Origin of the sequence: Streptomyces nodosus, assembly GCF_008704995.1 — a bacterium.
Lineage (GTDB): Bacteria > Actinomycetota > Actinomycetes > Streptomycetales > Streptomycetaceae > Streptomyces > Streptomyces nodosus.
In genome coordinates this window covers 3745510-3976195 of sequence record NZ_CP023747.1, presented here as the reverse complement: position 1 = coordinate 3976195, position 230686 = coordinate 3745510, and the positions used below count along the sequence as shown (strand labels likewise).

The following is a 230686-nucleotide window of genomic DNA, read 5'->3' as shown; positions in this document are numbered from 1 at the left end:
GGCATGGGCGTGCTCGCCAGTGTCGTCGTGGCCAGGGCGCTGCCGCCCGAGGGCCGCGGAACCTACTACATGGCCGTCTCCGTGGCCACCGCCGCCCTGACGCTGGGGCATCTGTCCGTCGAACAGGCGCAGACGGCCCTGTGGTCGGAGAAGAGACGGCGCTCCCGTCTCGACGCCAACAGCGTGCCGTTGGGGCTGTGCCTCGGCGGCGCCGCGGCCCTGGTGGCGATCGTGCTCTGCCTGCTGTTCCAGGGGCGCGGGAACATCCCGGACATCTGGCTGCTGGCCACGGCCTGCGCGGGGGTGCCGCTGGGCATGGGCGTGCTGTACGGGACCAATATCACCGTGCTGCGCGACCGCCCTCAGATCGCCGGGTGGGCGATGCTGGGGAGCGCGGTCGCCCAGTGCCTGTGCCTGGTGCTGCTGGGGCTGACCGGGCATCTCACCGTGGCGTCGGTGGTGATCGCCTGGGTCCTCTCCTTCGCCGCCTCGCTGGCCGTGCTGATCGCCGCGGGCGGCGTGACCGTGGCCCGCCCCGATCTGCGGCTGGCCAGGACGACCTGTGTCAAGGGACTACGGCTGCACACCGGTTCGGCGGCGTCGTATCTGCTGCTGCGCTCGGACGTCTTCCTGCTCAACGCCCTGGCCGGCCCGCGCGAGGTCGGGATCTACACCCTCGGGGTGACCCTCGCGGAGCTGAGCCGGCTCGCGGTCGATGTCTTCGCACAGGTCACCCTGCCGCTCCAGTTCGACGACGAGGCCCATGACCCCGCGCTGGTCACGGTGCGGATCGTCCGGTTCATGCTCTTGCTGGGCGCCGCCTCCGCGGTGGTGACGGTGACCGTGGTGTCGGCCCTCATCACCCCGGTCTACGGTCACGCGTACGCGGAGGCCGGCACGCTGGTCGCCTGGCTGGTCCCCGGGATCCTGCTGCTGTCGGCCGGCCGGCCGGTGTCCACCTATCTGCTGCGCCGGCGGTCGCCGCGGGTGCTCGTGCTGCCCTCGCTGATCGCCCTGGTGGCGAACGTGGCACTGAACGCCGCGCTGATCCCGCTGTGGGGGGCGATCGGCTGTGCGGTCGCCTCCACCGTGGCGTACACGGCGCTGGTCTCCTTCCAGGTGGTGTTCTTCACCCGGACGAGCGGGATCGGCTGGAGGCAACTGCTGCCGACGAGCGCCGAGGCGTCCCGGGTCACCACGGAGGTGAAGCACCGCTGGGGACAGCTGCACATCGGCCGGGTCTCCTGACCCGGCCGATGTGCGGAGAGGCCCGGAGTCCGGGCCGGGTCTCAGCCGCCGGTCGCGGCAGCCCGGTCGAACACGAACTCGTTGCAACCGATCCCGCCCTTGCAGGTCTTCAGATGGCGCAGCGCGAAGCCCCGCTCGCGGCAGAAGGAGAAGACCTCCTCGGGCGTGGCCACCTCGAAGGGGTAACCGCCCACCCAGTCGACCAGGTCGTGCTTGCGGGACATGCCCCGGGGACGGGGGACGCGCGCGCCCGCGGTGCCCCGGACCCGCTGAGCCAGCGTCAGCGCGGCCCGCGCCGGGTAGTTCCTGCCCAGGTAGAGCATGCTGCCGGTCAGCAGCAGACGGCGCCCCATGGACCCGGAGCGGTTGTAGCGCCGCTTCACCGAGGTCCAGATCCGGCTCTCCGCCCCCTGGTCGTTGTAGATCGACACGTAGAGGGTCCCGCCGGGGGCGACCAGCCCGCAGGCGGCCTCCATCGCGGGCCAGAGGGCTCCGGTGTGATGGAGCACGCCCCAGGAGTAGACGATGTCGGCCCGGTCGAGCTGTCGTACGAAGGCCCCGTCGAGGATCGAGGCACAGCCGATGGTCCAGTCGCTGTCCGGGGCGAACTCCTGGCGCACCTTCTCGGCCGCCCGCACCGATTCGGGGTCGTAGTCGAACGACCGCACCCGGGCCCCCATGCGCAGCGCCGCCAGGGAGAACAGTCCGCTTCCGCAGCCGATGTCCAGGAAGCTGCGTCCCGTCAGGTCGGTGGTGCCGAGCGCCGACTCCAGCGATCTCCTGGCGAGGGCGATGCGTTCTTCGTCGATCAGTTGCCCGAATCGAAGCCAGTTGCGGCCGAAGGCGAAACGCCGGCCCTGGTTGATCTCGGTCTCGCAGTCGATCATTCAGCTGTCCTTACGTGGGGGGAGGGAAGGGGGGTGGAGAGGGTGGAGGGATCTCTCTTCCGGTGCCCGGCATGGGCCAGCAGACAGCCCAGAGAGATCCAGAAGGGTGTGGAGACGAGCAGGTCGGTGAGGGTGTTGGCGAAGAGCAGCCCGACGGCGTACGACACCCCCAGGGCCTGGAGCACGGCGTGATCGGCCGCGTACCGGCGGGCGAGGCCGAGCCACATCAGGGCCACCAGCAGGGCGAGCGTCACGATTCCGGCCTCGGCCGCCACCCTCAGATAGTCGTTGTGGGTGTTGATGTAGATGCCCAGGGCGGGGGAGGTCCGGGCGTACTCGGGGAACCTCGCATAGCCGATGCCCCGCAGCGGATGGTCGAACGCCACCTGAAGGGCCACCTCGGCGGCCCGCTTGCGCACCTCGGTGTTGGCGACGAGCTCGGTCGACGTCCTGCTGCCGGTCAGATTGTCCTCGACCGTGTCCAGGGAGCTCGGGAGCAGCAGCGTGGCGGCGGCGATGGCCAGCACGATGAGCACCTTGTACCGCGGCCGGCGGCCGACGAGCAGAACGCAGGCCAGCCCCGCCGCGGCCATCACGAAGGCTCCCCGGGACCGGGTCTCCAGCAGCGCGTAGGCACAGGCGGCGGCCGGCAGCAGCCAGGCCCAGGAGCGGTGGAACCGCGCCGCCCCCACGCCGGCGACCAGGGAGAGCGCCAGTACGGACCCCACATAGTTGGGGTTCAGACCGAGGCCCGTGAGACGGTCGGAGGCGTACTCCCCCCGGATCACCAGATACACGGCGACACCCGCCCCCGAGCAGGCCACCACCTGAGCGATGTGCCGGGGATCGGGAGGTGTCAGGGCGGAGGCCGCGAGCAGTCCGAGCCCCGCCAGCAGCAGGGCGCACAGCTTCCATGGATGCGCGACGGAGAAGGTCTGCTGCGGCAGCAGACAGCTCACCGCGACACCACAGCCGAGGAGCAGGATCAGCAGCAGATCCAGCCGGGGGCGCAGCCCGATCAGCGCGATCCTGACGAGGATTAGCCCCACGGCGCCCGTGCCCATCACCGGCAGCGTCGTGCCGCCGGGATCGGCGACGGCGGCGACCGGGACCAGGCCGAGCAGCATCAGCAGGGCCACGTCGGGACGCGGCCAGACCACCACGGCGAAACAGATCACCACCGTCGCGACGACGGCCTCGACACCGTGGAACAGGGCCAGGTGCACGGCGACCGGCCCTGCGGCCAGCAGCCCCAGCCGGCCGAACACGGCGGCGGGGAGCGATCTCATGCTCGGTCTGCCGGTGAACATCACTCGTCCTCCGTGGAGCCGTCGGCGAGGGGCCTCGGCGGGCACCCCGTCAGGTCCGGGCACATGGATGGGTGGGGCGGAGCGGGTGCGCGGCGGTGCGCGCGGGTCAGCCGATGTGCCGCAGCGGCGGGCCGGAGAGCACCGGCGGGCCGGACAGCGGCTGGTCGACGAACCTGCGGTGCCAGAGCTCGAACTGCATCAGCGCCCACAGCTGCCGGGTGCGGTTCTCCCCCGCCTGGTGTTCGTCCAGCAGCCGCCGGACCGCCTCCGGCCGGAAGAACCCCCGGGACCTCGCCGTCCGGTCGGTCAGCACGTCCCAGGCCACATCCCTCAGATCGGTGCGCAGCCAGTGCGCCAGCGGTACCCCGAAGCCCTGCTTGGGGCGGTGCAGCAGCTCGGGCGGCAGCCAGTCCTGCATCGCCTTCTTCAGCAGGTACTTGGTGGTGCCGCGGCGCACCTTCAGCTCCGCGGGCAGTCGTGCCGCCCACTCCATCAGCCGGTGGTCGAGGAACGGCGACCGTGCCTCAAGCGAGTTGGCCATGGTGGTGATGTCCACCTTCACCAGCAGGTCACCGGGGAGGTAGCTGTTGACGTCCACGTCCATCAGCCGGTTCGCCGGGCCCACCGCGCGCGAGTCCCGGAAGATCTCGTCCAGCAGCGCGTAGCTGTCGACCCCGGCCGTCCGCTCGCGCAGTTCCTCGGTGTAGAGGGCCCGCTTCTGCTCCGGCGCGAAGTAGGACATCATCCGGGCGTAGCGACGCGGCGCGTTCTCGCCCAGCAGGGTGAGGACGAGGCCGGCTCTGCGGCGGTGCGCGCCGGCCGATCCGGACGTCATCAGGGCCCCGCCCAGCCGTCGGAGGGCCGCGCGGGCGGCCGGGTGGACCCGGAAGCGCTCCATACGGCCCATCTGGACATAGCGGGTGTAGCCGCCGAAGGCCTCGTCGCCGCCGTCGCCGTTCAGGGCGACCGTGACCTGCCTGCGGCTCAGCTGAGCCACATAGAACGAGGGGATCGCGGAGGAGTCGGCGAACGGCTCGTCGAAGCACCAGGCGAGGGTGGGCAGGACGTCCAGCGCGGAGGCCCCCACGACGAACTCGTGGTGGTCGGTGCCGTACTGCCGTGCCACGGCCCGGGCGTGCGACCGCTCGTCGAACCGGGCGTCGTCGAAGCCGACGGAGAAGGTCTTCACGGGTTCCGGGGAGAGCCGCGCCATGGCCGCGACCACGGCGGACGAGTCGATGCCCCCGGACAGGAAGGCGCCCAGCGGCCGTTCGGCGACCATACGGATCCGGGTGGCCTCCAGCAGGAGTTCCCGGGTCCGTTCGGCGGCCTCCCGTTCATCGGTGACGGCCAGGGGTGAGAAGTCGAGCGTCCACCAGCGCCGGATCTGGGTCCGGCCGTCCTGCCAGGTGAGCAGGGAACCGGGCGGCAGTTTGCGCACGCCCTGGAGGATCGACCAGGGCGCGGGCACGTACTGGTAGGTCAGATAGTGGTGGAGGGCCACCGGGTCCACCTCGCGCCCGTCGGGGGCGATCGCGCTCAGCGCCTTGAGTTCGGAGGCGAAGGAGAGCGAGCCATGGGTGTCCCGGTAGTACAGGGGCTTCTTGCCGACCCGGTCGCGGGCGAGCAGCAGCCGCCCGGCGGTCGCGTCCCACAGGGCGAAAGCGAACATGCCCCGGAGATGGCGGACCAGGTCCGCACCGTGTTCCTCGTAGAGGTGGACGAGGCATTCGCTGTCGCCGCCGGTGCGGAACGTATGTCCCCGGCTCAGCAGATCCCTGCGCAGTTCCGGGTAGTTGTAGATCTCCCCGTTGAACACCGCGACCACGCTGCGGTCCTCGTTGAAGACCGGCTGGTCTCCCCCGACGACGTCGATGACGGCCAACCGCCGCATGCCGAGGGCGACATGGTCGCCCGTGTGGAAGCCCTCACCGTCCGGGCCTCGATGGGCCAGGGCGTCGCACATCTCCCGGACCGCCGCCGGATCGGGTGACTCCGTCGACACCATGCCCGCAATGCCGCACATCGGCTCTCCCTGTGGTGCGCGAGAAGTTGCGCGAGAAGTGGGGGACCGCGGAACGCGATCCCGGGACAGAACACAATCCCGACCGCACCATACCGGTGCAATCGGTATATACCGGTCAACCCGCAGGGCGGTGGTGCCATCGGGTGACGGCACCGAGGAACAGGGAAACGCCTTGTCAGGGGGGTGCCGGCCGACCGGACCGGCACCCTGGCGCGGCGCTCCCGGGGGTCTACGTCCCCTTGCCCCGGCACCCGGGAAGGGGGTGCACCGTGGCGCGCAGCGGACGGGTCAGCCGTTGGCGCAGCACGGTGGGCGCCCGGTCGGACGGCGGCTCCACCAGATGCAGCGTCACCGTCCGGCTCGCTCCCGCGGGCACCTCGACGTCGAACGTGTAGACAGGGTGGCCCCGCTCGGCGCCCGGGGAGGTGACCGTGCTCTTCCCGTCGACGGTCGCCTCGGACAGCTCCGCACCTGCGGTGGCGAAGTAGGAGACCAGCAGCCGGTTGTCGCCGTGACGGGTGGTGCGGGTGGCCTCGTCCAGCCGGTCGGTTACATAGGAGGGGAGCCCCTTGGCCGGGGCACGGTTGGTGAGGACCGCCTTGACGGTGACCTCCCGGCCGGCCTCGGAGCAGCCCTCGGAGGACCATTCGAGGGTGCGGTCCAGGTAGTAGTCGAGTTTGGTGCCGCCCGCGTTGTTGACCACCAGCCCGGCATAGGGCTCGTGCCCCTGCGGCAGGGAGCCGCCCAGCGGGCGCGCCGCCAGTTCCCGCTGCTCCGTGGCATGGGCGCTCCAGGCGGTCATCTCCCCGCCGTGCAGCACCTGGTACAGGCCGAGCAGCAGGGCGGGCCGCCGCCGGGGGTCCTCGGCGGCGGACAGCAGCCGGCCGGCCGCGGCCCGTGCCACGTCCAGCAGGAACGCCTTGCGTCTGACCGGATCCCGGTACATCGCGTAGTTGGTGCGCTCGGTGAGGTCCACCACATTGTGTGCGGTGACGAGCGTGCCGTCGGTGGTGCGGGCCGGTCCGGCCGCCGCCAGCAGTCCGGACAGCGCCGCCGGGTCGAGCGACAGCACCCCGTCGACGCGCTGCCCGCTCTTGGCGAGCCAGGCGGCGGACCAGATGCGCGCGGCGTACGGGAAGTGGGGGCTCATATTGGAGTTGGGCCAGGTGTGCACCGCGTCGCCGCGCGCGTACATGGCCGTGAACTCGGCACCGAGGTCGACCTTGGGGCGGGCGTCCGCCATGTCGGTGTCCCGTCCGAACTCGGTCAGCGCCAACTCGCCCTTCTTCGCCGTCAGCACGGCGTAGGCGCCGGGCATCCCGCCGGTGCCACGCGCCTCGGCGGGATTCTGGAACACCAGGAGATAGCGACGGGTGCCGTCCTCCCCCAGTATCCCGGGCAGCAGCCGGGCGCCGACCGCGGCGTTCTCCATGACGGGTGCCATCCGGTCCAGCCCGCCGAGGAGTTGGTCCCGCACCCGGTCCACCGGGGGCAGCCAGGTCCCCCGCGGCAGCCCGGCCGCCAGCGCCCGGACCGCGGTCACCTCGTGCGCGGCGCGCTCCAGGTCCGGTGCGGCGTCGCGGAGTCCGGAGAGATCGAGGTGGCTGCCCCGGGCGTCGGCGGTGAGCCGGCCGACGGTGCGGACCACGGGCGGCAGGGCCCGCCCCGCGAGCCGGTCGAGCGCGCCGGCCGTCCCGCGTACGGTCTCGAAGGGGCCGCCGATCCACGGCAGCCGTGCCGCGGTGTACCAGGCGGGCCCGCTGGTGAGCCAGTGCGCGCGCCGGGCGTGGTTCGCCGCGGAACGGGTCGCGTCCCGGGCCTGCCGGTCGCGGCTCCCGGCGTCCTTCGCCGCCGGGGCCGATCCGCCGAGCGAGGTCATCGAGGTGCGCAGAGCCGTCAAGTCGCTCCGGGCCGCGACGAGTTCGCCGCGGGCGTACAGGCCCGTCACGGCGATCCAGCCCAGCCCGAGCAGCAGCAGGCCCCCGATCACCCACAGCAGGGGCTTGAGAAGACGGCGGTTGCGCCGCACCAGGCCGGCGACGGCGCCCAGGGCGGATCGGCCCGGGAGGGTGCGCGGGGTCCACGGCATACCGGATCCTCACCTTCGTCCTGCGTCGGGCCGCCCGTATCGCGTCGCGTCGATCGTCCGTGTCTCCAGGAGAATCCATCAATGGGGACCAGTGCGGTCAAAACAGGCTCGCTCGGGCAGGCCACAGACAGCGGAGCGGTGACACTCGTTCGGCAGTGCAGGGCCGTCGACACGACCGCCGGGCCGGGCCGGCGGGACTCCGGACGGGAGTGTCGGACACGCGAGGATTGTGCGACCGGATCGTTACGTCTCACCCGTCACAGAGGGGAGGCCGTGATCGAATCGGGTCGGCGTGCCCGTTAGGCTGGGAGCAGCCGCGGCACCCCACCATCACTCGCCCTGGCGGATTCTCGTCCGGCGGCGGTCGAATCGTCGTACGGCATTCGTCCCACGGCAGGAGGATGAACCAACAGGTGCTGATCGCGGGCCGCTACCAGTTGAACACCGCCATCGGGCGTGGCGCGATGGGGGAGGTCTGGCGGGCGTACGACCAGATGCTCGGCCGACCCGTCGCGGTCAAGGTTCTGCTCACCCATAACACCGACCCCACCGCGGACTCCCGCTTCCGTCTGGAGGCGCAGACCGCGGGTCGGCTGCACCACCCCCATGTGGTGGGCGTCCTGGACTTCGGGGAGCACGAGGGACAACTGTTCCTGGTGATGGAGCTGGTGGACGGCGACAGCCTCTCCCAGGTCCTCTCCGACGACGGACCACTGTCCGCCGACCGGGTCGCGGACATCGCGGCACAGGCCGCCTCCGGGCTCGCCGTGGCGCACGAGCAGAGCATCGTCCACCGGGACATCAAGCCGGGGAACCTGCTTCTCGACTCGAGCGGCGTCGTGAAGATCGGCGACTTCGGCATCGCGCGGTTCATGGACGACCCGTCGGCCGCGCTCACGGCGACCGGGCAGATCGTCGGCACCAGTCTGTACATCGCCCCCGAGCGCGCCCTGGGCAAGCCGGCCGGACCGCCCAGCGACGTCTACTCGTTCGGCTGTGTTCTCTATCAACTGCTCACCGGGCAGCCGCCGTTCCGGGGCAATTCTCCGATCGTGATCCTTCACCAGCATCTCGACTCCGCTCCGGTGCCGCCGCGTGAGCTGGGTGTCTCGCTGCCGCCCGCCTTCGAGAACTACCTGCTCAGCCTGCTGGCCAAGAAGCCCGAGGACCGGCCCACCGCACGGCAGGCCGCCGACTGGTTCGCCACCGGCGCCTGGCGGGGCCGCCCCGAACCGCTCCCGGCCGCGATCCCCGATCAGCATCACGCTCCGCCGGCCTCCGCGCTCATGGCGCCGCCGCGCCCCGAATCGGGACAGTCGACGACCTACAAGCTGCCGACCGCCGCCGGGGGGACGGGCCATCGGGCGGCCCACCGTCAGCGCCAGCAGGCCGCACCGCGCGGTGAGCGCCCCGTGTCGGGAAGCCGCCGTGAGCGTCCGCAGGCCGCGCCGCACCGTGAGCGGGGATCGACCGGGAGCCGCCGGGCGGAGACACGGCCCTCGGTGACGGCCCTGATCCTCCGCCAGCCGCGCACGGTGAAGCTGATCGCCGCGGCGGCGCTGTTCCTGACGGCGATGTTCGTCGGCATGACGCTGTTCTCCGAGGGCAGTTCGGCGGATCCCCCCGGGGAGACCCAGTCGAGCCCGGCCGCCGGACCGACGCCCTGAGGGCTCGCGTCCCGACAGCCCACGGCCTGAGGGCTCACGGCCCGAAGGTCCACGGCCCGACGGTCGGCCGCCCGCGTCGGCCGTAGCCGCATCCGCCGCATCCGCCACGTCCGTCCGACCCCGCGGCCTCGGACGGACGCCCGGGGACGACGGGCGCGTCCGCGGGTCTCAGCGGGTCGTGGCGAGCGGGAGGTCGTCCTTGTACGCGTTCACCGGCCGGTCGATCCGGTCGACGGTACGGGCGTCGAGCGCTGCCGGGGCGGATCTGGTGCCCAGGGTTCCGCCGGGGTGCCAGGTCCCGGTGACGGCGACCCAGGTGTCGGCGGGCAGCGCGGGAGCGCCGTGGATCCGTACCTTCACCGTCCGGGCGTCCGCCGCGCAGCACGACAGGACGATCCGGGTCAGATACCAGCCGTCCCGTTCGTCGGGCGTGACGAACCCGGTCAGCCGCACGCTGCGTCCCTCGACGCTCCCCCGGCGGTCCTGCTGCACCCGGCCGGTGAACTCCGTGAGCGTCATGGGCACGGGCGAGGTCGCGGGCAGCGGGTCGAAGTGCCGCTGCTCCGTGACGGCCTCGGGCGCCTCGCGGGAGGCGGTGTACGCGCCGAGGGCCGGCGGGGCGTAGAAGAGCAGGCTCAGCACGGGGAAGAACAGCAGCCAGGCGGCGCGGGGCAGGGTGGAGTGGTCATGGCCGTCGTGTCCCAGGTGCTCGGGAGACCCGGAAGGCTCATGGCCTTCCTGCCGCCCGCGCCGGTACGCGACCGCGTCCATGGCTCCCAGCAGAAGCAGCAGCACCCCCGAGGCGATCAGCAGCGGGCGCAGCCCCTCCTTGACATAGCGGAGGTACAGATCGCCGAGGAGCGAAATGCGCAGCAGGCCGAGGCCACCGAGGAGCAGCAGGATCGTCTGGGCGGGCCGTCTCACAGCAGCGCCCCTCCGATCAGCGCCCCGCACACCACCGCGACCACGGCCGTGGCGGCGGAGAACCGGAGGGCGAAGGCCCGGCCGAACGTGCCCGCCTGAAGGGCGATCAGCTTCAGGTCGACCATCGGCCCGACCACCATGAACACCAGCCGGGACAGGGGCGAGAAACCGGACAGCGAGGCCGCGACGAACGCGTCCGCCTCGGAGCACACCGCCAGCAGGACGGCCAGCCCGGCCATGAACAGCACCGACAGCCAGGGCGAGCCGGAGAACACATCGAGCACGGAACGCGGGACCATCACATTGAAGGTGGCGGCGGCCATGGCCCCGAGGACCAGGAAGCCGCCCGCGTGCAGGAAGTCGTGCTGGAAGCCGATCCTGAACTCCGTCCAGCGGCTGTGCCCCGGCTGGTGCCCGGTGTGCCGTGCGGTCGGCCGCAGCCAGGACTCCCGGCCCAGCCAGAGCCACAGCCAGCCCATCACCGCGGCGGTGGCCAGCGAGGCGAGCAGCCTGGCCAGGACCATGGCCGGGTTCCCGGGGAAGGCGATGGCCGTGGCGGTCAGCACCACCGGGTTGACGGCGGGGGCCGACAGCAGGAAGGCGAAGGCCGCGGCCGGGTGGACACCCCGGCGGATCAGGCTGTTCGCGACCGGCACCGAGGCGCATTCGCAGCCGGGCAGCACCACTCCGGCGACCCCGGCGACCGGTACCGCGAGCGCGGGGCGCCGGGGCAGGGCCCGGGTGAACACCCGCTCCGGTACAAAGGCGTTGATCGCTCCGGACAGGGCCGTACCGAGCAGCAGAAAGGGCAGCGCCTGCACGGTGACGGCGAGACAGACGGTGCGCCAGGCCCGCATCGCCGGTTCGTCCAGCCACCGGCTGAGAAGGAGGAGGGCCGGACCGGTGAGGGCGGCCGCCGCGAGCAGGAGCGGCAGGGGCAGGGACCGTCTCCCTGCGGGGGCGCCGTCGGTCGCCTCGGTGACCGGGACGGTCTCCTCGGTCTCCGCGGTCTCCTCGGCGCGAGTATCTGTCTTCTGCATGCCGGCTCCGAATGTCGGATGTTCAGATCGAACATAGCGGGAGCCGGGCCGCCCGCCGGAGCACCGCCACGCAGGGGACCACTCGGTCCGTCCTCTTGGTCCCGGCGCGGACGGGGCACCTGCTGTCCGGGCGTGCCGCCCTGCCGGGCCGTCGTGCCCCGGCTGCGGGCGCGGACCGGGACAAAGGTGGGCCCGGCGCTCATCGGGGGGAAAGAGCGCCGGGCCCGTGAAGGGTGGTCACAAGGACGCCGGAGGCGTCACACGCGGGTGCCGGAGGCGCGGCGCCGGGTGGCGACCGCGATGCCCGCGCCGGCCGCGAGGAGAGCCGCCGCGCCCGCCGCGATCGGCAGGGCGTTGCCGCCGCCCGTCTCCGCGAGGTCACCGGACGGGGTGGACGAGCCGCCGTCGGGCGTCACCCCGGCGGGTGCGCTCGACTCGTCGGCGGGCGAGGCCGAGATCGAGGTGGAGGAGGACGGGGTGGCCGAGGCGTCCGGCGAGGCGGTGGTCGCGGGGCTCGACTCGGGCGCGGTGGTGGCCGACTCGGACGCGTCGGGCGCCGGGGCGGACGCGGTGGGCTCGACGGTTTCCGCCGGGGTGCTCGGCGAGTCGGCCGTGCAGTCCTTGGTGCCGCCGTTCCAGGCCGCGATCAGCTTGTCCTTGATGACCGGGCGGTCGGGGCCCTTGGGCACGTCACCGTGCTCGAAGCCGTCGTTCGCGTCGAGCTTCCCGTCGAACTTCACCTTGCCCCGGTACAGGTCGACCTGCGCGAAGCAGCCCGCGTCCGGCACCGAGATGTCCAGGGAGTCGGTCTCGCCGCGCTTCACCGTCACGGAGTCGAAGTTGTGGAAGACCTGGAGCCCCGAGGTGTTGAAGGAGGAACCGTGCGCCAGGTACGAGGCGAGGGAGGCCGTACAGGTCGTCGCGTCGCCCGCGGCCCGTACCTTGATGTGGACCTTGCCGTCCTCGGTCGGCCGCAGGTTCTGGTCGTCGACCCGGACCGAGTCGGTGAAGGTGGTCCCGTCCAGCGAGAACTGGCAGCGGTCGGCCTCGGTCACCGTGCCCGGGCCCTTGCCCGACGCGTAGCCGCCGCGGTCGCCCTTGTTCCAGCCATGGCCGCCGGGCGCGTCCGAGGCCCAGGCGGCACCGCCGGTGACGGCGGTGAGGGTGAGCGCGGCGGCGCCCGCCCCCAGCAGCCGGCGAACGGTGACACGTCTGATGATGGGCATACGGTCCCCAATTTTCATGAGCGAAGACCCTGGCGACGGCGGCGGGCAGCGCGAGGCAACCGGGGACCGTGGCCGGGAGAGAGTGGTCGAAGAGAAACACCGGGGTCACGGATCACGTGAGCCGCAGTTCGAGCACATAGTCGATCACCCTGCGGTAACTGTCAACTTCACTGACCCGACGGCGACTTCATTCCACATCACCTTTCGGCCACATCAGGAATACAACATTCCGCACCCTGGTGCCGCGGCGCCTCGAACGGTCCCCCACCGCTGGCACCCCGTCTCGTCCGCCCCGAAGCTGGCCCCATGGACGCCCCGCCCCAGGACGGCTCTCCGCCCTTCGAGGACCGGACCGACTTCGAGAACGCCGACCGTGGATTCGTCGCCGCCCTCGTGCCCGGGGTGGTGACGGCCGAGGACGGCCGGGTGGTGTGGGACGGGGATGCGTACGGGTTCCTCGACGGGGACTGCCCCGACACGGCGCATCCCGGCCTGTGGCGGCAGTCCCGGCTGTGCGCGCGGCAGGGACTGTACGAGGTGACCGAGGGCGTCTACCAGGTGCGCGGTCTCGGCCTGTCCCATATGACCGTGGTGGAGGGCCATGACGGGATCGTGGTCGTCGATCCGCTGGTCTCCGCCGAGTGCGCGGCGGCCGCTCTCGCTCTCTATCGGCGGCACCGCGGGGAACGGCCCGTCACCGGGCTGATCTACACCCACTCCCATGTCGACCACTTCGGCGGGGCCCGCGGTGTGCTGCCGGGCGACGCGGAGTCGGGCGTGCCGGTCCTGGCGCCCGTCGGGTTCCTGGAGCACGCGGTCAGCGAGAACGTGTTCGCCGGCCCCGCGATCGCCCGCCGCGCCGGGTTCATGCACGGCACGCGGCTGCCCAAGGCGCCCGACGGACAGATCGGCACGGGCCTCGGCCCGGCCCTGTCCTCCGGCACGGTCACCCTGCTCCCTCCGACGGTCGACATCACCCACAGCGGGCAGACGGAGACCCTCGACGGAGTCCGGATCCTGTTCCAGCTGACCCCGGGCACCGAGGCACCGGCCGAGATGAACTTCCTCCTCACCGACCAGCGCGCCCTCTGCCTCGCCGAGAACGTCACGCACACCCTGCACAACATCCTGACCCTGCGCGGCGCCCCCGTCCGCGACGCCCGGGTGTGGTCCCGCCACCTCGACGAGGCCATCGACTTCTTCGCCGAGGGCTATGACGTGGCCTTCGCCTCGCACCACTGGCCGACCTGGGGGCATGAGAACGTCGTCCGGCTGCTGACCGAGCAACGGGACCTGTACGCGTATCTGCACGACCAGACGCTGCGGCTGCTGAACAGCGGTCTGACGGGCCCGGAGATCGCGGAGGAGCTGCGGCTGCCGCCGGCCCTGGAGGGCGCCTGGCACACACGGGGCTACTACGGGTCCCTGAGCCACAACGCCAAGGGTGTCTACCAGCGGTACCTGGGCTGGTACGACGGCAATCCCGCCCATCTGTGGGAGCACCCCCCGGTGCCGCTGGCCCAGCGGTACGTGGAGGTGGCGGGCGGCCCGGAGGCGACGCTCGAGGCGGCCCGCCGGTACGCCGCCGAGGGGGACCTGCGCTTCGCCGCCACCCTCCTCAACCACCTCGTCTTCGCCGCCCCGGACCACGAGGCGGCGAAGGAGGCGCTGGCGGACGTGTACCGACGGCTCGGGCACGGCGCCGAGAACGGGCCCTGGCGCAACATCTATCTGACCGCGGCGCAGGAACTGCTGGGGAAGGCCGACGGACCCGCCGTCGCCACGGACGCCTCCGGGATGACCTCGGCGCTCACCGTCGGCATGCTGCTGGACTCCCTCGCAGTGCGCATCGACGGGCCGCGCGCGGCGCGCGAACCACGGCTGATCATCGACCTGGTGGTGATCGACGAGCAGCGCCGGCACCGGATCAACCTGGAGCACGGGGCGCTCACCCATCGAAGCCTGCCCCTGCACCGCACACCGAGACCGCACGCGGGCCTGACGCTCACCCTCACCCGGCCCGAACTCCTGGGCCTGCTCATGGGCAAGGGTCTCGCGGGCATCGAGACGGAAGGGGACCGGGGGCTGCTGAAGCGGCTGTTCTCCTATGTGACCCGGCCGGACCGGGAGTTCCCGGTCGTCACCCCCTAGGGCGTGTTTCGAAAGTGCCGCTACAGCGGTGGCTGCGCCGGTGCCGGGCCCAGGGTCGTCGTGCCCGGGGCGGTGCGATGGCCGAGGCCCGTGCGGTACGCGTCCAGGGCCGCCTCCACCCGGCCGGTGCGGCGCAGCAGATCGCCGAGCAGCCGGCACAGATCCGCCAGGTCGCCCGCCGCGCCCGCCCGCTCCAGCAGGCTGAGCGCGCGCACATAGTGCTCCTCCGCGGCCTCCGTGTCGCGGGCGTCCTCCGCGATGATGCCGAGCAGACGGTGCGCGGCGGCGGAGTGCACCGCGCCGCGCTCGGAGCTGAGATCGCCGAGGACACGGTGCAACAGCTCGGCGGCCTCCTCCGATCTTCCCCGCCGGTGCAGCACATCCGCCAGTTCCACCGCGACCTGGCTGCTGTAGAGGGCGGCCCGCTTCTCGGAGAGCATGGCGAGCGCGTCGCGCAACTCGTTCTCGGCACGCTCCAGTTCGCCGTTCTGGGCGTACAGATAGCCGCGCATCCAGTGGCAGTTGGCCAGCTCGGTGCGGATCTGGAGCTGCCGGTACAGCTCGGCGGCCTTGGCGAGGGAGGCGTCCGCCTCGGCGACCCGGCCCTCCGCGATGAGGGTGCGGGCCACCGAGCGGTGCATGCGCGCCACCAGCGCCGGATCGCCCACCTGGGGGGCGAGGGCCAGCGCGAACTCGGCCGCCTGCGCCGCCCGCACATGCGCGCCCATGTCCATGTACGGGCCGATGGCACTGGCGTAGAGCAGCAGCAGGGAGTCGGGGTCGTGCAGTCCGCTGCGGTTGAGCTCGTCGAGGGTGGACTCCAGCAGATAGCAGGCGTACCGGAGTTCACCGGCGAGGTAATGGGAGACGGCGCGTCCGCGCAGCGCCGGGACCCGGCTGGGCAGCGGCGCGTCGGCCAGGCACTCCTCCGCCCGCTCGAAGTGCCGCCGCCCCGTCACCAGGTCCCCCAGCTCCATCGCGCACTCGCCGAGCCCGAGCAGCGCCGCGGCCCGTTCGGCGTCCAGCCCGTGAGTCTCGGCCTCGGCCAGCAGGGCGCGGTACTGCTCGGCCGCGACCTCGGCCTCACCGGTGGCGAGGGTGCGCTGGGCGTCGGTGAGCCTCAGGCGCAGCGCGGTGGCGAGATGGGTGGGACGGCCGGTGGCCAGTTCCTCGAAGGCGACGCCGAGCCGCTCGGCGAGGTGCCGCAGCGCCTCGTCGGAGGGACGGACCCGGCCGGACTCCAGAGTGGAGATATAGGCGGGCGTGTATGCGGGCTCAGCCAACTGCTTCTGGGTCATGCCGCGTTCATGCCGCAGCTGCTGCACCCTGCGCCCGATCGTCTCCGGGTCGTCTCGCTCCGCCATGGGATTCATCATGCCAGTAAGCACAGTTACGTCGGGGTGGTCGGCAAAGCCGCCGTCGAACGCGCTGGCTACGGCTCAACTTGCCCTGGCGCCCTTTCGGTTCAGCCCCTCCACCCCCTACGTTAGGAGCGCATTAAGCTCGCTTGATCCGCCGTTTTAGTTGCGAGGTCGGTTGCCGTGCCCCCACACCCTTCCGTACGCCACGGCCGTGTATCACCGCGTTATGCGAGGGGCCTGGCGGCAGCCCTCGTGGCCGTGGCCGCCCTGATCGCGGCGGCCCATGTGAACCCGGTCCGGGCGTCGGAGCCGCTGCCCGCCGTGGGGGAGTCGGCGGCGCCCGCGCACGCCTGGACGGTTCTGCCGCCCACCCTGGCCCGTTGATGCCCTGGCGTGACCGCGGAACCCGGAGGCGGCACGGCGGGTGACCGCGCGCCGTCATGGCTGGGTCTGGAGCCGCCCCTGCAGACGGCGAAGGCGTTCCTGGACATGGTGCAGGGCGCCCTCGCGCCGTCCCGGCACCCGTTCCCGAAGGCCCGCCAGGGTGCGGCCCAGTTCGCGGGCCCGGGCCGGGTCGCCGATGCGGCCCCACTGGTGGTGGGCCCGGTCCACAGCCGCCTCCACCGCCGGGTCGTCCGGGCTCTGACCGGCCGACAGACGGGCGGCGGCGACCGCCATCCAGGCCTCACAGCTGCGGCCGGCGTCGCCCGCGAGCATCGAGATGTCGGCACGGACCTCCCCCCAGTGCAGCGCCTCCGCGGACCCGGCCCCGTGCTCCCGCACCGCACCCTGCTCCCACCGCACCACCAACGCCTCCGCCTCCGCATGCCGACCGCCCTGCACGGCGAGCGTGAGCGCGGTATGGGCATCCGACACTTCCGGCTCCGGGCCCGACGGGGCCGGGACGACGACGGGGAGGGCGGCGTACGGGGCCGGTGCTCCCGGGTCCGGGTCCGACGGGGCCGGGACGACCGCCGGGAAGGCGGCATACAGGTCCGACGCCTCCGGATCCCGGTCCGACGGGGCCGGGACGACCGCGGGATGGGCGGCGTACGGGACCGGTGCTCCCCGGTCCGACGGGACCGGGACGACGGCTGGCACGGTGTACGGAGACGGTGGCGTCGAAGCGACAGCCGACGGTGCGGCATCCGAGGCCGACGCTCCGGGGACGGCCGACGACACGGTGTCCGGGGGCGATGGCGTCGAAGCGACAGCCGACGGTGCGGTGTCCTGGGCAGACGACCGTGGGCGGATCGCCGGCGGCGCGGCATACCGGGCCGACGCTCCCAGGTCCGCGTCCGACGGGGGCGGGACGACGGTCAGAGGGACCGTACGGGGGTCCGGTCGCGCCGGGACGGCGGCCAGGGGTGTGGGGTCCGGGGCCGACGATCCCGGGGTCGGACCTCCCGGAGGGAGGCCGTGTGCGGCCCGCGCTGGCGGGGCGTCCGCCGGGGGTGCAGTACGCAGGTCCGGCACCGCCGGGGACGGACGTGCCGAACGGCGGCCGTTCGGGTCCGACGGCTCCGGAGCCACCGCCGAGGGCGCACCGCCGGAGGCCGAAGGCTCCGGAGCGACGGGTGACGGCACTGCACGCACGTTCGACGCCCCCGCGGCCGAGCCGCCCGAACCACGCCCCCGCAGGTCCGACGGCTCCGGAGCCTCGCCCGAAGGCGCACCGCCCGGGGCCGACCGCTCCGGAGCGGCGGTCAGGGGTGTGGCAGGCGGACCCGACGGGTGCCGGGCCGGCCGGCCCGGGCGGCGGCCGTACGAGGCCGGTGCCGCCGGAGCGACAGCTGCGGCATCCGGATCCGGTGCCGCGGCGGAGAGAGGCCCGGCACCGTGATGCGGCGGTGCCGGAGTGACGGCCGAGGGCGCGGCAGCCGGGAGCGGGCCCCCCGGGCCGTGGCCGTGGCCGTGGAACCCCGACGGTGCGGGGCCGGAGTACGGGGCCGGTGCGTACCACGACGGCACCGGTCCGCCGGGCGTCAGGACGATGTCGCCCCGGTTGCCGGAGGTCTCCGCGTACGCCCGGGTCAGCGCGTCGTGGTGCAGGACCGTCGGCTCGGGGCGCCGGCCGCTGCGCAGGATCGTCGCCAGGGCCTTCATGTACGCCGGAAGGGCCGGCGCGCGGCGCGACGGCGGCGGGGCGACACGGCCCAGGAGAAGCACGGTGGGGCCGCAGTCGAGGGGCTCCATGGCCAGGCGCCGCCAGGACTCCGCGTCCGCGTGCAGATCCGCGAACACCGTCGTCGTACCGGGCGGACGCAGCCGCAGTTCCTCGCGGATCCACTGCCAGGGGAAAGCGGTGTAACGGACCGTGGCCGGGGTGGTGCGGGCCAGCGCCAGATGCGGCTGCCGTTGACGGCGGTCGAGCTGGAGCTGCCCGACGAGGAACACCGTCAGCGGGTCGGGGACGGCCGCGGCGGCCCGCAACCGGGTCAGCACCGCCTGTGGCTCGATCGGGTCGGCCAGCTCGACCACGTTCGCCGTGTCCGTGCCGGACAGCACCGACGGGGCGACCGCCGCGAGCACCGGGAGCACGGACGCCGCGTCCACCAGACGTCCCTTGCCCGCCGGTGAGGCCGCGAGCAGCAACACGGTTCCCGGCATCGTTCCCTCCCCCGCTCGATCAGGTACGTCAGCACGGTAACGGCTGCGCCTGCAAAGGAGGCGGAAGAAGCGCAAACGCCCTCTCACGGTCTCCTCGCACGGCGTTCACACGGAACGGCCTGTTCGCGGCCGGGGAAGGCGGCTCAGCGTGCCCGTACCGGGCGGCGCCGTACCGCGAAGATCGTCGTGTCGTCCGCGAGATGGCCCCCGCAGTGGCGCAGCGTGCCGTCCCGGACGCAGCGCACCAGCCGTCCGGGCTCGACGACCCGCGGGTCCTCGGCCAGCGCCCGCGCCACCCGCTCCCGCAGCGGAAAGAACTCCCCCTTGCCGTCCCGTGTCTCGGACACCCCGTCCGTGACCAGCAGCAGCGTCTCGTCGTCCGCGAGCGGCATGCGCAGCGGCGGCGGCAGCCCGTCGCCCAGGCTGCCCAGGCCCAGCGGGAGTCCGCCGCCCAGCGGCAGGGACCGTACGCCGTCGGGGGCGACCACCAGGGGCGGCTCGTGCCCGAAGTTGATCACCTCCACCCAGGGGGAGCCGTGCGGCGAGAAGCCGACCAGCACGGCGGTGGCGAAGCGTTCCTGGTCGGAGCGGCCGATCTCGGCGGCGTAGCGCACATGGCGCCGCATCCGGCTCTCCAGCCGCTCGGCGACCGTGGTGAGCAGGGGTTCGTGATAGGCCGCCTCACGGAAGGTGCCGAGCAGCGCCGAGGCGGCGGCGACGGCGCCCAGACCCTTGCCCTGGACATCGCCGATCAGCACCCGGGCCCCCTGCGGGCCGGGCTGGATGTCGTAGAAGTCGCCGCCCACCCGGGCGACGCTGTCCGCGGCGAGATAGACCGCCGCATGGTCGAGACCGCCCCAGCCGGCCGGCAGCGGACGCAGTACCGCACGCCGGGTGGTGTCGACGACGTTCTGCATGTGCAGCATGCGCCGCTCGCCGCGCACCCGGACCGCGCAGGCCGTCACGGCGAGCGCGCTGCCCACCACGACCAGGATGAAGTCCGGCACCCCGGTCCGGAACTGGTACGGCCAGGCACGGTCCTCCAGTTCGAAGGTGAGGACGGCCAGGACCGCGATGACGAGCGTGGCGCGCAGCCCGCAGATCGCGGCGGCGATTCCGGGCACGAGCACGACCCAGGAGAGGGTCCGGAACTCGCTGGTGGTGTTCCAGTCGAGCACCGCGATGGCGAGCAGCAGAACGAGCGGCGGCACCCAGGCGACGCTGTGCCCGCGCAGGGTCAGGAGCCGGTGCCGCTCCGGCAGGGTGTCGGCGCCCGCGGTCAGGGGGTGCCGGTCGTGCCCGGGTCCTGCGGGCCCGCCCCGTACGGAGCCGCGCGGAACGGCCCGGCCGGTCTCGTCCGGACCGCCCAGCACGGACTCGTCGGGCACGGAGACGGCGGGCAGCGGCCCGGGGGCGGAGGTGCCGCCCGGCGCCTCGTCGGAGGTGAAGGGGTCGGAGGGGTCGGAGGGGTCGGAGAACGAGGCCCCGAGGGCGGCGGGCCCGGGACCGCGGTGCGCAAGACCGTGCCGCAGCGGGCGTCGGCGCAGTGGCCCGCGGTCCGGACGGCCGTGTCGCAGGAGACCTCGCCACCGGCGCACGATCCCGGCCTCCTTCCCCCGGCCCCCTTCCGGCCGTTCGTCGGGTGATCGCTCGGTGGGCACCGGTTCCGCCGTCAGTACGCGACCGACATCCGGGCACGCGGGTGCGTGTCCTGCTCCAGTTCGTCGACGCATGCGACCGCGAAGTCCTCGGCGCTGATCCGGCTGTCGCCGTGCGCGTCGGTGAGCAGCCGGTCGTCGTCCACCCGGAAGCGGCCGGTGCGCTCGCCGGGGCCGATCTCGGCGGCGGGGGAGACATAGGTCCAGTCCAGGTCGTCGACCGTGCGGTAGAACTCCAGGACCGTGCGGTGGGCGAGCGCCTCGGCCCGGTACTTCTCCGGGAAACCGGGCTGGTCGCACAGTTGCCGCCCGGGGGCCGCCTCCAGGCTCCCCGCGCCGCCGACCACCAGGAGCCGTCGCACCCCGCTCTCCCGCACGCCCTGGGCGAGGGCGCGGTTGAGGGCGAGAAAGGGCTGTTCCGGGTCCGAGCCGTCCCGGGGCGGCGCGCAGGCGCTCACCACCGCGTGCGCCCCCGTCGCCAGCGCGGCGGTCGCGGCCGGGTCCGAGGCGTCCGCCGCGGCGGCGGTCACCCCGGGCACGGGGGAACGGCCGGAGCGGCTCACGGCCGTGACCCGGTGCCCGCGCTGTCTGGCCTCCGCGGCGATCCGACTGCCCACCATTCCCGTCGCCCCGAACAGCACGATCCTCATGAGCCCCAGCGAAACACGGCCCCGCGGGCCCCGCATCCCGACTTGCCCGAGGCCCCGGTCAGGTGTGCGCTGGAGTGCGGGGGCCGGGAGAGAGGAGTGTTCCCATGAGCCATGCGGCACCTGTGCCAGGGACATCGCGCGAACCCGTCGGACGGCCGCGTACGACCGTCGAGATCCCGCGCCCGCCCGAGGTCTTCGACCGGCGTGTGCACTCGATCGCACGGATCGTGCTGCCCATCGCCCTCGGGCTCCTCTACGGCCTCTGGGCCGCGGGGATCAGACGTGCCGGCGGCGCCATCACCGGCGGGAACCTGCTGTTCGGTTTTGTGTGCGCGATCGTGTTCGCGGTGCTGTGCATCGCCCTGCTGACGATCGCCCCGCGCCTGCCACGGGTGCGACGGGCGCTGCTGTGGGCGGTGTTCACGGGCATCGCGTTCGGCTTCCTCTACAGCCAGACCGGCCACAGCGTGCTGCGCGCCGCCGGCATCTCGATCGCGCTCGCGGTGGCCGCCTTCGTGTTCGACTACTACCGCTACTACGGCCACGAACAACGGGGGGACCTCCGGTCGCCCGGCTGACCCGGCGCCGGACCGCCCTCCGGCCCTCCGGCCCTCCGGCGCACAAGACCCCGGTCGTCGGCTCCCGCCGGCACCGGGGTCTCATGCGTCTCCCTCACTCACCCCGTCACCCGGGATCCGCTCCCGGGAGCCGGTCGAGTAGCCGGAATCTGCTCTCCCCACCACCAGATAACACCCGTTCCGGTGAACCCTCCACCGGAGAGCACGGCCACCGGGACCCGCCGCCGCGGTCGGGGCCACGCCTCGGGGCCGGGGACGGCCCGTCCGCACGCCCCACTCCGGCACCCATTCCTACGATCTGTCACCCGTCGGATCGTCATATCCACCCATGTGCAGGCCGATGACTCGCCGATCGTCCGGGGGCACGTTTCGCTGAGGACGTGTCCCGACGCGTCCGCACCGTCCGCACCGTGCTCTCCGTGCTGCTGATCGGCATCGCGTGTCTGCTCGCGCCGCTCGGTGTGCTCGCCTCATGGGCGAAGTACGGCATCGAGGACCGCGCCCGCTACACCGCCACCACCGCCCCGCTCGCCGCGGACGCCGAGGTCCGGGAGGCCATCGCCGCCGCGGTCACCGACGGCATCATGCGCGAGGTGCATGTGGGGCAGCCGCTGAAGGGCTCGGTGCATGCCTTCGTCCATGACGCGGTCCGTTCGTTCACCGCCACCGACGCCTTCCGCACCGCCTGGGACACGGCGAACCTCACCGCCCATGAAGCCGTGATGCGTGCCCTGCGCGGGGACGGCGACCGCCCCGTCACCATCGACCTGGCCCCCGCCACCGAGCGGCTGAAGCGTCAACTCGCCGACGATCATGTGCCGTTCGCGGGCCGTATCCCGGTCGCGCACACGGAGATCACGCTGCTGCAGTCGGAGGACCTGACCAACCTCCGGAAGGGGTTCCATGTGCTCGAAGTGACCGGCTTCTGGCTGCCCGTCGCGGCGGTCGGCTTCGCTGTGACCGGCATCCTGGTGGCCGTGTGCCGGCGCCGTGCGGTGCTGGCGACCGGGCTCGGCACCGCGCTGGGCGCGGCGGTGCTCTGCGTCGCGATCGCGGTCGGCCGCCGGATGACGCTGAGGGACCTCCCGGCGGACGTCTCGGAAGCGGCGGCCGGCGCGGTCTACGACGCGCTCACCCGGACGCTGCGGACGGCCTGCTGGGTGCTGATGGCGCTCGGGCTCACGGTCGCCCTGATGGCCTGGCTCACCGGGATGTTCCTACGGCGTCGGCGCGCATCCGGGGCGCCCGCGCAGGTCCCGGCGGACGAGGCGCCGAGCGTCCAGGCCTGACACGATCACCCGTACTCGTGGGGCGGGGGCTCTCCGCCCTCGTCCGCCCGGTCCCGCCTCCGCTCCTGCTCCCACTGGCAACCATTTCCCCGCCACTCCCGTCTTCGAGGGAGGATTCGGACACCGGGTCCACCGAGGGGGAGGGCGGCGGTACATGGCGACGACGACCGCGGAACGGACCGGGCCGGCCCCGACCCGGCGAAGTTCCGGGGGGCGGATCCTGGGAGCCTGGTGCGCCGGGCTGCTGCTCGCCGGGGTGAGCGTCGTCGTGGGCTGCCGCGCCGCCGACACCGACGCGGCCACCCCCGTCCCGCAACTGCTCGCCTTCCTGCCCTGGCTGCTCGCCCCCACCGCCTTCGCCCTGCTGCTCGCCCTGCTCTCCCGCTGGCGTACCGGCACGGTCTGGGGCGTCCTGGTGCTCGCCGCGCTCGTCTGGTTCATCGAGCCGTACGGGAAGTCCGACGACCCCACCGGCACCGCGCTCGCCGAGTTCCGGGTGCTGACCTCCAATGTGGAGTACGGCCGCGGCACCGCGTCCCTGGTGCCCGCCATCCGCCGCGAACGCCCCGACATCGTGTTCGTGCAGGAGTGCGAGCATCACTGCTCCGCGCTGCTGGAGCAGGCCTTCGGCGGCGCCACCGGCGCCTACCCCTATCGGCAGGCCGTGGAGGGGTCCGGGTCCGACGGGTCGCTCATCCTGAGCCGGTTCCCGCTGAAGGCGGCGCCCGGGGTGCCCGGCCGGATGGGCATGCCCGGCGCCGTCGCCGATGTCCGCGGCCATGCCGTACGCCTCCAGCTCGCCCACCCGATGGCCCCGGTGCTCGGCCGACTTGCGCCGTGGCGTCATGAACTGGGGGAGCTGCGGGCCTACGCGGCGGCCGGCGAGGGCGCCCCCACGGTGCTCGCCGGAGACTTCAACGCCACCCAGGACCACGCCGCCTTCCGTCGCATTCTCGACACCGGTCTACGGGACGGCGCCCGCCTCGCCGGCAAATCCCGTACCCCCTCCTGGCCCGCCAGGACCGCCCCGCAGTTCGGCGCCCAGATCGACCATGTGCTGCTCTCCCGGGACTTCTCCGTGAACTCGGGACACTTTCTGGACATCTCCGGGACCGACCATCGGGCCCTTCTCGTCGACATCACGCTCCACGAGCGCCGCCCGGCCTGAGCGCACGCGGGGCACTCGGTCGGTGAACCGTGGGGATCCGTAAGGCGGTTGGGGCGGCGGGCGGCGGGGATCGACACCGCGGGGGCGACCGGCGCGGCAGCACACTCGATGACGGCCGAATCGCGGTATTGACATCGGGTGCTTCCGATGTTTGGACCCTACCCAAGATCGTCGTCTATGACCGCTAACCTTACGTGTCCGTCCTGGCCAGGGATTGACGGGCATCAACTCATGCGAAGGGTTGCGCACATGGGCATTCTCACTCTCCTGCGGAACGCGTTCGGCCGCTCACGCAAGGGTCGCTCCGCCGAGGAGGAGCCTTCGCGGGAGACGTCGACGTCCGCGCAGGCGACGGCGACGGAGCCGGAAGCATCCGCCGCGGAGTCCTCCGAGCCGACGACGACCGGGCCCGAGATCCCGGCGCAGCAGTCGTCGGACCAGGCGGAGGAACACGACCTGGTGTCGGCGGCGTTCGACCAGGTCACCGTGCCGAGGCAGGCCGCGCCGAACCAGAACGCGGCGGAGGCTCCGGAGTCCGGGACGCCGGTCACGACCGAGGCGACCACCGAGGGGGAGCCCGGGACGCCGGTTGCGGCGAAGCCCGGGACCGAGGCGTCGGCCGCGGTGACGGAGACGGCGGAGCCCGAGGCCGCACAGGCGCCGGAGCCCGTGGCCGAGGTCGCTCCCGAGCCGGAGCCCGCCGCCGCGGCCGAGCCGGCCGCGGACGTCACCTCCGAGCCTGATGCGGAACCGGTGGCCGAAGCAGCCCCCGAGCCGGCCGGGGATGTCACCGCCGAACCGGCACAGCAGCCCGCCGCGGACGCAGCGCCTGAGCCCGAAACCGCACCTGTCGCGGAGCCCGCTGCCGAGGCGGCCCCTGCCACCGAGCCCGAGCCGGCCACGGACAGCGCTCCCCAGCCGGAGCAGAAGCCCGAGCCCGCGGCGGAGGCGGAACCCGTTTCCGAGCCCGAGGCCGCTGCGGAGGCGACGCCCGAGCAGGCGCCCCAGTCGGAGCCGATCGCCGAGACGGCCCCCGAGCCCGCCGCCGAGACGCCGGAGCCGGCGCCCGAGACCGCAACGGAACAGGACCCGGAGCCGGAGCCGGTGTCCGAGGCGGCCGACGAGCCTGAGACCGCGCCCAAGCCCGAAACCGAAACGACGTCGGCCCCGGAGCCCGAGGCCGAAACGGCAACGGCCCCGGAACCCGACGCCGAGACCGCCGCCCCCGAGCCGGCCGCGGACGTCACCCCCGAGTCCGAGCCGACGGTCGAAGCAACCCCCGAGCCCGAGGCCACCCCGGTCGTCGACGACTCGGCGACGGCCGACGACAGCGACAGCGAGGCCAAGACGGCCGAACCCGTCCAGTCCTCCGAAGCCACCGAAGCAGCCGAAGCCCCGAAATCCGCCGAAGCCGCCGCCCAGGCGACAGAGCCCGCGCTCCCCCTCGCCCGGATCGAGTCCCACGCCCCCGGTCTCGCCACCGCCTACCGGGCCGCGGCGGCCGCCCTGGAGAAGTACGAGCTCACCGGCACCCGGGCCAGGGTCTATCTCGTCCTGGACCGCTCCGCCTCCATGCGTCCGTACTACAAGGACGGCTCCACCCAGGCCCTGGGCGAGCAGGCCCTCGCGCTCGCCGCCCACCTCGACCCGGAGGCGACCGTCCGCGTCGTCTTCTTCTCCACCGAGCTGGACGGCACCGGGGAGCTGACCCTCGCCGAACACCAGAACAAGGTCGACGACCTGCACGCGGGCCTCGGCCGGATGGGCCGCACCAGCTACCACGCGGCCGTCGAATCGGTGCTCGCCCACCACGGAGAGTCGTCGGACCCCGCCCTGGTGATCTTCCAGACGGACGGCGCGCCGGACGCGAAGACCCCGGCCACCCAGTCCCTCACGGGCGCCGCGGAGAGCCACCCGGACGTCTTCTTCTCCTTCGTCGCCTTCGGGGACCCGGAGAACAAGGCCTTCGACTACCTCCGCAAGCTCAAGACCGACAACACCGCGGCCTTCCTCGCCGGTGAGACCCCGCGCGAGCTGACCGACGCCGAGGTCTACGAGGGCCTGCTGGCGTCCTGGCGCCCGTAGCCACCCCCGCCGATCCACCGCAGCTCCCCCGGGCCGCCCCTTCCCACGCCTCGAAATGGGAAGCGGGCGGCCCGGTCGTGTCGGCTACGATTTCAAGGTTCGTAGACGATGCAGACGCCCCGCAGAGGGAACGATCGTCACTCCACGTAGCGACCTGGGAGCAGCCGCGATGGCTCGACACCTCATCACCAGCGCCCTTCCGTACATCAACGGGATCAAGCACCTGGGCAACATGGTGGGGTCCATGCTCCCGGCGGACGTGTACTCCCGGTACCTCCGCCAGCGCGGCCACGACGTGCTCTACATCTGCGCGACCGACGAGCACGGCACCCCGGCGGAGCTCGCCGCCAAGGAGCAGGGCCTCCCGGTGGACGAGTTCTGTGCGAAGGCCCATGACGCCCAGAAGGCGGTCTACGACGGCTTCGCCCTCGCCTTCGACTACTTCGGCCGCAGCTCGTCCGCCGAGAACGTCGAGATCACCCAGCACTTCGCCCGCCGGCTCAAGGAGAACGGCTTCATCGAGGAGCGGGCGATCCGCCAGGTCTACTCCCCCGCGGACGGCCGCTTCCTGCCCGACCGCTATGTGGAGGGCACCTGCCCGCACTGCGGTTACGACAAGGCCCGCGGCGACCAGTGCGAGAACTGCACCCGGGTCCTGGACCCCACGGATCTGATCGACCCCCGCTCGGCGATCTCCGGCTCCACGGAGCTGGAGGTCCGCGAGACCAAGCACCTCTTCCTCCTCCAGTCGAAGCTCCAGCACGAGGTCGAGGAGTGGGTGGCCCGCCATGAGCCGCACTGGCCGCACCTGGCCTCCTCGATCGCCCGCAAGTGGCTGACCGAGGGCCTGCACGACCGGGCGATCACCCGCGATCTGGACTGGGGCGTCCCGGTCCCCGCCGACACCTGGCCGGAGCTGGCGGCCGAGGGCAAGGTCTTCTACGTCTGGTTCGACGCCCCGATCGAGTACATCGGCGCCACCAAGGAGTGGTCCGACCAGGACCCGGAGAACCGGGACTGGAAGAGCTGGTGGTACGACGTGGACGACAAGGTGCGCTACACGGAGTTCATGGCCAAGGACAACGTCCCGTTCCACACGGTGATGTTCCCCGCCACGGAGCTGGGTGTGCGCGAGCCGTGGAAGAAGGTCGACTACGTCAAGGCCTTCAACTGGCTGACGTACTACGGCGGGAAGTTCTCCACGTCCCAGAAGCGCGGCGTCTTCACCGACCAGGCCCTGGACATCCTGCCCGCCGACTACTGGCGCTACTTCCTGATCGCCAACGCGCCCGAGTCGGACGACTCCTCCTTCACCTGGGAGCACTTCACGGCCACGGTGAACAAGGACCTGGCCGACACCCTGGGCAACTTCGTCAACCGCGTGCTGTCCTTCTCCCGGAAGCGCTTCGGCGAGGAGGTCCCGGCGGGCGGCGAGCCGGGTGAGCCGGAGGCGAAGCTGGGCGAGGAGATCGCGCGGCTCCTCGGTGAGTACCAGGAGCACATGGAGTCGCTTCAGTTCCGCAAGGCGGCGGCGGCCCTGCGGGCCCTGTGGTCGGCGGGCAACTCCTATCTGGAGGAGAAGGCCCCCTGGCTGGAGATCAAGACCGACAAGGAGGGCGCCGCCCTCACCCTGCGCACCGCGATGAACCTGATCCATCTGTACGCGGTGGTCTCGGAGCCGTTCATCCCGTCGACGTCGGCCGCGATGCGCTCGGCGTTCTCGCTGGCCGACGACACGGCGACCTGGGTGACGCCTGAGGAGGCCAGGTCCCTGACCGCGGTCCCGGCCGGCACCCCCTTCATCGTGCCCCCGGTCCTGTTCGCCAAGCTGACGGACGACGACCTGGCCGCCTACAAGGAGCGCTTCGGCGGCGAGTCGGAGTAGCCGCGGGGCAAGCCGAACGAAAGCGGCTCGGAACCGGTGACCGGTTCCGAGCCGCTTTCGTTCACGCGCCTGCTTCCGCCTGCTTCCGCCTACTTCGACTGCGGCTTGCGCACCGACAGGTGGAGTTCCCTCAGGCGGGACTCGTCCAGCTCGGTCGGGGCACCCATCATCAGGTCCTGGGCGTTGCCGTTGAGCGGGAAGGAGATGGTCTCGCGGATGTTGGGCTCGTCCGCGAGGAGCATGACGATGCGGTCGACGCCCGGCGCGATGCCGCCGTGCGGCGGGGCGCCGAAGCGGAACGCGCGGAGCATACCGGCGAACTTCTCCTCGACGGTGTCACGGTCGTAGCCCGCGATCTCGAAGGCCTTGAGCATGATGTCCGGCTCGTGGTTGCGGATGGCGCCGGAGGACAGCTCGACACCGTTGCAGACGATGTCGTACTGCCAGCCCAGGATGTCCAGCGGGTCCTGGGTCTCCAGGGCCTCCAGACCGCCCTGCGGCATCGAGAACGGGTTGTGGGAGAAGTCGATCTTCCCCGTCTCCTCGTCCTTCTCGTACATCGGGAAGTCCACGATCCAGCAGAAGCGGAAGACGCCGTCCTCGAACTGGCCGGCGCGCTTGGCGGCCTCCACCCGCACCGCGCCCATGATCTTCGAGACCTCGTCGAACTCACCCGCGCCGAAGAACACCGCGTGGCCGGAGGCCAGCGACAGCCGCTTGGTCAGCTCCGCGACGTTCTCCTCCGTCAGGAACTTCGCGATCGGGCCGGTCAGCGCACCGTCCTCGCCGACCCGCACCCAGGCCAGGCCCTTCGCGCCCTGCTCCACCGCGTACTCGCCGAGCTGGTCGAAGAACTTCCGGGGCTGTCCTGCGGTGTCCGGCACCGCCAGCGCGCGCACATGCTTGCCCGCGAACGCCTTGAACTCCGAGCCCGTGAAGACATCGGTGATGTCGACGAGCTCCAGCTTGGCGCGCAGGTCCGGCTTGTCGGAGCCGTACTTCAGCATCGCCTCGCGGAACGGGATCCGCGGGAAGGGCGAGGTGACATGGCGGCCGCCGCCGAACTCCTCGAAGAGCTCCGTCATGAGCTTCTCGATCGGCTGGAAGACGTCCTCCTGCTCGACGAAGCTCATCTCGACGTCGAGCTGGTAGAACTCGCCCGGCGAACGGTCCGCGCGGGCATCCTCGTCGCGGAAGCAGGGCGCGATCTGGAAGTAGCGGTCGAAGCCCGAGATCATCAGCAGCTGCTTGAACTGCTGCGGGGCCTGCGGCAGGGCGTAGAACCGGCCCGGGTGGACCCGGGAGGGGACCACATAGTCACGGGCGCCCTCCGGGGAGGTGGCGGACAGGATCGGCGTCGCCATCTCGTTGAAGCCGAGCGCGGTCATCTTGTGGCGGATGGCGGAGATGACCGCCGTGCGCAGCATGATGTTGCGGTGCATGCGCTCACGGCGCAGGTCCAGGAAGCGGTACTCCAGGCGCCGCTCCTCGTTGACCCCGTCCTCGGCGTTGATGGTGAAGGGGAGCGGGGCGGCCGCGCCCAGCACCTCGACCTCGCCGACCTCGACCTCGACCTCACCGGTCGGCAGATCCGGGTTCACGTTCTCCGCGCCGCGGGAGACGACCTTGCCGTCGATACGGACGACCGTCTCCTTGGAGAGCTTGTCCAGCGCCTCGTACGCGGGGGTGCCGGGGCGGGCGACGAGCTGCGTGATGCCGTAGTGGTCGCGCAGATCGATGAAGAGGATGCCGCCCAGGTCGCGCCGATTGTGCAGCCAGCCGCTCAGCCGGACGTCGCTGCCGACGTCAGAGGCGCGGAGCTCGCCGCAGGTGTGGGACCTGTACCGATGCATCGTCGTTCATCCAGTCTTCGCGGATCGGGCGTCTTCCCGGGGTCGCTCCCCGGCGCCTCCGGGCGGACAGGGCCCGGACCTACCAAGCGTACCGGCCACCCGTACCGGCCACCTCAAGATCGGCTCCCCCTGATGGTCACGGGACTTGTCGATCACCGGCGCCGGCCTTTCCGGGGGTCGGGAATTCATCGGGAGGACCGCCCGGTGTCGCCTTCAGTGGCACCCCGCGATCGCATCTTCATACAGTGGGGCCATGCGCACTGGTGAGCCCCTGCCCTCGCTGGGGGACGTCCTGGCCGATCTGGCGACCGGTCTGTGGCGCTACGACGCAGCCGCGGGCCTTGTCACTCTGGACGGCGAGGCCGCCCGGCTGGTGGGGCTGCCCGCCGAACCCACGACCCTGACCGAGGCCGGGATCCGCTCCCGTTTCCACCCGATCGACTGGAACGAGATCGTCGGGGTCGTCCAACTCGCCCTGACCGAGGGCACCATCGCCGAGTCCCGGATGCGGATCATGGACGAGCACGGGCGTGTGGTGCGGATCGTCCGCAGCCGCTCCAGACCGTCCCTCGACCCGCGGACCGGTCACTTCAAGCTGGTCGGCACCCTCCAGGAGGTCACCGATCCCTCCTGGAGCGCCGCCGCGCGCTCCCCCGTCACCGGCGACTGGCGCCGCTCCCGCGAGGCGTTCCTGCTGGACGCCGGGCGCGCCCTGGCCGAGGCGCGGTCCACGGAGGAGGTGCTGCGGGTCGCGGCCGGGCTGTCGATGCCCGGCTTCTCCCCGGACGGGCTCGCGGTCTTCGGCGCCGACGGCGACCGGCTGACCGTGATCGGCCACCACGGCCACCGGCCGGGGGACGAGGCACCCTTCACCCAGATGTCGCTGGACACGGACTACCCGGCCGCCGAGGTCGTCCGCACCGGCCGAGCCGTCTATCTGTCCTCGCCCGAGGAGTACAAGGTCCGCTACCCGGTGTCCTGGCCGCTCGCCGCGCACTTCGGCCGTCAGTCCTGGGCGTTTCTGCCGCTTACCGTGGCGGGGCGCACGATGGGCGCCTGGATGGCCGGCTTCCGGTACCCGGTCGCCTTCACTCCCGACGAGCGCTCGGTGCTCACCACGGTCGCCCGGATGCTCGCCCAGGCCCTCTCCCGGGCGGGTGCCGCCGAGACGGAGCGGGAGCTGACCGACGGGCTCCAGCGCTCGATGCTGCCCACGCTGGGCCCCCGGATACCCGGCATGACCGTGGCGGCCCGCTATGTCCCGACCGGCGGCGGACTCCAGGTGGGCGGCGACTGGTACGACATGATCCAGCTGCCCGGGGGAAGCTCCCGCACAAAGTCCAGGACGGGCCGGTTCGCGCTGGTCATCGGTGATGTGCAGGGCCATGATGTGCATGCCGCCGGCCTCATGGGCCAGCTGCGGATAGCCCTGCGGGCGTACGCCAGCGAGGGCCACCGCCCGGACGCGGTCCTCTCTCGCGCCTCCCGCTTTCTGCACGGGATGACGCACGGCACGGACGGCGCCGAGCTGCGCTTCGCGACCTGCCTCTATGTCGAGGTGGATCCGGCGACCGGAACGCTGGAGATCGCCCGCGCCGGCCACCCCGACCCCGCGTTCCTCATGACCGACGGAACGGTGCTGATGCGGGGAACCGCCGGCGGTCTGCCGCTCGGCATCGACCCGGACGCGGACTATCCGACCACCCGTCTCGTGCTGGAGCCCGACGAGACCATGCTGCTCTGCACGGACGGGCTGATCGAGACCGGCGGACACGACCTGGACACCGGCTGGCGGCGGATCCGGCGGATCCTCGAGGAGCACGACGGCGATGCGGAGGAACTGGCCGACGCGCTGGTCCAGGCCGTGCACGGGCCCTCCTCGCACCACGCCACCGGGCCGCTGAGGGACCGCCGCGAGGACGACATCGCCCTGCTGCTGCTGAGCCGGGGCGGCGAGGGACCCGGCCGTCCCTCGGCGGGCAAAGTGCGCCGCACGATGCTGACGGTCGCCCAGGCCGAGCCCGAGCGGATCGCGGGCGCCCGTCAGCAGCTGCGCGAGCTGCTGCACGACTGGCCCTGCGAGGACCAGGTCGACTCGGCGGTGCTTCTGGTCTCCGAGATGCTCACCAATGTCCTGGTGCACACGGACACGGACGCTCTCCTCGTCGCCGAGGTCGCCGAGGACGCCGTACACCTCGACGACCCCGATGACCCCGGCGATCCGGCCGGGCGGGGCGGACGACGGGTGCGGGTGGAGGTCACCGACGCCGGCGACGATCTGCCGCACCGGCGCCACCCCGGCGAACTCGCCTCCTCCGGACGCGGTCTGGTCCTCATCGAACTCCTCGCCGACGCCTGGGGCGTGGACCCCCGGGGCCAGGGCAAGAGCACCTGGTTCGAACTGTACGAACGCCCTGCCCGGCCGGGCCCCGAGGGGGACGCCCGGGGGGACGGGGAGGACAGCCGGGACCCGGAGGAGACGGAAGACACGGAAGACACGGAAGACACGGAGGACACGAAGGACGGAGAGGACGCGGCGGCGTAGGACGCGCACACGCGTACGACGGCCCCGCCTCCGTCGGCTGTCCGTCATGCCTCCGGCGGCTCCGCCCGGCCGTCCGCGCCGTCCGCGCCGTCCCCGGGTTCCGGGTGCGCCGGGGCCGTCTCCCCGTACCCGTACCGCGCCCGCAGTTCATGGGCGACGCCGAACACCGCCGCCGTCAGCGGTACGGACAGCAGCATCCCGAGGATCCCGGCGACCGACGCCCCCGCGGTGATCGCCAGCAGCACCGCCGCGGGATGCAGCTGCACGGTCCGGCTCTGGATCATCGGCTGGAGCACATGCCCCTCCAGCACCTGCACGGCGAGGACCACACCGAGCGCCCACAGCGCGATGACCAGCCCGCGGTCCGCCAGGGCCACCAGGATCGCCAGCGCGCCGGAGAGAAAGGCCCCGAGGTAGGGGATGTAGGCGCCGACGAAGACGAGCGCGCCCAGTCCGATCGCGCCCGGGACACCGAGGATCAACAGCCCCACGGTGATGCAGAACGCGTCGATCAGGGCGATGAGCGTGGTCCCCCGCATGAATCCCTCGACCCCCTCGAAGGCGCGCCGCGCCATGGCCTCGACGGTCTCGGCGGCGCCGTGCGGGGCGAGCGAGCGCAGCAGGTCGGCGACCCGGTGGGAGTCACGCAGGAAGAAGAAGACGAGCACCAGGGCCAGCAGGGCCATGGCGAGGCTCTCGCCGACGACGCTGACCCCGCTGATGACGTTGTGCGCGGCGGTCCCGCCGAACTTGGTGAGCAGGTCCCTGCCGTGGGAGGCGAGGTCGTCCAGCGAGGTGCCGGCCGCGCCGAAGTGCCGGGCGACCGCCTTGGCGGCCCGCCGGAGCGAGGAGGCGATCTGGCCGCCGTTGTCGACGAGGGCGGAGACGACGATGTACACGGCCCCGCCGACCACGGCCACCACGGCGACACAGGTGATGCCGGCCGCGAGCGACCGGTGCATCCCGATCCGCACCAGACGGCGGTGCAGCGGCCCGAGCAGCGCGGTCCCGAGCAGCGCGAGCAGCACGGGCACCACCGCCGTGCGGAGCTGCCCGCACAACCGGATCCCGATCCAGGCGACCCCGGAGACCAGCAGCACCACGAGGCACCAGGCGGCGAGGCGTCGTACGGATTCGGGGAGGAGCTGCACTCCCCCAGCCGATCACGCCGAGGGGCGGGCTGTCCTGTGCGGACGGCCCGCCCGGGTGACGCGGCGTCAGAAGCCCGGGGCCTCCGTCAGGAGTCCTGCGGACCGCTCTCGGTCATCCCGTGCACCGCGGGGACGGTGCCGAGGCGCCCCTTCTGGAAGTCCTCGAAGGCCTGCTGGAGCTCCTCGCGGGTGTTCATCACGAACGGGCCGTAGTGGGCCATCGGCTCACGGATCGGCTGTCCGCCCAGCAGCAGGACCTCCAGGTCCGGGGTGTGGGAGTCCTGCTTCTCGTCCGCGCGGACGGTCAGCGCGGAGCCGGCGCCGAACACCGCGGTCTGGCCGAGGTGGATCGGCCGCCGCTCGGTGCCGACGCTGCCGCGGCCGGCCAGGACATAGGCGAGGCCGTTGAAGTCCTCGCGCCAGGGCAGGGTGACCTCCGCGCCCGGCGCGACGGTCGCGTGGATCAGGGTGATCGGCGTGTGCGTGATGCCGGGGCCCTGGTGTCCCTCCAGCTCACCGGCGATGACACGGAGCAGCGCGCCACCGTCGGGGGTGGTCAGCAGCTGGACCTGGCCGCCGCGGATGTCCTGGTAGCGGGGGGCCATCATCTTGTCCTTGGCGGGCAGGTTGACCCACAGCTGGATGCCGTGGAACAGGCCGCCGGACACCACCAGCGACTCCGGCGGGGCCTCGATGTGCAGCAGGCCCGAGCCCGCCGTCATCCACTGGGTGTCGCCATTGGTGATGGTGCCGCCACCGCCCTGGCTGTCCTGGTGGTCGAAGATCCCGTCGATGATGTAGGTGACGGTCTCGAAGCCGCGGTGCGGGTGCCAGGGGGTGCCCTTGGGCTCGCCCGGCGCGTACTCCACCTCGCCCATCTGGTCCATCATGATGAACGGGTCGAGGTGGCGGTAGTGGATCCCGGCGAACGCGCGGCGGACCGGGAAGCCCTCGCCCTCGTAGCCGCCGGGCGCCGTCGTGACGCCGAGCACGGGTCGGGCCACCGCGTCGGCCGGGGCCGCCACACGGGGAAGGGTCAGCGGGTTCTCCACCGTCACTGCAGGCATGTCGGTACCTCCTTGTACCCCAACTTTAGTTGACGATTGAACTTTCTGCCACCCCGGAACACCAGAAGCCCGGAGGGCATTCCCTCCGGGCTTCGACGGCCCCTCTCACGGGGCGAGGATGCGGATCGTCCGAGAAGCGACGGCGGCCGGCCGTCCATGGAGCAAGGGCGGCCGGCGGGCCGCGGGGCCGACGGGTCTAGCCATACATCCGCCGCATCGCGAACTCGACCATCTGCTCGACCGCCTTGGCGTCGAACACCATCCGGTGCTCGCCCTCCATGTCGAGGACGAACCCGTAGCCGGTCGGCAGCAGGTCGATCACCTCGGCCCCGGTGATCACGAAGTACTTGGACTCCTTGCCCGCGTACCGCCGCAGCTCCTTGAGCGTGGTGAACATCGGGATCACCGGCTGCTGGGTGTTGTGCAACGCCAGGAATCCGGGGTTGTCGCCGCGCGGGCAGTACACCTTCGAGGTGGCGAAGACCTGCTGGAAGTCCTCGGCGGTCATCGACCCGGTGGTGAACGCGCGGACCGCGTCCGCGAGCGACGGCGGCGACGGCTCGGGGTAGAGCGGGGGCTGCTGGCCGTACCCGCCGGGCATCTGCCCGCCCGGCATCGACCCGGGCATCTGCTGCTGTGGCGAGGCGTACTGCGCACCCGCGTTCTGGTAGCCGTACATGCCGCAAAGAGTAATGGGCCACACAAGAGCCATCAGGGGTTGATTCTTATTACCGACGGGTAGCATCATCGAAGCTACTAGTTGGTACGTGAACCAGTCGAACCGCGAGGAGCCAGTGCCTCGCCGATACCTCCACGGAGCCGTCGCCATGGGGCACTACAAGTCGAATCTCCGCGACATCGAGTTCAACCTCTTCGAGGTGTTGGGCCGCGACAAGCTGTACGGCACCGGCCCGTTCGCGGAGATGGACGCGGACACCGCCAGAAGCATCCTGGCGGAGCTCACCCGTCTGTCGGAGCACGAGCTGGCGGAGTCCTTCACGGACGCCGACCGCAACCCGCCGGTCTTCGACCCCGAGACCAACACCGCACCGGTCCCGGAGACCTTCAAGAAGAGCTACCGGGCGTTCATGGACTCGGAGTACTGGCGCCTCGGCCTGCCCGAGGAGATCGGCGGCACCACCGCCCCGCCGTCCCTGATCTGGGCGTACGCGGAGCTGATCCTCGGCGCGAACCCGGCCGTGTGGATGTACTCCTCCGGCCCGGCGTTCGCCCGCATCCTCTTCGAGGAGGGCACCGAGGCCCAGAAGAAGATCGCGCGGATAGCGGTCGAGAAGACCTGGGGCTCCACCATGGTGCTCACCGAGCCGGACGCCGGCTCGGACGTGGGCGCCGGGCGTACCAAGGCGGTCCCGCAGGAGGACGGCTCCTGGCACATCGAGGGCGTGAAGCGCTTCATCACCTCCGGTGAGCACGACCTGGAGGAGAACATCCTCCACTACGTCCTCGCCCGCCCCGAGGGCGCGGGACCGGGCACCAAGGGCCTGTCGCTGTTCCTGGTCCCGAAGTACCTCTTCGACGTCGAGACCGGTGAGCTGGGCGAGCGCAACGGCGTCTACGCCACCAACGTCGAGCACAAGATGGGTCTGAAGGCCTCCAACACCTGCGAGATGACCTTCGGCGACCGCCACCCGGCCAAGGGCTGGCTGATCGGTGACAAGCACGACGGCATCCGTCAGATGTTCCGCATCATCGAGTTCGCCCGGATGATGGTCGGCACCAAGGCGATCTCCACGCTGTCCACCGGCTATCTGAACGCGCTGGAGTACGCCAAGGAGCGCGTCCAGGGTCCGGACCTGGCGAACTTCATGGACAAGAGCGCGCCCAAGGTCACCATCACCCACCACCCCGATGTGCGCCGCTCGCTGATGACGCAGAAGGCGTACGCGGAGGGCATGCGCGCCCTCGTGCTGCACACCGCCTGCGTCCAGGACGCGATCGCGGTCAAGGAGACGAACGGCGAGGACGCCTCCGTCGAGCACGCCCTCAACGACCTGCTGCTGCCGATCGTCAAGGGCTACGGCTCGGAGAAGGGCTACGAGCAGCTTGCCCAGTCGCTGCAGACCTTCGGCGGCTCCGGCTTCCTCCAGGAGTACCCGGTCGAGCAGTACATCCGCGACGCCAAGATCGACACCCTGTACGAGGGCACCACCGCGATCCAGGGCCAGGACTTCTTCTTCCGGAAGATCGTCCGCAACCAGGGCGCCGCGCTGAACTCGGTCGCCGAGGACATCAAGGAGTTCCTGGCGCTCGGCACCGGCGGCGAGGAGCTGGCGGGCGCCCGGGAGCAGCTGGCGAAGGCGGCCCGGGAGCTGGAGACCCTCGTCGGCCTGATGCTCACCGACCTCGGGGCCACCGAGCAGGACGTCAGGAACATCTACAAGGTGGGCCTGAACACCACCCGCCTGCTGCTGGCCTCCGGCGATGTGATCGTCGGCTATCTGCTGCTGAAGGGCGCCGCGGTCGCCGCCGAGAAGCTGGAGACGGCCTCCGCCAAGGACCGGGCCTTCTACACCGGCAAGATCGCGGCGGCGAAGTTCTTCGCGGCCCAGGTCCTGCCGGGTGTCACCCTGGCCCGCAAGATCGCCGAGGGCGTGGACCTGGACCTCATGGACCTGGACGAGGCCGCGTTCTAGAGGACGCCGGCCGGCGAGGGAGGCGGGTCGCCCGCGACATGGCGGCGGGCGACCGGCCCCCGCCAGGGCCCGTCCCGTCGGAGGCCGGGGCGGGTGCACCCTTCACATCCTCCCTACGAGGGCCCGCTCCCCATCACGGGAGCGGGCCCTCGTCCGTCGTTAAGGTGAATGCCATGAGTACAAGCTCCCGGCCGTCGCCCGCCGCCACCCCCACGGGGGGCGCCTCGCGCGCGTCTCACACCTTTGACCGCGGTCACACCGACGATCTGATGTCCTTCCTGGCGGCGAGCCCGTCGCCCTACCACGCCGTCGCGAACGCCGCCGAGCGGCTGGAGAAGGCCGGCTTCCGGCAGGTCGACGAGACCGAGGCCTGGGACGGCACCAGCGGCGGCAGATATGTGCTGCGCGGGGGCGCGATCATCGCCTGGTACGTCCCCGAGGGCGCCGAGCCGCACACCCCGTTCCGGATCGTGGGCGCACACACCGACTCCCCGAATCTGCGGGTCAAGCCGCGGCCCGACAGCGGTGCGCACGGCTGGCGGCAGATCGCGGTGGAGATCTACGGCGGCCCGCTGCTGAACTCCTGGCTGGACCGCGACCTGGGCCTGGCGGGCCGGCTGGCCCTGAGGGACGGCTCGACCCGGCTGGTGAACATCGACCGGCCGCTGCTGCGGGTGCCGCAGCTGGCGATCCATCTGGACCGCTCGGTGACCGCCGAGGGGCTGAAGCTCGACAAGCAGCGCCACCTCCAGCCCGTCTGGGGTCTGGGCGGCGATGTGCGGGACGGCGACCTGATCGCCTTCCTGGAACAGGAGCTGGGCCTGGCCGCCGGTGAGGTGACGGGCTGGGACCTGATGACGCACTCCGTCGAGGCACCCTCCTATCTGGGCCGGGACCGTGAACTGGTCGCGGGCCCGCGGATGGACAACCTGCTGTCCGTGCACGCGGCCACCGCGGCGCTCACGGCCGTGGCCTCCGCCGACGCCGGTCTCGCTCACATTCCGGTGCTGGCGGCCTTCGACCACGAGGAGAACGGCTCGCAGTCGGACACCGGCGCTGACGGACCGCTGCTCGGTTCGGTGCTGGAGCGCTCGGTGTTCGCCCGGGGCGGCTCGTACGAGGACCGGGCACGCGCCTTCGCCGGCACGGTGTGTCTGTCCTCCGACACCGGGCACGCCGTCCACCCCAACTACGCGGAGCGGCACGACCCGACGCACCACCCCCGGGCGAACGGCGGCCCCATCCTCAAGGTGAACGTCAACAACCGCTATGCGACGGACGGTTCAGGGCGTGCGATCTTCGCCGCCGCCTGCGACAAGGCCGGCGTCCCCTTCCAGACCTTCGTCTCGAACAACGCGATGCCCTGCGGCACCACCATCGGCCCCATCACGGCGGCCCGCCACGGCATCCGGACGGTGGACATCGGCGCGGCGATCCTGTCGATGCACAGCGCCCGCGAACTGTGCGGAGCGGACGACCCGTATCTGCTGGCGAACGCGCTGGTGGCGTTCCTGGAGGACTGACGCTCCTGGAGGACCGCCCCGGCACCCGACCACCCCGACACCCGCCGGAACAGCCCCCTCCACCGTCCTTCGTTCGTTCGGATCAGGCCGGAGACCGGCCTGATCCGAACAAGAGGCCCTACTCCGCGTCCATGCCCGCCAGCACCAGCGGAAGCCGCTCCGCGCCGCCTTCGGTGAGGCGGACCGGGACACCCCAGTCCTGCTGGTGGACATGGCACGCCGGGTACTCGTTGGCCGGGTCGTCGTCGCAGGACGCGGCCATCGCCGAGACATGCAGCACGCCCTCGGATATGGACGGGTTCAGCGCCAGCTCACGCGTGAGGTCCGTGTCCGCGCCCTCGCCCTCGATCAGCAGCTCGGGCGGGGTCGAGGAGACCAGCAGACGCGTCGAGGGGCCGTAGCGCGTGTCCAGCTTCTGGCCGGCCGGCGCCTGGAAGATCACATCCAGCCGGAGCCGGCCGGGCGCCACCTCGGTCGCCGCGCGCTGGGTGCGGTGGGCGACCGAGGCCACCCGCACCGCCTCCTCCGGCAGCCGCAGCCGGGTCAGCCGGTGCCGCGCCGACTCCACGACCACGATGTCCTCGCCGACGAGCACCGCGTCCGACGGCTCCCGCAGATCCGTCGCGAGGGTGCTCACCTCGTCCGTCGCCGGGTCGTAGCGCCGCAGCGCGTGGTTGTAGGTGTCGCTGACCGCCACCGAGCCGTCCGGCAGGGCCGTCACGCCCAACGGGTGCTGGAACAGCGCCTGTCCGGCCGCGCCGTCCCGGTGCCCGAAGTCGAACAGTCCCGTGCCGACCGCGGTGTGGACCGCGCCGTCCCGGTCCACCCAGCGCAGGGCGCTCGTCTCGGAGTCCGCCAGCCACAGGCGCTCCCCGTCGGCCGACACGGCCAGGCCCGACGGCTGCGCGAACCACGCCTCCGTGCCCGGTCCGTCCACCAGCCCCTCGTTGGTGGTGCCCGCGGCCACCGCGACCGTGTCCGTGGCCGGGTCGTACGTCCACAGCTGGTGCACGCCCGCCATGGCGGTCCAGACCCGGCCGCCGAAGACCGCCACGTCCCACGGCGAGGAGAGGTCCACCTCCCGGGCGGGGCCCGAGGTCGGTGAGCCCTGCCACCACTGCTTGCCGGTGCCTGCGAGCGTGGTGACCTCACCGGTCGCCAGGTCGAGACGGCGCAGCGCGTGGTTCACGGTGTCGGCGACCACCACCGCGCCCTCGTCCAGCAGGGCCAGTCCCTGCGGCTCGTTGAAGCCCGCCGCGTCCGCCGGGCCGTCGGCGAAGCCTCGTACGCCCGAGCCGATCCGGCGCACCACCGTCTCGCCGTCCGCCGCCAGCTCCACCAGCTGATGTCGGGTGGTGTCGCTGACCAGAAGGTTCCCCGAGGGCAGCAGGAGCGCCTTGCCCGGGAAGCGCAGGGTCGTGGGCTCGGGCTCCGGCGCCACATAGGGGCCGTCGCCCCGGCGCAGCGTGCCCTTGGCGGCATGCTCCTCCTCCAGCTCCTCGACGAGCCGCGCTATCGCATGGGCATGGCCCTCGCCCGCGTGCTGGGCCACCACATACCCCTCGGGGTCGATGACCACCAGGGTCGGCCAGGCGCGGACGGCGTACTGCTTCCAGGTGGCGAGCTCGGGGTCGTCGAGGACCGGGTGCTCCACCCCGTAACGCTCCACCGCGTCCACCACCGCCTGGTGCTCCGCCTCATGGACGAACTTCGGGGAGTGCACGCCGATGATCACCACGGTGTCGCGGTGCTTCTCCTCCAGCTCGCGCAGCTCGTCCAGGACATGCAGACAGTTGATGCAGCAGAACGTCCAGAAATCGAGGATGACGATACGTCCTCGCAGGTCGGCGAGGGTGTACTGCTGACCGCCCGTGTTCAGCCAGCCACCCTTGCCGATCAGCTCGGGGGCGCGGACACGGACGCGACGCGGTGTGGAGTCGTTCATGGCTCAAGGGTGCCATCCTCGGCCCCGGTGCCGCGGAGCCTGTGGATAACTCCACCACGGAGCGCATGCGGGCACGCACAGAATGCCTTCATGTCGTCGCCGCCTCCGGGGAACGCTCCTCGCGGACGCGGGGTCACGGCCCTCGGCGGCCCGGCCGTCCCTCAGTCCGTCGGCCTACCGGCGGCGTCGGGGGGCCGTCGTGGGGGAAGCCCTCACGGTATGAGATTTCAGGTACGCGACCGGCTGCTCGGCTTCGGTGACGACTACTGGATCGAGGACCAGCACGGCAACAAGGTGTTCCTGGTCGACGGCAAGGCGATGCGGCTGCGGGACACGTTCGAGCTGAAGGACACCCGGGGGCGTGTCCTGATCCATATCCACCAGAAGATGTTCGCCCTGCGCGACACGATGGTCATCGAGCGGGACGGCGAACCGCTGGCCACGATCAAGCGCAAGTGGCTGTCCCTGCTGCGCCACCACTACCGGGTCTCGCTGGCGGACGGCACGGTGCTCGATGTCAGCGGCAGGATCCTCGACCGCGAGTTCTCCGTCGACCTGGACGGGGAACTGCTCGCCCAGATCTCCCGTCGCTGGCTGCACATCCGCGAGACCTACGGCGTCGACATCGTGCGCGACGACGCGGACCCGACGCTGCTGATCGCGGTGGCGGTGTGCGTGATCCATCTGGCGGAGCGGGAACGGGCGGGGGACTGAGCGCTACGGCTGTGGGGTGCGCCGGGTCTTCCGTCCCTGCGCACCCCACAGGGGTCCTACGCTCACGGCGCACTGTTGTCGGTCGTGGCGGGCCCGAGCCGTCATCGCGGCGCACCCGGGGCCGGGCCGTCCCACCGGCGTGCTACTTCGTCACCGCGAAGGACCGGAGGATCGCCTCCGTCAGGTCCGGGTCGCCCTCCGTCTTGATGCGGTCCGCGACGGCGTCCGCCGTGACCCGGCCGCAGGCGAGACGGACGAACGTCTCCCAGTCGAGGGTCAGCGACACGCTGGGGCCCAGCGAGGGGGTGCCGTCGATGGAGCCGCGGCCCTCCGCGTCCACCCGGACCGTCCGCATGAACTCCAGGGGACCGTGCACATCGAGGACGATCGCCGAACCGGGGCGCGCCCCCGCGTCCTCGGCGACGACCTTCGGCATCCCGGCGAGCAGCTCGTCCCGCGCGATCTGCGCGCCGGGCGAGTCCAGGTTCCCCGGCCGGTTCAGCGCTGTGCGCAGGTCCTGTTCGTGCACCCACACGTCGAAGGCGCGGTAGCGCATGGCCTCTTCGAGGGTCTGTTCCTTGCCGAGCGGTCCGCGCACCTTGGCGCTCGGTTCGCGCGTCTCGTTCCGCAGCTGACGGTTGCGGCGGATGATGGTGTACTCCAGCTCGGACGTCATCTCCGGCGCCGTGTGGTGGCGGCGGACGTCCACCTGCATCTCCGTGTAACGCTGGTCCTCGTTGGTGACATGGAACAGGTCGCGGGGGAGCGAGTGGATCGGGCGCGGATCGCCGAGCATCTCGCAGTCCATGCCGATGACGTGGGAGACCACGTCACGCACCGACCAGCCGGGGCAGGGCGTCCGCCGGTTCCATTCGCCCTCCACGAGCGGCTGCACCAGCTCTGATATCGCCTCTATGGAGTGGGTCCAGGCGTCGGCGTACGGCTGAAGAGTGGGATGCAGACTCACGGAACGGGACCCCTCGGGCGGTCGGTACGCGGGCGGTTTGTCACGGCGGTGTCGACGGGAGGCGACTGTCGGCGGGTGTCTTGGAACGCTAAGTTACGCTGCTGCGAGGCACCTCGGCAGTGCTTTGGTGTCACGATGGTAGGCCCGAAGTGACGGCTCGAATGCCAGGACGGTGGTAGTGTGCGCGCCTCCCTGATTCAAATCCGCGTGGACGATGACGAATCGGTCGATTCGCGTCGGCAGCGGGCCGCTTCCCTGGTACGGGATCAGGCCGGAGCCGATCTGGTGGTGCTGCCCGAGCTGTGGACGACCGGGGCATTCGCCTACGAGGAGTTCGCTCGCGAGGCCGAGCAGCTCGACGGACCGACGTATCGGGCCATGGCGAAGGCGGCGGGCGACGCGGGCGTATGGCTGCACGCCGGCTCGATCCCGGAGCGCGACCCGGACGGGACTCTCTACAACACGTCTCTCCTGTTCTCCCCCTCCGGCGAACTGGCCGCCGCCTACCGCAAGATCCACCGCTTCGGCTTCGACAAGGGCGAGGCCGTGCTGATGGGCGCCGGAACCGAACCGGTGACGGTGTCCCTGCCCGAGACCACCCTCGGCGTGGCCACCTGCTACGACCTCCGTTTCCCCGAGCTGTTCCGCGCGCTGGTGGACGCGGGGGCCGAGACGCTGGTGATCCCGGCGGGCTGGCCGGAGCGCCGCCGCTCCCACTGGACGCTGCTGGCCCGGGCGCGGGCGGTCGAGAACCAGGCGTTCGTCCTCGCCTGTGGAACGGCCGGGACACATGCCGGGGTTCCTCAGGCGGGTCACTCGATCGTGGTGGACCCCTGGGGTGAGGTCCTCGCCGAGGCGGGCGCCGAGGAGGAGGTCCTCACGGTGGAGTTCGACCCGTCGAAGGTCGCGGCCGTCCGGGAGCAGTTCCCGGCCCTGAAGGACCGGGTGCTGGGTCTGGAACGTCCGCGCCACTGAGGTGAGCCGCCCCGACAGGGCCGCCCATGGGGCGGGCCCCGTCGGCCGTACCGGCCCTACGCCGGCACGTGCACCGTCTCCACCCGGCTCGCGACCAGCCGTTCCTGCTCCCTGCGTGCCACCTGCCCGCGCAGCCGCAGGATCTGGCTGACCCCCACCGCCTGGAGGACGAACACCGAGCAGAAGGCGACGGCGTAGTCGTCACCGGTGGCGTCCAGCAGCACACCGATCGCCAGCAGCGTCACCATGGACGCGATGAAACCTCCCATGTTGGTGATGCCGGAGGCCGTGCCCTGACGCTCCGGCGGGTTCGCCGGGCGTGCGAAGTCGAAACCGATCATCGAGGCCGGTCCGCAGGCACCGAGCACCGTGCACAGCACGATCAGCAGCCACATCGGCGCGTGCGGGCCCGGGAAGAGCAGCGTGACCGCCCACAGCACCGCAGTCGCCCCGGCCGTGCCGAGCGCCAGCGGCAGCCGTGCCGCGTGCTGCCGGGCGACGATCTGTCCGTACACCAGGCCGACGACCATGTTCGACAGCACGACGAGGGTCAGCAGCTCACCGGCGGTCGCCCTGGACAGACCCTGCGCCTGGACCAGGAACGGCAGGCCCCAGAGCAGCAGGAACACCATCGCCGGGAACTGCGTCGTGAAGTGCACCCACATGCCCAGACGGGTCCCGGGCTCCCGCCAGGAGGCCTGGATCTGCCGTCGCACGAACGCCGGTCCATGGTGCGGGAACGGCTGTGGTTCATGCCCCTCGGGGTGGTCCTTGAGAAAGACCAGCAGCAGGACGAACGCCACGGCTCCGGCCAGGGCGCTGCCGCCGAACGCCGCGGTCCAGCCCACCCCGTGCAGCAGCCGGGCCAGCACCAGCGTCGAGACCAGGTTGCCCGCCATGCCCACCAGACCGGCGAGCTGGGCGATCAGGGGCCCGCGCCGGGCCGGGAACCAGCGGGTGCCGAGCCGCAGAACGCTGATGAACGTCATCGCGTCACCGCAGCCGAGCAGCGCACGCGCGGCGAGCGCCATGCCGTACGAGGGGGCGAACGCGAAACCCAGCTGGCCGGCCGTGAAGAGGACCGCTCCCGCGCCCAGCACCTTCTTGGTGCCGAGCCGGTCCACCATCAGACCGACGGGTATCTGCATGCCCGCGTACACCAGGAGCTGGAGGATGGAGAAGGTGGACAGCGCGGAGGCGCCCACCTGGAAGCGGTCCGCGGCGTCGAGCCCGGCCACGCCCAGCGAGGTACGGAAGATGACGGCGACGAAGTAGACCGAGACGCCGGTGCACCACACGGCCACGGCGCGACGTCCGCCCGGCGGATCGCCGGGCAGGGACGGAGAACGGGAACCCACCGGGCGGGAGTTCATCGCGCCTCCCCCCGCGCCAGCAGCGAGATCCAGCCGATGTGCCGGTGGACGATGTCGACGGTCGCGGCCGCGTCACCGGACCGCAGGGCGCCCAGGATCATCTCGTGCTCGGTGAGCGTCTTGGCGATCCGGTCGGGGTGCGCGTGCAGAACGGCGGCCCCCATCCGCAGCTGACGGTCGCGGAGTTGGTCGTACAGCCGGGAGAGGATCTCATTGCCCCCGCTGCGCACGATCTCGGCGTGGAAGGCGCGGTCGGTGACCGCCGCCCCGGCCAGATCGCCGGCGGCGGCCTGCTCCCGCTGCCGGGCCAGCAGCTCTTCGAGCCGGGCAATCAGCCCGGGCGGGGCCGGCACCGCCTTGCGCGCCGCGTGCTCCTCGACCAGCTGACGCGTCTCCACCACGTCCGCGACCTCCTGGGCGGAGACCGGCAGGACGAGGGCGCCCTTCTTCGGGTACAGCCGGATCAGCCCCTCGACCTCCAGACGCAGCAGGGCCTCGCGCACCGGAGTCCGCGAGACGCCGACCTCCTCGGCGAGACCGCCCTCGGTGAGCAGCGCCCCGCCCTCGTAACGGCGCTCCAGGACGCCCTGTTTGACATGGGTGTACACCCGGTCGGCGGCAGGAGGCTGTTTGGCGGAGGAGCTGTCGGAGGCAAAGGCGGCGGACGGCGCTGAAGGCATGTGCACACCATAGATACAACACGTACACAAGCCGAGAAGTGTCCACGATGCGGACCGCCGTTTCCATCCGGAATTCCCGGATTTCCCCGTCGGCCGTACATCCTTTTGCCCGACATACACGTCACACAAGAAGGCGGTCTCGTCATCCGGCCGCTCTCCAGGGGCATTTGGGTGCATTCAAGTGCATCAGAGACGCAATCGGAGCATTCAACTTGATTACCGGCATCAAGGGCGCGCGTGTGCGCAGAGCGATCGCGGCAGTGGTCACCACCGGAGCGGTACTCACCACCGGAGCCCTCACCGCGGCGCCCGCGCAGGCCGTCACCAAGCCCACGATCACCGCCAAGGGCGGGTTCGTGATGAACAACGGCACCGGCAAGAGCCTGTACACCAAGGCCGCCGACACCAGACTGTCCACCGGCTCCACCACCAAGATCATGACCGCCAAGGTCGTGCTGTCCCAGTCGAACCTGAACCTGGACGCCAAGGTCACGATCCAGAAGGCGTACAGCGACTATGTCGTCGCGAACAACGCCTCCCAGGCCCATCTGATCGTCGGCGACAAGGTCACCGTCCGCCAGTTGCTGTACGGGCTGATGCTGCCCTCCGGCTGCGACGCGGCCTATGCGCTCGCGGACAAGTTCGGCACCGGTTCGACGCGTGACGCGCGGGTGAAGTCGTTCCTCGGCAAGATGAACAGCGCCGCCAAGTCCCTCGGGCTGAAGAACACGCACTTCGATTCGTTCGACGGCATCGGCAAGGGCAACAACTACTCGACGCCGAGCGATCTGACGAAGATCGCCAGCAGCGCGATGAAGAACGCCACCTTCCGCACGGTCGTGAAGACCACCTCGACGAAGCAGAAGGTCACCACCAAGAGCGGCGGCTACCGCTACTACAACTGGGCCAACACCAACCCGCTGCTGGGCACCTACAGCGGCGCGATCGGGGTGAAGACCGGCTCGGGCCCGACGGCCAAGTACTGCCTGGTCTTCGCCGCGACCCGCAACGGCAAGACGATCATCGGTACGGTGCTGGCGTCCAGCTCGGTCGCCAACCGCACCGCGGACGCCAAGAAGCTCCTGAACTACGGCTTCGCCGTCTGATCTCCGCCGCGCACGGCACCCGGGGCCCGGCCGCCCTTCCGCGGCCGGGCCCTTCGCCCGTCGTACGGCGTCACGGGCGGGGCCGCCGTACGACGACGGAAGCCGCGCCCCCCGTGGGGGACGCGGCTTCTCGCTCCTCGGCCCCGGCAGAGGGGCGTCGGGGGCTAGCCCCAGGTGATCAGCCGCTTCGGCTGCTCCAGGACGGCCGCCACGTCCGCGAGGACCTTCGAACCCAGTTCGCCGTCGACCAGGCGGTGGTCGAAGCTGAGCGCCAGGGTGGTGACCTGGCGGGGCTTCACCTTGCCCTTGTGGACCCAGGGCTGGAGCTTGATCGCGCCGACCGCGAGGATCGCCGACTCGCCCGGGTTGAGGATCGGCGTGCCCGTGTCGACGCCGAACACCCCCACATTGGTGATGGTGACCGTGCCGCCCTGCATCGCGGCCGGGGACGTCCTGCCCTCCCGGGCCGTGGCCACCAGCTCGCCGAGCGACTCGGCGAGTTCCGGAAGCGTCTTCCGGTGCGCGTCCTTGATGTTCGGCACGATCAGACCGCGCGGGGTGGCCGCCGCGATGCCCAGGTTCACATAGTGCTTGCGCACGATCTCCTGGTTCGCCTCGTCCCAGGACGCGTTGACGTCCGGGTTGCGCCTGATCGCCACCAGCAGCGCCTTGGCGATCAGAAGCAGCGGGTTCACGCGCAGCCCCTGCAGGTCCTTGTCCTGCTTGAGCTCCTCGACCAGCTTCATCGTGCGTGTCACGTCCACGGTCACGAACTCCGTGACATGCGGGGCCGTGAACGCCGAGCCGACCATCGCCTGCGCGGTGGCCTTGCGGACGCCCTTGACGGGGATCCGGGTCTCCCGGCCGTCGTCGTAGGTCACCACCGGCGCCGGCGCCGGCGCCGGTGTCCCGACGGTCACGGGAGCGGCGGGCGCCGGCACGGGCGCCACCGCGGCGTGCACATCCTCGCGCGTGATGATCCCGTCGGGGCCCGAGGGCCGCACCGTCGCCAGGTCGACCCCCAGGTCCTTGGCGAGCTTGCGCACCGGCGGCTTCGCCAGCGGACGCTCCGCCGCCCGGACACCGTGCCCGTTCAGCTCGCCCTGGAGCGCCCTGGCCGCCTTCAGGGTGTCCTCGGCGGCCGTCGGCGCGGCCGTGGGCACCACCTTGCGGGGGCGGCGCTTGGTGGAGGACTCGGCGACGCCGTACCCGACCAGGACCGGCTTGCGGCCCTCCGGCTTGGGCTCCTCGGCCGGGGCCTGCGCGGCGGGCGCCGGGGCCTCGGCAGCGGGTGCCGGGGCCTGCGCGGCGGGGGCGCCCCCGCCCACGTCGACCGTGATGATCGCGGTGCCGACATCCACCGTGGTGCCCTCGGGGAAGCGGAGCTCGCGGACCACCCCGTCGTACGGGATGGGCAGCTCGACGGCGGCCTTCGCCGTCTCCACCTCGCACACCACCTGCCCGTCGGAGACCGTGTCACCGGGCTGCACGTACCACGTGAGGATCTCGGCCTCGGTGAGTCCCTCGCCCACATCGGGCATCTTGAACTCGCGCACGGACGCCTCAGTCATCGTCGTCACGACCTTCTCCTCAGTACGCCAGGGCACGGTCGACGGCGTCGAGCACCCGGTCGAGACCCGGCAGATACTCCTCCTCCAGCCGGGCAGGCGGGTACGGGGCGTGATAGCCGCCGACCCGCAGCACCGGCGCCTCCAGGTGGTAGAAGCACCGCTCCGTGATCCGGGCGGCGATCTCCGCGCCCGAGCCGAAGAACACCGGTGCCTCGTGCACCACCACCAGGCGGCGGGTCTTCTCCACCGAGGCCTGGACCGAGTCGAAGTCGAGCGGGGAGACCGACCGCAGATCCAGCACCTCGAGGGACTTGCCCTCCTCCTCGGCGGCGGCCGCGACCTCCTGGCAGACCTTCACCATCGGGCCGTACGCCACCAGGGTCAGATCCGTGCCCTCACGCACCACCCGTGCCTTGTGCAGGGGGCCCGGGATCGCCTCGGCGTCGACCTCGGCCTTGTCCCAGTACCGCCGCTTCGGCTCGAAGAAGATCACCGGGTCGTCGCTCTGGATCGCCTGCTGCATCATCCAGTAGGCGTCCGACGCGTTCGACGGGGAGACGATCTTCAGGCCCGACACATGGGCGAACAGCGCCTCGGGGGACTCGCTGTGGTGCTCGACCGCGCCGATGCCGCCGCCGTAGGGGATACGGATGACGACCGGCAGCTTGATCTTGCCCAGCGAGCGGGCGTGCATCTTAGCCAGCTGGGTGACGATCTGGTCGTACGCCGGGAAGACGAAGCCGTCGAACTGGATCTCGACGACCGGCCGGTAGCCGCGCAGCGCCAGGCCGATCGCGGTGCCGACGATGCCCGACTCGGCGAGCGGGGTGTCGATGACCCGCTCCTCGCCGAAGTCCTTCTGCAGACCGTCGGTGACCCGGAAGACGCCGCCGAGCTTGCCGACGTCCTCGCCCATCACCAGGACCTTGGGGTCCGACTCCAGAGCCTTGCGCAGCGACTCGTTGATCGCCTTGGCGAGTGCCATCTTCTCGGCCATGTCACTGTCCCCCTTCCACCGAGGCGGAGCCGCTGTCGGCGAACGACGCCTGGTAGGCGGCGAACTGGGCCCGCTCCTCGTCGACGAGCGCATGCCCGTCCGCGTACACGTTCTCGAAGATGGCGAACCGGTCCGGGTCCGGCATGGCACGGACCGCCTCGCGTACTCGCCGTCCCAACGTCTCGCTCTCCGCCTCGAGTTCCGCGAAGAACTCCTCGTCCGCGTGGTGCGAGGCCTCCAGGTGGGCGCGCAGCCGGGCGATCGGGTCCTTCGCCTCCCAGGCGGCCCGCTCGTCGTCGTGGCGGTAGCGCGTGGGGTCGTCGGAGGTGGTGTGCGCGCCCATCCGGTAGGTGAACGCCTCGACCAGGGTGGGGCCCTCGCCGTTGCGTGCCCGCTCCAGCGCCCACCGGGTGACGGCCAGACAGGCCAGGACGTCATTGCCGTCGACGCGCACGCCCGGGAAGCCGAAGCCCTGGGCGCGCTGGTAGAGCGGCACCCGGGTCTGCTTCTCGGTGGGCTCGGAGATCGCCCACTGGTTGTTCTGGCAGAAGAACACGACCGGGGCGTTGTAGACCGCGGCGAAGGTGAAGGATTCCGCGACATCGCCCTGGCTGGAGGCGCCGTCGCCGAAGTACGCGATCACGGCGGAGTCCGCGCCGTCCTTGGCGACGCCCATGGCGTAGCCGGTGGCGTGCAGCGTCTGCGAGCCGATCACGATCGTGTAGAGGTGGAAGTTGTTGCCGTTGGGGTCCCAGCCACCGTTGTTCACCCCGCGGAACATGCCGAGGAGGTTGGTGGGGTCGACGCCGCGGCACCAGGCGACACCGTGTTCCCGGTAGGTCGGGAAGACATAGTCCTCGTCGTTCAGCGCTCGGCCCGAGCCGATCTGGGCGGCCTCCTGGCCGAGCAGCGAGGCCCACAGGCCCAGCTCGCCCTGGCGCTGCAGGGCGGTGGCCTCGGCGTCGAAGCGGCGGGTCAGCACCATGTCCCGGTACAGACCCCGCAGCTGTTCGGGGGTGATGCCCTCGACGTAGGAGTCGTACTCGGGGTTCTTGACCCGCTTGCCCTCGGGCGTCAACAGCTGGACGAGGTCGCGGTCGGCGCCCTTCCTGGGCGCGCTGCGGGTGGTGCGCTTGGTGCCGGTGGTGCCGGCCTTGTCTCCGGCGCTGCGTCGCGGCTTGCGCGCGGCAGTGCTCTCCACGGTCACGTGTGCTCCTCCGTCGGTCCGGCCCCCGGGTTCGCCGGGTGCCTGGGGATCCCCTCGGCCCGCATGGGGCCGGTGGGAGCGGCTCGTCTGCGGCGCACGGACGCACGGGGTGGGTGCGGTCCGTTCGAGACAGACGTGACAGGTGCCCCGGCGAGCGCCCTGCAAGGGGCACGTTACCCAGTGCTCCACATTTCTGTGAAACCCCTTCTGACCTGGGATTTTGCTTGGATTTCCAAGTAAATCGCGTCAGTCGGGCGCAGGCCCTGGTCACAGCCTTGCAGGCGGCCGGAACAACGGCACGTTATCCCGCTCACCTGGAGCACGGGAAGACATGACTTGGTGTGGTGCGACGGCGCCGCACAGTGGCCGGCCGCCGGCATTGGATCTTGGCCCGTGATCACACCGAAGACGTGATGTGATCGAGTGCGACTGTCTGTGACAGCGCCCAGCTCACGGCATCTGCTGGTGCCCTACCATCTGGCGCGTGCCGCGCTCATCTGTACCACCCCGCATGTTGCACGCGCCCCCGCTGCGCGCCCTCCTCGACCAGTACTCGGCGGGATCCGTGCTCACCTGCGAGCCCGTCGACCAGGGCCTGCTCAACCGCGGATTCCGGCTCCGCACGACGCGCGGCCGCTACTTCCTCAAGCACCACTTCGACCCCGAGACCGCCGACCCCGCGGCGATCGCCCGTCAGCACACCGCCACCCGGCGCCTCGCCGACCTCGGCGTTCCGGTGGCGCCGCCGCTGGCCGGCCGTGACGGCCGTACCGTCGCGGTCGTCGGCGGCCACGCCTACGCGTTGCACCCCTGGATCGACGGCCGGCACCGGCACGGCGGCCAGCTCACGACGGAGCAGTGCGGCAGGCTGGGCGCACTGCTCGGGGTGGTGCACGCGAGCCTGGAGCGGGTGATGGCGTCGGCGCCCGGTCCCCGCCCCGAGAGCGCGGACCCCGCCGACACCCATGCGCTCATCGACGATCTGCTGGGCCGGGTGCGCCGGCACGAGCCCCCCACCGCCTTCGACGAGCTCGCCCGGCACCGTCTGCTGGAACGGCGGGTGCTGCTGGACCAGCACGCGGACCGGCGGCCGCCGCGCGGTGGCTCGGTGGGGTGGGTGCACGGCGACTTCCACCCCTTCAACCTGCTGTACCGGGGGGACGCGCCCGCCGCGATCGTCGACTGGGACCGGCTCGGTCTCCAGCCCCGCGCGGAGGAGGCGGTACGGGCCGCGGCGATCTTCTTCGTACGGCCCGTCGGCACGCTCGACCTGCCGAAGGTCCGGGCCTACGCACGCGCGTACCGGCGCGCCGCGGACGCGCCGGCCTCGGAACTCGCCGCGGCCGTGCACCGGGTGTGGTGGGAACGGCTCAACGACTTCTGGATGCTGCGCTGGCACTACGAACGCGGCGACACCCGCGCGGACTCTCAGTTCCCTGCGGCCTCGGCGCTGGTGGTCTGGTGGAGCCGGGAGTACGACGCCGTCTGCGAGGCGTTCACCCGCTGAGGAGCGGCCGGTTCGTCGCCGAACGGGCCGCCCTCCCCGCTGTTCTGATGCGAGGTCATACCGCTCCCCGCCTGTGAGGCCCCGCCGGCGTCAAACGGCGGCTGTTCCGTCAGGGCCCCTGAGGGTTTCCCGCGTTGTCCCCGCCTCCGTCCGACGTCGGCGGCTCCTGTTCGCCGTCGCCGGTGGTGGGCTGGTCCGTCGGCTGCGGCGGTGGCGTCGTCTGGCTGGGCTGGCCGGCGGTCGGCGCCTCCTCCGTCTCCGTCGGCTCGGTCGGGGGCTGCTCGGTGTCGTCCTGCGTGGGCTGGTACGGGGGCTGGTAGCCCGAGCCGCTGCCGGTGTTCGAGTCACCGCCCGTGGAGCTGTCGCTCTGCTCCTCCTCGTCCGCCGGCGGCTCGCTGGACTCCTTGACCTCGCGGGACACCGAGGGGCTGGGCGAGTTCGTCGGGTCGGGCTTGTCGGCCGCCTTGTCCTGGTTCAGCGCCAGGGCGACACCCGCCACGACGGCGATGACCGCGAGGACCGCGAGGACCAGCAGCTTGCCCCGGCCGCTGCCCCGGTTGCCGTGTCCCTCGAAGCCGCCGTCGTCCCCGGCGCCGTATGCCGAGGGCAGGATCGACTGCGGGATCTGGGTGGTGCCGGCCTCACCGGCGTGCGGCATCGCCGTCGTGCCGGCGAAGCCCGGCGCCGGGGTGTGCCGGGCGTCGTGCATCTCGACCGGGCCGGTGTTCCAGGTGCCGGTGTGAGCGCCCTGGTCGTAGAGCATGTCCAGCGAGTACTGGAGCAGCCCGCGCATCTCCTCGGCGGTCTGGAACCGGTCGTCCGGCTCCTTCGCCAGCGAGCGCATCACCAGCCCGTCCAGCTCCGGCGGCGCCGTGTCCGACACCTGCGACGGCGGCACCGGGATGTCCTGGACATGCTGGTAGACCACGGACAGCGGGGTCTCCCCGACGAACGGGGGCCGCAGCGCGAGCAGTTCGTACAGCAGACAGCCCGTCGCATACAGGTCCGAGCGGTAGTCGACGGCCTTGCCGAGCGCCTGTTCGGGCGACAGGTACTGCGGCGTACCCATGACCATGCCGGTCTGGGTCATCGTCGTCGACGCCCCGTGCAGGGCACGGGCGATGCCGAAGTCCATCACCTTCACGGCGCCGCTGTCCGTGATGATGACGTTCGCCGGCTTGATGTCGCGGTGCACGATGCCGTGCTGGTGCGAGTAGGCCAGCGCCTCCAGGACGCCCGAGACGATGATCAGGGCCTGTTCGGGGCCGGGGGGCTCCGCGTGGAGCAGCAGGTCCCGGATGGTGTGCCCCTCGACCAGCTCCATCACGATGTAGGGCACCGCCTGGCCGCCCGCCTGGTCCTCGCCGGAGTCGTACACGGCGACGATCGCATGGTGGTTGAGCCCGGCCACGGACTGCGCCTCACGCGTGAACCGGGCCTTGGAGACCGGGTCCTCGGCGAGATCGGAGCGGAGCAGCTTGACCGCGACGGTCCGGCCGAGCCGTACGTCCTCGGCGGCGAACACCTCGGCCATGCCGCCTCTGCCGAGCCGGTGGGTCAGCCGGTACCGGCCGTCACCGACGAGTCCGCCGTTGCCCCAATTCTCCGGCGCGTCCGACATCCCGCCGCCACTCGCCTCTGGGTCGGACGGGCCCTGGGCGCGCTGCGTCTGTGCCATCAGTCCTCGCCGTCGTTTCTCCCGCGGTCTGCGCGGTGGTTGTTACGGTCCCCACGGGCCACGCTACAGGCTCCGCGCAGGGCGCCGTTCCGAGATGGAATCGAGATGGGTCGGCCATGAAACCGTGCGGGGGTCCCACATGCAAATCCCGTGCACGGCTCGTACGTCCCCGGTAACGCTTCCGCGACGCTTCTTTCGCGTACGGTCACGGAACGGGCACCAGGCTTGACGTGTCACCGCCCTCGGGCAGACTTGGCCGGGAATGAGCCAGTCGATCACGGATCAGACGCGCCGGTCGTCGAAGCCATGCATATCGATCACGGACCGCGGGAGCACCACCGCTCGCAGCCACCGCGCCGATGGGGGACGCAGAAGATGAGCCAGGACGGCGCGCAGGGCCGCTATGCCGGGCGATCGGCCGCCGGTGGCCGCTATCAGCTGCGCGACTTGCTCGGCGAGGGCGGTATGGCCTCGGTGCACCTCGCCTACGACACCGTGCTCGACCGCCAGGTCGCGATCAAGACCCTTCACACCGAACTCGGTCGCGAACAGGCCTTCCGTGAGCGGTTCCGCCGTGAGGCGCAGTCCGTGGCGAAACTCACGCACACCAACATCGTCTCGGTCTTCGACACCGGCGAGGACGAGTTGGGCGGGATGACGACCCCTTACATCGTCATGGAGTACGTCGAGGGCAGGCCGCTCAGCTCGGTCCTCGACGCCGATGTCCGGCAGTACGGCGCGATGCCGGCCGACAAGGCGCTGAAGGTCACCGCCGATGTGCTGGCGGCCCTGGAGATCAGCCATGAGATGGGCCTGGTCCACCGGGACATCAAGCCGGGCAATGTGATGGTGACGAAGCGCAACGTCGTCAAGGTGATGGACTTCGGCATCGCCCGCGCCATGCAGTCCGGGGTCACCTCCATGACACAGACCGGCATGGTGGTCGGCACCCCGCAGTACCTCTCGCCCGAACAGGCTCTCGGCAGAGGCGTGGACGCGCGTTCCGACCTGTACTCCGTGGGCATCATGCTCTTCCAACTGGTCACCGGACGGCTGCCGTTCGAGGCGGACTCACCGTTGGCGATCGCATATGCGCATGTGCAGGAGGAGCCGGTGGCTCCTTCGTCGGTCAACCGCTCGCTGCCGCCCGCGGTGGACGCACTGATCGCCCGCGCGCTGCGGAAGAACCCGAACGAACGCTTCCCGAGCGCCGTGGCGATGCGGGACGAGTGCCTGCGGGTGGCCGCGTCCCTCACGGCCGCCGCGCCGAGCATCGTGCCGGGTACGGCGACCCCCAGCGGCGCCGGTGTCGCCTCCGCGGTCTTCCCGCCGGTCGACCGGTCGGCGCAGGCCCCGCCGGGACCCGTGCAGATGCCGTACCAGCCCAGCCCGTATGCGAGCCCGGCCCCCACACCGGGGTACGGCCATCCGCAGCAGCCCGGCTACCAGAGCCCTCCGGGGACCGCCGCCTATGCGCCCCAGCAGCCCGCGGCGACCCCGCCGCCGTATGTCACGGTGCCCTCGCCGGGCGGCGCGGGCGGCGGGGGGAGCAAGCGGGCCGTGGTCATCGGCTCGCTCGTGGTGGCCCTGGTCGCCCTGGTCACGGTGGGCGTGATCATCGCCATGTCGACGCAGGGGAACGACGACCACGAGGCCGACGGCGGCAGCCGCGGTGACACCGCCACGTCGAGCACGGTCGCGGACCACAAGGGCCCGGACACGACCAAGACGATCGAGACGACCAAGTGCACCGAGCCGGAGAAGGCGTACAACGACCCGAAGTTGGTCCGGGTGCCGGACTTCTCGTTCAGGAACATCCAGTCGGTCAAGTCGTGCTTCCAGGCCGCCGGCTGGCGGATGAAGATCAAGGACGTCGACGAGAACGTCTTCGGCGAGGGCACGGTCATGGACCAGTTCCCGTCGGCCGGTACCGACGTCGATCAGCAGCACATGCCGGAGATCGAGCTTCGGGTGTCGACGGGTGACCCGTCCTGAGCCGCGAAGACGCACTCCGGGGAGTCGCCCGGAACCGACGGTGAGGGGGTCCGGCAGAGTGCCGGACCCCCTTCGTCGTGAAGTTTCGTCGTGAAGTTTCTTCGTGATGTGTCGACCGTCGTGGTGAGTCGACCGTCGTGGTGTGTCCGCCGAGCAGCGCGCCGAGCGGTACGTTCTGCGGCGCGCGCCCCGCGGACGAGGGGCCCCGCCCCTTACAGGTACGGTCCGCCCGCACGGCCGCCCGCGCGGCGGTCCTCCTCACCGTCCGGGGAGCCGACGCCCGGCGGGAGGGCACGGCGCATCTGCTCCAGCTGGGCCCGCGCGGCCATCTGCTGCGCGAACAACGTGGTCTGGATCCCGTGGAAGAGGCCCTCCAGCCAGCCCACCAGCTGCGCCTGGGCGATGCGCAGTTCCGCGTCGCTCGGGGTCGCGTCATGGGTGAAGGGCAGGGAGAGCCGCTCGAGCTCCTCGACGAGTTCGGGGGCGAGGCCGTCCTCCAGCTCCTTCACCGAACTGGCGTGGATCTCCTTCAGACGCTGTCGGCTCGCCTCGTCCAGGGGAGCCGCACGCACCTCCTCCAGCAGCTGCTTGATCATGCTGCCGATGCGCATGACCTTCGCGGGCTGCTCCACCTGCTCCGTCACCGGGATCTCGCGGGAGTCATCGTCTGCGGTGCCGCCGAGAGCCATCCCGTCCTGGCCCACGACCAGGATCTTCTGGGCGTTCTCCGACGGCCTTTCGTTCCTCGGCATCTCCATGCGGCCATTGTCGCGCACCCGTGGAGCACCTCGGTCACGCGCCCTCGGTGAACGGTGGTGATCAGGCCCGCGGCGTCCGTCCGGCGGGGACGTCGGCCCGGTGCGGGGCGGGGCCGTCACGCCCTGTGCGGGGGGCGCGGCCGAGATGCCGGTCGCCCCGGTGCATGTGAGGCTGAAGCCGTCGATCGTGCCGCCCGACCACGGGAGGGGGGTCACCAGGTGACTCCAAGGCTGTGTACGCCGTCCGCGTTCCGCACGCTCCGAGCGGCCCTGCTGCCGCCGGTGCTCACCACGGCGGCCCTGCTGGGCGCGGGCACGTCCTGCGCATACGGCATGCCGGGCGGGCAGGGAACCGGGCCTTCGTACGGTGCCCGGCACGCTTCGTCCGCCGTTCAGCCCATGCGGGTCACCGGGCCCTCCGACGCGGCCGCCGGGTCGGCGCCCGTCTCCCGGTGCGGGTCGACCGCCCCCGTCTCCGCGGCACCGCCCGCGCCCCCCATACGCACCGCCGGGCACCCGGCGTCCGCCGCACCGCCCGTCGCCGAGCCGGAGGCGTCCGTCGCGGCCGGCCGCACGGGGGCCCTGGAGGACACCTCGTGCACGGCAGCCGCCCGCGGGGACACGGCACCGGCCGCGCCCGCTCTCGTCCTCGCCGCCTCACACCTGTCCGTCGGCTCGCACCACGGGCCTCCGGGCCCCGAGGACCCGCGCTTCCACAGACACCCGGTCGTCTCCCCGTCCGAGTCCTCACCCGATCCCTCCCGTGCGGGCAGCCGGGCCGGCGTGGGCAGGCCGCGGCCGGGGCGGCCGGATCCCGAACCGGAGAACGAGGCGGACCCGCCCGTCTACACGGACCAGGACCCGACGGCATCCGCGAACGGCACCCCGGAACCGACGGACCGCGACAGCGAAAACCCGGATCTGGGGGCCGTGGCGTCCGCCGACGCGGGGGACCCTCCGGGTGCCTCCGCCGCCCCCACCCCGCCCCAGCAGGCCGCCGGTCCCACCCGGGCCGCCGCCCCCTCGGGATCGATGTCGGAGATCCTGCCCCTCGCCACCGGTCTGATGCTCATCGGCAGCGGTCTGGCGCTCGCGCTCCTCGCCCTGCGACTGCGCCGGGAATGACCCTCGCGCCGGGGCCGGCCCGACCGGGCCAACCGGGCCACCGGCAGCGACAGCGACAGCGGCAGCGGCAGCGGCAGCGGCAGCGGCAGCGGCAGCGGCAGCGGCAGCGGCAGCGGCAGCGGCAGCGGCAGCGGCAGGACTACGGCAGCGGCAGGACTACGGCACCACCAGCAGCACCTTTCCGATGTGCCCGCTCTCCTCCAGCACACGGTGGGCCTCGGCCGCCCGGTCCATCGGAATCTCACGGTCGACGACCGGGCGGACATGGCCGGAGGAGATCAGCGGCCAGACATGCTCCCGCACCGCCGCCACGATCGCCGCCTTCTCCGCGAGCGGCCGCGCCCGCAGCGAGGTCGCCGTGATCGCCGCCTGCTTGCGCAGCAAGGTGTTGATGTTCAGCTCGCCCTTGACCCCGCCCTGCATGCCGATGATCGCGAGCCTGCCGTTCACCGCGAGCGCCTGGACATTGCGGTCCAGGTACCTGGCGCCCATGTTGTCGAGGATGACATCCGCGCCCTGACCGGCCGTGGCCTCCCGGATCTCCTCCACGAAGTCCTGTTCCCGGTAGTTGATCAGCACATCCGCGCCCAGTTCCGCGCAGCGCTCCAGCTTCTCCTTGGTGCCCGCGGTGACCGTGACCTTCGCCCCCACCGCCTTGGCCAGCTGGATCGCCATCGTGCCGATACCGCTGGAACCGCCGTGCACCAGCAGCGTGTCACCGGGCCGCAGATGGGCGATCATGAACACATTCGACCAGACCGTGCAGGTCACCTCCGGAAGCGCGGCCGCATGCCGGAGTTCGAGCCCCTCGGGGACCGGCAGCAGCTGCCCGGCCGGGACGGCCACCTTCTCGGCGTAACCGCCGCCCGCGAGCAGCGCGCACACCTGGTCGCCGACGGCCCACCCCGAGACTCCGGGCCCCAGCGCGGCGACCCGCCCGGAGCATTCGAGTCCGGGGTACGCGGGCGCACCGGCCGGCGGGGCGTAGTGGCCCTCCCGCTGAAGGATGTCGGCACGGTTGACGGCACCGGCCGCCACCTCAACCAGCACCTCGCCGTCGCCGGGTACGGGATCGGGGACCTCGCTCCACACCAGCGCCTCGGGTCCACCGGGATCAGGAATCGTGATCGCGTACATAAAGGGGACGCTACTCCTCGCAGCAAGCCGGGGAAGAGCGACGGCGCCGCCTCAGTCCCGCGGCAGGGGGCGCATGTCCATGGTCGCGCGGGTACTGGGCGTCGCACGGACGATCGTGATCAGCCGGTCCGTCAACTGGAGCGTGCCGAGGGCCGGATCGTCGAAGCCGAGCACGCGGTGCCCCCGGACGACGCTCACCACGAGGTCGTCCAGCTCCCGTACCGTCCGGCCCGCCTCGGCCTTGGTGACGGGGCGTTCCGCGAGATCGAGCCCGCTGCCCTGCTGAATGAGGTCCTCCATCACCATGGCGGCCGCGGGGCTGAGCACGGACAGGCCGAGAAGACGTCCGGCGGCGCTGGCACTGGTGATCACGGCATCGGCTCCGGACTGGCGGAGCAGCGGCGCGTTCTCCTCCTCCCGCACGGTCGCCACGATCTTCGCCGCACGGTTGATCTGGCGGGCGGTCAGCGTGACCAGAACGGCCGTGTCGTCCCGCTGGGTGGCGATGATGATCTGCCGGGCCCGCTGTGCCTCGGCCCTGCGCAGCACATCGCTGCGGGTGGCGTCACCGATGACGCCCGCATAGCCCTCGGCGATGGCCGCGTCCACGGCCTTGGAGCTGGGGTCGACCACAACGACATGTTCCTTTTTCAGGCCCGTCGCGCAGACGGTCTGGATCGCCGACCGTCCCTTGGTCCCGAATCCGACAACCACGGTGTGATCCCTCAAGGCCGCCCTCCAGCGGTTCAGCCGCCATTCCTCCCGGGTGCGTTCGGTGAGGACCTCCAGGGTGGTGCCGACCAGGATGATCAGGAACACCACGCGCAGAGGCGTGATGACGAAGATATTGGTGAGCCGGGCGGAGTCGCTCACCGGGGTGATGTCGCCGTATCCGGTCGTGGAGAGGGTGACGGTCGCGTAGTAGAAGGCGTCCAGCAGACCGAAGTGCCCGCCCGCGCTGTCGTGATAGCCGCTGCCGTCGGCCCACACCACCAGTGCGGTGACGACCAGGACCAGAAGCGCCATCGCCAGCCGCTTGCCGACCTGTTGTATCGGCCGCTGGACCATCTTCCTGGGAAGCTTCACCCGATGAGTGACGAGATGCTCGTCGGGCTGACGGGCCATCGCGTCCCGGCCCGGAAGTTTCACGTGAAACACTCCCCGCTCTGACTGACCCTGACGGGGTCATACTGCCGCGTTCACGCCGTGCAGCTCACTCCGCCAACGCCCAGGGCAGATGGAGGAGTTCCAGTTCCTGTCCAGGGCGCGCGCCGGCCGGGGGTACGACCGCCAGGGCGTCGGCGGCGGCAATACCGCGCAGCATGGCCGGGCCGCTGTAGTGCAGAGGCACGGCATGGTCGGCACGCACGGCGACCGGGATGAGCCGGGTGTCGTACGGATGGCCGGGGACGGCGTCCTTCAGCGGCAGCGTATACGGCTCGAGGTGAAGGCGGCCCGCGAGCCCCCGCAGCAGCGGCTCGACCAGCGTGAACAGACCGGAGAGCGCCGCCAGGGGATTGCCGGGCAGACCGACGAGGTGCTGGTCCTCCCGAAGGCGCGCGAGAAGCATGGGGTGGCCGGGGCGCACCTGCACACCGTCGACCAGAAGTGCGGCCCCCAGGCGGCTCAGGGTGGGGTGGACATGGTCGACGGGGCCCGCGGCCGTGCCGCCGGTCGTCACGATCAGATCGGCCTTCGAGGAGCCGAGGGCCCGGTGCAGGGTCTCGGCGTCGTCGCCCACTCTCCGGACGGTCGTCACCTCGGCACCTAGCGTGCGCAGCCACGGCGGCAGCATCGGGCCGAGCGCGTCCCGGATCAGCCCGTCCCTGGGCCGGCCCTCGGTGAGCAACTCGTCGCCCAGGACCAGCACATCGACGCGAGGCCGGGGCACCACGGACACGGTGTCATAGCCGGCGGCCGCGGCAAGTCCGAGCACTGCCGGAGTGACCAGGGTGCCGGGCGGAAGCAGTTGTTCACCGCTGTGGCACTCCTGCCCGCGGGGGCGGATGTCCTGACCGTGCGCGATCGTGGGGGTCCTCCCGGCACGGGCGGAGCCGGGGTCGTGGGGGAGGGCGGTGTGCAGCCGTCCCTTGTCGTCGATGCGCCCGTGCTCGCTGCGCAGTACGGCGGTGGTGTCCGGCGGGACGCGGGCACCGGTGGCGATCCGTACGGCCTCACCGTCCTCGAGGGGCCCCGACGCGGAGTGCCCGGCGAGGACCCCTTCCTCCCGTACGTGCCAGGGGCCGGGTCCCGCGACCGCCCAGCCGTCCATGGCCGAGGTGTCGAAGGAGGGCAGATCGGTGAGGGCGTCGAGGGGCTCGGCGAGCACCAGGCCGAAGGCGGCAACGAGGGGGACGTCGACGGGCTCCCGGCGTGGCACGGACCGGGCGACGCGCTCGGCGACGGCGCGGGCCTCGGGCCAGGGGGTGGCCCGGTGACCGGTGCGGTGCTTCGGCGTCGAGGTGGCGGAAGGTCCGGCACCCGGGTCGCTCTCCTGGACGGGCCCGCCGGTGTCATCGCTCCCCGTGGAACGAGGTCCGGACCGGGCCGTCCCCTTCCGGGGGCCCGGGGCGGGCGGGTCGGGTTCGGGGCCCCGGGGATCCGGGTCCCTGACGAGCGCCAGGGCCTGGTCGAGGTCCAGGTCGTGCTGGTCCTCGGGCTTCTTCCGCTCCTTCGGCGCACGGGCCGGACGGGCCTGCTGCGGACGGCCCCGGTCCCCGGTCTCGTTGGCCACGGCCAGGGCCTCCTCCAGATCGCGTTCCTCGGCGTCCAGGCGTCCGTGGGCGCCCCGCCCGGTCATCCGGCGTCCGGCTCGGCCTCGACGGTGTCCTTGTCGGCCCAGCGCAGAGCCAGGTCGGCGGCCTTGCGGGCGGCCTCGGCCACGGCCTCGGGTCCGCCCTGTGTCCGGGCGGCCGCATAGCCGACGAGGAAGGTCGTCAGCGGGGCCGCGGGGCGGGCGACGCCGTGCGCCGCGTCGCGGGCGAGGTCGAGAAGGACGTCGGTGTCGACATCGAGGTCGATGCCCAGCTCGTCCTTGACTGCGGAGATCCATTCATCCAACACGTGCCCATGCTCCCTGATACGTGACCGGGCGGTGGCGATGTCGTCCCAGGTGTCGCAGTCGAAGGACGCGACGGGGTCGGAGATACGGGTGAGACCCAGCCGGGCGACCAGCCGCCGCAGTGGAAGACCGTCGAGACCGGTGTGCTCGCCGGACAGCCGTGCCAGCTCACGACGGAGTGCGGCGCTGCGGTATGCGGCGACAAGGGGCTGGTCGCGGCCCTCGGCGTCGGTGAGCAGGGCCCCTTCGGCGCCGCTCGTCCGAAGGCCGTCCAGCAGCCGTCGTACCGTCCCCTCCTCCAGGAACGGCAGATCGGCGGAGAGCACGACGACCCGGGCGGCCGTGCTCCGTCTCAGTCCCGCGTCGAGCGCGGCGACCGGTCCGGCGCCGGGCGGCTCCTCGCGGGCCCAGACCACGGGGCGTGCGGTGGTCCTGGGGTCGGCTACGACCACCGTGACGGCCGCGCCGGCGCAGGCCGCCAGCACTCGGTCGAGCAGTGCTCGCCCGCCGATCCGCACACCGGGCTTGTCGACCCCGCCGAGCCGACGGGCGGCACCGCCGGCGAGCACCACGGCGTCGTACTCCTCGGTGCCGGAGCCCTCGGGGGTCTCCTGGGTGGTCATGCCATCGAGTATGGGCGTCGCATGACGCGGTGTCGGCACCGGGCCCCTCGGCCGTGCGCGGAAAGCCCGCACACGGCCGAGGGGCGTCCGGTCAGGGGCCCGGCTCGCAGCGGTTCACAGGGTGCGCAGCAGCACCGCCGGCTGTTCCACGCAGTCCGCCACATGGCGCAGGAAGCCGCCCGCCGTGCCGCCGTCGCACACCCGGTGGTCGAAGGTGAGCGAGAGCTGGACGACCTGGCGCACCGCCAGTTCTCCCTCGTGCACCCAGGGCTTGGGGACGATACGGCCGACACCGAGCATGGCCGCCTCGGGGTGGTTGATGATCGGTGTGGAGCCGTCGACGCCGAACACCCCGTAGTTGTTCAGCGTGAAGGTCCCGCCGGTCAGCTCCCCGGGCGTGAGCGTCCCGGTGCGTGCGGCCTCGGTCAGCCGGGCGAACTCCGCGGTCAGCGACTCGGCGTCCCGTGTGTGCGCGTCCCGTACGACGGGGACGACGAGTCCTCGTTCGGTCTGCGCGGCGAAACCGAGGTGCACCTGGGGGAGCCGGACGATCTCCCGGGCCTCCAGGTCGACGGTGGAGTTGAGCTCGGGGAACCGGGCGAGCGCGGCGGTGCAGATACGGGCCAGCAGCGCGATCAGGGAGATCTTCGGCCCGCCGGCCGCGTTCATCGCGGCCCGGGCCCGCATCAGCTCCGTGGCGTCGGCGTCCACCCAGCAGGTGGCGTCGGGTATCTCGCGCCGGCTCCGGGAGAGCTTGTCGGCGACGGCGCCGCGGACGCCCTTGAGCGGCACACGGGTGCCGGCGGCGGACGTCCCTGAGGTGCCCTTGCCGAGCGCACCGGAGGCCGCTTCCACGGACTGTGCCCCGGCCGCGCCCCGCACGGCGCCCGCCGCCGTGGCCGCCCTGGCCGCGGTCGCCCCGGCGCGGGCCGTCTCGGTCCTGAGGACGTCCTCCACGTCCGCCCGCAGAATCAGCCCGTCAGGACCGGAACCCGCCAGCAGGCGCAGGTCCACGCCGTTGTCGCGGGCGAGCCTGCGCACGAGCGGGGAGATCACCGCGACGGGACCGTCATGGCGATCGGGGACGGCGGGGCCCCGTGTGCCGCCCGGGGCCACCGCGGAGGTCAGCACCTCGGACGAGGGCAGGGGCGCGGGACCCGGGTCCGCCGACGCCCCCGCGGTACCGCGTCCGGCCGTCCGGGACGCTCCGTCCGGGAGCCGGGTGCCGGGCGGGGACGGCCGGACCCGGCGGCGGCGGGCGGGGGCCGCCGAGGTGCCGTACCCGACCAGCACATTCCCGGAGGACTCCGGTGCCGCATCGGCCGTGGCTTCGATCGCGACCGTCAGCAGCGGCGCGCCCACGGGCAGTTCGGTGCCCTCCTCGCCGAAGCGGGCGGTGACCACACCCCCGTGGGGGCAGGGCACCTCGACCATCGCCTTGGCCGTCTCCACCTCGACGACCGGCTGGTCGACCGCGACCACGTCTCCGACCTGGACCAGCCAGCGGACGATCTCGGCCTCGGTCAGCCCCTCCCCGAGATCCGGCAGTCTGAACTCCAGCACCTGGGTCATCGGCCTCCCACCTCCCACTGCAGACGCCCCACGGCGTCCAGTATCCGGTCGACGCCCGGCAGATGGTGCCGCTCCAGCATCGGCGCCGGATACGGGATGTCGAAACCGGCGATCCTCAGCACCGGCGCCTCCAGATGGTGGAAGCAACGCTCGGTGACCCGGGCTGCGATCTCCCCGCCCGGCCCGCCGAAGCCGGTCGACTCGTGCACCACCACGGCCCGGCCGGTGCGCCGCACGGACGCGGTCACCGTCTCGTCGTCGAAGGGCACCAGGGAGCGCAGATCGACGACCTCCAGGTCCCAGCCCTCCTCACGCGCCGCCTCCGCCGCCTCCAGACAGACGGGCACCGAGGGGCCGTAGGTGATGAGCGTGGCGCTGCTGCCCCGGCGCCGCACCACCGCGCGGCCTATCGGCTCGACGGTGTCCGGCTCCTCGGGGTTCCAGGAGTCCTTCGACCAGTAGAGCCGCTTGGGTTCGAGGAAGACGACCGGATCGTCGGAGGCGATGGCGGCGCGCAGCAGTCCGTACGCATCGGCGACCGTCGCGGGTGTGACGACATGGAGGCCCGGGGTCGCCATGTAGTACGCCTCGGAGGAGTCGCTGTGGTGCTCGACGCCGCCGATGCCTCCCCCGTAGGGGATGCGGATGGTGAGGGGCAGCGGCATCGCACCGCGGGTGCGGTTGCGCATCCGGGAGACATGGCTGATCAGTTGCTCGAACGCGGGGTAGGCGAAGGCGTCGAACTGCATCTCCACGACCGGCCGGAGCCCGTACATCGCCATGCCGACGGCCGTGCCGAGGATGCCCGCCTCGGCGAGCGGGGTGTCCGTGCAGCGGTCGTCGCCGAACTCCTCGGCGAGCCCGTCGGTGATGCGGAAGACACCGCCGAGCGTGCCCACGTCCTCGCCCATGACGTGCACGGACGGATCGGCCGCCATGGCGTCGCGCAGCGCTCGGGTGAGGGCCTGGGCCATGGTGGCCGGCTTGAGGGCGACGGTCGTCATCGTCCGGCTCCTTCCGGTCCGGCGGTCTCCGCGTCCAGCTCGGCCTGCAACTGGGCCTCCTGTTCGAGGAGTTGGGTGGTGGGCCGGGCGTACACATGGGCGAAGAGATCCTTCGTCCCGAGCTCCGGGTCCTGGTTCATCCGGGCGCGCAGATCGGCCGCCATCGCCTCGGCGTCCTCATGGGCGGCCTTCTTCCCCTGCTCGTCCAGCAGCTCCCGCTCGGTCAGCTCGCGCTCCAGCAGCAGGATCGGGTCGTGGGCGCGCCATGCCTCGACCTCGGCGTCGACCCGGTAGCGGGTCGCGTCGTCGGCGTTGGTGTGGGCGTCGATGCGGTAGGTCACCGCCTCGACCAGCGTGGGTCCGCCGCCCTCGCGGGCGCGCCGCACGGCCTCGGCGAGGACCTGGTGCACGGCGGCCGCGTCGTTGCCGTCGACCAGCCGGCCCGGCATGCCGTACCCGACGGCCTTGTGGGCCAGGGAGGGGGCGGCGGTCTGCTTGGCGAGCGGGACGGAGATCGCGAAGCCGTTGTTCTGGACGAGGAAGACGACCGGCGCCTGCCAGACCGCGGCGAAGTTCATCGCCTCGTGGAAGTCGCCCTCGCTGGTGCCGCCGTCGCCGATCATGGCGAGCGCGACCACGTCGTCGCCCTTCAGACGCGCGGCGTGCGCCAGGCCCACGGCGTGCGGCAACTGGGTGGCGAGCGGGGTGGACAGGGGGGCCACTCGGTGTGCGTGGGGGTCGTAGCCGGTGTGCCAGTCGCCGCGCAGCAGGGTCAGGGTCTCCACGGGGTCGACGCCACGGGCGATGACGGCGAGCGTGTCGCGATAGCTGGGGAAGAGCCAGTCGCGCTCCTCCAGGACCAGGGCGGCGGCGACCTGGCAGGCCTCCTGCCCGGTGCTGGCGGGGTAGACGGCCAGGCGGCCCTGCTTCGTGAGCGCCGTCGCCTGCACGTTGTACCGGCGGCCGCGCACCAGCTGTGCGTACAGCCGGCGCAGCAGCTCCGGGTCGGCCTCGGCGGCCGCCTCGGTGCCGAGGACGCGATACGGCAGTGCGTCGGGCAACAGGGGAGCGGGGTCGGTACGGGGCTGCCAGGCGGGCGGCGGTGTGGGCCGGTAGGCGCCCCGCTGCTCCATGACCGTCATGACGGCACCTCCTCGTGGGAGCGGCTTGGCGCGGCACGGGTGTGATGCGCCTCACCAACCGATTGTTCGGTCGTCGGCACATTTTGGCTACAGGCGGCTCCAGGCTGTGGACAAACGGTTCTCCACACCGTGAGATGAACGCAGTACGTCCATGGTAGAGAGGCGGGGGCGCATGGCACCTGAACAAATGGCCGAGCCACTGGAGCACGGCCGGGCGCTGCCGCTCCCCCGCCCCCTCGACGCCGTGGACCGGGACATCCTGCAGATCCTCCAGTCGGACGGCCGCGCCTCGATACGGTCGGTCGCCGAGCGTGTGCATGTCTCGCGCGCCAACGCCTATGCGCGGATCAACCGGCTCATCGAGGACGGGGTGATCCGCGGCTTCGGCGCACGGGTGGACCACGAGCGCGCCGGACAGGGCACCTCGGCGTACATCACCCTGAAGATCGTGCAGAACAGCTGGCGCACGGTCCGCGAGCAGCTGCGCCTGCTGCCGGGCGCGTCGCACATCGCCCTGGTGGGCGGGGACTTCGATGTGCTGCTGCTGGTGCACACCCCGGACAACCGGTCGCTGCGGGAGCTGGTCCTCACCCGGCTCCAGGCGATCCCGGAGGTGCTCAGCACCCGCACCCTGCTGGTGTTCGAGGAGGAGGACCTGGAGCCGAAGGGCTGAGCCCGGCGATCTCTCCGGACGGACTCAGCGGTCCTCGCGCAGCCCGGAGAAGACCAGCCGCGCCACGGCGTCGGCGACCTCCTGCTCGCCCATGCCGCGCCCGTCGGGCCGGTACCACTCCACCATCGAGTTGATCATCCCGAAGACGAGCCGCGTCGCCAGCCGCACCTCCACATCACCGCGCACATCCCCGTCGGCGGCCGCGGCCTTGAGCAGCTCGGCGACCCGGTGGTCGAACTCGCGGCGCCGCTCCAGCGCCCACCGCTCGGTGCCGGTGTTGCCGCGCACCCGCAGCAGCAGCGTCACATAGGGCAGTTCGGCGGTGAGCACCTCGACCATGCGCCGTACGACGTACTCCAGCCGCACCACGGCGCGCCCCTCGCACGCCTGCCGCTCGTCGAGGATGGCGAAGAGGCCGTCCAGCGCACGGCTGACCGCCCGGCGCAGCAGCTCCTCCTTGCCCGCGACATGGTGATATATCGACGACTTGGAGATGCCGGCCGCCTTGGAGAGATGCTCCATGGAGGTGCCGTCGTAGCCGCGCTCGTTGAAGACCTGCACGGCGACGGACAGCAGGCTCTCCGGGGTGTAGGTGTCGCGCTTGGCAGTGGTCATGAGGTGCCCTCCCGCTTCTCGGAGGCGTACGCATGGCGGTAGAGCGCGAGGGACGGGGCGTACCGTCCCGAGGGATCGCGCAGATGCAGGTCCTCCAGGAGGTCGTAGGCCCAGCTGCGGCCGAGTCTGCGACTCCATGCGAAGGGACCGAGGGGGTAGTTGACGCCGAGGCGCATCGCGGTGTCGATGTCCTCCTCGGTGGCGGTGCCCTTGGCGACCGCGTCGTGCGCCAGGTCGATGATCCGGGCCACCGTACGGGCGACGATCATGCCGGGCAGGTCCCCGACGACGCTGACGTCCTTGCCGAGCGCCTGGAAGAGCCCGGTGGCCTCGGTCAGGGTCCGCGACGCGGCGTCCTTCGAGGCGGACAGGGCGATGCGGGTCGCCCTGCGGTAGTCGAACGCCAGGTCGAAGTAGACGACATCGCGGAACTCCACGGAGGTCTGTCCGTCGGCGAGCGCCAGCTGGCCGCCGCCGGGCAGCACCAGTCGGGTGCCGTGGTCCTCGTCCTCCTCGCGGACCTCGATCCCGGCCTCGCGGATCAGTGCGAGCAACTCCCCGGCGGGCTCCAGGTCGCCCTCGGCCACCACATACGCCGGCGGCTCGGCCAGCTCCGCGGTGTGCGGTTCGGGCCGCTCGGCCCCTTCTTCGTAGTCGTACCAGCCGCGTCCGCTCTTGCGGCCCAGCCGGCCCGACTCGACCAGCCGACGCTGGGCCAGCGAGGGCGTGAAGCGCACGTCCTGGAAGAAGGACTCCCACACCGACCGGGTGACGGATTCATTGACGTCCTGCCCGATGAGGTCGGTCAGCTCGAAGGCGCCCATCCGGAAGCCGCCCGACCCGCGCAGCACCGCGTCGACGGTGGCGGGGTCAGCGCCCTGCGCCTCGTAGACCGCGAAGGCCTCGGCGTAGAAGGGGCGCGCGACCCGGTTGACGATGAATCCGGGGGTGTCCGCACAGGCGACCGGGGTCTTTCCCCAGCCGCGGGCCATCTGGTACGCGCGGGTGGCCGAGCCGACGTCGGTGGCGGATCCGGAGACCACCTCCACGAGCGGCATCAGCGGTGCGGGGTTGAAGAAGTGCAGGCCCACGAGACGGCCCGGGTTGCGCAGGGCGCCGCCGACCGCGGTCACCGACAGGGACGAGGTGTTGGTGGCGAGCAGGCAGTCGTCTCCGACGACCTCCTCCAGCTCCCGGAAGAGCTGCTGCTTCACCTCGAGGCGCTCCAGGACCGCCTCGACGACGAGGGAGCAGAGCGCGAGCTCCGCCAGGCTCTCGACGGGCACCAGACGGGCGCGGGCCGCGTCCCGGTCGGCCCCGCTGAGCCGGTTCTTCTCGACGAGCCGGTCGAGGCGGGCCACGATCGCGGCGGCCGCCTCCCGGGCCCGGCCGGGGACGGCGTCGTACAGCCGCACGGGATGGCCCGCGACCAGCGCGACCTGGGCGATCCCCTGGCCCATGGTGCCGGCGCCCACGACGGCCACGGGGCTGCTGAGGTCCAGTGCTGTCATGTGCGCGATCCTCCCGCACGAAGTTTTCCACAGATGCGGCGGACCCCCTTGAACCGACCGATCGTTCGGTTACTCTAACCCTGTCCGCCTGTTCCTGCCCAGGTCATGAGTTCACCGAAGAGCTCACCGACGAGGAGGTTGGTCCCGCATGACCGCCGAACTCACCGCGCATCAGCTGATCACCCAGCACCGGCCCACCCTCGACCAGGCGCTGGAGGCGATCCGCACCCGCGCCTACTGGTCCCCACACCCCGAGCACCCCAAGGCCTACGGGGAGCACGGCAGCCTGGACGCGGCGGCGGGCAAGGCCGCCTTCGACGCCCTCCTCGGCACCCGGATCGACCTCGGCCAGCCCGGCACGGACGACTGGACGGGCGACGAGGTCTCGCCGTACGGAATCGCCCTGGGGATCACCTATCCCCACGCGGACGTCGAGGTGCTGCTGCCCGCCATGCGGGCGGGCCAGAGGGCGTGGCGCGACGCGGGCGCGGAGACGCGCGCCCTGGTGTGCCTGGAGATCCTGAAGCGCATCAGCGACCGGACCCATGAGTTCGCGCACGCGGTGATGCACACCAGCGGCCAGGCATTCATGATGGCGTTCCAGGCGGGCGGCCCGCACGCCCAGGACCGCGGCCTGGAGGCGGTGGCGTACGCCTATGCCGAGCAGATCCGCACGCCGGACACCGCGGAGTGGACCAAGCCCCAGGGCAAGCGCGATCCGCTGACGCTCACCAAGGCGTTCAAACCCGTCCCGCGCGGCATCGCCCTGGTCATCGGCTGCAACACCTTCCCCACGTGGAACGGCTATCCGGGCCTGTTCGCCTCCCTGGCCACCGGAAACGCGGTCCTGGTCAAGCCCCATCCGCGCGCGGTGCTGCCGCTCGCGCTCACCGTGCAGGTGGCCCGCCAGGTGCTCGCCGAGGCGGGCTTCGACCCGAACCTGGTGGCGCTGGCCGCCGAGCGCCCGGGCGAGCGCATCGCCGCGTCGCTGGCGGTGCGCCCGGAGATCCGGATCATCGACTACACGGGGTCGACGGCGTTCGGCGACTGGCTGGAGACCAACGCCCGTCAGGCACAGGTCTACACGGAGAAGGCCGGCGTCAACACGGTGATCGTGGAGTCGACCGACGACTACCGGGGGATGCTGTCGAACCTGGCGTTCTCCCTGTCGCTGTACAGCGGCCAGATGTGCACCACCCCGCAGAACCTGCTGATCCCGCGGGACGGCATCACCACCGACCAGGGCCCGAAGTCCTACGACGAGGTGGTCGCCGACCTGGCGCGGTCGGTGGAGGGCCTGCTGGGCGACGACGCCCGGGCCAACGGCCTGCTCGGCGCCATCGTGAACCCGGACGTCAAGGCCCGGCTGGAGGCCGCGGCCGGCCTCGGGGAGGTCGCGCTGGCCTCACGGGAGGTCGTCAACCCGGAGTTTCCGGAGGCGGTCGTCCGCACTCCGGTGATCGTGAAGCTCGACGGCGCCAAGCCCGATGCCGAGGCCGCCTATATGAGCGAGTGCTTCGGCCCGGTCTCCTTCGCCGTCGCGGTCGACTCGGCGGCGGACGCGGTGGAGCTGCTGCGCCGGACCATCAGGGACAAGGGCGCGATGACCGTCGGCGCGTACACCACCTCCGCGGAGGTCGAGGAGGCCGTCGAGGAGGCCTGCCTGGAGGAGTGCGCCCAGCTCTCGCTCAATCTGACCGGCGGGGTGTACGTCAACCAGACGGCCGCCTTCTCCGACTTCCACGGCTCGGGCGGCAACCCGGCCGCCAACGGCGCCCTGTGCGACGGGGCGTTCGTGGCGAGCCGCTTCCGGGTGGTGGAGGTGCGCCGGGAGGCATAGCTCCGGCTCAGCGGGGTGCGCCCCCGGTGGCGCTCCAGTGGTACAGCGTCATGGCCACACTGGTCGCGAGGTTGTAGCTGGAGACCTGGGGGCGCATCGGCAGCGACACCAGATGGTCGGTACGGGCGCGGAGTTCGGCGGACAGACCGGTGCGCTCGGAGCCGAAGGCGAGGACGGCGTCGTCGGGGAGCTTCAGCCCGCGGATGTCCTCGCCCTCCGGATCCAGCGCGAAGAGCGGGCCCGGCGGCAGCTCGGCCACGGACAGCCGTTCCACGGCGGTCGCGAAGTGCAGCCCGGCGCCACCGCGGACCACCGTGGGATGCCAGGGGTCGAGCGTGCCGGTGGTGACCACCCCGGTCGCGCCGAAGCCGGCCGCGAGCCGGATCACGGCGCCCGCGTTGCCCAGGTTGCGCGGGTGGTCGAGGACGACGACGGGGGCGGTGCGGGGCATCCGCCGCAGCGTCTCCAGGGCGGACCGCCGGGCGGGGCGCTCGGCGAGGGCGGCGACCCCGGTGGGGTGCGGGCGCGGGACGAGGGCCCGGTAGGTGTCCTCGGCCACCTCCGTGAGCAGTGTGTCCAGGGTGTCGCGCACATCCGGGGCGAGCTCGTCGGCCAGGGCGAGCGCGGCACCGCGGTCGGTGGTGACGGCCACCGGCACCCGCGCCCGGAAGCGCAGGGCGTGCTTGAGCGCATGGAAACCGTCGAGCAGCACGGCGGTGCCGGCGAGCCCGTGCCAGGTGCTCAGGGGGTCGGTCGTACCGCGGGGTGGCTCCGTCATGCGTGCAGCCTACGTGCGGGGGCCGGGCGAACGGCCGGCCCCCGCGACCGCCGGCCGGGGACGCCGGGGACCGGCCGGTACCGGTGCGGCGGTGCCCCCGAGGGCCGACGGCCGTACCCCGTCAGGCCGTCGAGCCGGCGTGGGTGGGTTCGTCCGCGCGGGGCGCGGGCGGCTGCTCCCCTCGTGGTTGCGGCAGCGTACGGCGGTCCTGGCCCGGCGCCAGTCGGTCACGCAGGCGTCCCGCCTCCGCGCCCAGTCGGCGCAGAAAGGAGGTCGGCAGGAAGACGGCGTCCGCGGCGATCATCGCGAGGGAGAAGAACGGTAGTCCCAGGACCACGGCGATCACGGCGTGCTCGGTCATCATCAACGCCAGCAGGACGTTCTTCGCCCGCCGGTTGAGCAGGGTGAACGGGAAGGCGACCTGGACGAGGACCGTCCCATAGGTCACCAGCAGCACCATCAGTCCGTTCGAGGCCATCAGATCGGACAGGGCGGGCCAGGGCGAGAAATAGTCGAGGTGCAGCGGGTAGTACACCGCGGTGCCGTCCTGCCAGCGGGAACCCTGGATCTTGTACCAGCCCGCCGTCGAATAGATCAGACAGGCCTCGACCATGATCACCAGCAGGGCGGCGTTGTGCACCAGGTTGGCGATCACGTCCAGCAGGATGCGGGGCTCCCCCTGCGGGGCGCGCCGTCCGGCGTACCACCACAGGCCCTGCACGGCCCACAGCGTCCAGAACACGATGTCCCAGGAGAGGGGGATCCGGCCCGCGCCGGTCGCCAGCGCCAGCACCGCGCCGAGCGCGACCCAGAGGAAGGGTCCCGTCCGGTCGGGCTCCGGACACTCGCCCCGCGCGAGCGCCGCACGGGCGCGCCGGGCGCGCCGCTCGTCCAGCGACCACACCTGACCGCAGCGCGTGAACACCAGGTAGATCGCCATCAGATGGATGACGTTGTCGCCGCCGTCGCCCATGAAGATGCTGCGGTTCTGCAGCGACAGCACACCGATCATGAAGAGCACGGACATCGTGCGGGTGCGCCAGCCGACCAGCAGCAGGGCGCTCGACAGCACGGCGAGGCCGTACACGATCTCGAACCACACCCGGCTGTCGGACCACATCAGGATCGTGAAGGCGTGGTTGCTCGCGACGAGCTGGTGGGCCAGCTCCCAGCTCCACGGCCCGTCGGGGCCGTACAGCTCATGGCGATGGGGAAGCTCGCGCAGCAGGAACAGCAGCCAGGTGCCGGCGAAGCCGATCCGGACGATCGCGCTCTGGTAGGGGCCGAGCGCTGTCTCGGTGACCCGGGTGACACCACGGGAGACCCACAGGGCGATCCGGCTCATCAGGCGTGCACCCCCTTCCACTCGCCCTCCGACAGCGCCCACCAGGGCAGCAGACGGTAGGAGGGGGTGGCGGAGGCCTGCTCGGTGCTCCAGGGGGGAGGCGGCACCTCGGTGGTACGGGACCGGACCTGGACGCGTGTGACGGTGTCACCGCCGCCGACGGCGTTCCCTCGGTCGAGGCGCAGCGCGGCCAGGCGGCGCAGATAGTCCTCGGACAGGGTGCCGCGCAGGCCCACCGGGCGGTTCGCACCGTCGTGCGTGGAGACATAGAGGTCCCAGGCGCGGCGCAGTTCGTTCTGCTGGGTGTGGCTCGGCAGCAGATTGCCCTTGATGGCGGCACCGTCGAGCGCCGACAGGTCGTACCAGCCGGTGGTCCGGACGTCACCGTTCCCGGTGTCCACCTCGGCGCGGACCTGGACGTCGATGTTCTGCTGCAGCGGATTGGGGGCGAACAGCTTCCAGTTCTGCTCGAACTCGGGGTAGATCCATCGATCGACCGTCCTGCCGTGCGTTCTGGTGACGGTGTTCGCGGGTGCGATGTGCAGAAACACCATCCCCAGATGCACCCCGGCGGCGACGGCGACAGCGGCGAGCGCCAGCCCGGCGGCGATCCGGTAAGGGAGGCCGAGCGCGGCTATCCGACCACCGGTGCCCGCCAGGCCCGGCAGCGCGTCACCGGGGCCCGCAGCGGGGACGGACGGGGCGGAGGGGTCAGAAGAGGCGGAGGGGTCCGACATGGGGACGCGCAGGGCCTGCTCCGACGCGGACGGGTCCGATACGGGGACGGGCGTGCCCTGCTCCGACGCGAACGGGACCGCCACCGCCGGTGCGGGCAGGGCCCTCGGCACGGGCCGGGCCTGCTCAGGCACGCACGGGACCGTCGTCGACGTGGGCGGGGCCTGTCCAGGTGCGGGCACGGCCGGCTCAGGCACGGGCGGGGCCGACGCGGACGCAGGCGAGGCCGGGGCTCCGCTTTCCGGACCGTCCATGGCGGGCGGCCCCGGATCGCTCTGCTTCGGTTCCGCCTCCCCCGACGGCTCACGCCGGAGGTCCGGTCTCTCGTCGTTCACGTCCATCCCGCCCCGTCTCCCGAGCTTCGCGTGCTCCGATGCCGTCCCGTGCCGTCGCTCCGGCCCACCGCCGGCGATTCCGCCGTACGCCATACGCCGTACGACCGGTATCACTCGTGTGCAGTACGCCGCGGACCGCGCACCGGAACGGTACTCAGGCTCGGCCGCCCCGCACAGCCCGGGGAGCGAGGCCGGTGGCTGAAAGGTCCTCCACGGCGGTGGACCGGTCGGGAGACATGCGCCGGCAGGCACCGGGGGGAGAGAGACATCGGACGCTCCCCGAGGTGGCCGCATCCCCCGGACGCGCCCTCGAAGACACATCCACCGGGACGGCGCTCAGGGCCCGCACGCCCAGGGCCGGGCTACAGCACGGCGCCGGGCTCGCCCGCGGCGTCCACGACGGGGCGGCCCACCGCGGCCCAGACCTGCATCCCGCCGTCGACGTTCACCGCGTCGACGCCCTGCTGGACCAGATACATCGTGACCTGCGCCGAACGGCCACCGGAGCGGCAGATCACATGGACCCGGCCGTCCTGCGGCACCGCCTCGGTGAACTCGCCGTACCGTGCGACGAACTCGCTGAGGGGGATGTGCAGCGCCCTCGCGGCGTGACCCGCCTGCCACTCGTCGTCCTCACGGACATCCAGCAGAAAGTCGTCGTCCTTGAGGTCCGCGACCTCGACCGTGGGCACACCAGCTCCGAAATGCATGGCTCGACGCTACCCGAAGGGAGCGCGGACCCGCCCCGGCCCCGACGGGTCACGCGGTGCACCCGTGCCCCGACGCCCGGTCCGGGCACCGCACCCGGCGTCCGGGGCGCGGCGGTGACTCAGCCGCGCAGTGCCACCAGTTCGGCTTCCTTCTCGGCCACCTGGGCCAGCAGCTGTTCCGCGATGTCGTTCAGAAGGCTGTCGGGGTCGTCGGGAGCGAGCCGGAGCATCGAGCCGATCGCGCTCTCCTCCAGCTCCCGAGCCGCGAACGAGAGCAGCTCCTTGCGCTGGGCGAGCCATTCGAGACGGGCGTAGAGCTCCTCGCTGCGGCTCGGCCTGCGCTCCTCGGGGGTCGGCCCGGCGGCCCACTCCTCGGTGAGTTCCCTCAGCTGGGCCTCGTCACCGCGGCCGTAGGCGGTGTTGACCTTGGCGATGAACTCGTCGCGCCGCTTGCGCTCCGCCTCGTCCTGCGCGAGGTCGGGGTGGGCCTTGCGGACGAGCGTGCGATAGAGCCTGCGCGCCTCCTCGCTGGGACGGACGCGCTGCGGGGGCCGCACGGGCCGGTCCGTCAGCATGGCCTCGGCCTCGGCGAACAGCCCCTCCTCCGAGTCCATCCAGCCGTGGAACAGCTCCTCCACACCGGGCATCGGCATGACCCGGGCGCGTGCCTCCTGGGCCCGGAGTATGTCCTCGGCGTCCCCGGTGCGGGCGGCCTGCGCCTCGGCGATCTCCGCCTCCAGCTCGTCGAGGCGGGTGTACATCGGCCCCAGCTTCTGGTGATGCAGCCGCGAGAAGTTCTCGACCTCCACACGGAAGGTCTCCAGGGCGATCTCGTACTCGATCAACGCCTGTTCGGCGGCGCGCACGGCACGCTCCAGCCGGTCCTCGGGCCGCGCTCCGGCCGTGGCGCCGTCCGCGCCCTCACCGGTCCCGGTTCCCGCTCCTGGGTCCAAGGCCTCCCTGGACCCGGTGCCCTCGGCAACCGGTTCCTCGGCAGCGGACAGGGACTCGCTCTGCTGGGCTTCGGGCATCGTCACCGGAACAGCCTAAGACACGGCGGCACTCCGCTCCCCGGCCCGTCCACAACGTGCGGATGCTCTGATGCGCCCGCCGGCCCGGAACCCGGGTGCTCGTTCACCACTTCGCTTGTCCGGCGAGTTCCGCGGTCATGACGCTCACCTGATGGCTGCTCAGTCGGGTGTGCTGATTCTCGCCGAACGTGATGACCAGGGCGATGTCGCCCTTGCCGTCGACCGGCAGACGGATGGAGGCGACATTCCCGCTCTCGGTGAGGACGGGGGCGTTCAAGTCGGCTTTGGCCACCCCGTCCAGGTATGTCGCGAGCCGATCGATGCCCAACCCGGCATCTGCGCTGATCTTGGGTGCCATCAGGTTGGCGGCGCGTCCGCGCTCGACGGCGATGGACTCGACGGTCACCGGCTCTCCCGCCAGCTGATAGGCACATTCGACAACCGCGCCCTTGAACGTGGCGATCGGCTCGTCCTTCTCGGCATGGTCGTCGAGTTCGGCGCTCACCTCGCCCGGCTCGGCGGTACCGGTCACGTCGGCCTTGGCCGCCGCCCTGCTCACGTCGTAGTGGACCGGGCAGTTCGTGGCGTCCTCGGCCGCGGCGCGGGCCTTGTCCCGCAGCCCGGACACCGACAGCTTGTCCGATCCTTCCGAGGAACCATGGGAACACCCGACCAGCAGGGCGAGAGCAGCGGCTGTGGCTGCTGGTGCCCCCCAGTTCAGGCGCCGCCGTACGTGCGCGGACATCACACCTCCTACGGCGATGATCGTGCAGCCGCGGCTGCTCCCACTCGCCTGTGATCGCGGAATTTGAAGAAAACTCTCGAGGACAAACACTCTCCGGTGCCGCGGCAGGCAATGTCTGCCCGTGAAAGAGCGGCGTCCGGTGCGTGGGGGAGCCTGCCGGGCGTCGCGACGGGGCGAACGTCGCCTGTCGGGGCACCAGGGCCTGTCGGGAGTCGTGATCCGGGCTCGCGGGGCGTGGCACGCTCGCCGCGTTGCCGGAACGCCCTAGTAGGTGTCCAACGGCGAACGGACTCCCTTCACGCCCGTGCCGATCTGGAGATCCGTGCCGCTGAACACCGTGTTCGCGGCCCGCAGCGACTGCTTCTCGCCGCCCAGCCGGTCCAACAGGGCCTTCACTTGCTCTCCCCATGTCCCGTGCGCGCTCTTGAGCGCCCCGGAGGTCAGCCAGCCTTCGGCATCCTTGGGGCCGAAGGCCTTCACGGCAGCGTCGGTCGATCCGTCGGCGACGTCTCCCGCTTTGCGGGTCGCGGGCTCGATGTTCTGCTCGATGGAATTGGCCGCTTTCTTCTTCGCCTCCGGCGAGGAGGCCAGGTCAGGGGTTTGCGTGCCGCCACCGGTGCCCGGATCCGCCGGTATCTGGTTCAGCCGCATTCCGACCGGCTGCCCCGGCGTCCCCTCCATGCCAGTACCACTCATCGTGCGCGGTCTCCCCGTCTCGTCGCCGTGTCAGTCGCAGTGCAGTGCCTCGCGTGCCGCGTCGCCGAAGGCCTTCGCCAGGCCGGCGTCGTCCGGCAGCCCCCTTGCGGCCCGTTCCTTCGGCTCCCAGTGCCTGAGGTCATCGGCGAAGACCGCGGGCCGGCCGTCGCAGTCCACGCGAGTGAAGCTCCGCTTCTTGAGGGGCTTGACGAGCCAGGCGTCGTTGACGATCGCCAGGCGTGCGAAGGGTCCTTCCTTGTCGCCCTCGAAGGTGAGGTCGCAGTACAGGCCTTCTGCCGGCGTTCCGGTGGTCTGCTCCTGCATTTTCTGGCCTGTGGACCCTGTCACCTTCCCCAGCCGGAAACCCGGGATCCCGCAGACCTTGTCGAGATCGCTGTCGTGCAGGACGCTCGGGGCGAGGTAGTGCGTGGTCGTGGTCGCGCTGTTCGCAGTACCGCACCCGTCCGGCCCAGACGTCAAAGCCTGCGAGGCGGACGCCAGCAGCCGCCCGATGCCTGCGGCGTCTCCTTCCGAGGTGCCTTCGGTGACGGCGGCATGCAGTACGGCCTGTGGGCCGTCACCGCGGGCCGTTGACGTGCACGCCTGTGGGAGCAGCGCCCAGCCTCCGTTGTCGTCGTATGCGCCATGCGTTCCGCCCGTCATGACGTGCCGGCTGCCGGAGACCTCCCAGACGCGGTCCTTGAAGGGGAAGTCCGCCTCCTCCGTGTCGACATACAGGTTCAGCAGCTTGCCGCTCTGCCCCGGCAGCCAGCTCTCCTGCCGTACGGAGCAGGTGGTGGAGGAGTCCTCCGACGCCACCACGCGTCCCCACCCACTGCCCAGCGCGTCGGAGACCTGGTCCGGGGTCGCCCAACCGTGGCAGATCCGATCGGCGGAGAAGACGTCGGTGTTGAAGTAGGTGAACGTTCCGGCGAGCAGTGCGGTCGCCCCCACCACGGCAGCGATCCGGACTCGCCGGCCCGAGCGCCGGGTCGGGGCGACGACGGTGTCTTCGGTGCGGCTCACGTGGGCTACTCCCATCCGAGGTAACTCGCCGCGTCGCCACGGGACGCCGAGTAGGACTGCTTTGCCTCGTCCTTCATGGCCTGCCACGCGTCCCAGTTGGGATCGTGCTTGGAATTGTGCTCGTCATCGATGTCCACGCCGCGATCGACGGCCCAGGCATCGATCATGTTGTAGGTGCCGGTGACTCCGGCCGCGTAGTGGTCCGAGTTGTGTTCCTGGGCCTTCGACTCGGCGGCGGCGATGACGTCCTTCGACCACTCGTACGTTGCCGCGTCCACAAGCCGCTGAGCGGTGTCACCCACCACCGGCAGGCCGGTGATGGGCGCGCCGAGACCGTGGTAGGCGTACCTGGCCATGTCGTTCGCCGCGCTGATCTTCCCCTCGCGCTCGTCGAAGATGACGTCGGAGCCGATGGAGTTCATCGCGCCGGTCACCGCGCCGAGGTCCCTGGCCGGGTTCTTCCAAGCATCGTTGCTCGACCCACCGGACTCGGGTGCCTGGCCCAATTGGTCCAGGGCGTACAGGCGCTGGGTGTCCTGCAGCAGGGCATATGTCTGGTTGTCGGAGGAGGCTCCGCGCATCACGCGCATCAGGCTGTCCTTGCCCACGGTGATGCCTGCCTTGTCGCCGTCGGTCCAGATCTCGTCCTTGCCCGCGGGACTGCCGTATTTGGTGGTGCCGTTCTCCGCGAGGATGTTGTGATTGTCCACGACGTAGTCGGCCAGCGCATGGCCCAGCGGCTTCTGCAGATTGCCATCGACGCTCTCGCCGCCCGCGCCCTTGTCGAGTATCTCGATGGTGCTCTGCATGACGCGGGCCTGTGCGGCGGTATGCGTACCGGGCACACTGCCGGGCTGCCCTTCACTCAGTGGTTCATGGCCGGTTGCCGCTGCTTCGAGGGCCCTGCCCAGGCCGATCTTGCTGGTCGGATCGTCCAGGTCCGTGATGCCGTAGCCGGTGATCGTGTTCTTGGGCCACTCGCGGGAACCGTCACCGCTGCCCAGCAGGTACTTGAGGTGGTCGTTGCCGACGTGGTTCCCGCCCGTACCGTTGCCCTGCGGGTCGAGGAACGCGGTGGCGGCATCGGGATTCCTGCTCATCAGGTCCAGGACGCCGTCCACCGCATCCGTCTCGATGCCCTTGTGACCAGGACCCCACATGGTGAAAATCCCCGGATGGTCCTTCTCGGCCTTGATGACCTGGTCGCCCAGGTCGTACAGAAACTGGTCGTCGAAGTCCTTGTCCGCGTGTTCCATCAGGCTGACGTACGACTGATAGCCGTAAAGGGGGTTGGTGTTGGGTCCGAAATTCTTCGTGCCCTGCTTCTTCATCTCCTCGGTCCACTCGCGGTAGAACGTGCCGTCGTCGCTCGCCAGCCACTGCTTGAACTTCTCCGACCCGGGCGGCGCGTCCTTCACACTGCCTGGCACCGCGGTCGCCGTGGCCATGGTGTTCGCCAGGTTCGTCTGCACCTCGGCGAGCTGCAGCTTGGCCGCGCCATCGGCGTCCCCGACGCGTTCGTTGAGTTCATTGCCGAGTTTGATCATGGTGCGCGGGCCGAGGTCGTGCAGGAGGAGTCGGCTGAACGCCTTGTCGTCGTGATTGTCACGAAGGGCGCGTTGCAGCTCTTCCAGCTCCTCGTCCGAGACCTTCTTGCCGTCCGCGAGGCGCTGGGCGATGTCTTTGACCGCTTCCTCCTCGTAGGCCTCGACATCGCCTTTGGCGCCCGCGTTGAAGCCGCCCGGCATTCCGTTCAGGGGATCGCTGTCCTTGACCACGGCGTTCAGGGCGATCTTGACGCCCTCGTCGGCGTCATTGAGAGCCTTGAGAGCCGCGTCTATCCGCGCGGACCAGGAATGCTCGATCTCGGGCAGATCGGGATCATGATGGATGGAGAAAGCCTCCTGCTGGCTCACCTTCGAGAAGTCGAAGTGGCACAGGCCCTGGTCGGAGACCTTCATTCCGGCCTTGATCGCCTCGTCACGAGCCTGCTCCACACGCTTCTTGAGGTCGACGAAGTTCGCGTGGGCGTCACGCAACAGCGAAGCCACCGCCTTGGCTTCCTTCTGGGCGGCCTGTATCTCCTTGAGCGTGATGTCGAAGCGACCGTTGGCCACCTGGGCGCTGAGGCCACTCCACAGAGTCGGAGCGAGCGAGATGTCATGCACGTCACGCTGGTAGACGACTTCCACCTCATCGTGGAGCTCGGTCGCCATCGCATCCCACATGTCCGCGGCACTCGTCAGCGCCGACAGATCGGTGGTCATCACTTCGTGATAGCTCGGCATGTCCACGCCCCCCGACGGTGATCAAACGCGTCCATCGTACAAACAGCACGCAGCGACGGCACAGCCGTTCCGGGTGAAGAGGTTGAGCAGGTCGGTTCCGGTCGCCCGCAGGTTGTCCCGGCATGACTGGACCTCAGGCAGGTGAGATACCTCACAGCCAGGGCGGGCTGCGTCCTCGGTCACACCCTGCGTCGCCTCACAAAACCTGTCGGCACAACGAGAAACGGGCCCCTCCAGGACTTCCGTCTCTGAGAGGGACCCGTTTCCGGTGGTGCGCGAGGGGGGAGTTGAACCCCCACGCCCTTGCGGGCACTGGAACCTGAATCCAGCGCGTCTGCCTATTCCGCCACCCGCGCATTGGGTGTGTCCTCCGGTGCCGACTCCCTGTGGTGCCGCCGCCTTCCGACATGCAGAACATTAGCACGCTGGAGAGGGTCGGTTCACATCCCTTTCCCGTCCGGCACCGGGCGACGACGGCCCGAACCCCGGCCCGACCAGCGAAGACCGCCGGCCGGGCCACGGGACCACCGGGCCGGGAGCGGACGCCGGCCGTTCCCGCTGGTCGGCGGCGGAGGAGGAGCAGAAGCCGGGGAGGCGGCGGCCGGCGGCTCCCGGTCCGCAGGCGTCCTCGTCCGCGAGCGTCCCGACCGACTCTGTTCACGTATCAACCTCGTACCGGTCTTCTCCATCTCTACAGGAGGAGGACAGGGTCCACAGTCGGGTGCGGGACACTGGTCTGCGGGCGCCTCTACGATCCATCCCGGGAACAGGTCCGAGGAGCACTTCCGAGGAGAGGGTCCGGGATGAGATTCGAGGAGGTCGTCCGCAGGGAACTCCGCAGGCGTCGACACCCGTCGACAGGGCCGACAGGGGGAACCAGCCGATTTCCCGGCGCGTGGATACGATCAGTAAGCAGTACCAGGTAAGAAGCAGCAGTACGCAGGACGCCAGCGAAGGAGGAGGTGCCCCGTGGGAGTCCTGAAGAAGTTCGAGCAACGCCTCGAAGGTCTGGTCAACGGCACCTTCGCCAAGGTGTTCAAGTCCGAGGTCCAGCCTGTGGAGATCGCCGGAGCGCTCCAGCGGGAGTGCGACAACAACGCGACCATCTGGAACCGTGACCGGACCGTCGTCCCCAACGACTTCATCGTGGAGCTGAGCACGCCCGACTACGAGCGTCTCAGCCCCTACTCCGGCCAGCTCGGCGACGAGCTCGCGGGTATGGTGCGCGACTACGCCAAGCAGCAGCGCTACGCCTTCATGGGCCCCATCAAGGTCCATCTGGAGAAGGCCGACGACCTCGACACCGGTCTGTACCGGGTGCGCAGCCGTACGCTCGCCTCCTCCACCGATCAGCAGGCCCCCTCGTCCGCCCCGGCCGGGCGGCAGGGCCCCGGAGGTTACGGCTACCCGCCGTCCGCCGGGCCCGCGGGCGCGCCTCCCATGCCCTCCGCCCCGCCGCCCGGCGGACGTCACGGCGCCGCGCCCTACGGTCAGCGGCCGCCGTCCACGCCCACGGCGGGCGGGCACACCCGTTACTGGGTCGAGATCAACGGCAGCCGCCATCAGATCTCCCGCCCGACGCTGGTGCTGGGCCGCAGCACCGAAGCCGACGTGCGGATCGACGACCCCGGCGTCTCGCGCCGGCACTGTGAGATCCGGACCGGAACGCCCTCGACGATCCAGGATCTCGGGTCCACCAACGGCATCGTGGTGGACGGGCAGCACACCACCCGCGCTACGCTCCGCGACGGCTCGCGGATCGTCGTGGGCAGCACCACCATCATTTACCGGCAAGCCGAAGGGTGAAGCGGGGGCAATGTCAGAGCTGACCCTCACGGTCATGCGGCTGGGTTTTCTGGCCGTACTGTGGCTGTTCGTGATCGTGGCCGTGCAGGTCATCCGCAGCGACCTGTTCGGTACGCGTGTCACACAGCGGGGCTCGCGCCGGGACGCAGGCCGGCCTCAGCAGGCCGCCCGTCAGGCGGCTCCCCCGCCGCAGCGCCAGCAGCCGAGCGGCGGCCGTCAGCGCCGCGGCGCCCCGAGCAAGCTGGTCGTCTCCGAGGGGTCGCTGACCGGTACGACCGTCGCGCTGCAGGGCCAGACCATCACGCTCGGTCGCGCCCATGACAGCACCATCGTGCTGGACGACGACTACGCCTCCAGCCGGCATGCCAGGATCTACCCGGACCGGGACGGTCAGTGGATCGTCGAGGACCTCGGGTCCACCAATGGCACCTATCTCGACCGGAGCCGGCTGACGACCCCCACACCGATCCCGCTGGGTGCGCCGATCCGCATCGGCAAGACCGTCATCGAGCTGCGGAAGTAGTACGACAATGAGCGAGCGGAGCGAGCACGCAACGGCGGCCCATACGGCGGGCCCCGGCGCGCTCCCGACCGGAGGGTGGGCACCGTGCGGATGTACCCGGAGCCGACAGGCGAGGTGCGCATGAGTCTGTCACTGCGCTTCGCCGCCGGATCGCACAAAGGCATGATCCGCGAAGGCAACGAGGACTCCGGCTACGCCGGTCCGCGTCTGCTCGCGATCGCCGACGGGATGGGCGGCCAGGCCGCCGGTGAGGTCGCCTCCTCCGAGGTGATCTCCACCATCGTCGCGCTCGACGACGACGTCCCCGGCTCCGACATCCTCACCTCGCTCGGTACGGCGGTGCAGCGCGCCAACGACCAGTTGCGGGCGATGGTCGAGGAGGACCCCCAGCTGGAAGGCATGGGGACCACGCTCACCGCCCTGCTGTGGACCGGTCAGCGCCTCGGAATGGTCCATGTCGGCGACTCCCGTGCCTATCTGCTGCGAGACGGCGTCCTGACGCAGATCACCCAGGACCACACCTGGGTGCAGCGGCTCGTCGACGAGGGCCGGATCACCGAGGAGGAGGCCACCACCCACCCGCAGCGGTCCCTGCTGATGCGGGCGCTGGGCAGTGGTGAGCGCGTCGAACCCGACCTGTCCATCCGTGAGGTGCGGGCCGGCGACCGGTATCTGATCTGCTCCGACGGGCTGTCCGGGGTGGTCTCCCACCAGACGATGGAGGAGACCCTCGCCGGCTACCAGGGCCCGCAGGAGACCGTGCAGGCGCTGATCCAGCTCGCGCTGCGCGGCGGCGGTCCCGACAACATCACGGTCATCGTGGCCGATGTGCTCGACCTGGACACCGGGGACACCCTGTCCGGACAGCTGTCCGACACCCCGGTCGTGGTGGGCGCGGTCGCCGAGAACCAGCACCATCTGCACGACAACGGCATCATGCAGACGCCCGCCGGCCGTGCCTCCGGGCTGGGCCGGCAGGTGCCGGGGCAGGGCGGCGGCGAGTTCGGCCCGCCCGGCAGCGGCGACGCCGACGGCTATGCGCCGGGCGGCCACGGCTCCTACGACGACGAGGACTTCGTCAAGCCGCGCAAGGGCCGCACCTGGCTGAAGAGGTCGTTCTTCACGGCTCTCGCGCTCGGTGTGATCGGCGGCGGGTGCTACGGCGCCTACCGGTGGACGCAGACGCAGTACTACGTCGGTGCCAACGACGGGCATGTCGCGCTGTACCGCGGTATCAGCCAGGACCTGGCATGGGTGTCGCTGTCGAAGGTGGAGAAGGACCACCCCGAGATCGAACTCAAGTACCTGCCTCCGTACCAGCAGAAGCAGGTCAGGGCGACCATCGCGGCGGGCGGTCTCAAGGCGGCCCAGGACAAGGTCTCCGAGCTCGGTGTCCAGGCGTCCGCGTGCCAGAAGGAGAGCGAGCGCCAGAAGGCCGAGAGCCAGAACAGCTCCAAGACGCCCACGAGCGAGACCGACGGAACCAGCACGGCCTCTCTGACGTCCAAGGGCACACCGTCCACCGACCCGTCGGCATCGACGACGGCGACGGCGACCAAGAGCCGGACCGCATCCGCTCCCACACCCGGCCCGACTCTCTCGGAGGAAGAGCAGAAGGTCGTCTCACTGTGCGGAAAGCAGTAAGCAAAGCCGTGAGGGGCCCTGTCACACCATGAGCAGCAGTACGAGCACGACGACGCACCACACGTCCACGATCGGCGCGATCGGCGCGCCGAGCCGGCGCAACACCGAACTGGCGCTGCTGGTGTTCGCCGTCGTCATCCCGGTGTTCGCCTACGCCAACGTGGGTCTCGCCATCAACGACAAGGTGCCGCCCGGTCTGCTGAGCTACGGCCTCGGCCTCGGACTGCTGGCCGGGGTGGGCCACCTCGTCGTACGGAAGTTCGCCCCGTACGCGGACCCCTTGCTGCTGCCGCTGGCCACGCTGCTCAACGGACTCGGTCTGGTCGTCATCTGGCGGCTCGACCAGTCCAAGCTGCTGCAGTCCATCGGTCAGGGGGGCGGGGCGGCACCGCGGCAGCTGATGTACACGGCCCTGGGCATCGGGCTGTTCGTCGTCGTCCTGATCTTCCTCAAGGACCACCGCGCCCTCCAGCGCTACACCTATATCTCCATGGTGGGCGCACTGGTCCTGCTGCTGCTGCCGCTGGTCCCGGGCCTCGGCGCCGATCTCACCTACGGCGCGAAGATCTGGATCTCGGTGGCCGGATTCTCCATCCAGCCCGGTGAGTTCGCGAAGATCGTGCTGGCGATCTTCTTCGCCGGCTATCTGATGGTGAAGCGCGACGCGCTGGCCCTGGCCAGCCGCCGCTTCATGGGGCTGTACCTGCCGCGCGGACGCGACCTCGGCCCGATCATCGTCGTCTGGGCGATGTCGATCCTGATCCTGGTCTTCGAGACCGACCTCGGTACGTCGCTGCTGTTCTTCGGAATGTTCGTCATCATGCTGTACGTCGCCACCGAGCGGACCAGCTGGATCGTCTTCGGTCTGCTGATGTCCGCGGTCGGCGCGGTCGGTGTGGCGAGCTTCGAACCGCACGTGCAGACCCGTGTCCAGGCCTGGCTCAACCCGATGGGGGAGTTCAAAGCGAGCCGGGCCCTCACCCATGACGGCGTCGTCCACTCCGAGCAGGCCATGCAGGCCCTGTGGGCCTTCGGCTCCGGCGGCACCCTCGGCTCCGGCCTCGGTCAGGGCCACTCGGACCTCATCCGCTTCGCCGCCAACTCCGACTTCATCCTCGCCACCTTCGGCGAGGAGCTCGGGCTGGCCGGCATCATGGCGATCCTGATGATCTACGCGCTGATCGTGGAACGCGGAGTGCGCACCGCGCTGGCCGCCCGCGACCCCTTCGGCAAGCTGCTCGCCGTCGGCCTGTCCGGTGCCTTCGCGCTCCAGGTCTTCGTGGTGGCCGGCGGTGTGATGGGCCTGATCCCGCTCACCGGTATGACCATGCCGTTCCTGGCCTCCGGAGGCTCCTCCGTGATCGCCAACTGGGTTCTGATCGGGATCCTGATCCGCATCAGCGACACCGCGCGCCGCCCGGCACCCGCCCCCGCTCCCAGTCCCGACGCCGAGATGACCCAGGTGGTCCGCCCGTGAACAAGCCCCTGCGCCGGATCGCGATCTTCTGCGGGCTGCTCGTTCTCGCGCTGCTCGTCCGCGACAACTGGCTCCAGTACGTCCAGGCCGAGACTCTGCGCACCGACAAGAACAACCGCCGGGTCCTGATCGCCCGTTACGCGACGCCCCGGGGCGACATCATCGTCGAAGGCACCCCGATCACCGGGTCCAAGAAGTCGGCCGCCGACAGCTCCAACGACTTCGTGTACAAGCGCACCTACAAGGACGGCCCGATGTGGTCGCCCGTCACCGGCTACGCCTCGCAGGCCTTCGGCTCCACCCAACTGGAGTCCATCGAGGACGGCATCCTCACCGGCAACGACGACCGGCTGTTCTTCCGCAACACCCTCGACATGCTGACCGGCAAGGAGAAGCAGGGCGGCAACGTCGTCACCACGCTGAACGCCGCCGCGCAGAAGGCCGCGTACGAGGGTCTGGAGAAGGTCGGCGGCAAGGGCGCGGCCGTGGCGATCGACCCCCAGACCGGGGCGGTCCTGGCGCTGGCCTCCTACCCGTCGTACGACCCGTCGGAGTTCGCGGGCAACTCCCTCACGACCGACAGCAAGGCCTGGTCGAAGCTCCAGAAGGACCAGAACCCGAGCGACCCGATGCTGAACCGGGCGCTGCGCGAGACCTACCCGCCGGGCTCCACCTTCAAGGTGGTCACCGCGGCGGCCGCGCTGGAGAACGGCCTGTACGACGGCGCCGACCAGAAGACCAGGTCCCCGCTGCCCTACATCCTTCCGAACACCCAGACCGAGCTGAAGAACGAGGGCAACATCCCCTGCCAGGACGCGACGATGCGGGAGGCGCTCAGGGTCTCCTGCAACACCGTCTTCGGCAAGATCGGCGCCGACCTCGGCAAGGACAAGATGCTGGAGCAGGCGAAGAAGTTCGGCTTCAACGAGGAGCAGTTCATCCCGGTCCGTGCCAACGCGTCCAACTTCCCGAAGGAGATGGACTCGGCGCAGACCGCGCTCAGCTCGATCGGGCAGTTCGAGACCGCCGCGACCCCGCTGCAGATGGCCATGGTCGCCTCGGCGATCGCCAATGACGGCAAGCTGATGAAGCCCTACATGGTGGCCAAGCTGCAGTCCTCCAACGTGGACACCCTGGAGCAGACGCAGCCGGAGGAGATGAGCCGGCCGCTGTCCGAGAAGAACGCCCAGATCCTCCAGTCGATGATGCAGACGGTCGTCGAGCAGGGCACCGGAACCAACGCACAGATCCCCAACGTCACTGTGGGCGGCAAGACCGGAACCGCCCAGCACGGTCTGAACAACAGCGAGAAGCCGTACGCCTGGTTCATCTCCTACGCCAAGCTCAGCGACGGCAGCTCGCCGGTCGCCGTGGCCGTGGTGGTCGAGGACGAGAGCGCCAACCGCGACGACATCTCCGGCGGCGGTCTCGCCGCCCCCATCGCCAAGAACGTGATGGAGGCGGTCATCAACAAGAAGTGACCCCTGTCACGCCTCCTTCGCATCGGTGCACGTAGCGATACCGGTCCTGTATCGGGTGGCGGATGTGGCCAGGTCACACACAGCTAGCCGGGTACCGTATGCCCGGGCAGCACACCGCCGGACCACACGCGGGTGTGGTCAGGACCGACGGAGAGGGCTGGTAGGAAGCTATGGAAGAGCCGCGTCGCCTCGGCGGCCGGTACGAGCTGGGCCATGTGCTCGGTCGTGGTGGCATGGCCGAGGTCTACCTCGCGCATGACACCCGTCTGGGCCGCACCGTGGCAGTGAAGACGCTGCGCGCCGACCTGGCGCGCGACCCTTCCTTCCAGGCCCGGTTCCGCCGGGAGGCCCAGTCGGCCGCCTCGCTCAACCATCCGACGATCGTCGCGGTGTACGACACGGGCGAGGACTACATCGACGGGGTCTCGATCCCGTACATCGTCATGGAGTACGTCGACGGATCCACGCTGCGTGAGCTCCTGCACAGCGGGCGCAAGCTGCTGCCGGAGCGGTCCATGGAGATGACCATCGGCATCCTCCAGGGCCTGGAGTACGCCCATCGCAGCGGCATCGTGCACCGTGACATCAAGCCGGCGAACGTCATGCTGACGCGCAACGGCCAGGTCAAGGTGATGGACTTCGGCATCGCCCGCGCCATGGGCGACGCCGGCATGACGATGACGCAGACGGCCGCGGTCATCGGCACGGCCCAGTACCTCTCGCCCGAGCAGGCGAAGGGCGAGCAGGTCGACGCCCGCTCGGACCTGTACTCGACCGGTTGTCTGCTGTACGAGCTGCTGACGGTCCGCCCGCCCTTCGTGGGCGACTCCCCGGTCGCGGTCGCCTATCAGCACGTCCGCGAGGAGCCCCAGCCGCCGAGCGTCTTCGACCCCGAGATCACGCCCGAGATGGACGCGATCGTGCTGAGGGCGCTGGTCAAGGACCCGGACTACCGCTACCAGTCGGCCGACGAGATGCGCGCCGACATCGAGGCCTGCCTCGACGGCCAGCCGGTCGCGGCGACCGCGGCGATGGGCGCGGTCGGCTACGGCGGCTACCCGGACGACCAGCCGACCACGGCACTGCGCCCCGAACCGGGCGCCGGCGCCACCACGATGCTGCCGCCCATGAACCCGGACGACGGCGGCTACGGCTACGACGACCGTCCGGACCGCCGTCGGCAGAAGCAGAGCAACAACACATCGACCGTGCTGCTGGTGGTCGCCGGTGTGGTGGTGCTGGTCGGCGCGATCCTCCTCGGCATGTGGATCTTCAACGGCGACCGCGTCAGCAACGACAAGGCCGATGTGCCGAACTTCGTGGGCATCACCCGGACGGAGGCGGAGGATCTGGCCTCCAACGCCGATCTGAAGCTGGCCTTCACCAACAAGACCTGTGAGAACCAGAAAAAGGGCAACATCTGCGAGCAGAGCCCGGAAGCGAAGATTCAGGTCGAGAAGGGCAGCACGGTCAACCTGGTCGTGTCGACGGGGGCGCCCAAGGTGACGGTCCCGGACGTCGTCACCAAGGACCTCGACGAGGCGAAGGCGAAGCTCGAGGGCGAGGACTACCAGTTCAAGGTCGAGGTGAAGCCCCAGGAGTCCACCCAGACGCCGAACACGGTCCTGGAGACGGACCCGAAGTTCGGTACCAAGGTGCGAAAGGGCTCCACGATAACCCTGACGGTCGCCAGGGCCCCGGAGACGGTCTCCGTTCCCGACCTGTCCGGCCGGAGCTGTGACGAGGCCAAGCAGCAGCTGCAGGAAAAGGGCCTGGTGGCGGGCAACTGCGACGAGGTGGAGGTCGGCGACCCGAACCAGTTCGGCAAGGTCATCGGAACCGATCCGGTTGCGAGCTCTCAGGTCAAGGTGGGCACCACGGTCACCATCAAGATCGGTAAGCAGGCCGAGAACAACCAGGTCCAGGTCCCCGAGGTCAGGAACAAGTCCCTCAAGGACGCCAAGGACCTCCTCGCGGCGGCGGGCCTCGGCATCGCCGAGATCAAGAATTCCCAGGACGACAACGCCGTGGTCGTCAACTGCGACCCCCAGCCGGGCTCACAGGTCGACCGCGGCAGCCAGGTGACCCTGGTCGCCGTAGGCGGAGGCCAGGGCAACGGAAACCAGGGCTTCTTCGGCGGAGGCGGGGGTGGAGGCGGGGGCAACAGGCACTGACCGGCCCGCCCAGCACGACGCAGTGACGAGTCAGGCCCCGGCATCCTGGAGAGGATGCCGGGGCCTGACTCGTTCGTTCGTGCTGTCGCTCAGCGCAGTTCCTTCGGCGGTGTCCGCTTGCTGTCCACCTTGTCCACCCGGACGAGTTCGCCCCAGACGATGTAGCGGTACTGCGAGGTGTAGATCGGGGTGCACGTCGTCAGGGTGATGTAGTGGCCGGGCTTCTTCACGCCCGCCTCTTCCGGGACCGCGGTGAGGACCTTCACGTTGTACTTCGACGTCGAGGGAAGGATCGCGAAGACCTTGTAGACGTACCAGTCGTCCCGCGTCTCGAAGACGATCGGGTCGCCCTTCTTCAGCTTGTGGATGTTGTGGAACTTCGCCCCGTGCCCGTCGCGGTGCGCGGCCAGCGCGAAGTTGCCGTCCTTGCCCGACATCGGCAGCCCCGACTTGACGGGGTCCGTGTAGTAGCCGGCCACACCGTCGTTGAGGATCTCGGCCGAGGTGCCCTTCTCGACCAGCACCTCGCCGTCGTCCATCGCCGGCACATGCAGGAAGCCGATGCCGTCCTTGGTGTCCAGCGCGCCGGGCCCGGTGTCCTGTTCGGCCGCCCAGTGGTCGCGCACCTTGCCGCCCTGCTGGTCGGCCTTGCGGTCCGCGAGGACGTTCGTCCACCACAGCGAGTAGACGACGAACAGGCCGAGTACCAGGCCCGCCGTGATGAGCAGTTCCCCGAAGACGCTGACGGCGGCCGCGATCCGGCTGCGCCCACGGCGTCGCGGCACGGACCGGGAGCCGGGATCCGGCCGCGTCGTGCCGGTCTGCTCGTCCTGGTCGATCGTCACTCCCACTGCCTCTGCTCCGTCTGTTCCACGTGCCTGCGAGTACGCGCACCCTGAGTCCGCGTACGTGTGACTACCCGTACCTGTGACGGTGCGCACCTGTCACCCCCGTGCGCGCCCACGATCCGCGCGCCTAGGAGATCAGTGCGTCCGGTTTGCCCTTGCTGCGCGGCCGTTCCTCGACCATCTTGCCCCAGACGATCAACCGGTACTTGCTGGTGAACTCCGGCGTGCAGGTGGTCAGTGTGATGTAGCGGCCCGGCTGGGTGAAGCCGCCGTCCCTCGGTATGGGGTCGAGAACACTCGTGTTCGACGGCGGGGTCACCGGCAGGGTCGACGCCATCTTGTAGACGAAGTACTTGTCCTGCGTCTCCACCACGATCGCGTCGCCCGGCTGGAGGCGGTTGATGTAGCGGAACGGCTCGCCGTGGGTGTTGCGGTGGCCCGCGAGGCCGAAGTTGCCCGTCCTGTCGTCCGGCATCGCCGTCTTCAGGCTGTCCTCGCCGTAGTGCCCGACCATGCCCTTGTCGAGCACATTGGTCTTGCTGATGCCCTCGGCGATCGGCACGACCACATCCAGCTTCGGGATGTGCAGAAGGGCGAAGCCCTGCCCGGGCGCGAACTCCCCGGGGGCCCGCTTGCCGCTCGCCCAGTCCTGCTGGAGGTGCTTCGCGGCGCTGCCCGCCTCCTGGTGCGCCCTGACGTTCGACCACCAGAGCTGGTAGCTCACGAACAGCAGCATGAGCACACCGGTGGTCATGAACAGCTCGCCCACCACCCGGCTCACCAGAACCGCTGCGCCGGGCTTCTGCGCCCGTGCGGCCCTCCGGGCCTCCATCCGGGAGCGGGGCGCCTCCGCGGCCGTCTCAGAGGGCTTCTCGGCCGTCTGTGGCCCGTTCCCGCGGCGTCCGGTCCTCTTGGCCGCCTTGCGCCGCGCGGCACGGCCGCCCGGCACGGGAGCGGACTCACCGGCCCGGTCCCCGGCGCGCCGCACCTCCTCGACGTCCACGGCCCGCAGTGCGACCGTCTTGTCGTCCAGGGCCCGCAACGCCACCGTCGCGTCGTCCACGGAACCGGCCGGGGGTCTGGCACCGGCTGCCCGGGCCGGATCGACGGGGGAGGCCGGGGGCGGCCCGGCGTAGGGGGGAGCGGCGGCGGGATCGCCGTACGACGCGCCCGACGTGGTGCCGCCGTACGAGGGGAGCACCGCCGTCGCGTCGAGGCCCTGCCCCTGCTGCGCCAGCTGCGGCGGTGCGGAGGACTGTTCCCCGTACCCGGCGCCGGACTCCCCGGGGTAGCCGCCGTGACCGGACCACTCCTGCCCCTCCTGCCACGCGCCGGAGCCCTCGTAGGGCTGCCGGCCGTACGAGGATCCGGGATCCGCGGCGTCCCCGTAGGCGGCGCCGGTGTCGCGCTCGGGGCGCAGTGCGGTCACGCCGTGGCCCTGCCCACCACCGGGGCAAGCCCCGCCGACCTCGCCACGGCCCCCTGGTCACCGCACTCCACCAGCCAGTTGGCCAGCATCAGATGGCCGTGCTCGGTGAGCACCGACTCGGGGTGGAACTGCACGCCCTCCACGGGGAGCTCACGGTGCCGGAGGCCCATGACGATCCCGTCGGGTGTACGCGCCGTGACCTCCAGCTCGGCCGGCACCGTGTCCGGCTCGGCGGCCAGGGAGTGGTAGCGGGTCGCGGTGAAGGGGGACGGCAGTCCGGCGAAGACTCCCCTGCCCTCGTGCTCGACCGGCGAGGTCTTGCCGTGCAGCAGCTCCGGCGCCCGGCCGACCACACCGCCGTAGGCCACCTGCATGGACTGCATGCCCAGACAGACGCCGAAGACGGGTACACCGGTCGCGGCGCAGTGCCGGACCATCTCGATGCAGACACCCGCCTCTTCGGGGGTTCCGGGGCCGGGCGACAGCAGCACACCGTCGAAGCCTCCCCCGGCTCCGCCCGAGCGGGAGGAGCGCCCCTGGACGTCCCCCGTCGACACCTCGTCGTTGCGCACCACCTCGCACTCCGCACCCAGCTGGTACAGGTACTGGACCAGGTTGAAGACGAAGCTGTCGTAGTTGTCGACGACGAGAATGCGCGCGCTCACTGGTTGTCCACCGTCACATCGTTGAAGGGCAGCAGCGGTTCGGCCCAGGGGAAGACGTACTGGAACAGTACGTAGACCACGGCCAGGACCAGCACGACGGAAGTCAGTGCCCTCACCCATGCATTGCCCGGTAGATGCCGCCAGATCCAGCCGTACATGCCGTCCCTTCCGTCTCGCCACGGCACCAGACTCACGCCGTACGCCACCAGACTAACGGCGCCGAGCCGCCGGTCTCCCTGTCTCCGCGAGCCCCGTGGGATCGGGATGCGTCCGGACGATCGGCCCGTGACCGTGTCCCCCGCGGGAACGCACATGGTCAGCGTCGGCCGACGCCCGGAGGGGGCACCCCGGCCTCCGTGGCACAGCGTCGAATACTTCAACGTCCGCGGGCACGGTTTTGTATGGGCCTTTGTCGATCCGATACGTGGCCCAGATGGTTCGGCCGGCTCCGGCAGGGGTTTGTTCCACGTGAAACCAGGCCGGCTTCTACTCCACCGGCTTCGCGTAGTGCAGATCCACCGCGCCGGTGTAGCCGGGAAGCGTCACCGTGCCGTCCTCGGTGACCTTCCAGCCGAGGCCGTAGACATTGACGTACACCATGTAGTTCTGGATCGCGGGCGAGGCGGCGAGCGCCTTCTGGAGCTTGTCCGGGTCGCCGATCGCGGTGATCTTGTAGGGGGGCGAGTAGACGCGGCCCTGGAGGATCAGGGTGTTGCCGACACAGCGCACGGCACTGGTGGAGATCAGCCGCTGGTCCATGACCTTGATGCCCTGGGCGCCGCCCAGCCACAGGGCGTTCACCACGGCCTGCAGGTCCTGCTGGTGGATGACCAGGTAGTCGGGCTGGGGCTCGGGGTAGCCGGGCAGTTTGGCGGTGGCGTCGGGCGGGGCGTCATTGAGGGTGACGGTGACGGCCTTGCCGGTGAGCTTCTGGGTGCCGGCGTTCTGCTCCAGCGCCGCGAGCCGCGCCTGCTCGGCCTTGCCGGTGCCGCCTCCGGTGCGCTTGGCCAGGCCCTCGATGTCACCGCGCAGTGCGGCGTTGGTCTCGTCGAGCCGGGCGTTCTTGTGGCTGCGCTCCTGGATGAGGTCGGAGAGCTTCAGCAGCGAGGAGTCCGTGCGGATATTGGTGCCCCTGGCCGTGTTGAAGCTGGTGAAGAAGAGGAGCCCCGCCAGGGCGAAGACACCCACGGTGAGGACGCGCACGGGCGGGAACCCGCGCCCGGGGGCAGGTATGGGCCCTGTTTCCAGGGAACCGGAACCCGCCTGGGGGGAGTCGGCTGAATTGCTCAACGTACCCTTATCTCCTTCGGCGCCGCGGAAGCACTACGCTAACGGACGCCCGGGGGAGTGCTCAGTGTCCCCTTGTACGCTGCCCCGGACCCCGCCCCAGTTCCCTGCGCGGCCACGCAGCGCATCGACAGGAGAGACCCTCGTGCCGAAGTCACGTATCCGCAAGAAGGCCGACTACACGCCGCCGCCGTCCAAGCAGACTGCCAGCATCAAGCTGGGCAGCCGCGGCTGGGTGGCACCGGTCATGCTGGCCATGTTCCTCATCGGGCTCGCCTGGATCGTGGTCTTCTATGTGACCGACGGTTCACTGCCGCTCGACATGCTGGGCAACTGGAACATCGTGGTGGGCTTCGGGTTCATCGCGGCGGGATTCGGCGTCTCCACGCAGTGGCGGTAGCGCCGCCCGCGCGCCCGCGTCCGGCTCTGCCCACGGCTGTGCACCGAGTTATCCACAGTCTTGTCCACAGGATCCGGGTCCAGTGGAAAAAGAACGACGATCTGTGGATAACCCGTGGAGCGTTGACGCCGGTATGACGGAATCATCGGCTCTCGAAAAACTGTTCGCCCCCTGCCCTACCTGCGAAAACGCCGGTCGGTGACAGGGGGCACGCATGTTCCCCACGGGGGACGCATGATCCACCACGATCTGTGGACAACGCTGGGTACAAGCTCGGGCTATCGCCTGAGCGGGTCCGTCCTTCAGCTGAGCTGGACGGTCCTGAGCACGGTCACCAGGATCACGGCTGCCAGCACCAGCCCGCACACCCCGTACTGGACCAGGGCCCGCCGCTCGCGGGGGGCGTGGACCATGGCATAGCCGACCAGAACACCGCCGATCAGTCCGCCGATATGGGCCTGCCAGGCGATGTTGTGCCACCCGAAGGTGAAGATCAGGTTGATCACCAGCAGCACGATGACCGGCCGCATGTCATAGCGGAGCCGACGCATCAGCACGGCGGTGGCGCCGAAGAGCCCGAAGATCGCTCCGGAGGCCCCCAGCGAGGCCTGGTTGGGGGCGGCGATCAGATAGGTGAGGGCGCTGCCAGCCAGCCCGGAGGCGAAATAGAGCGCGAGATAGCGGGCGCGGCCGAGGGCAGCCTCCAACGGGCCGCCGATCCACCACAGGCTGAGCATGTTGAACAGGATGTGGACAAAGCTGCTGGTGCTGTGCAGGAACATCGACGTCAGCAGCCGGTACCACTGCCCCTGCGCGACGCCCTCGAGCGGTCCGTGGTCGTAGACGTAGGCCTGACCGACCAGGAAGAACCGTTCCGTGAAGCGGTTACCGAGCGACAGCTGCACCAGGAAGACAGCCAGATTGACGCCGATCAGCACCTTGGTGACCAGCCGGGGATCGGCGGCCACGGTGCCGCCCGCGAGCGTACGGGGCTGGGACGCACCAGGGGCGTGGCCCGTGCCGGAGCCGTTGCGGACGCAGTCCGGGCACTGGAAGCCGACCGAGGCGTCGACCATGCACTCCGGGCAGATGGGGCGCTCGCAGCGGGTACAGCGGATACCCGTCTCGCGGTCCGGATGCCGATAGCAGACCGGCAGCTCGCGTGCTCCGTGCGGGCCCTGATTCGGCGGGCTGCCTGGCGCCTGATCCATGGGGTCCCCTCACTCTCCGTACGACGGGGTGCCCCGCCCTTCCTTCTACGGACGGGCGGGGCGCTTTTGTTCCCTCGTGCGGTGTACCCGGCGGGGTTCAGCCCTCGCGGCTCTGGATGACCACCGACTCGATCACGACGTCGTTGACGGGGCGGTCGGTACGCGGGTTGGTCTGGGCGGTGGCGATGGAGTCCACGACCTTCTGGCCGGCCTCGCCCGTGACCTCGCCGAAGATGGTGTGCTTGCCGGTCAGCCAGGCCGTCGGCGCCACCGTGATGAAGAACTGCGAGCCGTTGGTGCCCGGACCGGCGTTGGCCATCGCCAGCAGGTACGGCTTGGTGAAGGCGAGGTCCGGGTGGAACTCGTCCTCGAACTGGTACCCGGGGCCGCCGGTGCCGTTGCCCAGCGGGTCGCCGCCCTGGATCATGAAGCCGCTGATGACCCGGTGGAAGACCGTGCCGTCGTAGAGCTTCTTGGTGGACTTCTCGCCGGTGGCGGGGTGGGTCCACTCGCGCTCGCCGGTGGCGAGTTCGACGAAGTTACGGACCGTCTTCGGCGCATGGTTCGGCAGCAGCCGGATCTCGATGTCGCCGTGGTTGGTCTTCAGGGTGGCGTAAAGCTGCTCAGCCACGATCTGCCTTCCGTTGTCTTCTGTGACCCCCCGATCCTCGCACGGCATGCACCCCGGGACGCCCGGCCACCCACCTCTCGGCGAACATCCACGGATTGTTTCCGAGGTGAAGCCGGGGTGCGGGGGCGAATCCGGGCGTGTCGGGTTACGGGGCCCGCGTCCTCCAGTGCCCCGGAACCGGCCATGATCGCCCAGATCGATGCCCCTCCGGAGAGGGGTCCCCATCGTGCACTATGGGCTGTATGACCCGGATGCCCGTCCTCGCATGCCCGGGAGCTCTTCGAGGGGCATGATCCGTAAAAGGCTGGAAAGTCGAATTACCGTACGCCACCGAGGAGGAGGAACCCGTGACCCGCATCGACAGCGTGCGCGCCGCGACCGGTTCGGCGAAGGACAGCGTGCTGCACGCCGCGGAAGTGGTGGCGCCCTACGCCGACACGGCCAAGGACATGGCAGCGCACTACACACGCGAGGCGCGCGTTCGTCTCGCACCCAAGATGTCGCAGGCCGCAGGGCAGGCCCGCGTCCAGTACGACATCTATCTCGCCCCGCGGCTGGTACAGGCCCGTTCCCATGTGCCGCCCAAGATGGACATGGCCGCCCAGGGAGCCGCCGCCTACACCCGCAAGGCGGCCGCCGCCTCCCGCCCCAGGATCGAGCAGGCGCTCGCCGCGGCCGGGCCCGCCCGGGACCAGGCGACATCGCGGGGTACGGCGGCACTGGCCGCGTTGCGTGGCCAGGTCACGCCGGAGCAGATCCAGAAGCTGGTCCGCCGGCAGCAGCGACGCGCCAAGGCCGGCCGTCTCGCCAGAGGCATGGCGGTGCTGGGCGCCCTGACCGGTGGCGCCGTCGTCGCCTGGAAGTGGTGGGACAAGCAGGCCAACCCCGACTGGCTGGTCGAGCCGCCCGCCGCGACCGCGGTCTCGGGAGGCGAACGCCTGGCCTCGGTGGACGGCACCGAGCCGAGCGTGCTGGACCCCGAGACACAGACACGGCAGGCCAGGAGGGACTCCCCGGGCGGCGGCGACTACCGCTGAGCCCGGCGGGGACGCCGTCGAACCACAACCATGCCGTGGGGCGGGAGACTTGAGGGTCTCCCGCCCCACGGCGATGTTTCACGTGGAACAGAGGAAACGGGGAACAGGGGAAACGGGCGGACCAGCCGGAGAGCATGCATCCCTCCCCACGATGACGTTTGCAACGCACCCTGCGTGTACGTTCCATGGAGACTTCCCTCACGGAACGCACCCTCCCGTTCACGGATCCATGAGCACCCCACCTCACACAAGGCTGCCCATATCGCCCCATGCCACCCTCCGGTCGAATCACCCGGACCGAGGGCGGTCCGGAACCCTTGACTCGCACAGTCGTTTGCGCAAAGAAATGCAACGACAGCAAACCTTCATATGTGACATGGGTCACCGCACACAAAGGACCGGCCAGTCGCCGCGGAAGGCGTCTGGCCGGTCGATGGTGGATCCGAGAGGTGGAGCCTAGGGGAGTCGAACCCCTGACATCTGCCATGCAAAGACAGCGCTCTACCAACTGAGCTAAGGCCCCGGAGGAGTCGCGTCCGACCGGTCGAACCACGGACCGGCGGGCACTGCGGACCAGCGTACCGGGTCACCCCCCGTATCTCGAAAAGGATGGGGGGTCCCCGTGGGCGACCACTCTCCGTAAGATGCTCGTCGTGGTTCGCTAGAGCGAACCGCGGTACTTGGGGAAGCGATGGGGAGACGCAATGGACGCCGCACAGCAGGAAGCCACCGCAAGAGCGCGGGAGCTGCAGCGGAACTGGTACGGGGAGCCGTTGGGGGCGCTCTTCCGTAAGCTCATCGACGATCTCGGGCTCAACCAGGCTCGTCTCGCCGGTGTACTGGGGCTGTCCGCACCGATGCTGTCCCAGCTGATGAGCGGTCAGCGCGCCAAGATCGGCAATCCCGCGGTGGTCCAGCGGGTGCAGTTGCTCCAGGACCTGGCCGGGCAGGTCGCGGACGGCAGCGTGAGCGCCGCCGAGGCGACCGAGCGGATGGACGAGATCAGAAAGTCGCAGGGGGGCTCCGTGCTCAGCAACACCACACAGACGACGAACGGTTCGGGCGCGCCCACGGTCAAGCGGGTGGTCCGTGAGATCCAGTCGCTGCTGCGCTCGGTGGCGGCGGCCGGAGACATCATCGACGCGGCGAACACCCTCGCCCCGACCCACCCGGAACTGGCAGAGTTCCTCCGGGTGTACGGCGCCGGCCGCACCTCCGACGCGGTCGCCCACTACCAGTCCCACCAGAACTGAGCCCGCGCCTCGCCACCGGGGACTCTCGTGCCGGAGGTGCGCGGGAGTCCTGATCACGTCCGGAAGGGGGAGGACGTACGACCATGGGTGAGGTTTTCGCCGGGCGGTACGAACTGGTCGACCCCATCGGGCGCGGGGGAGCCGGGGCCGTCTGGCGCGCCTGGGACCACCGCCGGCGCCGCTATGTGGCCGCCAAGGTCCTGCAGCAGAGCGACGCCCATGCCCTGCTGCGGTTCGTACGCGAGCAGGCGCTGCGCATCGACCATCCTCATGTGCTGGCGCCCGCCAGCTGGGCCGCGGACGACGACAAGGTCCTGTTCACCATGGACCTGGTCGCCGGGGGCTCACTGGTGCATCTCGTCGGGGACTACGGCCCGTTGCCCCCGGCCTTCGTCTGCACCCTGCTGGACCAGCTGCTGTCCGGACTCGCCGCCGTGCACGCCGAGGGTGTGGTGCACCGGGACGTCAAGCCCGCCAATGTGCTGCTGGAGGCCACCGGCACCGCCCGCCCCCGGCTGCGGCTGTCGGACTTCGGCGTCGCCATGCGCCTGGGAGAGCCGAGGCTCACCGAGACCGACTATGTGGTGGGCACGCCCGGCTATCTGGCGCCCGAACAACTGATGGGCGCGGACCCGGACTTCACGGCCGATCTGTTCGCCGTCGGCCTGGTCGCGCTGTATCTGCTTCAGGGCGCCAGGCCGGACAGCAGAGCGCTGGTCCAGCACTTCACGGCCCATGGCACACCGGGTGCGCCCCGGGGCGTCCCCGGGCCCCTGTGGGAGGTCGTGGCGACCCTGCTGCAGCCGGATCCGGCCGCGCGGTTCCGCACCGCCACGGGGGCACGCAAGGCCCTGGCCGCGGCCCGGGAACTGCTGCCCGAGCCGGGCTCCGACGACGAGCGGACGGAGATCTTCGAGGTGGAGATCTTCGACCAGATCGGTCCGCTTCCCCAGGGTTTCGGCCCCGAAGGACCACTGATCACGCCGTCGGGGGTGACGGGCCCCGCATCCGTCGGACCGCACGGAACCGACACCACGGGCGTCGGCCCGGGGGAGACACCGTCCGGAGCGGCGGGGGGTGCTCCGAAGCCGCCGCCCGCCGTGGTCCCCGGGGCGGGCGGCGAAGCGCGGCCGCTGGGGCCCGGTGCGATACCGCCGCGGCCGGTCACCGCACCCGTCTCCCCGGGCGCCGGTGCCTCCGCGGTGGTGCCGGGGCCGCCGTTCCCCGCCGTAGGGCCCGGGTCCACGCCCCCTGCCCTGCCGCCCAGACCCTCGGTGGATCCGACGCCGCCCCCGAGGCCCCCCGCCCTGTCGGACACCGGAAGCTTCCATCTGCCGCCCCCGCTGCCGCGCGAGACGGTGCCGCGCCCGCCCGGGCAGCCCCCCGCACCACCCGCCGCGGCCGTGGCGACAGGCCCCGTGCCCGCCCACGCCGCACCCCATGAACCCACGTGGCAGCCCGGGCACACACCCTCCGCCGGCCCGCGCACCGCCCCGTCCCTCGCGGTGCGCGGGCCCGCCCCTGCGCACACCGCCGCCCCGTCCTCGCAGGCGCCCACCCGGCCGGGTGGCCCGGCACGCCACGGCAGAAGGCCGGGGGCCCGGCGCCCGGGACCACCGGCGAAGATCGCCCTACCGGTCCTGCTGCTCGCGCTCCTCTGTTTCGCGGTGGGTTTCTGGGCCCTGGCACGCGTCTGAGGCAGCGGTCAGCCGGTACCGGCCCACCGGCCCCGGGCGCGGCGCCGGGCGACCACCGTCCACAGCCCCAGCCACAGAACCAGCGCACTGCCGGTGCCGATCCCGCCCGCGGCGACCAGGGTCAACGTGCGGCTGCCGCCCCGCTCCGGGCCGACGGCACCTGCTTCGCCGCCCTCCCCGCCGCTGCCCGCCGCCTCGTCCGCGGAACCGGCCCCCGGCCCGGCGGAACCGTCGCCGTTGCCGGCCCCGTCCGGAGCCGCCGCCTCCCGGTCCTCCGCCGTGACCTCGAACACATCGCGTGGAGCGGAGCGTCCCGCGTACGCCGGACCGGACACCGGCGTCCCGCTCACCCGCACCCGCAGCGTCAGCCCGAAGGGGCCTTCCCCGAACCGCTCCCCGACCGGTGTCCCGAGGTGCACCGCGAGGTAGTACCAGCCCGCGAACCGCATCGCGCTCGTCCGGTCACCGACGGCGTGACGGTTGGCGTAGTCGACGGGCGGCAGCGGACGGAGGGACGCCGAGGTCTGGGCACCGCTGTAGCCGGCGCCCGCATCGTCGACACGGGCGCGCGCCGGGTTGTAGAGCGACACGGCCAGGGCGGTGCCGACATAGCCGTCGCCACCGGGGGAACTACCCATCTCGACGGTGGCGGAGAGCCGGCGGCCCCAGTCGACGGGCACCTTGTAGAAGAGCGTCTGCCCGGGCTTGACGGCATCCCGCCAGACCCCCTGCCCGAGGGCGGCGGCGTCGGCGAAGCCCGCCCCGCCCTCGCGTGGCGCGGCGTCGCCGAGCACCGGCTCGGGGGTCGCGGATTCCCAGGCTGCGGGTGGCGCCGTCGTATCGGCCTCCCGCAGCGCGGGTTCGGACACCGGGGCGAGCTCCAGGTCCCAGTCGTCTGCGGACGTCTCCCCGGCCGGGACCCGCCGTTCGACGACCACGTAGTACACGCCCGCGCCCTTGCACACATAGTGGCCGGGGCCGGTCTCGCGCGAGGCCCAGGCGGCGATCGGGTGCGGGCTCTGGGTGGGGCCGATGTGCGTGGTCCCGGTGGAGCAGGTGGTGCCGTCGGCGTCCTGGACGGACACCTTGAGACCGTCGGACGAGGTGACCTGGGCCCCCGCCCCCGGGACGGCCGTCGCGGAGACATAGGCGCTGCTCGTCGCGTCGAGTTCCAGGCGGTAGTAGCGCTTGCCCGCCGCGGGGAGGGTGCTCCGGTAGGTGCGTCCGGGATCCAGGCGTACCGCGTCCGTGGTGTCCTCCGCGCCCTCGACGGTCCTGACGTCGCGGGCGAAGGCGTAGGGGACCGCCGGACCGTCCGCGGCCGGCGGGGCGGCGCGCGCCGGGAGCGTGAGGGTCCCCGAGAGCGCCGCCACCGTGACCAGGGTCACCGCCGCGCGCGCCCTCCCGCCCCCTCGGCGCGCCCCGTGCCCCGTCACCGTGCGCCACCGCATCACGCACCCCGTCACCGTGCGCCACCCATCACACGCCCCCTCGCCGTGCCGAGCCCCGGACCGCCGCCCATCCTGCCCCGCCCCCGGCAGGGGCATCCGCGCAATGCCCGCAAGGCGGCCGAAACGGCTTCCTCAAAGTCCTCGAAGGCGTCGTCGCAAGCGTTTTCTCGGCCAATACTCATGCTCAGGAGACATGCGGCCCGCTCGTGTCCCCCGAGCAACACAAAGCCCCGACCGCTCAGCGGTCGGGGCCTGCTCTGAAATTCGCTGTCTGTCGGACCTCACGAACCCGTGGGCACGGAGTCAGTAGCCTCCGTCCACAGATCCTGCTCGGCGCGATCCGCCTGGATCTGGCGGTACACGAGGAGCCCGCCGATGGCGGCCAGTGCGACCAGGAGAAGCTTCTTCACCGCGCGACCTCGTCTTTCCTTGACGTAGAGGACCTCTGGCGCCCGACTATACACACCGATAGATACCGATCGGTGACCTGAGTCGGCCCTCAACTCGGGCCCTGTGGACCACAATACGACCCCCCGACGCCGCTTCGACCGTCAGGTCATCACACCTCACAGAACGTGACGTTCGCCGCAGGGTCGTCGCTTTCCTGATTTTCCCGGTCTCTTACGTCCATCCGAGTGGTGTTCATCCGACGATCCATGCGCCACGGGCGTCGGTCCACCACTTCGAGGCCTCCTTACACATCATGAGCAAAGTACGCAAATCGCCCGACCCGAAAGTGAGGGGACATGGCCCGGAACAAGCTCATGAAGCTCTGGACCGCCGTCGTCACCGCCTTCCTGGCCCTGTGCACGACGCTCGGACTGATCACCCCGACCGCCGCCGCGGCGGTACCCCAGCCCCAGCCGGAGCGCAACGGCAGCGTCGAGGAGACGCTGCCGGAGCAGCCCCAGGGAAGCTGGCCCCGAGACCGGTCCCTGCCCCCCACGATGAAACAACGGATCCGGGCCGAGGCCCACGGCTCCTCCCCGTCCTGCCGCCACCGACAGGCCGCCGCGGTCACACCTCCCGCGGTCCCCCTCGCCCGCTCCTCCCTCCGCCCCGGCTCCGACGCCGCGGCCCCGCCTCTCGAACAGACCACCCGGCAGCGGAACTGATCGCGGGCCCTCTCCTCCTGCACCACCGCCCCCACAAGGGGCACGCGGAACCACCCAGGCGACTTGCGTACGCCCTGCGGCACAACGGCCCGGCACCGCTCCCAGGTGCCGGGCCGTCGATGTCCTCGTGAATCCTCATGAACATGAACGTGAAACCCCCGGCCCGTCCGGACCGGGCACTCCTCGCCGGTGAGGCGACAGAAGGGCCTGTGCGCCAAGGACCTGTGCGCCCGGGATCACACGACCCGCGCCGCGCACCGGTCCGCTTCCCTCACGGCTTGCGGCCCACCCCGCACCACATCGGCAGCGCGCCGGGGGCCGGGCCGTCCGCGGGCTCGGGATGCCATTCGGGCAGCTGGACGACGCCCGGGTCCAGGAGCTCCGCGCCGTCGAAGAACCGGGTGACCTCGGCATGTGTGCGGGGCGTGGCTCCCGCGTGCTCGGCGGCCCGGTCGTTGTACACACGCATCGACTCGGCGACCTTCTCGGCCCCGATGTCCGCGGCCGGATGGGAGAGGACGACATGGCTGCCGGGGGCGAGCGCGTCGAGCAGCCGTCGCACGATGTCACGGGGATCGTCGACGTCCGGAATGTACTGGAGGACCGCCACGAGCATCAGTCCCACGGGCTGCGACAGATCCAGCGTCCGGCGAGCCGCCGTCAGGATGTCGTCCACATCACGCAGATCCGCCTGGAGATAGTCCGTCGCCCCTTCCGCGTTGCTGACCAGCAGGGCACGGGCGTGAGCCAGCACGATCGGGTCGTTGTCGACGTAGACGACCCGGGCGCCGGGATCGGCCCGCTGGGCCACCTCGTGGGTGTTGTCCGCCGCCGGGATCCCGGTGCCGATGTCGAGGAACTGCCGGATCCCCGCCTTCCCGACCAGCTGCCGCACCGCCCGCCCCAGGAACGCCCGGTTGGCCCGGACCGCCGGCACGATCTGCGGGTTGGCCGCGGCGGCCAGTTCGGCCGCCTCCCGGTCGGCGGGGTAGTTGTCCTTGCCGCCCAGCCAGGTGTTGTACACCCGCGCGGGATGGGCCATCGAAGAGTTGAAGGCCGCCGTTCCGCCCGCCGAACGCTCGCTCATGCCGACTCGCTCCCCTCGCCTCGCCCGGCCGGCGGCCTGCCGCAGCCGACAACAGGCAACTCAACTCCCTTATACACGAGCCTTGTTACGGGCATCAGCGAACGGCGTGAGTGCGCTCGGGGCCCACTCCGCACCCTGATCCGGCCCGGGTCGTGATCGCCGGGACGACAGCCGCGGGAGGGGCACGAGCCGGCTCTCGGGGCCGGCCCCGCGCCCCCGCTCCTCGTGGTCAGAGCACCGCGCCGAGGAACTCCCGGGTGCGGGGGTGCTCCGGCTCGCTGAAGATCTTCTCCGGGGCGCCCGACTCGATGACCCGCCCGGAATCGAACATCAGGATCTGGTCCGAGATGTCCCGGGCGAAGCCCATCTCATGGGTGACACAGAGCATCGTGATGTCCGTGGTGTGGGCGATGTCACGCAGGACATCGAGGACTCCGGCGACCAGCTCCGGGTCGAGCGCGGACGTCACCTCGTCGAGCAGCAGCACCTGCGGGCGCATCGCCAGCGCCCGGGCGATCGCGACGCGCTGCTGCTGCCCGCCGGAGAGCTGGCTCGGGTACTTGTCGAGGTGCTCGCCGAGCCCGACCAGGTCAAGCAGCTCGCGCGCCCGCTGCTCCGCCTCGTCCTTCGAGAGGCCGAGGACGGTGACCGGCGCCTCGGTGATGTTCCGCAGCACCCTCATGTTCGGAAACAGGTTGAACTGCTGGAAGACCATCCCGATGTTCTTGCGGATCTCCCGGACCTGTTTCTCGCCGGCCGGGAAGAGCCGCTGCCCGCCCACGGTGATGGTGCCCTCGTCGGGCGTGGCCAGGGTCATCAGCAGCCGCAGGATCGTCGTCTTGCCGGAGCCCGAGGGGCCGATCAGCGTGACATGTCTGCCCGCGTCCACCGAGAAGTCGAGCCGGTCGAGGACCGTGTGGTCGCCGAAGCGCTTGGTGACCTGGTCGAAGCGGATCAGCTCGCCGTCGGCCGCCGGCGGGCCGGTGCGGGCGTCGGGTTCCTTCATCAGGGGGGTGTCAGCGGACAAGGCGTCGCTCCAGGGCTCGCAGGAGGAGGGAGGCGGGACAGGAGATGAGCACGAAGGCCACACCGATGACGGTGAGCGGCTCGGTGAACTGGAAGTGCTGCTGGGAGAAGAGCCGCGCCTCACCGAGCATGTCGAGGACGGTGATCGTCATCAGCATCGGCGTGTCCTTGAGCATCGCGATCACATAGTTGCCGAGCGCCGGTACGACCCGGCGGATCGCCTGCGGCAGGATCACCGCGGTCCAGGCGCGCCGGGGCGGCAGGCTCAGCGCGGCGGCCGCCTCCCACTGGCCGGCGGGCACGGCCTCGATGCCGGCGCGGTAGACCTGCATCGTGTACGTCGAGTAGTGCAGCCCGATCGCGATGACACCGGTGGTCAGCGCGGACAGGGTCAGCCCCCACTCGGGAAGCACATAGAAGAGGAAGAAGAGCTGCACCAGCAGCGGGGTGTCACGAATGAACTCGGTCACCAGCGCCACCGGCCAGCGCACCAGGGCGTACCACCGGCGCGCGCCCGACGGGGCATGGGGGCGGGCCGGCGTATGCAGCAGCAGCGCCCACACCAGCCCGAGGGCGAAGGAGATCAGCGAGCCGAGGACCAGCGCCTGGAGGGTGACGAGCAGTCCGTCCCAGAAGTGCGGCAGGAAATCGCGTACGGCGCCCCAGTCCCACGTCACGAGGCGCCACCCCCGACCGTGCTCGCACCGGACCGCCGTACCGGCAGCGCAGGCCCTGGCACCTTCCCGGCCGCGGCCTTGAGCCGGTGTTCGAGCCCCCGCATCAGCCGGGTCAGCAGAAAGGCGATCACGAAGTAGACGAGCAGGATGTAGGTGTAGATCTGCGCGCTCTCCTGGAGCGCGAGCCGCACCAGATTGCCGCTGAACGCCAGGTCGCCCATGCCCATCACGGAGACCAGCGCGGTGCCCTTGAGCAGTTCGACCAGCAGATTGGAGAACGGCGGGATCATCTCCGGCACCGCCTGCGGCAGAAGGATCTTCCGCATCTGCTGCCACGGGGTGAAGCCCAGCGCCGTCCCGCCCTCGCGCTGCGCCGGGTCGACGGCGTTCAGAGCCCCGCGCACGATCTCGGCGCCGTACGCCCCGTACGTCAGCCCCAAAGCGAGGGTGCCCGCCCACATCGGCACCAGCTGCCAGCCGAAGGCGAGGGGCAGCACGAAGAACACCCAGAAGATCATGATCAGGGCCGAGGTGCCACGGAACACCTCCGTGTAGCAGCCCGCGAGAAAGCGGACGGCCCAGCGCCGGTGAGTGCGCGCGATACCGACGGCGAAGGAGACGGCCGCCGCGAGCAGCCCGCTGAACACCAGGAGCTGGACGGTGGTCCAGACACCCTTCAGTACGAGTTCCCAGAGTCCCGGGGTCATCCGCGGCACAGCTCCTTCGCCGTCATGTCGGTCATCTCGGCCCGGGTGAAGCCGAACGGACGCAGAATGCGGAGGAGCTCGCCGCTCTCCTTCATCTTCTTCAGCTCGGCGTTGAAGGCGTCCCGCAGTCCCGTCTCGGTGGGCCGGAACGCGAAGCCGCCGCCGTCGACGTGCGGTCTGCCCTTCACCAGGGGAGCGAAAGGCTCGGTGGCCTCCGCCGTGCGGGACTTCTTGACCACCTCGCGGGTGGTGAGCGCGGTCCCGGCGAACACATCGGCGCGCCCGGCCTCGACGGCGTTCAGCCCGGCCACCTGGTCGGGGACGATCAGGATGTCGCTCTGCCGGTAACCGGCCGCCACGGCGTACTCGATCTCGGCGTATCCGGTCCCGGTGGCGAACTTCGCCTTCTTCTCCACGACGTCCCGATAGGTGTGCAGCCCCTTCGGATTCCCCTTGCGCACGATGAAGGAGTCGAGCATCTGGTAGTCGGGGTCGGAGAAGACGACCTGCCGACAGCGCTCCGGGTTGATGTACATCCCGGCGGAGACGACGTCGAACTGCTGTGAGTTCAGTCCGGGAATGAGCGAGCCGAACTCGGTCGGCACGGGCTGGACACGGTCGACACCGAGCCGCCTGAAGATGACCTTCGCCAGCTCCGGGGCCTCACCGGTGAGGTCGCCGTTCCGGTCGATATAGCCGAAGGGGATCTCGCCGGCGATGCCGAGGCGGACGACGCCCTGCGCCTTGAGCCGGCCGAGCAGATCACCGCCCCGCGTCGTCGAGGCCGTGGCCACCCGACTGCAACCGGCGGCACCCAGCACACCGAACGCGGCGACACCGCCCAGCAGCGACCGTCTGGTGGTTCCGGGTTTGCGTGCGTCATTCGTCCGTGGTCGAACCATGGCCGCGCGGCTACCCGAGACCATGCGATCTATGCGAACCGCTTCCGTCCCCACGCCCGAGTGGCACGAAAAAAGCGCCTCCCACCTGGGGAGACGCTCTCTCTCGTAGGGAAGATCGTGGCTGAACAGGCTCTCACCTCGCCTCAACGTTCGCTGGGCTCCGAGATTGATCGCTGCCGTCCGTACCTGTCGGTGTCAGGCATTGGTGTCACATCAACAGGGCACTCCTGACAAGCTCGGTGACGTGCTAGCGGTCGCTAAGCGTCAGGATGTAAACCATCCCGAGGAAGGCAGCGAAGAGGACAACGACGGCAGTAATCGCGGCAACGACCATCAGCACCGTCGCGCCCACAATCGCTGCCCAGCCCACCCGAGTCATCCGCTTGGCTCGCTCGACTGCGCTCTCGTAGTCGCTGTCGTCGTACCAGTCTCGATCGGTCATGACACCCCCGGCCCGAAGCATAGAAGGCGGGTACAGCGGGAGAAGGGCGTCGGCCTGGTCCTCACAGGCGGTGTCCCGATGCCCGGGTTCTGCGCCCGTGAGCGGGAAGCGGTTGGTCTGCTCGCCGAGCTTCTGGAAGATCCACTGATCGGCTGATGTCAGCTGTAGATGTCAAAGGCCCCCGGACCAAATGGTCCGGGGGCCTTCTCGCTGGTGGGGCTAACAGGATTTGAACCTGTGGCCTCATCCTTATCAGGGATGCGCTCTAACCAACTGAGCTATAGCCCCGCCGCGCTCTGCGGTGTATGTCCCGCGCGCTGACTCCTGAAGATTAGCGCACGACGTGGGAAGTCCCAAAATCGATACCGGGGCCGTGGCCTCCCCGCTCTGTCGGACCGTTGCGGTCGCCCGGACGCAGAAGAGCGCATCCCTGTCGGGGATGCGCTCTTTCGTCGGCCGCGCGCCGGTGGGGCGCGCCGCCGTGCCTCGGTGAGGGCGCCCGAGGGGTCTCTCGGGCGCTCCCGGGACGAGGCCTACTCGTCCTCCGCCAGCGTCAGTTCGACGCCGCCCACGAAGCCCGCGGAGATGTTGTAGATGAACGCGCCGAGGGTCGCCAGCGCGGTCGCCAGGATGACGTCGATGACCGCGATCACCGCCGCGAAGGTCAGTACGCGCGGCAGCGACAGGAACGACTGGAGGTCGAAGCCGTTCGACTCGTTGGAGCCGGTGGCCTCGGCCAGTGTGCTGCCGACCGTCGAGAACACACCCATCGCGTCCATGACCATCCACAGCACCGCCGACGCGACGACGGTACAAATACCAAGCGCGACGGAGAGCAGGAAGCTGACCTTCATCACCGACCAGGGGTCGGCCTTCGACACCCGCAGCCGCGCCTTGCGGGTGCGCGGGGTGGTGCTCGCGCCGGTGCGGGGCTTGCGTACGGAGCCCGCCGGCTGCGTCTGGTACGCCTGCGGCGGGTGGTAGGGCCCCGCCGGCTGCTGGGGCCCGCGCTCCCCCGGCAGGGGGGAGGTGGGCTCCGGGACCGTGGCCTGCTGCGCACCCGGCACGGGCGTACCGGTCTGGGGAGCGGTCGGTCCCGCTCCCGTCGTCTGATGCCGGGCCCCCGGGCCTCGGGTGTCCGTCACAGTTCCCCCCTGGGATCCATGAGACTCATGGGAGTGGGCCGAGTCCGTGGCGGAGCCACGGCCGCCGCCGTCCGTTTGCGTATCGGTCGATCCGGCGCCCGTGGCTCCGCTCACGCTGACTCACTCCTCGTGCTACTCGGCCGAGGGCGCCTCACCCTCGTCCGTACCGCTGGTTGCGGCATCCTCGGCGGTCTCGTCCACGGCCTCGTCGCCGTCGACTTCCTCCGCCTCGCGCCCCGCCTCGGCGTTACGAGCGATGCCGACCACGGCATCTCGCTTGCCCAGGTTGATCAGTTGGACGCCCATGGTGTCACGGCCCGTCTCCCTGACCTCATTGACCCGGGTACGGATCACGCCACCCGACAGCGTGATGGCGAGGATCTCATCCGTCTCCTCGACCACCAGCGCGCCGACGAGCGAACCCCGGTCCTCGACGATCTTGGCAGCCTTGATACCGAGGCCGCCACGGCCCTGGACGCGGTACTCGTCGACGGCGGTCCGCTTCGCGTATCCGCCGTCCGTGGCAGTGAACACGAACGTACCGGGTCGGACCACATTCATCGAGAGCAGTTCGTCGCTCCCGCGGAAACTCATGCCCTTGACGCCCGAGGTGGCACGGCCCATGGGTCGCAGCGACTCATCGGTCGCGGTGAAGCGGATCGACTGGGCCTTCTTGCTGATCAGAAGCAGATCGTCGTCGGAGGAGACCAGCTCGGCCCCGATCAGCTCGTCGTCCGAACCGTCCTCCATCGCGCGGAGGTTGATCGCGATGACACCGCCGGAGCGCGGCGAATCGTAATCCTTCAGCGGCGTCTTCTTGACCAGACCGCCCTTGGTCGCGAGCACCAGGTACGGCGCGGCCTCGTAGTCGCGGACCGCGAGGATCTCGGCGATCGCCTCGTCCGGCTGGAAGGCCAGCAGATTGGCCACATGCTGACCACGCGCGTCCCGGCCGGCGTCCGGCAGCTCGTACGCCTTCGCCCGGTAGACCCGGCCCTTGTTGGTGAAGAACAGCAGCCAGTGGTGCGTCGTCGACACGAAGAAGTGGTTAACGATGTCGTCTTCCTTCAGCTTCGTGCCGCGCACGCCCTTGCCACCGCGCTTCTGGGCACGGTAGTCGTCGGTCTTGGTGCGCTTGATGTAGCCGCCGCGGCTGACCGTGACGACGATGTCCTCCTCGGCGATCAGGTCCTCGATGGACATGTCGCCCTCGAACGGCACCAGCTGGGTACGGCGGTCCTCGCCGTACTTCTCCACGATCGCGGTCAGTTCCTCGCTGATGATGCCGCGCTGGCGGACCGGCGAGGCGAGGATCGCGTTGTACTCGGTGATCTTCGCCTGGAGCTCGTCGTGCTCCTGGACGATCTTCTGCCGCTCCAGGGCGGCCAGTCGCCGCAGCTGCATCTCGAGGATGGCGTTCGCCTGGATCTCGTCGATCTCCAGCAGGCGCATCAGGCCCTCACGGGCGGTGTCGACGGTGTCGCTGCGCCGGATCAGCGCGATGACCTCGTCGATGGCGTCCAGGGCCTTCAGCAGACCGCGCAGGATGTGCGCCCGCTCCTCGGCCTTGCGCAGCCGGAAGCGCGTACGGCGGACGACGACCTCGACCTGGTGCGTCACCCAGTGGCGGATGAACGCGTCCAGGGACAGGGTGCGCGGCACGCCGTCGACGAGCGCCAGCATGTTGGCGCCGAAGTTCGTCTGCAGGTCGGTGTGCTTGTAGAGGTTGTTCAGGACGACCTTGGCGACCGCGTCCCGCTTGAGCACGATGACCAGCCGCTGACCGGTACGGGAGGACGTCTCGTCACGGACGTCCGCGATACCGCCGATCTTGCCGTCCTTCACCAGGTCGGCGATCTTCTGCGCGAGGTTGTCCGGGTTGACCTGGTACGGCAGCTCCGTGACCACCAGGCACTGGCGGTTCTGGATCTCCTCGACCTCGACGACCGCGCGCATGGTGATCGAGCCGCGGCCGGTGCGGTACGCCTCCTCGATGCCCTTGCGGCCCACCACCAGGGCGCCGGTCGGGAAGTCGGGGCCCTTGATGCGCTCGATCAGGGCGTCCAGCAGCTCCTCGTGCGAGGCGTCCGGGTGCTCCAGGTACCACTGGGCTCCGGCGGCGACCTCGCGGAGGTTGTGCGGCGGGATGTTGGTCGCCATGCCGACCGCGATACCGGCGGAGCCGTTGATCAGCAGGTTGGGGAAGCGGGACGGCAGGACCGTCGGCTCCTGGGACCGGCCGTCGTAGTTGTCCGTGAAGTCGACGGTGTCCTCGTCGATGTCCCGGACCATCTCCATGGACAACGGCGCCATCTTGCACTCGGTGTAGCGCATGGCGGCGGCGGGGTCGTTGCCCGGGGAGCCGAAGTTTCCGTTGGAGTCCACCAGCGGCATCCGCATCGACCACGGCTGCGCCAGACGGACCAGCGCGTCGTAGATCGAGGAGTCGCCGTGCGGGTGGTAGTTGCCCATGACGTCGCCGACGACGCGGGCGCACTTGTAGAAGCCCTTCTCGGGCCGGTAGCCGCCGTCGTACATCGCGTACAGGACACGGCGGTGCACGGGCTTCAGACCGTCCCGTACATCGGGCAGCGCACGCGAGACGATGACGGACATCGCGTAGTCGAGGTAGGAGCGCTGCATCTCCGTCTCGAGCCCGACGGGCTCGACGCGCAGAGTGGTCTCGCCGCCCTCTGCCTCAGGGGTGCTCGGAGTGTTCTCGTCGGCCATTGCTGGTCAAGATCCTTCCTGGTGCGGTCAGCTGAGACCGACTCAGATGTCGAGGAAGCGGACGTCCTTGGCGTTGCGCTGGATGAACGCGCGGCGTGCCTCGACGTCCTCGCCCATGAGGACCGAGAACAGGTCGTCGGCCTGGGCCGCGTCGTCGAGGGTGACCTGGCCGAGAACACGGTGGTCGATGTCCATGGTGGTCACGCGCAGCTCCTCGGCGTTCATCTCGCCGAGGCCCTTGAAGCGCTGCACCGAGTCGTCCCTGATCCGCTTGCCGTTGCTGCGGCCCAGTTCGATCAGTGCGTCGCGCTCGCGGTCCGAGTACGCGTACTCGAAATCGTCCCGGCCCCACTTGATCTTGTAGAGCGGCGGGCGGGAGAGGAACACATGGCCGGCCTCGACCAGCGGCCGCATGAAGCGGAAGAGGAACGTCAGCAGCAGGGTGTTGATGTGCTGGCCGTCGACATCGGCGTCCGCCATCAGGATGATCTTGTGATAGCGGAGCTTGGAGATGTCGAAGTCCTCGTGCACACCGGTGCCGAAGGCGGAGATCAGCGCCTGGATCTCCTGGTTCTGCAGGATCTTGTCGATCCGCGCCTTCTCGACGTTGAGGATCTTGCCCCGGATCGGGAGGATCGCCTGGTACTGCGGGTTGCGGCCGGACTTGGCCGAGCCGCCGGCGGAGTCACCCTCGACGATGAAGATCTCGCACTTGGTGGGGTCGTTCGACTGGCAGTCGGAGAGCTTGCCCGGCAGCGACGCGGTCTCCAGGAGACCCTTGCGGCGGGTGAGGTCGCGGGCCTTGCGGGCCGCCACGCGCGCGGTGGCCGCCTGGATGGACTTGCGGATGATGTCCGCGGCCTCGTTCGGGTTGCGGTCCAGCCAGTCGTTGAGGTGCTCGTGCACGACCTTCTGCACGAAGGTCTTCGCCTCCGTGTTGCCCAGCTTGGTCTTGGTCTGGCCCTCGAACTGGGGCTCGCCCAGCTTGACCGAGATGATCGCGGTCAGACCCTCGCGGATGTCGTCACCCGTGAGGTTGTCGTCCTTCTCGCGCAGCAGCTTCTTGTCGCGCGCGTACCGGTTGATCAGGCTGGTGAGCGCGGCCCGGAAGCCCTCCTCGTGCGTACCGCCCTCGTGGGTGTGGATGGTGTTCGCGAAGGAGTAGACGCCCTCGCTGTACCCGTTGTTCCACTGCATCGCGACCTCGGCGGACAGGAGCTTGTCCTTGTCCTCGGCCTCGATGGAGATCACCGAGGGGTGCACCACGTCTCCCTTGCGGGAGTTGAGGTACTTCACGAAGTCGACGATGCCGCCCTCGTAGTGGTACGTGACGGTCTTGACCTCGGGGGCCTCGTCCGCGCCCGCCTCGTCCGCCCCGGAGGTGGCCTTCGCCGACTCGCGCTCGTCGGTGAGCCTGATCGTCAGGCCCTTGTTGAGGAACGCCATCTCCTGGAAACGCCGTGACAGCGTCTCGAAGGAGTAATCCGTGGTCTCGAAGATGTCCGGGTCGGCCCAGAAGCTGACCGTGGTACCGGTCTCTGACGTCTCCTCGTGCCGCGCCAGCGGAGCCGTCGGGACGCCCATCTTGTAGTCCTGCGTCCAGCGGTGACCGTCGGTCTGCACCTCGACGGACACCTTGCTCGACAGGGCGTTCACCACGGACACGCCCACGCCGTGCAGACCGCCGGAGACCGCGTAACCGCCGCCGCCGAACTTGCCGCCCGCGTGCAGGACGGTCAGCACGACCTCGACGGCCGGCTTGTTCTCGGAGGGGACGATGCCCACCGGGATGCCACGGCCGTTGTCGACGACACGCACACCGCCGTCGGCGAGGATCGTGACGTCGATCGTGTCCGCGTAACCGGCCAGCGCCTCGTCGACGGAGTTGTCGACGACCTCGTACACAAGGTGGTGGAGTCCACGCTCACCGGTCGAGCCGATGTACATGCCGGGTCGCTTGCGGACCGCGTCCAGACCCTCGAGGACGGTGATGGCGCTGGCGTCGTACGAGGCTGCGGCCTCGCCGTTCGAGGCGATGGCCGCGTCGTCGTTCACGCCGGCGTCGGTGGACGGGATGTTCTCGTTGGGGTTGCCGGAATCGGCCACGAAGCGCCCTTTCTGGCACAGCACAAGGCAGGCTCGTCGGCGGGTTGCCGGAGCGGCTGCGGCATGTTGCGTCGGTAAGCCTTGATCAGCGTTGCTCAGCTTTTCCCGGACGGTCCCCACGAGTGGGGCGGGATTGCTCCCAGTCTACCGGTAGCGCTGACAGTGATGGGGGTTTGCCGGTACCTGAGTCCGCATGTGCCGCCCTCAACCGGTCTCGTCCGACTCCCCATATGCGGAGCGGGGCTCCAGGAGGCCCTGAGCGGCACTCAGCGCTTCCGGCCGTCAACCCTTGGCTACGTCGGAGTCAGGACGGTGTTCGCACCCGCGTGCGAGCACCCGAAATCGCCGCCGACACCCGCTCCGAGCTGCCGGAAGTGATGTCGGTCACGCCGGGCCGTATCACCCGTAGGTGTCCCCCGGACCCGTGCTCCCGGGGGCGCGCAGCGGGCCGAAGCGGCGGACCGGGCCGCCGGGACCCTGGACCTTGATCAGCCGCACGGTGCCGTGCCCGAGGTCCTCGTTCAGGCGCGCGACCAGTTGCGGGGCCAGCAGCCGCAGCTGGGTCGCCCAGGCCGTGGAGTCGCAGCCGACGGTCAGGACGCGGTCGTCCTCGTCATAGCGCTGGGGTACGCAGTGCCGGGCGAGGTCCTCGCCGACGATCTGCGGCCAGCGGCCCATCACGCCGCCCACCGCCGCCGGGGTCTCCCAACCGCGCTCGGTGATCAGCCGGTTGATGGCCGCGCCGAGCGCCATGGGGTCACGGCGGTCGGCACGGGCACCGGAGCGCAGGCCGCCGCGCCGCGCCTGCCTCTTCTGCTGCGCGGCGTCCCCCCGGGCGCGTGCCTGTTCCTTCGCGGCCCTGAGCGCCACCCGCGCGAGGTCCACGCCCGACAGCTCGGGGGCCTTCTCGGGGGCGGGATCGTCGGTGCTCATGCGCGCTCCACGGTGCCGTCGGACACGGCGTAGCGCGTCCCCTCGAGCAGATGCGGTACGTCGTCGTCGACCGCGGCGGTGACCAGGACCTGCTCCCCCGGCGCGACCAGTTCGGCCAGGCGTTCACGGCGGCGGGCGTCCAGCTCGGCGAAGACGTCGTCCAGGACGAGCACCGGCTCGTTGCCCTCCGCGCGCAGCAGGTCGTAGGAGGCCAGGCGGAGGGCCAGCGCATAGGACCAGGACTCGCCGTGGGACGCGTATCCCTTGGCGGGCAGCTCACCGAGCCTGAGCAGCAGCTCGTCCCGATGGGGGCCCACCAGGGTGACACCGCGCTCGATCTCCTGCTTGCGGGCCTCGGCGAGCGCGGCCGTCAGCTGCTCCTGGAGCCCCTCGCGCCCCTGGGCCTCGCCCGGCGCGGACGGCTTGTACTCCAGGGTGACCGGGCCTCCGCCGGGTGCCAGCCGCTCGTAGGCCTTGTCGGCGAGCGGCTGGAGCGCGGTGATCAGATCGAGCCGCCGGGCGAGCAGTTCGGCACCCGCGCGTGCCAGGTGCTGGTCCCAGACGTCCAGCGTGGACAGGTCCGCCCCGCGGCCGCCGTGGCGGCGGGCCATTGCCGCCGTCTTGAGCAGGGTGTTGCGCTGTTTGAGCACCCGGTCGTAGTCGGAGCGGACGCCGGCCATGCGCGGGGAGCGGGCGGTGATCAGCTCGTCGAGGAAGCGACGGCGTTCGCCCGGGTCGCCCTTGACCAGGGCGAGGTCCTCGGGCGCGAACAGCACGGTCCGTACGATGCCCAGCACATCACGGGGTCTGACCTGCGCGGACCTGTTGATGCGGGCGCGGTTGGCCCGGCCGGGGTTCAGCTCCAGCTCGACCAGTTGCTGTCGGTCTCCCTGCCTGACCTGCGCCCGGACGATCGCGCGCTCGGCGCCCATGCGGACCAGGGGGGCGTCGGAGGAGACGCGGTGACTGCCGAGGGTGGCCAGATAGCCGACCGCCTCGACGAGGTTCGTCTTGCCCTGCCCGTTGGGGCCGACGAACGCGGTGACGCCCGGGTCGAGCGGGACCTCGACCCGGGCGTAGGAGCGGAAGTCGGCCAGCGACAGATGCGTGACGTGCATGGTCGTTCGCCGACCTCCCTCAGGGGTTGTGGACCGCCGCGCGGCCCTGTGGACTACTTCTTCTCGACCGCGTGGCCGCCGAACTGATTGCGCAGCGCCGCGATCATCTTCATCTGCGGGGAGTCGTCCTGCCGGGAGGCGAACCGGGCGAACAGCGAGGCGGTGATCGCGGGCAGCGGCACCGCGTTGTCGATCGCGGCCTCGACGGTCCAGCGGCCCTCGCCGGAGTCCGAGGCATAACCGCGCAGCTGGTCCAGGTGCTCGTCCTCGTCCAGGGCGTTGACCGCGAGGTCCAGCAGCCAGGAGCGGATGACCGTGCCCTCCTGCCAGGAGCGGAAGACCTCGCGGACGTTCTCCACGGAGTCGACCTTCTCCAGCAGCTCCCAGCCCTCGGCGTAGGCCTGCATCATGGCGTACTCGATGCCGTTGTGGACCATCTTCGCGAAGTGGCCCGCACCGACCTTGCCCGCGTGCACCGCGCCGAACTCGCCCTCGGGCTTGAGGGCGTCGAAGACCGGCTGCACCTTGGCGATGTCCTCGGCGTCGCCGCCGTACATCAGCGCATAGCCGTTCTCCAGGCCCCAGACACCGCCGGAGACCCCGCAGTCCACAAAGCCGATGCCCTTGGCCGCGAGCTGCTCGGCGTGCTTCTCGTCGTCGGTCCAGCGGGAGTTGCCGCCGTCCACGACGACGTCGCCGGGCTCCAGGAGCTCGGCGAGCTCGTCGATCGTGGACTGGGTCGGGGCGCCGGCCGGGACCATCACCCACACCGTACGAGGGCCCTCGGCGAGCTTGCCCACAAGCTCCTCGAGGCTCTGGACATCGGCGAGGTCCGGGTTGCGGTCGTATCCGACGACGGTGTGGCCCGCGCGGCGTATCCGCTCGCGCATGTTGCCGCCCATCTTGCCGAGGCCGACGAGACCGAGCTCCATCAGTTGTTCCTTAGAGTGCGACGTGGCATGAGGGGCACTGCGTACCCGCGTCGAGCCTAAACCCGGACCCTCCTGCACACCTGTGGGCATACGCGCTCAGACGTAGGCCCCGACCTGCGGCTTCGTCCGGTGGTGACCGGCGCACGGGGGATCACCCGAGGCCGTGCACCACCGGACCTGCCGACGGTGACCGGTGCAAAGGCTCAGCCGCTCAGCCGCACCGGCATGATCAGGTACTTGTACGCCTCGTCCGCCTCGGCGTCCACGGCCGGCCTTCCGCTGAGCAGAGCGGGCTTGGTGGACGTGGTGAAGGACAGCTGCGCCACCGGGGAGTCGATCGCGCTCAGGCCGTCCAGCAGGAAGGTCGGGTTGAAGGCGATCGAGATGTCGTCGCCCTCCAGCTGGGCGTCGACCCTTTCCACAGCCTGTGCGTCGTCGCTGGAGCCCGCCTCGAGGATCAGCACGCCCTGCTCGAAGCTGAGGCGCACCGGGGTGTTGCGCTCGGCGACCAGGGAGACGCGCTTGACGGCCTCCACGAAGGGGGCGGTCTCGATGACGGCGACCGAGTTGAACTCCGTCGGGAACAGCGTGCGGTACTTCGGGAGGTCGCCCTCCAGCAGCCGGGTCGTGGTCCGTCGGCCGGCGCCCTCGAAACCGATCAGGCCCTCGCCCGCGCCCGAGCCGGACAGCGCCAGGATCACGCTGTCGCCGCTGGTCAGTGCCTTGGCGGTGTCCAGGAGGGTCTTCGCGGGCACCAGGGCGACCGCGGAGGCCTCCGGGTTCTCCGGCTTCCACAGGAACTCCCGGACCGCGAAGCGGTAGCGGTCGGTGGAGGCCAGGGTGACCGTGTCGCCCTCGATCTCGATGCGCACACCGGTGAGGACGGGCAGCGTGTCGTCGCGTCCGGCGGCGATGGCGACCTGCTGCACCGCGGACGCGAACACCTCGCCCGGGACCGTGCCCGTGGCGCTCGGCATCTGCGGCAGCGACGGGTACTCCTCCACGGGCAGCGTGTGGAGGGTGAACCGGGAGGTGCCGCAGACCACCGTCGCCCGCACCCCGTCCGTGGAGATCTCCACCGGACGGTTGGGCAGGGCCCGGCAGATGTCGGCGAGGAGGCGGCCGGAGACGAGGACCGTGCCCTCCTCCTCGACCTCGGTCTCCACGGACACCCGTGCGGAGACCTCGTAGTCGAAGCTGGACAGGCTCAGCTGGCCGTCCTCGGCCTTCAGCAGCAGGCCGGCGAGGACCGGCGCCGGCGGACGGGCCGGGAGACTGCGCGCCGCCCAGGCCACTGCCTCCGCGAGTACGTCGCGTTCCACCCGGATCTTCACCTAAGCCGCCTCCTGCTGTTGCCGGCGTTCTCGCCCTGCCTGGCCTTCGTCGTCTGACTCGGTGTCGTGGGTCCCGGTGAGGGGAAGGACACCGGGGACCAGTCTGACGCACCGCAGTGACAGTGGGTGCCTCTCGGGGTCAAGTCGTGACGAGGGGCGGTCGGGAGCCGGAGAGCGAGTTGTGCACAGGACCCGCTTCGAAACGGATTCCCAGCTCTCTCTAGTTGGTAGTAGTAGTAGGGCCTGTGGATACCGTGGATAACCGTGTTTTCCCAGGCCAGAGGCGAGATTTTGTCCACGGGCCCTGTGGGTGCGGGCGGTGGACAACCGGGGCTCTCTGTGGAGAACGGAAAGTTCTGCACACCCCGTGCACAGCCTCGGGGCACTTCTCCCCAGCGGCGTCCCCAGCTTTACCCACCTTTCCCACAGTCCAACCCGGCACCTTGATGTGACGCCTTTCACTCGGGCCGGTGAGGAGCCGCGCCGGGTTGCCGAACAGTGGACAGGGCTGTGGAGAAGCCGGGAACGGCTGGGGACAACCGGCCCCGGCCTGTGGGCCGTCGGTGGACAACCTTCCGCGCGCCTTGTGGATCTTCGCGTCGTCCACAGTCTGTGGAGATCGTTCGTCCACGGATCCACAACCGGCTGAGCTGGCATGATCGTCTGCCCGCGGCCCCACCTGTGGACACGATCTGGACAACTTCACAGTCCCCAGGATGTGGACGGAAGAAAGTCACCGGATCTGTGGAGGGTGGCCGTAACCCTCCAGGTATTCGAACAGCGGGTGACGGATGCGTGCGCCCCGGGGAGCGGCGGAGAACGGCGGAGGCGGTCCTCCGGGTGCAGATTCGAGGCAGATTCAAGAAGGTGCCGAGGGGCGCCGAGCGGGCGCCGCGGAGTTCTGCGGGAGGCAGGGACGGCTCCTGGAGGCCGTGGGACGCGTTCCCGAGCGGGGCGCGGCGGCCCCGACGCCGACGCGGTCTCAGGACGGGCCCGAGGACGTCCTGAGGGCATCGCGCACGACGGCGGACCCCGGGCACGACGGTGGCCCCGGCGCACGGTGACAGGCGTGACGCACGACGGAGGGGGTTCTCGGGCCACTTCCCGAGAACCCCCTCCGTGCCGTCCGTGTGCGGCGGTCAGCCGTTCTTGATGCGGTTGGTGAGCTCGGTCACCTGGTTGTAGATGGAGCGCCGCTCGGCCATCAGGGCACGGATCTTGCGGTCGGCGTGCATCACCGTCGTATGGTCCCGGCCGCCGAACTGTGCGCCGATCTTGGGCAGCGAGAGATCCGTCAGCTCACGGCAGAGATACATCGCGATCTGGCGGGCGGTCACCAGGGCGCGGCCGCGCGAGGTGCCGCACAGGTCCTCCACCGTCAGCCCGAAGTAGTCCGCGGTGGCCGCCATGATGGCGGTCGCGGTGATCTCCGGGGCGGTGTCCTCGCCGCCGGGGATCAGATCCTTGAGGACGATCTCCGTGAGGCCCAGGTCGACCGGCTGCCGGTTGAGCGACGCGAACGCCGTCACCCGGATCAGCGCCCCCTCCAGCTCACGGATGTTGCGCGAGATGCGGGAGGCGATGAACTCCAGCACCTCCGGCGGCGCATTGAGCTGCTCCTGCACCGCCTTCTTGCGCAGGATCGCGATGCGCGTCTCCAGCTCGGGCGGCTGGACGTCGGTGATCAGACCCCACTCGAAGCGGTTGCGCAGCCGGTCCTCCAGGGTGACCAGCTGCTTGGGCGGCCGGTCCGAGGACAGCACGATCTGCTTGTTGGCGTTGTGGAGCGTGTTGAAGGTATGGAAGAACTCCTCCTGGGTCGATTCCTTCTGCGCCAGGAACTGGATGTCGTCGACCAGCAGGATGTCCATGTCGCGATAGCGCCTGCGGAACGCGTCCGCCTTGCCGTCGCGGATGGAGTTGATGAACTCGTTGGTGAACTCCTCGGAGCTCACGTACCGCACACGCGTGCCGGGGTAGAGGCTGCGCGCGTAGTGCCCGATCGCATGCAGCAGATGGGTTTTGCCCAGCCCCGACTCCCCGTAGATGAACAGGGGGTTGTACGCCTTCGCCGGTGCCTCGGCGACGGCGACCGCGGCCGCGTGCGCGAACCGGTTCGAGGCGCCGATGACGAACGTGTCGAAGAGGTACTTCGGGTTGAGCCGCGCGGTGGGCTCGCCGGGACCGGTCGTCGAGGACTGCCGGTCGCCCGACGAGCCGGGGACACCCGGACCGCCGCGGTGCACCGGCCCACCGCCGGACGGCGGCTCGGGGAGCTCGCGCCGGTCGGGGCGCTGCTGCTCGAAGTCGGGGCGCCCGCTCTCGTACTCCGGGTGCTGCTCGTACGAGGACCGCTCCAGCGACTGGGCGCGGTAGTCCGGGGGCGGCGTCGCATACGGGTCGCGCTCCGGGTAGCCCAGGCGCTGCTGCTGCCAGCCGTAGTCGTCCTGGGAGGGGCGCGGCCAGGCGCCGGGCTCCGGACGCTGGTACTCGCCCGGGTAGGCGGGGCGGGGGGTGGGCAGCTGGTCGCCGGGGCCGGCGGGCAGTTGGTCATGGCGGCCGGCCCGATGGCGGCCGTATCCCTCGTAGCCGCCCTGGCCGTCATAGGGGTCCCGGACCTGGGGGGAGGAGGGCTCGTGCGCCTCGTAGCGGGACGGCGCGGGCGGTGCCGGGGGCTCGCCCATGGAGTCGTCGACGGTGATCGCGATGCGGATCGGCCTGCCGCACTCGCGGCTCAGCGTCTCGCTGACGACCGGTGCGAGCCGGCCTTCCAGGACGCCCTTGGCGAACTCGTTCGGCACGGCGAGCAGCGCGGTGTCGGCGACCAGTGCCAGCGGCTGGCACCGCTTGATCCAGTGCTCGTCCTTGGCCTCGACACCCGGACCAGGCCCGTCACCCAGGAGCTGCTCCAGTACGTGTGGCCACACTGCGGCAAGATCGGCAGGTACGTCGGCCACAGAGCACGCTCTCTCACAGGTCCCACGAACGTGGTGCGGGACGGGTCGGGGATGTAAATCGGATGGGGCAGGGACAAGGGAACGAATCGGAGTTCAGCCACGGTAGTCAGGGCGACCGGTGCGGTTCAAGTTGTTGTCCCCAGCCTGTGGACAAGTGTCCCCCGTCCGCCATTGGTTTGACCGGACGACCTAGCCGCGCGTACCGTAACGAGGTCGAGTTGTCGATGGCTGCTGCCGCCTGCCTCCGATGGGCACAGATCACGCACCCGTGCCGACCAGGGCACACTTCGGTGATCGGAAAGCGGTGCACTCGGGCGTAATACGAGCTACTCGTGGGCGCACGGTGACAGCCAGGCGACGCCCCGCCACCACCGAATCATTACTGGAGCCCCCGAGTGAGCAAGCGCACCTTCCAGCCGAACAATCGTCGTCGCGCGAAGACCCACGGCTTCCGGCTGCGGATGCGCACCCGTGCCGGCCGCGCCATCCTGGCGTCCCGCCGCAGCAAGGGTCGCGCCCGCCTGTCCGCCTGATCGCGTACAGGTCATGACGTGCTGCCTACCGAACATCGGCTGAGGCGGCGCGAGGACTTCGCGACCGCGGTACGCCGAGGACGCCGGGCCGGACGCCCGCTACTCGTCGTCCACCTTCGCAGCGGTGCCACGGACCCGCACGTGCCTGGGGAGAGCGCTCCCCCGACGCGTGCGGGTTTCGTCGTGAGCAAAGCCGTGGGGGGTGCGGTCGTGCGCAACAAGGTGAAGCGCAGGCTTCGCCATCTGATGCGTGACCGAGTGGCCCTGCTGCCCCCCGGTAGCCTGGTAGTCGTACGAGCGCTACCCGGCGCGGGTGACGCCGTTCATGCACAGCTGGCCCGAGACCTGGACGCCGCACTTCAGCGGCTGCTGGGAGGAGGGAACGCGCGATGAAGTACCCGCTGCTGGCGCTGATCAAGCTCTACCAGTGGACGATCAGTCCCCTGCTCGGACCGGTGTGCAAGTACTACCCGTCGTGTTCCCACTACGGCTACACGGCCATAGACCGGCACGGTGCGGTCAAGGGGACGGCACTGACCGCCTGGCGCATCCTGCGGTGCAATCCGTGGTCGCTCGGCGGCGTGGACCATGTCCCGCCGCGCAAGCGCCCACGGTGGCACGAAATGCTGCGCGACGCCTGGCGTGCACGCAAGGGCGGGTCCTCCGCCGCCGAACCGGCCACCGAGGGGCAGATCCCTTCGAGCCCGGCCGCAGAGACCTCGTCCCATGTCCAAGGAGCATGATTAGTGGACACGATTGCCAGCCTCTTCAGCTTCATCACCACACCCGTCTCCTGGGTCATCGTCCAGTTCCACACGGTGTACGGCGCACTCTTCGGCGCCGACACGGGCTGGGCCTGGGGCCTGTCCATCGTGTCCCTGGTGATCCTGATCCGTATCTGCCTGATCCCGCTCTTCGTGAAGCAGATCAAGGCGACCCGGGCCATGCAGACGCTGCAGCCCGAGATGAAGAAGATCCAGGAGCGCTACAAGAACGACAAGCAGCGTCAGTCCGAAGAGATGATGAAGCTGTACAAGGAGTCGGGCACCAACCCGCTCTCCTCGTGCCTTCCCATCCTGGCGCAGTCCCCGTTCTTCTTCGCCCTGTACCACGTGCTCAACGGCATCGCGTCGGGCAAGACCATCGGCGTCATCAACGACCAGCTGCTCGCCAGCGCCCAGAAGGCGCACATCGTCGGCGCTCCGCTGGCCGCGAAGTTCACCAACAGCGCGGACGTGGTCACCGCGCTCGGCGCCACGCTGACCGATGTCCGGGTCGTGACCGCGGTCATGATCGTCCTGATGTCGGCGTCGCAGTTCTACACCCAGCGCCAGCTGATGACCAAGAACGTCGACACCACGGTGAAGACGCCCTTCATGCAGCAGCAGAAGATGCTGATGTATGTCTTCCCCGTCATGTTCGCGGTCTTCGGCATCAACTTCCCGGTCGGTGTCCTCGTCTACTGGCTGACCACCAACGTGTGGACCATGGGCCAGCAGATGTATGTCATCCGCAACAACCCGACCCCGGGTTCCAAGGCTCAGGCCGCTTACCTTGAGCGTCTGCACAAGCACGTCACGCATCACGGCAAGACCCGCAGCCGGAGCGAGCGGACCATCGTCAAGGCAATCGTCGCCAAGGGCCGTGACCGCAACGAGTTCGAGCGCAAGTTCATCAACGGACTGAGCAAGGCGGGTCTGGTCGCCCAGGCCGACGGCACCGTGGTGAAGAGCGAGGCCTCGGCGGTGGCCACCCTCGAGGACGGTACGCCGACGACCGCCGCCCCCAAGCGTCAGCAGCCCAAGCGGCAGAGCAAGGCGCAGCGTCAGTCCGGTGGCCCCAAGTCGGCGGAGGACTCCGAGGAGTCCTCGCCGTTGCTGGACGAGTCCGACGAGCAGCAGGGCGCCAAGCCGGCCGAACCCGCGAAGAAGGCCACGTCCCAGCCCGGCTCGTCCGGTGCCCGAAGCAGGGCCCAGTCCGGCCAGCGCAAGGGGCCTCAGCGGCCCAAGTCCCCGTCCAAGAAGTAAGAAGGAGTCCATCCCGTGACGGAAGGCACCACCTCCGCCGCTGCCGAGGGCGCGGACACCCTGACCCGCCTGGAGCAGGAAGGCGAGATCGCGGCGGACTACCTCGAGGGTCTGCTGGACATCGCCGACCTCGATGGCGATATCGACATGGACGTCGAGGCCGACCGCGCATCCGTGTCGATCATCAGTGACACGGACGGCCGCGACCTGCAGAAGCTGGTCGGTCGTGACGGCGAGGTGCTGGAGGCGCTTCAGGAGCTGACGCGCCTGGCCGTGCACCGGGAGACCGGCGACCGCAGCCGGCTGATGCTGGACATCGCGGGCTACCGCGCCAAGAAGCGGGCGGAGCTCTCCGAGCTCGGCTCCAAGGCGGCGGCCGAGGTGAAGAGCACCGGAGAGGCCGTGAAGCTCAAGCCGATGACGCCCTTCGAGCGCAAGGTCGTGCATGACGCGGTCAAGGCCGCGGGGCTGCGCAGCGAGTCCGAGGGCGAGGAGCCGCAGCGCTTCGTCGTCGTGCTGCCCGCCTGATTCGGTCCGTACGTTTTTCGGCCCCGTCTGTTGCGCAGGCGGGGCCGAAGTTTGTCAGCCTGGTAATCCCTCTTGGCTGCGGTCCGGGCAGCCGTTGGTTTCCGATAGTTCTGGTGGTCTGCGCCCAGTGCGCTCATGCGGTACGGAAGGACGGTCCCTGTGACGGAGGCAGTAGAGCTTCCCCCTGCGCCCGAGCAAGCGCGCGAGGTGTTCGGCGATCGCTTCGCGGACGCGGTCCGCTATGCGGAGCTGCTGGCCGAGGCCGGTGTGCAGCGTGGTCTGATCGGCCCGCGGGAAGTGCCCCGGCTGTGGGAGCGACACCTGCTGAACTGTGCGGTGCTCTCCGAGGTCGTGCCCGAGGGGGTGACCGTGTGCGATGTCGGCTCTGGTGCCGGGCTGCCCGGTATCCCCCTGGCACTCGTCCGGGAAGACCTGAAGATCACGTTGCTGGAGCCTCTACTGCGGCGGACCAATTTCCTCAGCGAGGTCGTCGAGCTGCTGAGCCTCGACCATGTCACCGTCGTCCGCGGTCGCGCCGAAGAGGTCATGGGAACCCTGCCCCCGGTCCATGTGGTGACAGCGCGTGCCGTGGCCCCGCTGGACCGTCTGGCCACCTGGGGCATCCCTCTGCTCCGTCCATACGGGGAAATGCTTGCGCTCAAGGGCGACGCGGCCGAGGAGGAGCTGAAGAGCGCCGCCACCGCCCTGACCAAGCTCGGTGCTGTGGAGACGTCCATCCTGCATGTCGGCGAGGGAATCGTGGATCCGCTGTCGACCGTGGTGCGTGTGGAGGTCGGGGAGAGCCCCGGCGGCGTGCGCTTCGCGGCCAAGCGGGCGAAGGCCGCCCGGGCGGGGCGGACACGTCGACGTCGTTGAACGGGTGATGTCGGTGCGGCAGCCGACTGATTCGTCCTGATGGCTGGCTATACGCCACACAAGGTGCCGAACCGGCGCATCTCGGAGTGTCGCGGAGACCCAGCCGAAGCCGCTGTGCATCGTGTTTCACGTGAAACGTCGCTCACTGCTGCACGGCATCATCAGTCGCGGCCGCGCCGCGGCCGAACCCCGCGAACGTAAGCCTCTCGGGTCCCTCGGAGAACCGTCCACCCTTGACGTCGCGCCCCTCGTGGGGGGCACGGAGTTGTCCACAGAGGTGGATTTCTCCACAGAAGGCCAGACCTCACTGGTTCACGACCCCGAAGGCATGGGAGGCTCTGTTCATTGCGAGCCTGAAGTCGAGGAGAGTGAATCCTTGCGGTCCGACGCCAACATTGCGGGACCGATGACCGATCCGGTCCCCGGTCCCCGTACCGAGTCATTGGGGGACGCTGTTTCACGTGAAACACCGCCCCCGATGGACGACACTCCCATCGGTCGTGCTGCCCAACTTGCGATGGAGGCGCTGGGTCGCGCCGGCGAAGGCATGCCACGGCCCGAGCAGACCCGTGTCATGGTGGTCGCCAACCAGAAGGGCGGGGTGGGAAAGACCACGACAACGGTCAATCTTGCCGCGTCCCTGGCCCTGCATGGTGCTCGTGTCCTGGTGATCGACCTTGATCCTCAGGGCAATGCGTCCACCGCGCTGGGCATCGACCATCACGCCGAAGTTCCCTCCATCTATGACGTGTTGGTCGACAGTAAACCGCTCGCCGAGGTGGTTCAGCCGGTCCCGGATGTCGAGGGCCTCTTCTGCGCCCCCGCCACCATCGATCTCGCCGGTGCGGAGATCGAGCTGGTGTCTCTGGTGGCGAGGGAGAGTCGACTGCAGAGGGCGATCCAGGCCTATGAGCAGCCGCTGGACTACATCCTCATCGACTGCCCGCCCTCACTCGGTCTGCTGACGGTCAACGCCATGGTTGCCGGCCAGGAGGTACTCATCCCGATCCAGTGCGAGTACTACGCGCTGGAGGGCCTGGGACAGCTGCTGCGCAATGTCGACCTGGTGCGGGGGCACCTCAACCCCGCCCTGCATGTGTCGACCATTCTGCTCACCATGTACGACGGCCGGACGCGCCTGGCGTCCCAGGTCGCGGAAGAGGTGCGCAGCCATTTCGGCGACGAGGTGCTGAGGACGAGCATTCCGCGCTCCGTCCGCATCTCCGAGGCGCCGAGCTATGGACAGACGGTGCTGACCTACGACCCTGGGTCGAGCGGCGCGCTCTCCTATCTTGAGGCGGCACGTGAAATCGCGCTGAGGGGGGCGGGCGTCCACTACGACGCACAGCAGGCCCACCTCGGCGCCCAGACGGAGCAGAACATGGTGGAGGGGATCCAGTGAGCGAACGACGGAGGGGGCTGGGCCGTGGTCTCGGCGCACTGATTCCGGCTGCCCCGACAGGAGAGAGGACCCCGGCCCCGGCCGGAGTAGGGGGCGGTACCTCCGGTTCCCCTGCGGCGCCGATACTGACGACGGACCGGGGAGTGGCGGTCGCCAAGGTGACCACGCTTCCGCCTATGGCCCATGAAACCGAGCAGCCGTCGACAAGTGCTGCCGCGCCGGTGTCCACACCTCCCCTCGGCGCTCACTTCGCGGAACTGCCCCTTGACTCGATCACCCCGAATCCGCGGCAGCCACGTGAGGTGTTCGACGAGGACGCACTTGCCGAGCTGATCACCTCCATCAAGGAGGTCGGGCTTCTGCAGCCCATCGTGGTCCGGCAGATCGCTGCCGGGCGCTATGAGCTCATCATGGGTGAGCGGCGCTGGCGGGCCTGTCGTGAGGCCGGTCTGGAGTTCATCCCGGCGATCGTGCGGGCCACGGACGACGAGAAACTCCTTCTCGACGCCCTCCTGGAGAACCTGCACCGGGCTCAGCTGAACCCGCTGGAAGAGGCAGCCGCCTACGACCAGCTCCTCAAGGACTTCAACTGCACCCATGATCAGCTGGCGGACCGCATCGGCCGTTCGCGCCCACAGGTCTCCAACACCCTGAGGCTGCTGAAGCTGTCGCCGGCCGTGCAGCGTCGGGTGGCTGCCGGGGTGCTCTCCGCAGGACACGCCCGGGCCCTGCTGTCCGTCGAGGACTCGGAGGAACAGGACCGGCTGGCTCACCGCATCGTGGCCGAGGGCCTCTCCGTGCGAGCCGTCGAGGAGATCGTCACCCTCATGGGGTCGCATCCGCAGAGCGCTCCACGGGCCAAGGGGCCTCGTGCCGGTGGCCGGGTCTCCCCGGCGCTCAGTGATCTGGCGGGCAGGCTCTCGGACCGCTTCGAAACCCGGGTGAAGGTCGACCTCGGTCAGAAGAAGGGCAAGATCACCGTCGAGTTCGCATCAATGGACGACCTTGAGCGAATCCTCGGCACGCTCGCTCCGGGCGAGGGCCCCGTCCTGCAGAAGGGCCTGGTGGAGGACGAGAGTTTCGAGGAGGAGCCGGAGGACTGAGAGTCCGCAGGCGGCGTGAGGGGTTCCGATCCGGGACCAACAGAGCGGATCGTGTCCGGTGTGTACCGGAACACGGTCCGCTCTTTGCTTTCATGCGGTATCGATGGAATCTCATCATGGATACGATGCGTTCGGGTATGAGGCATCCACCCGGGCGACACCTCATAGGGGAGGCGCGGGCCGTGCGCAGCATGAGCCGTATCGGGCTGGTGACCGTGGGCTTGAGCCTGGGAGCGGTCGGCGGTTTCGTCGGCAGCCTGCTCAGGGAGCGGGGCACTCTGACAGCCGTCCGCGGGGCTGCGGGCGAGGGAAGCGAGGATCTGCCTTCATGGGGCGTCGGCTCGTACCGCTCACGCTGGACAACCTTCCGGATGTTCCCCACCGCTGTCGCGCGTGCGTGTTCTGGGAGCTGGATCCCGTCAGCGGTGAGGCCGCGGTAAAGGCCGGCACGTCCGCGGTGGAGAAGGAGGCATGGATCTCCGCCGTTCTGCTGGACTGGGGGTCCTGCGGACGGGTGGTCTATGTGGACGATGTACCGGTGGGCTTTGTGCTGTACGCGCCGCCCGCCTATGTCCCGCGCTCCACGGCTTTTCCCACGAGTCCGGTGTCACCGGATGCGGTCCAGCTGATGACCGCCTTCATCATGCCTGGCTATCAGGGGCAGGGTCTCGGCCGCGTGATGGTCCAGACAGTGGCCAAGGACCTCTTGAGGCACGGATTCAAGGCGATCGAGGCTTTCGGCGATGCCCGTTGGAAAGAGCCGGCATGTCTGCTGCCCGCCGAACACCTTCTGGCGGTGGGCTTCAAAACGGTTCGCCCGCACCCGACCTACCCACGGCTGAGGCTGGAGCTGCGGTCGACGCTGTCCTGGAAGGAAGATGTCGAGTTGGCGCTGGACCGCCTGCTGGGTGCCGTCCAGAAGGAGCCGGCGCTGCGACCGCTGTGACGACGGTTGCTGTACCTCACTTACGTGTATGGGCCGACCCTCAAGGGTCGGCCCATACACGTTTCACGTGAAACATTGCCGCGTCGTCGGAGCGGCATCGCCCGTTTACTCGGCGATGAAGTCCTCGAGGTCGCGGACGATCGCGGCCTTCGGCTTGGCGCCGACGATGGTCTTGGCGACCTCACCACCCTGGTAGACGTTCAGGGTCGGGATCGACATCACGCCGTACTTGGCGGCCGTGGCCGGGTTTTCGTCGATGTTGAGCTTCACGACCTCGAGCTTGTCGCCGTACTCGGCGGCGATCGCCTCGAGCGACGGGGCGATCTGACGGCACGGGCCGCACCACGCGGCCCAGAAGTCCACCAGGACGGGCTTGTCGCTCTTGAGGACGTCCTGCTCGAAGGAAGAATCGGTCACGTTCTTCAGGGTGCCGGCCACAGCGGGCTCCTTAACTCTGTATGCGGTGGGGGGAGAGGGGGTCAGACGGTGGACGCCTCGGCCTCGGCATGCTGCTCGCTGTCAGCGAGAGCGGCGAGGAAGCGTTCGGCGTCCAGGGCGGCGGAGCAGCCGGTGCCGGCCGCAGTGATCGCCTGGCGGTAGGTGTGGTCGACCACGTCACCGGCGCCGAAGACACCCGTGAGGTTGGTCCGGGTCGAGGGGGCCTCCACCTTGAGGTAGCCCTCCTCGTCGAGGTCGAGCTGGCCCTTGAAGAGCTCGGTGCGCGGGTCGTGTCCGATCGCGATGAACAGACCGGTCACCGGCAGCTCACTGATCTCACCGCTCTTCAGGTTGCGCAGCGCCAGACCCTCCAGCTTCGGGTCGCCCTTGATCTCGGCGACCTCGCTGTCCCAGACGAACTTGATCTTCGGGTCGGCGAAGGCGCGCTCCTGCATGGCCTTGGAGGCGCGCAGGGAGTCACGGCGGTGGACGATCGTGACGGACTTGGCGAAGCGGGAGAGGAAGGTGGCCTCTTCCATCGCGGTGTCGCCGCCGCCGATCACGGCGATGTCCTGGTCCTTGAAGAAGAAGCCGTCGCAGGTGGCACACCAGGAGACACCGCGGCCGGACAGCGCGTCCTCGTTGGGCAGGCCCAGCTTGCGGTGCTGGGAGCCCGTGGCGACGATGACGGCCTTCGCCTTGTGGACTGTGCCGGCGGTGTCCGTGACGGTCTTGATCTCACCCGAGAGGTCGACGGTGACGATGTCGTCCGGAATGAGTTCGGCACCGAACCGTTCGGCCTGCGCACGCATGTTGTCCATGAGCTCGGGGCCCATGATGCCGTCCTGGAAGCCGGGGAAGTTCTCCACATCGGTGGTGTTCATCAGCGCACCGCCCGCGGTGACGGCGCCCTCGAACACCAGCGGCTTCAGTGACGCGCGAGCGGTGTAGAGCGCCGCCGTGTAGCCGGCGGGCCCGGAGCCGATGATGATCACGTTACGGACGTCGCTCACGGCTTGATTCCTCGTCTCTGGAGACTGCTGCTGCTCGGGCGGGGGCGCTCTCTTCTCTCACCCCACCCAACGGATCCTAAGGGGCCCGCATTCCCGGCGTGCCCGGGCACACGGAGACGGGACACCGCACAGAAATGCCAAGCACGGCAAGGAGAGCGACCGCCGGTGTCGTCGCGCTCAGGAAACGGCGTACGAGTGGGTCAGCAGCACCGTGCCGGTCGAGGCCGAGTCCCGCTTCACGCAGGTGGCATCGACGATATGGGCCGTGACCTTGGAGGCGTCGGAGGCGTCGGGGGTGACGACGAGATAGACGACGGTCCCCCGGTAGACGCCCTTGTCTGCGGCGAGCACATCCTGGTGCAGGGCGTGCGCGACGCATTGCGGCAGAGTGACTCCGGAGCCCAGAAGCGGCCTGTTCGGCGGTTCGCCCGATGATGCCGGCCTACCGCTGTCGGACTCGATACCCCAGGACTGGGCGCTGCTGGAGCCACCGTCCGTCGACGTCCCGCCGGTGAGCAGGTCCCTCACCTGGCCCTGCAACGTTCCCTCGGAGTAGGTGTGCGCCGCGTCGGTATGCGGCTGGGAGGCCGTCTGCTGGGCCTTGACCGAGCCCGTGTCATGGCCCAGCGTCTGCACCAGCAGGGTGCCCGTTCCCAGGGCCGCGGCCGTGATGACGGCTCCCAGGACGACGGTCCTGCGACCGCGGCGCCTGCGCTGTGGGCGACCCGGTCCGGTGGCCGCACGAGGCCCTCCCGAGGGACGGTCGACGGGGGAAGAGGGCAATGTTTCACGTGAAACATGAGGGACGGGGGGCTTGGGTGTGGAGCCGTCCGCCGTATCGGCAGCGTTCGCATGCGGCCGTGGCTCGGAGGCGAGCGCCGCGCTGATCCGGTCCGCCACGTCGTCGGGCATCCGGGGAGGCCCTGGCAGGGCGCCCAGAAGGCCCCGAAGCTCCGTGAGGGAGTCGTACACGTCGGCGCAGAGGGGACAGCCGTCCAGATGCCGCCGCACGTCTGCGGTCCGTGAGAGCGACAGGAGGCCTTCGCTGAGGTCGGAAAGCTCCTCGACGTCCGGGTGCTCGGCTGTGTCGGCCATGGATGTCACGCTCGCCCACCTCCGCCCTTCACAGCAGCTGAATCGCTTGGTCCTGCATCCCGTGGTCCTGCTGCGGGTGGGACGGTTGCCCCCTGCGTCCGGTTCCGTCCGCGGGCTGTGTTCTTGCCGTCCCTGTCGTCTTTGCCGCCGCTCGCTGTGCGCAGATGGGTGAGCAGCGGCAGCAGTCTTGCTCTGCCGCGGGCACAGCGGCTCTTCACCGTCCCGGGCGGCACACGGAGGATGCGGGCGGCCTCGGCCACGGGGTAGCCCTGCATGTCCACCAGGACGAGGGCGGCCCGCTGGTCGGCCGGCAGGGTGGCCAGGGCTTCCAGGAGTTCGCGGTGCAGATCGTTGCGCTCGGCCGGAGCGGACGCCGATTCATACGGCTCCAGGAGCTGCTCCAGCCGTTCCGTGTCGTCGACGGGTGAGGTCCTTCTGGACGCCGCCTTACGGGCGCGGTCCAGACAGGCGTTCACCGTGATCCGGTGCAGCCAGGTTGTGACGGCCGACCGGCCGCGAAAGGTGTGGGCGGCCCGGTAGGCGGAGACAAGGGCGTCCTGGACGGCGTCCGCTGCCTCCTCGCGGTCCCCCAGCGTCCGCAGCGCCACCGCCCAGAGCCGGTCCCGGTGGCGCCGCACAAGCTCACCGAAGGCGTCGGGGTCGCCCTCGACATGAAGGGCGAGGAGGTCCTGATCGCTCGAGTCGCCGTACACGGCACCATCCGCCATCGGACCTCTCCCCCCCCGAACGTGCTCAGTCCATGAATTTCACGTCGGTGACGGCCTGTTTGTAGCCGGCACTGCTGTAGCCGTCCTTACCCGCGTACGGCATGGCGGTGATCCACAGGAGCACGTACCGGGTCTTCTCCTGCTTGGTGACCTTGATCGTCGGGGAGGTCCCGGTCGTCGTCAACGTCCCCAGCTTGGTCATCGAGCTCACCGGGGTCGAGGAACTCAAGGAATTCGTCGCGTACAGCGTGATCGTGGTGTGGTCGCCGGGATACCGCAGCCCTATCGACGCGGCCGAGACCGTCTGGGCGGAGCCGAGGTCGTAGGCGATACCGACACCAGGCTTGATCTTCATTTCCGGACCGTCGATGTAGTACTTGGTCCGCCAGTAGCTGGAGGGGTCGTTGTCGTAGGTCTTGTCCACGTCGCCCGCCGCCTGGGCGTCACCCTCGGCGACATACTCCTGCGCGGCCTCGATCTTGAGCGGCTTGGCCGTCGGTTTCGGCTTCTCGTCGTTCTTGTCGTTGCCGTCCGTCGTCTGGGTCTGGTCGGTGTTCTCGGGCTTGTCGTGGTGCATGAGCGTCTCGGCGAGCTGCCAGCTGACCAGTCCCAGTGCCGCGATCAGCAGAGCCGACACAGCCCACTTGAGGGCCTTGCCGGTGCGGCTCTGGAGCGGCGCCGGAGGGGTGGGCACCGGCTGGGTGGCACCCGGGTGGGGCGCGGGGCGGCCGTAGGTGCCCTGCTGATAGGTCGTGCGCTGGTACTCGGGCGGCGCCGTGAACGCCGGCTCCGGCGGGCGGATGCGGGGCATCTCGCCGATCGCCTTCACCAGGTCCTCGGGCGTGGTGCACGGGGACTCATGGCGGGAGGCGGTGGCGCCGTCGTTGGCCAGCGCGCGCATCGCCAGTTCGGACAGACCACGGTGGACACCGGCGCGCACCTGGTCGGGGGCGATCAGACCGACGTCCTTGGGCAGCCCGGAGAGCCCGTACGCGTCGACCTCGTAGGGCCAGCGCTGGGTGAGCGCCGCGTACAGCAGCGCGCCGATGGCTTCCGTGTCGGTGCGCTGCGGGGTGTCGGAGTCGATGCCGCGCAGCGCGGCGTTCACCGCGAGCCCCCGGATGCGCCACTGACCGGAGGAGGTGCGCAGCACGGTCCCGGGGTTCAGACGCAGATGGGCCAGGCCCTCGCGGTGCGCGGCGGCCATCGCCTGGGAGACCTGGGTGACCATCTGGTAGGCGTCGTGCGCCTCCAGCGGTCCGCTCGCGAGCAGTGTGGTCAGCTCGGTGGCATCAGGAAGCCATTCGTGCACCACATAGACCAGGTCGTTCTCCTCCACCGCGTCCAGGACCTGGACGAAGCGGGGGTCCCCCAGCAGTGCGGCGGATCGTGCCGCAGCCAGTACGGACCGGGCTCGTGCGTGATCCGCTGGGAGGAGGTGCACACCGACGGCGCGGCGGAGCTTCTCGTCCACCGCACGCCAGCTGCTGAATCCGTCCAGACGGGTGAGGCACTCCTCGAGTCGGTACCGCCTGGCAAGTTTGTGACCGCTGTGCAGCTCGGTCGGTGACGTCGTGCCGGAATACTCGGCCCCGCCGCCCCCCTGTGCCTCGTCGCCGTCCGTTTCCCGCTCCCGGTCCTGGGCCACCCCGTCGGACGTGGACTGGTCCGCCTTGGCGGCCAGCGGCTCTACACCGCTGTTCTCTGCCACGCCGACGGCAGCCGTGCTCCGTTCCGCCACCGTCGTCCCTGCCTCCCCATCCATTGCGCGCTGTCCGACGCAGAAACCAATTGTGCCCACAGTCCGCCGCTATGCACGACACACGACGACGGACGATGGTTGTGCGCGTACCCCCGCCTCAGCGCCCCAGGCGCCCGCGGACCATGCCGACCATCGAGTTGAGTTCTTCGATACGCATCTTCCGTGCTGCCACATAGAAGACGCCCAGAAGCAGTGCTCCACCGCCGAGCAGGGCGGCGAGCGAACCGACGACGCCCTGGCCCAGCGTCTGGCCGATTTCATAGCATGCCGCGCCGCTGAGCAGAGCGGCGGGTACCGAGGCGATCCCCAGCCGTGCGTAGGTGCGCAGCACCCGGGCACCGTCCAGATCGCCGCCCAGCCGCTTGCGCAGCCGGGCCCAGGCCACTCCGACGCCGATCGCGTACGCGAGGCCGTAGGCGGCGGCCATCCCGACCACGGACCAGCGGTCCGGGAGCAGGACGTAGCAGAGTGCCGAGGCACCCGCGTTCACCACGGCCACGATGACCGTGTTGTAGAAGGGGGTGCGGGTGTCTTCATACGCGTAGAAGGCCCGGAGCACCACGTACTGCACGGAGTACGGAATGAGGCCGAGACCGAAGGCCATCAGCATGTAGCCCATGTTGGTGGCGGCTGCGGTCCCGGAGCCGCCGAAGATCAGGGTGCACATCGGGATGCCGAGCGAGACGAATCCGAAGGCGATCGGCACGATGGCGACCGCCGTCGTCCGCAGGCCCTGGGAGATGTCGTCGCGGACGGCACCACCGTCGTTCTCTGCGGCGGAGCGCGAGATCCGCGGCAGCAGCGCGGCCATCAGGGAGACCGTGATGATCGCCTGCGGGAGGCCCCAGATCAGCTGGGCGTTGGCGTAGGCGGCGAAGCCGGTGCCGTCGACCGAACGCTTGCCGGCGGCGGTGGACAGCTGGGTCACGACGATCGCGCCGGCCTGGTTGGCGAGAACGAAGAGGATGGTCCACTTGGCCAGCGTCGCGGCCTTGCCGAGGCCGTGGCCCTTCCAGTCGAAGCGCAGCCGCAGCCGGAACCCGGTCTCCCGCAGATACGGGATCATCGCGAGCGCCTGGACCACCAGTCCGAGGAGCACACCGACGCCGAGCAGGCGCTGGCCCTCCGGCGGGATGTTTGTGACCTTCATGCCCGAGTGCGCGGCGGTGCCGTACACCCAGATGAACAGGGAGAGCGTCACGATGATGACGATGTTGTTGAGGACCGGGGTCCACATCATCGCGCCGAACTTCCCGCGGGCGTTGAGGATCTGCCCCATCACCACATGGATGCCCATGAAGAAGATCGAGGGCAGGAAGTAGCGCACGAAGGTGATGGCGACCTCATTGGCCGCCGGGTCACCGGCGACCGGGTCGGACAACAGGCGGATCAGCAGCGGCGCGGCGAAGAGCATGATCGCGGTGAGCGCGCCCAGCGCCACCATGACCAGGGTGAGCAGCCGGTTGGCATAGGCCTCGCCCCCGTCGTCGTCCTCCTTCATGGCCCGCACGAGCTGCGGCACGAAGACGGAGTTCAGACCGCCGCCGACGGTGAGGATGTAGATCATCGTCGGCAGCTGGTAGGACACCTGGAAGGTGTCGCCGAGGAGGCCGATGCCCAGTGCCGAGACGATCAGCGCGGAGCGGACGAAGCCGGTGAGACGGGAGACCATCGTGCCCGCCGCCATCACGGCGCTGGACTGCAGCAGATTGGAGGCCCGCCCGCCCTTCTTCGCCGGGGGAACGGCCTCCGGTGCCGGCGCGGCGGCCGGTGGAGCCGCCGGGGCGTAGGACCGGTCCTGCGCGGCCGCAGGGGCGTAGGCAGGCCCTGGATAGGGTCCCGCCGGGCCCTGGCCCGGGGACGGCGCGGGGCCCGCCCCGGAGACGGACGACTGCTCCATGTACGGCCGACCGCCCTGCTGCTGGTCCTGGAAGAGATGGGCGAAGGCGTCCTGCCCGGGGTTGTCGCCGGCCCGGGCGACCCGGTCGTCGGCGCCCATCAACGCCGTACGGGGGTCGTCTCCGAACGGCGGGTACTGCGAGGGCCCCTCCGGCTCTGTCGTGGACGTCCTGGTCCAGACACGGGGGTCCTGGGCGTGCGGCGGCGTCGGCGGCTGGGCGTACTGCGGCTGCTGCGGCTGGTGGCCGCCGGGCGCCGGGGGGCGCACGGCACGGTCCCGGAGATACATGTCGGCCGGGGGCTCCTCGGGCACCCGGCCGGGCTCGTGCGGCGGCGGGCCGTCTGGGTAGCCCGAGCTGCCCGCGGCCCCTGGGCCGCGGTCACCGTCGTACGGCGCGTTCATGGTTCCCCACCTCATTGTCACCGGGCCCACCGGCCACGACATCGCTCAACGGTTCACTCTCTCACCCGTGCCGGACGGGTCGGTGCTTTCCGGTGCGGTGTCCGGGGCCGGGTCACTCGGCTGCTCGGGGGCGTCCGCCCCGGTCTTCGAGCCCGAATCCTGGTCGGACACCTGCGCAGACTTCTCGGCGTCCGCAGTATCCACGGCACCGTCTGTGGGCCCCTTCGGCCCCCCGTCCTCCGGGGAGGCGTCCGGGTCCCCGGGGCCACCGTCCTGCTCCTCGTCCTGCTCCTGCGCCTGCTGCGCGGCCAGCCTCTTGCGCTGGGTGTACATGCGGAACCCGGCAAGTACCAGCAGCAGGACGCCGCCCGCGATGACCAGCATCACCGTAGGCGTGATCTCTGTGACGTTCACATCGAAGGTCACCGCGGGGCCGTACGCCTGACCGTCCTCGGTGAAGAGCTGGGCGACGACGGCGGCCCGGCCGTTGGCGTTGGCCGTGGTGGTGAACTTCACGGACTGGCTGTGCCCGCCCGCGACGGTGATCTGCTGCTCGTAGTAGGGACCGTTGCCGATCTTCAGACGGGTCGGCTGCTGCGAGGTGAGTCGCAGGACCAGGTGGTCGACCCCTTGCATCAGGTTGTTCTGCACGGTCACCGGGATCGTGGCGCTGCGGCCCGAGAGCTTGGTCTCGGACTTGGGGATCAGCCGGACCTGATCGGTGAGCAGCCTGAGGTAGGACTCCACGTCCTGGCGGAAGACCGATGCCCCGGTGGCCTGACCGCGCCAGGAGGTGGACATGGAGCGGTCTATGGCCCGTCCGAAGGGGGTGACGACCCGTGCGGGGTCCTTGAGGATCACCTTGAAGCCGTCGAGCTCGTTCTGGGTGTCCTCGATCTGCTGGAACGCCGACTGCGGCCGTTCCGCCTTGCGCAGCGAGGAGGGGTAACGGGACGAGGACGGCACCTTGGTGGTGGCCCCCGGGTCCGGTTTGGCCTCGGCGGCGGCGGACAGATCGGCGGACTGCGACCAGGGGCTGCTCTGCAGGGCGGTCATCGCCTGTGCCATCGCCTGGGCCTGGCTCGTGGACGGCATCCGCTGCGGAGCGACGACGACGCTGCGGTACTTGCCGGGCTCCTGCAAGGTGATCATCAGGCTCTGGGCGAGGAACTTCTGCACGGCGAGCGTGGAGTCACCGGCCTGGGACATGTCGTCCTCGAAGGCCGTCGACAGTCCGTCGTCCGCGACCACGGCCGTGGTGCCGGCCCCGATGGGGCGCGCGGCGGTGGGGGTGTAGGACAGGCCGTCGTCCCGCAGGCTGTCGCTGCGGGCGATCACCTTGTCTGCGCCCGCGGAGGTGGCGACCTTGACGATCGAGGGGTCGAGCGCGCCGTCCACGGGCCAGGCGAAGTCCGTGTCGGGTTTCACATGAAGGATGGTCTCCACGGTGCTCGCCGCCACATCCGTGGCGTCCTTGAGGTGACTCAGGGAGCCGGTGACGTTCTTGCCGTTGTGCGCGAGCGAGGCCAGGTCGGGGTCGGCGAAGGGGAGGGCGACGACCTCTTTGTTCTCGACCGCCTTCTGGAGCTCGGCGAGCCACTTCTTGGCGAGGGCCTGCTTCTTGCCGGCCGTGACGGCGTCACCCTCGCCCTTGATGCTGTAGCTCCCCGTCATCGCATCCACGGAGGCGAGCAGGTCCGGGTCGATCACCCAGGTGACGTCCAGGTCCTTGCCCTGTGACAGCAGCTGGGCGAGGCGTCCGCCCGGAGAGATCTCCTTGGCCAGGTCGTCGTTCTGGAAGACGGGGGTCTGTTGCTGGTTGGGAAGCGTCTCCGCGGTCATGTGCACGGAGGAGATCAGGGGCCACAGATAGGTCGTCTTCGTCCTGGCCGCATTGCCGTCGGGATCCCAGGGGAGGAAGGTCCTCTGGATGCCGAGCACCTGCTCGTACGGCTGAGCGGAGGTCTGACCGGAGAGCGAGACACCGAGCTCGTAGACGCCGTCGTTGCCGAGGTCCAGCTTCTTGACGGGCACGGAGATGCTGAAAGTCTGCGAGCTGCCCGGGGTGAGCTTGGTGACATCTTCGGTGTACTTGCCGCCGACCTCGGCGCCGTCGACGCCGGGCAGAAAGCCGGTGCGCCGGGTGGCGTCGTCGATGGCCGAACGGCTGCTCAGGGGGCTGGGGCCGATCCGCAGACCCACATGGGCGGCCTGGACGGTCTGCTTGCTGTTGTTGGTGATGGTGCCGGACACGGTCAGGGTGTCGCCTTCGACCGGTGCACTGGGGCTGAGCGAGTCGAGGGAGATGTTCACCGTGCGGGAACCGCCCGCCTCCGCCGGGGCGGCCTTCTCCGCGGCGTGCGCCACCGGACCCGCGGGAAGTTGCAGCAGGCCGGTCAACAGGGGCGCCCCCGCGAGTAGTGCTCCGGTGCGCCGGACCCACCGGCGGGCAGGTGAGGAACTCATCCCCTGGAAGTCTGCCGCCTCGGCCACGCGCTCGCCCGTCCCTCGTCGTCAATGGTCGTCAATGGTCGTCGGAATGTGCGTCCACGCATGGTAACGATGTGCGGGGAAAGGAAGTGCCAGGGTCCATGCCCCAAGATCAGGAATGGACGCCGAGCCACCCTTTATGTCCGAGTATCCCGGGAAGCGTCCGGGTGGGATATCCCCGCGCATTTAATGGGGGCGCCCGCCGTGGCCAGGGCCACGTACCCTTTTCTGCTGTGCCGAACGCCAACGAAGACAATGCCAGTGCCCTGAGTCAGGTGCAGCGCCGCGCGGTGAGTGAACTGCTGCGGGTGTCGCCTGTCGCCGACGATCTCGCCCGCCGTTTCCAGGAGGCCGGGTTCACGCTCGCCCTGGTCGGAGGCTCGGTGCGGGACGCCCTTCTCGGCCGGCTCGGCAACGATCTGGACTTCACGACCGATGCCCGCCCCGAGGACGTCCTGAAGATCGTGAGGCCATGGGCCGATGCCACCTGGGAGGTCGGTATCGCCTTCGGGACGGTCGGGGCGCAGAAGGACGCGCGCGTCGGGGACGCCGTCCAGCGCTTTGAGATCGAGGTGACGACCTACCGGTCCGAGGCGTACGACCGGACCTCGCGCAAGCCCGAGGTGTCCTACGGCGACTCCATCGCGGAGGATCTGGTCCGACGCGACTTCACCGTCAACGCGATGGCTGTCGCGCTGCCGGAGAAGGAGTTCGTCGACCCCTATGGCGGGCTCGACGACCTTGCGGCCCGGGTGCTGCGTACTCCGGGGACGCCCGAGGAGTCGTTCTCGGACGATCCGCTGCGGATGATGCGGGCCGCCCGCTTCGCGGCCCAGCTGGACTTCGAGGTCGCTCCTGAGGTCGTCACGGCCATGCAGGAGATGGCCGAGCGGTTGGAGATCGTCTCCGCCGAACGTGTGCGGGACGAGCTGAACAAGCTGATCCTTTCCACCCACCCGCGCAAGGGTCTGACGCTGCTGGTCCAGACGGGGCTCGCCGATCATGTCCTGCCGGAGCTCCCCGCATTGCGGCTGGAGCGCGATGAGCACCACCGGCACAAGGACGTCTATGACCACACGCTGATCGTGCTGGAACAGGCGATGGCGCTGGAGGAGGGCGAGCCCGATCTGGCCCTGCGGCTGGCCGCGCTGCTGCATGACATCGGGAAGCCGAAGACGCGGCGCTTCGAGAAGGACGGCCGGGTCTCCTTCCATCATCATGAAGTGGTCGGCGCCAAGATGACCAAAAAGCGGATGATGGAGCTGAAGTATCCCAATGAGCTGGTGAAGGACGTCTCACGTCTCGTTGAACTCCATCTGCGGTTCCACGGGTATGGCACCGGTGAGTGGACGGACTCCGCTGTGCGCCGCTACGTCCGTGATGCGGGCCCGCTTCTGGACCGCCTTCACAAGCTGACCCGGTCCGACTGCACCACTCGTAACAAGCGCAAGGCTGCCGCGCTCTCCCGTGCCTACGACGGCCTGGAGGAGCGCATCGCCCAGCTTCAGGAGCAGGAGGAGCTGGATGCGATCCGCCCTGCGCTGGACGGCAACCAGATCATGGAAATCCTGGGCGTCCGCCCCGGCCCGGTCGTCGGCCACGCGTACAAGTTCCTTCTGGAGCTCCGCTTGGAGAACGGCCCGATGGAGCACGATGCCGCGGTGTCGGCGCTCAAGGAGTGGTGGACCGAGCAGGGCTGAGGCAGGGAATCGAGGTTGTGTTTCACGTGAAACACAACCCCAGGCGAACGGGAGGGCGACGTTTCACGTGAAACATCGCCCTCCTTCGCTACGTCACCGGCGCTCGGAGCGGGACATGGCCACAGCGGTCGCCGCGTAGATGACGGCGACAACGATCACCAGGGTGGCGGAGCGGCCGTCGGGAGGCAGTATCAGCGAGGCGACCGCGGCAGCGCCGACGAAGGCGATGTTGAAGAGCACGTCATAGACGGAGAAGATCCGGCCTCGGAAGGCGTCCTCGACCGAATGCTGGACGATCGTGTCTGTGGCGATCTTTGCGCCTTGTGTGATCAGCCCCAGCACGAAGGCCGCGGCAAGCATGGGAGCGGTGGCGAACGGAAGGCCGAGGGCGGGCTCCAGGACCGCAGCGATCGCGGCGCACAGGGTGATCCAGCGGTTCGCTCCGAGACGTCCCGTAGCCCACGGTGTCACCACGGCGGCTGCGAAGAACCCGGCGCCGGACACCCCCAGAGCCAGCCCCAGCAGGGCGAGTCCATGGGCCGAGTCCGAGGACAGGGCGTAGCGGCAGAGCATCAGTACCAGGACGAGCAGTGCGCCGTAGCAGAACCGCATGAGTGTCATCGCGGCGAGCGCCCGGGCGGCATCCCGGCGTGGGGGTGTCAGGAGATGGCGTACCCCCGCACCCAGATCGCGGGCGGCGTCGATGAGGGCGGTGCCCAGTCGTGTCGGCACCGACTCACGGTCGGGGCCCAGCAACCCCGGCGCCAGGCGCAGCGACGCGAGGGCCGAGCCCAGATACAGGGCCGCGCCCAGCAGCACCACCGCGGCATGGGAGTCCCCGGCCACCAGGCGCACGGCGAAGGCGAGTCCCCCGCCCGCCGTCGCGGCGAGTGTGCCGGCCGTCGGGGAGAGCGAGTTGGCCATCACCAGCCGCTTGTCGTCGACCACATGGGGCAGTGCCGCGGACAGCCCCGCGAGCACGAAGCGGTTGACCCCGGTCACACACAGCGCGGAGACATAGAAGAGCCAGCTGGGGACCTGGCTCGCCATCAGGACGGCCGTCCCGCAGGCCAGCAGGGCGCGCAGCAGATTGCCGTACAGGAAGACCTGACGGCGTCGCCAGCGGTCCAGCAGAGCGCCCGCGAAGGGGCCGACGAGGGAGTACGGCAGAAGCAGCACGGCCATGGCCGAGGCGATCGCGGCGGCGGAGGTCTGCTTCTCCGGGGAGAAGACGACGTAGGCGGCGAGCCCGACCTGATAGACGCCGTCGGCCCCCTGGGACAGCAGCCGTACGGAGAGCAGGCGCCTGAAGTCCCGGAAGCGCACAAGGATGCGCAGGTCGCGCAGGACGGACATGGGGCACAGCCTCACATACGCGCGGGTCCCCGGGCACACGGCCCGGGGACCCGAGAAGACCGGTTGAACGGCCTGGACGCGCGGCGTGGCGCTGTCGTCAGCGCTCGACCTCGCCCTTGATGAACTTCTCGACGTTCTCGCGGGCCTCGTCGTCGAAGTACTGGACCGGCGGGGACTTCATGAAGTACGAGGACGCCGACAGGATCGGGCCACCGATGCCACGGTCCTTGGCGATCTTCGCGGCGCGCAGCGCGTCGATGATGACACCCGCGGAGTTCGGGGAGTCCCAGACCTCGAGCTTGTACTCCAGGTTGAGCGGGACGTCGCCGAACGCACGGCCCTCGAGGCGGACGTACGCCCACTTGCGGTCGTCCAGCCAGGCCACGTAGTCCGACGGGCCGATGTGGACGTTCTTCTCGCCGAGGTCCCGGTCGGGGATCTGCGAGGTGACGGCCTGCGTCTTGGAGATCTTCTTGGACTCCAGCCGGTCACGCTCGAGCATGTTCTTGAAGTCCATGTTGCCGCCGACGTTCAGCTGCATCGTGCGGTCCAGGACGACACCCCGGTCCTCGAACAGCTTCGCCATGACGCGGTGTGTGATGGTGGCGCCGACCTGGGACTTGATGTCGTCACCGACGATCGGGACACCGGCCTCGGTGAACTTGTCGGCCCACTCCTTGGTGCCGGCGATGAAGACCGGGAGGGCGTTGACGAAGGCGACCTTGGCGTCGATGGCGCACTGGGCGTAGAACTTCGCCGCGGCCTCGGAGCCGACCGGCAGGTAGCAGACGAGGACATCGACCTGCTTGTCCTTGAGGACCTGGACGATGTCGACCGGGGCCTCGGCGGACTCCTCGATGGTCTCGCGGTAGTACTTGCCGAGACCGTCGTGGGTGTGGCCGCGCTGGACCGTCACGCCGGTGGACGGCACGTCGCAGATCTTGATGGTGTTGTTCTCCGAGGCGCCGATGGCGTCCGCCAGGTCGAGGCCGACCTTCTTGGCGTCCACGTCGAACGCGGCGACGAACTCGATGTCGCGGACGTGGTAGTCGCCGAACTGGACGTGCATCAGACCCGGGACCTTGGACGCCGGGTCGGCGTCCTTGTAGTACTCGACTCCCTGCACCAGCGATGCGGCGCAGTTGCCCACACCGACGATGGCTACGCGAACCGAACCCATTCCGGTTGCTCCCTGTGTGTACGAGGTGAAGCCCCGACTGGACCTCACGTGGTGGTGTCGTCGGACGGATCCGGCCGGGTGCTGTCCCGATGCCGGGGCAGGCCGCCCGTCTCTCCAGATGTGCTGGTACGAGCGGAGCCGTCGGTGGCGGTACCCCTGAGGTCCCGTCCGGCCCGCTCGCTCTCGATGAGCTCGTTCAGCCAGCGCACTTCGCGCTCCACGGACTCCATCCCGTGGCGCTGGAGCTCAAGGGTGTAATCGTCGAGGCGCTCCCGGGTGCGCGTCAGAGAGGCACGCATCTTCTCCAGACGCTCCTCCAGCCGGCTGCGGCGGCCCTCCAGGACGCGCATGCGCACATCGCGGGAGGTCTGGCCGAAGAAGGCGAAACGAGCGGCGAAGTGCTCGTCCTCGTAGGCGTCCGGACCCGTCTGTGAGAGCAGTTCCTCGAAGTGCTCCTTACCCTGTGCCGTCAACCGATAGACGATCTTGGCGCGGCGCCCCGCGAGCGGAGCGGCGAGGGCGTCGTCGGACGTGCCACCCGATTCCTCGGTCAACCAGCCGTTGACGACCAGCGTCTTGAGGCACGGGTAGAGCGTCCCGTAGCTGAACGCACGGAACACACCCAGTGATGTATTGAGCCGTTTGCGCAGCTCATAGCCGTGCATCGGGGACTCGCGGAGCAGGCCGAGAACGGCGAACTCAAGGATCCCGGAACGCCGGCTCATGCGCGCCTCCTTCCGCCTGCTGTCACGTCCGCACGGTCATTATGTCGCCTCGATGTATCGACTCGATACATCCAGACGATAGAACGCGCCCCGGGATGCGACAAGAGGGGGCACAGTGAACGGGGTCACATCACCGATTTGTGGGATGCAAGTTGAGTGGTTTGGGGTGAAGTTCGGGGCTAGGCAGGTTTTGGTGGTGCGTAGTCTGTGCGGCATGCACATCACCGGGAACCGAGTGACGGCAGGGGATGTCCTCGTCACCGGTGCAGTACGGGTGAATGCGCAAACGACCCCATCCGTACTTCGGGGGGACCGGAAACCAGCCGCCGTTTCCAGGCGCGCCAGGATGCGCCTGCCCGAGGAGTAATCGTTCGATGAGCGAGCACCGTCGCAAACCGCCGCAGTCGCAGGGAGGCGGACGTGCCGCGCCCCGACGCGGCCAGTCGGCTCCCTCCGGCCGCCGTGCGGCACCGCGAGGCGCCAGCGGGTCACCTTCCGACTCCCATGGAGACGGAGATGGGGAGCGCCCGTACGGAAGCCGTGCCGAGGCCCGGCGGGCCGCACAGAGGAATGGGGGTGGTCGGCGCAGAGCGGCCGACGGCCCGGGGCGCGGCCCCGGGGGCCCGAACGGGCCCGCACGAGGGAGGGGGCGCAGCGCCCCCTCCGGCAAGAAGCGCTTCATCGACTATCCGCGAGCGGGCAAGGACGGAGCCGCGCGCTGGGTGCCGTCGTGGAAGTTGGTGTCGGGTCTGTTCATCGGCTTCATAGGAAGCCTGGTGGCGGTCGCGGGTATCGGGTACGCCATGGTGAGCGTGCCCGTCGTCGCGGAGACCGCGGAGGCGCAGAACAACGTCTACTACTGGTCCGACGGCTCGCAGATGGTCGCCACCGGCGGTGAGGTCAACCGTCAGATCATCAACTACGAGCAGATCCCCAAGGCGATGCGGTATGCCGTCATCTCGCAGGAGAACAAGAGCTTCGAGACGGACAGCGGCGTCGACCCCAACGGCATCGCACGTGCCTTGTTCAACATGGCCACCGGTGGTCAGACGCAGGGTGGCTCCACCATCACCCAGCAGTATGTGAAGAACGCGCGACTGGACGACCAGTCGCAGACGATCTCCCGGAAGTTCAAGGAGATCTTCATCTCGATCAAGGTGGGGGCCACGGTCTCCAAGCAGCAGATCATGGCCGGCTACCTGAACTCCGCGTACTACGGCCGCAGCGCCTACGGGCTTCAGGCGGCCGCTCACGCGTACTTCAACAAGGAAGCCTCCAAGCTGAACCCGGGCGAGTGCGCCTTCCTCGCTGCGATGCTCAAGGGCGCCACGTACTACGACCCCGCGGGCGCCACGTCCATCGACCCGAAGTACGCGACGCCTGCGGCCAACACCAAGCGGGCAAAGCTCCAGATGCAGGACACCCTCGACAAGATGGTCCAGTACGGGCATCTGGACGCCGGGGTGCGGGGCCAGTACAAGGACCTCCCCAAGGTCCAGAACCCGCGGTCCAACACCCAGCTCAGTGGGCAGATCGGTTACCTCGTCGACCTGGCCAACGGCTATCTGGTGTCACACAAGGACACGACCCACATCACGGAAGACAAGCTGCGCACGGGCGGCTACTCGATCTATACGACGTTCGACAAGAAGAAGGTCGACGAGCTCGAGGCAGCTGTGCAGAAGGTCCGGAAGGCCAAGATCAAGCCCGACGAGCGTCCGGAGACGGACAAGTACGTCCAGTTCGGCGGGGCGTCCTTGGACGTGGCCACCGGTGCCATCAAGGCGATCTACGGCGGTGAGGACGCGACCAAGCACTTCACCAACAACGCCGACCAGACTAATGCCCAGGTGGGTTCGACGTTCAAGCCGTTCGTTCTGGCGGCGGCGATGAAGTGGGGCGTCCGCGACCCGGAGATCGCACGGGAGGATCAGTCCCAGGACGAACGCACGCTTGCCTCTCCCAAGAGCCTGTACAGCGCACAGAACAAGCTCAAGATCAAGGAATACAACGGGTCGATCTGGAGGGACGACAAGGGCAAGGAGTGGCTGCAGACCAACGACGGTGACGAGTCGCTCAACCCGCCCACCTATATGGTCGATCTGCGTGAGGCGATGCAGTTCTCGGTCAACTCCGCCTATGTCCAGCTCGGCATGGACGTAGGCCTGGACAAGGTCGAGCAGACCGCCCTGGACGCGGGCGTTCTGGAGAGCAGCCTGGTGGGCACCAACTACCCGTCCTTCTCCATCGGCACCTCCTCTCCCAGTGCGATCCGTATGGCCGGCGCCTATGCCACCTTCGCGAACAGCGGCGGGAGGAACGACCCCTACTCGGTCGAGAAGGTCACCAGCAAGGACGGGCTGGCCTATGAACACGCCAAGGCGACCAAGCGGGTTTTCCGCTCGGATGTCGCGGACAATGTGACCGACGTCCTCAAGACCGTGGTCGACGCGGGTACCGGTACCGCGGCCAAGCTGCCCGGACGCGATGTGGCCGGCAAGACCGGTACCACCGACGAGAACAAGTCCGCCTGGTTCGTCGGCTACACCCCGCAGCTGTCCACCGCGATCAGCATGTTCCGGATGGACGACGACGAGAACAACAAGTCCCGTCAGTTCCTCTCCATGTTCGGAACGGGTGGAGAGAAGAAGATCCACGGCGCCTCGTTCCCGGCCCAGATCTGGCACGACTACATGGCAGATGCGCTCAAGGGGACGCCCGCGAAGAAGTTCCCGACGCCCGAGCCCATCGGCGAGGTCATCAACGCCCTCCCGAGCCCGAGTGCGACGCCCTCGCCGACGGCGAGCGAGACGGAGACCGAGTCGCCCTCCCCGACGCCGAGTGAGACACAGGAATCGCCCTCGCCGTCGCAGAGCGATGAATGCGCCCCCTTCGACTGGAGGTGCAAGAACAACGGCGGCAATGGCAACAACGGCGGCAATGGCAACAACGGCGGCAACGGCAACGGCGGTATCGGGAACAACGGCGGTACCGACGGAGGCGACGCAGGCGGAGTGACCTCGCCGCCCGCAGAGTCCCCCGGGAACGCGAACGGCGGCGGAAACAAAGGCGGCGACAACGGAGGATTCTTGGGAGGTCCTAACGGTTAGCCGTTATCGACCGTGTTTCACGTGAAACGCTCCGTTTCACATGAAACATCGACCGGCGAGGGCCGCCCCACCGACGAGGTGGGGCGGCCCTCATCGCTTTCCCGGGCGCATGCGGCAGGATGAACCCCATGCCCAGTGCAGACACGACGCGAGCAGGCGTCCATGAGCCGGAGACGGTGCGGCCTACCCGGGAGGATGAGGTCGCGGCGGTCGGCAGTGAGCTCATCGGCGGTCCGCTCGGGCGACGCGCCCTGCTCGGGACGTCCTGGTGGACTCCCGTACGGGTCGTGGCGCTCGTCGGGATCGGAATGTTCGCCCTCGGCATGATCCAGAAGCTGCCCTGCTACGACAGCGGCTGGTTCTTCGGCGCCGGTGCGCAGTACACGCACGCGTGCTACTCGGATATTCCGCACCTCTACCAGGGGCGCGGCTTCGCCGACGGACTCGTGCCCTACTTCGACAAGCTCCCCGGCGATATGTCCTACCTCGAATACCCGGTGCTCACCGGAGTGTTCATGGAGGTCGCCTCATGGCTGACCCCGGGCAGCGGCACCCTCCAGGTCCGGGAGCAGACCTACTGGATGGTCAATGCCGGGATGCTCATGGTGTGCGCCGCGGTCATCGCCGTATGCACCGCGCGCCTGCACCGCCGGCGCCCCTGGGACGGCCTCCTGGTCGCCCTGGCGCCCGCGTTCGCGCTGACCGCCACCATCAACTGGGACCTGCTCGCGGTGGCCCTGCTGGCCGCGGCGATGCTGATGTGGTCGCGCGGCCGAGTTCTGGCGTTCGGCATCCTGGTGGGGCTCGCCACCGCCGCCAAGTTCTATCCGTTCCTGGTGCTGGGACCGCTCCTGCTGCTGTGCTGGCGGGCCGGCCGATGGCGGGAGTACACCACCGCCCTGCTGGGCGCCGTGGGGGCGTGGCTGGTGGTCAATCTGCCGGTGATGCTCCTCGCCCCCGAGGGCTGGGCGAAGTTCTACAGCTTCAGCCAGGAGCGTGGTGTCGACTTCGGCTCGGTCTTCCTCTTCGTCTCGCGCTGGTTCGACATCGAGATCACCAAGGACGCGGCCAATGCCTACGCCATGATCATGATGCTGCTGGCCTGTGCGGGCATCGCCGCGATCACGTTCACGGCTCCACGCCGTCCGCGTTTTGCGCAGCTCGCGTTCCTGGTCGTCGCCGTGTTCATCCTCACCAACAAGGTCTACTCGCCGCAGTATGTGCTGTGGTTGGTCCCCCTCGCCGCGCTGGCCCGGCCGCGCTGGCGCGACTTCCTGATCTGGCAGGCCTGCGAGGTGGCCTATTTCCTCGGGATCTGGATGTATCTCGCGTACACGACCAGCGGAGACGCCCACAAGGGCCTGCCGACCGACGGGTACCAGGTCGCCATCGCGGTCCATCTGCTGGGGACGCTCTATCTGTGCGCCGTCGTCGTACGCGACATCTTCATGCCGGAACGGGACATGGTGCGCCTGGCGGGGGACGACGATCCGTCGGGTGGCGTCCTGGACGGCGCGCCGGATGTCTTTGTGCTCGGGGCCGCCGCCCGTTCGCCGCAGCACACGGTGCCGTCCGACGGAACGTCTGTGGAGTGGGGCAGCCGGGACCCGGAGTTCACGGGCAGCGGTTCGCTCTGAGCGAACAGGCCGCGGAAGCGCCATGACGAAGGCCGTACACGGACTCCGTGTACGGCCTTCGTCATGCTCGCTTCGCGGTCGGGTGATCCCTGCCGGCCGTCCTCAGCGGTCGAGGATCCGGTCGAACTGCGTGGTGGTGTGCCGCAGATGGGCCACCAACTCGTCACCGACCTTCGGCTCCGTGGTGTCCGAGGGGATGAAGAGGATCGAGACCTGCATGTGCGGGGGCTCGGCGAACCAACGCTGCTTGCCCGCCCAGACGAACGGGGAGAGGTTCCGGTTCACCGTCGCCAGACCCGCCCGGGCGACGCCCTTGGCGCGCGGCATGACGCCGTGCAGGGCCTTGGGGGCCTCCAGACCCACCCCGTGTGACGTTCCGCCCGCCACGACGACCAGGAACCCGTCCGAGGCCGCCTTCTGCTGCCGATAGCCGAACCGTTCGCCCTTGGCGATGCGGGTGACGTCCAGGACGGCCCCGCGGTACTCGGTGGCGTCATGGTCCCCCAGCCACAGCCGGGTGCCGATGCGGGCGCGGAAGCGTGTCTGCGGGAACTGCTGCTGCAGCCGGATCAGTTCCTCGGACTTGAGGTGGCTGACGAACATCGTGTGCAGCGGCAGCCGGGCCGCACGCAGCCGGTCCATCCAGCCGATGACCTCCTCGACGGCGTCGGAACCGTCGGTGCGGTCCAGCGGGAGGTGGATGGCGAAGCCCTCGAGGCGGACGTTCTCGATGGCGGCGTGCAGATTCGGCAGGTCCTGCTCGCTCACGCCGTGCCGCTTCATCGAGGACATCACCTCGATGACCACACGGGCGCCCACCAACCCGTAGACGCCGTCCACGGACGACACGGAGCGGATGACGCGATCGGGCAGCGGCACGGGCTCCTCGCCCCGGCGGAAGGGCGTCAGCACCAGCAGGTCGCCGCTGAACCAGTCCTTGACGCGGGCCGCCTCGTACGTGGTGCCCACGGCGAGGATGTCCGAGCCCAGGCGTGTGGCCTCGTCCGCCAGCCGCTCGTGGCCGAAGCCGTAGCCGTTGCCCTTGCAGACGGGGACGAGCCCCGGGAACTGCTCCTGCACCTGCTTGTGGTGTGCCCGCCAGCGCGCGGTGTCGACGTAGAGCGTGAGCGCCATGGCCGGTCCCCGAACCTTTCTCGTGGCTACGGTGTGTCAGAGGTCAGAAAAGGACTATGGTGACAGATCCGCCGACCCCGGCGGTCCAGCACGCTCGCTCCGGCGTCAGCGGCGCGACATATAGATGTCGAGCGCCTTGTGGAGCAGCTTGTTGAGCGGGAAGTCCCACTCACCGATGTACTCGGCGGCCTCGCCGCCCGTGCCCACCTTGAACTGGATCAGGCCGAAGAGGTGGTCGGTCTCGTCCAGGGAGTCGGAGATGCCGCGCAGGTCGTAGACGGTGGCGCCGAGCGCATAGGCGTCGCGCAGCATCCGCCACTGCATGGCGTTCGAAGGCCGCACCTCACGGCCGACGTTGTCGGAGGCCCCATAGGAGTACCAGACGTGACCGCCGACGATCAGCATCGTCGCCGCCGACAGGTTCACGCCGTTGTGCCGGGCGAAGTAGAGCCGCATCCTGTTGGGGTCCTCGCTGTTGAGGGCCGTCCACATGCGCTGGAAGTACGACAGCGGCCGGGGCCTGAAGTGGTCGCGCACGGCCGTGATCTCGTACAGCCGCTGCCATTCCTCGAGGTCCTGGTAGCCGCCCTGGACAACCTCCACGCCCGCCTTCTCGGCCTTCTTGATGTTGCGGCGCCACAGCTGGTTGAAGTTCTTGTGGACCTCTTCCAGGGAGCGGTTGGCGAGGGGCACCTGGTAGACATAACGGGGCTGCACATCGCCGAAGCCGGCGCCGCCGTCCTCACCCTGCTGCCAGCCCATGCGGCGCAGCTTGTCGGCCACCTCGAAGGCGCGTGGCTCGATGAAATCGGCCTCGATGTCGCGCAGTCGCTTCACATCCGGGTTCTGGATGCCCTGCTTGATGGAACCGGCCTCCCAGCGACGGATGACGACCGGGGGGCCCATCTTCACGGAGAAGGCGCCCTGATGCTTCAGGTGCGCGAGCATCGGCTGGATCCAGTCGTCCAGGTTCGGCGCGAACCAGTTGATGACCGGGCCTTCGGGAAGGTACGCCAGGTAGCGCTTGATCTTGGGCAGCTGGCGGTACAGCACCAGCCCCACGCCCACCAGTTGGTCGTTCTTGTCGAACCAGCCGAGGTTCTCCGAGCGCCATTCCGCTTTGACGTCTGCCCAGGCCGGGACCTGCATGTGGCTCGCCGCCGGCAGGCTCTGGATGTACGCCAGATGCTGCTCGCGGCTGATCGTCCTCAGGGTCAGGCTCATTCGGGGCGCTCCTCGGGCTGGCGTGTCCCCATGGGTACAGGGGTCCGGCTCTCGCGCCGAAGCCTACTGCGCCCTGTGAGCGCCCCGTCTGGCTGTGTGGCGAACCTGTGTGCACCTCGGGCACGTCGGCCGCCGTCCGTGGGCCCGCCCGACGACGCCCGCGGACGACGGCCGATGCCCCGTCAGCCGCCGATGACGCCGCCGAACAGACCGCCGTGTGCCATGCCGAGGAAGAAGCCGATGGCCGAGGCGCCGAGCCCCAGGATCAGACCGAAGCGCTCGCGGGTCGTCACGGAGACGAACTGCCCGTATGCGCCGAGGAGGATCCCCACCAGGCCGGCCCAGGAACTGATCAGATGCAGATGGTGGAACATCGCCGTGACGAAGGCCGTGATCCCGAGCACCAGGGTCACCACGAGCAGGGTGTCCGGGAGGGGATGGGTCTTTCCGTCGCTGGCGAGGAGTGAACCGGTGGTGTTGGGTCGCAATGCCTGTGCCATGGGGCACCTCCTGCGGAAGGCGGCGCATCGTAGCGCCTTACACACCCGATGTGTACAGATTGTCGGCCTTCGCGGCCGGATTTCAACCGGAAGCTCGTGTGCGGGTACTGTGTACCGTCTGCACCGGTGTCTGCCCAGGCTGAGTCGGGTCAACCGTCGGCTGGCCCTGATTGTCAGTGGTGGCCGATACCGTTGCGTACGCATCACAACCCTCCTGCCACGGAGCGACCGTGGCCGCTGAGTCCAAAGGAGGTGGGTTCCACATGCGTCACTACGAGGTGATGGTCATCCTCGACCCCGATCTCGAGGAGCGTTCTGTCTCCCCGCTGATCGAGAACTTCCTTTCTGTCGTCCGTGACGGTGGCGGAAAGGTCGAGAAGGTCGACACCTGGGGCCGTCGTCGTCTCTCGTACGAGATCAAGAAGAAGCCCGAGGGCATCTACTCGGTCATCGACCTGCAGGCCGAGCCTGCGGTCGTCAAGGAGCTCGACCGCCAGATGAACCTGAACGAGTCGGTCCTCCGGACCAAGGTCCTCCGCCCCGAGATGCACTGAGCCTTCGCTCAGTCGGTCCCGGGATTCGAGTAGCACCACAAGCAGCCAGCAGCAAACCCGCCGAGAGGTTCCCCCAATGGCAGGCGAGACCGTCATCACGGTCGTCGGAAATCTTGTCGACGACCCCGAGCTGCGCTTCACCCCGTCCGGTGCGGCGGTCGCGAAGTTCCGCGTCGCGTCCACTCCTCGCACCTTCGACCGTCAGACCAATGAGTGGAAGGACGGCGAGAGCCTGTTCCTGACCTGCTCGGTCTGGCGCCAGGCGGCCGAGAACGTCGCCGAGTCGCTTCAGCGAGGCATGCGCGTCATCGTGCAGGGCCGGCTGAAGCAGCGGTCCTACGAGGACCGTGAGGGCGTCAAGCGCACGGTCTACGAGCTCGACGTCGACGAGGTCGGCGCGAGCCTGCGCAATGCCACGGCCAAGGTCACCAAGACCGCCGGCCGCGGTGGCCAGGGCCAGGGCCAGGGTGGTTACGGCGGCGGTGGCGGCCAGGGTGGCGGCGGCTGGGGCGGTGGCCCCGGCGGCGGTTCCCAGGGCGGCGCTCCGGCCGACGACCCGTGGGCGAGCGGCGCTCCGGCCGGTGGCCAGGGCGGTGGCGGTTGGGGCGGTGGCTCCGGCGGCCAGGGCGGTGGCGGCTACTCGGACGAGCCTCCCTTCTAGACCGTGGGCCGGGCCCCGAGTCCGGCCGGGTCGAGGGCGGGTCGTACCCCACACTTCTTGATCACACAGGAGAAACACCATGGCGAAGCCGCCTGTGCGCAAGCCGAAGAAGAAGGTCTGCGCATTCTGCAAGGACAAGGTCACGTACGTGGACTACAAGGACACGAACATGCTGCGGAAGTTCATTTCCGACCGCGGCAAGATCCGTGCCCGCCGCGTGACCGGCAACTGCACGCAGCACCAGCGTGACGTCGCCACGGCTGTCAAGAACAGCCGTGAGATGGCGCTGCTGCCCTACACCTCCACCGCGCGCTAAGGGAAGGGTGACCGACCAATGAAGATCATCCTCACCCACGAGGTCTCCGGCCTCGGTGCCGCGGGCGACGTCGTGGACGTCAAGGACGGTTACGCTCGCAACTACCTGATCCCGCGGAAGTTCGCGATCCGCTGGACCAAGGGTGGCGAGAAGGACGTCGAGCAGATCCGTCGTGCTCGCAAGATCCACGAGATCCAGACCATCGAGCAGGCCAACCAGGTCAAGGCCCAGCTCGAGGGTGTGAAGGTCCGCCTGGCCGTCCGCTCGGGCGACGCCGGCCGTCTGTTCGGTTCCGTCACCCCGGCCGACATCGCCTCCGCGATCAAGGCTTCCGGTGGCCCCGAGGTCGACAAGCGCCGCATCGAGCTGGGTGCGCCGATCAAGACGCTGGGCGCCCATGAGACGTCCGTGCGTCTGCACCCCGAGGTTGCCGCCAAGGTCAACGTCGAGGTCGTCGCCGCCTAAGGGCAACGCTCACCGCTACACAAGGGGCCGCACCCTTCGGGGTGCGGCCCCTTGCGTGTGTCGTCGTATGCCGTGCCGGAGGGGCCAAAGGCGCCGTTTCACGTGAAACGGCGCTGTTTGCCGTTGCGGAGGAACGTGTCGTCGCAGCCCTCACCCGCGTCGTCCAGGGTCCTCGTTCAGCGCGTGGCTCCTGTCACGATCCAGCGGCCCGAGCGGGACCGCAGCCACAGCGTGAGCATCCGCATGGTCATCATCAGTGTCATCGCCACCCACAGCGCGGTGAGTCCGCCGCCGAGCATCGGAACGAGCAGGGCGACGGGAGCGAAGACCAGCAGGGTCAGCACCATCGCCCAGGCGAGATACGGCCCGTCCCCCGCGCCCATCAGTACGCCGTCCCACACATAGACGACCCCGCAGACGGGCTGTGCGACGGCCACGAGCACCAGAGCGGGCAGAGCCGCGTGATGGACGGAGGCGTCACTGGTGAACAAGGGGAGAAAGAGCGGGCGCAGCACAAGGACCAGCAATCCGAGGGCGATCCCGGTGGCGATGCCCCACTGCACCATGCGCCGACACGCCTCGCGGGCGCCTTGAGGGTCGTTGGCGCCGAGACAGCGTCCGATGATGGACTGCCCGGCAATGGCGATCGCGTCCAGGGCGAAGGCGAGCAGACTCCACAGGGACAGGATGATCTGGTGCGCGGCGATGTCCGCGTCCCCGAGCCGGGCGGCGACGGCAGTGGCGATCATCAGGATCGCCCGCAGTGAGAGCGTACGGACCAGCAGGGGCACTCCCGCCTGTGCGCAGGCTCGTATCCCTGCGCCGTCGGGACGCAGCGAGGCACCGTGACGGCGGGCACCGCGGACGACGACATACAGATAGACGGCGGCCATGCCGCACTGGGCGATGACGGTGCCCCAGGCGGATCCCGCGATTCCCAGGCCGGCGCCGTAGACGAGGCCCACGTTGAGGGCGGCGTTCACGACAAAGCCCGCGACGGCGACGTAGAGAGGGGTCCGGGTGTCCTGCAGGCCACGCAGGACACCCGTCGCGGCGAGCACGACCAGCATCGGGAGGATGCCGAGCGCGGAGATGCGAAGATAGGTCGTCGCATAAGGGGCGGCAGTGCTCGAGGCGCCGAAGAGGTCCACGATGCCGGGGGCCGTGGGCAGGACGACGGCGATGACGGCCGCTCCCAGCAGCAGTGCCAGCCAGATCCCGTCCATGCCCTGGCGGATGGCTGCCCGTAGATCGCCCGCACCGACCCGGCGGGCCACCGCGGCCGTGGTGGCGTACGCGAGAAACACAAAAACGCTGACCGCGGTGGTCAGGAGGGCCGAGGCGATGCCGAGGCCGGCCAGCTGTGCGGTGCCGAGATGGCCGACGATCGCGCTGTCGGCCATCACGAACAGGGGCTCTGCGACGAGTGCGCCGAAGGCCGGAACGGCCAGCGCGAGGATCTCCCGGTCGTGCCGGCGTCGAATGGCTCGGGGTACTGCGGGAGCCTGTGTCATGGGAGCAATCTAATCGTCCACAGGTAAGAGATGCAATGCCGTTGCGATCCTTACTGTGGTCCCGTTGGGGTGTGGCGCTGTGCACCGTTCGCGACGATCTTGATCCAGGGGGAGAAGTTTTTCTCCTGCACAGCCGGTGGATGGGAAAGTTGCAGGTCACAGTGGTTGTACTGGAGCCTCTGAGGGCTTGTTCACAGGGCTGTCCACCGGCTTGTGCACAGGTTTTGCGGAGTTCTCCACAGCATCGGGGCTCTCGTCCACATGGCCTGTGGATAACCAGATTGGCTGACGGTGCCGACGGGCCTAACGTGGACCGGCGCCCGCTCTCTCCTCCGGCCTCGGAAAACGTGGCAAAACCGACGCGTCTGAACCGGAGCCGGGCTGTTCGCTTTGTCAGTGTCGTGCCCTAGGGAAGAAGGGCACGGCGAGGTCCGCACGGCGGACGGGAGGAGGCGGCCCGGTGACCATTTCCGAGCCCTTGGACGATCCGTGGGCCGACAGCGGTCCGAGTGATCGTGTCCCCGCCTCCCGCCGGGGCCGTGACGGCGGCCGGGGCCGCGACGAGCAGCACGAACGCGGTCAGGACGGCGCCGCCTGGGACGGCGGGGGCTCCTCCTTCGAGCGTGTCCCGCCGCAGGATCTGGACGCCGAACAGTCCGTCCTCGGCGGCATGCTCCTGTCGAAGGATGCGATCGCCGATGTCGTCGAGGTCCTCAAGGGCCATGACTTCTACCGCCCCGCCCACGAGACGATCTACGGGGCGATCCTCGACCTGTACGCGAAGGGCGAACCGGCCGACCCCATCACGGTCGCCGCCGAGCTGACCAGGCGCGGCGAGATCACCAAGGTCGGCGGTGCCCCCTATCTGCACACGCTGGTCCAGACGGTTCCGACCGCGGCGAACGCCGAGTACTACGCACAGATCGTGCATGAGCGCGCGGTTCTGCGGCGCCTGGTCGAGGCCGGCACACGCATCACACAGATGGGGTATGCGGCCGACGGTGACATCGACGAGATCGTCAACACCGCCCAGGCCGAGATCTTCGCGGTCACCGAACAGCGGACGGCTGAGGACTATCTGCCGCTCAGCGAGATCATGGAGGGCGCGCTCGACGAGATCGAGGCGATCGGCTCGCGCTCGGGGGAGATGACCGGGGTGCCGACCGGCTTCACAGATCTCGACCAGCTCACCAATGGGCTGCATCCGGGCCAGATGATCATCATCGCGGCCCGTCCCGCCATGGGTAAGTCGACGCTGGCCCTGGACTTCGCGCGGGCGGCGTCCATCAAAAACAATCTGCCGAGCGTGATCTTCTCGCTCGAGATGGGGCGCAACGAGATCGCGATGCGTCTGCTGTCCGCCGAGGCGCGCGTGGCCCTGCACCATATGCGGTCCGGCACGATGACGGACGAGGACTGGACCCGGCTCGCCCGCCGGATGCCGGACGTCTCCGCCGCCCCGCTCTACATCGACGACTCGCCGAACCTGTCGATGATGGAGATCCGCGCCAAGTGCCGCCGCCTCAAGCAGCGCAACGACCTGAAACTGGTCATCATCGACTATCTGCAGCTGATGCAGTCCGGTTCCAAGCGCTCCGAGAGCCGGCAGCAGGAGGTCTCCGACATGTCCCGGAACCTGAAGCTGCTGGCCAAGGAGCTGGAACTGCCGGTCATCGCGCTCTCGCAGCTCAACCGAGGTCCCGAACAGCGGACGGACAAGAAGCCCATGGTGTCCGACCTGCGTGAGTCCGGTTCCATCGAGCAGGACGCGGACATGGTGATCCTGCTGCACCGCGAGGACGCGTACGAGAAGGAGTCGCCGCGCGCGGGCGAGGCGGACATCATCGTCGGCAAGCACCGTAACGGGCCCACTGCGACGATCACGGTCGCGTTCCAGGGCCACTACTCCCGCTTTGTGGACATGGCACAGACCTGATCAGCGCCTGTAGGGCTGCCGGGGCGCGCCGCCGAGCAGCGTGACACCTGGTGTCGACGGCCAGAGCAAGCCCGGCCTCATCGATACGCTGTATCGCTCGATGCGATGTATGGTCAGCGGCATGTTGGTGTGGGAGAGGCCGGAGCCACCGAATCGCCCCGTGCCGGCGCCGCTGAACCGAGAGCGGATCGTGCGAGCGGCGATCCGGTTGGCCGATGCGGACGGCCTGGAGGCGGTGTCGCTCCGCAAGGTCGCCACCGCGCTGGGCGTCGGCCCGATGCGGCTGTACAGCTACATCGACAGCAAGCAGGAGTTGCTCGATCTGATGGTCGACGCGATCCACGCCGAGATCCGACCGGTCGGAGACGACTGGCGGGAGGTGCTGCGGTCCCTTGCCGAAACCACCCGGCAGGCCGCCCACGACCATGAATGGCTGGCCGATCTGCTCGGTGGGCGACCTCAGCTCGGGCCGCACGCGCTGGCCAGGGGGGAGGCCGTGGTGGCCGCGCTGGACGGCGTTGAGGTGGACGCCGTCATGCCGGTGGTCACCGCGGTCGACGCCTATGTGATCGGTGCGGTGCGTCGGGAGATCGCCGAGAAGCGTGCCGAACGGGCCACCGGGATGGACGAGAAGCGTTGGCAGGCCTCACTCGGGCCCTATCTGGAGCGGACCTTCGCCACCGGCCGATTCCCCGCGCTGGCCACGGTGGTGCGCGATGCCGCCCACCTGGACGCCGATCACACCTTCCGGATCGGCCTCGACTTCCTGCTCGACGGCATCGAGGCCCGCATCTCAAGGTGACGTGCGCGGACGGATGACCGGACCGGTACCGCGGGCCTATGGCGGCGATGCCGGCGTAATGCACTCGACGCGAAGAGCCGGGCCGGGTGGACTGTAGCCATGACGACATCTCAACAAGAGCTGCTTCCGGCCACTCGCCGGGCCCTGCTGCATCGCATCGCCGTGGCGCAGTCCGAAGGGCGGGCGCCGTCCCTGGTGGCGGCGGTGGTCAGGGACGGGCGGACGGTGTGGCACGGCTCGCGCACCTCGGTGGACGGCCATGCCCCGGGCGAGAAGGTGCAGTACCGGATCGGTTCGATCACCAAGACCTTCACCGCCGTTCTGGTGATGCGGCTACGGGACGAGGGCCTTCTGGATCTGGGCGACCCGCTGGAGAAACACCTTCCGGGCACCGGAGCAGGGGAGGCGACGATCGCCGAGCTGCTCGCTCATACGGGCGGTCTGGCGGCCGAGTCGCCCGCGCCGTGGTGGGAGCGCACCCCCGGTTCGCTGCGTCCCGAGCTCGCGGACGTGTTGGGCGAGCACCCCTTGCGGCACCCGGTCGGGCGCAGATTCCACTACTCCAACCCCGGCTATACGCTCCTGGGCGCTCTGGTCGAGGAGGTGCGCCGGGCTCCTTGGGAGGATGTGCTGCGGAGTGAGGTGCTGGAACCCCTGGGGCTGGAGCGGACGAGCGTCCGGCCGCAGGCGCCGTACGCGGGCGGCTGGGCCGTTCATCCCTGGGCCGATGCGCTGCTTCCCGAGCCGGTGGAGGACCTCGGGAAGATGGAACCGGCCGGTCAGTTGTGGTCGACCACCGGTGACCTGGCACGTTTCGCTGTCTTTCTCGCCCGGGGGGACGACCGGGTGCTGAGCGAGGAATCCGTTCGGGAGATGCGGACGCCCGCGGCTCCGGCCGAGGACGCGGATCTGGCGGCCGGCGCCTCCTACGGTCTTGGTATGCAGCTTCAGCGCAAGGACGGCCGGTTTCTCGTCGGCCACTCCGGCTCGCTTCCCGGGTTTCTCGCCAATGTCACCCTGAGCGTGGAGGACGAGGTGGCCGCCGTCGTCCTGGCCAACTGCACTTCGGGCCCTGCGGTCTCCCTGGTCGCCGCCGATCTGGTCGGCATTGTGGCCGAGGCGGAACCCCGGATCCCCGAGCCGTGGCGGCCACTGCCGGAGGTCGACCGGGCCGTACTCGAACTGGCGGGGGCCTGGTACTGGGGCACTGCGGGTTTCCTGCTGCGGCTGACGGCCGACGGAGGGGTCTCGCTGGAGCCCTTGTCCGGGGCCGGCCGGCGCTCACGCCTGCGGTCGAACGGTGATGGCACCTGGACAGGGCTCGACGGCTATTACGCGGGGGAGATCCTGAAGGCCGTACGGCGGCCGGACGGGTCCGTGAGCCATCTGGACCTAGGGTCCTTTGTGTTCACCCGGCAGCCGTGCGAGGAAGGGGCTCCTGTGCCCGGTGGAGTGGACCCGGAGGGGTGGGGCGGACTCCGTTAGGGCGGCTGTGACGCCGGAAGGGGTGTGTTTCACGTGAAACACACCCCTTCGGCCTGAACCGGATGGTTCAGAGCGGTCGTTTGAAGCCCACATGGGAGGCCTCGAAGCCCAGACGCTCGTAGAAGCGGTGAGCGTCGGTGCGGGTCGCATCGGAGGTCAGCTGGACCAACTGGCAGTTCTGCCGCCGGGACTCGTCGACCGCCCACTCGATGAGTCGGGTGCCGAGGCCGCTGCCGCGTTCATCGGCGTGGACGCGTACGGCCTCGATCAGCGAGCGGGTCGCCCCCTTGCGGGACAGCCCCGGGACGATGGTGAGCTGAAGGGTGCCGATGAGGCGTCCCTCGCGCACCGCGACCACGAGGTGCTGGTTCGGATCGCCGTTCAACCGCTCCAGGGCGCTCAGATAAGGCGCCAAGTCCTCCGGGGATTCCCGCTGGGCGCCGAGTGGGTCATCGGCAAGCATGGCGATGATGGCGGGGAGGTCGTCTGCTGTGGCGCGGCGTATTTCAAGGTCTGCCATACCTGCACTCTAGGTGGGCTGTTCCTGAGCCGGGCGTACCGGAGCGGGGCGATCGCCTGCGGGCATGTCCAAGGACTCGACGGCGCTGACCAGCGGGGCCAGTTCGGGGTTCTTCGACGCCTCGTCCAGTGCCTCGCGCAGGGCGGTGTCATGGGTGGGGCGGGCCGCCTCCAGGAGTTGGAGGCCGGCGGTGGTCACATTGGTGTAGATGCCGCGACGGTCGGTCGGGCAGAGATAGCGCGCCAGCAGGCCGCGGTCTTCGAGCCGGGTCACCAGCCGGGTGGTGGCGCTCTGGCTGAGGACCACCGCGTCCGCGACCTGCTTCATCTGCAGATGCCCCCCGGTGCCGTCGTGCTGTCGGCTGAGCACGTCGAGCAGCGAGTACTCCCGCACGCTCAGCCCGTGTCCGGCTTGCAGGGCGCGCTCGAGATGGGCCTCGATCCTTCCGTGCAGCAGGGAGAGGGCGCACCAGCCCCGGGCGAGGGCGGTGAGCGTGGGGTCCGTCGCTGTCATGGCGTTGTCCTCTGTCCCGGAGCAGCTCACGCAAAGGTTAGAGCACCGATGCAGTAGTCCGCGATGGCATATATCGCGCGTCTGCAACGATCGTCAGCGCTTCCGGGTCACCAGGACGCCCTGGAGGCGGCGCCGAACCGCTGAAGGCCGGTTCATGCGTGTTCATGTATGGGACCCGCTCAGCCGGCGGCCACCGTGAGCGGAGCGAAACGCCGCGTCCAGTCGCCGGGCAGATCCGGGCTGCCGTACGTCATGATCGCGTTGAAGGCGACCGAGGCGAGCCCGTGCTCCTTCAGCCAGCTCAACAGCTCCCTGTGCCGTATATCGACATCCGTACGCAACGGGCGGTCCGTATGGGCGGCGAGAGATGCGACGAGCGCCTTCGCGGTCTCGGTGTCGCGGGCGATGAGCGGGCCCACGACATGGGTGTCCATATTGGGCCAGGCGGCCGCGTAACCGATGAGCCGTCCGTTCTCCTCGGCGACGCGCAACTGATCGGCGAAGGCAGGCAACCGAGTGATCACATGGGTGCGATCGGCGCCGAACACCTCCCCGTCGAGCCGGACGAGAGTGGTGAGGTCCTCCCCGGAGGCCGGACGCGTGGCGACCGTGGACGGGGGGCCGTCGGCCGTGAAACAGCCGCGCACCATCTCGGAGCTGCCGATGACCTTGAAGCCGAGTTCCTCGTAGAGGGGACGGCCGTAGGGGGTGGCATAGAGCGTGAGGGGTGTGGTGGTCCCGGTCTCCGTCACCACGTGACGCATCAGCCGACGGCCGACGCCCCGACGGGCGTGCCGCTCGGCGACCAGCACCATGCCGATGCCACAGAGATCCGGGCGGGCCCGGGACCCGTACTCGGTCACGACGCAGGCGGTGACGAGACCACCCTCCGGGTCGTCGATGCCATAGCCCTTTCCGGCGGCGAGCAGCAGGCCCCACTTGTGTTCCTCACGGGGCCAGCCCCGGTCCTCGGACAGGTCGGCGCAGGCGACGAGATCGCGAGGCGTCAGACGGCGGATGGGCAGATCGGCGAGAGGAGGTGTCGACACGCAGGTCAGGCTGTCCGACATGGGCCACTGGCGTCCACCGGTTTGCGGTCGAAGGCAGACGCTTTTGGCCATGCCATACCCGACTGCGCAGGACATGGATGGAACTTTTATGTGAAACTGTCGGAATTCGATCGCGAACGGTCGCCAGTGAACCGAGCGTCAGCCGAGGTCAGGCGCGTGCATGGCCCGTACGCCTTCGATGTTCCCGTCGAGATAGTGACGCAAGGACAGCGGCACGAGGTGGACGGATGCGATGCCCACTCTGGTGAAGGGCACACGCACGATCTCGTACTCACCGGTCGGCTGGTCGACCTCCGGGCCGTGCCGCTGACGTTCGTCCATGGACTCCAGACGGCAGACGAAGAAGTGCTGCACCTTGACGCCGGTTGCCCCGCCGTCTTCGCCGATGTGCTCGACCGTGTCCACGAAACATGGCACCACATCGGTGATCTTGGCACCGAGTTCCTCGTGCACCTCACGGTGGAGCGCGTCGACAACGGTCGTGTCGGAGGGCTCGACCCCGCCACCGGGGGTGACCCAGTAAGGGTCGACGCTGGGCTTGGTGCGCTTGATCAGAATCAGATCGTCGCCATCGAGCAGGATGGCGCGGGCGGTGCGTTTGACCACGGGGCGAACGGTCATGGGTGGAATGTGGCCCAGACCGTTCCACGTGAAACATCGCGCAGCACACAGGAAGGCGAACCCGATGTGAATGCCTGGTGGGGCCCCTCGGTGGATCGCCGCGGACCTCGGTCGGTCCGGTCGGGGATGTCCGCATCGCCGCTACATCCCGTCGTTCCTCACCCCCAGTCCATGGCCGCTCGCAGCAGCCACTCATGGGCCCGCGCGATGTGCGGCATGGCCAGCGTCCCCGTCCGTACGACGAGGAAGTAGGTCCGCAGCGGAGGGACCGCCGGATTGTGGAGGGCCACCACATCGCCCCGCTCCAGTGCAGCGGCGCAGAGATAGCGGGGCAGCACGGCGAGCCCGGCACCCGTGGCGGCGCAGGCGAGGACCGCCCGCAGATCGGGAACGATCACGGTGCCGGAGGCGGCCGGGCGGGAGTCGAAGACGGAGGCCCAGTAGCGGGAGACAAAGGGCAGCGACTCGTGCACCTCGACCACCGGGAGATTCCTCAGTGCGTGCGCCCCCTTGCGGCGCAGCTTGCCGCTGCCGACGCGGGAGGCCCAGCGCGAGGCGGCCACCAGAATGTGCTCCTCGTCGCAGAGCGGTGTCGCCGTCAGCAGGGCGCCGCGCGGCCGCGCCGTGGTGATGGCCAAGTCGTGGTGCCCGGCGCCGAGCCCGTCCAGGATCACGTCGGCGTTCCCGAAGGAGGCGCGCAGGGTGAGGCCCTGCCCCAGGCCGTCGGTCAGCCGTGTGAGGGCGGGCAGGGCGCGCTCGGCGGTGAATTCCGGTGGTCCGGCGAGGTGGAGGGTGCGCAGCGAGGAGTGTTCGTCGAGCCCGGTCTCGGCGATCTCCACCAGGGCGTCGAGATGGGGCGCGGCCTTGTGCGCGAGTTCGTCACCGACGGTCGTGGGGGTCACTCCGCGGGCCTGGCGCAGGAAGAGGGGGCGGCCCAGCTGTCGCTCCAGGGCGCGGATCTGGGAGGTGACCGCCGGCTGGGACAGGCCGAGCAGGGCTGCGGCGCGGGTGAAGGAGCCGGCCCGGTGCACCGTGATGAAGGTGCGCAGCAGGGCCAGATCCATGGTGTCCCTCCCTCCGCACACCCCGACGGCGCCCAACTATAAATAAGTCGATAGGTCTCTGTCGTTACAGTGATTGGACACTGACAAAGAGTCAACTAGCCTTGGTCGCGCGGTTCTTCGCGCGCGGAACCGGGGCGGTCCGAGCCACGAGGGGGGAGGCTCGGACCGCCCGCTGTGCGCGGAAAGGATCCCCGGGGCAAAGGGTCCCCGGGGCAGTCGGCCGTCACCCGGCTCCGCGAAGCCGAGGCCATGGCCATCGCTCGGGAAGCGGTCGCTCATTCCGCCGAGGCGTCGAGCGCGCGCAGCACATCGGCCACCAGATCCTCCGGGTCCTCCGCACCCGTCGAGAGGCGGATGAAACCTTCCGGCACCGCGTCGCCGCCCCAGCGTCCACGCCGCTCGGCGGTGGACCGGACGCCCCCGAAGCTCGTCGCGTCGTCGACGATGCGCAGGTTCTCCAGAAAGCGGTCGGCTCTCGTACGGGTGGGCAGGGAGAAGGACACCACGCACCCGAAGCGCCGCATCTGCCGCAGGGCGATCGGATGCGAGGGGTCGTCGGGCAGGCCGGGATACCGCAGCCCGCTCACCTCGGGGCGGCCACGCAGCGCCTCGGCGACCGTGAGCGCATTGGCGGTCTGCCGGTCGGCACGGAGCTGGAGCGTCGCCAGCGAACGGTGCGCGAGCCAGGCCTCCATCGGACCGGGGATCGCCCCGACGATCTTGCGCCAGCGCCGTACGGAGGCCATCAGCCCGGCGTCCCGGGAGGCCACATACCCGAGCAGCAGGTCTCCGTGTCCGGTGAGCATCTTGGTGCCGCTGGCCACGGAGAAGTCCGCGCCCAGCTCCAGGGGGCGCTGGCCCAGGGGGGTCGCCAGGGTGTTGTCGACGGCCACGACGGTTCCCTGCGCATGGGCCGCCGCCACGAGCCGCCGCACATCGCATACGTCAAGACCCGGGTTCGAGGGGGTCTCGATCCACAGCAGCTTCGCCCCGTCCAGGACGCCGAGCTGGGCGTCGCCGCCGGTCGGTGCGGTGCGCACCTCGATGCCGAAGGCGGTCAGCTGCTCGCCCACCAGCGGCAGCACCTGGTATCCGTCCGAGGGCAGCACCACGATGTCGCCGGCGCGCAGCTGGGAGAAGAGAACCGCCGAGATCGCGGCCATGCCGGAGGCGAAGGCGAGCGTTTCCACACCGGCCTCGCCGGGCGCCTCCAGCTCGCCGATGGCGCGTTCGAGATGGGTCCAGGTGGGGTTGTCGTCCCGGCCGTAGGTGTACGGGCCGGTCGGTTCGCCGGGCAGATGGAAGTGCGCGGCGAAGACGGGGCCCGGCAGGGTCGGCTCGTACTTGACCGGCTCGGGAAGCCCCGCCCGCACCGCACGTGTGCCCTCGCCCGCTCCCGCGCCGTGCGCGCCGCTGTCTCCGGAGCTCATGCCGCCCGTCCTGCCATCTCTTCCCGTACCGCGGTCAGCAGTCCGGGGCTCGCCGCTTCCACCATCCCGAGACACGCCCGGAAGCCGTCCAGCTCACCGTAGTAGGGGTCGGGTACGTCGAGGCCTCCGACGGCGGCCGGGTCGTACGAGCGCAGCAGCCTGATCTTCGCGGCCTCCTCGGGGGTGGGCGCGAGGCGGCGCAGGGCCTCCAGGTGGCCGGAGTCGAGGGCGATCACCAGGTGCAGGCGGGAGAACCAGGAAGACTGGAACTGACGCGCGATGTGATCGCTGTCATAGCCGTGTTCCTCCAGCACCGCGACGGTACGCGGATCGGCGCCCGCTCCCTCGTGCCAGTCGCCCGTGCCCGCGCTGTCGACCTCGACCAGCTCATGGAGACCGGCCCTCTCCACATGCGCGCGGAAGACCGACTCGGCCATCGGGGAGCGGCAGATGTTGCCGGTGCAGACGAAACAGACGCGGTAGGTCATGCGGCTCCCTCAGTCCTTGTCGTCGGGCAGCACCATGTGCAGCGCCCAGGAGACGATCGAGATGATCAGGCCGCCGAGGACGGCGGTCCAGAAGCCCTCGACATGGAAGCTCAGGTCCAGTCTGCCCGCCAGCCATGAGGTGAGCAGCAGCATGACGGCGTTGACGACCAGGGTGATCAGGCCGAGCGTCAGGATGAACAGGGGAAAGGTCAGCACCTTCAGGATCGGCTTGACCACGAAGTTCACCAGGCCGAAGAGCAGTGCGACGACTATGAGTGTGGCCGCCTTCTTGCCGGTGCCGGAACCGGTGAGCGTGATCCTGTCGAGCATCCAGACGGCGACGGCCAGGGCCCCCGCGTTGGCGATCGTCTTGACTACGAAATTCTTCATGTGTCTGATCGTGGCAGACGGGGTCACGGACGAGTACCGAGCGAGGGCGGGCAACTGCGATGAAGGCATTCCGGCTGGACGACCTGGAGGCGGAGCGCGCCGCCAACGACGGTGCTTATCTGCAGTTCCTGCGGGAGCGGAACATGTCGGTCGGCCTGTACGCGCTCGATGCGGGCGACTCCGACCCGCAGCAGCCGCACCGGCAGGACGAGGTGTACTTCGTCGTCAGCGGACGTGGCTCGATCACCGTGGGCACGGAGACCACCCAGGTCGCGCGTGGCAGTGTCGTGTATGTGCCGGCCGGCACCGTCCACAAGTTCCACCACATCACCGAGGACCTGAGGGTTCTGGTGGTGTTCTCTCCCCCCGAGAGCTGAGGGCCCCTCTCAGGGTTCCCTAGGGGGGCGATCAGGGGAGGACCGGGGGACGCGGGGCCCCCTTCCACCCCTGAAGGGCCCTAGCATCGAAGGCACGACGAAGAAGACCCCGGAAGCAGAGCCCCCGAACCGGACGCGGGGCGACGGGCGCAGAGACAAGGACAAGGCGATGCGAGAGATCTTCGCGGGTTTGCCGTGGTGGGTGAAGTGGGTCGCGGTGCCGATCGTCGCTCTGGTCGTTTTCGGCAGCATGATCGCGACCGTCATCGGCTTCGTCGTCGCGCTGCTGTTCAAGGTGCTGCTCTTCGTCGCGCTGGTCGGCGGACTGATCTACATCGTGCGGAAGTTCATGTCGAGCTCGTCACACCGCGACTGGTGAGCCGACGCGGCTCACGGCGACCGGCCGGCCGCCCACAGCGCGCCGAAGAGACGGCGCACGCCGGGGGACGGTGGGTGGCCGGCGGGTCGCAACGGGCGGCCGGGCACAGGAACGGCAACCGGTAACAGGAACGCCGGGTTCGCTCGGGCGAGGGAGTTTTCCCGGTGATGCCGTCGGTGGGCGGGGGGAGACCGTTAGAGTCCGGAACTCGCCGCGCGGCAGGTCCCGCGTCGCGGCGCATCCCCTTCCGTGTCCCCGCACGGGAGGTCGTCCTCGCGTTCCGGGAGTGACATTTGGCTACGGTCGGCACCGCACGCGCACACTCTCTTGCCCCGCCCGTCCCGCCCGCGCTACGGCGTACCTCGTCGGCGGAAGCGCATCTTCCGCCCGTGCCGCCGCAACCCACCACACTCATCGGATCCGTGCAGCGTGCGATGCGACTGCTCGAGGCCGTCGCCGACCGGGAGTACGGGGCCCCCGCCAAACAACTGGCCCGCGAGGTCGGCCTGGCGCTCCCCACCGCCTATCACCTGCTGCGCACCCTGACCCACGAGGGCTATCTGCGCCGGGAGAAGGGGTTGTTCTTTCTGGGCGAGGCGGCCGAGCGGCTGAGCGGCAGTGCGGCCCAGCAGAAACGTCGCAGCATGATGGACGACGCGCTAGCACAATGGCGTGATTCGATCGGTGCTCCTGTTTACTACGCGGTGTATCGCAAGGGTGAGATCGAGCTCCTCGGTGTTGCCGACAGCCCGGCGAACCCCGCGGCCGAGGAATGGGCCGACTTCCGTGAGACCGGGCATGCCCATGCGATCGGCCAGTGCCTGCTGTCCCAGTTGGACGAGGAGGCCCGTCGGGACCATCTCGACCGCCACCCGGTGCAGTCGATCACCCCTTACACGGTGCGCGACGAGCGCACCTTCCTGCGGCGACTGGACCGTCTGGGGTGGCAGGAACCGGTCGTGGAACACCAGGAGTACGCACTCGGGACGGTCTGTGCCGCGTTCCCCCTGACCGCCGCCGGGGGGAGGGCGGCCGCCTCGGTGGCGATCTCCATGCCGTCCCATCAGTGCGGCCGGCTGCTTCCGGCGGCACGTCGGTTGCAGGCGGAGATCGGAAGCCGGTCAGGGACACTCGCCCTCTCTATCAGCATCTGAAAACTCACTCCTTGTGATCTGCTCCGCACGTTCAGCAAACTTCCAGCAGGTGTCAGGGGGATCATTCCTGGCCAGTCGACGGCTACTGACGGGGTAGGCGATGCGCGAGTCGGTGCAGGCAGAGGTCATGATGAGTTTTCTCGTCTCGGAGGAGCTCTCGTTCCGCATTCCGGTGGAGCTGTGCTACGAGACCAGTGATCCCTATGCCGTGCGGCTGACCTTCCATTTGCCCGGCGACGCACCCGTCACCTGGGCGTTCGGACGCGAGTTGCTGGTCGACGGCGTGGGCCGGCCGTGCGGCGACGGCGATGTGCATATCGCTCCCGCCGAACCGGACACCTTCGGTGAGGTGCTGATCCGGCTTCAGGTGGGTGCCGACCGTGCCCTGTTCCGTTCGGGCGCGGTGCCGCTGGTGGCGTTCCTCGATCGCACGGACAAGCTGGTGCCGCTCGGGCAGGAGGGCTCCCTCGCCGACTTCGACGCACATCTGGACGAGGCACTGGACCGGATCCTGGCGGAGGAACAGAGCACCGGTTGAACCGGCTGCGGCGTCGTGACGGTTCCTGCTGTAACGGTTCCTCACACGGCGTCTCAGCGCCTGCGGCGGCGGCCCCGTCCTCCGCGGGCCGGTACCTCGACAGGGGCGGTGCCGGTCTCCCGCCGGTCGGCCGAGACCACGAGGGCGGCCAGGGCCGTGGTGACCGGGACCGAGGCGACCAGGCCGATCGAACCCACAAGGGTGCGCACGATCTCCTCGGCGACCAGTTCGCTGTTGGCGACCGTGGCCACGCTGCTCTGTGCGATGGAGAAGAGCAGCAGCAGAGGCAGGGCGGCGCCCGCGTACGCCAGAACCAGCGTATTGACGACGGACGCGATGTGGTCACGGCCGATGCGGATACCCGCGCGGTACAGATCGCGCCAGCTCATCGAGGGGTTGGCCTCATGGAGCTCCCAGACCGCGGAGGTCTGTGTCACCGTCACGTCGTCGAGGACACCGAGCGAGCCGATGATGACGCCGGCCAGCAGCAGACCGCTCATGTCGATATGCGGGTAGAGACCGTGGATCAGCCCGGTGCTGTCGTCCGTGTTGCCGGTCAGTGCGGCCCAGCCGATGAAGAGCGTGCCCAGCGCGCCGATCAGCGACAGTGAGATGAGCGTGCCGAGGACGGCCACGGAGGTACGGGCCGAGAGCCCATGGCACATATAGAGGGCGATCAGCATGATGGCACTGGAACCGACCACGGCCACCAGCAGCGGATTCGAGCCCTGCAGGATCGCCGGCAGGACGAACAGGTTCAGCAGCAGGAAACTCACCGCCAGGGCGACCAGCGCCATGACACCGCGCATCCGGCCTACGACCACCACGGCGACGGCGAAGATACCGGCGAGCAGGGCCATGGGGAAGCCGCGGTTCACATCGGTGACCGAGTACTGCAGATCCTTGGGCGCGGAGGGTTCGTACGACACCACGACCTTGTCGCCCTGGTGTAGCTGCCGTGTCTGGTCCGGCTGGACGATCTCCGTGAACGTACGGCCCTTGTCCTTGCCGGTGTCGACGCGGACCGTGGCCTTCTTGCAGGTGCCGCCCGATGCCTGTGACGGTGAAGAGCCCTCGGCGGTGGAGGCGCCGCCCGCCGAAGCCCCTCCCGAGGCGTTCACCGACGCACAGTCGACCGCCGCGACATCGGTGACCGTAGCCTGCTGGGACTGTCGGTCGAAGCCGACACCGCTCCGCTCATGTGACGGCACACCGCCGGGCCACAGCACCATGAGGCCCACCACGACCGCCGCGGCGAACGGGATGAGGATCGCGGCGATGACCCTGCGCAGATGACGGGAGACGGGAGCCGCGGGGCCATGACTGTGCGCGTGGGAGTGGCCGTTCCCACCACCGGGAACGTGCCCGTGGCTGCCCCCATGGCTGTCCCAGGATCCTTCGGTGAAGTCGTGGACGCCTTGGGGATCAGGGTTGTTTCTTCCGCCGGGGCCACGGCGGTGAGGCGGCTCGGAGGGCGGGTGCGGGGGAGGATGCTGCGATGTGGTCACCGACCGATCATTGCAAGAAGGCGCGAGGCCTACTGTTCATCCCGCTTAATGGGACGCTAGCGTAAGGACACCTTTGCACACGCGGGAGCTCGGAGCACCGGGCTGAGAGGGCGCTGACCTCCGCAGACGCGATGTTTCACGTGGAACATCGCCGGGCGGACACCGCTGCGTCGACCGCTGAACCTGTTACCGGGTAATGCCGGCGTAGGGAGTAGGTCTCATGACCAACAAGGACGCACGCACGCCTGCCTCCGATCAGGGTGAACAGTCCCAGGAGGCCGGGAAGTCCATCGGCTGGCACAAGGCGTATATCGAGGGCTCACGCCCCGATCTGCGGGTGCCGGTCCGCCAGGTGCATCTCACCGACGGGCAGTCGGTCGCCCTGTACGACACCTCCGGCCCGTACACCGATCCGGCCGCCGAGACGGATGTCCGCAGAGGACTGGCTCCGCTGCGGGAGACCTGGATCATTGCCCGTGGGGACACGGAGGAGTACACCGGCCGTCCCGTCCGTCCCGAGGACGACGGAATCAAGCACACCTCGCCGAGGGGCGGACTGCGCAATCTCGACGCGGTGTTTCCGGGACGGCCGCGCCAGCCGCGCCGCGGTCGTGAGGGACGGGCGGTCACTCAGCTCGCCCATGCGCGACGGGGCGAGATCACGCCCGAGATGGAGTTCGTGGCGATCCGGGAGCAGGTCTCGCCCGAGGTCGTGCGTGAGGAGATCGCGGCCGGACGTGCGGTTCTTCCGGCCAACGTCAACCACCCGGAGACCGAGCCGATGATCATCGGCAAACGGTTCCTGGTGAAGGTCAATGCCAACATCGGCAACTCCGCGGTGACGTCCTCCATCGAGGAGGAGGTCGAGAAGATGACCTGGGCGACCCGTTGGGGCGCCGACACGGTGATGGATCTGTCCACCGGCCGCAACATCCACACCACGCGTGAGTGGGTGCTGCGCAACTCCCCCGTTCCGATCGGCACGGTGCCCCTCTATCAGGCCCTGGAGAAGGTCGAGGGGAAGGCCGAGGAGCTGACCTGGGAGATCTACAAGGACACGGTCATCGAGCAGGCCGAGCAGGGCGTGGACTATATGACGGTGCATGCCGGCGTGCGTCTGCCCCATGTGCCGCTGACCGCGAACCGTAAGACAGGCATCGTGTCGCGGGGCGGTTCGATCATGGCGGCCTGGTGCCTCGCGCACCACAAGGAGTCGTTCCTCTACGAGAACTTCGAGGAACTGTGCGAGATCCTCGCGGCGTACGACATCACCTACTCACTGGGTGACGGACTGCGGCCGGGCTCGATCGCGGACGCCAATGACGCGGCGCAGTTCGCGGAGCTGCGCACGCTCGGGGAGCTCAACCGGATCGCGCGGAGCTTCGATGTGCAGACCATGATCGAGGGTCCCGGGCATGTCCCGATGCACAAGATCAAGGAGAACATCGATCTGCAGCAGGAGATCTGCGACGAGGCTCCGTTCTATACGCTCGGGCCCCTGACGACGGACATCGCGCCCGCCTACGACCACATCACCTCCGGTATCGGTGCCGCGATGATCGCTTGGTGGGGCACGGCGATGCTCTGCTATGTGACCCCCAAGGAGCACCTGGGTCTGCCCAACCGTGACGACGTCAAGACGGGCGTCATCACCTACAAGATCGCCGCGCATGCGGCCGACCTCGCCAAGGGGCACCCGGGCGCCCAGGAGTGGGATGACGCGCTTTCCGACGCGCGCTTCGAGTTCCGCTGGGAGGACCAGTTCAATCTGGCACTCGATCCGGAGACGGCCCGTGCCTTCCACGATGAGACGCTTCCGGCGGAGCCGGCCAAGACGGCCCACTTCTGCTCGATGTGCGGGCCGAAGTTCTGCTCGATGAAGATCAGTCGGAGCATCAACGAGAAGTACGGCGACGGTGCGGCCGAACCGGAGTACGACGAGGCGGCCCTCGAGGGCATGAGGGCCAAGTCCAGGGAGTTCGCGGCCCACGGCAACCGGGTCTACCTCCCGCTCGCCGACTGACGCTCACCCCGCACAGGCGCTGTCCCGGCGTGCCGGAGAGACCGGCCCGGGACAGCGCCCCGCCCATGGCCCGGAGCATGGCGCTGTGCGACCGGCCCGCCGGCCGCTGCCCGGCACTGCCGCTTGTCACTCCGGCTGGTGTTCCGGCCCCCCGAAGTCCGGGCTGGAGAAATCGGGGCTGCTGAAGTCCGGGCTGCTGAAGTCCGGACGCGGGCCCGGGGCGGAGCCGCTCTCGGGGCTGGTGAACCCGGGACTGTCGTATCCGAGATTCGGGATACGACTGGGTGTCTTCTCCGGTGTCTTCCGGCTCACCGCGGCTGTCGCGGGGTCGGCGAGCGCCTCGCGGAGGAACGGCAGGATGCCGCGCTCCAACAGGGCCTCGTGCCAGGCCTCCCGGGCCCGGGCCACCATCACGGTCAGCTCGCCCTGGTCGTTCTCCTCCTGGTCGGAAGAGCTGTTGCGCAGGGCGGTGAGCAGCAGCCCGACCGCGGCCCCCAGGATCGCCGCCGCGGTCACCGCACCGAAGACCCACCCGGTGGTCAGGAGGGTCTTGGCGAAGGCCTGGTCCGGTTTGACCATTTTGAGGATGTAGCCGACGAGCAGGAATATCACCGCCGCGGCACCCGCGAGAAACGGGGCGAGCACCGTGACGACGGCGCCGGCTCCGGCGCCGGCGGCGGCCTCTCCCACCGAGGCGGCGAGTCCTTGGCCCTCCGTGTCCGGTTCCGGCGAGCCCTCGGCGCTCTCCCGGCCGGAGGAGGCGGTCGGCGACGGCTGGCGCAGCTCCTCGCGGACCTTGGTGTAGTGGTGGTATTCGATGGCCGCCGCCGAGGTGATCCGGGCGGTGGCGCCCAGCGCCATCGTGCGCAGTTGTTCGGTATTGAGCCGCTGTCCTACAGCGGCCAGGTCCGGGCGGTGTGGCGCGGAGCGCAGCGCCTCATCGAGGATCCGCTCGTAATCCTGGCGGTCCTCGCTCAGCAGGTGCTGCGGAACGCTGTTCATGTGCATCCCCCGATGCTCCGTAGGGCTTGGGACTCGGCATGCTGACGAGCCGTCGGGCAGAAACGGAGGGGAGCCTGCTACGGATAAGCCGATGGTAGAGCGGTGACCGCACACGGTGACAGGGGGTTTCAGGAAATTCGCCCGCATCCTTCACCACCATCGGCGGGTGCGCGCCCGAGAACCATCTGCCCGGTGAGCGGGTCGGGTGAACGTCTACCTTGCCAAGGGGAGTTGCTGGACCAGCAGCTTTCCGGCCATGGTCACTCCGCCGTCCATCGCGATCGCCAGTCCGTCCGCATAGACATGAGGACCCTCGACCACCGGACCGGCTCCGTGCTCGCCGTCCTCCGAGCCGACTTCGCCCAGCAGATAGGGAATCGGGCTGTGGCCATGGACGATGCGCCTGCCGCCGTACATGGCCAGCAGGGACCTCACGGCGTCGGCGCCGCCCTCGTCGCGGAAGGCGAAGCGCTTGGTGAACTTCCGGAACAGATCCCACACCTCGTACACATCGTTGCGCATGAGCGCCTCGCGGATGGTGTCGTTGACCGCTTCGATGGAGTCGCCGTAGTCGAGGTAGGCGGTGGTGTCCGAGTGGACCAGAAGGTGTCCGTCGACCTCCTCCATCGCGTCCAGCCGGGCCATCCACTGAAGATGGTGGTCCTGGAGGCGCTCCATGTCCGTCTTCTGCCCGCCGTTGAGCAGCCAGGCCGCCTGGAAGGTGGCGGTGCCCGCGCCGGAGTGGACGGGGGTGTCACCGAACCGCTTGGCGCCGAGCAGCAGCAGTTCATGGTTGCCCATCAGCGCCTTGCAGTAGCCGCCGGCCGCGGCGGCCTCCGCGGACAGCCGCATCACCAGGTCGATGACGCCGATGCCGTCCGGGCCGCGGTCCGTGAAGTCGCCCAGGAACCACAGCCGTGCCGTACCCGCGGACCAGTGACCCGCGGCGTCGACGAGGCCCTTCTCCCGGAGCGCCGCCATGAGTTGGTCGAGATAACCATGGACGTCCCCGACGACGAACAGCGGCCCGGGCCTGTCGGCGGGCTGCGGGACGGCCGCGGACGCGGGGCCGGTCACCGGGGGCGTGCCGCCGCGGTGGATGACCGGGATGTCCCGCTCGGTGGGCGTGTAGGCGTCGGAGTACTCGGGGCGGTACCTCGTGGGCGCCGCGACGGGCCGGTCGGCCTCGCCGGGGAGAGCACTCTGTGGATGGGGCCCGGTCTCATGGACGTATGCGGGCACCCGGAAGTCGCGCAACGTCGCCGTCCGCCCCACCTCGGGTCCCTGACCGGCCCCCTGAGTCATCGACCCCTCCACCATCGCGCCGCATCTGCACCGCATCGGACTGCCTGGTCGCACGGGCCCGCGGTGTCGTCCGCCCATCATAGGAATGCGGATCGCGCCATGTGATGACCCAGGGGTGGTGAATCGAGGAAGGGCCCCGATTCACCGCGGCTTTCGCCCTGAATGGGCGGTGCTTTCCCGGTCGGCGGCCCGACCGTCCGCGGGTGACCTCGACACCACCGGTGCCCTGGCGGGGCACTGGGGCCTCTCGTCCGGAGCGCGCCGGGCTCGCGGGGTTCGGTGCCGCGCCGCGCCGTGTGACCGATCCGGCACGATCCGAACGAAAGGCCTCCGGCGTGATTCGAACGAAGGACCTCAGTCCCGCTCGGGCGACCGGGGCGGGCTGACCGTCGTACGCGGCGGACGCCGCTGGGAGGACGTGCGGACGATCAGCTCCGTCGGTATCACCTGCTCGACCGGCCGATCCGACCGGATTCCCTCGATGGCGTCGATGAGCAACTGGACCACCGCCGTGCCGATGCGGCGCGGCTTCAGGGAGAGGGTCGTGACGGGCGGCTCGGTGTGGGAGTACACGGAGGACTCGCTGCAGCACACCAGCAGCAGGTCCTCGGGGACGCGCAGTCCGTAACGGCGGGCGGCGGCCAGCAGGTCCGTGCCGTTGGGGTCGAAGAGCCCGTAGACGGCGTCGGGGCGGTCGGGGCGGGCCAGCAGCCGGTCGGCGGCGACGGCGCCCGCGCACGGGTCATGGGCCGGGTAGGCCTCGTAGACCGGGTCCTGTCCGACGCGCTCGCACCAGTTCAGGTATGCGGTGGTGGACAGATGCGTATAGGTGTCCGTGGTGGTGCCGGTCAGCAGCCCGATGCGGCGGGCGCCCGCCGCGGCCAGATGATCGAGGATGCCCAGGACGGCCGCCTCGTGATCGTTGTCGACCCAGGCGGTGACCGGCAGGGAGCCCGCCGGGCGGCCGTCGGAGACGACCGGTAAGCCCTGGCGGACCAGCTCACTGACCACCGGGTCCTGGTCGGAGGGGTCGATGACCACCGTGCCGTCCAGGGCGACGTTCGACCACACGTCGTGGCGCGAGGTCGCGGGCAGGATGACCAGGGCGTAGCCCCGGGCGAGCGCGGCCGAGGTGGCGGCTCTGGCCATCTCCGCGAAGTACGCGAACTCGGTGAAGGTGAAAGGTTCATCCCCGTACGTCGTCACGGTCAGGCCGATCAGGCCCGACTTGCCCGTACGAAGGGTGCGGGCCGCGGCCGAAGGCCGGTACCCCAGCCGGTCGGCAACCTCGCGGACATGGCGTCGGGTGGCGTCCGGCAGCCGGCCCTTGCCGTTGAGGGCGTCGGAGACGGTCGTGATGGAGACCCCCGCCGCGGCGGCGACGTCTCTGATGCCGGCCCGGCCCGGTCGGTTTCCTTGGCGGGAGGTTTCCGCCCGGCTCACCTGGTGCTTCCCTGCTGCTGTCATCGCGAGCCGATAGTAGGGCTCAAGCGGTGGGGTAGTGCGGACGCATATGCACTCGTTGACAGGCACGTTTCTGCAAGGTCAAAAACGTTCAAGTCGCTTGGAAGACAAGGTACTTGCACGGTCCCACGTTAGTACGTGTCGCCTCGACACGCATGAGCCTGCCGAGGCGGCCAGATTTCGAAGAGGTCTCAACTCACCTTCACGAGGGATGCGCGCCACGGCGCGAGCCACCGGCGCGTGCCGCGAGGAGGCATGCGCCCCCGTTTCTGTGCCGGTGTGCGGTGATGCAGCGGGATTCCTCCGCCGCCGCGCCGCGGCTGCCCTGGTGAGGCAACGAGTCGGAGGTGGATGTCCACAGCCCATTCGCAGCGGCGCCGAATCCTCATAAGGTGAGAAGCATTGGAAGCCGGTGGCCGTCGTGGGCCGGTGGTGTGCGCGAGGAGGACTGCGGTGAGCGAGACGAGCCCGAGGCTGCGTGCCGAGCTGGAGGGTATTCCCACCTACAAGCCCGGCAAGCCGGCCGCGGCCGGCGGACCGGTGGCCTACAAACTGTCCTCGAACGAGAATCCTTATCCGCCGCTGCCCGGCGTGATGGAGAGCGTGACCGCGGCGGCCTCGTCCTTCAACCGCTACCCGGACATGGCCTGCACGGGGCTGATGAACGAGCTGTCGGAGCGCTTCGGGGTCCCCGCGTCCCATCTGGCGACCGGTACCGGCTCGGTCGGGGTCGCCCAGCAGCTGCTCCAGGCCACGAGCGGTCCGGGCGACGAGGTGATCTACGCCTGGCGTTCCTTCGAGGCGTACCCGATCATCACCCGGATCAGCGGGGCGACGGCGGTGCAGGTGCCGCTGACCCCGGGCGATGTGCACGACCTGGACGCGATGGCGGACGCGATCACCGATCGCACCCGGCTGATCTTCGTCTGCAATCCCAACAACCCGACCGGCACGGTGGTGCGCCGGGCCGAGCTGGAGCGCTTCCTCGACCGGGTGCCGGGCGATGTGCTGGTGGTGCTCGACGAGGCGTACCGGGAGTTCATCCGCGACACCGAGGTGCCGGACGGCGTCGAGCTCTACCGCGAGCGCCCCAATGTGTGTGTGCTGCGCACCTTCTCCAAGGCGTACGGTCTCGCGGGGCTGCGGGTCGGCTTTGCGATCGCCCATGAGCCGGTGGCGGCGGCGCTGCGCAAGACGGCGGTGCCCTTCGGCGTCAGCCAGCTGGCTCAGGAGGCGGCGATCGCCTCGCTGCGCGCCGAGGACGAGCTGATCGGGCGGGTCGGTTCGCTGGTGTGCGAGCGGCTGCGGGTGGTCGAGGCGCTGCGGGCTCAGGGCTGGACGGTGCCCGAGACCCAGGCCAACTTCGTGTGGCTGCGGCTGGGGGAGCGTACGACGGACTTCGCGGCCGCCTGCGAGCAGGCCGGCGTGGTCGTGCGTCCCTTCGCGGGCGAGGGGGTGCGCGTGACGGTCGGCGAGGCCGAGGCGAACGACATCTTCCTGAAGGTGTCGGACGACTTCCGCAAGGAGAGCTGAGGACTTCCGTAAGGAGAGGCGCCGCCGCGCCGGGCGGCATGAGCGCCCCGGGGCGGACGCCCGCTGCTGGAGCGCCGCCTCCCGCGGAGTTCCCCGTGTGCCCCTCGGCGGCGAGGGCACACGGCTGCGCGCCCGGATGCCGTGGGCGTGGTTCGGGGCCCGGATCGGGCCGATGGTCCCGTCCAGGGACTTTCCGCCCATTCGGGTAAGGACCCCCCGCCCATCCACACTCGAACCCCTATGCGTCATAATTGCTTGTGAATGTGAACGCGTTCACAAACTGTCCTGTTGGTCCCGCGATGCGCAGAACCAATCGGGGCAAACGCCGCTTGTGACCACGGCGACGTAAGGAGTAACGACGTGGACATAGCCTTGGCACCGGAGACGCTGGCGCGATGGCAGTTCGGGATCACCACCGTCTACCACTTTCTGTTCGTCCCGCTGACGATCTCGCTCGCCGCGCTGACGGCCGGCCTGCAGACGGCCTGGGTGCGAACGGGCAAGGAGAAGTACCTCCGGGCCACAAAGTTCTGGGGCAAGCTTTTTCTGATCAACATCGCGATGGGTGTCGTCACCGGCATCGTCCAGGAGTTCCAGTTCGGCATGAACTGGTCCGACTACTCCCGCTTCGTCGGCGACATCTTCGGTGCCCCGCTCGCGTTCGAAGCCCTCATCGCCTTCTTCTTCGAGTCCACCTTCATCGGGCTGTGGATCTTCGGCTGGGACAAGCTGCCGAAGAAGCTCCATCTCGCCTGCATCTGGATGGTCTCCATCGGCACGATCCTGTCGGCGTACTTCATCCTCGCGGCCAACTCCTGGATGCAGCACCCCGTCGGCTACCGGATCAACAAGGCCAAGGGGCGCGCCGAGCTGACCGACTTCTGGCAGGTCCTGACGCAGAACACCACGCTTGCCCAGGTCTTCCACACCCTGTCGGCCGCCTTCCTGACGGGCGGTGCGTTCATGGTCGGCATAGCCTGCTACCACCTGCTCCGCAGGAAGCACATCGCCGTGATGAAGACCTCGCTGCGGCTCGGTCTGGTCACCGTCGTCATCGGCGGTCTGCTCACCGCGGTCAGCGGCGACACCCTGGGCAAGGTCATGTTCAAGCAACAGCCGATGAAGATGGCCGCTGCCGAGGCCCTCTGGGACGGCCAGAACTCCGCACCGTTCTCGATCTTCGCCTATGGGGACGTGAGCAAGGGCCACAACAGCGTCGAGTTGTCCGTCCCCGGACTGCTGTCGTTCCTCGCCGACGACACCTTCGACTCCTATGTCCCCGGTATCAACGACACCAACAAGGCCGAGCAGCAGAAGTTCGGGCCCGGCGACTACCGGCCCATCATCCCCGTCACCTTCTGGGGCTTCCGCTGGATGATCGGCTTCGGAATGGCGTCCTTCGCCATCGGACTGGCCGGTCTCTGGCTCACCCGCAAGAAGTTCATGCTGCCGCAGCATCTGCGGGTGGGTGAGGACGAGGTACCGCATCTGGTCCTCTTCAAGAACAAGCCGCTGGGCCCCACGCTCACCGCCTGGTACTGGCGCATCGCGATCTGGACCCTGGCCTTCCCGCTCATCGCCAACTCCTGGGGATGGATCTTCACCGAGATGGGCCGTCAGCCCTGGGTCGTCTACGGCGTGCTGCGCACCCGTGACGCGGTCTCCCCCGGTGTCTTCCAGGGCGAGGTCATCGCCTCGATGACCGTGTTCACTCTGCTCTACGCGATCCTCGCGGTCATCGAGGTGAGGTTGCTCGTGAAGTACGTCAAGGCCGGGCCTCCTGAGCTCACCGAGGCCGATCTCAACCCGCCCACCAGGATCGGCGGCGACTCCCAGGACGCCGACAAGCCGATGGCCTTCTCGTACTAGGCCGAGGGAGCGCACACATCATGCAACTTCACGACGTCTGGTTCGTCCTCATCGCGGTTCTCTGGATCGGCTACTTCTTCCTGGAGGGCTTCGACTTCGGAGTCGGCATCCTGACCAAACTGCTCGCTCGTGACCGGCCGGAGCGGCGGGTGCTGATCAATACGATCGGCCCCGTCTGGGACGGCAACGAGGTCTGGCTGCTCACCGCCGGTGGCGCGACCTTCGCCGCGTTCCCCGAGTGGTACGCCACGCTCTTCTCCGGCTTCTATCTGCCGCTGCTGCTCATCCTCGTCTGCCTGATCGTGCGCGGCGTCGCCTTCGAGTACCGGGCCAAGCGGCCGGAGGAGAAGTGGCAGCGCAACTGGGAGACCGCGTTGTTCTGGACCTCGCTGATCCCGGCGTTCGGGTGGGGCGTGGCCTTCGGCAACATCGTGCGGGGCGTGAAGATCGACCAGCACCTCGAGTACGTGGGCAATGTCTGGGATCTGCTCAACCCGTTCGCGCTCCTCGGCGGTCTGGTGACGCTGACCCTGTTCACCTTCCATGGAGCGGTGTTCACGGCGCTCAAGACCGTCGGGGACATCCGGGAGCGGGCCCGGAAGCTGGCTCTGCGGGTCGGACTGCTGACCGCGGTGCTGGCGCTGGCCTTCCTCACCTGGACGCAACTCGACCGGGGCGACGGCACGAGCCTGGCGGCGATGATCGTTGCGGTGGTCGCCCTGGTCGCGGCACTGGTGGCGAACCAGGTCGGGCGTGAGGGATGGTCCTTCGCCTTCTCCGGCGTCACCGTGGTGGCGGCGGTCGCGATGCTCTTCCTGACGCTCTTCCCGAACGTCATGCCGTCCACGCTCAACGCGGACTGGAACCTGACGGTGAGCAACGCCTCGTCGAGCCACTACACCCTCACGATCATGACCTGGTGCGCAGGGATCGCCACGCCGATCATCCTGCTCTACCAGGGCTGGACCTACTGGGTGTTCCGCAAGCGCATCGGTACCCAGCACATCGCCGACGCCCCCGCCGGAGCTGTGCACTGAGCCTGGTGGTGAGGGGGTGTTTCACGTGAAACACCCCCTCACCCGACCGGAAGGGCATGTTTCACGTGAAACCGATTGATCCGCGACTGCTCCGCCACGCTCGTGCCACCCGCCTCTTCCTGGTGGTGGTCGTCGGGCTGGGTGCCATCGGAGCGGCATTGGTGGTCGCCCAGGCGATGCTGATCGCCGAGGTGGTGGTCGGCGCCTTCCAGCACCACCTGGCGGTGGCCCAACTCCGCGCTCCCCTGTTGCTTCTGGTGGCCGTGGCGGTCGGCCGGGCGCTGGTTTCATGGCTCACCGAGCTTGCCGCCCACCGGGCGAGCGCGGCGGTGAAATCCGAGCTGCGGGGACGGCTGCTTGAGCGGGCGGGTGCCCTCGGTCCCGGTTGGCTGGGAGAGCAGCGGACCGGTTCGCTGGTCGCCCTGGCCACACGCGGAGTCGATGCGCTGGACGACTACTTCTCCCGGTATCTGCCGCAACTGGGGCTCGCGGTGGTGGTCCCGGTGGCGGTGCTGGCGCGGATCGTCACCGAGGACTGGGTGTCGGCGGCGATCATCGTCGGTACATTGCCCCTGATCCCGCTCTTCATGATTCTGATCGGCTGGGCGACCCAGTCCCAGATGGACCGTCAGTGGCGCTTGCTGTCACGGCTGTCCGGACACTTCCTCGATGTGGTCGCGGGGCTGCCGACGCTCAAGGTGTTCGGCCGGGCCAAGGCGCAGGCCGAGTCCATCAAACGGATCACCGGTGAGTACCGGCGGGCGACCATGCGGACGCTGCGGATCGCGTTTCTGTCGTCCTTCGCCCTGGAGCTGCTGGCCACGATCTCGGTCGCGCTGGTCGCGGTGACCATCGGTATGCGGCTTGTCCAGGGCGAGATGGACCTCTCCGTCGGGCTGGTCGTCCTGGTGCTGGCCCCGGAGGCGTATCTACCGCTGCGGCAGGTGGGCGCGCAGTATCACGCGGCGGCCGAGGGGCTTTCCGCGGCCGAGGAGATCTTCGCGGTGCTGGAGACGCCTCTGCCGGCGTCGGGTACACGGCGTGTTCCGAACAGGGAGATCGTCTTCGAGGGAGTGAGCGTCCGGTACCCGGGGCGGTCCTCCGACGCGGTGTCCAAGGTGTCGCTGACCGTCGAGCCGGGTGAGACGGTCGCCCTCGTCGGACCGAGCGGCGCCGGCAAGTCGACCCTGTTGAACCTGCTGCTCGGGTTTGTCTCTCCCACCGAGGGGCGGGTGCGGATCGGAGAAGTCGATCTCGCCTCGGCCGATCTGGCGGAGTGGCGCTCACGGGTCGCCTGGGTGCCGCAGCGGCCGCATCTGTGTGCGGGCACCGTCGCCGAGAATGTACGGCTGGCCCGGCCGGACGCGGATGACATGGCGGTGCGCAGGGCGCTGGCCGACGCCGGGGCGCTGGAGTTCGTGGACGCGTTGCCTGTCGGGGCCGACACGGTGCTGGGCGAGGACGGTGCAGGGCTGTCCGCCGGGCAGCGGCAACGGCTCGCTCTGGCACGGGCGTTCCTCGCCGACCGGCCGGTGCTGCTGCTGGACGAGCCGACGGCCTCCCTGGACGGGGCGACCGAGGCGGAGGTCGTGGAGGCGGTACGGCGGTTGGCCGTCGGGCGCACGGTGCTGCTGGTCGTGCACCGGCCGGCCCTGCTCGGGCTGGCGGACCGGGTCGTACGGCTCGACTCGGAGGAGTACGGCACGACGGACGGACATACGCGGGCCGGAGATGTGCCCCGGCCCCGCCATGAGGTACCGGAGGCGCCGGGCCCGGAGGGTGCGACGCCGGTTCCGGGCGAGGAGACGGATGTTCCCGCCCCGGCCGGGAGCGGTGGGGTGCTCACCCGGGTCCGGGCCATGGCGGGAGCACGGCGCGGACGCCTCGCCCTCGCGCTGCTGTTCGGCAGCCTTGCGCTCGGGAGCGCCGTCGGCCTGATGGCGACCTCCGGATGGCTGATCTCACGGGCTTCCGAGCAGCCTCCCGTGCTGTATCTGATGGTCGCCGTGACGGCCACGCGGACCTTCGGGATCGGACGGGCCGTGTTCCGGTACGCCGAAAGGCTGGTGTCGCACGACGCCGTGCTGCGGATGCTGGCCGACACCCGCGTCGCCGTCTACCGCCGTCTGGAGCGGCTGGCGCCGGCGGGGCTGCGGACGACCCGGCGCGGTGATCTGCTCTCGCGCCTGGTGACCGATGTGGACGCGCTGCAGGACTACTGGCTGCGCTGGCTGGGGCCTGCGGGAGCCGCACTCGTCGTGTCCCTCGCCTCCGCCGGCTTCACCGCGTGGCTGCTGCCCGAGGCCGGTGTCGTCCTGGCCGTCGGGCTGCTGGCGGCCGGTGTGGGGGTGCCGTTGGTGACCGGTGCCGTGGCACGTCACGCGGAGCGGAGGCTGGCGCCGGCCCGGGGCGTGCTGGCGACCCGGGTGACCGACCTGCTCACCGGAACGGCCGAGCTGACGGTCGCGGGTGCGCTGCCCGCGCGGACCGCCGAGGCGCGGGAAGCCGATGGCGTCCTCACCCGTATCGCCTCCCGTGCCGCCACCGCCACCGCGCTGGGCGACGGACTCACCGCGCTGGTCACCGGGCTGACGGTCACGGCGGCGGCCGCCGTGGGCGCGCAGGCCGTCGTCGATGGACGCCTCGCCGGCGTGGCCATGGCCGTGGTGGTTCTCACCCCGCTGGCCGCGTTCGAGGCGGTGCTGGGGCTGCCGCTCGCCGTGCAACACCGGCAGCGGGTGCGCAGAAGCGCGGAGCGGGTGTACGAGGTGCTGGACGCCCCCGAGCCCGTACATGAGCCGGAACGGCCGGCGCAGGCACCGTCGTCGCCCTTCCCGCTCGTGCTGGAGGGCCTGACGGCCCGCTACGACGGGCAGCGGCGGGATGCCCTGGCGGGGGTGGATCTCACCCTCGAACAGGGCCGAAGGATCGCCGTGGTCGGTCCTTCGGGGGCGGGCAAGACGACACTCGCGCAGGTGCTGCTGCGGTTCCTGGACGCGGGCACCGGCTCCTACACGCTGGGGGGCACCGACGCCCGGGCGCTCGACGGCGACGACGTACGACGCCTGGTCGGGCTGTGCGCCCAGGACGCCCATCTCTTCGACAGCTCGGTACGGGAGAATCTGCTGCTCGCCCGGAAGGATGCCGGCGAGGGAGAGCTGCGCGACGCGCTCGCCCGGGCGCGGCTCCTGGCATGGGCCGAGCAACTGCCCGACGGTCTCGACACGCTGATCGGCGAACACGGAGCCCGGCTGTCCGGCGGACAGCGGCAGCGGCTCGCGCTGGCCCGTGCCCTGCTCGCGGACTTCCCGGTCCTTGTGCTCGACGAGCCGGCGGAACACCTCGATCTGCCGACCGCGGACGCGCTCACCAAGGACCTGCTGGCCGCGACGCGGGGCCGTACGACCTTGCTGATCACCCATCGGCTGGCCGGTCTGGAGGCGGTCGACGAGGTGATCGTCCTCGCCGGGGGCCGGGTGGTCCAGCGGGGTGCGTACACGGAACTGGTGGCCGTGGAGGGGCCGTTGCGGGAGATGGCGGAACGGGAGGCCCGGGGGGATCTGCTGGGAGAACGGCCGGGTACCGAGGGACCGGCGGCTGTGACGTTCGCCGGTCCCTAGAACCTCTCACCAGCGTTGCGCGAGGACCCGTTCGATCACCACGGCCACGCCGTCCTCGTTGTTGGCGACCGTCCGGCCCGACGCGGCGGCGATCGCAGCGGGGTGGGCGTTGCCCATGGCGTACGAGCGACCTGCCCAGGTGAGCATCTCCACGTCGTTCGGCATGTCACCGAAGGCGATGACCTCCTCATGGGAGATGCCGCGCTCGGCGCAGCACAGCGCGAGCGTGCTCGCCTTGGAGACGCCGGGGCCGCTGATCTCCAGCAGCGCGCTGGGGCTGGAGCGGGTGATGGTCGCCCGGTCACCCACGGCGAGGCGGGCCAGGCCGAGAAAGGCGTCCGGGTCCAGCTCCGGGTGGAAGGCGAGGATCTTGAGCACCGGTTCCTTGGCGCCCGGGCCGTCGGGGGCGAGCAGTTCCTCGGCGGGCGCGCGCAGATCCGGAATTTCCATGTGGAGCTCCGGGTACGCCGGCTCCTGGTGGAAGCCATAGGTCTGCTCCACGGCGTACACCGTCCCGGGTGCGGCGTCCCGCAGCAGGTGAACGGCGTCGACCGCGTTCTCCCGGGCCAGCGCCCGGACCTTGACGAAGCGGTGGGCGCCCGCGCCGCCATGGAGGTCGACCACGGCGGCGCCGTTGCCGCAGATCGCCAGTCCGTGGCCGTGGACATGTTCACTGACGACATCCATCCAGCGGGCCGGGCGGCCCGTGACGAAGAACACCTCGATGCCGGCGTCCTCGGCGGCGGCCAGCGCGGCGACCGTGCGGGGGGAGAGCGACTTGTCGTCGCGCAGCAGAGTGCCGTCGAGGTCTGTCGCGATCAGCCGGGGCGGAACGGTGGAGGACGGGGTCTCGGGCTCGCGGGTCGCTGAGGTCACGGGCCTCATTCTCGCGCATATGCCCGCACGGGCGTGCGAGAGTCCGCACAGTTGAGTGGTGACGCTGCTCACCAGCCGCGTCACACCCCGTCATGATCAGCGCAGCTGTGCCGGGGCCTCCAGGGCGATCTGCTCGAAGACCTTCTCGTCCGCCGCGAAGTCGGAGTCGGGGATCGGCCAGTGGATCACGATGTCGGTGAAGCCGAGTTCCTTGTGCCGGCCGGCGAAGTCGACGAATGCGCCGAGGGACTCCAGCGGACGGCCGCGGTCCGGGGTGAAGCCGGTGAGCAGGATCTTGTCGAGCTCCGTCACGGAACGGCCGACCGCGGTGCAGGCGTCCGCCAGCTTCTCGGTCTGGGCGCGCAGGGCTTCCACGGACTGCTCGGGGGTACCGGTCTCGTACAGCGCCGGGTCGCCGGTGGTCACCCATGCCTGACCGTGGCGCGCGGCGAGCCGCAGACCGCGCGGTCCCGTCGCGGCCACCGCGAACGGCAGCCGGGGGCGCTGGACGCAGCCCGGGATGTTGCGCGCCTCGTGCGCGGAGTAGTGCTCACCGGTGTACGAGACGGAGTCCTCGGTGAGCAGCCGGTCGAGCAGGGGGACGAACTCACCGAACCGGTCGGCGCGCTGGCGCGGGGTCCAGGGGACCTGGCCGAGCGCGGTGGCGTCGAATCCGGTGCCTCCCGCGCCGATGCCCAGGGTGATCCGGCCCCCGGAGATGTCGTCGAGGGAGATCAGTTCCTTGGCGAGGGTCACGGGATGCCGGAAGTTCGGCGAGGTCACCAGGGTCCCGAGGCGCAGGCGCTCGGTCACGGCGGCCGCGGCCGTCAGCGTCGGCACGGCGCCGAACCAGGGGCCGTCGCGGAAGGACCGCCATGACAGGTGGTCGTAGGTGAACGCGGTGTGGAAGCCGAGCTGCTCCGCACGCTGCCATGCGGAACGCCCGCCCTGGTGCCAGCGGAGGTGGGGCAGGATCACGGTGCTCAGGCGCAGGCTCATGGGTCGAGCGTAAAGGGAGGCGAGGAACGGCCGTGTCCCCCACCTGGCCGGAGGGCCCCGCGCGACGAGGCCGACCGGGCCGTCCAAGCCGTCGGCGGCCGGGCCGGGCCGGGGTCAGCGGGCCCCTGGGAAACGCAGATACCGCGGGGGCACGGTCCGGGTGAGCCACACCCCGTTGGCGGTGACATGGAAGACATGGCCGTCGCGGTGCATGGCGCCGGCGTCCACGGTCAGGACGACCGGGCGTCCGCGCCGGGCGCCGACGCGGGTGGCGGTCCCATGGTCCGTCGAGAGATGCACATCATGCCGGTTCATCGGCCGGAGGCCCTCCGCGTGGATTCCGTCCAGGTGACGCGGCACGGTCCCGTGGTAGAGGTACGCGGGCGGAGGCGCCGGAGGAAGCCCCAGCTCCACCTCGATGCTGTGCCCCTGGTGGGCCCGGATCCGACCGCCCTCGATCGCAAAGCGCTTCTTGTCGTTGCGGACGACCACATGATCCAGCTCGTCGCGGGTGATCCGGAAACCGTGCGAGGCCGCTGCGGCGAGCAGTGCGTCGATCTCCACCCAGCCGCCCTCGTCGAGCGTGAGCCCGATCTTCTCCGGCTGGTGCCGCAGGTGTTTCGAGAGGTACTTCGACACCTTTACGGTGCGTCTCTCATCGTTTCCTTCTATCATCCTTCTATCGTGCGGGAGAGACGAAGATCACGCACAAGATTTTTTACGGATGTTTGATCCACAAGCAAGTGCGGTTATCCACAGGCAACTTGACGATTCTGTGGACAACTGGCGCCCTCTCTGGGTCGGTTCGTCAACCATGCGTGATTTCAGGCGATGTGCGCTGAGGATGTTCAACGGGCTTGTCCCCAGGCATGGTTGAGGTCAGCGCGATGACAGGCGCCCCAAGGTGTCAAACGCCAATAAGGGTGATTCAGAGCCGAGTTGACGATGCCCCCCGAGGTTGAACCGTGTCAGCCATCCCATGGGAGTCAGCCTTCAACCAGCCCGGTACACGGTTGAGTTCGCCGCCGCCCACCTCAGTGCAGACTGCATTCCGCCGCGTCCCTCGGACTCCGACGGCGGAAAGCAGGAAGCCCACCGAACTCATCGAATCCGAACACGACTTGGCCCGACAGGCACCCAACACCCCCCGAACAGGCTCGCAGAGCAGGCTCATGACGTGCGGCATCCCCAACCGGGCCGTCACAGAGGCGGATCAAGCCGTGCGATCGCCCGTAGCGCTCCGGGTGCGAAGCGGGACAGCAGACGGGCGCCGCGTGCCTCCGGGGTGATGTGCACGACCGCCTGGTCGCGCACGACGGCCCGCAGGATCGCGGCGGCGACCTTCTCCGGTGGGTACCCCCGCAGGCCGTACCAGCGGGTCGCTCTCCCCCGCCGCCGCTGCTCCTCCGCCGCGTCCACCCCCACGAAGCGCGCGGTCGAGGTGATGTTCGTGTGGACGAAGCCGGGGCAGACCGCCGACACCCCGATGCCCTGCCCGGCCAGTTCCGCGCGCAGGCACTCGCTGAGCATCAGGACCGCCGCCTTGGAGGTGCTGTAGGCGGGCAGCGCCTTCGAGGGCTGATAGGCGGCCGCCGACGCGATGTTGACGATGTGGCCGCCCTGCCCGCGCTCGGCCATCAGTCGTCCGAAGAGCCGGCAACCGTGGATGACGCCCCACAGGTTGACGTCGAGAACCTCGCGCCAGTCGTCGGTGGTCGTGGCGAAGAACGAACCGGACAGACCGATCCCGGCGTTGTTCACCAGGACGTCCACCACGCCGTATGCCTCGCCGACCCTCTCGGCGAGCTTCTCCATGGACCGTTCGTCGGAGACATCGGCCGTCTCGGCCCAGGCCCGCCGGGCGCCGCTCAGCCGGGCGAGCTCCGCCGTGCGGACGGCACTCTCGGTGTCCCGGTCGACGGCCACCACCCGCGCGCCGGCCTCGCCGAAGGCGCACGCCGCGGCTCGCCCGATACCGCTGCCCGCACCGGTGACCAGGACGAGCTGTCCGCCGAAGCGGTCCGCGTGGCGCCCGCTCGCCACCGGGACCGGCCTCTCGTCCTCGACGGAGGTCACGAACTCGGTGATCCAGTCAGCCAGTTGATCGGGACGGGTGCGCGGGATCCAGTGCCCGGCGGGCAGCGTCCTGCGGATCGCCCCAGGCGCCCACCGCTCCAGATCGTCGTAGAGCCGCGGCGAGAGGAACACGTCCTCGACGGGGGTGATCAGCTGCACGGGCGCGTGCGCACGGGCGTCGGCGCGCGGATGCCTCAGCCGGGACCGTATGTTGTCGCGGTACAGCCAGGCGCCATGGGCCGCGTCGGCGGGTAGGGACGGGGTCGGATAGTCATCGCCGGGCACCTTCTCCATGCGCCGGAGGATCCCCGGCCACCGTCTGCCGAGCGGTCCGCGCCAGGCCAGCTCCGGCAGCACGGGTGTGTGCAGCAGGTACACATACCAGGACTTGGCGCCCTGACCGAGCAGTTGACCCACCCGGCGCGGAGTGGGACGGCTCACCCGCTGCTTGATCCAGTGTCCGAAGTGGTCGAGGGACGGCCCGGACATCGAGGTGAAGGACGCGATCCGGCCCTCGGTGCGCTTGACGGTGACGAATTCCCAGGACTGCACGGAACCCCAGTCGTGCCCCACCAGATGCACCGGCCGGTCCGGGCTGACGGTGTCCACCACCGCCAGGAAGTCGTCCGTGAGCTTCTCCAGGGTGAAGCCGCCGCGCAGCGGCTCGGGAGCCGTCGACCGGCCGTGGCCGCGGACGTCGTACGACACCACATGGAACCGCCCGGCGAGGCGGCCGGCCACCTCCGACCACACCTCCTTGCTGTCGGGATAGCCGTGCACCAGCACCACCGTGGGCTGCTCGGGGTCACCCAGCTCGGCGACGCACAGCTCGACCCCGCCCGTGCGCACCCGGCGCTCGCGCGCCCCTGTGAGAGTCATGCGTCCTCCGCCCGATCCGTTCGCGGCCCCGTCCGTTCGCACCGACTGCGGTACGTGTCCGTAAGGTGACACGGCGAATCTCGCAGCTGCCCGCCGCCGACGTCAACGGCGCTGCCCGGGCCTGTGGAAAACCCAGGAGGCGGTAGCCCTCAAGGCGGGCGACCCCTAGGGTCCTGTACGACTGGAGGGGGAGGCCAACACGGCTCTGCGGTCTGATGACGTGCGTGGCCCCCGTCACTACCGTCGTCGACGTGACTGTGATCGTGACCGAAAGCCTGAGCAAGCGGTTCCCCAGGGTGACCGCACTTGACCGGCTCTCCATGGACGTCGGACCCGGTGTGACGGGTTTGGTCGGCGCCAACGGAGCCGGCAAGTCCACACTGATCAAGATCCTGCTGGGTCTGTCCCCCGCCACCGAGGGCCGCGCCGAAGTGCTCGGACTCGACGTCGCCACCAGGGGTGGCGCCATCCGTGAGCGCGTCGGGTACATGCCTGAGCACGACTGCCTGCCGCCCGATGTGTCGGCCACGGAGTTCGTCGTCCATATGGCGCGCATGGCCGGTCTGCCGCCGACGGCCGCCCGGGAGCGCACCGCGGACACCCTGCGCCATGTCGGTCTGTACGAGGAGCGCTACCGGCCCATCGGCGGCTACTCGACCGGTATGAAACAGCGGGTGAAGCTCGCCCAGGCCCTGGTCCACGATCCGCAGCTGGTCTTCCTGGACGAGCCGACCAACGGCCTCGACCCGGTCGGCCGCGACGAGATGCTCGGCCTGATCCGCCGGGTCTACACCGACTTCGGCATCTCGGTCCTGGTCACCTCCCATCTGCTGGGCGAGCTGGAACGCACCTGCGACCATGTCGTGGTGGTCGACGGCGGCAAGCTGCTGCGCTCCAGCTCCACCCGGGACTTCACCCAGACCACCACGACCCTCGCGATCGAGGTCACCGACACCGATGAGCACCCGGACGGCACCCGCGCGATGCGCGAGGCGCTCCAGGAGCGCGGGGTGACCGCGCAGGACGGCAGCGGACTGCCGGGCGCCGGTCACATCCTGCTGCTCACCTCGACGGGCGAGGAGACCTACGACCTGGTCCGGGACGTCGTCGCCGAGCTGGGCCTCGGACTGGTCCGCATGGAGCAGCGCAGGCACCACATCGCGGAGGTCTTCAAGGACGACGACGCACAGCGCGACGACGCGGCGCAGCCGGACGGCACCGCACAGCGGAAGGAGGCGGTCGGCCATGGCGGTTGATCAGCCCACGGCCCGTGAGGCCGAGCAGACCCGGATCCACAACATCGGCTACCGCTCGTACGACGGCCCGCGCCTGGGCCGTGCCTACGCCCGCCGGTCCCTGTACTCGCAGTCCCTGCGCGGCGCCTACGGCCTCGGCCGCTCGGTGAAGTCCAAGGTGCTGCCGATGCTGCTGTTCGTGGTGATGTGCCTCCCGGCACTGATCATGGTGGCGGTCGCGGTCACCACCAAGGCCAAGGACCTGCCCATCGAGTACACCAAGTACGCGATCATCATGCAGGGCCTGATCGGCCTGTACGTCGCCTCCCAGGCACCCCAGTCGGTCTCCCGTGACCTGCGCTTCAAGACCATGCCGCTGTACTTCTCCCGCCCCATCGAGACCGGCGACTATGTCCGCGCCAAGTACGCGTCCCTGGCTTCGGCGCTGTTCATCCTGACGGCCGCGCCCCTGCTGGTCCTGTATGTGGGCGCGCTCCTCGCCAAGCTGGACTTCTCCCACCAGACGAAGGGCTTCGCCGAGGGACTGGTCTCCGTGGCCCTGCTCTCGCTGTTGTTCTCCGGGATCAGCCTGGTCATCGCGGCGGCCACGCCCCGGCGCGGCTTCGGCATCGCGGCCGTCATCGCCGTGCTGACGATCTCCTACGGAGCCGTCTCCACCATCCAGGCCATCGCGGCCGTGCACTCCGGCAACACCCTCACCGCGATCTGGGCGGGGCTGTTCTCCCCCGTCACGCTCATCGACGGTGTGGGGACCGCCTTCCTCGGCGCGTCCTCCTCCTACCCCGGAGGGCACGGTCCCTCGGCCGGGCAGGGAGTCCTCTTCCTGCTGGTCGTCCTGGGACTCGTCGCGGGCTGCTACGGCCTGCTGCTGCGCCGCTACCGAAAGGTGGGAGCGTGACCTTCCCGCCCGCCGCCCGCCACCACGCCTTCGAGGAACGGCCGCGTCCATGAGCACTCTCTCCATCGACCACGTCTCGCGCTGGTTCGGCAACGTGGTCGCCGTCAACGACATCACCATGACCGTCGGCCCCGGTGTCACCGGTCTGCTGGGCCCCAACGGCGCCGGGAAGTCCACCCTCATCCATATGATGGGCGGCTTCCTGGCCCCCTCCCACGGCTCCGTCACCCTCGACGGACAGCCGGTGTGGCGCAACGAGCAGATCTACCGGCAGATCGGCGTCGTCCCCGAGCGCGAGGCGATGTACGACTTCCTCACCGGCCGCGAATTCGTCCTCGCCAACGCGGAGTTGCACGGGCTGGGCGCGAAGGCCGCACAACGCGCCCTCGCCACGGTCGAGATGGAGTACGCGCAGGACCGCAAGGTCTCCACCTACTCCAAGGGCATGCGGCAGCGGGTGAAGATGGCGTCCGCCCTGGTGCACGACCCGTCCCTGCTGCTGCTGGACGAGCCCTTCAACGGAATGGACCCGCGCCAGCGGATGCAGCTGATGGAGCTGCTGAGGCGGATGGGCGCGGAGGGCCGCACGGTGCTGTTCTCGTCCCACATTCTCGAGGAGGTCGAGCAACTCGCCTCCCACATCGAGGTGATCGTCGCCGGCCGGCACGCGGCGAGCGGTGACTTCCGCAAGATCCGCCGTCTGATGACCGACCGCCCGCACCGCTACCTGGTCCGCTCCAGCGACGACCGGGCACTGGCCGCCGCGCTGATCGCCGACCCGTCGACGTCCGGCATCGAAGTCGATCTCGCCGAGGGCGCCCTGCGCATCCAGGCGGTCGACTTCGCCCGGTTCACGGCCCTGCTGCCGAGGGTGGCCCGCGAACAGGGCATCCGGCTGCTCACGGTCTCGCCGTCCGACGAGTCCCTCGAGTCCGTCTTCTCGTATCTCGTCGCGGCGTAGGAGGCCGAAAGATGTACGACCCCACAGTCGCCCGGCTCACCTACCGGGGCCTGCTCGGCCGGCGCCGGGCCCTGATCCTCGGCGCGCTGCCCGCTCTGCTGATCGTGATCTCCGTGGTCGTCCGGGTGCTGACCGGCGCCGACGATCAGGTGGCCAACGACGTCCTCGGCAGCCTGGCCCTCGCCCCCATGGTGCCGATCATCGGTGTGATCGCCGGCACCGGCGCGATCGGACCCGAGATCGACGATGGCTCGGTGGTGTATCTGCTGGCCAAGCCGGTGAAACGGTCCACGATCATCTTCACCAAGCTGATCGTCGCGATCGCCGTCACCATGGCGTTCTCGGCACTTCCGACCTTCATCGCGGGGATGATCCTCAACGGCAACGGACAGCAGATCGCCGTCGCGTACACGGTTGCCGCGCTGGTCGCCTCCATCGCCTACGCCGCGCTGTTCCTGCTGCTCGGCACGGTGAGCCGGCATGCGGTGGTCTTCGGCCTGGTCTATGCGCTGATCTGGGAGTCGCTCTTCGGCTCGCTGGTGGCCGGGGCGCGGACGCTCAGCGTTCAGCAGTGGGCGCTCGCGGTGGCCCACAAGGTCTCCGACAGCACGCTGGTCACCTCGGACGTGGGCCTGACCACCGCGACCGTGCTGCTGGTCGTGGTGACCGTGGCCGCCACCTGGTACGCGGGACAGAAGCTGCGGACGCTGTCGCCGGCGGCCGAGGAGTAAGGGGACCCGCCCTCGGGGCCGGGCGGAGCCTCCGCCCGGCCCCGAGGGTTTTCCCCGCTCTTCTTCTTGCGTTCTCTTGCGTTTTCCGAATGCGTTTTTGACAGTGGCTTCACACCCGCCCGGGCACACTTGGGCAAAGGGGGTGTACGCGGTTTGCGGGAAGGACCGGGGATGGCAGCGGAGGCACCACGCGGAGACGGCGACGACACGGGCGGGAACGGGGACGACTGGGACGGCGTCGTGCTCGACGAGGACTTCATACGGTCCGCGGTGAGCATCGAGCCCTCGGGACGCGCCCGGATGCTGGCCGCACGGTGGCGCCGCGAAGCGCCCGATCCCCAGCCCTGGCGGTCCGACGAACCGCCTGCCGGCTGGTTCTTCAGCAAAGCGCGGCGCCGCAGGTGGCGTCGCCGCTAGCGGGTTCCGCACGCCGCTCGGCTCTCCGGATTCAGCCGCTCGGCTCTCCGGTTTTATTCGGTGGCGTCCGAAGCGAGCGCCCGGCACAGTGGTGGTGTCCACGACGCCGGAGCGAGTCGGCGCCACCTTCTGGGAGAGGAGCTGGGCGATGCCCATGCACGGCAGTTCGTCGAGCTCCCGACAGGGCAGCCCGCGACGGGTTCCGGAGTAGGTATCCCTCCGTAGAACCCCGCCGCACGGGAGCTGCCCGGGGCGGCCGCTTCGAGCGCGCGATGCATATCGCGCGGGCCGCCCACCCGGAGGATTGGCCGAGTGGTAAGGCACCGGCTTGCTAAGCCGTGGTCGGGCTGGAAAGCCCGCGCGCGTTCGATCCGCGCATCCTCCGCGAAGACCCGAGCGTTTCCCTCGGGTGTCTATCCCAGCAGTCGCTCCAGCACCACCGCGATGCCGTCCTCCTCGTTGGAGAGGGTCACCTCGTCCGCGACGGCCCTGAGTTCCTCGTGGGCATCGGCCATGGCCACGCCGTGCCCCGCCCACGCGAACATCGGTATGTCGTTCGGCATGTCACCGAAGGCGATCGTGTCCGCGGCCTTGATCCCCAGACGGCGGGCCGCCAGCGACAGCCCCGTCGCCTTGGACAGGCCCAGGGGGAGAAGTTCCACGATCCCCTCGCCCGCCATGGTCACACCGATCAGTCCGTCGGCGGACTGCCGTGCGGCCTCGGCCAACGCGTCGTCGCTCAGCCTCGGGTGCTGGATGTACACCTTGTTCAGCGGCGCCGACCACAGCTCCGCCGGGTCGTGGACCGGCTGGTACGGCAGCGGTCCCTCATGGACCCGATAGCCCGGGGTGACCAGGACCTCCCCGTCCAGTCCGTCGCGGCTCACCGCCAGCATCAGCGGGCCGACCTCGGCCTCGATCTTCGCCAGCGCGAGGGTCGCTGTCTGCCGGTCCAGGGTCACCGACGTCAGAAGCCGTCGCTCCCCCGCGTCGTACAGCTGTGCTCCCTGGCCGCACACCGCGAGGCCCCGATAGTCGAGATCGTCCAGGATGTGCTGGGTCCAGGGGACCGCACGCCCGGTGACGACGATATGTGCGGCACCCGCCGCGGCGGCCGCGGCGAGTGCCTCACGCGTACGTTCCGAGACCGTGTGGTCGGGACGCAGAAGCGTCCCGTCGAGGTCGGTCGCGATCAGTCCGTACGGAAAACCGGCGGGTTCGGCCGTGCTCACTTGGCCACGGGCTCCAGCAGCTCCCGGCCGCCCAGGTACGGACGCAGGATCTCCGGCACCCGTACGGAGCCGTCGGCCAGCTGGTGGTTCTCCAGGATCGCCACGATGGTGCGCGGTACGGCGCACAGCGTGCCGTTCAGCGTCGCCAGCGGCTGCACCTTCTTGCCGTTCCGCATGCGCACCGAGAGCCGGCGGGCCTGGAAGGAGTCGCAGTTCGAGGTGGAGGTCAGTTCGCGGTACTTGCCCTGGGTGGGGATCCACGCCTCACAGTCGTACTTCCGTGAGGCCGAAGAGCCCAGGTCGCCCGTGGCCACGTCGATGACCTGGAACGGCAGCTCCAGGGCGGTCAGCCACTGCCTCTCCCAGTTCAGGAGCCGCTTGTGCTCGTTCTCGGCGTCCTCGGGGTCGACGAACGAGAACATCTCGACCTTGTCGAACTGGTGGACGCGGAAGATGCCCCGGGTGTCCTTCCCATAGGTGCCGGCCTCGCGGCGGAAGCAGGGCGAGAAGCCCGCGTAGCGCAGCGGCAGCTTCTCCGCGTCGATGATCTCGTCCATGTGGTACGCCGCGAGCGGGACCTCGGAGGTGCCGACCAGATAGAAGTCGTCCTTCTCCAGGTGGTACACGTTCTCCGCGGCCTGGCCGAGGAAGCCGGTGCCCTCCATGGCGCGGGGGCGGACCAGGGCCGGCGTCAGCATCGGGGTGAACCCGGCCTCCTGGGCCTGCGCGATCGCCGCGTTGACGAGCGCCAGCTCCAGCAGGGCGCCGACGCCCGTGAGGTAGTAGAAGCGCGAGCCGGAGACCTTGGCGGCGCGCTCGACGTCGATCGCGCCGAGTCCCTCGCCGAGCTCCAGGTGGTCCTTGGGCTCGAAGCCCTCGGCGCCGAAGTCGCGGATGGTGCCGTGGGTCTCCAGGACGACGAAGTCTTCCTCGCCGCCGACCGGGACGTCGGGGTGCACGAGGTTGCCGAGCTTGCCCAGGAGCTGCTTGGTCTCCTCCTCGGCCTCGTGCTGCTCGGCGTCGGCGGCCTTGACGTCGGCGGCGAGCCGGCTCGCCTTCTCCAGCAGCTCGGCCTTCTCGTCGCCGGAGGCCTTGGGGATCAGCTTGCCGAGCGCCTTCTGCTCGGAACGGAGCTCGTCGAAGCGGACGCCGGACGACCTGCGCCGCTCGTCGGCGGAGAGGAGGGCGTCGACGAGCTCGACGTCCTCACCACGGGCGCGCTGGGAGGCGCGTACACGATCGGGGTCCTCACGGAGCTGGCGAAGGTCAATCACCCCTCAAGGCTACCGGTGCGGAGTTCCGGCTCACGACCCTGTATTCGGATCCATGACCCATGATCCGTTATGGGGTCATTACGGCGCGTGTCAAGGAAAGTGGTGTCGGGCCCCGAAAGTGGTCACTCGGGCCTTGGGGCGTTGACCTGACTTCCTTGTGGAGAACGGGATTTGGAGCGCGCTTGTCCACAGGCATCCCCAAGAGGCGGGTGGTTATCCACAGGCTGTGCGAAAGATCTGTGGACTACGGAAGTGATCGTTCCGGAAGGTGGGCTCGGGAGGCAGAATTCCGGGCTCAAACCCGAATCTGCGACCCTTTCGGGCGTAAAAGGGTCGCCCTAAAGGGTTGATCGAAAGAAACAGGTGGACAACGACAAGGGAAGGGGTGGTGGACGGGCGGGGAGCCGAGGAAGGATTTGTCGACTCCGTGATGCGACGTTGTCGACTTGTCCCCAGATCGAGATGCCCACCTGTGGATAACTTCTGTGGATAGCGAAAATCTGCAGGTAGGACCGGACACCGTGGTGCCGACAGCCTAGAACCGGCCGTCCTGGCAGCGTGCCACCCAGTCCGCCGCCGCCATGAACTCGCCGTCCGATGTCCCCGCCGGCGGGGCGGTCAGGTCGTCCTTCTTGATGTCCGCACGGGGATACGAGCCGAGGAAGCGCACCTGGAGACAGATCCGCTTGAGCCCCATCAGCGCCTCGGCCACCCGGCGGTCCGAGATATGGCCCTCGGCGTCGATGCAGAAGCAGTAGTTGCCGATGCCCGCACCGGTCGGGCGGGACTGCAGCAACATCAGGTTGACGCCCCGCACCGCGAACTCGCCCAGGAGATCGCGCAGTCCACCGGGGTGGTCGTCGCGCTGCCACAGCACGATGGACGTCTTGTCCGCGCCCGTCGGCGCCGCCGGCCGGGCCGGCCGGCCGACCAGCACAAATCGGGTCTGCGCGTTCTCCGCGTCATGGATGCCGGTCTCCAGCGCCTCCAGACCGTAACGCGCGGCCGCGAACTCACCCGCGAACGCGGCGTCGTAGCGTCCCTCCTGGACGAGACGGGCACCGTCCGCGTTCGACGCGGCGGACTCCCAGAGGGCGTCCGGGAGATGGGTCTTGAGCCAGTTGCGCACCTGCGGCTGTGCGGCCGGGTGTGCGGTGACCGTCTTGATCTCGGAGAGCGTCGTACCGGGCCGGACCAGCAGCGCGAAGGTGATCGAGAGCAGTACCTCGCGGTAGATCATCAGCGGTTCGCCCGCGACCAGCTCGTCGAGAGTGGTGGTGATCCCGCCCTCCACCGAGTTCTCGATCGGCACGAAGGCGGCCTCCGCCTCACCGCTGCGGACGGCGTCGAGGGCCGCCGGGACCGACACCATCGGGACGAGTTCCCGGGTCGCGGCCTCGGGCAGCGTACGCAGGGCGACCTCGGTGAAGGTGCCCTCAGGACCGAGATACGCATAGCTGGCAGGCATGACCTCACCCTAATGGGCAGCGCCCGGCCGCACACGGTTCGCACCGGCGGCGACGGCCCCCTGCCCGAGGCCCCGCACCGGGACGACCCGCGGATCACCCCTCCAGCAGACGCTGCCCCACATACTCGCCCTCCGCGGCGCCGCCCGGCACGGCGAACAGGCCGCTGGCCTCATGCCGGATGTACGACGACAGGGCGTCCCCCCGGTCGAGCTTGCGCTGCACGGGGACGAAGCCCCGCACCGGGTCCGCCTGCCAGCAGACGAACAGCAGGCCCGCGTCGGGTGTCCCGTCCGCATCGAAACCGTCGTGGAAGGAGAACGGACGGCGCAGCATCGCGGCGCCCCCGTTCTGGTCGGGGCGGGAGATACGGGCATGTGCGTTCATGGGCACGACCGGGGAGCCGTCGGCACCGGTCTTGTCCAGGTCCATGGCGGTCGTCTCGGTACCCCCGCTGAGCGGTGCCCCGTCGGCCTTGCGGCGTCCGATCACCTCCTCCTGGGCCTTGGCCGAGAGCTTCTCCCAGTCGTCCAGAAGCATGCGGATACGGCGTACGACGGCGTAGGAGCCGTTCGCCATCCATGCCGGGTCTCCGGAGGCGGGCACAAAGATGCGCTGGTCGAAGTCGGTGTCGGCCGGCTGCGGATTGCGGGTGCCATCGATCTGGCCCATCAGATTGCGGGCCGTCATGGGGCGCTCGGTCGCGCCCGGCGAGCGATTGAAGCCGTTCATCTGCCAACGCAGCCGTGCGGCGCCGCCCGTCTCCTTCTGCAGGGTGCGCAGGGCATGGAAGGCGACCAGGGCGTCATTGGCGCCGATCTGCACCCAGAGATCGCCGTTGCTGCGGGACGGGTCGAGGTGGTCGGAAGAGAAGTCGGGCAGCGGGTCCAGGGCCGACGGCCGCTGCTTCTCCAGTCCGGTTCGGGAGAAGAAGCCGTTGCCGAAGCCGAAGGTGATCGTCAGGGACGACGGACCGGCGTCACGGGCGACACCGGTGTCGTCATGGGTGGCTGCCTCGCCGGCCATCAGCCGCGCGGCGGTCGTCGACCAGCGGCGCAGCAGTGCGGCAGCCTCCTTGCGTCCCGCACCCGCCGCCAGATCGAAGGCGACGAGGTGACCACGGGCCTGGAGGGCGTCGGTGATACCGGGCTGATGTTTCCCGTGAAACATCGCCCGGTCCGCCCCCAGTGAGGCCAGGGGGGTGGGCTTCTCCGTGGATGCCGCGGCGTATCCGGCGGCCCCGCCCACCGTGCCCAGCGCGAGTCCGGTGGCACCCGCGGTACCCAGGAGCCGTCGCCGGGAGATCACGGCCTTCTTCAGCTGGGAAGAGGTCCCCTCGGCGGGTGCCTCCGGTGTGGACTGGTCAGCCATGGTGTGATTCAGCCGATCTTCGCGTTCTTGGTCACGGTCACCTGGTCGATGTCGGACGTCCGCACGGTCACCGAGATCTTCCAGTCGCCCGCCATGGGAATCTGCACGCCGTTCGCCGCCCAGTGTCCGGTGGCGATGCGCTCGGGATCGACGGACAGCGGGCCGATGCTCTTGGCCGAGAGGGTGAAGGCGACCTTCACCTCGGGGACGTCGAAGGCCTTGTCGTCCGGTCGCGTCACAAGGATGTGCATCGCATTGCTGCCGACACGGGCCGGTTCGAGGGTGAGCTGTGCGGTGCCCTTGCCGTCCTGGCCGCCGGTGTCGAAGGGGATCTTCAACGACAGCGGTTCGCTCTGCCGGGCCGAGGAGGAGGTGGCGGCCCTGGCCGCCTCCGCCGTGCGCCCCGGTTCGGTGGTCGTCAGTGCGGTGGTGACGGCCAGCACCACGAGGGCGACGGCCGCCTCGGCGAGCACGGAGCGGCGTAGTCCCGAACGGACCGGATCGGCGTCGCGGATCCGCCTGGCCCGCGCGGTGGCCATCGCGGCCCGTTGCCGGGCCAGCTGGGCGGCGCGCTCCGAAGGGTCGGACGGACCGTCGGACCCGCGTCCGGAGCCGGCACCGCGACCGGAGACCTTCGGCTTCTCGCCGTCCTCCGGGGTATCCGGGCCTTCCCCCGCTTCGGAGGCCGTCCCGGAGGCCGTCCCGGAGGCCGTCTCGGGGTCTTCGGCACGGCCGGCTCCGGTGCCCTCGGTCGTGGTCCTCGCCGTCACCGTGGACTGCGTACCGTGCGTCGAGGCATGCGCGTTCGCCGCCTCGGCCGGTGTGTCCGCCAGCCGTGCCGTCCAGCGTCGTGAGCCCCAGGCGATACCGATGACGACGGCGATCAGACCGACCTTCGACAGCAGCAGTTGTCCATAGGTCGTCCCGGTCAGCGCCGACCACGATCCGAGCTGCCGCCAGGACTGATAGATCCCGGTCGCGGCCAGCGTCAGGACGCTGCCGAAGGCGATGCGCGAGAAACGCCGTACGGCCGCCGCCTCGATCGAGGGTGCCCGGTACAGCGCGACGAGCAGGGCCGCGAGGCCGCCCAGCCAGACGGCGACGGACAGCAGATGCAGGATGTCGACCGGCATCGCGAGGCCGGTCTGGATTCCGGTCGAGGCGTGTTCGGCCATCGCCCAGGTCGCCGCCAGGCCCGCCGCCACGACGGCCCCGCCGATGGCGAGCCCGAAGGTGAGGTCCCTCTTCTCGGCCGCGAGATCCGCGGCGTCCGCGGCATTCGCGGTATCCGCTGCACTCGTGGAGTCCGGCTCCGCCGCATCACCCGTGCCAGGGGATGCGGGGGACCCGCTCGCCCCGGCGTCCGGGACACCGGCCTCACCACCGGCGTCCGCCGTCTCCGCACCGTCGGCGTCCCGTCGCACATACGCCCCGAAGAGCACCGCGACAAAGAGCGCCCCCGCCGCGAGCAGCAGCAGCCGGGAGACCAGTGCCGCACCCGACTTGGTCGCCAGCACCTGCCCGATCAGGGAGAGGTCGAAGATGTCGGCGACCTTCCCCGAGCCGGTGTACGAGCCGCGTAGTAGCAGCAGGGCGAGCGTCGCGGCGGTGAGCGTCACCCACCCGGTGACCACGAGGCGCTGCACCGCCCGCACCCCGGCACCGCGCTGCCAGCAGGCCAGTACGAAGGCCGCGCCGCCGACCAGGAGGATGAACCCGGTGTACGACACATACCGCGCGAACCCGTAGAGCCCGCCGACGACCCCGCCGCCCGCGGCCTGCTCGGTGGGGGAGACCGTGGTCGCGGACGGGGCGCCGATCGAGAAGGTGAAGGCACCGGCGACCGGATGGCTGTCCGCGGACACCACCTGGTAGGTGACCGTGTAGGTGCCGCGGGCCAGCCCCGTGCGCACCTTCACCCCGTACACCGTCCCGGTCGTGTTGAACGGCTTGCCGGTGTCGACGCGCTGCCCCTTCGGATCGAGGACCCGCAGCGAGTTGCCGGAGAACGCCACCTGCTCGGAGAAGGTGAGGGTGACCCGGGTGGGTGCGGTGTCGACCACCGATCCCTGTGCCGGATCACTGCCGAGCAGTGCGGCGTGTGCGGAGGCGGGGGCGGCTCCGCCGAACAGCACGCCCACGACCACGAGCAGCAGGGCCGGCACCAGGCGGGCCGCTCGGATACGGAGCGTGCGCGGGAACGCCGTACGGGGGTTCCTCCGGATGTGCCCGTCGGGAGCGATGGCCTGCGTCACGTGATCCCTCTCTCAGTGTCCTGTCTTCGGGTTGTACGTGGCCGATTCGACCGGCATCTCGACCGTGACCGTGCCGGATTTGGTGAAGTGCAGTTGCACGGACACCTTCTCGCCCTGCTTCGGCTGATGGGTGAGGTTCTCGAACATGACGTGGTTTCCGCCGCTCGCGAAGTCCAGCCTGCCGTCGGCGGGCACGGTGAACGAGGTCTCCTCCCGCATCTCGCCGCCCTTGGTGGAGTGCAGCGTGACATCGGGGGCGAGGTTGCTGGTGGCGGAGGTGAGGGTGTCGCTGCCGCCGGAGTTGGTGACCGTGAAGAAGCCGGCCGCCATGTCGCTGCCGACCGGAGCGGGCATATAGGCGCCGGTGATCTTCAGCTCGGGCTCGGCGGAGGCCGACCCGCCGTGGCCGCCGCAGCCGGCGAGCAGCAGTCCCGCCGCCGTCATCGCGACGGTACGGCCGAGACGGCGGGTCACGGGTTCTCCCCCTTGATGATCTTGGGGAGGTCCTTGGTGTAGTCGTCGACGGTGGCGTCCTGCCCGTACACCACGTACCCCTCGTCGGTCTTCGGAGAGAACGCGATGACCTGGGTCCCATGCGTGGAGACGATTTTGCCGTCCTTCTCCTTCTTCGGCGGCTCCACGCTGATGCCGAGGGAGCGGGCGCCCGCCTGGACGGTGGCGAAGTCACCGGTCAGGCCCACCACCGCGGGGTCGATGCCCTTGAGCCAGGTGCCGAGTGCGGAGGGCGTGTCGCGCTCCGGGTCGGTGCTGACGAACACGATCCGCAGCGAGTCCTTCTGCGCCCGGGTCAGCTGCTTGTCCTTCTCCACCTCCTTCTTGGCGACGGCGAGGTTGTTCATCGTCAGCGGGCAGACGTCGGGGCAGTGGGTGTAACCGAAGTAGATCAGCGTCGGCTTGCCCTTGGTCTCCGCACGGAGGTCGAACTGCTTGCCGTGGGTGTCGGTGAGGACGAGATCCGGCTTCTCGAACGGCTGGTCGAGGACGGTCGCGGCCCGGTCGGAGCCGGGCTCGGCGGACACCACGGCGACCGGCTTGTCGCCGTCGCCGGACCCGCAGGCGGAGAGGGTGAACGCGGCGGCGGCGAGCAGGGCCCCGACGACGAGTGTCTTCTTCTTGCGCATGGAAAAATGTCCCAGATGTCAGTTCTCCGGCCCGCGCCGGGGTCGTACGCCGTGTGTCACGGCGATGGTGCACGACCCCGGCGCGGATGCGGAGACGGGTGGATCAGGAGGCGCTGGTGCGCCGGCGGCCGGCCAGAACGCCGTACGCCACGCCCGCCGCACCGACGACGATGCCGACGATGCCGAGGACGCGGGCGGTGGTGTCGCTGCCGCCGGTGTCGGCCTGGGCCGTGGTGTCCTTGGCGGCCGGGGCGGTGGAGCCGTCCGCGGAGGCGTCCTTGGCCGCCGCGCCGTGGCCGTCACCGGAGGCGGCGCTCAGCTCCAGCACCGGAGCCGGGTTGTCGGGCTCCTGCTGCCCCTTCTGCTGCGTCTCGATCCAGCGGACGACCTCGTTGTTGGAGTACGTCTGCAGGGCCTTGAAGACGAGCTGGTCGGCGTCCTCGGGAAGCTGGCCGACGGAGAGCGGGAACTTCTGGAAGTAGCCCGGTTCGATGCCCTTGCCGTTGGCGGTCCAGGTGACCTTGGTGACGGCCTCGTCGATCTGCTTGCCGTGCACCGTCAGCGGCTTGTCGAGCTTGGACTTGGTGACGACGGCGGTCCAGCCGGGGACGGGCTGCGGCATCACCGAGGCCAGCGGGTGGTCGGTCGGGAGGCTGACCTCCAGCTTGGTGGTCGAGGCGTTGTCACGCTCGTTGGGGACCTTGAAGTCGACGACCGCGTACCCGCCCTTGGCGGCGGCGCCCTCCGGCTGCACGGTGACATGCGCGAAGGCGGGTGCGGACAGGACGAGGACGGCGGACGCGGCGGCGACACCGGCGACGGCGAGACGGGAAGCCTTGAGGGAACCGTTGATGGCCTTCATGACTGAGAGCACTCCACTCCGAGTGAGAGTCCGTTGAGGAAGGTGAGCTGTGTGTGCAGGGGGTGGCCACGGTTGTGGCGACGGGCACACGCGCATGCCGCACGACGGCGGCCCCTCCGTGAGGACGAGTGGGGTGGCGCGTCGTGTCAGGCAGCGAGGGAGTAGGGAGTGGAGGACGGCGGCCCACGCCGGACCACCGTGTGCTGGAGCACGGTCGTCCGCGGCTTCGGCGGTACGAGGAACGCGGTGCGCGGGGCGCGCCGTGCCGCCGCCTCGGGTGACCCGGGGAGTCCGGCCAGCAGAGCGCGCACCAGCGCGAACGCCGACCGCAGGGCCCGTACGAGCGCCCCCTCGGCGACTCCGTGCGCCGACAGCCGCATCAGCCGCAGCAGTGCCATGTCCCCGTGGCGCAGCACCCATCCGGCGGCGACAGCCGCGAGCACATGGCCGAGCAGCATGGTCAGGGACGGCAGAAGCCCGGCGGCGGCCGACAGCGCGTCCGCCGGGTGGTGCGCGACGGTCGTGTCCGGGCCCGAGACGAGCCGCGCGTCCGCGAGGATCTTCTGGGCCTGTGCCGGGGAGAGGGTCGCCGCGGTGGCACCGCACAGCAGGTGTGCGGCCCGGGCCACCAGCGTGGCGTCGGCCGTGGCCGCCGTGTTCGAGGCCATCGGCAGGGCACCGGAGTGCTGGCCGAGCCCGAACAGTGTGTGCAGGACGGCCTGGCCCGCGGCGAGGAGCGCGACGATGCCCGGCAGGGAGCGCTCCCGTCCGGCGAGCGCGGCCGCCACGATGAACACACCGAGGAAGCCGAGGCCCACCGTCCACAGCGGAACCGTGGCGCAGGAGGCGAGCCCGTGCCCCGCAGCGGCCAGCACGACACAGACCGCGGCGAACACCGCGGCCCGCAGAAGCCGGAGATCGCATCCGGCGCGCGCCGTGCGCGGGTGGGGGGCACTCATGGCGGGCTCATCATCCCACTGGCGTCACCGGCTTCGTAGGGCGGGTCCACAAGATGGCTTGCATGGCATCTGTCCGGCGATCGGAGGATCGGGGAGGAGAGCAGTCACCTGGTGCCACCTGGTGAGTAGCGCCCCATACACCGTTTTCGTGTGGAGGCGCATCCGCCGCACGGGCGAGATCGCGCCGAGCGGGCGATTGCGCCCCGGCCTGCGCGGCAATACGTAACCGTATGTCGAGCCGCGGCCGGGAGGCTGGAGCATGAGCATCTGGTGGTCACTCCATCTGCGGCGCGAAGCGGCGAGCGTGCCGCTCGCCCGACGGATCCTGCTGGGCACGATGGAGAGCGCGGGCGTCGACCCGGACATCTCCTACGACCTCTGCGTCGCGCTCAGCGAGGCCTGCGCCAACGCGGTCGAGCACGGCGGCGCCGTGGCGCCCGGCGCCACGCCCGAGGCATACCGGGTCACGGCCTATCTGGAAGGCGAGACCTGCCGCATCGAAGTCGCCGACGCCGGCCCGGGCTTCCCCTCCGGAGGACCGTGCCGCCCCGTCCTGCCGGCCCGCGCCGAAGCCGAGCACGGCCGCGGTCTGTGCCTCATCCAGGAACTCGCCGACCATGTGCACATCGGCAACAAACCGGGCCGCGGCGGCGCGGTGGTGTGCTTCGACAAGACCCTCAAGGGGAAGCAGGGCACGCCGCTGCCGGTCGTGTGACGAGGCGCGCGAAGCCCCCGTATCCCAGAGTCCCCCGTATCCCATATGTATGGCCGGATACCGTCCGTCGGTACCCGGCCGTACGCCCTTCCGTCAGCCCTTCAGGGCGGCCATCCACGCCTCGACCTCGTCGGAGCGGCGCGGCAGGCCCGCCGAGAGGTTCCGGTTGCCGTCCTCGGTGACCAGGATGTCGTCCTCGATGCGGACGCCGATGCCGCGGTACTCCTCGGGCACGGTCAGGTCGTCCGCCTGGAAGTACAGACCCGGCTCGACGGTGAGCACCATGCCCGGCTCCAGCGTGCCGTCCACATAGGTCTCGACGCGCGCGGCGGCACAGTCGTGGACGTCCATCCCGAGCATGTGGCCCGTGCCGTGCAGGGTCCAGCGGCGCTGCAGGCCCAGCTCCAGGACGCGCTCCACCGGGCCCTCGACCAGACCCCACTCGACCAGCTTCTCGGTCAGCACCCGCTGGGCGGCGTCATGGAAGTCGCGGTACTTGGCGCCCGGCTTCACGGCCGCGATACCGGCCTCCTGGGCCTCGTACACGGCGTCGTAGATCTTCTTCTGGATCTCGCTGTAGGTGCCGTCGACCGGCAGCGTGCGGGTGACGTCCGCCGTGTAGTACGTGTGGGTCTCCACGCCCGCGTCCAGCAGCAGCAGGTCACCGGAGCGGACCGGGCCGTCGTTGCGTACCCAGTGCAGCGTGCAGGCGTGCGGGCCCGCCGCGCAGATGGAGCCGTAGCCGACGTCGTTGCCCTCCACGCGGGCCCGCAGGAAGAACGTTCCCTCGATATAGCGCTCGGAGGTGGCCTCCGCCTTGTCGAGGACCTTCACCACGTCCTCGAAGCCGCGCACGGTCGAGTCCACGGCCTTCTGCAGCTCGCCGATCTCGAACGTGTCCTTGACCAGCCGCGTCTCGGAGAGGAAGACCCGCAGCTCCTCGTCCCGCTCGGCGGTCACCTTGTCGTGCAGCGCGGACTCGAGGCCGGCGTCGAAACCGCGGACCACCCGGACCGGTCCGGTGGCCTCCTTGAGCTGCTCGGGCAGTTCGCGCACGTCCGAGGCCGGGATGCCGTAGAGCTGCTCCGCCTCGGCGAGCGAGTGGCGGCGGCCGACCCACAGCTCGCCCTGGCCGGAGAGCCAGAACTCGCCGTTCTCACGGTCCGAGCGGGGCAGCAGATAGATCGTCGCCCGGTGGCCGTCCGCGGTCGGTTCGAGGACCAGGACGCCGTCCTCGGTCTGGTTGCCGGTGAGGTAGGCGTACTCGACGGAGGCGCGGAAGGGGTACTCGGTGTCGTTCGAGCGGGTCTTGAGATGGCCCGCGGGGATCACCAGACGCTCGCCCGGGAAGCGCGCGGAGAGCGCGGCGCGGCGGCCGGCGGTCTCGGCGGCCTGGGCGACCGGCTTCAGATCGTGCAGCTCGGTGTCGGCCCAGCCGGACTTCATGTTCTCGGCCAGCTCGTCGGACACGCCCGGGTACAGGCCGTTCTTGCGCTGCTTGATCGGCTCTTCGGTCTCTTCCGGGGTCGCCGGAGTGAGCTCGTCCGCCACGGTCATCCTCCTTGAATACGGCACTGGGCCTCCTCCATCGTACGTTTGCGGTGAAGGGGGCCCATTAGGGGAAGACCTGTTACCGAGGGCAGCCGCCTCCTCACTCGAACCGGGCCGCCAGCAGGACGACATCCTCGGCGTTCTCGGCGTCCGCCCGGCCCATGCCGTCCGGCAGCATGGTGCGCAGGATGTGGTCGGCGACGGCGCCCGGATCGGTGCGCACCGGCCGCGGCACGCTCGCGGCGGCCGTGTGCAGCCGGGCGAAGGCGCGGTCCATGGGCTCGCCGGTGCGGTGCAGCAGACCGTCGGTGTAGAGCAGTACGGTCTCGCCCGGCTCCGCGATCAGTTCGATGCTCGGCGCCTCCCAGCAGGCCAGCATGCCCAGGGGCGCCGAGAGCGAGCTCTCCACGAACTCCGTGCGCCGCGGGCCGATCACCAGCGGAGGGCTGTGCCCGGCCCCGGCGAGCGTGAGTCTGCGCGCCGTGGGCTCGCAGTACGCGAACAGGGCGGTGGCGGAGCGGGCGGGTTCGGTGAGTCTGAGCAGCAGTTCCAGATCCGACAGCACTGCGACCGGGTCCTCGCCCTCCATCACGGCGTAGGCGCGCAGCGAGGCCCGCAGCCGGCCCATCGCGGCGACCGCGCCTGGACCCGACCCGGTGACGGACCCGACCGCGAGGCCGAGCGCGGCGTCGGGCAGCGGGAGGGCGTCGTACCAGTCGCCGCCCCCGCGCGGACCGGTGTGGCGCCGTGCGGCGAGCTGGACGCCGGCGGCCCGGGGCAGCCGGGCGGGGAGCAGATCGTCGGCGATCGTCCGCATGGCCGCGCGGGTGCGCTCGATCTCGACCATGCGGGCCAGGTGCTCGGCCGCGTAGCGGGCGTAGAGACCGACGAGATGGCGCCGGCGCTCCACCGGCTCGGCCGGTTCGTCGTAGAACCACACGGCGGCGCCGAGGCGTCCGGTCGCCTCGGCGGACAGGGGGAGCGCATAGCTGGCGGCGTAGCCGAGCCTGGCGGCCACCTCGCGGTGGCGGGGGTCGAGGCCGTCCTCGGAGAACAGGTCGGGCTGGGCGGTCTCCCGCTCGGCGCCCGGATACCCGTCCAGGATCCTGCCGTACGCCGTGCAGCCCCGCGGCACGGTCTCGAGGTGACCGAGGTCGGCGCGGGCCAGGCCCAGGCCGGTCGTGGTGTCGGGGCCGAGACCGTCGCAGGGTTCCAGCACCACGAGACCGCGCCGGGCGCCCACGAGGGCCGCTCCGGCGCGCAGCAGTTCCTGGAGCGCCTCGGTGAGGGAGCCGGTGCGCGCCAGGCGTTCGGTGAGTTCATGGAGGGTCGTCAGATCGGAGACCCAGCCGGCGAGCCGGTCCTGGAGGACGGCCTCCGGGGCGGCTGGGGCGGGTGAGGCGGCCGAGGGGACGTCCGGGGCGGCGGGCATCGGCGCGACAGTGTGTGCGGGAGGGGGAACCGTTGAATCGATTCCGGCCACTTTCGGAGGGTGAGGGGCGTTCATGGTGTCCGGCTTCCGGACCGGCGCGTATTGCTCGCTGGCATCGCAAACCCCCATGTCAATCTGCGCCGCTGGCAGTGGCTCCACATGTACACGCATTCGTGAGGAGATGTCCAGCATTGTCCTGCTGGGATTCCTGGTGTCCGTGTGGCTTTCGTACTCTCTTGTGGAAAAGCAAAGTTGGCTTGAAACAGACTGGGGTGGGACCCTCTTGGGGTCGACTGGCCTTGTTCGACGGAGCGTCGCAACGGTCGTGATGGGTACGTACTCGGTGAAGGCCAGGGGTGGTTGGGAATCACCCGGAACCTGGCGCCGGACCCGGGCGTCTTAACCACCGACGACCGAACCCCATCCTCCCGTGGTGGAGGCGGCCGGCAGGAGCGGGACGGCATAGCGCCAGGCGCCGCCACCCCACGCCATGCCCATGCTGGTGATGGGCGCAGTATGGACGCGGACGCAGCCGATGCCCGGCCCGGAGGGGTTCCCCTTACTCAAGGCGGGGGCGCGATGCGCCGGCAGGTACGCACAGTGAAGTGATCGACACATGGTGTGATGTGGTCCTCGGTGTTGCCAGGCGTGCAACGGAAAGGAACGAGCGCTCATGCGCGAGATCCTCGGAAGGCGACGCAGGCTCCTGTCCGGGCGGGACGACGGGAGGCCCGAGCTGATCAGCGCGGCCCTGACCTTCGCGACCGCATGGCAGTGGCCTGTTCTCCCGGGTGTGGCCCCCGATCCGCAGGGGCGTGCCCGCTGCGGATGCCCCGACCCGGAGTGCACGGTGCCCGGTGCGCACCCCTTCGATCCCGGGTTGCTCGCGGCCACCACCGACGAGCGCATGGTGCGCTGGTGGTGGACCAACCGGCCGTCCGCCCCGATCGTGCTGGCCACCGGGGGTGAGGCGCCCTGCGCGGTGAGTCTGCCCGCCCTTGCCGCCTCGCAGGCGCTGGTGGCGCTCGACCGGCAGGGCATGCGCCTCGGCCCGGTGGTGGCGGCACCGCACCGCTGGGCGATCCTCGTGGCGCCCTACTCCATGGAGCGGCTGGGCGAGTTGCTCTACGCCAAGGACTTCGTCCCTGGATCGCTGCGCTTCCACAGCGAGGGCGGCTATCTGGCGCTCCCTCCCTCCGAGACCGGCCGTGGGGAGATCCGCTGGGAGCGGGCGCCGCTGCCCGGCTCCGCCTCGCCCTGGGTCCCCGATGTGGAAGCGGTGGTGGACGCCGTCGTGGAAGCCCTCACTCGTACGGGTGTGAGCGCGCCCGAGTTGTGAGGGTGTCCGGCGCGCGGCGGGCCGGGGCACGTGATCGGTAGATATCTTCGGCCCCATGCTGATTCGCCCTGGGGAGCGCGGGAAACGGGGACAGGACAGGGACGCGCAGGTCCGCGAGCGGTCCGATCCCCGTAGGGTCCGGCTGTTCGCGCTCCTGGGCGTGGTGACCGCCGCGGTCGCGCTGCCCCTCGCGGTGGCGTCGGCCGGGCCGGCCGGTGACCGGGACCGTGCCGCGGTCCCGGATCGCGCCGGGGTTCTGGAGGGTTCCGCGGTCCCGGACCGGTCCGTGGTCCGCACGCTTCCGCGGGACGACGGGAAACGGCCGGCCCCCGAAGGTTCCCCGCTGGCGGGCCTGGGCCTTGCCACGGCCGTCCGCTGCGGGCCCCAACTCTCCTCTCACGGCGGGGTCGAGGCGCAGACCTGCGTCATGACCCAGGGCGGGGAGGTCTGGGGGCGCACGTACTACCGCAACGCCACCGGGGAGAGGCTGGCGTCCGTTCTCAGCTTCATGGGGCCCGACGGCCGCAGCGTCGAGATGCACTGCGCCGTGGAGGCCGTCAGCGACCCGGGGGCCTGTGAGACTCCGCGGCAGCGTCTGGCGGCCCGGCCGCAGTCGTACTCGGCGATCGCGGAGTTCGCCGGGGAGGACGGGGAGGGACCGCTGCTGCTGCGTTCCGGAAGCGACGCGGCCGGCGCGAGCGCACGGTAATCAGGGGGCCCGGTACGGCAGTTGGCACCGGTCCGAAGCCCGGACCGGGCGCGGGCATGGAAAGACCCGGTTGCTGGCGACGGGGGATGCACCAGCAACCGGGCTACTGGAACGGTAACAAGAGATCGGCGGTTCGCAAATTCGATCTCAGCTATTCAGACAGGGAATTCCTCGTCACGGCGAAGACCTGTGACAGGAGTCACCTGCCGGGGCGGTCCCGGCGGCGCCCGACGGACGGGCCGGACGCCGCCGTCCGTCAGCTCAGCGTCACCTGTCGGTTGGTCAGGCCGCCGCGCGCCCGCCGCTCCTCCGCGGTGAGCGGGGCGTCGGAGGCGAGGGCGTCCGCGAGACGCTCGGCGAACTCGGCCGCGGGCTTCTCGATGTCCTGCGCGCTCATCCCGCTCGGCAGGTCCCAGACCGGCACGGTCAGCCCGTGCGCGCGGAAGGAGCCGACCAGGCGCGTGCCCTCGCCGAGGCCCGACCGCCCGGCCGTGTGCAGCCGCGCGAGAGCGTCCAGAAGCTGCTCCTCGGGGTGCGGCATGACCCACCGCAGATGGTTCTTGTCCGTGGTCTCGCACCAGTACGCGGCGTCCACGCCCGTGAGCTTCACGGTGGGGATGGCGGCCGCGTTGGCCCGCTCCAGGGAGGCGGTCACCTCCGGCGTCGCGTTCTCCGCGTCCGGCACCCAGAACTCGAAGCCGCTGTGCACCGCCGGCTCGAAGGGGGCCTCCGGGTCCAGCAGGTCCTGGAGCCGAGGTCCGTCGGCGGGCGCCCGGCGGCCCTGCACCGGAGTGCCGGGTGCGGCGGTGAACGCCTGCTGGAGGGTGTCCGCGAGGTCGCGGCTGATGTCGCCCGACGCCGTGTCGTTCTGCAGGCCGAGCAGGATCGAGCCGTCGTCGCGGCGCAGCGCCGGCCAGGCCATCGGCAGGACCGTGGCGAGGGTGACCGACGGGACGCCCTCGGGGAGCTCGTCCCTGAGCTTCAGCTCGACGGTGGCCGCCGGCACCAGCTCGCGCAGGGCCACCCAGTCGCACTCGCCGGACAGCCCCTCGAAGGGGCGCTGCACCAGCTCGGTCACCGCGTGGGCGGCGGCCCGGCCGTGACAGGCCTTGTAACGGCGACCGCTGCCGCAGGGGCAGGGCTCGCGGGCGCCGACGACCGGGATCTCGGCATCCGTGAGCTGCGGGCGCTTGGCCTTGGTCTGGGGTCGCTTCTTGGCCATCGTGGCTGTCTCCCGGTTACGGCTCGTCTCGTACGGGCGCGAGCCTAGCCGCTCGTACGACGGCCGACGGGATCCTGTGGACAACGCACCGAGTCGTCCCCGAAGGGGTGCGTCGGCCAGGGCCGGGACCGCCCGCACGAGCGGCCCGGCCGGAGGTCCGCACGGCAGGGTTTCCGCGGCCCGGACCGCCGCTTCGGCGCGTGCGAGGCCGGGCTGACGGTACGGGCCGTACTGCCCGGAACCGGTGGGCGGTTGAATCGGAGGACCGACGCTTCCGCGTCGAACCGGCTGCCTCCGTGCAGATCGGCCCGGTCCGGTGCCTCAGTCCAGGTCGTCGAACGCGTCGGCGAAGGCCAGGCCGGGCATCGTGGGCACCGCGGACGTCGTGACGCGCGCGGGAAAATCGTCACGACGGCGGGCCGGGACCACATTGTCCCGGACGACGGCCCAGACCGTGACCTCGCCGCGGCGGACGTCGTCCCGTACGCCCCAGTCCTTTGCCAGTGCGGTGATGATGTTCAGCCCGCGGCCGCCGCGCGCGGTGACCGAGGGTGTCGCGGGTACCGGACGGGTCGGGCCTCCGCCGTCCGTCACCTCGACCGTGAGCCGCCCGGAGGAGTCGACGCGCCACGCGGCGCGTACATCCCCGTCCTCCGCCGGACTGTCGCCGAGTGGTCTGCCATGGCGACAGGCATTGCTGAGTAGTTCCGAAAGAATCAGTACGGCATCGTCGATAACCGATTCGGACACGCCACCGGTGCGCAATTGATCGCGCATCCGATGTCTTGCCTTCCCCACGCCCGCAGGACCATGGGGTACGGCCATGCTCGACGACGTGGGCACCTCCTGTGCCACCACCAACGCCACCCCCGAGACCTCCTTCGCCCCACGCCACGGTGTGAATGCCCCATGTGACCGAAGCGGAAACCGGCCCGGTACGTGGGCTGACGCACTCGGAAAGGCGGACACGGTCCGAACGCGCCGGGGCACGCCCGGTGATGACGCGACTGTGTTTCGACCCTTATGCGGGGGAATGGGAGTCCGGGGCGGCGTCGTTCAGCGGCCCAGCTGACGCAGTACCGCGCGCGGGCGGTTGGTGATGATGGCGTCGACTCCCAGCTCGAGGCAGAGGTCGACGTCCTCCGGTTCGTTCACAGTCCAGACGTGCACCTGATGCCCCACGCGCTTCAGCCGCTGGATGTAGGCGGGGTGACTGCGCACGATCCGCATCGAGGGGCCCGCGATCCGGACGCCGGCCGGCAGTCGCCCGTCGCGCAGCCGGGGGGAGAGGAACTGCAGCAGATAGACCGTCGGCAGGGTCGGAGAGGCCGCCCGCACCCGGTGCAGCGAGCGGGCCGAGAAGCTCATGATCCGCACCGAGGACGCGGCCGGGGACTCCGGTGCGTCGAGCCCGAAGCGCTTCAGCAGGAGCAGCAGCCGTTCCTCGACCTGACCCGCCCAGCGTGTGGGGTGCTTGGTCTCGACGGCCAGGTCGATGGGGCGCCCGGCGTCGGCGACGAGTTCGAGCAGGCGCTCCAGAGTGAGGACGGAGGTGTCCTCGGGGTCCTGCGGGCGGTGCTCCCAGTCGGGCTCCTCGTCGCGGCTCTTCCAGGAGCCGAAGTCCAGGGCGGCGAGGTCGGCGAGCTCCAGGGCGGAGACCGCGCCGCGGCCGTTGGACGTACGGTTGACGCGCCGGTCGTGGACGCAGACGAGGTGCCCGTCCGCGGTCAGCCGGACGTCGCACTCAAGGGCGTCGGCACCGTCCTCGATCGCCTTCTTGTACGCGGCCAGGGTGTGCTCGGGAGCGTCTTCGGAGGCTCCGCGGTGGGCGACGACCTGGACCGGGTGCTGTCGTGCGTGGGTCACCGCGTCATGGTGCCACTGTCAAGGGGAACGCGCGGGGTCGGAAGGCGACGTGACGGCGTCGGCGAGGTGTCGGGAATGCAGATTTTTGTTCGTACAGGTCCTATATAAAGGGAGGCCCGAGACCCACAGCCACCGCTTATGGTGCTCTGACGCCCGGTGGGAAAAGCTTGACGGCGTACAACAGCACATACGCAGCGGAAGCGCGCCCGGCACCGTGCGGGGTGAGCGAGCCAGGCCGAGTGCGACCGAAGGAACAGCCGTGGAACGAGGAGAGAGAGCTGTGAGCACCGAGAACGAGGGCACCCCGGTACCCCCGGCCCCGTCTGCACCTCCCGTGCCGGTGGACGCTCCCGCTTCCGCGCCGGGTACGGCCCCCGCAGGGCACACACCGGCCCAGGGAGCCCCCGGTCCTGACGCCGGGGGCACTCCACCGGAGGGGTCTCCCGCGCCGGGCGCCGGAGACCCTCCGCCTGCGGGGAGTGATCCGTACGGGCCCGGTGCGGCGCAGCAGCAGGGCGCGCCGACCACTCAGCTCCCGCCGGTGCCCCCGGCGCACCCCGGTGCGCCGACGGCCGCCGGGGCGGCCTGGCCGCCGCCCCCGCCGGTCACTCCGATGTACGCGGGCGCCGGCGGTGCGGGCGGCGCCTGGGGCGCCTCGTACCAGGAGCCGTCCCCCAAGCCGAAGAAGGGCCGCGGCGGTCTGGTCGCCGCGGTCATCGTCGCCGCGCTGGTCGCGGGCGGCATCGGCGGCGGCCTCGGCTACCAGCTGGCCAGGAACGACGACTCCGGCTCCACGACCGTCTCCGCGGCCACCAGCGGCGGAGACATCAAGCGCGACTCCGCTTCGATCGCGGGTGTGGCCGCCCGGTCGCTGCCCAGCACGGTCACCATCGAGGCCGAGAACTCCAACGGCCAGGGCGGTACCGGTACCGGCTTTGTGTTCGACACCCAGGGCCATATCGTCACCAACAACCATGTGGTCGCCGACGCGGTCGACGGCGGCAAACTCACGGCGACCTTCCCGAACGGCAAGAAGTACGACGCCGAGATCGTCGGGCACGCCCAGGGCTACGACGTCGCCGTCATCAAGCTCAAGAACGCCCCGTCGGACCTCAAACCGCTCGCCCTCGGCGACTCGGACAAGGTGGCGGTCGGCGACACGACGATCGCCATCGGTGCGCCCTTCGGTCTGTCGAACACGGTGACCACGGGCATCATCAGCGCCAAGAACCGCCCGGTGGCCTCCAGCGACGGCAACTCCAGCAGCAGCGCGTCCTACATGAGCGCCCTGCAGACGGACGCCTCGATCAACCCGGGCAACTCCGGCGGCCCCCTGCTGGACGCGCGCGGTGCGGTGATCGGCATCAACTCGGCGATCCAGTCCACGGGCAGTGGCGGTATGGGCAGCAGCGGTCAGCCCGGTTCGATCGGTCTGGGCTTCGCGATCCCGATCAACCAGGCGAAGTACGTCGCCCAGCAGCTGATCAAGACGGGCAAGCCGGTCTACGCGAAGATCGGCGCCACGGTGTCCCTGGACGACTCCACCGGCGGCGCGAAGATCACCGAGCAGGGTGCGGCCGGTTCGTCCGCGATCGAGTCGGGCGGCCCCGCGGACCAGGCGGGCCTCAAGCCGGGCGATGTGATCACCAAGCTGGACGACAGGGTGATCGACAGCGGCCCGACCCTGATCGGCGAGATCTGGACCCATCAGCCCGGTGACAAGGTCACGGTCACCTACCAACGCGGCGGCAAGTCCCACACGGTCCAGCTCACCCTGGGCTCCCGGAACGGCGACAACTGATCCCCACGGGTACGCGCGCCGGGCCTGGTCGTCCACGGTGTCCCGCGCGCGTACCCGTCGCGCCCCTCACCCGTTCAGCGGTCGTCGCCCGTCCGGGACTCGCGGTATCGGAGAGGCCGTCTCACCACCCCCCGGCGAAGAAGTCGGCGAGCGCCCGGGGCGAGTCTGCCGCGTTGGTGGTGTTCGCGTAGGCGATGACGAGCACAACGGCCGCCAGGACCGCTGAAACGACACCGCCGAACGCCGACGCGCGCCTCGACCTCGCATCGGACGACGTCGTGAGGCGCCTCCACGACACGACGCTCGCGCCGGCCATCGCGAGAGCGACCACGGCGGCCAATCCGGCCAGTACCCAGTGGTAGAGGGCGAAGTCGCTGATCATGACCGTGAGGGCGGGGGAGTGCCGGCCCTCGGGATAGACGGCTATCTGCTGTCGGACTTGGGCGAGCGTCGCGGTGAGCTCGCCGTCGGGGGCACCGCCGCTCGTCAGCATGGGAAGCAGCGAGGCGAACGGCGCCGCTGCGCCCTGCAGATTGGCAACCAGCGCCACAAGGGCGAAGAGCCCGAGCACCCCGACGAGGGCCCTCGACAGCGCGAGGCCGAGACGACCGGCTCGCCCGCTGGTCCGCTGCCGAACATATCGACTGAGGACGACACCGAGCGCCAGGGCCACCGCGAGGAGCAGCGCGGAGACGCCGGCCTTGACGAGGTGAAAGCGGAACCAGAAGTCGACCGTGGCGCTCAACCGGGTGGGGAAGTCCTCACTGCCGGAACCCCAGTAGGCGACGAATCCGCGGCGGAAGGAATCGCTGACGTTCGCCGTGTCGACGGAACTCCGGGCCAGCGCGTCGGGAGCCAGGAAGAAGGCGACGAGGACCGCTCCGGCCAGAGCGGCCAGGAGGCCGATCTGCCGCCGTGGCGTGGCGGTGAGACGGGACAGGGTTACGAGGCTGTTCATGGAGGGCTTTCGGTTGTGAGAGGCGGCGCCTTTTCGCGCAGGCCGGGGGCCTGAACCCCCAGAACGGCAAGCTATCGGCGGACGACCGCCCGGTCTCTGGAGCCAGCCTCCAACTACGGGGTGGGGCTAACCCCACCCGAGCTCAGCTCGACGGGGCTCCATCGCGTTGTGGATCACTTCGCCTGTGTGGACCACCCCCTCCGCCCGCCGCCCGATCCCGGTACGCTGTACTCGCTTCCGTCCTGGGTGACCGGAAGCGAGGGTGGGTTGCCCGAGCGGCCTAAGGGAACGGTCTTGAAAACCGTCGTGGCGCGAGTCACCGTGGGTTCAAATCCCACACCCACCGCGCAGGTGAACGGCCTCTGACCAGGCGAATCGGTCGGGGGCCGTTGTGCTGTGCACTGCCCGCTCGTCACCGTGCTTCCCTGCGGTTTCCCGCTCGATCGGGCACGGAAGGGGCACGCCGGGGGCACGGCGGTAAACGCGGGCACCTGCACATCAGTCGCCCGCGAACCACACGTAGCTGCCCGGGGTGGCCACGCACTGTTCCAGTACCGCCGCGAGATCATCCAGTGCCGCGCGTTGCTGCTCGTCGGCACACTGCTCGCTCAGGCCCGGCAACTCGCCGAGGGCTGCTGCGGCTTCCTGCTCGTTCATCACCGTGTCCCCGTAGGGATCGACGGCGGCAAGCCGACCGCGGACGCCGAGATAGTGAAGCGAGCCAAGTGCGTCGGCCAACGCGTCGCCGTGGCCGTAGCACCCTCGCAGGAATGTCCGGCGCGCCTTCTGCCAGTCGCGCGCCGGTCGAGCCGAGTGCAGTTCCACATCGATTCCCACGCCCGTCATGATGCCTGTTGCGGCGAGTCCCGTGTGGGGTGAGCGATCAGCGATTGATCGGGATCTCGTAGACGATCTCGCAGTGCGCGGCGGGCACCACGATGTCCGCCGTCTCCACGGGCCGGCCTTCGTCGCTGTAGTACGTCCGCCGGATGTGCGTGACAAGTGCGGCCTTCTGAATGCCGAGTAGTGACGCCTCCTCGGCGGTCGCCTGCCTGGGCTCCGGCTGCTCCACGGCATGGCTGACGGTGATCCCGATGGCGTCCATGCGGTTCACGACGCCTGCCCCGGCGTGGGGGCCTCCCTCGGGGAGGACGACGAGGGTGCCAGCGGTGAGGTCGTACGGCTCCCAACTGGTCGACAGCTGTACGGGCCTGCCGTCGGCCAGGAACTCGTACGCGGTCCGGACACACAGGTCGCCCTCGTCGATACCGAGTCGGGCAGCGATTTCCGCCGGGGCAGGCACCTTGGCGTCGGTCCTGCTCTCCCAGTCGCCCTGCCTGCCGACGGCCTTCATGTCCGCCCGGAACGGGGACCCTTGGGGCTGCTCACGCGCCGACGACCGGACCACGCGCACGCGTTGCCGGGGCTCGGCGACGTACGTACCCGAACCGGCGCGGCCCTCCAGCACGCCTTGGGAGATCAGCAGCTCCTGAGCCCTGCGGACCACGTTCTCGCCAACGCCGCACTCCTGGCCGATCTGGGCGCGGGAGGGAAGTCGGTCCCCCGGTTCCCACACATGCTCCGCGATCCGCCGCCGTAGTTCGTCGGCGATGCGGAGATAGGGCGGCTGCTCAGGCATATGGAAAATCTAGTCCACTAGCTCTAATCTAGTTAACTAGCTTCACTCAAAGTGATCGTTTAGTGACGGAGGCTGTCCTGTGCCCGCTTCGGGATTGAGCGCGGCGGCCCTTGCCGCCCGGCTGTCCGCCCTTGGGCTCACCACGCGAGTGGAGGAACACCCCTGGCACACATCGGTGGAGGCGGAGTTACCGGAATCGCTCTCCGTCGAGACCTGGCGGGAGGTCCTGGACGCGGTGGCTCGGGCGGACCGGTTCGGCCTGCTCGCCACCAGCATGAACGGCCGCACCCTCTGGGCGGTCGTACGCAGAACGGTCCCCACGACGGGCGATGTCGGGGGACCGGGCCATCAGCGATAGGAGCTGACCAGCGTGCTCAACCGTATCCGCCGTGCCCTCTCCCTCACCAGGGTGCGGAACTCCTCCAGGGGCAGGCACCGCCGCCCCTTAACGCCCTCTTCGCTGCCGGTGGTTCCTGCCGTCTCCCTTGAACCCGGTGGCGCGCTGATCCCCGCGCTGAGCCGGGACACTGCCGGGGCGGCGGGCCGACCCCTGCTCAGGGGTGAGGACGTCGCACTCGTCCGCCTGTACGTTCTGGCTTGGGAGAGGCGCGAGCGGACCCGCACGGTCATCGTCGCGCCCCACTTGCCGGCCGATGCCTGGCCCCAGGGCCTCGTGGGGGTCCGCTGATGTCCCTCGGCCGGAAGTCGCACCTCACGGGCACCTCGTCCGTCCCCTACCGCTCGGCCGCCTGCCGGATCGGCACACACCCCGTCTGCGCGGAGTCCTCCCCGGTGTCAGCACCGATTGACGTACCGGTGATCTACGAGGTGTGCGACTGCCCGTGCCACTCGGCGGTAGGCCTGGCCACGCCGGTGGGGGTGGCGCCGTGATCGACCGGATTCTCGGTGGCGCGCTGGTCTCCAACATCGAGATCACCGCGGCCACCGTGCAGCGCGGCGACATCATCCAGCTCGGCGGCCGGGCCTGCCGAGTGAGAGACCTCTTCCAGCTTCCCCAGGGAGCGAAGCAACTGGTCTTCGATTTGGGTGAGCTGCTGACATACACACGCGTACCCGGCTCGTCGCCGTGCGGACGCTGAGATGGCGGTGACCGGACTCGTGCCTTCCCGTCACCACGACATCGCCGACGACCTCCGGCAACAGATCACGACCGGCCGAGTCCAACTGGGGGAACGGCTGCCGTCCGAAGCCGTTCTGGCCGAGCGATACGCGGTCAGCACGGTGACACTGCGACATGCCCTCGCGGTGCTCCAGGGCCAAGGCCTCGTTGAGAAGATCCACGGCAAGGGCAACTTCGTCCGCCGCCCTCTACGGAAGATCATGTATGTGGGCGACTGGGGCATCCTGGCCCCCTGGACCCCTGGACCGCCGCTGAGCCGTCCTTGCGCGTCACCGTTCGCAGCGCCACGGTTCAGGCCCCCGCAGACCTGTCGGCCTTGTCCCCTCGCGGAGTTCAGCTGCTTCAGCCTCGAAGGGGAGTCACCGCGCGGGTTGGCCCGCATCTACATGCCGCGAGATCTGGCCCCTGCTGGAGTGCTCGACGACGAATCCGGTTGCCGGGCGGCGGTCAGACGCTTCGCCGTTCTCGGTCCGCCGCCGGCCGCCGTCCGGGAGACGGTGTGTGCTCGTCCCCCGACGCCGGACGAGGCAACGGCCCTCCGCATCGGCGCCACCGCGGCCGTGCTCGCGATCACCCGCATCGCAACCGACGCCACCGGCCGCGTCGTCGAAGCTGGGCTGTTGTCGTTCCCGGGGGATCGTGTCGACGCCGTATTCACCGTTCACCACGTGACCGACGACAGGAAGACTCGGGGATGACCACACCGAACAAGCTGCGGCTACTCCCATGGACGGGTCCGGAGGGCAAGCCCTGTTACCTGAGCACCGACGACCGGGGCGGTTACATGTCCCGCCTGGCGGACAACATCGAAGCGGTCCAGCTCGGTTCAGCAACCGATCTGCTGGAGCAGGCGTTGGAGGTCCTCGGCGACCAGGACACGAACCCGGCGGAAGTGCAGCGACTGGCGAGAGAGCTGACCAGGGCTCTCCGAGACGTCCTTCGCGTAGCTGCCAGCCGCGGACACCTTCTGGCGGCTGGCGAACATCAAGGGCTCTGAAGGGCGGACTCGAACGACGTACCTGCAGATGACAACTCTCCCGAGGGGGAGGGGAGCCAGCAACGCCACCGCGACTCCCCTCCCCCTCGGGTTTGTACCGACCCTGGCTCATGCGCCAACGTAGTCGCAGGCGGAGCAATCAACCTCGATTTAAGGTCAACAATGCTTCGCCGCATGGTCGTTGGACAGGACGTCGGGCCCCTCAGGGGGGTGACGAACCTCACAAATCCTCGATCCGATTGGGATTTGCGGACATTCGTGGGCCAAGCTCCATGTCTGACGACAAGCCCCCACCGCCATAGGTGGGGCGGTCTGGGCGTGCGCCGAGTCCTGCCGACGCCTGGATGCCAATACGAGGTATGGCGAGGCAGGAACGGAGGGCCCATGCACGACGGGTCGCCGAAACGGTCACGCCATGACCGGGCCGAGCAGCCCTTGGGGTGAAGTCGCAGCAGCGGCCGGGCAACTTCGCCAGCCCGAACCCGACAGGTCATCCTTCGTAGGCGGCAGACGAAGGGTTGCGCATGAGTGCGCCGCAGAACACCCCGCAATTCCCCGTTCCTCATCAGTCCCCGAGGAACAAGAAGACCGATTCCTTGATCGCGGTCTTGATCGCGATCATCATCGGAATGTTCGCCGGCATCCTTCATCGGACCATGGAGGGCGTGTCGTACTACGAGGCCGTGAAGACAGCAGGTGGTGCAGCCGTTGGAGTCGCGGTTCTCTTCCTCATGATCTTGGGTTACATCTGGCCCTGATCACGGAAACCCATCCGTAGCTTCGTAGTCCCTTCACCGTTCGGGGACGTACGGAGACCAAGGTCATCACGGAGACCCCGTGAGAGGACGTTGACGAGCCCGAGAGAGACCCTGGCACCCAAGCCAGGGTCTCTCTGTCGGTGTGCTCTGATACACCTCAGCCAGGCTACGGGTCTCGTCGAAGAGGGGAGGCTGCCCCGGCCGGCTTGCAGCAGCAGCCCGTGAGCCATCAGCCTGGGAAGCTCGGGTTACTCACGGGTGGTTGCTGGGCTGACCTGCGGCGGAGCGGCTAGGGGGACCTGACTGGTCGGCGGCCTGGTCCCCGCCCTTCCCCATGGTTCCCCGCACGATCTGGCACGGTTCTGGCACAACTCTTCGTTCCGTCAATGCCTTGAAGCAGATGCCGCAGTCGACCGTATGTCAGTGCTCGTTGCCAGGATGTGCCTGTGACGAAGAAACCTAAGACCGATCACGTCGGAGCGACAGCGGAACTCAAGGAGGCCGGCTGCGAACCGATCGAGCCTTACCCGGGCCGCACGTCGTTGCCATGGCGGGTCCGGTGTCTCAACAAGCGATGCCCTGGCCATGAGACACCGTTCGACGTGTACCTTAGCTATATCCGTAACCCGGTGTATGGGGGCGCTGGTTGCGGTCACTGCCGCAAGAATCGGCGAGCGAATGAGCGCCGTGCGGACATGATCACCCGCGGCCGTGTGCTGCCAATGGAGATAATCCACGAGGTGAGGCAGCCCGTCCACGCTTGGTGCCTCCGCTGCTGGAACGTCGTCAGTCCACGCTTGGACAACATACGTTCAGGACAGGGCAGTTGCGAGCACTGCGGAGGTAAGGCCCGATTCCCGGACGAGAAGGCGCGCCAGATAGCGCGTGCATGGGGCTATGAGCCTGACACGGGGATCCCGTACACGAACGATACGACCATGTGGCCGGGCCGGTGCTCGGCTTTGGGTCACTACTGCGACCCGTCCCTGAACGCCCGTTTCAGCGGCGGTCCATGTGCGGCATGTGCCAACCATGGGTTCAAACCTGATCGACCGGCGCTGCTCTACTTGGTGATCAAGTCGACTCTTGCGGCCGCCAAGGTCGGTATCTGTGAGCACTCACCCAAGAACAGCCGGCTGTACGAGCACGGCCGCAATGGGTGGACTGTGCTGAACACGATGAGCTTCCGGCTTGGGCGTGATGCTCGGGCTGTTGAGCGAATCACGGTCGAGTCGTGGCGTGCTCGTGGTTGGCCTCCGGTATTGGATAACGGCCTTGCCTATGACGGCTACACGGAGACCGTCTCTCTGCGGGTTACCTCAGCTGCAGAGATCTGGACTGCGGTGTGTTCGGCGGTGGCCGCTACTGCCAAACCGTCGGAACTCGTCATTTGAGCACCTCCTTAGACGTCGTCTCATTTGGGGTGATCGGTAGTCTGGGCTTGTGCTGATGGTGGAACGCTTGGTGCCGGACGAGTTGTACGACCTCTTCCAGCGTGTGGTGCCTCCCGCCCCCACACGCCCACAGGGCGGGGGTCGGCGACGGCACGGTGACCGTGAGGTCCTCGCGGCGATCATCTTCGTCGCCACGACGGGTTGCACCTGGCGGCAGTTGCCGCCGGTCTTCGGCCCGTCGGGACCGACCGCGCACCGGCGTTTCACCGAGTGGTCCGCAGCTCGGGTGTGGGCCAAGCTGCACCGGCTGGTCCTCGACGAGTTGGGCTCACGCGGCGACTTGGACTGGTCCCGTTGCGCGATCGACTCGGTGAACATGCGGGCCCTGAAAGGGGGGAGCTGACAGGTCCGAATCCTGTAGACCGAGGCAAGAAGGGCTCGAAGATCCACTTGATCACCGAGCGGACCGGATTGCCCCTGTCCATCGGCATCTCCGGTGCGAACCTCCACGACAGCCAGGCGCTCGAGCCACTCGTACGCGGGATCCCGCCGATCCGCTCCCGCCGCGGCCCGCGCAGGCGACGGCCCGCCAAGCTCCACGCGGACAAGGGGTACGACTACGACCACCTGCGCCGATGGCTCCGCATGCGCGGTATCCGACACCGCATCGCCCGCAGAGGCATCGAGTCCTCCACACGACTCGGCCGGCACCGTTGGACGATCGAACGCACCATGTCCTGGCTCGCCGGATGCCGCCGCCTGCACCGCCGCTACGAGCGCAAAGCGGAGCACTTCCTGGCCTTCACCGCGATCGCCTGCACCCTCATTTGCTACCGCAGACTCACCAAATGAGACGACTTCTTAGGAGTTCGATCCGTCCTCGTTCCAGGTGCTGCTGATGGTCGGTGTGACGGCCAGGCGGGGGCGTTGCTGTGCACGCCCGTCCTACACCGTTGATGTCAGCCGTGGATGTCAGAGGGCTTCACCCCCCCTAAGCGTTATGCCGGAGCGTCTGTGGGCGGCGGGGTGGATTCCAGTCTCTCGACGTCGCCAATTAGTTCGCGTACGCTCCCGTACCGATGGGCGACATCATGCGCCGCACATTTCCGCACGATCTGACTCGGCGCATCATCTTGGGACATTAGAGCATCTCTTCCAGTGAAGATATAGGAAAGTACCCAGCCGATCGAGTAGATTTCATTGCGTACGCCATAGTCCTTGAAGTTCTCCAGGAGGGGGTCCCGATAGGTTCCCCGCATCTCCGTCTTCGTTCGCGTGAACTCAGAATTCCTGTCCTTGGCGAGGCCGAAGTCTGACAGCTTTACAAGGACAGCCCCACCGTTGAAGGTCTTCACTAGAACGTTTTGGAGGCTGACATCGCGGTGAAGCAGGCCTTCGCTGTGGATGTAGTTGACGCCGTACAAGAATTGCAGCGCAATTCTCTTCCGTGACGAAAACGGCAACGTGTTGTTGCGCTTCTTGATGTACTTGCGGAGCGTGGACTCGCAAAACTCCATTAGGTATTCATTGCGAGTTGCGTCGTACTGGAATACCTCAACTATGTACGGGAATCTGAGGCGCTTGAGGATCTCGAACTCTTGCTGGAACCGATGAAGATCCCGGTCGCTCATGTCCTTGTTGGCGCGCTTGACGGCGAATTTGATTCCGTAGTCAGGGTCGATGAACGAGAACACCTTGGCGTACGAGCCTTCGCCGATAAGCTGCAGCTGGTTGCGCTGGCTGGACTTCTTCAGTTTGATCTCGGTGTCTGGACGCGAGAAAACTGGCTCGTATTTGATGATTTCAATTTGCTCGAAGTCGTCCGGGATGGCGCTGCCCCCGCTGCGCACCAGCCAAGACTGACAGCCCTTTATTGCACCTGCATAGGACTCCGCGAGGTGCACCTGCATTCCGGCATGCTTGAGAGAATCGAGGAAGTTGGTGACTTCCTTGATGAGTGCGAGCATTCCTCTGCTTTGCTCGGCCCAGTAGTGGTGGGTCGTCTCCGCCCTGTCGTTGATGGATTCGAAATGCTCGTTTAGCTGTTCGTGAAAGCTAGCGAAAGCGCGGCCGAATCGAGGATCACTCACGTACAGACGGAGAAAAGCATTCGAAACTTTCGAATCTGTGTAAGAATTCGAGAGGTCGGTCAGCATCAACTCGGTAGGGTCGGTCATTTTGTTATCCTCCTGGCGGTTGCTTTTTGCTCGCCTTCCTCTTTTCGTACCTAGTCAGGTTAAGGTTCGTTTGGGGCTTGCGGGGTGAGAATCCAGGAAAAGGGCAAGGCGGGGCGACCTGCTCACGACTCGCCCCAGCTCCCATCCCGTCCGCCGTCGACCCACACACCGTGGAGTAGGCGTGGTTCATGGCGTCCAGGTGGAGCGCGCCACTGTACGAACGACCTGGACGCCATGGGCCGCGTCTGCTCGGCTCTGCCTGGGTCGACGGTGGACGGGATGGGAGCCCCCCAACGCACGCCACGATGTACCCGCAGTCGGGAACGGCGCCCCCTCCATCCCGGTGCCGGCCGATCCCCCGCCGGAGGCATATCTTGTGCCCGCGGATGACGTCCCGCCCTTGCCCGCATGCACGCAGCGCGCCGCCGGGCGCGGCCAGCCGGGGCGGAGACAGGAGGCAGGCCGCGCCGTCGAGGCGGCGCGCGCCCGCGCCGTGCGCGGGCCTTGATGAAGTAGGGAAAGTCTTATCCCGCTGGGATGAGTTGCTTGCCGTCGTGGCTCCGCACGTGGGGGCCGTTGCCATCCAGGGCGTCCAGGAGTCGGATCGCGTAGACCTCGGACATGCGCTCGCTGACCTCGTCGGGTGTGAGCCAGGAGACGGCTGTCGACTCGCTTGATGTGCGCTCGAGGCCGCCGGAGGGCTTGCAGCGGAAGACCAGGGCGACGACACCTCGGGTGGTGTTCTTGTAGACGCCGGTCAGTTCGTCGACCTCGACGTGGATGCCTGTCTCTTCCCAGACTTCGCGGGCGACGCCGGCCTCTGGCGTCTCGTTCAGTTCGAGTACGCCGCCGGGGAGTTCCCACCCGCGACGTCCCCACCACCGTCCGGGACCACTCCCGCGTCTTCGCCACTCTCCGTCCTTCGGCCCGGTCCACAACCGGCCCGACCACGGCACCTGCCGCTGCGGTGCCCAGCACGCCACGGATGCCCCGGAGCTGGGTACCGCCCTCGACCCGGCGACCTACGACTACGCGGGCGCCGTCCTGTTCAACAACCACGCCGGACAGCTCTGGCAGCGCTTCACCACACGCCTGCGTCGCGAACTCGCCGCCCGCGCCGGCCTCACTCGCCGTGAACTCGCCGACCGCCTCCGCGTCTCGTACGGCAAGGTCGCCGAATTCCAGAAGCGCGGTGCCCTGCACTTCCATGCAGTGATTCGGCTCGACGGACCGGAGGAGCCCGGAACGCCGCCGCCCGCCTGGGCCACGGTCGATCTCCTCGCCGACGCGCTCCGTGCGGCTGCGGCGCACTCCTACACGTCCGTCTCCGTCCCGGCCGCTGAGGACCAACCGGCTCGGTCCTTCCGTTGGGGCACTCAGCTCGACGTCCGGCCGGTGAAGGCCTTCGGCGACGGCTCCGACATCACCGAACAGGCCGTCGCCTCGTACGTCGCCAAGTACTCCACCAAGGCAGCCGAGACCACCGGCACCCTCGACCGCCGTATCGGGGAGCTCGCCGAACTCGACCGTCATCAGGTCCCGGACCACACCCGCCGACTCATCACCGCATGCCGCGACCTGGAGCGCCTGTATCCGGACCGGCGCCTCTGGGCCTGGGCCCACATGCTCGGCTTCCGCGGTCACTTCTCCTCGAAATCCCGCCGGTACTCCACCACCCTCGGCGCCCTCCGCCAGACACGCGCCGACTACCGCGCCACCCAAGAGGCCGCCGTCCTGGGCCTGGAGGACCGCGAGCCGGACACCGTCCTTGTTCTCACGGATTGGCAGTACGGCGGCCACGGCCACACGCCCGGTGAATCCGCGCTTGCCGCCTCCATCGCCCGGGATCTCCAGCTCAACCGAGAGACGGCACGCGACGCATTGGCCGGGCTGCCCGCAGACGAGGGGGAGTGGTGACCATGGACCGACTTCTCACCGTGGACCAGGTCGCCGAATGCCTTGGCACAGGGGTCCGTTTTCCGCGGCGCCTCATCGAGGAACGCCGAATCACCTTCGTCAAGGTCGGCCGGCACGTCCGGATCCCGGAGGCCGCCGTGGAGGCGTACGTGAGTGCCAACACCGTGGAACCGATCCTCCTGCGGCCCACGGCGCTCAGGAGGGCTGCCTGATGGCTGGCAAGCGTAAGTCCCGCAGGGGCTTCGGCCGTGTCCGCAAGCTGCCGTCCGGCCGGTTCCAAGTCCGCTACCCGGGGCGTGACGGAGTGCTGCGCCCTGCGGACCGGACGTTCGCCAAGACCACGGACGCCGATCGCTGGCTCATGCGGAAGCGCATCGAGATCGAAGAGGGGCGCTGGCTCGACCCGGCCGAGGGGCAGACGACCGTCCGCGACTGGGCGGCCCGCTGGCTCGCTGCCGTTTCGCCGCAGCTCAAGCACAAGACGCAGGCGACGTACCGGTCCCTGATCAACTCGCTGATCGTTCCGGCGCTCGGCGATCGTGAGCTGTCCAGTCTCCGGCCGATCACGGTCGCCGAGTGGGTCGGCGAGATGAAGACCAAGGGCCTCAGCGCATCGAGGATCAGGCAGGCGTACCGGGTGCTGTCGCAGATCATGCAGTCGGCCGTCGACAACGACATGATCCCGCAGACGCCGTGCCGGGGCGTCAAGCTGCCTCGGATGCCGCAGACGGAGCCGCACATCCTCACCCCGGTCGAAGCATCGCGGGTCGTTCGGAGCGCGGCCAAGCCGCATGATCTGCTGATCGCCCTCCTTGCGTACGCGGGCCTGCGGGTAGGTGAGGCGTTTGCCCTCCGGCGCGCGGACATCGACGTCTCCAGCGGCTTCGTCCTGGTCGACGAGAACTTGGCTGAAGCCAACGGCGCGTTGGTCTTTGACACCCCCAAGTCGCATCAGAAGCGTCTTCTTCGGGTTGGCCCGTCGCTCGCGAAGCGGCTCGGCCGGCACCTGGAGACCCTGCTCGGCGGGGATGACGCGCTCCTGCTCACCACCCCCGGCGGAAAGCCGCTGCGCTACAACCAGTGGCGCAAGGCGTACTTCGACCCCGCCGTGTCGACGGCCGGGCTGACCGACGTCACCCCGCATGATCTCCGGGCCTCGCATGGAACTTGGGTGGCCGACCGCTACGGCGTGATGACCGCCGCGCACCGGCTCGGGCACTCGAACGCGAGCGTCACCACCCGGCATTACGCCCGGCCGGTCGCCGGTCGCGACGACCAGGTGGCGGAAGCTGCTGACTCCTGGCTCAGCGAGTCGGACGACCATAGCGGCGGCCCTTCCGGTGTCCCTTCCGTTTGAACTTAGGAGGAGTGGCTCTACTGCTCGGCGCCTGCAGAATTGCGGACTGACCACCGCGTCGCACGTGCTCAATTCAACGGCCCCTGACCAGGCACATGGTCGGGGCCGTTGCCCGTTGCGGTGCTCATGCAAGTCTTACTGGGCGGGCGCGTGGCCGGATATCGTCAGGTCCGATCGGGCTGCTTCGTGAAGGACGTTCAGCGCCTCTACCAAAGGGATCGAACGAAGTTCGGCCATCCCACTTGAAGGGATCCGGGCCATCCCGAGAAGTTCCCAAGTTCGCTGGTTGACGGTGTGAGCGGCGGTGGCAGCCTTCTCGTTGCTCAGTAGGACGAAAGTCTCGAAGAGGACCGATCTTCTGTTCTCGCTCTCCTCCATCTCGGCCAGCGCGTCAGATGCGTCCTTCCTCTGGTCACGGGCCCGCCCGGCGTCCATTGCGGCTCTTTGGATCGTCTTGATGCACGACACGTACTCGATGTACGTGTCGAGCTTTCGCTCGTCCCATCGGGTGGCAATCAGGCGCCGGAACTTTGCCCGCTCGGCGATGGCCGTAGCGAGGTAGGACGTCAGGGCGCCGATGAGGACGCCGACCAAGGTGATGATCTGGGTGGCCATGCCTGCCAACGTACCTGCGGGAGAAGCGGCGGACTCCTGGCTCAGCGGACACGATTACGAGCAAGGGGCACGCAGCGGGCACGGCGATGATGACGACGGCTCCGCCGGAGTGCTAGGAGCGTCTGACCTGCGGCGGAGCCGGGCTGCCACTTGGCTGCCGAAAGGTCTTGAAGACCGTCGTGGCGCGAGCCACCGTGGGTTCAAATCCCACACCCACCGCCAGGTGGAGCGGCCCTTGACCAGGTGAGAAGGTCAGGGGCCGTTGGGTTGTGCGGTGCCCGGTCGGGGCTGTGTACAACCTTTGGCGTTCACCTCAGGTCTGGTCTGTCGGGTCAGCAGACCCACCGAGCAGACTTGGGGAAGAAATGCGTATGCGTGCCACTGTTGCCGTTGTCTCCGGCGCCCTGGCCCTGTCCGCCCTCGCCGCGCCGGTGTCTCAGGCGAGCAGCCCTTCGTCCGCGCTGACGGGGGCGGACGCCTCCCCGGTGATCAGCAAGGTCGTGGTGAACAGTGGGAAGCCGATCGTGCTCGGTACCACCGCCACCAAGAAGGTGACGGTCTCCGTCACCGCGTCCCACTCCTCGGGTATCGAGGACGCTCTCTCCTACGTCTGGAGGGGGCGCGACGGCAAGCCGAACCTGTACGGCTTCGGGTTCCACCCGGACGCGGAGAGGGCCAAGTGCAAGGTTGTGAACGCCACGACCTCGACGTGCACCCTCACCATCACGGTCGATCCCGGATATCTGTGGAACACCAATGCCACGAGCTGGCGGGTCTATGCCGGCGCATGGGGCAAGGACGGGAGCTTCACCGCGAATGACTCCTACTCCTCGGTCAGGTTCCAGCGGCTGTCGCGGCTGACGGTCAAGGCCTCCCCGAAGCCCGTGAAGAAGGGCAGCACCATCACGGTCACGGGCAAGCTGGACCGGGCCAACTGGGACACCCGCAAGTACGCGGGCTACACGTCCCAGTCGGTCAAACTCCAGTTCCGGAAGAAGAACAGCAGCACCTACACCACCGTCAAGACGGTGAAGAGCTCCAGCACCGGCACGCTGAAGACCACGGTCAAGGCGGCGAAGGACGGCTACTGGCGCTGGAGCTTCGCCGGTACGGCCTCGACTCCCGCAGTCAACGCCACCGGTGACTTCGTCCATGTGAAGTAGTCCCGCAGCGCGCACTGGCGAGCGAACCGAAGGGCCCGGAGGACCGGGCCCTTCGTCGTTCACGGTAAGGGGGTACGAGGTGGGGGTTTATTCGGGATTCCTCATGCTTGGGCGTGAATCGCGGCTTTCGGAGTGATGGGGCGGGGTCCGCTGGGCAACTCTGAAGGCGCGACGTCGTACACCGTCCGAGGCGGCCGGCCAACTGCCCCGGAACCAGCCCACGTCACGTACGTCCCGGTGCGAGGCGCCACGGCGTACGAAGCTCTGGAGGAATCACATGGCACGCATCCGTACCGCACGCGCCCTCTCCGTCGTCGCGGCCCTGCCCCTCGCCGCCACCCTCTTCGCGGGTGTCGCCTCGGCGGACAACGGCGCGCTGGCGGACAGCGGATCGAACGCGGCGGCCGCGAGCATCACCGGCAGCGGGGTCGGGCGCGACAACCAGGGGAACTCCGCGACCACGCAGCAGCAGGCGGTGGGCTTCGGCGCCTCGAACCGGAGCAGCACCGCCCAGGTGAACCGCTCGGCGTTCACGGCGATCGATCAGAGGAACCAGAACGTGGCGATCAACTTCTACCGTCTGTGGTGAGTGCGGGGCCGATGGCGAGGCATCGGCCCTGACTGCCCCGAGGGGTGTGCTTTCCTGGGTCATCACACGTGCGCGCGGCGGTACTCCGGTGCCGCCGCGCGCACGTGTGGGCACAGGGCCGAAGGTGCCGGAGAACGTCCTGGTGGCCCGCGCCGGCTACTGCGATTCGTGTACGCGCGAGGGCCGGCCACTACCGTGGTACTCGTCTCTCAGGGGTGAACCCTCAGGGGTGCGTCCTGGCTCGTCCACCTTCAGGAGGTGGGGCCGACACCCCGCCTACAACCTGAGGCGGACACCTCTTCGCGACCTGCGGCCGATCCGCCGGATCAGGGGTCGAACCTAGCGTGGAGACATGACCGCACCTGTCTGCACCAGCGCTTCGAACGCCGTGACGCGGGCCCTTCCGTACCCGTCGTTCTCGTCGTACGTGAAGGCACGCCAGCCGGTGCTGCTGCGCACCGCCCGGTCGCTGACCGCGAACCCGAGCGACGCGGAGGACCTGCTGCAGACCGCCCTGGCGAAGACCTATGTCGCCTGGGACCGGATCGAGGATCATCGTGCGCTCGACGGATATGTCCGCAGGGCGCTGTTGAACACCCGGACCTCGCAGTGGCGCAAACGCAAGGTCGATGAGTTCGTCTGCGGGGAACTGCCCGAGCCGGAGGGGCTGCCCGGCCCGGACCCGGCCGAGACGCAGGCGCTGCACGACGCCATGTGGCGGGCGATCATGAAGCTGCCCGCCCGCCAGCGCGCGATGGTGGTGCTGCGCTACTACGAGGACCTGAGCGAGGCCCAGACGGCGGAGGTGCTCGGCGTCTCCATCGGAACGGTCAAGTCGGCGGTGTCCCGGGCCCTCGGCAAGCTCCGGGAGGACCCGGAACTCGGGCCGGTGCGTTAGGCGTCACGGTCGCTCCGGACGGCACGGTGCGGTCGGTGATCGATCGTGCCGGGCCTAGTGACATACCACGTGGTATGTGCGCAGAATCAGCGCAGCCCTTACTACCGCGTAGGCAGTGTCGCCCTGGGAGGACGCCGTGCTGAGCACCATGCAGGACGTACCGTTGACCGTCACCCGCATTCTGCTGCACGGGGTGCGGGTGCACGGGCGGTCCCAGATCATCACCTGGACCGGTGAGGGCGAACCGCGGCGCCGCAGTTTCGCCGAGTCCGGCGCCCGCGCGGTGCAGCTGGCGAACGCCCTCCACGACGATCTCGGCGTCCGGGGCGACGACCGGGTGGCAACGCTCATGTGGAACAACGCCGAGCATGTCGAGGCCTACTTCGCGATCCCCTCCATGGGGGCCGTCCTGCATACGCTCAACCTTCGGCTGCCCGCCGAGCAGTTGGTGTGGATCGTCAACCACGCCGCCGACCGCGTGATCATCGTCAATGGGTCGCTGCTGCCGCTGCTGGCCCCGCTGCTGCCGCACCTGCCGACGGTCGAACACCTCGTGGTCTCGGGGCCGGGGGACCGTTCCGTCCTCGACGGCGCCCACGCCCGGGTCCACGACTACGAGGAGCTGATCGCCGGCAAGCCGGCCGTCTACGACTGGCCGGAGCTGGACGAACGCCAGGCCGCCGCCATGTGCTACACCTCCGGCACCACCGGTGACCCCAAGGGCGTGGTGTACTCCCACCGTTCGATCTATCTGCACTCCATGCAGGTCAATATGACCGAGTCGATAGGGCTGACCGACCGGGACACCTCCCTCGTCGTGGTCCCGCAGTTCCATGTCAATGCCTGGGGACTGCCGCACGCCACCTTTATGTGCGGTGTCAATCTCCTGATGCCGGACCGCTTTCTGCAGCCCGCGCCGCTCGCCCGGATGATCGAGAGCGAGCGGCCGACGCATGCCGCCGCCGTCCCCACCATCTGGCAGGGCCTGCTCGCCGAGCTGTCCGCCCGGCCCCGCGATGTCTCCTCGCTCGCCCATGTCACCATCGGCGGCTCGGCCTGCCCGCCCTCGCTCATGGAGGCCTTCGACACGCTCGGGATGCGGGTCTGCCACGCCTGGGGAATGACCGAGACCTCTCCGCTCGGCACGGTGTCCCGGCCGCCGGCCCATGTGATGGGCACCGAGGAGGAGTTCGGCTACCGGCTCACCCAGGGCCGTTTCCCGGTCGGAGTCGAAGCGCGGCTCTCCGGGCCCGGTGGCGAACGGCTGCCCTGGGACGGTGAGTCGGCGGGTGAGCTGGAGGTGCGCGGTCCATGGATCGCGGGCGCCTACTACAACGGGCCGGACGCCGAACCGCTCCGCCCCGCCGACAAGTTCAGCGAGGACGGCTGGCTCAAGACGGGGGACGTCGGCACCATAAGCCCCGACGGCTATCTCACCCTCACCGACCGTTCCAAGGACGTCATCAAGTCCGGCGGTGAGTGGATCTCCTCCGTGGACCTGGAGAACGCCCTGATGTGCCACCCCGATGTAGCCGAGGCCGCCGTGGTCGCCGTCCCGGACGACAAGTGGGGTGAACGGCCCCTGGCCACTGTGGTGTTGAAGGAGGGGGCCGCCGCCGACTTCGCCACGCTCCGCTTGTTCCTCGCCGAGGAGGGCCGGATCGCCAAGTGGCAGCTGCCCGAGCGCTGGACGATCATCGAGTCGGTACCCAAGACGAGCGTCGGCAAGTTCGACAAGAAGGTGCTCCGCAGGCAGTACGCCGAGGGAGAGCTGGACGTCACGGAGATCTGAGCCGGGCGGGCAACGGTGCAACGGTGTGGGGTGCTGTTTCACGTGAAACAGCACCCCACACCGAGACGCCTCGAAAATCCCCCGGTACGGGATCAGTTGGTGCCGATCCGCGCCAGCAGATCCACGATCCGGTCCTGCACCTCGGCGGTCGTCGAACGCTCCGCCAGGAACAGCACCGTCTCCCCCGACACCAGCCGGGGCAGATCGGCCTGGCCGATGGTCGCGGTGTAGACGACGAGTGGGGTGCGGTTGAGCAGATTGTTCGCGCGCAGCCAGTCGACGACTCCGGCCTGCCGGCGGTGCACCTGCAGCAGATCCATCACCACGAGGTTCGGCCGCATCTGCGCGGCCAGCGTGACCGCGTCCGCGTCCGACGCGGCGCGTGCGACCTGCATTCCGCGCCGCTCCAGCGTCGCCGTGAGGGCCAGCGCGATCTCCGCGTGCTCCTCGATGAGCAGGACGCGCGGCGGATGCTGCTCGGAGTCGCGCGGGGCGAGCGCCTTCAGCAGGACGGCCGGGTCGGCACCGTAGGCAGCCTCGCGCGTCGCCTGACCCAGTCCCGCCGTGACCAGCACGGGCACCTCGGCGGCCACCGCCGCCTGGCGCAGCGACTGGAGCGCGGTCCGTGTGATCGGTCCGGTGAGCGGGTCGACGAAGAGCGCGGCCGGGAAGGCGGCGATCTGCGCGTCGACATCCTCACGGGAGTTGACGATGACCGGCCGGTAGCCGCGGTCGCTGAGCGCCTGCTGGGTCGTCACATCCGGCGCGGGCCACACCAGCAGACGCCGGGGGTTGTCGAGCGGCTCCGGAGGCAGCTCGTCGTCCAGGGGCCGCGACTGGGGCTGGTCGGCGATCTCGACGGCGCCGCCGGGACCGTCGAGCGGCTCGGGGCCTTCGTCGGCGTTCTTGTCCGGGGCCCCTATGGCGTAGGAGCGCCCGGCGCCCTCGGTGGCCACGGACGGACGCCCCTGCCCGGGCAGGGGCGGCTGCGCTGGCAGCGGGATCGATGCGGTGCCCGGGTGCGGCCGGGCCGTTGTCTCCGCACGCTCACCCGGAGGCTCGGGGGGCGTGCCCAGCTTGCGACGGCGGCCCGAACCGTTCGACTGGTGCGGAGGGGGCGTGGGCGACTGGGGGCGGGGCTGCGCCTGCGGCTGAGCCCCCTGGCGGGTGAAGGGCACGCCCTGCCCCAGCGTCCGCACACTGATCGCCCGGCCCTGCGT

193 protein-coding genes, 5 tRNA genes, 4 pseudogenes and 1 riboswitch (2 of these 203 running past the window's edge) are annotated in these 230686 nt (G+C 69.8%); of the genes and pseudogenes, 84 read left to right on the top strand and 118 right to left on the bottom strand.

The annotated features are described in order from the left end of the window. Window positions 1–1248: the 3' portion of a lipopolysaccharide biosynthesis protein gene (locus CP978_RS17955; RefSeq protein ID WP_144401461.1), read on the top strand. 57 nt of this gene lie to the left of the window's left edge; only the last 1248 of its 1305 coding nucleotides appear in the window; its start codon lies beyond the left edge, outside the window; its stop codon occupies window positions 1246–1248. A gap of 41 nt (window positions 1249–1289) precedes the next feature. On the opposite strand, the gene CP978_RS17950 is transcribed toward CP978_RS17955, so the two are convergent. The 4 genes from CP978_RS17950 to CP978_RS17935 form a co-directional block, all read right to left on the bottom strand. Next, window positions 1290–2135 carry a class I SAM-dependent methyltransferase gene (locus CP978_RS17950; RefSeq protein ID WP_043442222.1) on the bottom strand — a complete coding sequence of 282 codons (846 nt, stop codon included), beginning with the start codon at window positions 2133–2135 and terminating at the stop codon, window positions 1290–1292. Beyond that, a complete protein-coding gene (locus CP978_RS17945) occupies window positions 2132–3424 on the bottom strand; it encodes an O-antigen ligase family protein (RefSeq protein ID WP_158508335.1) in 1293 nt (430 codons plus the stop codon). Before CP978_RS17945 ends, CP978_RS17950 begins: the two co-directional genes overlap by 4 nt. Window positions 3425–3551: 127 nt before the next feature. Further along, complete coding sequence (asnB, locus tag CP978_RS17940) at window positions 3552–5471, bottom strand: asparagine synthase (glutamine-hydrolyzing) (RefSeq protein ID WP_043442217.1); 1920 nt, start codon at window positions 5469–5471, stop codon at window positions 3552–3554. A 229-nt stretch (window positions 5472–5700) separates the two neighbouring features. Further along, window positions 5701–7560 carry a DUF4012 domain-containing protein gene (locus CP978_RS17935; protein WP_052454161.1) on the bottom strand — a complete coding sequence of 620 codons (1860 nt, stop codon included), beginning with the start codon at window positions 7558–7560 and terminating at the stop codon, window positions 5701–5703. A gap of 401 nt (window positions 7561–7961) precedes the next feature. On the opposite strand from CP978_RS17935, the gene CP978_RS17930 reads away from it, so the two are divergent. Beyond that, window positions 7962–9227 (top strand): serine/threonine-protein kinase, encoded by a 1266-nt coding sequence (locus tag CP978_RS17930; RefSeq protein ID WP_221500929.1) that lies wholly within the window; start codon window positions 7962–7964, stop codon window positions 9225–9227. A gap of 168 nt (window positions 9228–9395) precedes the next feature. Here the strand turns inward: CP978_RS17930 and CP978_RS17925 are convergent, their stop codons facing one another. The 3 genes from CP978_RS17925 to CP978_RS17915 form a co-directional block, all read right to left on the bottom strand. After that, window positions 9396–10151, bottom strand: coding sequence for a TIGR03943 family putative permease subunit (locus CP978_RS17925; RefSeq protein WP_043442216.1), 756 nt, complete (start codon window positions 10149–10151; stop codon window positions 9396–9398). After that, window positions 10148–11191, bottom strand: coding sequence for a permease (locus tag CP978_RS17920; protein ID WP_043442214.1), 1044 nt, complete (start codon window positions 11189–11191; stop codon window positions 10148–10150). Before CP978_RS17920 ends, CP978_RS17925 begins: the two co-directional genes overlap by 4 nt. Window positions 11192–11448: 257 nt before the next feature. Continuing rightward, window positions 11449–12417: an LAETG motif-containing sortase-dependent surface protein gene (locus CP978_RS17915; protein ID WP_043442211.1), complete on the bottom strand. Its 969-nt coding sequence runs from the start codon at window positions 12415–12417 to the stop codon at window positions 11449–11451. Window positions 12418–12723: 306 nt separating this feature from the next. Between CP978_RS17915 and CP978_RS17910 the strand changes: the two genes are divergently transcribed. Then, window positions 12724–14568 (top strand): alkyl/aryl-sulfatase, encoded by a 1845-nt coding sequence (locus CP978_RS17910; protein ID WP_043442208.1) that lies wholly within the window; start codon window positions 12724–12726, stop codon window positions 14566–14568. 20 nt (window positions 14569–14588) lie between these two features. Here the strand turns inward: CP978_RS17910 and CP978_RS17905 are convergent, their stop codons facing one another. Further along, entirely contained in the window at window positions 14589–15932 is a 1344-nt protein-coding gene (locus CP978_RS17905) for a tetratricopeptide repeat protein (RefSeq protein ID WP_043442205.1), read from the bottom strand. 255 nt (window positions 15933–16187) lie between these two features. Between CP978_RS17905 and CP978_RS36225 the strand changes: the two genes are divergently transcribed. Continuing rightward, window positions 16188–16313 carry a hypothetical protein gene (locus CP978_RS36225; RefSeq protein WP_260421444.1) on the top strand — a complete coding sequence of 42 codons (126 nt, stop codon included), beginning with the start codon at window positions 16188–16190 and terminating at the stop codon, window positions 16311–16313. A gap of 54 nt (window positions 16314–16367) precedes the next feature. Here CP978_RS36225 and CP978_RS36410 read toward each other — a convergent pair whose 3' ends face one another. The 3 genes from CP978_RS36410 to CP978_RS17880 form a co-directional block, all read right to left on the bottom strand. Continuing rightward, on the bottom strand, window positions 16368–18539 hold the full coding sequence (locus CP978_RS36410; protein ID WP_063839062.1) for a hypothetical protein: 2172 nt from the start codon (window positions 18537–18539) through the stop codon (window positions 16368–16370). Window positions 18540–18682: 143 nt separating this feature from the next. Continuing rightward, window positions 18683–19822: a PP2C family protein-serine/threonine phosphatase gene (locus tag CP978_RS17885; protein WP_043448844.1), complete on the bottom strand. Its 1140-nt coding sequence runs from the start codon at window positions 19820–19822 to the stop codon at window positions 18683–18685. A gap of 389 nt (window positions 19823–20211) precedes the next feature. Further along, window positions 20212–20847, bottom strand: coding sequence for an NAD(P)-dependent oxidoreductase (locus CP978_RS17880; protein ID WP_043442201.1), 636 nt, complete (start codon window positions 20845–20847; stop codon window positions 20212–20214). A gap of 104 nt (window positions 20848–20951) precedes the next feature. Between CP978_RS17880 and CP978_RS17875 the strand changes: the two genes are divergently transcribed. The 5 genes from CP978_RS17875 to metG all read left to right on the top strand — a co-directional run bounded on the left by CP978_RS17875 (window position 20952) and on the right by metG (window position 27852). Next, a complete protein-coding gene (locus CP978_RS17875; RefSeq protein ID WP_043442199.1) occupies window positions 20952–21425 on the top strand; it encodes a hypothetical protein in 474 nt (157 codons plus the stop codon). Between the two features lie 380 nt (window positions 21426–21805). Beyond that, window positions 21806–22714, top strand: coding sequence for a membrane protein (locus tag CP978_RS17870; protein WP_043442197.1), 909 nt, complete (start codon window positions 21806–21808; stop codon window positions 22712–22714). A gap of 154 nt (window positions 22715–22868) precedes the next feature. Beyond that, window positions 22869–23882: an endonuclease/exonuclease/phosphatase family protein gene (locus CP978_RS17865; protein ID WP_043442195.1), complete on the top strand. Its 1014-nt coding sequence runs from the start codon at window positions 22869–22871 to the stop codon at window positions 23880–23882. 249 nt (window positions 23883–24131) lie between these two features. Beyond that, entirely contained in the window at window positions 24132–25967 is a 1836-nt protein-coding gene (locus tag CP978_RS17860) for a VWA domain-containing protein (RefSeq protein ID WP_043442193.1), read from the top strand. 169 nt (window positions 25968–26136) lie between these two features. Further along, a complete protein-coding gene (metG, locus tag CP978_RS17855; protein WP_043442192.1) occupies window positions 26137–27852 on the top strand; it encodes a methionine--tRNA ligase in 1716 nt (571 codons plus the stop codon). Window positions 27853–27941: 89 nt separating this feature from the next. Here metG and aspS read toward each other — a convergent pair whose 3' ends face one another. After that, window positions 27942–29705 carry an aspartate--tRNA ligase gene (gene aspS / locus CP978_RS17850; protein WP_043442189.1) on the bottom strand — a complete coding sequence of 588 codons (1764 nt, stop codon included), beginning with the start codon at window positions 29703–29705 and terminating at the stop codon, window positions 27942–27944. A 253-nt stretch (window positions 29706–29958) separates the two neighbouring features. On the opposite strand from aspS, the gene CP978_RS17845 reads away from it, so the two are divergent. Then, window positions 29959–32250, top strand: a complete 2292-nt coding sequence (locus CP978_RS17845) for an ATP-binding SpoIIE family protein phosphatase (RefSeq protein WP_079162195.1) — start codon at window positions 29959–29961, stop codon at window positions 32248–32250. A gap of 44 nt (window positions 32251–32294) precedes the next feature. Here CP978_RS17845 and CP978_RS17840 read toward each other — a convergent pair whose 3' ends face one another. The 3 genes from CP978_RS17840 to CP978_RS17830 form a co-directional block, all read right to left on the bottom strand. Continuing rightward, entirely contained in the window at window positions 32295–33401 is a 1107-nt protein-coding gene (locus CP978_RS17840) for an AI-2E family transporter (protein WP_079162194.1), read from the bottom strand. Between the two features lie 86 nt (window positions 33402–33487). Further along, window positions 33488–34468, bottom strand: coding sequence for a pirin family protein (locus CP978_RS17835; protein ID WP_043442186.1), 981 nt, complete (start codon window positions 34466–34468; stop codon window positions 33488–33490). A gap of 196 nt (window positions 34469–34664) precedes the next feature. Beyond that, window positions 34665–35147: an SseB family protein gene (locus tag CP978_RS17830; protein WP_043442182.1), complete on the bottom strand. Its 483-nt coding sequence runs from the start codon at window positions 35145–35147 to the stop codon at window positions 34665–34667. 148 nt (window positions 35148–35295) lie between these two features. On the opposite strand from CP978_RS17830, the gene CP978_RS17825 reads away from it, so the two are divergent. After that, the gene (locus CP978_RS17825) at window positions 35296–37122 is read left to right on the top strand and encodes an acyl-CoA dehydrogenase (protein ID WP_043442178.1); all 1827 of its coding nucleotides are present in this window, start codon (window positions 35296–35298) and stop codon (window positions 37120–37122) included. A 173-nt stretch (window positions 37123–37295) separates the two neighbouring features. Next, window positions 37296–38645: a M18 family aminopeptidase gene (locus CP978_RS17820; protein ID WP_079162193.1), complete on the top strand. Its 1350-nt coding sequence runs from the start codon at window positions 37296–37298 to the stop codon at window positions 38643–38645. A gap of 118 nt (window positions 38646–38763) precedes the next feature. On the opposite strand, the gene CP978_RS17815 is transcribed toward CP978_RS17820, so the two are convergent. Beyond that, window positions 38764–40590, bottom strand: coding sequence for a thioredoxin-like domain-containing protein (locus tag CP978_RS17815; protein ID WP_043442176.1), 1827 nt, complete (start codon window positions 40588–40590; stop codon window positions 38764–38766). A 219-nt stretch (window positions 40591–40809) separates the two neighbouring features. On the opposite strand from CP978_RS17815, the gene CP978_RS17810 reads away from it, so the two are divergent. Then, window positions 40810–41304 carry an LURP-one-related/scramblase family protein gene (locus CP978_RS17810; RefSeq protein ID WP_043442174.1) on the top strand — a complete coding sequence of 165 codons (495 nt, stop codon included), beginning with the start codon at window positions 40810–40812 and terminating at the stop codon, window positions 41302–41304. Between the two features lie 142 nt (window positions 41305–41446). Here the strand turns inward: CP978_RS17810 and CP978_RS17805 are convergent, their stop codons facing one another. Beyond that, complete coding sequence (locus tag CP978_RS17805) at window positions 41447–42271, bottom strand: maleylpyruvate isomerase family mycothiol-dependent enzyme (protein ID WP_043442171.1); 825 nt, start codon at window positions 42269–42271, stop codon at window positions 41447–41449. A 180-nt stretch (window positions 42272–42451) separates the two neighbouring features. Between CP978_RS17805 and CP978_RS17800 the strand changes: the two genes are divergently transcribed. Beyond that, window positions 42452–43246, top strand: coding sequence for a carbon-nitrogen family hydrolase (locus CP978_RS17800; protein ID WP_043442169.1), 795 nt, complete (start codon window positions 42452–42454; stop codon window positions 43244–43246). A 56-nt stretch (window positions 43247–43302) separates the two neighbouring features. Here CP978_RS17800 and CP978_RS17795 read toward each other — a convergent pair whose 3' ends face one another. Together CP978_RS17795 and CP978_RS17790 are read right to left on the bottom strand one after the other, a co-directional pair. Next, entirely contained in the window at window positions 43303–44619 is a 1317-nt protein-coding gene (locus tag CP978_RS17795) for an MFS transporter (protein ID WP_043442166.1), read from the bottom strand. After that, on the bottom strand, window positions 44616–45299 hold the full coding sequence (locus CP978_RS17790) for a GntR family transcriptional regulator (RefSeq protein WP_043442164.1): 684 nt from the start codon (window positions 45297–45299) through the stop codon (window positions 44616–44618). The genes CP978_RS17795 and CP978_RS17790 overlap by 4 nt, the downstream gene beginning before the upstream one ends. Window positions 45300–45511: 212 nt before the next feature. Between CP978_RS17790 and CP978_RS17785 the strand changes: the two genes are divergently transcribed. After that, window positions 45512–46405 carry a D-alanyl-D-alanine carboxypeptidase family protein gene (locus CP978_RS17785; protein WP_043442161.1) on the top strand — a complete coding sequence of 298 codons (894 nt, stop codon included), beginning with the start codon at window positions 45512–45514 and terminating at the stop codon, window positions 46403–46405. A 164-nt stretch (window positions 46406–46569) separates the two neighbouring features. On the opposite strand, the gene CP978_RS17780 is transcribed toward CP978_RS17785, so the two are convergent. The 3 genes from CP978_RS17780 to pdhA (CP978_RS17770) are packed head-to-tail and all read right to left on the bottom strand — an operon-like array spanning window position 46570 to window position 50180. Next, window positions 46570–47985: a dihydrolipoamide acetyltransferase family protein gene (locus CP978_RS17780; protein WP_043442157.1), complete on the bottom strand. Its 1416-nt coding sequence runs from the start codon at window positions 47983–47985 to the stop codon at window positions 46570–46572. 10 nt (window positions 47986–47995) lie between these two features. Then, a complete protein-coding gene (locus tag CP978_RS17775) occupies window positions 47996–48973 on the bottom strand; it encodes an alpha-ketoacid dehydrogenase subunit beta (RefSeq protein ID WP_043442155.1) in 978 nt (325 codons plus the stop codon). Between the two features lies 1 nt (window position 48974). Continuing rightward, window positions 48975–50180: a pyruvate dehydrogenase (acetyl-transferring) E1 component subunit alpha gene (gene pdhA, locus CP978_RS17770; protein WP_043442152.1), complete on the bottom strand. Its 1206-nt coding sequence runs from the start codon at window positions 50178–50180 to the stop codon at window positions 48975–48977. Window positions 50181–50691: 511 nt separating this feature from the next. On the opposite strand from pdhA (CP978_RS17770), the gene CP978_RS17765 reads away from it, so the two are divergent. Then, a complete protein-coding gene (locus CP978_RS17765; protein WP_043442150.1) occupies window positions 50692–51687 on the top strand; it encodes a phosphotransferase in 996 nt (331 codons plus the stop codon). 109 nt (window positions 51688–51796) lie between these two features. On the opposite strand, the gene CP978_RS17760 is transcribed toward CP978_RS17765, so the two are convergent. Beyond that, window positions 51797–53365 carry a protein kinase domain-containing protein gene (locus CP978_RS17760; protein WP_043442148.1) on the bottom strand — a complete coding sequence of 523 codons (1569 nt, stop codon included), beginning with the start codon at window positions 53363–53365 and terminating at the stop codon, window positions 51797–51799. A gap of 375 nt (window positions 53366–53740) precedes the next feature. Here CP978_RS17760 and CP978_RS17755 point away from each other — a divergent pair, with 375 nt between their 5' ends. Continuing rightward, window positions 53741–55360, top strand: a complete 1620-nt coding sequence (locus CP978_RS17755) for a Stk1 family PASTA domain-containing Ser/Thr kinase (RefSeq protein WP_043442146.1) — start codon at window positions 53741–53743, stop codon at window positions 55358–55360. Window positions 55361–55572: 212 nt separating this feature from the next. Here CP978_RS17755 and CP978_RS17750 read toward each other — a convergent pair whose 3' ends face one another. After that, a complete protein-coding gene (locus tag CP978_RS17750) occupies window positions 55573–56118 on the bottom strand; it encodes a bacterial proteasome activator family protein (protein ID WP_043442143.1) in 546 nt (181 codons plus the stop codon). A gap of 219 nt (window positions 56119–56337) precedes the next feature. On the opposite strand from CP978_RS17750, the gene CP978_RS17745 reads away from it, so the two are divergent. Next, window positions 56338–57243 carry a hypothetical protein gene (locus tag CP978_RS17745; protein WP_144401460.1) on the top strand — a complete coding sequence of 302 codons (906 nt, stop codon included), beginning with the start codon at window positions 56338–56340 and terminating at the stop codon, window positions 57241–57243. 156 nt (window positions 57244–57399) lie between these two features. Here the strand turns inward: CP978_RS17745 and CP978_RS17735 are convergent, their stop codons facing one another. The 7 genes from CP978_RS17735 to pdhA (CP978_RS17705) form a co-directional block, all read right to left on the bottom strand. Next, window positions 57400–58380, bottom strand: coding sequence for an NAD(P)H-quinone oxidoreductase (locus tag CP978_RS17735; protein ID WP_043442141.1), 981 nt, complete (start codon window positions 58378–58380; stop codon window positions 57400–57402). Between the two features lie 51 nt (window positions 58381–58431). Next, window positions 58432–59529, bottom strand: coding sequence for a potassium channel family protein (locus CP978_RS17730; RefSeq protein ID WP_043442138.1), 1098 nt, complete (start codon window positions 59527–59529; stop codon window positions 58432–58434). A gap of 64 nt (window positions 59530–59593) precedes the next feature. Further along, the gene (locus tag CP978_RS17725; protein WP_079162192.1) at window positions 59594–61180 is read right to left on the bottom strand and encodes a molybdopterin molybdotransferase MoeA; all 1587 of its coding nucleotides are present in this window, start codon (window positions 61178–61180) and stop codon (window positions 59594–59596) included. Continuing rightward, complete coding sequence (locus CP978_RS17720; protein WP_043442136.1) at window positions 61177–62064, bottom strand: NTP transferase domain-containing protein; 888 nt, start codon at window positions 62062–62064, stop codon at window positions 61177–61179. Before CP978_RS17720 ends, CP978_RS17725 begins: the two co-directional genes overlap by 4 nt. Before the next feature lie 114 nt (window positions 62065–62178). Beyond that, complete coding sequence (locus tag CP978_RS17715; RefSeq protein WP_043442133.1) at window positions 62179–63636, bottom strand: dihydrolipoamide acetyltransferase family protein; 1458 nt, start codon at window positions 63634–63636, stop codon at window positions 62179–62181. Continuing rightward, the gene (locus CP978_RS17710) at window positions 63633–64640 is read right to left on the bottom strand and encodes an alpha-ketoacid dehydrogenase subunit beta (protein ID WP_043442130.1); all 1008 of its coding nucleotides are present in this window, start codon (window positions 64638–64640) and stop codon (window positions 63633–63635) included. Before CP978_RS17710 ends, CP978_RS17715 begins: the two co-directional genes overlap by 4 nt. Then, on the bottom strand, window positions 64637–65782 hold the full coding sequence (gene pdhA / locus CP978_RS17705; protein WP_043442127.1) for a pyruvate dehydrogenase (acetyl-transferring) E1 component subunit alpha: 1146 nt from the start codon (window positions 65780–65782) through the stop codon (window positions 64637–64639). Before pdhA (CP978_RS17705) ends, CP978_RS17710 begins: the two co-directional genes overlap by 4 nt. A 172-nt stretch (window positions 65783–65954) precedes the next feature. Here pdhA (CP978_RS17705) and CP978_RS17700 point away from each other — a divergent pair, with 172 nt between their 5' ends. Then, window positions 65955–66455 (top strand): Lrp/AsnC family transcriptional regulator, encoded by a 501-nt coding sequence (locus CP978_RS17700; protein WP_174498646.1) that lies wholly within the window; start codon window positions 65955–65957, stop codon window positions 66453–66455. Window positions 66456–66479: 24 nt separating this feature from the next. Here CP978_RS17700 and CP978_RS17695 read toward each other — a convergent pair whose 3' ends face one another. Both CP978_RS17695 and CP978_RS17690 read right to left on the bottom strand, forming a co-directional pair. Further along, a complete protein-coding gene (locus CP978_RS17695; RefSeq protein WP_043442121.1) occupies window positions 66480–67070 on the bottom strand; it encodes a TetR/AcrR family transcriptional regulator in 591 nt (196 codons plus the stop codon). After that, a complete protein-coding gene (locus tag CP978_RS17690; RefSeq protein WP_043442119.1) occupies window positions 67067–68581 on the bottom strand; it encodes a 3-hydroxyacyl-CoA dehydrogenase in 1515 nt (504 codons plus the stop codon). Before CP978_RS17690 ends, CP978_RS17695 begins: the two co-directional genes overlap by 4 nt. A gap of 148 nt (window positions 68582–68729) precedes the next feature. Here CP978_RS17690 and paaN point away from each other — a divergent pair, with 148 nt between their 5' ends. Then, window positions 68730–70421: a phenylacetic acid degradation protein PaaN gene (paaN, locus tag CP978_RS17685; protein WP_043442116.1), complete on the top strand. Its 1692-nt coding sequence runs from the start codon at window positions 68730–68732 to the stop codon at window positions 70419–70421. A gap of 7 nt (window positions 70422–70428) precedes the next feature. Here the strand turns inward: paaN and CP978_RS17680 are convergent, their stop codons facing one another. The 10 genes from CP978_RS17680 to CP978_RS17635 form a co-directional block, all read right to left on the bottom strand. Then, window positions 70429–71199, bottom strand: coding sequence for a TrmH family RNA methyltransferase (locus tag CP978_RS17680; protein ID WP_043442113.1), 771 nt, complete (start codon window positions 71197–71199; stop codon window positions 70429–70431). 121 nt (window positions 71200–71320) lie between these two features. Next, on the bottom strand, window positions 71321–72544 hold the full coding sequence (locus CP978_RS17675; protein ID WP_043442111.1) for an HTTM domain-containing protein: 1224 nt from the start codon (window positions 72542–72544) through the stop codon (window positions 71321–71323). Beyond that, a complete protein-coding gene (locus CP978_RS17670; protein ID WP_221501463.1) occupies window positions 72544–73533 on the bottom strand; it encodes a DUF5819 family protein in 990 nt (329 codons plus the stop codon). Before CP978_RS17670 ends, CP978_RS17675 begins: the two co-directional genes overlap by 1 nt. 443 nt (window positions 73534–73976) lie before the next feature. Beyond that, window positions 73977–74306 carry a rhodanese-like domain-containing protein gene (locus CP978_RS17665; protein ID WP_043442108.1) on the bottom strand — a complete coding sequence of 110 codons (330 nt, stop codon included), beginning with the start codon at window positions 74304–74306 and terminating at the stop codon, window positions 73977–73979. A gap of 137 nt (window positions 74307–74443) precedes the next feature. Further along, a complete protein-coding gene (locus CP978_RS17660; RefSeq protein ID WP_043442105.1) occupies window positions 74444–75361 on the bottom strand; it encodes a J domain-containing protein in 918 nt (305 codons plus the stop codon). A gap of 97 nt (window positions 75362–75458) precedes the next feature. Next, on the bottom strand, window positions 75459–76100 hold the full coding sequence (locus CP978_RS17655) for a hypothetical protein (protein WP_144401459.1): 642 nt from the start codon (window positions 76098–76100) through the stop codon (window positions 75459–75461). A 264-nt stretch (window positions 76101–76364) separates the two neighbouring features. Then, a complete protein-coding gene (locus tag CP978_RS17650) occupies window positions 76365–76781 on the bottom strand; it encodes a hypothetical protein (RefSeq protein WP_043442103.1) in 417 nt (138 codons plus the stop codon). A 45-nt stretch (window positions 76782–76826) separates the two neighbouring features. Continuing rightward, window positions 76827–77822, bottom strand: coding sequence for a hypothetical protein (locus tag CP978_RS17645; RefSeq protein ID WP_043442100.1), 996 nt, complete (start codon window positions 77820–77822; stop codon window positions 76827–76829). A 5-nt stretch (window positions 77823–77827) separates the two neighbouring features. Next, window positions 77828–80089 carry a hypothetical protein gene (locus CP978_RS17640; RefSeq protein WP_227745401.1) on the bottom strand — a complete coding sequence of 754 codons (2262 nt, stop codon included), beginning with the start codon at window positions 80087–80089 and terminating at the stop codon, window positions 77828–77830. Window positions 80090–80379: 290 nt separating this feature from the next. Then, window positions 80380–80466 (bottom strand) — tRNA-Leu (locus tag CP978_RS17635). 613 nt (window positions 80467–81079) lie between these two features. Here CP978_RS17635 and CP978_RS17630 point away from each other — a divergent pair. The 6 genes from CP978_RS17630 to pknB all read left to right on the top strand — a co-directional run bounded on the left by CP978_RS17630 (window position 81080) and on the right by pknB (window position 89215). After that, window positions 81080–81916 (top strand): FHA domain-containing protein, encoded by an 837-nt coding sequence (locus CP978_RS17630; RefSeq protein ID WP_043442098.1) that lies wholly within the window; start codon window positions 81080–81082, stop codon window positions 81914–81916. A 10-nt stretch (window positions 81917–81926) separates the two neighbouring features. Continuing rightward, window positions 81927–82439 carry an FHA domain-containing protein FhaB/FipA gene (locus CP978_RS17625; protein WP_043442095.1) on the top strand — a complete coding sequence of 171 codons (513 nt, stop codon included), beginning with the start codon at window positions 81927–81929 and terminating at the stop codon, window positions 82437–82439. Between the two features lie 90 nt (window positions 82440–82529). Then, window positions 82530–84083, top strand: a complete 1554-nt coding sequence (locus CP978_RS17620) for a Stp1/IreP family PP2C-type Ser/Thr phosphatase (RefSeq protein ID WP_174498729.1) — start codon at window positions 82530–82532, stop codon at window positions 84081–84083. Window positions 84084–84111: 28 nt separating this feature from the next. Then, window positions 84112–85560, top strand: a complete 1449-nt coding sequence (locus tag CP978_RS17615) for an FtsW/RodA/SpoVE family cell cycle protein (protein WP_043442091.1) — start codon at window positions 84112–84114, stop codon at window positions 85558–85560. Next, on the top strand, window positions 85557–87041 hold the full coding sequence (locus CP978_RS17610; RefSeq protein WP_043442090.1) for a peptidoglycan D,D-transpeptidase FtsI family protein: 1485 nt from the start codon (window positions 85557–85559) through the stop codon (window positions 87039–87041). Before CP978_RS17615 ends, CP978_RS17610 begins: the two co-directional genes overlap by 4 nt. 170 nt (window positions 87042–87211) lie before the next feature. Continuing rightward, on the top strand, window positions 87212–89215 hold the full coding sequence (gene pknB / locus CP978_RS17600; RefSeq protein ID WP_043442089.1) for a Stk1 family PASTA domain-containing Ser/Thr kinase: 2004 nt from the start codon (window positions 87212–87214) through the stop codon (window positions 89213–89215). Between the two features lie 89 nt (window positions 89216–89304). On the opposite strand, the gene CP978_RS17595 is transcribed toward pknB, so the two are convergent. The 4 genes from CP978_RS17595 to CP978_RS17570 form a co-directional block, all read right to left on the bottom strand. Next, entirely contained in the window at window positions 89305–90060 is a 756-nt protein-coding gene (locus tag CP978_RS17595) for a class E sortase (protein WP_376697993.1), read from the bottom strand. A gap of 130 nt (window positions 90061–90190) precedes the next feature. Next, entirely contained in the window at window positions 90191–91492 is a 1302-nt protein-coding gene (locus tag CP978_RS17590; protein WP_043442086.1) for a class E sortase, read from the bottom strand. Continuing rightward, complete coding sequence (locus tag CP978_RS17585; protein WP_043442085.1) at window positions 91489–92157, bottom strand: aminodeoxychorismate/anthranilate synthase component II; 669 nt, start codon at window positions 92155–92157, stop codon at window positions 91489–91491. The genes CP978_RS17590 and CP978_RS17585 overlap by 4 nt, the downstream gene beginning before the upstream one ends. A 486-nt stretch (window positions 92158–92643) precedes the next feature. Further along, window positions 92644–93447 carry a DUF881 domain-containing protein gene (locus tag CP978_RS17570; RefSeq protein WP_079162188.1) on the bottom strand — a complete coding sequence of 268 codons (804 nt, stop codon included), beginning with the start codon at window positions 93445–93447 and terminating at the stop codon, window positions 92644–92646. Between the two features lie 142 nt (window positions 93448–93589). Between CP978_RS17570 and crgA the strand changes: the two genes are divergently transcribed. Beyond that, window positions 93590–93844, top strand: coding sequence for a cell division protein CrgA (crgA, locus tag CP978_RS17565; protein WP_043442077.1), 255 nt, complete (start codon window positions 93590–93592; stop codon window positions 93842–93844). Window positions 93845–94146: 302 nt separating this feature from the next. Here crgA and CP978_RS17560 read toward each other — a convergent pair whose 3' ends face one another. Next, window positions 94147–95055, bottom strand: coding sequence for a rhomboid family intramembrane serine protease (locus CP978_RS17560; RefSeq protein WP_043442075.1), 909 nt, complete (start codon window positions 95053–95055; stop codon window positions 94147–94149). Between the two features lie 97 nt (window positions 95056–95152). Then, window positions 95153–95686, bottom strand: a complete 534-nt coding sequence (locus CP978_RS17555; RefSeq protein ID WP_043442073.1) for a peptidylprolyl isomerase — start codon at window positions 95684–95686, stop codon at window positions 95153–95155. Window positions 95687–96033: 347 nt separating this feature from the next. Here CP978_RS17555 and CP978_RS17550 point away from each other — a divergent pair, with 347 nt between their 5' ends. Next, window positions 96034–96723 carry a DUF5324 family protein gene (locus CP978_RS17550; RefSeq protein WP_043442071.1) on the top strand — a complete coding sequence of 230 codons (690 nt, stop codon included), beginning with the start codon at window positions 96034–96036 and terminating at the stop codon, window positions 96721–96723. A gap of 450 nt (window positions 96724–97173) precedes the next feature. On the opposite strand, the gene CP978_RS17545 is transcribed toward CP978_RS17550, so the two are convergent. After that, window positions 97174–97246: transfer RNA gene (locus CP978_RS17545), tRNA-Ala, on the bottom strand. 181 nt (window positions 97247–97427) lie between these two features. Here CP978_RS17545 and CP978_RS17540 point away from each other — a divergent pair. Together CP978_RS17540 and CP978_RS17535 are read left to right on the top strand one after the other, a co-directional pair. Further along, window positions 97428–97976 (top strand): helix-turn-helix domain-containing protein, encoded by a 549-nt coding sequence (locus CP978_RS17540; RefSeq protein WP_043442069.1) that lies wholly within the window; start codon window positions 97428–97430, stop codon window positions 97974–97976. Between the two features lie 83 nt (window positions 97977–98059). Next, window positions 98060–99673: a serine/threonine-protein kinase gene (locus CP978_RS17535; protein ID WP_150478242.1), complete on the top strand. Its 1614-nt coding sequence runs from the start codon at window positions 98060–98062 to the stop codon at window positions 99671–99673. Between the two features lie 8 nt (window positions 99674–99681). Here the strand turns inward: CP978_RS17535 and CP978_RS17530 are convergent, their stop codons facing one another. Both CP978_RS17530 and CP978_RS35260 read right to left on the bottom strand, forming a co-directional pair. After that, window positions 99682–101061, bottom strand: a complete 1380-nt coding sequence (locus tag CP978_RS17530) for a hypothetical protein (RefSeq protein WP_043442067.1) — start codon at window positions 101059–101061, stop codon at window positions 99682–99684. A 344-nt stretch (window positions 101062–101405) separates the two neighbouring features. Further along, a complete protein-coding gene (locus CP978_RS35260; protein WP_003999697.1) occupies window positions 101406–101534 on the bottom strand; it encodes a DLW-39 family protein in 129 nt (42 codons plus the stop codon). A 336-nt stretch (window positions 101535–101870) separates the two neighbouring features. Between CP978_RS35260 and CP978_RS35255 the strand changes: the two genes are divergently transcribed. Beyond that, window positions 101871–102239 carry a DUF6344 domain-containing protein gene (locus CP978_RS35255; protein WP_043442065.1) on the top strand — a complete coding sequence of 123 codons (369 nt, stop codon included), beginning with the start codon at window positions 101871–101873 and terminating at the stop codon, window positions 102237–102239. Window positions 102240–102510: 271 nt separating this feature from the next. On the opposite strand, the gene CP978_RS17515 is transcribed toward CP978_RS35255, so the two are convergent. The 15 genes from CP978_RS17515 to dnaA all read right to left on the bottom strand — a co-directional run bounded on the left by CP978_RS17515 (window position 102511) and on the right by dnaA (window position 120335). Further along, window positions 102511–103326 carry an SAM-dependent methyltransferase gene (locus CP978_RS17515; RefSeq protein WP_043442063.1) on the bottom strand — a complete coding sequence of 272 codons (816 nt, stop codon included), beginning with the start codon at window positions 103324–103326 and terminating at the stop codon, window positions 102511–102513. A gap of 229 nt (window positions 103327–103555) precedes the next feature. Continuing rightward, the gene (gene ehuA, locus CP978_RS17510; RefSeq protein WP_043442060.1) at window positions 103556–104332 is read right to left on the bottom strand and encodes an ectoine/hydroxyectoine ABC transporter ATP-binding protein EhuA; all 777 of its coding nucleotides are present in this window, start codon (window positions 104330–104332) and stop codon (window positions 103556–103558) included. Between the two features lie 10 nt (window positions 104333–104342). Continuing rightward, window positions 104343–105029: an ectoine/hydroxyectoine ABC transporter permease subunit EhuD gene (gene ehuD, locus CP978_RS17505; RefSeq protein WP_043442057.1), complete on the bottom strand. Its 687-nt coding sequence runs from the start codon at window positions 105027–105029 to the stop codon at window positions 104343–104345. Further along, window positions 105026–105736: an ectoine/hydroxyectoine ABC transporter permease subunit EhuC gene (gene ehuC / locus CP978_RS17500; protein ID WP_043442054.1), complete on the bottom strand. Its 711-nt coding sequence runs from the start codon at window positions 105734–105736 to the stop codon at window positions 105026–105028. Before ehuC ends, ehuD begins: the two co-directional genes overlap by 4 nt. Continuing rightward, entirely contained in the window at window positions 105733–106638 is a 906-nt protein-coding gene (gene ehuB / locus CP978_RS17495; protein WP_052454579.1) for an ectoine/hydroxyectoine ABC transporter substrate-binding protein EhuB, read from the bottom strand. The genes ehuC and ehuB overlap by 4 nt, the downstream gene beginning before the upstream one ends. Window positions 106639–106885: 247 nt before the next feature. After that, entirely contained in the window at window positions 106886–107080 is a 195-nt protein-coding gene (locus CP978_RS17490) for a hypothetical protein (protein ID WP_043448820.1), read from the bottom strand. A 211-nt stretch (window positions 107081–107291) separates the two neighbouring features. After that, window positions 107292–107368, bottom strand: a tRNA-Ile gene (locus CP978_RS17485). 245 nt (window positions 107369–107613) lie between these two features. After that, the gene (locus tag CP978_RS17480; RefSeq protein ID WP_079162187.1) at window positions 107614–108339 is read right to left on the bottom strand and encodes a DUF3566 domain-containing protein; all 726 of its coding nucleotides are present in this window, start codon (window positions 108337–108339) and stop codon (window positions 107614–107616) included. An 18-nt stretch (window positions 108340–108357) separates the two neighbouring features. After that, complete coding sequence (gene gyrA / locus CP978_RS17475; protein WP_043442048.1) at window positions 108358–110955, bottom strand: DNA gyrase subunit A; 2598 nt, start codon at window positions 110953–110955, stop codon at window positions 108358–108360. Window positions 110956–110997: 42 nt separating this feature from the next. Beyond that, window positions 110998–113085 carry a DNA topoisomerase (ATP-hydrolyzing) subunit B gene (gene gyrB / locus CP978_RS17470; RefSeq protein WP_043442044.1) on the bottom strand — a complete coding sequence of 696 codons (2088 nt, stop codon included), beginning with the start codon at window positions 113083–113085 and terminating at the stop codon, window positions 110998–111000. A gap of 375 nt (window positions 113086–113460) precedes the next feature. Continuing rightward, window positions 113461–113994, bottom strand: coding sequence for a DciA family protein (locus CP978_RS17465; protein WP_043442042.1), 534 nt, complete (start codon window positions 113992–113994; stop codon window positions 113461–113463). Continuing rightward, entirely contained in the window at window positions 113991–115112 is a 1122-nt protein-coding gene (gene recF, locus CP978_RS17460) for a DNA replication/repair protein RecF (RefSeq protein WP_043442040.1), read from the bottom strand. The genes CP978_RS17465 and recF overlap by 4 nt, the downstream gene beginning before the upstream one ends. A gap of 53 nt (window positions 115113–115165) precedes the next feature. Further along, window positions 115166–116044 (bottom strand): phosphogluconate dehydrogenase (NAD(+)-dependent, decarboxylating), encoded by an 879-nt coding sequence (gene gnd / locus CP978_RS17455; protein ID WP_043442038.1) that lies wholly within the window; start codon window positions 116042–116044, stop codon window positions 115166–115168. A 203-nt stretch (window positions 116045–116247) separates the two neighbouring features. Next, window positions 116248–117378 carry a DNA polymerase III subunit beta gene (gene dnaN / locus CP978_RS17450; protein ID WP_043442035.1) on the bottom strand — a complete coding sequence of 377 codons (1131 nt, stop codon included), beginning with the start codon at window positions 117376–117378 and terminating at the stop codon, window positions 116248–116250. A 1139-nt stretch (window positions 117379–118517) separates the two neighbouring features. After that, entirely contained in the window at window positions 118518–120335 is a 1818-nt protein-coding gene (gene dnaA, locus CP978_RS17440) for a chromosomal replication initiator protein DnaA (RefSeq protein ID WP_043442034.1), read from the bottom strand. Window positions 120336–120730: 395 nt separating this feature from the next. On the opposite strand from dnaA, the gene rpmH reads away from it, so the two are divergent. From rpmH to CP978_RS17395, 9 genes are all read left to right on the top strand, one after another. Next, entirely contained in the window at window positions 120731–120868 is a 138-nt protein-coding gene (gene rpmH, locus CP978_RS17435; RefSeq protein WP_003956500.1) for a 50S ribosomal protein L34, read from the top strand. A gap of 18 nt (window positions 120869–120886) precedes the next feature. Continuing rightward, complete coding sequence (rnpA, locus tag CP978_RS17430) at window positions 120887–121261, top strand: ribonuclease P protein component (RefSeq protein ID WP_079162186.1); 375 nt, start codon at window positions 120887–120889, stop codon at window positions 121259–121261. Continuing rightward, complete coding sequence (yidD, locus tag CP978_RS17425) at window positions 121258–121611, top strand: membrane protein insertion efficiency factor YidD (RefSeq protein ID WP_043442033.1); 354 nt, start codon at window positions 121258–121260, stop codon at window positions 121609–121611. The genes rnpA and yidD overlap by 4 nt, the downstream gene beginning before the upstream one ends. Before the next feature lie 3 nt (window positions 121612–121614). Continuing rightward, entirely contained in the window at window positions 121615–122895 is a 1281-nt protein-coding gene (gene yidC, locus CP978_RS17420; protein ID WP_043442031.1) for a membrane protein insertase YidC, read from the top strand. Window positions 122896–122910: 15 nt separating this feature from the next. Next, window positions 122911–123423, top strand: coding sequence for a Jag family protein (locus CP978_RS17415; RefSeq protein WP_043442028.1), 513 nt, complete (start codon window positions 122911–122913; stop codon window positions 123421–123423). A gap of 159 nt (window positions 123424–123582) precedes the next feature. Next, complete coding sequence (gene rsmG / locus CP978_RS17410; RefSeq protein WP_043442025.1) at window positions 123583–124299, top strand: 16S rRNA (guanine(527)-N(7))-methyltransferase RsmG; 717 nt, start codon at window positions 123583–123585, stop codon at window positions 124297–124299. 328 nt (window positions 124300–124627) lie between these two features. Continuing rightward, complete coding sequence (locus CP978_RS17405; RefSeq protein ID WP_150478392.1) at window positions 124628–125701, top strand: ParA family protein; 1074 nt, start codon at window positions 124628–124630, stop codon at window positions 125699–125701. Further along, a complete protein-coding gene (locus CP978_RS17400) occupies window positions 125698–126804 on the top strand; it encodes a ParB/RepB/Spo0J family partition protein (protein WP_043442020.1) in 1107 nt (368 codons plus the stop codon). The genes CP978_RS17405 and CP978_RS17400 overlap by 4 nt, the downstream gene beginning before the upstream one ends. 328 nt (window positions 126805–127132) lie before the next feature. Further along, on the top strand, window positions 127133–127750 hold the full coding sequence (locus CP978_RS17395; RefSeq protein WP_043442017.1) for a GNAT family N-acetyltransferase: 618 nt from the start codon (window positions 127133–127135) through the stop codon (window positions 127748–127750). 105 nt (window positions 127751–127855) lie between these two features. Here the strand turns inward: CP978_RS17395 and trxA are convergent, their stop codons facing one another. The 7 genes from trxA to CP978_RS17360 all read right to left on the bottom strand — a co-directional run bounded on the left by trxA (window position 127856) and on the right by CP978_RS17360 (window position 137581). After that, a complete protein-coding gene (gene trxA / locus CP978_RS17390) occupies window positions 127856–128188 on the bottom strand; it encodes a thioredoxin (RefSeq protein ID WP_043442014.1) in 333 nt (110 codons plus the stop codon). A gap of 41 nt (window positions 128189–128229) precedes the next feature. Then, window positions 128230–129201 carry a thioredoxin-disulfide reductase gene (gene trxB / locus CP978_RS17385; protein ID WP_043442011.1) on the bottom strand — a complete coding sequence of 324 codons (972 nt, stop codon included), beginning with the start codon at window positions 129199–129201 and terminating at the stop codon, window positions 128230–128232. A gap of 177 nt (window positions 129202–129378) precedes the next feature. Continuing rightward, window positions 129379–130296: an anti-sigma factor family protein gene (locus CP978_RS17380; RefSeq protein WP_107070396.1), complete on the bottom strand. Its 918-nt coding sequence runs from the start codon at window positions 130294–130296 to the stop codon at window positions 129379–129381. 5 nt (window positions 130297–130301) lie between these two features. Continuing rightward, entirely contained in the window at window positions 130302–131024 is a 723-nt protein-coding gene (sigM, locus tag CP978_RS17375) for an RNA polymerase sigma factor SigM (RefSeq protein WP_043442005.1), read from the bottom strand. Window positions 131025–131049: 25 nt separating this feature from the next. Then, the gene (locus tag CP978_RS17370) at window positions 131050–132765 is read right to left on the bottom strand and encodes a protein kinase family protein (RefSeq protein ID WP_043442004.1); all 1716 of its coding nucleotides are present in this window, start codon (window positions 132763–132765) and stop codon (window positions 131050–131052) included. A gap of 118 nt (window positions 132766–132883) precedes the next feature. Next, window positions 132884–135088: a murein biosynthesis integral membrane protein MurJ gene (murJ, locus tag CP978_RS17365; protein WP_043442003.1), complete on the bottom strand. Its 2205-nt coding sequence runs from the start codon at window positions 135086–135088 to the stop codon at window positions 132884–132886. A 45-nt stretch (window positions 135089–135133) separates the two neighbouring features. Beyond that, on the bottom strand, window positions 135134–137581 hold the full coding sequence (locus CP978_RS17360; RefSeq protein WP_043442001.1) for a DUF6049 family protein: 2448 nt from the start codon (window positions 137579–137581) through the stop codon (window positions 135134–135136). Between the two features lie 230 nt (window positions 137582–137811). Between CP978_RS17360 and CP978_RS17355 the strand changes: the two genes are divergently transcribed. Beyond that, on the top strand, window positions 137812–139278 hold the full coding sequence (locus CP978_RS17355; protein ID WP_174498644.1) for a CCA tRNA nucleotidyltransferase: 1467 nt from the start codon (window positions 137812–137814) through the stop codon (window positions 139276–139278). A gap of 93 nt (window positions 139279–139371) precedes the next feature. Here the strand turns inward: CP978_RS17355 and CP978_RS17350 are convergent, their stop codons facing one another. The 3 genes from CP978_RS17350 to CP978_RS17340 form a co-directional block, all read right to left on the bottom strand. Then, window positions 139372–140634 carry an MFS transporter gene (locus CP978_RS17350; RefSeq protein ID WP_043441997.1) on the bottom strand — a complete coding sequence of 421 codons (1263 nt, stop codon included), beginning with the start codon at window positions 140632–140634 and terminating at the stop codon, window positions 139372–139374. A 97-nt stretch (window positions 140635–140731) separates the two neighbouring features. Further along, window positions 140732–141814, bottom strand: coding sequence for an inositol-3-phosphate synthase (locus CP978_RS17345; protein WP_043441996.1), 1083 nt, complete (start codon window positions 141812–141814; stop codon window positions 140732–140734). A gap of 44 nt (window positions 141815–141858) precedes the next feature. Continuing rightward, the gene (locus tag CP978_RS17340) at window positions 141859–142539 is read right to left on the bottom strand and encodes a PadR family transcriptional regulator (protein WP_043441993.1); all 681 of its coding nucleotides are present in this window, start codon (window positions 142537–142539) and stop codon (window positions 141859–141861) included. Between the two features lie 374 nt (window positions 142540–142913). On the opposite strand from CP978_RS17340, the gene CP978_RS17335 reads away from it, so the two are divergent. Continuing rightward, window positions 142914–145649: a transglycosylase domain-containing protein gene (locus CP978_RS17335; protein WP_079162185.1), complete on the top strand. Its 2736-nt coding sequence runs from the start codon at window positions 142914–142916 to the stop codon at window positions 145647–145649. A 128-nt stretch (window positions 145650–145777) separates the two neighbouring features. Next, window positions 145778–147286, top strand: coding sequence for a glycosyltransferase family 87 protein (locus CP978_RS17330; RefSeq protein ID WP_150478241.1), 1509 nt, complete (start codon window positions 145778–145780; stop codon window positions 147284–147286). A 102-nt stretch (window positions 147287–147388) separates the two neighbouring features. Here the strand turns inward: CP978_RS17330 and CP978_RS17325 are convergent, their stop codons facing one another. The 3 genes from CP978_RS17325 to CP978_RS17315 form a co-directional block, all read right to left on the bottom strand. Next, entirely contained in the window at window positions 147389–148420 is a 1032-nt protein-coding gene (locus CP978_RS17325; RefSeq protein ID WP_043441990.1) for an alanine racemase, read from the bottom strand. Window positions 148421–148525: 105 nt separating this feature from the next. Then, a complete protein-coding gene (locus CP978_RS17320) occupies window positions 148526–149644 on the bottom strand; it encodes a lipid II:glycine glycyltransferase FemX (protein WP_043441987.1) in 1119 nt (372 codons plus the stop codon). A gap of 182 nt (window positions 149645–149826) precedes the next feature. Further along, the gene (locus CP978_RS17315; RefSeq protein ID WP_043441984.1) at window positions 149827–150144 is read right to left on the bottom strand and encodes a hypothetical protein; all 318 of its coding nucleotides are present in this window, start codon (window positions 150142–150144) and stop codon (window positions 149827–149829) included. A gap of 263 nt (window positions 150145–150407) precedes the next feature. Here CP978_RS17315 and rpsF point away from each other — a divergent pair, with 263 nt between their 5' ends. The 4 genes from rpsF (at window position 150408) to rplI (ending at window position 152140) form a co-directional block, all read left to right on the top strand. Then, a complete protein-coding gene (gene rpsF / locus CP978_RS17310; protein WP_003975025.1) occupies window positions 150408–150698 on the top strand; it encodes a 30S ribosomal protein S6 in 291 nt (96 codons plus the stop codon). Window positions 150699–150774: 76 nt separating this feature from the next. Beyond that, a complete protein-coding gene (locus tag CP978_RS17305; protein WP_043441981.1) occupies window positions 150775–151359 on the top strand; it encodes a single-stranded DNA-binding protein in 585 nt (194 codons plus the stop codon). A 79-nt stretch (window positions 151360–151438) separates the two neighbouring features. Next, window positions 151439–151675 carry a 30S ribosomal protein S18 gene (rpsR, locus tag CP978_RS17300; protein ID WP_003949403.1) on the top strand — a complete coding sequence of 79 codons (237 nt, stop codon included), beginning with the start codon at window positions 151439–151441 and terminating at the stop codon, window positions 151673–151675. Between the two features lie 18 nt (window positions 151676–151693). After that, a complete protein-coding gene (gene rplI / locus CP978_RS17295) occupies window positions 151694–152140 on the top strand; it encodes a 50S ribosomal protein L9 (protein WP_043441978.1) in 447 nt (148 codons plus the stop codon). 176 nt (window positions 152141–152316) lie between these two features. On the opposite strand, the gene CP978_RS17290 is transcribed toward rplI, so the two are convergent. After that, a complete protein-coding gene (locus CP978_RS17290) occupies window positions 152317–153654 on the bottom strand; it encodes an MATE family efflux transporter (protein ID WP_043441976.1) in 1338 nt (445 codons plus the stop codon). Window positions 153655–154114: 460 nt separating this feature from the next. On the opposite strand from CP978_RS17290, the gene dnaB reads away from it, so the two are divergent. The 3 genes from dnaB (at window position 154115) to CP978_RS17275 (ending at window position 157877) form a co-directional block, all read left to right on the top strand. Continuing rightward, window positions 154115–155590, top strand: coding sequence for a replicative DNA helicase (gene dnaB, locus CP978_RS17285; RefSeq protein WP_043441974.1), 1476 nt, complete (start codon window positions 154115–154117; stop codon window positions 155588–155590). A 121-nt stretch (window positions 155591–155711) separates the two neighbouring features. Beyond that, a complete protein-coding gene (locus CP978_RS17280; RefSeq protein ID WP_043448814.1) occupies window positions 155712–156392 on the top strand; it encodes a TetR/AcrR family transcriptional regulator in 681 nt (226 codons plus the stop codon). A gap of 99 nt (window positions 156393–156491) precedes the next feature. Next, entirely contained in the window at window positions 156492–157877 is a 1386-nt protein-coding gene (locus CP978_RS17275; protein WP_043441971.1) for a serine hydrolase domain-containing protein, read from the top strand. Window positions 157878–157944: 67 nt separating this feature from the next. On the opposite strand, the gene CP978_RS17270 is transcribed toward CP978_RS17275, so the two are convergent. The 8 genes from CP978_RS17270 to CP978_RS17235 all read right to left on the bottom strand — a co-directional run bounded on the left by CP978_RS17270 (window position 157945) and on the right by CP978_RS17235 (window position 163973). Further along, complete coding sequence (locus tag CP978_RS17270) at window positions 157945–158397, bottom strand: GNAT family N-acetyltransferase (RefSeq protein WP_043441969.1); 453 nt, start codon at window positions 158395–158397, stop codon at window positions 157945–157947. Window positions 158398–158406: 9 nt separating this feature from the next. Then, a complete protein-coding gene (locus tag CP978_RS17265) occupies window positions 158407–158910 on the bottom strand; it encodes a MarR family winged helix-turn-helix transcriptional regulator (RefSeq protein ID WP_043441967.1) in 504 nt (167 codons plus the stop codon). Between the two features lie 179 nt (window positions 158911–159089). Beyond that, a complete protein-coding gene (locus tag CP978_RS17260; RefSeq protein WP_043448812.1) occupies window positions 159090–159959 on the bottom strand; it encodes a GNAT family N-acetyltransferase in 870 nt (289 codons plus the stop codon). 159 nt (window positions 159960–160118) lie between these two features. Continuing rightward, window positions 160119–160601, bottom strand: coding sequence for an NUDIX domain-containing protein (locus CP978_RS17255; protein WP_043441964.1), 483 nt, complete (start codon window positions 160599–160601; stop codon window positions 160119–160121). A 158-nt stretch (window positions 160602–160759) separates the two neighbouring features. Continuing rightward, window positions 160760–161665 carry a LysR family transcriptional regulator gene (locus CP978_RS17250; protein ID WP_043441962.1) on the bottom strand — a complete coding sequence of 302 codons (906 nt, stop codon included), beginning with the start codon at window positions 161663–161665 and terminating at the stop codon, window positions 160760–160762. Window positions 161666–161940: 275 nt separating this feature from the next. Further along, entirely contained in the window at window positions 161941–163095 is a 1155-nt protein-coding gene (locus CP978_RS17245) for a cystathionine gamma-lyase (RefSeq protein WP_043441958.1), read from the bottom strand. Then, a complete protein-coding gene (locus CP978_RS17240; RefSeq protein WP_043441956.1) occupies window positions 163092–163583 on the bottom strand; it encodes a low molecular weight protein-tyrosine-phosphatase in 492 nt (163 codons plus the stop codon). Before CP978_RS17240 ends, CP978_RS17245 begins: the two co-directional genes overlap by 4 nt. A gap of 9 nt (window positions 163584–163592) precedes the next feature. Next, a complete protein-coding gene (locus CP978_RS17235; protein WP_043441954.1) occupies window positions 163593–163973 on the bottom strand; it encodes a phage holin family protein in 381 nt (126 codons plus the stop codon). Window positions 163974–164032: 59 nt separating this feature from the next. Between CP978_RS17235 and CP978_RS17230 the strand changes: the two genes are divergently transcribed. The 4 genes from CP978_RS17230 (at window position 164033) to CP978_RS17215 (ending at window position 166421) form a co-directional block, all read left to right on the top strand. Then, window positions 164033–164350, top strand: coding sequence for a cupin domain-containing protein (locus CP978_RS17230; RefSeq protein WP_043441952.1), 318 nt, complete (start codon window positions 164033–164035; stop codon window positions 164348–164350). Window positions 164351–164519: 169 nt separating this feature from the next. Next, the gene (locus tag CP978_RS17225) at window positions 164520–164729 is read left to right on the top strand and encodes a DUF5326 family protein (RefSeq protein ID WP_043441950.1); all 210 of its coding nucleotides are present in this window, start codon (window positions 164520–164522) and stop codon (window positions 164727–164729) included. 293 nt (window positions 164730–165022) lie between these two features. Further along, the gene (locus tag CP978_RS17220) at window positions 165023–165883 is read left to right on the top strand and encodes an IclR family transcriptional regulator (RefSeq protein ID WP_260421123.1); all 861 of its coding nucleotides are present in this window, start codon (window positions 165023–165025) and stop codon (window positions 165881–165883) included. Between the two features lie 100 nt (window positions 165884–165983). Continuing rightward, the gene (locus CP978_RS17215) at window positions 165984–166421 is read left to right on the top strand and encodes an SsgA family sporulation/cell division regulator (RefSeq protein WP_043441947.1); all 438 of its coding nucleotides are present in this window, start codon (window positions 165984–165986) and stop codon (window positions 166419–166421) included. A 53-nt stretch (window positions 166422–166474) separates the two neighbouring features. Here CP978_RS17215 and CP978_RS17210 read toward each other — a convergent pair whose 3' ends face one another. After that, complete coding sequence (locus CP978_RS17210) at window positions 166475–167929, bottom strand: YibE/F family protein (RefSeq protein WP_043441944.1); 1455 nt, start codon at window positions 167927–167929, stop codon at window positions 166475–166477. A gap of 220 nt (window positions 167930–168149) precedes the next feature. Between CP978_RS17210 and thiC the strand changes: the two genes are divergently transcribed. After that, window positions 168150–169952, top strand: coding sequence for a phosphomethylpyrimidine synthase ThiC (gene thiC, locus CP978_RS17205; RefSeq protein ID WP_043441941.1), 1803 nt, complete (start codon window positions 168150–168152; stop codon window positions 169950–169952). 126 nt (window positions 169953–170078) lie between these two features. On the opposite strand, the gene CP978_RS17200 is transcribed toward thiC, so the two are convergent. From CP978_RS17200 to CP978_RS17190, 3 genes are all read right to left on the bottom strand, one after another. Further along, the gene (locus tag CP978_RS17200; RefSeq protein ID WP_043441938.1) at window positions 170079–170960 is read right to left on the bottom strand and encodes a hypothetical protein; all 882 of its coding nucleotides are present in this window, start codon (window positions 170958–170960) and stop codon (window positions 170079–170081) included. A gap of 207 nt (window positions 170961–171167) precedes the next feature. Then, entirely contained in the window at window positions 171168–172274 is a 1107-nt protein-coding gene (locus CP978_RS17195; RefSeq protein ID WP_242647112.1) for a metallophosphoesterase, read from the bottom strand. Window positions 172275–172613: 339 nt separating this feature from the next. Further along, complete coding sequence (locus CP978_RS17190; protein ID WP_043441933.1) at window positions 172614–173726, bottom strand: LacI family DNA-binding transcriptional regulator; 1113 nt, start codon at window positions 173724–173726, stop codon at window positions 172614–172616. A gap of 450 nt (window positions 173727–174176) precedes the next feature. Between CP978_RS17190 and hisC the strand changes: the two genes are divergently transcribed. The 4 genes from hisC (at window position 174177) to cydD (ending at window position 181782) form a co-directional block, all read left to right on the top strand. Further along, on the top strand, window positions 174177–175256 hold the full coding sequence (gene hisC / locus CP978_RS17185; protein WP_043441930.1) for a histidinol-phosphate transaminase: 1080 nt from the start codon (window positions 174177–174179) through the stop codon (window positions 175254–175256). Between the two features lie 360 nt (window positions 175257–175616). Beyond that, window positions 175617–177125, top strand: a complete 1509-nt coding sequence (locus tag CP978_RS17180) for a cytochrome ubiquinol oxidase subunit I (protein ID WP_043441927.1) — start codon at window positions 175617–175619, stop codon at window positions 177123–177125. Between the two features lie 20 nt (window positions 177126–177145). Continuing rightward, the gene (cydB, locus tag CP978_RS17175) at window positions 177146–178162 is read left to right on the top strand and encodes a cytochrome d ubiquinol oxidase subunit II (RefSeq protein WP_043441925.1); all 1017 of its coding nucleotides are present in this window, start codon (window positions 177146–177148) and stop codon (window positions 178160–178162) included. Window positions 178163–178218: 56 nt separating this feature from the next. After that, a complete protein-coding gene (gene cydD, locus CP978_RS17170) occupies window positions 178219–181782 on the top strand; it encodes a thiol reductant ABC exporter subunit CydD (RefSeq protein ID WP_221500922.1) in 3564 nt (1187 codons plus the stop codon). A gap of 6 nt (window positions 181783–181788) precedes the next feature. Here cydD and CP978_RS17165 read toward each other — a convergent pair whose 3' ends face one another. The 4 genes from CP978_RS17165 to CP978_RS17150 form a co-directional block, all read right to left on the bottom strand. Further along, window positions 181789–182658 carry an HAD-IIB family hydrolase gene (locus CP978_RS17165; protein ID WP_043441923.1) on the bottom strand — a complete coding sequence of 290 codons (870 nt, stop codon included), beginning with the start codon at window positions 182656–182658 and terminating at the stop codon, window positions 181789–181791. Between the two features lie 96 nt (window positions 182659–182754). Further along, a complete protein-coding gene (locus tag CP978_RS17160) occupies window positions 182755–183657 on the bottom strand; it encodes an LLM class flavin-dependent oxidoreductase (RefSeq protein ID WP_043441921.1) in 903 nt (300 codons plus the stop codon). Window positions 183658–183771: 114 nt separating this feature from the next. Next, complete coding sequence (locus CP978_RS17155; protein ID WP_043441919.1) at window positions 183772–184332, bottom strand: RNA 2'-phosphotransferase; 561 nt, start codon at window positions 184330–184332, stop codon at window positions 183772–183774. 525 nt (window positions 184333–184857) lie between these two features. After that, complete coding sequence (locus CP978_RS17150) at window positions 184858–186612, bottom strand: SDR family oxidoreductase (protein ID WP_043441916.1); 1755 nt, start codon at window positions 186610–186612, stop codon at window positions 184858–184860. A 257-nt stretch (window positions 186613–186869) separates the two neighbouring features. Here CP978_RS17150 and CP978_RS17145 point away from each other — a divergent pair, with 257 nt between their 5' ends. From CP978_RS17145 to CP978_RS17120, 6 genes are all read left to right on the top strand, one after another. After that, window positions 186870–187868 (top strand): ABC transporter ATP-binding protein, encoded by a 999-nt coding sequence (locus CP978_RS17145; RefSeq protein ID WP_043448807.1) that lies wholly within the window; start codon window positions 186870–186872, stop codon window positions 187866–187868. After that, entirely contained in the window at window positions 187858–188766 is a 909-nt protein-coding gene (locus CP978_RS17140; protein ID WP_043441913.1) for a membrane protein, read from the top strand. The genes CP978_RS17145 and CP978_RS17140 overlap by 11 nt, the downstream gene beginning before the upstream one ends. Before the next feature lie 49 nt (window positions 188767–188815). Next, window positions 188816–189727, top strand: a complete 912-nt coding sequence (locus CP978_RS17135; protein WP_043441909.1) for an ABC transporter ATP-binding protein — start codon at window positions 188816–188818, stop codon at window positions 189725–189727. An 11-nt stretch (window positions 189728–189738) separates the two neighbouring features. Beyond that, window positions 189739–190458 (top strand): ABC transporter permease, encoded by a 720-nt coding sequence (locus CP978_RS17130; RefSeq protein WP_043441905.1) that lies wholly within the window; start codon window positions 189739–189741, stop codon window positions 190456–190458. A gap of 171 nt (window positions 190459–190629) precedes the next feature. Then, window positions 190630–190875 carry an SGM_3592 family protein gene (locus CP978_RS17125; RefSeq protein ID WP_043441902.1) on the top strand — a complete coding sequence of 82 codons (246 nt, stop codon included), beginning with the start codon at window positions 190630–190632 and terminating at the stop codon, window positions 190873–190875. A 298-nt stretch (window positions 190876–191173) separates the two neighbouring features. After that, window positions 191174–191260: transfer RNA gene (locus CP978_RS17120), tRNA-Ser, on the top strand. A 28-nt stretch (window positions 191261–191288) separates the two neighbouring features. Here the strand turns inward: CP978_RS17120 and CP978_RS17115 are convergent. The 9 genes from CP978_RS17115 to CP978_RS17075 form a co-directional block, all read right to left on the bottom strand. Beyond that, a complete protein-coding gene (locus CP978_RS17115; protein WP_043441899.1) occupies window positions 191289–192107 on the bottom strand; it encodes an HAD family hydrolase in 819 nt (272 codons plus the stop codon). After that, complete coding sequence (serS, locus tag CP978_RS17110) at window positions 192104–193381, bottom strand: serine--tRNA ligase (protein WP_043441896.1); 1278 nt, start codon at window positions 193379–193381, stop codon at window positions 192104–192106. The genes CP978_RS17115 and serS overlap by 4 nt, the downstream gene beginning before the upstream one ends. A gap of 535 nt (window positions 193382–193916) precedes the next feature. Next, entirely contained in the window at window positions 193917–194849 is a 933-nt protein-coding gene (gene pheA, locus CP978_RS17105) for a prephenate dehydratase (protein ID WP_043441893.1), read from the bottom strand. A gap of 94 nt (window positions 194850–194943) precedes the next feature. Further along, window positions 194944–196218, bottom strand: coding sequence for an iron uptake transporter deferrochelatase/peroxidase subunit (efeB, locus tag CP978_RS17100; protein ID WP_043441889.1), 1275 nt, complete (start codon window positions 196216–196218; stop codon window positions 194944–194946). 8 nt (window positions 196219–196226) lie between these two features. Continuing rightward, window positions 196227–198383, bottom strand: a complete 2157-nt coding sequence (locus CP978_RS17095; RefSeq protein WP_227745634.1) for a copper resistance CopC/CopD family protein — start codon at window positions 198381–198383, stop codon at window positions 196227–196229. A gap of 102 nt (window positions 198384–198485) precedes the next feature. Then, window positions 198486–198917, bottom strand: coding sequence for a copper chaperone PCu(A)C (locus tag CP978_RS17090; protein ID WP_043448803.1), 432 nt, complete (start codon window positions 198915–198917; stop codon window positions 198486–198488). A gap of 26 nt (window positions 198918–198943) precedes the next feature. Next, on the bottom strand, window positions 198944–199615 hold the full coding sequence (locus CP978_RS17085) for an SCO family protein (protein WP_043441886.1): 672 nt from the start codon (window positions 199613–199615) through the stop codon (window positions 198944–198946). Window positions 199616–199718: 103 nt separating this feature from the next. Next, window positions 199719–200477, bottom strand: a complete 759-nt coding sequence (locus tag CP978_RS17080; protein ID WP_043441883.1) for a YcnI family copper-binding membrane protein — start codon at window positions 200475–200477, stop codon at window positions 199719–199721. A gap of 146 nt (window positions 200478–200623) precedes the next feature. Continuing rightward, entirely contained in the window at window positions 200624–201436 is an 813-nt protein-coding gene (locus tag CP978_RS17075) for a hypothetical protein (protein WP_043441880.1), read from the bottom strand. 259 nt (window positions 201437–201695) lie between these two features. Between CP978_RS17075 and CP978_RS17070 the strand changes: the two genes are divergently transcribed. After that, window positions 201696–202151: an ATP-binding protein gene (locus CP978_RS17070; RefSeq protein WP_043441876.1), complete on the top strand. Its 456-nt coding sequence runs from the start codon at window positions 201696–201698 to the stop codon at window positions 202149–202151. Window positions 202152–202244: 93 nt separating this feature from the next. On the opposite strand, the gene CP978_RS17065 is transcribed toward CP978_RS17070, so the two are convergent. Both CP978_RS17065 and CP978_RS17060 read right to left on the bottom strand, forming a co-directional pair. Beyond that, window positions 202245–203702, bottom strand: a complete 1458-nt coding sequence (locus CP978_RS17065; protein ID WP_107070542.1) for an aminopeptidase P family protein — start codon at window positions 203700–203702, stop codon at window positions 202245–202247. A 100-nt stretch (window positions 203703–203802) separates the two neighbouring features. Continuing rightward, window positions 203803–205326, bottom strand: a complete 1524-nt coding sequence (locus CP978_RS17060) for a PP2C family protein-serine/threonine phosphatase (protein WP_079162184.1) — start codon at window positions 205324–205326, stop codon at window positions 203803–203805. Window positions 205327–205807: 481 nt separating this feature from the next. Here CP978_RS17060 and CP978_RS17055 point away from each other — a divergent pair, with 481 nt between their 5' ends. Together CP978_RS17055 and CP978_RS17050 are read left to right on the top strand one after the other, a co-directional pair. Beyond that, window positions 205808–206473 carry a bifunctional DNA primase/polymerase gene (locus CP978_RS17055; protein WP_150478240.1) on the top strand — a complete coding sequence of 222 codons (666 nt, stop codon included), beginning with the start codon at window positions 205808–205810 and terminating at the stop codon, window positions 206471–206473. A 55-nt stretch (window positions 206474–206528) separates the two neighbouring features. Beyond that, a complete protein-coding gene (locus CP978_RS17050; RefSeq protein ID WP_227745399.1) occupies window positions 206529–207182 on the top strand; it encodes a hypothetical protein in 654 nt (217 codons plus the stop codon). 256 nt (window positions 207183–207438) lie between these two features. On the opposite strand, the gene CP978_RS17045 is transcribed toward CP978_RS17050, so the two are convergent. From CP978_RS17045 to CP978_RS17035, 3 genes are all read right to left on the bottom strand, one after another. After that, window positions 207439–208404, bottom strand: a complete 966-nt coding sequence (locus tag CP978_RS17045; protein WP_043441867.1) for a DUF5926 family protein — start codon at window positions 208402–208404, stop codon at window positions 207439–207441. Window positions 208405–208725: 321 nt separating this feature from the next. Then, on the bottom strand, window positions 208726–209271 hold the full coding sequence (locus CP978_RS17040) for an ATP-binding protein (protein WP_227745398.1): 546 nt from the start codon (window positions 209269–209271) through the stop codon (window positions 208726–208728). 189 nt (window positions 209272–209460) lie between these two features. Beyond that, window positions 209461–210270 (bottom strand): glycerophosphodiester phosphodiesterase, encoded by an 810-nt coding sequence (locus CP978_RS17035; protein WP_043441861.1) that lies wholly within the window; start codon window positions 210268–210270, stop codon window positions 209461–209463. 280 nt (window positions 210271–210550) lie between these two features. Here CP978_RS17035 and CP978_RS17030 point away from each other — a divergent pair, with 280 nt between their 5' ends. Continuing rightward, entirely contained in the window at window positions 210551–212071 is a 1521-nt protein-coding gene (locus CP978_RS17030; RefSeq protein ID WP_043441857.1) for a S1C family serine protease, read from the top strand. Window positions 212072–212192: 121 nt separating this feature from the next. Here the strand turns inward: CP978_RS17030 and CP978_RS17025 are convergent, their stop codons facing one another. Further along, window positions 212193–213029, bottom strand: coding sequence for a hypothetical protein (locus CP978_RS17025; protein WP_043441854.1), 837 nt, complete (start codon window positions 213027–213029; stop codon window positions 212193–212195). Between the two features lie 261 nt (window positions 213030–213290). Here CP978_RS17025 and CP978_RS17020 point away from each other — a divergent pair. Next, window positions 213291–213375, top strand: a tRNA-Ser gene (locus CP978_RS17020). Between the two features lie 152 nt (window positions 213376–213527). Here CP978_RS17020 and CP978_RS17015 read toward each other — a convergent pair. Continuing rightward, entirely contained in the window at window positions 213528–213875 is a 348-nt protein-coding gene (locus tag CP978_RS17015) for a hypothetical protein (RefSeq protein ID WP_221500918.1), read from the bottom strand. A 37-nt stretch (window positions 213876–213912) separates the two neighbouring features. Continuing rightward, the gene (locus tag CP978_RS17010; protein ID WP_043441850.1) at window positions 213913–214668 is read right to left on the bottom strand and encodes a GntR family transcriptional regulator; all 756 of its coding nucleotides are present in this window, start codon (window positions 214666–214668) and stop codon (window positions 213913–213915) included. A gap of 79 nt (window positions 214669–214747) precedes the next feature. Between CP978_RS17010 and CP978_RS17005 the strand changes: the two genes are divergently transcribed. The 7 genes and pseudogenes from CP978_RS17005 (at window position 214748) to CP978_RS16965 (ending at window position 219810) form a co-directional block, all read left to right on the top strand. After that, entirely contained in the window at window positions 214748–215026 is a 279-nt protein-coding gene (locus CP978_RS17005; protein WP_043441847.1) for a hypothetical protein, read from the top strand. 529 nt (window positions 215027–215555) lie between these two features. Continuing rightward, window positions 215556–215779: pseudogene (locus tag CP978_RS16990) on the top strand (hypothetical protein). Then, window positions 215776–216507, top strand: a pseudogene (locus CP978_RS16985) (GntR family transcriptional regulator). The pseudogenes CP978_RS16990 and CP978_RS16985 overlap by 4 nt, the downstream one beginning before the upstream one ends. Next, window positions 216504–216806, top strand: a complete 303-nt coding sequence (locus CP978_RS16980; protein WP_079162183.1) for a hypothetical protein — start codon at window positions 216504–216506, stop codon at window positions 216804–216806. Before CP978_RS16985 ends, CP978_RS16980 begins: the two are co-directional and overlap by 4 nt. A gap of 387 nt (window positions 216807–217193) precedes the next feature. Next, a riboswitch (cyclic di-AMP (ydaO/yuaA leader) is annotated at window positions 217194–217327 on the top strand. 3 nt (window positions 217328–217330) lie between these two features. Then, window positions 217331–217564, top strand: coding sequence for a hypothetical protein (locus CP978_RS16975; RefSeq protein ID WP_144401458.1), 234 nt, complete (start codon window positions 217331–217333; stop codon window positions 217562–217564). Window positions 217565–218634: 1070 nt separating this feature from the next. Next, window positions 218635–218958, top strand: coding sequence for a hypothetical protein (locus tag CP978_RS16970; protein ID WP_144401457.1), 324 nt, complete (start codon window positions 218635–218637; stop codon window positions 218956–218958). Between the two features lie 55 nt (window positions 218959–219013). Next, window positions 219014–219810 (top strand): IS5 family transposase gene (locus CP978_RS16965; RefSeq protein WP_242647113.1). Its coding sequence is split into 2 segments (ribosomal slippage): window positions 219014–219349 and window positions 219352–219810, totalling 795 coding nucleotides; the frame shifts between segments, so codons are not numbered across the junction. Window positions 219811–219956: 146 nt separating this feature from the next. On the opposite strand, the gene CP978_RS16960 is transcribed toward CP978_RS16965, so the two are convergent. Both CP978_RS16960 and CP978_RS16955 read right to left on the bottom strand, forming a co-directional pair. Then, window positions 219957–221135, bottom strand: a complete 1179-nt coding sequence (locus CP978_RS16960) for a protein kinase family protein (RefSeq protein WP_043441831.1) — start codon at window positions 221133–221135, stop codon at window positions 219957–219959. 524 nt (window positions 221136–221659) lie between these two features. Then, window positions 221660–221998: pseudogene (locus CP978_RS16955) on the bottom strand (NUDIX hydrolase); the annotation flags it as partial. On the opposite strand from CP978_RS16955, the pseudogene repSA reads away from it, so the two are divergent. The 3 genes and pseudogenes from repSA to CP978_RS16940 all read left to right on the top strand — a co-directional run. After that, a pseudogene (gene repSA, locus CP978_RS16950) lies at window positions 221995–223052 on the top strand (replication initiator protein RepSA); the annotation flags it as partial. The pseudogenes CP978_RS16955 and repSA overlap by 4 nt on opposite strands. Window positions 223053–223054: 2 nt before the next feature. Then, window positions 223055–223264: a helix-turn-helix domain-containing protein gene (locus CP978_RS16945; protein WP_043441830.1), complete on the top strand. Its 210-nt coding sequence runs from the start codon at window positions 223055–223057 to the stop codon at window positions 223262–223264. Continuing rightward, window positions 223264–224409, top strand: coding sequence for a tyrosine-type recombinase/integrase (locus CP978_RS16940; protein ID WP_052454154.1), 1146 nt, complete (start codon window positions 223264–223266; stop codon window positions 224407–224409). Before CP978_RS16945 ends, CP978_RS16940 begins: the two co-directional genes overlap by 1 nt. A gap of 135 nt (window positions 224410–224544) precedes the next feature. Here the strand turns inward: CP978_RS16940 and CP978_RS16935 are convergent, their stop codons facing one another. Next, the gene (locus CP978_RS16935) at window positions 224545–225024 is read right to left on the bottom strand and encodes a hypothetical protein (RefSeq protein WP_043441828.1); all 480 of its coding nucleotides are present in this window, start codon (window positions 225022–225024) and stop codon (window positions 224545–224547) included. Between the two features lie 365 nt (window positions 225025–225389). On the opposite strand from CP978_RS16935, the gene CP978_RS16930 reads away from it, so the two are divergent. The 4 genes from CP978_RS16930 (at window position 225390) to CP978_RS16915 (ending at window position 229466) form a co-directional block, all read left to right on the top strand. Then, entirely contained in the window at window positions 225390–226187 is a 798-nt protein-coding gene (locus CP978_RS16930) for a DUF5707 domain-containing protein (protein ID WP_043441827.1), read from the top strand. A gap of 277 nt (window positions 226188–226464) precedes the next feature. Then, a complete protein-coding gene (locus CP978_RS16925; RefSeq protein WP_043441825.1) occupies window positions 226465–226776 on the top strand; it encodes a hypothetical protein in 312 nt (103 codons plus the stop codon). Between the two features lie 352 nt (window positions 226777–227128). Further along, the gene (locus CP978_RS16920; protein ID WP_043441823.1) at window positions 227129–227674 is read left to right on the top strand and encodes a SigE family RNA polymerase sigma factor; all 546 of its coding nucleotides are present in this window, start codon (window positions 227129–227131) and stop codon (window positions 227672–227674) included. 136 nt (window positions 227675–227810) lie between these two features. Beyond that, window positions 227811–229466, top strand: a complete 1656-nt coding sequence (locus tag CP978_RS16915) for a long-chain fatty acid--CoA ligase (RefSeq protein WP_043441821.1) — start codon at window positions 227811–227813, stop codon at window positions 229464–229466. Between the two features lie 92 nt (window positions 229467–229558). Here the strand turns inward: CP978_RS16915 and CP978_RS16910 are convergent, their stop codons facing one another. Further along, window positions 229559–230686: the 3' end of a hybrid sensor histidine kinase/response regulator gene (locus CP978_RS16910; protein WP_150478238.1), read on the bottom strand. Its footprint extends 3294 nt past the window's final position; 1128 of the gene's 4422 nt are visible here — the last part of the coding sequence; its start codon lies off the right edge, out of view — the gene reads right to left on this strand; it ends in the stop codon at window positions 229559–229561.

Excerpts from the sequence above, each read along its gene's own strand:
- CP978_RS17135 (WP_043441909.1), top strand. The coding sequence starts at position 188,816 with ATGAGCACTCTCTCCATCGACCACGTCTCGCGCTGGTTCGGCAACGTG.
- CP978_RS17765 (WP_043442150.1), top strand. The coding sequence starts at position 50,692 with ATGTTGCACGCGCCCCCGCTGCGCGCCCTCCTCGACCAGTACTCGGCG.
- CP978_RS17830 (WP_043442182.1), bottom strand. The coding sequence starts at position 35,147 with ATGTACGGCTACCAGAACGCGGGTGCGCAGTACGCCTCGCCACAGCAG.
- CP978_RS17920 (WP_043442214.1), bottom strand. The coding sequence starts at position 11,191 with ATGCAGAAGACAGATACTCGCGCCGAGGAGACCGCGGAGACCGAGGAG.
- CP978_RS17860 (WP_043442193.1), top strand. The coding sequence starts at position 24,132 with ATGGGCATTCTCACTCTCCTGCGGAACGCGTTCGGCCGCTCACGCAAG.
- CP978_RS17845 (WP_079162195.1), top strand. The coding sequence starts at position 29,959 with ATGCGCACTGGTGAGCCCCTGCCCTCGCTGGGGGACGTCCTGGCCGAT.
- CP978_RS17250 (WP_043441962.1), bottom strand. The coding sequence starts at position 161,665 with ATGGATCTGGCCCTGCTGCGCACCTTCATCACGGTGCACCGGGCCGGC.
- CP978_RS17130 (WP_043441905.1), top strand. The coding sequence starts at position 189,739 with ATGTACGACCCCACAGTCGCCCGGCTCACCTACCGGGGCCTGCTCGGC.
- gnd (WP_043442038.1), bottom strand. The coding sequence starts at position 116,044 with ATGGAGCTCGGTCTCGTCGGCCTCGGCAAGATGGGCGGCAACATGCGC.
- CP978_RS17820 (WP_079162193.1), top strand. The coding sequence starts at position 37,296 with ATGAGTACAAGCTCCCGGCCGTCGCCCGCCGCCACCCCCACGGGGGGC.
- ehuA (WP_043442060.1), bottom strand. The coding sequence starts at position 104,332 with ATGAAGGAACCCGACGCCCGCACCGGCCCGCCGGCGGCCGACGGCGAG.
- CP978_RS17225 (WP_043441950.1), top strand. The coding sequence starts at position 164,520 with ATGCGAGAGATCTTCGCGGGTTTGCCGTGGTGGGTGAAGTGGGTCGCG.
- CP978_RS17875 (WP_043442199.1), top strand. The coding sequence starts at position 20,952 with ATGAGCCATGCGGCACCTGTGCCAGGGACATCGCGCGAACCCGTCGGA.
- CP978_RS16945 (WP_043441830.1), top strand. The coding sequence starts at position 223,055 with ATGGACCGACTTCTCACCGTGGACCAGGTCGCCGAATGCCTTGGCACA.
- CP978_RS16980 (WP_079162183.1), top strand. The coding sequence starts at position 216,504 with ATGACCACACCGAACAAGCTGCGGCTACTCCCATGGACGGGTCCGGAG.
- ehuB (WP_052454579.1), bottom strand. The coding sequence starts at position 106,638 with ATGGTTCGACCACGGACGAATGACGCACGCAAACCCGGAACCACCAGA.
- CP978_RS17945 (WP_158508335.1), bottom strand. The coding sequence starts at position 3,424 with ATGAGATCGCTCCCCGCCGCCGTGTTCGGCCGGCTGGGGCTGCTGGCC.
- pheA (WP_043441893.1), bottom strand. The coding sequence starts at position 194,849 with ATGCCTGCCAGCTATGCGTATCTCGGTCCTGAGGGCACCTTCACCGAG.
- CP978_RS16940 (WP_052454154.1), top strand. The coding sequence starts at position 223,264 with ATGGCTGGCAAGCGTAAGTCCCGCAGGGGCTTCGGCCGTGTCCGCAAG.
- CP978_RS17560 (WP_043442075.1), bottom strand. The coding sequence starts at position 95,055 with ATGGATCAGGCGCCAGGCAGCCCGCCGAATCAGGGCCCGCACGGAGCA.
- CP978_RS17050 (WP_227745399.1), top strand. The coding sequence starts at position 206,529 with ATGCTGATTCGCCCTGGGGAGCGCGGGAAACGGGGACAGGACAGGGAC.
- aspS (WP_043442189.1), bottom strand. The coding sequence starts at position 29,705 with ATGCATCGGTACAGGTCCCACACCTGCGGCGAGCTCCGCGCCTCTGAC.
- CP978_RS17305 (WP_043441981.1), top strand. The coding sequence starts at position 150,775 with ATGGCAGGCGAGACCGTCATCACGGTCGTCGGAAATCTTGTCGACGAC.
- CP978_RS17795 (WP_043442166.1), bottom strand. The coding sequence starts at position 44,619 with ATGAACTCCCGCCCGGTGGGTTCCCGTTCTCCGTCCCTGCCCGGCGAT.
- CP978_RS17405 (WP_150478392.1), top strand. The coding sequence starts at position 124,628 with ATGGGAGGCTCTGTTCATTGCGAGCCTGAAGTCGAGGAGAGTGAATCC.
- CP978_RS17620 (WP_174498729.1), top strand. The coding sequence starts at position 82,530 with ATGTACCCGGAGCCGACAGGCGAGGTGCGCATGAGTCTGTCACTGCGC.
- CP978_RS17075 (WP_043441880.1), bottom strand. The coding sequence starts at position 201,436 with ATGAGTGCCCCCCACCCGCGCACGGCGCGCGCCGGATGCGATCTCCGG.
- cydD (WP_221500922.1), top strand. The coding sequence starts at position 178,219 with ATGTTTCACGTGAAACCGATTGATCCGCGACTGCTCCGCCACGCTCGT.
- CP978_RS17150 (WP_043441916.1), bottom strand. The coding sequence starts at position 186,612 with ATGACTCTCACAGGGGCGCGCGAGCGCCGGGTGCGCACGGGCGGGGTC.
- CP978_RS17915 (WP_043442211.1), bottom strand. The coding sequence starts at position 12,417 with ATGCCCATCATCAGACGTGTCACCGTTCGCCGGCTGCTGGGGGCGGGC.
- CP978_RS17080 (WP_043441883.1), bottom strand. The coding sequence starts at position 200,477 with ATGAAGGCCATCAACGGTTCCCTCAAGGCTTCCCGTCTCGCCGTCGCC.
- CP978_RS17710 (WP_043442130.1), bottom strand. The coding sequence starts at position 64,640 with ATGACGACCGTCGCCCTCAAGCCGGCCACCATGGCCCAGGCCCTCACC.
- CP978_RS17755 (WP_043442146.1), top strand. The coding sequence starts at position 53,741 with ATGAGCCAGGACGGCGCGCAGGGCCGCTATGCCGGGCGATCGGCCGCC.
- CP978_RS17615 (WP_043442091.1), top strand. The coding sequence starts at position 84,112 with ATGAGCAGCAGTACGAGCACGACGACGCACCACACGTCCACGATCGGC.
- recF (WP_043442040.1), bottom strand. The coding sequence starts at position 115,112 with ATGCACGTCACGCATCTGTCGCTGGCCGACTTCCGCTCCTACGCCCGG.
- pdhA (WP_043442127.1), bottom strand. The coding sequence starts at position 65,782 with ATGACGGTCATGGAGCAGCGGGGCGCCTACCGGCCCACACCGCCGCCC.
- CP978_RS17640 (WP_227745401.1), bottom strand. The coding sequence starts at position 80,089 with ATGACCACCGATCTGTCGGCGCTGACGAGTGCCGCGGACATGTGGGAT.
- CP978_RS17330 (WP_150478241.1), top strand. The coding sequence starts at position 145,778 with ATGCCCAGTGCAGACACGACGCGAGCAGGCGTCCATGAGCCGGAGACG.
- CP978_RS17775 (WP_043442155.1), bottom strand. The coding sequence starts at position 48,973 with ATGGCCGAGAAGATGGCACTCGCCAAGGCGATCAACGAGTCGCTGCGC.
- CP978_RS17090 (WP_043448803.1), bottom strand. The coding sequence starts at position 198,917 with ATGACGGCGGCGGGACTGCTGCTCGCCGGCTGCGGCGGCCACGGCGGG.
- CP978_RS17270 (WP_043441969.1), bottom strand. The coding sequence starts at position 158,397 with ATGGCAGACCTTGAAATACGCCGCGCCACAGCAGACGACCTCCCCGCC.
- CP978_RS17735 (WP_043442141.1), bottom strand. The coding sequence starts at position 58,380 with ATGTACGCGATCACGATTCCTGATCCCGGTGGACCCGAGGCGCTGGTG.
- gyrA (WP_043442048.1), bottom strand. The coding sequence starts at position 110,955 with ATGGCCGACGAGAACACTCCGAGCACCCCTGAGGCAGAGGGCGGCGAG.
- CP978_RS17760 (WP_043442148.1), bottom strand. The coding sequence starts at position 53,365 with ATGGCACAGACGCAGCGCGCCCAGGGCCCGTCCGACCCAGAGGCGAGT.
- CP978_RS17015 (WP_221500918.1), bottom strand. The coding sequence starts at position 213,875 with ATGACGGGCGTGGGAATCGATGTGGAACTGCACTCGGCTCGACCGGCG.
- CP978_RS17195 (WP_242647112.1), bottom strand. The coding sequence starts at position 172,274 with ATGGTGGAGGGGTCGATGACTCAGGGGGCCGGTCAGGGACCCGAGGTG.
- CP978_RS17700 (WP_174498646.1), top strand. The coding sequence starts at position 65,955 with ATGGCACCTGAACAAATGGCCGAGCCACTGGAGCACGGCCGGGCGCTG.
- CP978_RS17055 (WP_150478240.1), top strand. The coding sequence starts at position 205,808 with ATGCGCGAGATCCTCGGAAGGCGACGCAGGCTCCTGTCCGGGCGGGAC.
- CP978_RS17230 (WP_043441952.1), top strand. The coding sequence starts at position 164,033 with ATGAAGGCATTCCGGCTGGACGACCTGGAGGCGGAGCGCGCCGCCAAC.
- CP978_RS17650 (WP_043442103.1), bottom strand. The coding sequence starts at position 76,781 with ATGGAGGGGACGCCGGGGCAGCCGGTCGGAATGCGGCTGAACCAGATA.
- CP978_RS17380 (WP_107070396.1), bottom strand. The coding sequence starts at position 130,296 with ATGGCCGACACAGCCGAGCACCCGGACGTCGAGGAGCTTTCCGACCTC.
- CP978_RS16920 (WP_043441823.1), top strand. The coding sequence starts at position 227,129 with ATGACCGCACCTGTCTGCACCAGCGCTTCGAACGCCGTGACGCGGGCC.
- CP978_RS17725 (WP_079162192.1), bottom strand. The coding sequence starts at position 61,180 with ATGACCGGGCGGGGCGCCCACGGACGCCTGGACGCCGAGGAACGCGAT.
- CP978_RS17670 (WP_221501463.1), bottom strand. The coding sequence starts at position 73,533 with ATGGACGGTCCGGAAAGCGGAGCCCCGGCCTCGCCTGCGTCCGCGTCG.
- metG (WP_043442192.1), top strand. The coding sequence starts at position 26,137 with ATGGCTCGACACCTCATCACCAGCGCCCTTCCGTACATCAACGGGATC.
- CP978_RS17810 (WP_043442174.1), top strand. The coding sequence starts at position 40,810 with ATGAGATTTCAGGTACGCGACCGGCTGCTCGGCTTCGGTGACGACTAC.
- CP978_RS17290 (WP_043441976.1), bottom strand. The coding sequence starts at position 153,654 with ATGACACAGGCTCCCGCAGTACCCCGAGCCATTCGACGCCGGCACGAC.
- CP978_RS17315 (WP_043441984.1), bottom strand. The coding sequence starts at position 150,144 with ATGGCACAGGCATTGCGACCCAACACCACCGGTTCACTCCTCGCCAGC.
- CP978_RS17340 (WP_043441993.1), bottom strand. The coding sequence starts at position 142,539 with ATGAGCCGGCGTTCCGGGATCCTTGAGTTCGCCGTTCTCGGCCTGCTC.
- CP978_RS17720 (WP_043442136.1), bottom strand. The coding sequence starts at position 62,064 with ATGACCACCCAGGAGACCCCCGAGGGCTCCGGCACCGAGGAGTACGAC.
- CP978_RS17715 (WP_043442133.1), bottom strand. The coding sequence starts at position 63,636 with ATGACCCAGGTGCTGGAGTTCAGACTGCCGGATCTCGGGGAGGGGCTG.
- CP978_RS17265 (WP_043441967.1), bottom strand. The coding sequence starts at position 158,910 with ATGACAGCGACGGACCCCACGCTCACCGCCCTCGCCCGGGGCTGGTGC.
- CP978_RS17950 (WP_043442222.1), bottom strand. The coding sequence starts at position 2,135 with ATGATCGACTGCGAGACCGAGATCAACCAGGGCCGGCGTTTCGCCTTC.
- thiC (WP_043441941.1), top strand. The coding sequence starts at position 168,150 with ATGACCAACAAGGACGCACGCACGCCTGCCTCCGATCAGGGTGAACAG.
- CP978_RS17345 (WP_043441996.1), bottom strand. The coding sequence starts at position 141,814 with ATGGGTTCGGTTCGCGTAGCCATCGTCGGTGTGGGCAACTGCGCCGCA.
- CP978_RS17010 (WP_043441850.1), bottom strand. The coding sequence starts at position 214,668 with ATGCCTGAGCAGCCGCCCTATCTCCGCATCGCCGACGAACTACGGCGG.
- CP978_RS17155 (WP_043441919.1), bottom strand. The coding sequence starts at position 184,332 with ATGATAGAAGGAAACGATGAGAGACGCACCGTAAAGGTGTCGAAGTAC.
- CP978_RS17490 (WP_043448820.1), bottom strand. The coding sequence starts at position 107,080 with ATGACCGATCGAGACTGGTACGACGACAGCGACTACGAGAGCGCAGTC.
- CP978_RS17125 (WP_043441902.1), top strand. The coding sequence starts at position 190,630 with ATGGCAGCGGAGGCACCACGCGGAGACGGCGACGACACGGGCGGGAAC.
- CP978_RS17935 (WP_052454161.1), bottom strand. The coding sequence starts at position 7,560 with ATGCCGTGGACCCCGCGCACCCTCCCGGGCCGATCCGCCCTGGGCGCC.
- CP978_RS17625 (WP_043442095.1), top strand. The coding sequence starts at position 81,927 with ATGTCAGAGCTGACCCTCACGGTCATGCGGCTGGGTTTTCTGGCCGTA.
- CP978_RS17675 (WP_043442111.1), bottom strand. The coding sequence starts at position 72,544 with ATGAGCCGGATCGCCCTGTGGGTCTCCCGTGGTGTCACCCGGGTCACC.
- paaN (WP_043442116.1), top strand. The coding sequence starts at position 68,730 with ATGACCGCCGAACTCACCGCGCATCAGCTGATCACCCAGCACCGGCCC.
- CP978_RS16930 (WP_043441827.1), top strand. The coding sequence starts at position 225,390 with ATGCGTATGCGTGCCACTGTTGCCGTTGTCTCCGGCGCCCTGGCCCTG.
- CP978_RS16935 (WP_043441828.1), bottom strand. The coding sequence starts at position 225,024 with ATGGCCACCCAGATCATCACCTTGGTCGGCGTCCTCATCGGCGCCCTG.
- CP978_RS17190 (WP_043441933.1), bottom strand. The coding sequence starts at position 173,726 with ATGACAGCAGCAGGGAAGCACCAGGTGAGCCGGGCGGAAACCTCCCGC.
- CP978_RS17060 (WP_079162184.1), bottom strand. The coding sequence starts at position 205,326 with ATGCTGGACATCTCCTCACGAATGCGTGTACATGTGGAGCCACTGCCA.
- rpsR (WP_003949403.1), top strand. The coding sequence starts at position 151,439 with ATGGCGAAGCCGCCTGTGCGCAAGCCGAAGAAGAAGGTCTGCGCATTC.
- CP978_RS17880 (WP_043442201.1), bottom strand. The coding sequence starts at position 20,847 with ATGAGGATCGTGCTGTTCGGGGCGACGGGAATGGTGGGCAGTCGGATC.
- rplI (WP_043441978.1), top strand. The coding sequence starts at position 151,694 with ATGAAGATCATCCTCACCCACGAGGTCTCCGGCCTCGGTGCCGCGGGC.
- asnB (WP_043442217.1), bottom strand. The coding sequence starts at position 5,471 with ATGTGCGGCATTGCGGGCATGGTGTCGACGGAGTCACCCGATCCGGCG.
- CP978_RS17045 (WP_043441867.1), bottom strand. The coding sequence starts at position 208,404 with ATGGCCAAGAAGCGACCCCAGACCAAGGCCAAGCGCCCGCAGCTCACG.
- CP978_RS17240 (WP_043441956.1), bottom strand. The coding sequence starts at position 163,583 with ATGACCTACCGCGTCTGTTTCGTCTGCACCGGCAACATCTGCCGCTCC.
- CP978_RS17750 (WP_043442143.1), bottom strand. The coding sequence starts at position 56,118 with ATGGAGATGCCGAGGAACGAAAGGCCGTCGGAGAACGCCCAGAAGATC.
- CP978_RS17275 (WP_043441971.1), top strand. The coding sequence starts at position 156,492 with ATGACGACATCTCAACAAGAGCTGCTTCCGGCCACTCGCCGGGCCCTG.
- CP978_RS17335 (WP_079162185.1), top strand. The coding sequence starts at position 142,914 with ATGAGCGAGCACCGTCGCAAACCGCCGCAGTCGCAGGGAGGCGGACGT.
- CP978_RS17515 (WP_043442063.1), bottom strand. The coding sequence starts at position 103,326 with ATGAGCGAGCGTTCGGCGGGCGGAACGGCGGCCTTCAACTCTTCGATG.
- CP978_RS17695 (WP_043442121.1), bottom strand. The coding sequence starts at position 67,070 with ATGACCACTGCCAAGCGCGACACCTACACCCCGGAGAGCCTGCTGTCC.
- sigM (WP_043442005.1), bottom strand. The coding sequence starts at position 131,024 with ATGGCGGATGGTGCCGTGTACGGCGACTCGAGCGATCAGGACCTCCTC.
- CP978_RS17160 (WP_043441921.1), bottom strand. The coding sequence starts at position 183,657 with ATGAGCCTGCGCCTGAGCACCGTGATCCTGCCCCACCTCCGCTGGCAC.
- CP978_RS17815 (WP_043442176.1), bottom strand. The coding sequence starts at position 40,590 with ATGAACGACTCCACACCGCGTCGCGTCCGTGTCCGCGCCCCCGAGCTG.
- CP978_RS17535 (WP_150478242.1), top strand. The coding sequence starts at position 98,060 with ATGGGTGAGGTTTTCGCCGGGCGGTACGAACTGGTCGACCCCATCGGG.
- ehuC (WP_043442054.1), bottom strand. The coding sequence starts at position 105,736 with ATGACCCCGGGACTCTGGGAACTCGTACTGAAGGGTGTCTGGACCACC.
- CP978_RS17245 (WP_043441958.1), bottom strand. The coding sequence starts at position 163,095 with ATGAGCTCCGGAGACAGCGGCGCGCACGGCGCGGGAGCGGGCGAGGGC.
- CP978_RS17070 (WP_043441876.1), top strand. The coding sequence starts at position 201,696 with ATGAGCATCTGGTGGTCACTCCATCTGCGGCGCGAAGCGGCGAGCGTG.
- CP978_RS17540 (WP_043442069.1), top strand. The coding sequence starts at position 97,428 with ATGGACGCCGCACAGCAGGAAGCCACCGCAAGAGCGCGGGAGCTGCAG.
- rpsF (WP_003975025.1), top strand. The coding sequence starts at position 150,408 with ATGCGTCACTACGAGGTGATGGTCATCCTCGACCCCGATCTCGAGGAG.
- CP978_RS16960 (WP_043441831.1), bottom strand. The coding sequence starts at position 221,135 with ATGACCGACCCTACCGAGTTGATGCTGACCGACCTCTCGAATTCTTAC.
- pknB (WP_043442089.1), top strand. The coding sequence starts at position 87,212 with ATGGAAGAGCCGCGTCGCCTCGGCGGCCGGTACGAGCTGGGCCATGTG.
- murJ (WP_043442003.1), bottom strand. The coding sequence starts at position 135,088 with ATGAACGCGCCGTACGACGGTGACCGCGGCCCAGGGGCCGCGGGCAGC.
- CP978_RS17690 (WP_043442119.1), bottom strand. The coding sequence starts at position 68,581 with ATGACAGCACTGGACCTCAGCAGCCCCGTGGCCGTCGTGGGCGCCGGC.
- CP978_RS17215 (WP_043441947.1), top strand. The coding sequence starts at position 165,984 with ATGCGCGAGTCGGTGCAGGCAGAGGTCATGATGAGTTTTCTCGTCTCG.
- CP978_RS17790 (WP_043442164.1), bottom strand. The coding sequence starts at position 45,299 with ATGCCTTCAGCGCCGTCCGCCGCCTTTGCCTCCGACAGCTCCTCCGCC.
- CP978_RS17930 (WP_221500929.1), top strand. The coding sequence starts at position 7,962 with ATGAACCAACAGGTGCTGATCGCGGGCCGCTACCAGTTGAACACCGCC.
- CP978_RS17465 (WP_043442042.1), bottom strand. The coding sequence starts at position 113,994 with ATGAGCACCGACGATCCCGCCCCCGAGAAGGCCCCCGAGCTGTCGGGC.
- CP978_RS17140 (WP_043441913.1), top strand. The coding sequence starts at position 187,858 with ATGGCGGTTGATCAGCCCACGGCCCGTGAGGCCGAGCAGACCCGGATC.
- CP978_RS17905 (WP_043442205.1), bottom strand. The coding sequence starts at position 15,932 with ATGGCGGAGCGAGACGACCCGGAGACGATCGGGCGCAGGGTGCAGCAG.
- CP978_RS17255 (WP_043441964.1), bottom strand. The coding sequence starts at position 160,601 with ATGACCGTTCGCCCCGTGGTCAAACGCACCGCCCGCGCCATCCTGCTC.
- efeB (WP_043441889.1), bottom strand. The coding sequence starts at position 196,218 with ATGGCTGACCAGTCCACACCGGAGGCACCCGCCGAGGGGACCTCTTCC.
- CP978_RS17680 (WP_043442113.1), bottom strand. The coding sequence starts at position 71,199 with ATGACGGAGCCACCCCGCGGTACGACCGACCCCCTGAGCACCTGGCAC.
- CP978_RS17200 (WP_043441938.1), bottom strand. The coding sequence starts at position 170,960 with ATGCACATGAACAGCGTTCCGCAGCACCTGCTGAGCGAGGACCGCCAG.
- yidD (WP_043442033.1), top strand. The coding sequence starts at position 121,258 with ATGAAGTACCCGCTGCTGGCGCTGATCAAGCTCTACCAGTGGACGATC.
- CP978_RS17865 (WP_043442195.1), top strand. The coding sequence starts at position 22,869 with ATGGCGACGACGACCGCGGAACGGACCGGGCCGGCCCCGACCCGGCGA.
- cydB (WP_043441925.1), top strand. The coding sequence starts at position 177,146 with ATGCAACTTCACGACGTCTGGTTCGTCCTCATCGCGGTTCTCTGGATC.
- CP978_RS17395 (WP_043442017.1), top strand. The coding sequence starts at position 127,133 with ATGGGGCGTCGGCTCGTACCGCTCACGCTGGACAACCTTCCGGATGTT.
- CP978_RS17350 (WP_043441997.1), bottom strand. The coding sequence starts at position 140,634 with ATGTCCGTCCTGCGCGACCTGCGCATCCTTGTGCGCTTCCGGGACTTC.
- CP978_RS16975 (WP_144401458.1), top strand. The coding sequence starts at position 217,331 with ATGAGTGCGCCGCAGAACACCCCGCAATTCCCCGTTCCTCATCAGTCC.
- CP978_RS17835 (WP_043442186.1), bottom strand. The coding sequence starts at position 34,468 with ATGCCTGCAGTGACGGTGGAGAACCCGCTGACCCTTCCCCGTGTGGCG.
- CP978_RS17910 (WP_043442208.1), top strand. The coding sequence starts at position 12,724 with ATGGACGCCCCGCCCCAGGACGGCTCTCCGCCCTTCGAGGACCGGACC.
- CP978_RS16925 (WP_043441825.1), top strand. The coding sequence starts at position 226,465 with ATGGCACGCATCCGTACCGCACGCGCCCTCTCCGTCGTCGCGGCCCTG.
- CP978_RS17320 (WP_043441987.1), bottom strand. The coding sequence starts at position 149,644 with ATGAGCCTGACCCTGAGGACGATCAGCCGCGAGCAGCATCTGGCGTAC.
- CP978_RS36410 (WP_063839062.1), bottom strand. The coding sequence starts at position 18,539 with ATGCCGGGAACCGTGTTGCTGCTCGCGGCCTCACCGGCGGGCAAGGGA.
- CP978_RS17025 (WP_043441854.1), bottom strand. The coding sequence starts at position 213,029 with ATGAACAGCCTCGTAACCCTGTCCCGTCTCACCGCCACGCCACGGCGG.
- CP978_RS17235 (WP_043441954.1), bottom strand. The coding sequence starts at position 163,973 with ATGAAGAATTTCGTAGTCAAGACGATCGCCAACGCGGGGGCCCTGGCC.
- CP978_RS17085 (WP_043441886.1), bottom strand. The coding sequence starts at position 199,615 with ATGCGCAAGAAGAAGACACTCGTCGTCGGGGCCCTGCTCGCCGCCGCC.
- CP978_RS17280 (WP_043448814.1), top strand. The coding sequence starts at position 155,712 with ATGTTGGTGTGGGAGAGGCCGGAGCCACCGAATCGCCCCGTGCCGGCG.
- CP978_RS17825 (WP_043442178.1), top strand. The coding sequence starts at position 35,296 with ATGGGGCACTACAAGTCGAATCTCCGCGACATCGAGTTCAACCTCTTC.
- CP978_RS17325 (WP_043441990.1), bottom strand. The coding sequence starts at position 148,420 with ATGGCGCTCACGCTCTACGTCGACACCGCGCGCTGGCGGGCACACCAC.
- CP978_RS35255 (WP_043442065.1), top strand. The coding sequence starts at position 101,871 with ATGGCCCGGAACAAGCTCATGAAGCTCTGGACCGCCGTCGTCACCGCC.
- CP978_RS17655 (WP_144401459.1), bottom strand. The coding sequence starts at position 76,100 with ATGTCCGCGCACGTACGGCGGCGCCTGAACTGGGGGGCACCAGCAGCC.